The organism is Pseudomonas oryzihabitans (genome assembly GCF_001518815.1).
GTDB classification, from domain to species: domain Bacteria; phylum Pseudomonadota; class Gammaproteobacteria; order Pseudomonadales; family Pseudomonadaceae; genus Chryseomonas; species Chryseomonas oryzihabitans_E.
Genome location: NZ_CP013987.1, coordinates 3272612 through 3499909 on the forward strand (window position 1 = coordinate 3272612; position 227298 = coordinate 3499909).

Genomic DNA, 227298 nt, shown 5'->3' on the forward strand with positions numbered 1-227298 from the left:
GATACCGGCCTCATAGGGACGGATCACCGCATCGCCATCGCGCGGCGCCAGCTGCAGGGCGCCAGCCAGGCCGCAGTTGCGGATGTCCACCACGTGCTTGGCACCCTTGAGGCCATGCAGCGAGGCTTCGAACGTCGGCGCTAGCTCGGCGGCCTGTTGTACGAGGTTCTCCCGTTCCATGAGCTCCAGCGCCGCCAGTCCCGCGGCGCAAGCCACCGGGTGGGCCGAATAGGTGTAGCCGTGGGGAAACTCCACCATGTGCTCCGGCGTGGCCTGATTCATGAAGGTGTCATAGATGGCGCTGCTGGCGATTACCGCGCCCAGGGGTACGGCGCCATTGGTGACTTGCTTGGCGACGTTCATCAGGTCTGGCGTCACGCCGAAGTATTCGGCGCCGGTGTGACGCCCCATGCGGCCAAAGGCAGTAATGACCTCGTCGAAGATCAGCAGGATGTCGTGCTGGGTGCAGATCTCGCGCAGGCGTTGCAGATAGCCCACCGGCGGCACGATCACCCCGGCCGAACCGGACATGGGCTCGACGATGACGGCGGCGATGTTGGAGGCATCGTGTAGTTCGATCAGCTTGAGCAGTTCATTGGCCAGCTCGACGCCACCGGTCTCGGCCATGCCCCTGGTAAAGGCCATGCCAGGTTGCAGGGTATGGGGCAGGTGGTCGACGTCCATGAAGGAGCCGTACATCTTCCGGTTGCCGCCGATGCCGCCCAGGCTGGTGCCGGCGATGTTGACGCCATGGTAGCCACGGGCACGACCGATCAGCTTGGTCTTGGCCGGCTGACCCTTGATGCGCCAGTAGGCCCGCGCCAGCTTGACTGAGGTATCGGCGCTCTCGGAACCCGAGCCGGTGAAGAAGACGTGGTCCAGACCCGCCGGGGTCAGCTCGGCCATCTTCTCGGCCAGCTGGAAGGACAGCGGATGGCCGTACTGGAAGCCTGGCGAGTAGTCGAGGGTGCCCAGCTGACGCGCCACGGCCTCCTGGATTTCCTTGCGCGAATGCCCGGCGCCGCAGGTCCAGAGACCGGACAGGCTGTCATAGATGCGCCGCCCCTGATCGTCCGTCAGCCAACTGCCCTCGGCGGCCACCACGATGCGTGGATCCTTCTGGAAGGCGCGATTGGCGGTGAAGGGCATCCAATGGGCGCGCAGATTGAGCTGGGCGGCGACGGGCGGGGAAACGGTCAGCGGCTGGTTCATGATAGGGCCTCGGGCGGGACGATGAGCCTGCAGAATGCGCCGCACCTTGCGTGAGTTAAATGGCTTTTTTCTTGCGCTTGAATTTATAAAAACTCACGCAATTCAGGTATCGGGTGTCTGCAAAATTTTTTTCCTCCGCCTCTCATCATCGTTTTATATCGAGAAAACAACGCCTTACCTCGTCTTTGCAGCCGAGGCCCGCTTTGGCAGTCCGCTCCTTCGATGACGAAGGTCGTTGACAGCCCGATTTCGCCACTCCTAATCTGCATGCAGCGCTGAATACAACGACACACACAAAAAAGCTTTTTTGCCTCCTGCCTATAACAATCGTCCAAATGGAGTAGCAGCTATGGCTCGGCGTCTATCGCGTTCGCAATCCCTTCGTGCAGTCCTGGGTAGTCTGGCAATCGCCGGCGCCCTGCTCTGGCAGCCAGCCGCTCAGGCCGAGCAGGCCGGTGTGTGGCAGCAGGTCCAGAAAGCCGGCGTCTTGAAATGCGGGGCCGCAGTCGCCGCGCCCTATGTGATGCGCGATGCCGCCTCGGCGAAATACAGCGGCTACTTCGTCGATCTGTGCCGCGACTTCGGCGAGCGGGTGCTCAAGGTCAAGGTGGAGTTCGTCGACACCAACTGGGACAACCTGGTCGCCGGCCTGCAGGGCGGCAAGTGGGATCTGGCCATGGCACTCAACCAGACCCCCGAGCGGGCCCTGGCCGTGGCCTTCAGCACGGCCGCCACCGACTATCAGATCTCGCTGTTGCTGAACAAGGACAACCCCAAGCTGGCCCAGGCCGGCGAGACCTTGGCGGACTACGACAAACCCGGCGTGACCTTCGCAGTGATGTCCGGTACGGCCGCGGACAAGGCGATCTCCGCCGTCATCAAGCAAGGGACCGTGATGCGTCTGCCCGGTATGGACGAGACACGTCTGGCGGTGATGTCGCGCCGCGCCGACGTGCTGGTCGACGCCAGCGACACCAATCACCTCTTCGCCATCGCCAACCCCACCTGGGCCAAAGAAGTAATGCCCAAGCCGGCGCTGGCCAAGCAGGGCGTGGCCTTCGGCGTGCGCCGCGACATTTCCTGGGCCGACATGCAGGTGCTGAACATCTATCTCACCCAGCGTCGCGAGACGGGTGAGATCGCCGCCCTCGTGGACAAGGCCTCCGAGCAGGTCAACGCCCAGAAAGCCCCGTAATCCGCCGCTGAGACAAAGGACTCGTCCTGACGAGTCCTTACCGGAGTTCGCCCCTATGAAAGCCGTTTCCATCATGCCGACGCCCCTTGCCACCACCGCACCGGAGGCCCGCCCGGGTCCCGATGGCTTCGTCCAGTTCCAGCACGTGTGCAAGAGCTATGGCCCGGATCTCAAGGTCATGGACGACTTCTGCCTGGACATGCGTGCCGACGACCGCCTGGTGATCATCGGCCCGAGTGGCAGCGGCAAGAGTTCGCTGCTGCGCGTGATGATGGGGCTGGAAAGCATCCAGGACGGCCGCATCCACTTCCAGGGCCAGCCCTATATAGAAGGTCGCAACGGACGCAGTCAGGTGCTGGATCGAGAACTGCACCGGCAGATCGGCATGGTCTTCCAGCACTACACCCTGTTTCCCCACCTGTCGGTGCTGGGCAATCTGGTCCTGGCGCCCATGAAGGTGCGCGGGCTGTCCCGCGCGGAAGCCACCGAAAAGGCCCGGCTGTACCTCGCCCGCCTGGGCCTGGAAAGCAAGCTGCACGCCTACCCCAGCCAGCTCTCGGGTGGCCAGAAGCAGCGGGTCGCCATCGCCCGCGCGCTGATGCTCGAACCGGCGCTGATGCTCTTCGACGAGGTCACCTCCGCCCTCGACCCGGAAATGGTGATCGAGGTGCAGAACGTGATGCTGCAGCTGGCCGAGCAGCGCATGGCGATGATCATCGTCACCCACGACATGCACTTCGCCAAGCACATCGCGACCCGCGTGGTGTTCTGCGCCAACGGCCGGCCGGTCGAGGAAGGCCCGCCCGAGGAACTGTTCCGCCGTCCACGCGAGCCCCGTACCCGGGAATTCCTGGAAAAGGTCCTGCACCTGGATTGAGGACGGCGCCATGAACTACCAATTCGACTTCCATTTCCTCAACGGCACCCTGGGCCCGCTCTGGCAGGGCCTCAAGGTGACCCTGCAACTCGCCCTGGCCGCCAATCTCATGGGCCTGGTGCTGGGTTTCCTGCTGTGCCTGCTGACCCTGAATCGCTGGCGCCTGGTACGGCTGCCCGCCCAGCTGTTCATCGAGTTCTTCCGCTGCACCCCGGTACTGCTGCAGATCGTCTGGTTCTTTTATTGCGTGCCCATGCTGTTCAACGTCTTCGTCGACCCCATCACCATGGGCGTGCTGGCGCTGGGCTTGAACCTCACCGCCTTCAATGCCGAGGCCTACCGCGCCGGCGTACAGGCCGTGCCGCGTGAGCATCTGGATGCCAGCGTCGCTCTCGGCCTGGGACCACTGAACCGTACCCTCTATGTGGTGCTGCCGCAGGCGCTGCGCAGCGCCCTGCCGGTACTGATGACCAATGGCATAGGCATCCTCCAGCAGAGCGCCCTAGTCGCCATCGTGGCCGTGGCCGACCTGATGTACATCGGCAAGTCCATCGCCACCGAAGCCTATCGCCCGCTGGAAACCTACTCGCTGATCGCCCTGATCTACTTCGCCCTGTCCCTGCCGATCGCCCAGCTGGTGCGGTTCGTCGAACGCCGCCAAGACGCGGCCCTGGAGCGCTGAGATGGATATGCACCTCGACTTCTCCGTCGTCCTCGGCTACTGGCAGGTGCTGCTCAAGGGCCTGGGGCTGACCTTGACCATCACCCTCGGCTGCGCCCTGGTGGGCAGCCTGCTGGGCTTCGGGCTGAGCCTGGTCCAGCTGGCACCCAGTCGCCTGCTGCGGGCGCCGGTCCGGCTCTATGTGGAGTTCTTTCGCGGCACGCCATTACTGATCCAGCTGTTCTGGGTGTTCTTCTGCTTTCCCGTGGTGTTCGGCCTGTCGATCTCGCCCTATGTGTCGGTGGTGATCTCCCTGACCCTGTTCATGGCAGCCATCACCAGCGAGACCTTTCGCGGCGCCCTCAAGTCCATCGCCGGCGAACAGCACGATGCCTGCGTGGCTCTCGGCCTGACGCCCGGGGTGAAGGTGCTCTATGTGATCTTTCCCCAGGCGCTGCTGCGCGCCATACCGCCGCTGCTCTCGAACGTCATCAGCCTGTTCAAGGAAAGCGCCCTGATCTCATCGGTCGGGGTGGCGGACCTGATGTTCGTCGGCCAGAACCTTTCCAACAGCACGGCGCGACCGGTCGAGTTCTTCTCGGCGGTCGCCGTCATCTACTTCTGCATCGCCTTTCCCCTGACCCGTCTGGTCGGCCTCGTCGAGGCTCGGCTGCTGAGACGCTTCGCCTACTGAACCCCCATCCCGAAGAGGTAACTCCATGAACATGCACGGCATCCTTCCCGCTCTCGTCACCCCGTTCGACAAGGCCGGCAAGGTCGATTGCGCGACGCTCGCCTCCATCGTCGACTACCAGCTCAAGGCTGGAGTGTCCGGCTTCGTGGCCCTGGGCTCCACCGGCGAGTACTACGCCCTCGACAACGCCGAACGTCGCCTGGTCCTGCAGACGGTCAAGGAGGTAGCCGAAGGCAAGGGCACCCTGATCGCCAACTGCAACGGTGCCAGCACCCGTGAGGTGATCGAGCAGATTCGCCAGGCCATCGAATGCGGCTTCAGCAACATCCTGCTGGCCCCACCCTTCTATGCCCTGCCGACCCAGGAAGAGCTGATCAACCATTATCAGGTCGTGCTGGATACCTTCGCCGACATCAACGTCATCCTCTACAACTACCCCATCCGCACCAACGTCGAAGTCGGCACCTCGGTGCTGGAAGCCTTTCGCGATCACCCGCGCGTCATCGGCATCAAGGAAAGCTCGGGCAATCTGTTGCGCGCCATCGAGATCGGCGAGACCTTCAAGGGCGCCTACCAGTTGTCCTGCGGCTCGGATGACCAGGCACTGGACTTCTTCCTGTGGGGCGCCACCAGCTGGATCTGCGGGCCGGCCAATTGTTTCCCGGATCAGATCGTCGCCTTCCACAAGGCCTTCACGGCCGGCGATATCCCAGGTGCCCAGGCGGTCATGCGTTCGCTGTTCCCCGTGATGGCGAGCATGGAGCAGGGCAAGTTCATCCAGAAGGTGAAGTACGGGTGCGAGCTGGCCGGGTTCAACTCGGGTAACGCCCGCCTGCCGCTGTTGCCGCTGAGCGACGCCGAGAAGGCCGACTTCCGCGCCGTCTTCGAAGCCTCGCAACGCTGATGGGATAGCCCACCCCGGCGCCAAGGGGGGTGGGTGGAGGATTTCCATGAACCCCAGCTTCGGCGGCTTCACAGGCCAGGCGCCGGAAAGGCCGGAGCCATACCACGCGGGTACCGTGGAGGCGCCTTTGCCCGCCCGGCGGGATGGGTCGCCATCCGGTCCGCATGACAGGTCGTCATCCAGCGAGAGAGCACTATGAACCAGGAGTCAGGCGTTCCCCGGACCGCGATAGTGGTCGGGGGCGGTATCGTCGGGGTGTGCTGCGCCCTCTGGCTGCAACGGGATGGGCTGGCGGTGACGCTGGTCGACCCTGCCGCACCAGGCGACAGCACGGCCAAGTGGAGCTGTGGCCAGATGGCCGTCAGCGAGGTGGTGCCCCTGTCCAAGCCGGGCATCCTGAAGAAGCTGCCCGGCTGGTTGCTGGACCAGCGGGGTCCGCTGGCGCTACGGCACAGCGCCCTGCCTGGCATCCTGCCGTGGTTCCTGAGATTCCTGGCCTGCGCCCGCCCAACGCGCATCCAGGAAATCGCCGCGGAACTGGCGACCCTGACCCGCGACGTCTACCGCGACTACGGGGTACTGCTGGAGGCCTGTCCCGACCGAAGCCTGCTCGGCGAGCGGCCCATCCTCGAAGTGTTCGACACGCCCCAGGGACTGGCCCAGGAGCGTCACCACTTCGAGTTACGCGAGCGCCTGGGTTTCCAGGTGGAAGAACTGGATGCCGCCGCCATCGCCGATCTGGAGCCAGCCTTCGCCGGTCGGTTCAAGCACGGCCTGCTGTTTCCCGATTGGCGAGCGGTCAGCGATACCGAAGGCTTCATCGCCGCCCTTACCGACAGCTTCGAACAGGCGGGCGGCCGCCGGATTCGCGAGCGGGTGACGCGGATCGACGAATACCAGGGACAGGCCACCGGGGTGACGCTGGCCGACGGGCGCCGCCTGCCGGCCGAGCGGGTGGTCATCGCCGCGGGCAATGGCTCGCGGGCCTTCTTTGGCCAGCTCGGACTTTCGATACCCCTGGCAGGAATCGCCGGCTACCAGGTGGTGCTGCCAGAGCCCGAGGTCGAGATCCGCCACTCCACCATCTATGCCGATGGCGGCTTCTGCTTCGCGCCCATGACCCGCGGCCTGCAGATCGGCGGCACCATCGAATTCGCCGGCGAGGGCGCCAAACCCAACTTCGCCCGGGCCGACATCATTCTGGAAAAGGCCCGGCGCGTGCTGCCGCAGCTGCGGACCACGGATCTCGAATATGGCGTGGGCTATCGGCCCTTCCTGCCCGATACCAAGCCGATCATCGACCGCAGCCAGCGCCTGACCAATGTATTGCTCGCCTTCGGTCACGGCCAGCTCGGCCTGACCCTGGGCGCTACCACGGGACGGCTGATCGCCGATCTCGCCGGGGGACGCACGAGCACCCTCGATCTCCATCCTTTCCGCGCTTCGCGCTTCTGACAGGACTTCGCTGATGGTTCGCTACGACCACCTGTACATCGATGGCCACTGGGTTCGCCCGTTGCGCGGCGGCACCTTCGAGACCCTCGATCCGGCCCTTGAGACTCCCCTTGCCCAGGTCGCCGCGGCGACCGCCGAGGATATCGACCTGGCTGTCCACGCGGCCCGTCGCGCCTTCGACGAAGGCCCCTGGCCGCGGCAGAGTGGCGCCGAACGGGCGACCGTGCTGCGCCGCATCGCCGCGATGATCCGCGAGCGCCAGCAGTCACTCGCCGAGCTGGAGGTGCGCGACAATGGCAAGCCACTCCCCGAAGCCCTGTGGGACATCGGTGACGCCGCCGGCTGCTTCGATTTCTACGCCGACCAGGCCGAACGCCTGGACCGGGACCGCGAGCGAACCATCGCCTTGAGCGATGCGCGCTTCAGCGCCGTCGCCCGGCAAGAGCCCATCGGGGTGGCCGGCGCCATCATCCCCTGGAATTTCCCACTGCTGATGGCGGCCTGGAAAGTCGCTCCAGCCCTGGCCGCCGGCTGCACCCTGGTGCTCAAGCCGTCGGAGCTGACTCCGCTGACCGCCCTGGAACTGGCCGGCATCTGCGACCAGGCCGGATTGCCACCCGGGGTCCTCAACGTGGTCACCGGCCTGGGCGCGGACGCGGGCGCCCCGTTGGCCGAGCATCCGGCCGTCGACAAGCTGGCCTTCACCGGCAGCGTGCCCACCGGCAGCCGGATCATGCAGGCTGCCGCGCGCGACATCAAAAACATCAGCCTGGAGCTGGGTGGCAAGTCGCCCTTCGTCATCTTCGCCGACGCCGAGCTCGACGCCGCCGTCGAATGGATCCTGTTCGGCATCTTCTGGAATCAGGGCGAAGTCTGCTCGGCCACCTCGCGTGTGCTGGTGCAGCGCGACCTCTATGAACCGCTGCTGGAACGCCTGGCGCAAGAGGCCCAGCGCATCACCGTGGGGCAGGGTCTGGAGGCGGGCGTGCTGCTCGGTCCGCTGGTGAGTCGCGGTCAGCACGAAAAGGTGCTCGCCGCCATCGCCCGCGGCCGCGAAGAAGGCGCTCGCCTGGTCACCGGCGGCGAGCGCCCGGCGCACCTGACCACCGGGTACTACGTGCAACCCACGGTCTTCGCCGACGTCGCCGAGGACAGCTGGATCTGGCGCGAGGAGATCTTCGGTCCGGTGGTCTGCGTGCGGCCCTTCGACGATGAAGCCGAGGCGGTACACAGCGCCAACGACTCCCGCTTCGGTCTTGCCGCCGCCGTGATGTCGCGCGACCTGGCCCGCTGCGAGCGGGTAGCCCGGGCCCTGCGCGCCGGTATCGTCTGGATCAACTGCTCGCAGCCAACCTTTACCGAGGCCCCCTGGGGCGGCTACAAACAGAGCGGCATCGGCCGCGAACTGGGGGAATGGGGCTTGCAGAACTACCTGGAAACCAAGCAGATCACCCGCTACGACAGCGACCAGCCCTGGGGCTGGTACATCAAGTAGGACAGCTACCATGCGCTGGAAGAAAACGTTGCAGCTGGCCGACGTCCACTGCGAAGGCGAGATCGGCAAGGTCATCACCGGAGGCGTGTTGGACGTGCCCGGCCGGACCATGCTCGACAAGATGAATTACCTCAACGAGGTGGACGACAGCCTGAGGCGCCTGGTGACCCTGGAACCGCGCGGCTGCCTGCAGATGTCGGTCAATCTGCTGCTGCCGCCGACCCGCCCGGAAGCCCAGGCGGGGTTCATCGTGCTGCAGGCGGACAAGGCCCACCCGATGTCGGGCAGCAATTGCATCTGCGTGGTCACCGCGCTGCTGGAACTGGGCATCCTGGCGATGCAGGAGCCACTGACCACGATCACGCTGGATACCCCGGCCGGGCTGGTGGTGGCCCAGGCCGAGTGTCGCGATGGCCGCTGCCTGAATGTCTCCCTGGACATGGTACCGGCCTTCGTCGAGGCCCTGGATCTGCAGGTGCCTACCGCTCAACATGGCACCCTGACAGTGGACGTCGCCTTTGGCGGCGTCTATTACGCATTGATCGATGTCGACCAGGTGGGGCTGACCATCGCGCCGGAGCATGCCCGAGCCCTGGCCGAACTGGGCGTGGCGCTCAAAAGCGAGATTGGGCGGCAGGTCCGCGTCCAGCATCCGCTGCTGCCCAGCGTCAACGAGATCGCCTACGTGATGTTCCGCCACCGGCTGGACGCTCGCACCTACCAGACCTGCACCACCCTGCCACCCGGACGGGTGGATCGCTCGCCCTGTGGCACCGGCAGCTCCGCGAATCTGGCCACCCTCGCGGCGCGCGGACTGGTCAAGGTAGGCGATCAGCTCACCTCACGCTCGACCATTGGGGGCGAATTCACCCTTGGTCTGCGCGGACTGACCGAGGTGGCCGGCCGGCCCGCGGTCCTGCCGCGGGTCACGGGGCGCGCCTGGCTGTATGGCCTGCAACAGCTGGGTATAGATCCCGATGACCCTCTTGCCGCCGGTTTCATGCTCAGTGACACCTGGGGCGCGGGCTTCGGCTAGCGCAGCAGGTGCGATGCTAGACTGGCCCTCCCCCACCTTTGAGCGTGAAGACCTTCTCGATGGCCCCCAAAGACGCCGATCCCGCCGTTGCCGCCCGCCGTCACGGTGGCCGCTATATCTATGAGGAACTGCGCCGGCAGATCCTCACCCTGCAGCTCAAGCCGGGCATGCCGCTGGACGAGACCTCGCTAGCGACCCAGTTCGGGCTGTCACGCTCACCGGTACGCGACGCCCTGGCACGGCTGGCCAGCGAAGGACTGGTCACCATCCTGCCCAACCGCACCCTGCTGGTGACGCCTTTCGAGATCGAGGAATTTCCCAACTACGTGTCCGCGCTGGACCTGCTGCAGCGCGCCGTCACGCGTCTGGCCGCCATTCGCCGTACGCCGGGCGAGCTGGAAGCGATCAAGCAGGCCGACGTACGTTACCTGGACGCGGTAGCCAGCGGTGACTTCCAGGCCATGTCCGAACTGAACAAGGCCTTCCACCTGGAGATCGCCCGTGCCGGCAAGAACGCCTACCTCACCGCCAGCTACGATCGCCTGCTGGGCGAGGGGCAGCGGCTACTGCACCTGCACTTCGACTACATCATGAACAGCGCAGGTTCCACCCGGCTCGGTCGCGACCATGACCGCATCGTCGCCGCCATCGAACGCCAGGATGGCGACGAGGCCGAAGCGGCAGCCCACGAGCACACCATGTTGTTTCGCCAACGCTTCGTCAGCTTCCTAGAGCAGAATCTCCTGCGCAACATGGCGGTCGGCTAGCAACGATGCGCTGGGGTCCGAACCTTGCCAGGCAGGTCAGGCGGTTCATGACGGGCTCATGAAAAGCCCCATTTTAGAGCGGTTCGAGCATGCAGATTTCATCATCCGAAATATTCTGCAAAAAGAAATTCTGATTAGCGATCAATAATTTATTTGAAATACTTTAAGCTGGCCGCCCGCCGCTGTAGTCCCGTGGCGCCGAGGCTTGCTCGCCTCACCTCTCTTCCCGGCCTGTAGTTTTGCCGGGCGCGGTAGCCTGTCCGCCGTCTCTACCGCGTGCCCAATCTGTCCGCTTCTCAGACCCGTGCCCCTCTCCGAGGCTGAGCGCGTGGTTTGCCTATTCCTCAAGGAAACCCTCCAATGCTGATTCAGCTCAACTGGATCCGCGGCCTGGCGGCCGTTCTCATCGTTTTTCACCACATGACCGTGGGCAGCTACCAGACCACCGAACATCAGCAGATCGCCCTGAACCTGCTGTCGCTGGAAACCACCTGCATCTTCGTCGCCCTCTCCGGCTTCTTCTTTCGCTACAACCTGGGCAAGTACAGCTATCAGGTCTATCTGGGCAAGAAGCTGCAGAACGTCATCCTGCCCTATCTGCTGATCTCCATCCCCGCCGTGCTGCTCTACGTCTCCGGACTCAAGCAGGACCACGAGTGGATCGACATGAATGCCTTCCACGACTGGCCGCCCTTCGCCCAGACCGCCCTGCTACTGGCTACCGGCGCCCATCTGGGGCCACTGTGGTTCATTCCGGCCCTGACGCTGATTTTCCTGCTCGCGCCCGCGCTTGAATGGATCGTCAACCGTGGTCTCTTGCCCGCGGCGACCATGGTTGGCCTGGTCTATTTCCTCATTTCCGAACGCCCGGCCAATGACGCCGATCCGCTGCTGGCGGCACTGCACTTCCTGCCGATCTATCTGTGCGGCATGCTGGCCTGCGAACAACGCGAGCGCCTGCAACGGCCCCAGGCGCGCTACTGGCTGCTGGCGGCCCTGCTGCTGTTGAGCGGCGCCGCGGTGTTGAACAGCGCCTTCTATGGCCTGCAGAAACTGGCGCTGTGCTTCCTGCTCTTCGCCGTTTTCAGCCAGCAGATCCGGGTCCCGGGTCGAACCGAGAGCCGGATGGCCAAGGGCATGGCCCTGCTTGGTGCCTACAGCTTCGCCATCTACTTCCTGCATGGCTATCTCGCGGGTGCCTATCGCATGCTCGGACGGCTGCTGGGTGAGCAGAACTTCGCCCAATACCTGGGCACGCGCCTGTGCCTGACGCTGATCACCCTGCTTTGCTGTATCGCGGCGGTCTGGGTGGTCAAGTATCTCACCCGGGAGCGCAGTCGCGCCCTGATCGGCGCCTGAGGCCGGTCGCTGGCGCCCGTTAACGAGGCGCCTTATGCTGTCCCGCATTTGCGGTGGCAGTCATGAAGACGACGCGCAAGGCCCTGCTCGCCCAGGTCGGCGATTTCGAGATCCGCCTGTTGCGGCTGTTCAAGACGGTGGTGGAATGCGGCAGTTTCACTGCCGCCGAAGGCCGGCTGGGCATCACCCGCTCGGCCATCAGCCTGCACATGAACGATCTGGAAAAGCGCCTGGGCATGCGCCTCTGTCAGCGCGGTCGCGCCGGTTTCTCGCTGACCGACGAAGGCCGCGAGGTGCTCAAGGCCAGCCAGTCGCTGTTCGCCGCCCTGGAAGGCTTTCGCAGCGAGGTCAACCAGCTGCACCAGCACCTGCGTGGCGAGCTGAACCTCGGCATCATCAACAACCTGGTCACCCAGCCGCGCATGCGCATCACCCATGCCCTGGCCGCCCTCAAGCGCGCTGCGCCCGACGTGATGGTCAACATCGGCATGACCCTGCCCAGCGAGATCGAGACCGGCGTGCTCGATGGCCATCTCCACCTGGGCGTGCTGCCGCTGATCAATGCCCTGGCCGGCCTGGAGTACCTGCCGCTCTACGAAGAGCGCGCCCTGCTCTACTGCAGCCGCAGCCATCCGCTGTTCGAGATGGCCGACGCGGCGCTGGACGAGGGCATCCTGGCGACCCAGGACGCGGTTGGCCCCAATCATCTACTCAATCAGGAAGGGCATGAGCGCCATGCCGCCCTGAATTGCACGGCGCGCGCCTCGGATCGCGAAGGCGTGGCCTTTCTCATCCTCACCGGTTGCTATATCGGCTATCTGCCCGATCACGTCGCCCAGCCCTGGGTGACTCAGGGTCAATTGCGCGCCCTCGACCCCGACCGCTTCCACTTCGACACCACCCTGGCCGCCGTCACCCGCAAGGGACGGCGGCCCAACCTGGTGTTGGAGCGCTTTCTCGAAGCCCTGGCGGAAACCGTCTAGTTGGCGCTGCGGGTCGGACGGACGACGATCTCGTTGACGTCGACGTCGTCCGGCTGCTCGATGGCATAACGCACAGCTCGGCCAATGGCCGCGGGTTGCAGGGCGATGGCGCGATAGTCCTCCATCATCGCCCGTGCCGCGGGATCGGTGATGGTGGACGCCAGCTCGCTTTCCACCACGCCCGGATGGATGCAGGTGACCCGCAGATCCTCACGTTCCTGCCGCAGTCCTTCGGAGATCGCCCGTACCGCATGCTTGGTAGCACAGTAGACCGCTGCCGTGGGCACCACCGACAGGGCACCGATGGAGCCCAGGTTGATCACGTGGCCGGCCCCGCGGGTGGTGAATTCCGGCAGCACTGCGGCGATGCCGTTGAGCACGCCCTTGATGTTGACGTCGACCATCTGCATCCATTCTTCGGTCTTGAGGGACGCCATGGGCGACAGCGGCATGATCCCGGCATTGTTGACGATGACGTCCACCCGCCCCCAGCGCTCCCGGGCGGCCTGCACGAAGGCAACCATGTCGGCGCCATCGGTGACGTCCAGCCGGCGGCAGGCGACCTCCCCGCCAGCCGCGTTGAGCTCGGCCGCCAGCGCCTCCAGCCTGTCGATACGGCGGGCGCCGAGCAGCAGCTTGCAGCCGGCAGCACCCAATTCGCGAGCGATGCCCGCCCCTATGCCACTGGAAGCGCCGGTGATGAGTACGACCTTGTCGATAGCCATGAATGAGTCCTCGTGGATGACTTCAGGGTGTTCACTGGTATAGCCACGCCCCGCTCACTCTCGGATTACGGAAGCGGGGCGTCCAGGCTTGCCAACACCTTAGCGACCGCGCATTGTCGTGATAAGCCGCCGCCCCTTGACTGCCTTGGTTAGCCGGACTTACCAATGGAAACGGACCTGAATCTCCTCAAGGTTTTTATCGCCGTGGCAACGGCGGACAACTTTCGCGTGGCGGCAGACCGCCTGGGCGTCAGTCGCTCCGCAGTAAGCCAGGCCATCCGCCGTCTGGAAGACGAACTGGGCAGCTCCCTGGTGCAACGCACCACTCGCAGCGTGCGCCTGACCGAAGCCGGCGAACGCCTGCAGCGCCAGATCGCGGGGCCTCTGGCGGGTCTGCTCGGCGCCCTGGAAGACGCCAGCCACGCGGGGCCACCGCGCGGATTGTTGCGGGTTGCGGTTACGTCCATCGCCGAACGCTTTCTCGACGGCCCCCTACTGGCCGACTTCGTCGCGGCCTATCCCGAGGTGACGCTGGATATCACGGTCACCGACGAGGAATTCGATATCGTCGCCCGTGGCTTCGATGCCGGCGTGCGCCTGGGCGAGGTGATCGAACAGGACATGATTGCCATCCCGGTAACCGGCGCGCAGCGTGAGGTGGCGGTGGCGACACCGGCCTATTTCGCCCGCCACGGCCGCCCTCGGCATCCGCGTGAGCTGTCGGACCACCGCTGCATCGGCTGGCGCCCGGCGCCGGAGGTGGCGCCCTGGCGCTGGGAGTTCAGCGAGAACGGTAGAGCCTTCGACGTGGCCGTTTCGCCCCGGATCACCACTAATGACATGCTGCTGATGGTGCGCACGGCCCTTGCCAGTGGCGGCATCACCTTCGGCATGGAGGACACCTTCCGGCCCTATCTGGACCGTGGCGAACTGGAGCAGGTGCTGGAGGATTACCTACCGCCCTTCGCTGGCTTCTATCTCTACTACCCGAGTCGCCACAACCTGGCGCCAAAGTTGCGGGCGCTGGTGGAGCATGTGCGGGGGTATCGGGAGGAGCACGAGGGGTAGCGAGGTATCGGCGGCCCTTACCCCGTCTCTCTCCCGGTGGGAGAGGGGGCACCCGCCTGATCCCGTGTAGGGTGGAAAACGGCGCAGCCTTTTCCACTTGGCACGAAGGCAGGCCCTGTTGGGCTTCGGCGATGGAACCGCCTCAATCCAACCTACAGGACGCGTAGGCTGGATTGAGCGCAGCGAAGCCCAACGTCACTCGCCAGCGATCAGCTTCCCAGGATCCACCGATCGATGGCCTGGGCCAGGCCGTCTTCCTGGTTGCTGGCGGTGACCTGATCGGCCTCCTCCCGCACCGCAGCCGCGGCCTGACCCATGGCGATGGCCAGGCCCGCCTGGCGGAACATGGGCACATCGTTGCTGCCATCACCGATGGCCGCTGTCCGCGCCACGGGTACGCCCGCGGCCTGGGCCAGCTCGATGAGGGCATCGCCCTTGTTGGCCTTGGGGTGGGTGATGTCCAGGTAGTAAAGCTGGGAACGCAGCACCGTGGCGCCCTCCCCCAGCCGCTCGCCCAGTTCACCCTCCAGGGCTTCGAGGCCCGCATGGTCGCTACCAGCGGCAACGATCTTGTCGACCCGATCCAAGTAGGGTTCGAAGGAGTCCACCACGGTCGGCCCATATCCCAGCGCCCGGGTCTCACGCGGGACGTAGGCGCCCTGCCCGTCACGCGTCAGCCAGAGGTCATCGGCGAACAGCCAGACCTCGAAGGCTTCACGGTCCAGGCGCTCCAGTACCTGGCGGGTCACGGCTTCGGCCAGGCGATGGGCACGGATCAGGGTGCCGTCCGCCTCCACCAGATTGCCACCGTTGAAGCCGGCCACCGCCTGGTGGATTCCCAACTGCCGTACCAGCGGCAGCAGTGCTCGCGGCGGACGACTGCTGACCAGGGTAATGGCCTTGCCAGCCGCCTGCAGCCGCTTGACGGCAGCCATCACCGCCTCGCTCAGGCTCTTGTCGTCACGCACCAGGGTGCCGTCGATATCCGACACCAGCAGATCAATGGGGATCAGGTCAGCGGATGCCATGAGCGGCCGTCCTTCTTCAGGAGTTCATCTGCACCGGCGGGGCCGGCACTGCCTGCGGCATAGCTTTCCACTTCGCCGCCCTGCTTCCAGGCGTCGAGGAAAGGTTGCACGGCGCGCCAGCCGTTCTCGATGTTGTCGGCGCGCTGGAACAGCGTCTGGTCACCGATCAGGGAATCGTAGATCAGGGTTTCGTAGCCGGTGGACGGCTGCATCTCGAAGAAATCGGTATAGGCGAAGCCCATGCGGATGTTTTCCAGCTCCACCAGAGGGCCCGGGCGCTTGGCGTGGAAATCGAACCACATGCCTTCGTCGGGCTGGATCTGGATGATCAGGTAATTGGGCCGCATCCGGTCGATCTTGGTATCGCGGAACTGCGCATAGGGCGCGTGCTTGAAGCAGATGGCGATCTCGGTGTCGCGCGCGGTCAGGCGCTTGCCGGTGCGCAGGTAGAAGGGCACACCCGCCCAGCGCCAGTTGTCGACGAACAGCTTGAGCGCCACATAGGTCTCGGTCTGGCTGTCCGGGTCGACGCGCTCTTCTTCGCGATAGCCCCGCACCGGCTTGTCGTTCATCGTCCCGGCGGCGTACTGGCCACGTACCGAATTGGCCAGGGCCTCTTCGGTGGTCTGGGGGCGGATGGCACCGACCACCTTGGCCTTTTCATCGCGCACCGAGGTGGCGTTGAAGGACGCCGGCGGCTCCATGGCGACCATGGCCAGCAGCTGGAACAGGTGGTTGGGCACCATGTCCCTCAGGGTGCCGGTCTTCTCGTAGAAGTCACCACGCGACTCCACGCCCACGGTTTCCGCCGCGGTGATCTGCACGTGATCGATGTAGTGGTTGTTCCAGAACGACTCGAACAACGCGTTGGAAAAGCGGCTGACCAGGATGTTCTGTACCGTCTCCTTGCCCAGGTAGTGGTCGATCCGATAGATCTGCTCCTCTTCCATGTTTGCCAGCAGGCGCTGGTTCAGCGCCTGGGCACTGGCCAGGTCGGCGCCGAAGGGCTTCTCCACCACCAGCCGGCGATAGGCGTCCCCGCTCTCCTTCAACAGTCCCGCCTTGCCCAGGCGCTCGGCCACGTCACCAAAGAAGCGCGCGGCAGTGGCCAGGTAGAAGACGGCATTGTCGGTATCGGCCTGGGCAATGCGCTCGCCCACCGCTGCATAGGTGGAGTCCTCGAGGAAGTCGCCCTGCAGATAGCGGATGCGGCTGCGCAGCCGGCCCCAGAGGTCAGGGTCCAGCGCCTCGTCACGGGACTTGCCCTTGGCCTCGGCCTGATCGCGGATAAAGGCTTCCAGGCGGTCAGCGAAGCCCTCGTCGGTATTGGGATTGTGGTCGACGCCGATGATCTGGGTACGGTCGTCGAGCAACCCGTCGCGCAGGAGGTTGTACAGCGAGGGAATCAGCAAGCGCTTGACCAGGTCACCATTGGCGCCGAAAAGGAACAGCGTGGCTGGCGGTGCAGTGGGGGCTTTGGTGCAGGAGCGCCGTTCCTGGGAAGCGGTGCTGGGGGAGACGGCAGGAGAATCGGTCATGACAGGGCCTTATCCACGAGGGCGGCTGGTGCCGTCCCCCGGGACGCGGCCCGTGGCCGCTCCACAGGGGAACGGCCAGGGTTTTACTGCGGGATTTCGACGTGGCCGCCGAAGCCGAAGCGCATGGCCGACAAGAGCTTGTCGGCGTAGGTGGCCTGCTGGCGGGAACGGAAGCGCGCATAGAGGGCAGCGGACAGGACGTTGACCGGTACCGCTTCCTCGATGGCGGCCTCGATGGTCCAGCGACCTTCGCCGCTGTCAGCTACCGAGCCGGAGAACTTCTCCAGTTCGACGTCGCCGGCCAGGGCCTGGGCGGTCAGGTCCAGCAGCCAGGAGGACACCACACTGCCACGACGCCAGACTTCGGCGATGTCGGCCAGGTCCAGGTCGAAGCGCTCGTCTTCCGGCAGCTTGTCGCTGTTCTTCATCTTGAGGATGTCGAAGCCCTCGGCGTAGGCCTGCATCAGGCCGTATTCGATGCCGTTGTGTACCATCTTGACGAAGTGACCCGAACCCGCCGGACCGGTGAAGATGAAGCCACGCTCGGCACGTTCGTCCGGGGCGTTGCGACCACGGGTGCGCTCGATGCTGCCGTAGCCAGGGGCCAGGGCTTCGAAGATGGGCTCCAGGCGCTCGACGGCTTCGGACTTGCCGCCGATCATCATGCAGTAGCCGCGCTCCAGGCCCCAGACACCACCGGAGGTACCGACGTCGACATAGTCGATGCCCTTCTCGGCCAGGCTCTTGGCGCGACGGATGTCGTCCTTGTAGTAGGTGTTGCCGCCATCGATGATGACGTCACCGGGAGCCAGGCGGTCGGCCAGCTCGGCGATGGTCTGCTCGGTCGGCTCGCCGGCAGGCAGCATGACCCAGATGGCACGGGGCTGCGCCAGGGCAGCGATGACGCCATCGAGACCGTCGGTGGCGATGGCGCCTTCCTTGCCGAGGTCGGCCACGGTATCGGCACTGCGGTCGTAGACCGCGACTTCATGTCCATGCTTCATCAAGCGCCGTGCGATGTTGCCGCCCATGCGGCCCAGTCCGATGATTCCCAATTGCATGCTGATGACTCCTTGAGGTCAGGCGACCGCCGCCTCGACCAGTTCGACTATTTGTTGCAGGCCGGCGTCGATGTCGCCGCCCTTGATATGCACGCGCAGGTAGCGCCGTCCCCGTTCGGCCAGTACCTCGAGGTCGCCCTTGGCCTGGGCGGCCTCGACGACGCCAAAGCTCAGACCCCGCCCTGGAATTTCCAGGTCGTTCTGGGCATCGGCGGTAATCTGGATGAACACACCCGAGTTGGGACCACCCTTGTAGGCCTGCCCCGTGGAGTGCAAAAAGCGGGGGCCGAAGCCGCCGACGGTCGCTACGCGCTTGCTGTCGCGAATGCTATCACGCATGGCGCCCAAGGCCTCCTCGTGCACGGCATTGCGCTCGAGATAGGCCAGCACGGCCAAGTAGTCGCCGGGCTGCAGGCGTGCCAGGTGCGCCTTGATGGCCGCCCGGGCGGTGTCCTGCCCTTGCAGATCGGCGTCGCCGAACAGGGCCAACGCACCTTCCTCCAGCAGCGGCTCGTCACCGGCTAGGCGACCGTCGCGTTCATAGCCATCGGTGAGGGCGCGGGTCTTGATCTTGCTGGCCTCCACGTCGGGCTGATCGAACGGGTTGATGCCGATGACCGCACCGGCCACCTCGGTGGCCACTTCCCAGCGGAAGAACTCCTGGCCGATCAGCTCAGGGCGAGCGAGCCGGATATCCACCACCGGATGCCCTGCCGCGGCCAGCGCCTGCAGGCGGCTATCGCGCTCGGCATCCTCCTCATCGTCTAGCACCAGACTGACGAATACCCGATCCGTGCCATAGACATCCGGTGCGCCAAGCGGCTCCAGGTCGACCGGGATGATGCCCTTGCCCTGCTTGCCGGTACTTTCGGCGAGCAGTTGTTCCAGCCAGGCGCCCAGGCTGGCCACTCCTGGCGAGGCGATCAGGGTGACCTTGTCACGGCCGGCGCGCACTGCCTCGCCCAGCACCACGCCGAGGCGGATGCCCGGGTTGATGGCAGGAGGCGCACTGGGACTGCAGGCCAGTACCATGGGTTGGGTCACCTGGAAGAAGTCGGCCACCGAATGGCCGAGCAGCGCCAGGGGCACCATGCCGAACACCGATAGCACCGAATAGCGCCCGCCGATATGGGGGTCGCCCTGGAAGATGGCGCGGTAGCCTTCCGCCGTGGCGCTGGCCTCGAGTTTGGAGCCGGGGTCGGTAATGGCGACGAAGCGGCGTTGCACCTCGTCCGCGCCCAGCGTCCGCTCGACAGCCTGGTGAAAATAGGCGCGCAGGATTTCCGGTTCCAGGGTCGAGCCGGACTTGCTGGAGACTAGGAACAGCGTCTTGTGCAAATCCAGTTGCTCTTCCAGGGCAGCTATCTGCGCCGGATCGGTGGAATCGAGCACCTTGAGGTCGAGTCCGCCGGTGGCGGTACCCAGGGTATTGGCCAGCACTTCCGGGCCCAGACTCGAACCGCCCATGCCCAGCAGTACCACGGTATCCAGGCCTTCCTCGCGTACGGCGTCGGCCAGGGCGCTGAGCGCGACCGGATCGGCCTGGCGACCCTGGGCAGCGGCCAGCCAACCCACCCACTGGTCCTCGTCGCGACCGGTCCAGAGCGAGGCATCGCCCTGCCACAGCCGGCGCGACCAGCCTTCACGTCGCGCCTCGTCGAGGCGGGCCTCGACGGCTTCATGCAGATCGTGCGGCAGACGATAGTCCGCGGCATTCAGGCGCTCGCCGAGAAAATCGAGGCGCTTCTGCCCTACCGCGCCCAACAGGGCATCGGCGGCGTCCTCGAATTGCCGGGCGCCGTCCTTGACCAGCCGCTTGGCCACGCCATCGAGATCCAGCCCGAATCGGGCAGTCGCATCCACCACGCGCTGTGCGGCTTCGATGTCGGTGCTCAGCATCGGAGCTGCCGTGCCATGATCACGGAAGGCATCCATGGTCTTGGGTGGCATGGTGTTGACGGTATCCGGACCGATCAGCTGATCCACATAGAGGGTATCGGGATAGGCCGGATCCTTGGATCCGGTGGAAGCCCACAATAGGCGTTGCGGATGGGCACCCTTGGCTTCCAGCACCTTCCAGCGTGGCGACTGGATCAGGCGCAGGTAGTCCTGATAGGCGAGCTTTGCATTGGCGATGGCGATCTTGCCACGCAGTTCGGCCAGCTCGCCGTCACTGCCCTTGCGCTCGTCGATCAGCTTGTCCAGCACACCATCGACCCGACTGATGAAGAAGCTGGCGACGCTGGCGAGACGACTGATGTCCTTGCCCTGGTGCAGCCGCGCTTCCAGACCCGCGATATAGGCTTCCGCCACTGCCATGTAGGCGTTGCGATCGAACAGCAGGGTCACGTTGACGTTGATCCCCTCCTCGATCAACTTGCGGATGGCCACCGCCCCCTCGGGCGTACCAGGCACCTTGACCATGAGATTGGGCCGATCCACTGCCTGCCAGAGGCGCCGGCCCTCCTCCAGGGTGGCGCGGGTATCCAGCGCCAGATAGGGCGAGACTTCCAGGCTCACATAGCCATCACGCCCTTCGAGGCGGTCATAGACCGGTCGCAGGATGTCGGCCGCCTGCTGGATGTCCTCGATGGCCAGATGCTCGTAGACGTCCACCGGCTCGGCATCCGCCTGTTCCAGAAAAGCCTCGAGGCTGCCATCGTAGTCACTGCCATGCCCCATGGCTTTCTCGAAGATCGAGGGATTGGAGGTAACGCCGGTAAGGCCGTCACGCTCGATCAGCTTCTGTAGCTCACCCTTGCCAAGAAATTCACGGCTGACGAAATCGAGCCAGACCGCCTGGCCCTGCTCCGTCAGCTGTTTGAGTGGATTGCTCATGCGGCGCTCCCTTTACGTTGCGCCTGTTCCTTGGCCAGCTTGACCACGTTTTCCACGGTGTAGCCATATTTCGCCTGCAGCTTGCCGATGGGCGCGGAGGCACCAAAGGTGCTCATGGTGACCGAGGCACCCTTGCGACCAATGTAGCGCTCCCAGCCCAGGGGACCGGCCTGCTCGATGGCAACACGGCCCAGGACCTCGTCGGGTAGCACCGATTGCTTGTAGGACTCGTCCTGTTCCTCGAACAGCTCCCAGCAAGGCATGGACACGACCCGTGCCTTCACGCCCTCGCCCTTGAGCTGCTCGTAGGCCTGCATCGCCAGACCCAGCTCGCTACCAGTGGCCATGAGGATTACCTGGGGCGTGCCGCCCTCGGCATCGGCTACCACATAGGCGCCCTGGGCCACGCCTTCGGCGCTGGCGTATTTGCTGCGGTCCAGGGTCGGCAGTGGCTGGCGCGACAGCACCATGCAGGAAGGTCTATTGGTCTGCTGCAGGGCGATCTTCCAGGCCTGCACCGCTTCATTGGCATCCCCGGGACGCATGGTCAACAAACCCGGGGTGGCACGGAGTTGCGCCAAGTGCTCGATCGGCTGGTGGGTCGGGCCATCTTCGCCGACGCCGATGGAATCGTGGGTGAAGACGAACACCACCGGCAGCTCCATGATGGAAGCCAGGCGGATCGGCGGCTTCATGTAGTCGCTGAACACCAGGAAGGTAGCGGTGAAGCTGCGCAGGTAGCAGAGCGCCATGCCATTGGCGATGGAGCCCATGGCATGCTCGCGGATACCGAAGTGCATGTTGCGCCCGGACGGCTCACGGGCGGAGAAGCTGCCAGCGCCATCGAACTTGAGATTGGTCTTGGTGGACGGCGCCAAGTCCGCTGCCCCGCCAACCAGCCAGGGAATGTTCTGGGCAAAGGCATTGAGCGCCTTGCCACCGGACTCGCGGGAGGCCACGCCCTTGGCATCGGGCTCGAAGCTGGGCAGCTTGGCGTCCCAGCCTTCCGGCATTTCACCGGCGCGCATGCGCTGGAGTTCATCGGCCCGGGTCGGATCGTCCTGGCGCAGGCGATCGAAGGCACGGTTCCAGTCTTCGTAGAGACCGCTGGCACGCTCCAGCAGGGCGTCGCGCAGGTGGTGACGGGCGTCGTCGGGTACCAGGAAGTCGGCGTCCTCCGGCCAGCCATAGGCCTTCTTCGCCAGCTTGATCTCGTCCGCGCCCAGGGGCTCGCCATGGGCAGCTGCGGTGTTCTGCTTGTTCGGCGCGCCGTAGCCGATGAGGCTGTCGACCACGATCAGGGTCGGCTTGCCAGTATTGCCCTTGAAGCGATGCAGGGCGGCGGCCAGGGCCTCGGCGTCGTTGGCGTCCTTGACGTGCAGCGTATGCCAGCCATAACCACGGAAACGCTCAGCCACGTCTTCGCTGAAGGCCAGCTCGGTGTGGCCTTCGATGCTGATGGTGTTGTTGTCGTAGATCCAGCAAAGGTTGTCCAGGCCCAGGTGGCCGGCCATGGACGCCGCCTCGCCGGTGACGCCTTCCATCATGTCGCCGTCGCCACAGAGCACATAGACGTCATAGTCGAACAGGGTCACGCCTGGCTGGTTGAACCGCGCGGCCAGCCACTTCTGTGCCAGCGCCATGCCAACGCTGTTGCCGCAGCCCTGACCCAGGGGACCGGTAGTGGTCTCGATTCCGGTGGTCATGCGGTATTCGGGGTGACCTGGCGTCTTGGAGTCCAGCTGGCGGAATTGCTTGATGTCATCAAGGCTGACCGCTTCCTTGCCGGTGGCGGTGCCGTGCTCGTCGATTTCCTTCACGCCTGCCAGATGCAGCAGCGAATAGAGCAGCATGGAGGCATGGCCAACCGATAGCACGAAGCGGTCACGGTTGGGCCAGTCAGGATGCTCGGGGTGATAGCGGAGGAAGCGGCTCCACAGCGTATGGCCGACCGGAGCCAGGGCCATCGGGGTACCGGGGTGGCCGGAGTTGGCCTTCTGTACCGCGTCCATGGACAGGGTACGGATGGTGTCGATGGTCAGTTGGTCGGCGTTGGGGCTGGAAGGTGCGGTGGAACCCATGGCAAGCGTCCTCGTGCTGGCAGGCACGCCACCCGCGGCGAAAACGGTCTATGCGGTCCGTGAAACCGTTTTCAGCAAAGGCAGCGCCTAAGAGAAAAAGCAAAGCGTCCGGACGAGGTCCGGGAGGGCGGGGGCAAGCATCCTATGCGACCCCACGCCGCAGTCGCGATCCTTTCTCTAGAACAGCGCTCCGGACGGTTGGTTCCGCGCAGGTCGATAGCCGGCTATCGACTTCTCCGCTCAGCAGCCTGCGAGCTGGGAGAGCTCAACGTCCAACCCGGCATCGCGCATCTGCGCAAGCTTGTACCTGAGCGTGCGCGCGCTGATGCCCAGGCGCTCGGCAGTCTCCTTGCGGCGGCCACGTTCAGCCTTGAGGGTATCGAGGATCACCTGGAATTCCCTGTCGCGCAGATCGGCGTCCAGCGGCCGCACGGCCTCGCTGGTGGAAGCATCCGCCGGAGGCGTGGTGGCAGACGCCAGGGTTACGCCGGTCGACAACCAGTGCAGCCCGAAATCCTCGGCCTGCACCTGCTCACCCGGCTGCAGGATAAGCGCACGCTGCACGGCATTATCCAGCTCGCGCACATTGCCCGGCCAACTATGCTCGGCCAGGGCCTGACGCGCGGCAGCGCTCAGCGTCGGCACCGAGCGGTTCATCCGCGCGGCTTGCACCACCAATAGACGCTCGGCCAGCGGCACAATATCGGCCGGCCGGTCGCGCAGCGGCAACCAGGCCAGCGGAAACACCGATAGCCGATAGAAGAGATCTTCGCGAAAACGCCCGGCGGCGGCCTCCTCCGCGAGCTTGCGGTTGCTGGTGGCTACCACGCGGATATCCAGCGCCAACGGCTTGCGTGCCCCAATCCGCTCCACCTCACGCTCCTGCAGCACCCGCAGCAGCTTGGCCTGCAGGCCCAGGGGCATCTCGGAGATCTCGTCCAGCAACAGGGTACCGCCCTGGGCCAGCTCGAACTTGCCAGGCTGGGCGGCGATGGCACCGGTGAAGGCGCCCTTTTCATGGCCGAAGAGAATGGCCTCGAGCAGATGATCGGGAATGGCCGCGCAATTGACCGCCACGAAGGGGCCTTCCGCCCGCGCCGAGTGATCATGGATGAAGCGCGCCAGCACCTCCTTGCCGGTGCCGGATTCACCAGTGATCAACACCGTGGCATCGCTCTGGGCCACCCGGCGGGCCAACTCCAGCAGTTGCCGGCTCTGGGGGTCGACCGCCACCGGCTGCCGATCACTGGGCGCTCGCCGCCCCTGAGGACAGCAACGCGCCAGGGTCTCCAGCAGCAGCCGTGGTTCGAAGGGCTTGACCAGATAATCCGCCGCGCCGCCGCGCATGGCCTCGACGGCACGTTCGATGCTGCCGAAGGCGGTCATCAGCAGCACCGGCAGCGCCGGATCGCGCAGCCGGATGCTGGCCAGCAACTGATGGCCGTCAATGCCCGGCATGTTGACGTCACTGATCACCAGCCCAAAGGATTCCTCGGCCAGCGCCAGCAGCGCCCCCCAACCACTGTCCACGGCGCGGTAGCGATAGCCGCCGAGTTCCAGGGTATCGGCCAGGGCTTCGCGCAGGGCGCGGTCGTCTTCCACCAACAGGATGGGCAGGGTCATGCCACAGCCTCCTCATTTGCCAGCAGAGGCAGGACGAAGGTCACCAGGGTGCCGCGGCCCAGTTGCGAGCGCACAGTGAGCCGCCCGCCGTGGGCCTTGGCCATCGCCAGGGCAACCGGCAATCCGAGACCGGTACCGGTGGTCTTGGTGCTGAGAAAAGGCTCACCCAGACGCTGCCGGACCGCCGAAGGAATACCTGGCCCGGTATCGCTGATCGCCAGGCGTAACTCGGCATCGCGGCGATAGAGGTGCACCTTGAGCCGCGCCGACCGGCCACTGCCAGCCATGGCCTGCACGGCGTTGTGAATGAGATTGAGGGCTGCACCAACCAGCATGTCGCGATTGCAGGCGAGCAGACCGCTGCCCGCATCGAGTTGCCAGCGCACCGGACAATTGCCGAGATGGGGCGCGGCCGCGTCACGCAAGGCCGTGAACAGCGCCTGGGGCGCCAGTCGATCTGCCAGGGGCAACTCACCCCGGGCGAACACCAGCATGTCGCGGACCTGATTTTCCAGCTCGTGCAGCCGCTCCTTGAGCCGGCCGGCGAAGCGCTGCTGCTGCTCCGCTGCCAGACCGCCCTCTTCCAGATGACTGGCATAGAGCAGCGCCGCGGTGAGCGGCGTACGGATCTGATGAGCCAGCGAGGCCATGGTCCGGCCTAGCGCCGAGAGACGCTCGTGGCGGGCCAGCTCGCCCTGCAGATGACGCGTTTCGGTCAGGTCGTTGAGCAGCACCAGTTGCCCGGGTTCGCCATCCAGCGAGCGGATGGCAATGGACAGGCGCCTACCGTCGCGCAGGGAAACCTCATGGCCATCGTCATGGCGCGGGGCAAACGCCCGGGCGATCACCGTACGCCATAGCTCTCCCACCAACGGCTCGCCGAGCAGGGCCACGGCGACCGGATTTCCATCCCGCACCCGTCCGGCGCCATCCAACACCACGATGCCGGCGGGCAGCACATCGAGCAGGTTCTGCAGGCGACTGGCCAGGCGCTCCTTTTCCGCCAACTCCTGCAAGCGCTGGGCGGATACCCACTCCAGTTCACCCTGCAGCGAATTCATCCGGGCTTCGAGCAACTGGAAGGATTCGCTCAGCTGGCGCGACATCTGTCCCAGGGCCTCGCGGGCCTGCGCCGAGGCGGAGGCCTCCGCGAGGGTATCGGCAGGGACGGAGGAAGAAAGGGCTTGCGCAGGCATCGACTTAGGCTCGCGACGGACAATTGACATTGTCCGGACTGGAGCAAGACCCATGCCGTCCCTGGGTCGGGGTGCCGTAGCGTGGAAAACGGCACAGCCTTTTCCACTTGCCACGCTGGAAAAAGAAGGTGGATGAGGCTGAGCCGTCATCCACCCTGCCTCTACATCAGGGCGCCTGGCATCGCTGCGTAGGTTGGGTTGAGACGGCATTATCGTCGAAGCCCAACAGGCTTGGCCGAGTTGAGCATCGTTGGGCTTAGCTGCGCTCAACCCAACCTAAAAAGCGCCTACTAGATCTCTTCGTCGAACTCGTCGTCGCGACGGCCCATGCCGTATTTGCGCATCTTCTCGACCAGGGTGGTCCGGCGGATCCGTAGCCGTTCCGCAGCGCGCGCCACGACGCCACCGGCATCGTCCAGCGCCTGCTGGATAAAGCTCTTTTCCAGGTTGGCCAGGTAGTCCTTGAGATCCAAGCCCTCGCTGGGCAGCAGCGCCGACGATGACACCTCGACGGTCCCGATCCCGGCCATGGCCTCGCGCTCCTGCAGCTCCTCGCGCAGCGACTCCACCATGGGATCGGCTTCGTCCTCCACATAGCGGAACTTGAGTGGCAACTCGGCCACGCCGATGACGCCGTAGGGATGCATGATCGCCATGCGTTCCACCAGATTGGCCAATTCACGGACGTTGCCTGGCCACTCATGACGGCACAGCGACATGATGGCCGCCGAGTTGAAGCGGATGGAGCCGCGCTTCTCGTGCTCCATGCGCGCGATCAGTTCGTTGATCAGCAGCGGGATGTCCTCACCCCGTTCGCGCAGCGGCGCCATGTCGATGGGGAAGACGTTGAGGCGGTAGTAGAGGTCTTCACGGAAGGTGCCCGCGGCGATCATCTGCTCCAGATTCTTGTGGGTCGCGGCGATGATGCGCACGTCCACGCTCTGGGTCTTGTTGCTGCCTACCCGCTCATAGGTCCGCTCCTGCAGCACCCGTAGCAGCTTGACCTGCATGGGCAGCGGCATGTCGCCGATCTCGTCGAGGAACAGGGTGCCGGTGTTGGCCAGTTCGAAGCGACCGGCGCGGCTGGTGATGGCGCCGGTGAAGGCACCCTTCTCATGGCCGAACAGTTCGCTTTCCAGCAACTCGGCGGGAATGGCGCCGCAGTTGACCGGCACGAAGGGTGCCTCGCGGCGCTTGGAGTGGAAGTGCAGGTTGCGCGCCACCACCTCCTTGCCAGTGCCGGATTCGCCCAGGATGAGCACCGTGGCCTCGGTATCGGCCACCTGCTGCATCATCTTGCGCACGCCCTGAATGGCGCGGCTGGTACCTACCAGACTACGGAACAGCTCGGGCTCGCGCTGTCGGCCCCGGTCCCGGGCCTGGTCGTACATCTCCCGATAGACCTGGGCGCGATGCAGGGAATCCAGGAGCTTGTTGTAGGCCAGCGGATACTGGAGAGAAACCAGTACCCGCCGACGTACGTCGTCCGGCCACTCCGGTTGCGCCGCTTCGCCCAGCAGCAGCAGCGGAACCATCTCGTCCCAGGCCACCACCTGCTTGAGCAGCTCGACGCTGTTGCCGCGACTGTCGACGCGCCCGACCAGCACGCAGCTGACCTGCCGACTGCTGTCGAGCGCTTCGAGGGAGGACTGCCAATCGGAACTGGTGCAGGCGAGATGAGCCTCGCCGAGAAAATCGAGAATGACCGATACCGCCTTGCGCCGCTCGGCTTCATCGTCGATCAGAAGGATCTTGGTTTCACGCCACATGTCCCTGCCCCAATTCGGCTTGTCGGTTCGCTACGCGCAGGTGTCGCCTGCATCCAAGTGCCAACTGGTCGGCATCTTGCGCAAGTTAAGACAAATTGTGATGCGGGGTCAATTTTATGGCGGCGAAATATCGAAACTTGGAATTACCGTCCAACAGATGACAGTCAACCGAACAGTTGATAGACCTTGGCCGCCTGATTCGACTTATTGAGCTTGGTCAGCTCCTGGGCGGTGGCATCCCGCTCTGCCTTGCAGCTCTGCAGCATGGAGGCATAGAGCGCCAGCAAGCGTTCGAGACTGGCGCGCAGGGCTACGGCTTCATCGCCCGTGGCATAAACCGCTTCGTCGACGAACAGCCGGCAATCCAGATCCAACTCGGCGATCCGCGTCCAGTCTCCCGCCTTGAGTGCAGCGGCCATCTGCTCATAGACGAGCTCGACACGTTCCACCGGGGTCTTTTGCATGGCGACGTTCATCGGTCGACTCCAGATCAGGGGGCAATGGCATCCCAGCCGGATTTGATCTCGCGGATCAGGCCGGATACTTCTTCCAGGATAACAGGATCATTGTTGCGGTTGGCTTCGCTGAGCCGGCGGATCATGTAGTCGTACAGGCGATCCAGGTTAGTCGCGATCTCGCCACCCTGCTCGAAATCCAGAACGTCCTTCAAGCCGGCGATGATAGATACGGTCTTGCCGATCAGCTCACCCTTCTCCGGCAGCCAACCCCGCTCAAGGGCACCTTGAGCCTTGGCCAGACGATCCAAGGCGCCCTGCATGAGCATCTGGATCAGCTGATGGGGACTGGCTTCGAACACCTGCGCCTGCAAACCGACTTGCTGGTATTGGCGCATGGCCGTCATTGCGTTCATGTCACAACCTCTGTGTGTTTCCGATAGTTCTTTATCGGTCGTCACAGGCAGAACTTGACGCCTGATCCGGCAAATTCTCTAGTGTCAGGAGCTCTTGGTCGCGAACGGCATGGACGCCAGCGAAGAGGCAAGCTGGGACGCCGTGCTGGACAGCTGGGAGTAGGTTGCATCCATAGCATTGTACTGTTTGTACAGACGGTCCTGGAGCGAGGTCATGCGCGTATTCAGCGCCGTCTGCTGCTGAGTGACCTTCTTGCGCACGTCACTCAGGGCCGAGGTCCGCTGCTCGAGAATACCGCCCGCCTGGGTATAGACGTCGAGTTTTCCCTTCATCCGCGCAGCCAGACCATTGTCACCCGTGAAAAAGCCTGCCAGGTCAGAAAAATTACCGCTTACCATCTTGCCCAGCTTGGTGTCGTCTATGGCGAGCGTGCCATCCTTCTGGGTCGTGATGCCCAGATCGGCCAAGGCCTTGATTGACCCCGTCCCTTGCATGTTCACCAACTCATTGCGGATGGTGCTAGTAAGCGTTCGAGTGGTGGCATCCCCTACCAGCGCACCGGTGATGGGAGCGCTGTTTTCGCCTACCGTAGTGACAGCCGTCTGCGTCTTGATAACGCCCATTAGCTTGTTATAGGCATCGACGAATTTCTTGACGTTGCCCTTCACCCCGGCTTCGTCCTGGCTAACCCCTACGGTTATGGGAGCATCCTTGTCCGTCTTGGTCTTGAGCGTGAAGCTGACGCCCTCGATGGCATCGTTGACGGTGTTGGTCTTGCTGGTGACTTGCAAGCCGTCCACCGTCATGAGGGCACTCTGCGCCCTGGTCAACATCCGTGCGGCGGCCGGATCACTTGGCGTCGGCGGGTCGGCCACAGAGCTGTCGGTAGGCTTGGCAGACGGCGTGAACTCCAGCTTGGAAAGACTTTGGGTACCGCTGCCGTCGTCTCCTGAGACCGACACCGCAATGTCATTGCCGTCACCCGATTGAGTGCTGCTCAGTACCAGGCGTGCACCTTGGGTATCGCTGACGATGGTTGCGCTAAGGCCTTGAGATTTACCCGCCGTATTGATGGCGTCGCGAATACCCGCCAACGTGTTGTTGGTGGAGTCAATCTTGATACCGGGGATCGAGGTACTACCAACCTTGATGTCCAGGGTACCCTGACTGAACTTGTCCTTAGCGCTCACGGCTCCCAGGGCGACCTTGCTATTTGCGGCCAATTGCTTGACCTCGACCTGGTAACTACCCAGGCCGGCACTCTGGCTGGCGGTTGCCGTCAACACATCCGATTTTGACGTGCTGACAGTACGGGCCAGAAAGCTGGAGGGGCTATTGAGCGTGGTCAGAGCGCTCTGGAAATCGCTGATCGCGCTCTTGAGCGAACCGACGGCCGTGAGTTGCGCCACGGCCTCGTTTTCGGTCTTGGTGATCTGATTCTGCTTGGGTGCCTTTTCTGCCGCCACCATCGTTTTGACGATGGTGTCGATGTCGAGGCCTGAGCCGCCGATACCAGATATGCCTGCCATGTCTTCAATCTCCCCCGCCAACGTTTCGTCGTTGTGGATCCCGGATTACAAGATCCGTGCCGCTCAGGCTTTGGCCTCAAACATCAGGCTACGGAAGTCGTCGAGTTGCTTGGACAACTTCAACACCTCCTCCGTAGGAATCTGTCGTACCAACTTGCCTGACTCGCCGTCGATCACCTTAACCACGACCTCGCCGGTGGAGTCGTCCACCTGGAAATCGAGATTACGACGATCATTCTGTAGCTTTGATTTCAATCCGGAAACGGCGCTGTCCACGTCGTCCTGGTTAACCCCTGCAGCCGACTGTTGGGTTTTGTCCTGCTCAGTGGCCGCAGATTTTTCCGAAGACGAAACGGCAGCTATCCCGCTTCCTCCCGAATTGGCGCCAGAGGCGGGCACCGCGGCAAAACCCGATGTTTTGACGATGTCCATGTTTTGTCCTCACAACGGATGAAAGGGAGAAGAGGCGTCCCTCTTCTCCCTGCCTTACCTAGCCGATCATCTGCCTTACTGGAGCAGGCTGAGTACCGACTGAGGCAGCTGCTTGGCCTGGGCCAGAATCGCGGTACCGGCCTGTTGCAGAACCTGGTTCTTCGACAGGTTGGCGGTCTCCTGGGCGTAGTCGGTGTCTTTGATCCGGCTACGAGCGGACGAGGCGTTTTCCGAGATGTTGGTCAGGTTGCTGATGGTGTTGTCGAAGCGGTTCTGCACGGCACCGAGGTCGGCACGCTGGCTGTCGATGTTGGCCAGGGCCTGGTCGATGACGGACAGCGCTTTCTGAGCACCGTCGGCAGTGGAGATGTCGACATCGGAGACCTTACTCAGCTCGGCGGTTTTCTTGCCGAATACGTCCGCAGTAGCGCCGGTCAGCGCAAAGGTGGTCGGGGAGTCCAGTTTCACGTAGCCGGTTGCGGTACCACCGTTGGCATGGATATCGGTCGCGGCGCTGAATTTTCCGTCGGTACCCTGAGATGCGACCTTGAAGGTAGCGTTCGCACTGTTGGTGTCGCCACCAAACTTGATGTTCTCGCCCGAAGCAGAAGTAATGGTCAGCTTTTTGCTGTCCTTATCATAGTTCGCCGTGACGCCGAGCTTGCTGGCGTTGGAGTTGATCTGTGCGGCCAGCTCCTCGGTGCTGGTAACACCCACCAGGTCGACAGAGTTGTCGCCAACCGTCATCTTCATGTTGATCGAGCCGCTGGTAACGGCGACTTCAGCCTGAACTACGGTACGAGCAGAAGCTGCCAGGCCGGGAATCTTGCCATCGAACTTTTCGGCCAGACTCTTGGCGCTATCGGTAGTGGCGATAGTCACGCTTTCGGACTTGCCGCCGCCAACTACGTTGATGGTGCCGCTGGAGAAGACAGCGCCACTACCGGTGGTCACCTTACCCGTCTTGGTAGTGCCGTCGGCACCCTCGGTGGTAGCACCACCACCGATCTGATAGGAACCCAGAGCGGTCGAGGAAGTGTCTTTCAGCGTGATGTCGATGGTTTCGTAGGCATTGGAACCGATCTGGAAGCTGGTGGTCCCGAAGGAGCCATCGAGCAGCTTGCGGCCACCAAAGGTGGTGGTATCGGCGATACGGCTCAGCTCGGACTGCTGCGCGGAGACTTCTTTCTGCAGGGCAGCACGGTCAGCGTCACTGTTGGAACCGTTGGCGGACTGTACGGCCAGGTCGCGAATACGCTGCAGGATGTTGGTCGACTGCTGCATGGCACCTTCAGCGGTCTGCGACAGAGAGATGCCATCATTGGCGTTGCGAGTGGCCTGGTTCAGACCATTGATCTGGTTGGTCAGACGGTTGGAGATCTGCAGGCCGGCGGCGTCGTCCTTGGCACTGTTGATACGGCTACCGGTGGACAGGCGCTGCATGGAAGTGGACAGCGCGTTCGAGGAAGCTTGCAGGTTACGCTGGGTGTTCAGAGAAGCAATGTTGGTATTGACGGTAAGGGCCATGGTGGCGTCCTCCAGTAGAACCGTGTGTGCCTGAGCATGCGAACGGGGCCTGCTTGCTCAGGCGCCCCTGCATTTCGCATTCGTCTTGTTTATCGGCGTGGACTCAGGAAGCTTTAATTTTTTCTTTCACTTCCTCTTGCTTTTTTGCGAGGAAGAAAAAAGGGAAGCCGTAGCTTCCCCCTGAGTACGATCTACCTTCGTATCGGCCAACAGGCCTCTAACTTGAATCAGCTTGGCAACCAGGCCGCCTGCCAGTCCAGAACACCCTTCTCGTCCAATAACCAGTTGCCCATGACCTGGGCGCGCAGTCTCTGTCCCGCTAGCCGGCTGGCAGGAAGGTCACCCACCTGAGCGCGGATGGCTTCCACCCAATTCTTGTAGCGGTTCTTGACGCGAACCACGTCTAGGCTCCCGGCGTAGGCACGTACGTCGCTGCACACCACCGGATAGCCACAGGCTCCATACTCAAGCAGCCGCAAATTGCTCTTACAGGCGTTGAATACATTGTCCTCCAAAGGTGCAATGGCCAGATCCAGAGCAAGGTCGGCGAGACGCTGGGGATACTGCTCAATCTGTACCCCATGGTGAAATTCCTTCACATAGGCTCGCAGGCTTTCAGGGCAATAGCCCAAGAATATCCAGTCGACCTCGTTCGCGAGATCTCGAACCACATCGTGAATCAATTCGAGATCCCCCTGATGCCCAATGCCTCCCGCCCACCCAACCCGTGGACGTGAAGAAGCGGCCTTGTGCGGTGTGAGGTTTCCCCACCATTTGATGGGCAAACGGTTGTTGACCACTCTGATGTCAGAGTGCAGATCTCCAAATTGCTCGGCCAAGGCGTCAGTGGAGACGACGAAGCGATCCACCAGAGAGAGTGCTCTGCGCAAAGATTTCAGGACATCCTTGGGCATATGCTCTCGGTGGACGCTCTTTAGCGGCAAATTAGGCAGGTAGTCATCCAGCTCGAAGACGCGAAACGCGGTCGAGTACCTTTTGAGCCTTTGAATCATATTTATCTGCTCATCCAGTATCTGTCGCTGCAAAACTATCGTATCGGGCGCAATCCGGTCGATTTCCGCCGGGGAAAGGATATCTGCGCCTATACCACCTTCAATCAGCGCACGTTCACGGAGCGCTTCGAAGGGTTGATAAATCCGATAGTGACCACAACCGCTGTCGTCAGCCGGTATCGCCAAGATACGCGGGCTGAGTGAGGTGACCAGTGGCTTCCAACCTGCCTCCCGGGGATCGAGCTCGAAACCTGGCTTCGTCAGCGCCAGGTTCCGGTTGTAGCTGGGATCGTTGGCAATCACAGGCAGCCATCGGTCATACATCGACAATTGCTCAGCGGTAAATCTAGTGACCTTTTCCGACTGGCTGCTCTTGTCGACTTCCCGCTGACTGACACTTCCCTCGTGCATGAGAACCGCATAGGGCGTCCAGACACAGAGATAGCCAGCTTGGCGTATCTTCAGACAGAAATCGACGTCGTTGTAGGAAACACGAAAATCGCCTTCATCAAGTCCACCAACTTCGAGATACAACGAACGCGGAACCATGAGGCACGCAGCTGTTACCGCCAGATAGTTTTGATCGACTACCATACGATGCATGTAACCGGGATCATCCGCTGGCAGGCCTATGAAGGCATGATCGGCTGGTCCATCCAGCCCCAGCACAACACCCGCGTGCTGGATACGTCCATCGGGAAAATGCAGCTTGGCTCCTACCACCCCGACCTCGGGGCGCCTGGCGTGGTTGAGCAATGCCTGTATCCAGTCCGGCTGAATCACCTCGGTATCGTTATTGAGCAAAATCAGATAGTCGCCGGTGGAGTGCGCGACGGCGAGATTGTTCATTGCCGAATAATTGAAAGCCTCAGGATAGTCGATTACTCGCAACTGTTGCGTCTTGAGATCTCGTATTCCCTGAAGCCACTCGCAGGTGGCCGCATCGGTGCTTCCATTGTCTACAATGATGATTTCATAGTTGGGATAGGAAGTCTTCTCGAAGATACTTTCAATACAACGACGCAAATAGAACAACTGATCCTTGGTCGGTATGATTAGACTGATCTTCGGTTCGCCGGAATAGCCATAGGCCACTCTATTTATAACCGAAAGTGCGCCAGCATATATTTCATGGGGAACATTCAGCCGTCCCAGATGACGACTCACCACAGGAGCTATAAAAGGTTGTACATCAGGGCGCGAAACCCACTCACCGAAAGAGCAATGAGCATGTATCAGCACTTCCGGTATATGTCCAACGGCATCGAGGCCATAGATTTCTATCACCCGAAAAGCAAAATCATACGGACCCAGCTGACCGATATCGTCAGCAAATCCCTGCAGGTCGAGATAGCTCCGGGCGGCGACAGCCACTCGCGGACCGAGATAAGGATAGCTGCGCAACAGATCCAGATTGATGTTCGGCTTGAACAGCGGGTTGGTGTACCCCCCCCCTTTGACCTGAACGTCTTCATCGACATAGCAGAACTGCCAGCCAGGATGCTGCTGAACATGTTCAGCGATCAACAGACAGGCATGCTCCGCCAAGACGTCGCCGACCTCCATGACCATGAACCAGTCCGCGCCGGTGGACTCGAGCACCTGAGCTAAACCATACCAGCTATCCACAGGCTGCCATTGGTCAGCGGTAGTCGGGGTCGGTCCTTGACCCTCTACAGCCATGACCACCACGCCTGCTACGGGATAGAGCTGACTTCCAATGCTAGAGAGGGTGCGCGCTAGGAGTTCGACGTCCAATACGTTGCCATGTAGCACGGCAAGCATTTGCGTACGAGGTTCGCTCCCGGCAGCCCGGCCGGCGATCAACGCCTTCTGCTCGACACCAAAACGTCGTGGAGAACTCCAGGCCTGGTAGTCGGTAAGCGACTCAGCCAAGTCGTCGGTGAGACGTACCACATGAGGGAACGGCCTTTCAGCCTGATCGGAGTCGACAACCGATAGCAGTACCTCAACCTCATCAAAGGTGCCCGCAAGTGAAATGGAGCCAACCAGTCCTTGCATCCCTGGAAAGCTGCCATTACAGAAAATACCTACTTCCGCGCGCCCTTGGGCGTCAGGCGCGAAGAAAATATCAAAAGCCTGCGTCGCCTCAGCAATCTCGAATCGCTGCTCAAGGACCAGCCCATTGACGGTAAACGTCAAGCCAACTGGAAAATGGCTGTAGTTTTTTTGGTCAAGAGCAGCCAGATGTAGCCGCAACCGCCCTCTTCCATACCAGTCACTTCGGATATCCGAGGTAATACTCAACCTGGATTCTTCGCCGAAGAGATAATGCACGCTGCCGACCAGCTTTGTGACCCCTGGCCCTGGCGTAACGTACAGTGAATTCGTTGGTTCAGGTCCAGGCGTCGTCAACGAATGCCACCACACTTGCATTGCTGCTTCGCTCAGTTGCGAACGCAAGTGCGCGACTTCGCACATCAGTGCATCGTAAGTCACCAGTTGCCAGCAGGTTCTACCAAGTACCTTGAACAACCGCTTACGCAACCAGGCTGCCTCTCCGCCGTCATCCATAGCGGTATCGACCGCAGCAGAGAGGGTATGACGTCTACCGCGGAAGGTGCCTTTACCGCTTTCCGCCAGCGCTACCGATAGCGGATGGAAACTACCTGGCTGCATCCAGGAATGACCTTCAAGCAGCAGGAAAAGCCCCGTCTTTCCGCCTTGCTTCTCCAATACATTCGTCCATTGGAGAAGGCTTGAGTAGGAGTTGACACCCGCTCTATCAATCACCTGCCCAATCAATACCACATGGGCACTCGGCCATTCTTGGGTGACATTTTCAACCAATAGCAGCGATCGTTGTTCGTCATAGCCGTTGATGACGACGGTTACACGGGGAAGATTAGCTATAGCGGATGCTACTCTTTGAGTGGACAGGCCATCTTGATAACGGCCATGAAGTGCCTGAGTTCGCTCCACTTGAGCTTTGCGGCAACGCCTTTCATGAGCGCCGAAGACATCCCCTAGCAAACTCAGGAACTCATCGTCATCCTGAAACTCCAGCCCTATATCCCGCCAGGCATTACCAGGCGCCGAAGGATTGTATTCCCAGTGTTCTACCCGCTTTTCACTGGAGTACAACAAAATCGGTCGATCCAGCGCCATGAACTCAAACAGCAGCGAAGAGCGATCGGCAACCAATATATCCGCTTCGGCAAAGCTATCAGCAATACTGGCTTCAGGATCGTCGATCAATTCGACCAGCGAATCGGACGCTGCCTGCATCCGCCATACGGCCATTAAATTGCGGAAGCGTTCCTTCTCGACGACAAAGGCGTGCTCGTATTGAACGATCGCAGGATGAGGCTTGATAATAATTCTTGCAGTCGGAAAGACTTGGCGTATGAGTGGCACAAGTCTTTCACCGAAATAGACTGCAGCACTGAGTTCCGGATTATACGTAGGGGCGAATAGAATAGTCGGACAGTCGCGGACTGGTACTCTTTTCGGCAACCGGAAGACCTGATCTACCCAGGCATTGCCGGTTAGCAAAAATCCTTGGCGTGGGCGGACTCCAGATAGCAGCGTATCCTCTATGTCCCAAGCGCTGCCGCACATGTAATCAGCTAGATTGTATTGCGGTTCGGCGTAGCCATACCGCGTGACAGAACCATGCCGCATGGCGACAAGCGTTGCTCCATGGGCATCGCAGTAGTCGCGCCAAAATTCCACAGACCAACCATCGGCCACCGCGATGACGTCGGGCCGCCAAGCCATCACCTCAGCGATATCCAGGCTCAGCAGGCTCTTCTCAAAACATGCTGACAGTGGTCTTAGCGAGCGAAAGTGGAACGGCATGCTGCCATAACAGGCCACCCTCAGGCTGGAATGAGGCTTTTCGACGGGCTTGGGCAGCAGTTGCCTGAACACATAAAGAATGCTCGTCTGCTGATAATTGTCCATTGTCAGCAGGGGGTGACGAGATGAAAGCTCGAACCCTAAAGAGCGAACCAGCGCCAGGTAGGAAGACTCGGTCCGGTACACAGCCTCGTAGCTATCGGTAACCAGCGTGACTGAGGAGTCAGCGCCTACCAGCACCGAATCCTTGAGTATCAGGATGCCATCGTCGCTCAGTACTTCAGCAGCCCGTAGCAATACTCGAGCTGCACTCAGATCATCGGTGATGGTCGTGAGTACCCCCATCAGGCTGACCGCCTCGAATCTTTCCGACCTCCCGAACTCGAAGATGTCTACCGCTTCAAACTGAACGTTCGCCGCTCCGATCTTGGCTGCCTGATCGCGGGCCTGCCGAATGAGTTCCGACCCAAGGTCAATACCCTTTACCTTTGCTACCTTCTGCGCATAGAGCAAGGAAAACTGGCCATCTGCACAGCCTATGTCGAGTAGCCGGTCGCTTGGTTCAAGCAACGGTAAAACGGCGCTCGAAATAACTTCTCTTTGCCGCTCGTAGAGCAGCTCCGGCCCTATCTGACCCCTTTGGGTCGCTGACCGAAATTGCCGCGCCTTAATCCCCTGGGACGCTTTTTTCATACTATTTCCATCCACCGGTCATGACCCTTCTAGCCATGTCTAGATCTGCGACGGTATCTATGTCGAAAGCGTCCAATTCATAGGCAGGTAGCGGCAGATAAGGCTCAAGCGCCTGATACACGTAAATCGGCTGATCAACGACAGTGCTGGGCTCGAGTATCGCTATGCCCGTCCACTCCCATTCGTGATACGGTTCTCGCGTGAAAGCCTGAACAAGCGTATTTTCCTGATTCAGGACTACTCTGACACCATCGCTGGTTGTATAACTAGAAACGCCCACCAGTTGATTATATTGTTCGGCAGCCTTTATAAAATCCCTAAAGCTATCCGGTCTCACCACAGTATCGGCATCCACTACCAAGAATCTTTCGTGCAGATGCCGAGCAACTCTGAATATGCTTTGCAGCGTATTGGTTCGCGCAAAGTCGGGATTACGAACGATAATTATATTTGGCCGGAGCGCCAAGGCATGAGCAATAACGTCTTCTTCCTGAAAGCCTACGACAAGCCATACGAAAGGAACATCGACCAAGCGCTCGAGATGATAGTCGAGCAGGGTGCGCCCTGCCACCTCTACCAAACACTTCGGCCTATTCAAACCTAAGCGAGACCCTATACCAGCAGCACTGATCACAACATGTTCAATAGGCGGCATAGGGCAGTCCGGTCATAAATTACAAAATCACTTAGCTTTACCAGAAGTGCGGTCGGCGGATGAGTTCCACCATAGGCGATTCGCCAATCCGCCGCCTCGAACATGGGCACATCGTTCATGCCATCGCCTACTGCAATGATGCGGTCGTACTGCCTACGCAGCTCTGCCACTACATCACCCTTATGCAGAATATGATCTATCCCGACCAGCTTTCCATTGTCATCGAGCTTAGCTCTCGAGGCAAAATTGCGGATACCCAGTCGATCAAGAACCGGTTTGACCCAGATATCCAAATTTCCCGTTATCACGTAACAATCTTCAGGACGACTCGCGATAAATGAAAGTATTTCAGCGTCGAAGTCAACACTATGCTCCAGCGTCTGGTGTATCCATTCGATATTAGCGTCCTTCAGCAAGCGGACCCGCAACTTGAACGATTTGTCAAAAGGCAACACGCCGTCGATTGTGGCCTGCGTTAGCAGCGAGATCTCATCCTCGAGCCCCACGGTTGCAGCGATGAGAGGGAGAAGCTCCTGGCGGGTCAAGGTGCCGTCGAGATCGAAGCAGTAAGCTGTCCTCACTGCTGTACATCCTTCATGGAAAGAATCAGGTAGTACTGACGGGTTTCGACTCGTTTCTCCAGACTATCCTCAAACAGGAACCCTTCCTGGTCGACTGCCAGAGTGCCCGCTGGAAAAGCCTGAGACAACAGCACCTTGAGCTCGTCCAACGTTCGATAAATGGCGGAATAGCGGTCTTGCAGCTCTGAAGAAAAAAAGGCATCCAAGGTCAGACGCTTTTCCAGAGCGATTGGCTCGCGAAGATAGAAGCGAGTAGCAGATGAGCAGAGCGACCCGAGATCGGTCAACATTTTTAGACAATCGGCGTCGTTCAAATAGATCAGCAGACCCGACACGATAAGCAGATCATAAGGCGGTGTTAGTTCAAGCCGAGTGCTGTCGATGGCGGTCGCCGACATGGTCTGGAACTTGAGTCGTCGGTATCCGCGTTCCAGGGCTCCCTCATGCGCCTTGGCAATGAGAGAAGACGAGAAGTCGATACCGAGATAGTCGATCTCCGGATGGCGGTCTGCCAGGTACCATCCCCACCGGCCTATACCACAACCAATATCCAGCACCGACCTGGGTGCGGGGCTGCAGAGCGCCATACCGATGGCAGCTTTTTCAGCTTCGTCACGGTAAGCAACCAGTCCGGGATCATTGTCTTGATACATGGTTGCGCTTAGAGCGTTCTGATAATGCTGACGCCCGCGCCGCTCAAAAAAGGCCTGAGTGGCAGCATAGTCAATTTCAACGATTTCGCCCTGCACCCGCTGCCCATCTCTCAACGTCTTGGCCTCACCTAATCAGTCTGCAATCCCAGAAATTAGCCTAGCGCTCCAAAGCATGCGAGGGCCTTTGCTCACAGGTAATTGAACAAACTCAACTGCGATACCTTCACAAAGCTCTGCTGCGTCGCCTGCAGAACCGTATTCTGCAAGGCATAGCGGGACAAAGCCTCAGCATAGTCCAGATCCTGAAGATCCGACTGCACCGACTTATTGACCAGGCTGACGTCGGCGATGAAGTCGCTGGTGGAGTCGATGACGTTGAGGCGTGCGCCAACTTTGCCGCGGATGCCATCGACCTGGGTATAGGCCGTATCGAGGTTGCTCAGGGCTACTGCAGCGCTGTCGCGCATCTTGTACACGCCCTCGGTGCTGCCATCGCCGCTCTCCAGGGCCTTGCGCAAGTCGGACACCACATTGAGCAGGCTGCGCTTCTCGTTGTCGGTGTCGCGGGTGATCTTGAACTCGTCACCGGCTGCGGGCACACCATCAATCTGCACCTTGACGCCTCCAAAGCGGATGACGTCGCTGGTAGAGGGATTGCCATCCACGCTGTCCGCCTTGAGCTGGCCAGCTGGCGGATTGGTCGGATCGTAGGCCGCCCATTCGGCCGCCGTAGGTGCCTTGGACAGGTCATAGATGACGTACTTCTTGTCATCGAGGAAATGGATACCGATACCGTCGGCAGCGACCGGCGGCGTGCTGGCGGGAAAAGTGTCGTCGTAGGCCTTCTTGTCTTCTACAAGGCCCAGCGAGATCCGCCCGGTACCCGTGTTGCCAGCTGTTGGCGCAGTCTTGACGCGATTGGCGTTGAAGTTGTTCTCGAAGGCGTCCTTGCCGCTGTCGCTGATGGGCACGAAGGTGGAGCTGGCGATCTGCACGCTGCGCTGGCCTTCGTCGCCGTTGTAGCTGTAGGTGCCGTCGGCATTGCGCACATAAGGCTGGGTGTCGCCCATGGAGCCGGAGAACAGGTATTTGCCGCTGGCGTCCTTGCTGTTCATTAGGTTCATCAGCTCGTCTTCGCGCTGACCGACCTCCTTGGCCAGGGACGCACGGTCGGTCGGATCCAAAGCGCCGTTGCCCGCCTGGACGGCGATCTCGCGGATGCGCGTCAGCACCGTTTCCACCGAGGTGAGCATGGCTTCCCCGGTGTTGAGGCTGTTCTTGGCGGCGGTCATGCCGGTGTTGTACTGACCGTTGAGCGCCTCTTCCTGGCTCAGTTGCAACAGCTTGATCGACGCTACCGGATCGTCCGCCGGAGTGAGGATCTTCTTGCCGGTGCTGATCTGCTCCTGGGAGCGACTGACATCGCCATAGTTGTTCTGCAGGCCGCTGATGCCGTTGTTGAACGCCTGGACGGTAGAGATGCGCATGGGCGGGTTCCTTATCTGAAGGCGCCGATCAGGGTGTCGAACAGCGACTGGGCGATCTTGATGACCTGCGCCGAGGCGCCGTAGTACTGCTGGAACTGGACGAGCTTGGCCGCCTCTTCATCCAGGTTCACCGCGGACAGGGAATCGCGATTGTCTTCCGACTGCTTGAGCACGGTCTCGCTGGCGGCCGAATCCACCCGCACCTGGGCAGTCAGGGTACCGACCCGCTCCACCAGGCCGCCGTAGGCATTGTTGTAGGTGGTACCGGTGGTGCCATAGCCGCCCATGGTGGTCTTGGTCTGCAAGGCCACCAGGTTCAGGGCATTGCGGTTGTCCGAGACAGCGCCACTGTTGGCGCCCAGGGTGAAGCTGTCACCATCCTGCGGGACGCCGCTGACGTTGAAGTCGTAGCTGTAGCTGTTGTTCGTGTTCGGGTCGGTGTATTGCAGCCGTAGCGTATTGGTCTGGCCCGAGGTCAGGCCGGTAGTGGACGGCGAGACGTAACTCAGGCTCGCACCGGTAGGCAGGGTCCCGGTCAGGTTGCCGGCGGCAGCACTGAAATTCAGCTTGATGCCGCCATTACCAAACAGCCGTCCCAGGTCAGCGGTACTGACCGGCGAAGGCGCATTCTTGAGATCGGGCTGGGTAATGGCCCCCGTACCGCGGTTGTTGGTGGTGCTGGCGGCCTTGGCGGTTCCGGCGAAGCCCAGCTGGCTGGATTGGCTCAGATCCACGCTCATCTGCGCCGCGCCGCGGCGAGTGGGTTGGAGGCTGAAGACGTCGCCCGCCTGGGCCTTGTTCAACTCGGACGCGGTGAACTGCACCTTGAAGCCCTGATCGGTGCCCTTGGCATCGGCGAAGGTCAGGGTGACCGGATCGGTCCCGCTCCGGGTTACGGAAATGCTGGTGCTGTCGCTGATGCGCAGCGCCTTGAAATTGGTGCCGTCGAAATCCAGCCGGTAGTCGCTTGGATTGAGCTTGGCGGTATCGGTGATGTTGAGTGTTGCGGTAGCCGAGCCGAAGTTGGTCGACCGCCCCATGACCCGCAGGCCGGTGCTCTGTCCACCGTTGACGTCGCTGAACAGCGCCGAACCGGCATTGCCGGCCAGGTCCAGACCCTGCCCCAGCTGCTTGTTCAGGGTATCGGTCAGAGTCAGCGCCAATTGACCCAGGCTGTTGAAGGCATGGTCCAGCGCCGTGTCCCGGTAGGACAGCAGGCCCCCCATCTCACCGCCCCTGACCTGCGAAGTGATGATCTGCGAGGTACTGCCCGCCGTCAGGGTGACCTGATAGCGCGACGGATCGTCGTTGCCCGGCTGTGCGGCCAGGGTCGAGACGTTGCTGCCGACCACCAGTGGCTGACCGGTCCCCACGAAGAGATTCAGCGAGCCATCGTCCTGACTGATCACCTGCAGACCGACCATGCCGGACAGCTGCTTGATGGCCTGGTCGCGAGAATCGATCAGATCGTTGGGCGCCGCGCCCGCCGCCTTGGAGCGGGCAATGGCATCGTTCAGGCTGCCGACGCTCTTTGCCAGGGAATTGATCTGGCCGGTGAGTGCCGACAGCTGATCGTTGATCTGGCTATTCTGCTTGTCGATCTGGTCGTACAGGGTATTGAAGGATTTGCTCAGGCCCTGCGCCTGGGCGAGCACGGCCTCCCGCGCCGGGACCGAGGACGGATCCTGGGAGGCGGTCTGCAGGGTGGCGAAGAACTTCTGCATGGCCGGCGTGATACCGGTCGTGTTGTCGGACAGCAGGCCGTCGAGCTGGGAGATCTGGCTCTTGAAAGCCTGCAGCTCACTGTTCTGGCTGTTGGCCGTGCGCACCTGACTGGTGAGGAAATCGCTGGCGAGACGACGTACGTCCACCGTCTGGGAGCCGGAGCCCACATAACCCGAGCCGTTGAACTGGGCGATATTGGTCTGCTGAATGGCCTCCTGCCGCGAATAGCCAGGCGTGTTGACGTTGGCGATGTTGTGGCCGGTAGTGGTCAGAGCATTCTGCGTGGATCTCAGGCCCGACAGACCAATGGAAAGTAGATCAGCCATGGCTCACCTCAACCGCGGGACGGACTGGTGCCCAGGGAGGCAACCGTCTGATAGGTGTTCATGTTGCGGGCGATCTGGATCACCTTGCGTGCGTATTGCGGATCGGTGGCATAACCGGCCTGCTGCAACCCCTGCATGAAGCGCTCGGAATTGCCGTTGGTGGACAGCGCCTTGTCGTAGCGATCATTGCTCTGCAGGAAGTTCACGTAGTCGTGGAAGCTGTCGGCGAACGAATCGTAGGTGCGAAACTTCGCGGTCTCGGTCACCGCCTTGCCGTTGACGAACTCCTGGGTCACCGCGGGGGCGCTGCCGCCATCCCAGCCGTGGGACTTGATGCCGAACAGGTTGTTGCTGTTGCTGCCATCGGCCTGCTTGACCATGTGCTTGCCCCAGCCGGTTTCCAGCGCCGCCTGGGCGACCAGGTACTTGGGATCCACGCCCAGGCGCTTTGCCGCGGCCTCGGCCATGGGCATCATGGTGTCGACGAATTCCTGGCGGGTACGGAAACGGGTCTTGCCGGTAGCGGCGGTGCTGTCCACGCTGGCGACGGCCTCAGTTGCGGCCGCCGGCTTACTGCCGGGTTGCGTGGCCTGCTGGCGCCAGGCGCTCTGGGCGGCCGCGACTTCCTGGAAGCTCTGCTTGAGGGCAGCGCCCTGCTCAGCCGCGCCGGAAATGTTGGCGGCGGTACGCTCGGCCAGTCGCCCGGGCAAGGCAAGCCGGCGCGAATTGAGCGCGCTGGAATCGTCACGCCCGGACGCTACCGCATTGGTCGGCTTGAGGCCGTGGCTCGCCACGTCGTTGAGCTTGGCGTTGCGGCCAGCGGCCAGCTGGCCGTCGGTGGGCGCAGCCTGGCCAACCTGAGCGAAGGGATTGGGGCGGGTCGACGGCTGGGCGGTCTTGCTCAGCTGACGCTCCAGGACATTGGCCAGGCCGATACCGCCGCCATCCCGGGACAGGGAGACGGCCAACTGCTGGTCGTACATGTCCTGGTACTGCTTGGTGGTCTCGCTGGAAAAGGGGCTGTCCTTGTCCGCCAGCGCCTGGTTGGCGCTGCGCATGGACTTGAGCATCTGGTTCAGGAACAGCGACTCGAATTCGCCCGCGACTTTCTTGACGTTTTCCGCGCTGTCGCGATCCTTCCCCTTCATCTGGGCCAACCGATTCAGGTCGGTGAAGGCCCCCGAATCCTTGACGTTGCCGTAGTTGCCACCCAGACGAGATTCCATCGCCCGCTCTCCTTAAATTACGATCAGATCGGCCTGCAAGGCGCCGGCCTGTTTCAACGCTTCGAGAATGGCCACCAGGTCGCTGGGCGCCGCGCCCACCTGATTCACCGCTCTCACGATTTCGTCCAACGTGGTGCCCGGACCGAACTTGAACATCGGCTTGGCCTCTTGCTTGGCCTTGACGGTCGACTGGGGCGTCACCACCGTCTGCCCACCCGACAAGGGATTGGGCTGGCTTACCTGCGGGTCCTCGCTGATGGTCACGGTCAAGCTGCCCTGGGTCACCGCCGCTGGCGAGACCTTGACGTTCTGGCCGATGACGATGGTCCCGGTGCGGGAATTGACGATGACCTTGGCCACCGCCTGCCCCGGATCCACCTCCATGTTCTCCAGGATCGAGATGTAGTCGACGCGCTGGCTGGGATCCACCGGCGCCGTGACGCGAATCGATCCGGCATCGACAGCTGATGCAACACCCGCGCCAAGTGTCTCGTTGATCTTGTCGACGATGCGTTTGGCGGTGGTGAAGTCGCTGCGATTCAGGTCCAGCGTGATGCTGTTGCCCTGGTCGAAGCCACTCGGCACTGGTCGCTCGACAGTGGCCCCATTGGGAATGCGCCCGGACGACGGAACGTTGACGGTGATCTTCGAACCGTCGCGGCCTTCGGCGTCAAAACCCCCGACCACCAGGTTGCCCTGGGCGATGGCGTAGATCTGGCCATCGATACCCTTGAGCGGCGAGAGCAGCAGGCTGCCGCCTCTCAGGCTCTTGGAGTTGCCGATGGAAGACACCGTGATGTCGATGGTCTGGCCGGGCTTGGAAAAGGCCGGCAGATCGGCGTGGATGGATACCGCCGCGACGTTCTTCAGCTGCGCGGTGGTGCCCGGCGGCACCTTGATGCCGAACTGCGCCAGCATGTTGTTGAAGGTCTGCACGGTGAAGGGCGTCTGGGTGGTCTGGTCACCGGTACCGGGCAGCCCCACTACCAGGCCGTAGCCGATCAGCTGGTTGGTCCGCACGCCCTGGATGCTGGCGATGTCCTTCAGGCGATCCGCCTGGGCCAGCGGCATGACCAGGGCCAGGGCGGCAGCGGCGATGAGGCTCTTGAACATGGCGCTCATCCTCAGAAGGGCATCAGGGGGCTGCCGAAGAGCTGGCTCAGCCAGCCCGGCTGACTGGCATCGGCGAAGGCGCCGGTACCCGAATAGGTGATACGTGCATCGGCTACGCGGGTAGAGGACACGGTGTTGTCGGTGGCGATGTCGTCGGCGCGGACCATGCCCTGGATGCGCATGAGTTCGTTGCCGGTGTTGAGGGTCAACCACTTCTCGCCACGCACTACCAGGATGCCATTGGGCAGCACTTCGGCGATGGTCACGGTCAGCGAGCCGGACAGGCTGTTGCCCTGGGCCGCCGTGGACTTGCCGGTGTTGGAGCGGTTACCGGAGAAACCGGCGTCCAGACTCAAGTCGCCATCGGCCAGCGGATTGGGAATCTTCGGCTTGGCGCCGAACAGCGAAGTCAGCCCAAGGGTCGCCTTGGTGTTCTTCGCGATGTCGGAACTGGCGTTCTTGCTGGCCTGGGTCCGCTCCTGCAGGGTGATGGTGATGATGTCGCCGATGCGGAAAGCCTTGCGGTCGGTATAGAGATTCTGCTCGAACCCCGACTGGAAGATGGCGCCGTTGTTTTGCGCCGCTGGCACCGGGGTACGCGGTAGCACCGGGGCGTAGTAGGGATCGTCCGGCTTGGCTGCCGGGGCTACGCATCCTGCGAGTACGAGCGCTCCCAGGAGCGGGGCGACGGCGAATAGAGGTTTCATGGAGCGCGTCCTCACAGGGGATTAGAGCTGCTGGGTAACGAAGCCGAGCATCTGATCGGCGGTGGAAATGACCTTGGAGTTCATCTCGTAGGCGCGCTGGGTGGTGATCATGTTCACCAGCTCCTCGACCGTGCTCACGTTGGAGTTTTCCAGGGTGCTCTGCAGCACGGTGCCAAGGCCGTTCAAGCCCGGGGTACCGACCTGAGGCGCGCCGCTGGACGCGGTCTCGCTGAACAGGTTCTGGCCCACGGCCTGGAGGCCGCCCGGGTTGACGAACTGGGCGATCTGCAGGTTGCCGATGACCTGGGGCGCGGCCTGGCCGGCGGTGGTGACCGACACGGTGCCGTCTTCGCCGACGGTGAAGGTCTTGGTATCGGCAGGCAGCACGATGGCAGGCTGCAGTGCGAAGCCATTGGCGGTGACCAGCTGGCCATCGGCATTGAGGTGAAAGGTGCCGTCACGGGTGTAGTTGATGGTCCCGTCGGGCATGGTCACCTGGAAGAAGCCATCGCCGTTGACCGCCATGTCCAGCGGCTGGTCGGTGGTCTGCAGCGAACCCTCGGTGAAGTTCTTTTGGGTGCCGACGATGCGCACACCGGTACCCAGCTGCAGACCGGAGGGAAGCTGGTTGTCCTGGGTGGACTGGGCACCGGGCTGACGGCGGATCTGGTACAGCAGGTCCTGGAATTCGGCGCGGTCGCGCTTGAAGCCCGTGGTGGACACGTTGGCCAGGTTGTTGGAGATGGTGGTGAGGTTCATGTCCTGGGCGGACAGACCGGTCTTGGCGACCCACAGTGACGACATCATGCTGGTATTCCTCGAAGTGCCGGTTTTACGTCGGCGCTAGCCGTTATCAGGAGAATTGCAAAACCTTTGCCATCGCCGCGTCGTTGTCTTCCGCGCTGCGCATCATCTTTACCTGCAGCTCGAACTGGCGGGACAGCGACAGGATCGAGGTCATCTCCTCCGCCGCATTGACGTTGCTTGACTCGACGAAGCCGGAGACCAGGGAGACGTTGGCATCCATGGGCGGCGCCGCCTGCCCCTGCTTCATGTGCAGCAGGCCATCGAGCCCCTTTTCCATCTGCTTGGTATCGGGATTGACCAACTTGATGCGGTCGACCTGAGCCAGGGCGTTGGCTGCCTGGCCCGAACCGCGCACGGTGATGCTGCCGTCCTGACCGATTTCCACCTTGGAGGCAGGCGGCACGGCGATGGGACCGCCATTGCCGAGCACCGGCAAACCGCTGCCGGTCCGCAGCATGCCAAGGGGGTCGATCTGCAGGCTGGAGGTGCGCACGTAGGCCTCCTTGCCGGAGGGATCCTGGACCGCGACGAAGCCCGGCCCCTGGATGGCCACGTCCAGGTCACGGCCCGTCTCCTGCAGCGCGCCAGGGGTGAAGTCCGTCGCCGGCCGCTCACTCATGGAGTAGACGCGCGACGGCATGGTCTCGCCGAACACCTGCATCGAGCGCGCCTGTTCGAGATCCTTGCGGAATCCCGAAGTCGAGACGTTGGCCAGGTTGTTGGCGTGGGCGCGCTGGGCCATCTCGTTCTGGCTGGCGCCGGTCATGGCGACGTACAGCAGCTTGTCCATCTGATCCTCCGACGGCGGCAGATTGCCGCCAAGCTTGCGTTCGGAGGTTCTTTAGCAAGCCCCGTTCCAGAAACTTAAAACCCTTTAAAATCAGTAGCCTGAAAATAGAAAAACCTCCCGAGGGAGGCTTTTCCTGACGCCGAAGCGGCAAGCCGTCAGAGAAACGACATCAACGCAGGTTGATGATGGTCTGGGTAATGGCGTTCTCGGTCTCGATGGTCTTGGCGTTGGCCTGGTAGTTGCGCTGCGCCACGATCATGTCGACCAGCTCGGTGGAGATGTCCACGTTGGACGCTTCCAGGGCACCGGACTGCAGCGAACCGAGGGTCCCGGCTCGGGGCGTTCCCACTACCGGCTGACCAGACTCCGCGGACTCGGTCCAGGAGGTCTTGCCCATGGGCGTCAAACCCTGGACGTTGGCGAAGTTGGCCAGGATCACCTGTCCCTGCACCTTGGACTGACCATTGGTGTAGCGAGCGAAGATCTGGCCGGTATCGTCGATTTCCAGGCCGGATAGCTGCCCAGTGGTGTAACCGTCCTGATTGACGCTGTTCACCGCGAAGGCAGTGGAGAATTGCGTCGAGCCCCGCGGATCGAAGGTGAAACCGCCAGTATTGCCCAGGGCACCGTTCCAGCTGTAGTTGGCCGGGTTGCCGCCATCGGAGATCGCCGGGATCCAGCCACTGCCGCTCGAGCCGCTAGGATCGGCGGCGAAGGTGATGATGTTGGTCTTCGGATCGACCGAGACTCCCGACGAAGACGAGGTCACGCTGCTCAGCTTGCCAGCGGCATCGAAGGTCACGCCAAAGCTCTGCGGCTGGGTACCGTAGGCGGCCACGGCCGCAGCTACCGACGCCGGTGTCGCGCCAGCCGCCGCGGCAGCGTTGCTGGCGATGTTCTTCACCTGGGGCGTTGCCCCGGACATGTTGTTGACCGCATTGGCGACACTGTTGGCAGTGGCACCGGCAACCCCGGCTGCGGTGTTGGCGGTCTTGGTGGCGATACCGGGATCCAACGGGTTGCGTCCGTCGATCAGCACCTGCATGGACCACTGGTTGGTCGCCGGCGCCGGCGCCTTGACGAAGTATTGCGACATGACGTGCGAGTTGCCCTGGCTGTCATAGATGTTCAGCGAGGTCGAGGAGTTGTAGGTCTTCGGATCCGAGGGATCGAAAGGCGTCAGCGTCGGGGGCGTACTGGTCGAGTTCAGGTTGAACTGCTGAGCGATCTGGGTAGTGGACTTGGGTGCCTGGCTGGCAGTCTCGACACGCAGGTCGCTGCGCACGCCGGGCTGCAGCAGCCCCTGCGCATTGGTGGTGTAGCCCTGCAGCTTGTAGCCATTGTTATCGACGATGAAACCGTTCTTGTCGGTACCGAAGTAACCGGCACGGGTGTACTGGACGGCGCCGTTGTTGCTGGTCATGAAGAAGCCGTTGCCATTGATGCCCATGTCCAGGGCATTCTGGGTGGAGTCGATGGTGCCCTGGTTGAACAGTTGCCCAACGTTGCCCAGCAGCACACCGCTACCTTGAGCATTCTTGCCAGTGCCCAGTACGGAGGCCGCATACAGATCCTGGAACTCCGCCCGTGACTGCTTGAAGCCGACGGTGCTGGCGTTGGCGATGTTGTTGCCGGTGATGTTGAGGTCACTGGACGCGGCCTTGATGCCGCTCAAACCGATATTGAAAGACATGCTGGATTCCTCTTGTGTGCCGCGCCTTACTGGCCGACCGCCTGGACTTTGGAGATACCGATGCTGCCGACGCCGGCAAGGTTGAGTGTCATTTCGCCGCCGTTCTGCCCCAGCGTCACGCTGTCGACATTGGCCGGCAAACTGGTTTTCATGGCCTCGGTCTTGCCATCCACACTGGCCTGGGCCTCGAAGCGATACGTACCGGCATCCAGCTTCTTGCCGCTGGCATCGGTACCGTCCCAGGTGAAGTTCACCAGACCACTGGTTTGCTGCCCCAGATTCAAGCGGTTCACCTGGTTGCCAGTAGTGTCATAGACGTTGACCCAGACGTTCGGGCTGGACGCCGTCAGGTTGAGCGCGCCCTTGAAGTCCTCGCTGGTATCCACCTTGACCTTGTCGCTATCGACGATCACCTTGCGGCCGACCAGAGTAGACGCCTGCAGTGCCTGGGAGGACTGACTACCGGAGAGGATCGAGCCGACGCTGGTGTTGAGGTTGGTGATGCCCTCAACGGTACTGAACTGCGCCAGCTGGGCGATGAATTCGCCGTTACCCTGGGGCTCCAGCGGATTCTGGTTGTTCATCTGGGCGACCATCAGCTTGAGGAACTCGTCCTTGCCGAGCTTGCCGCCCTTCTTGCCGTCGCTGGCAGTCGTCTCAGCGGTAGTGCCTGTCTTGTTGATCGAGTACTTGTCGAGTACCGATTGAGCGGTGGAGTTGGTCGTACTGATGGCCATGGCGCCGATTCCTTACTGACCGAGGGTCAGTACCTTCTGCATCATCTGTTTAGCGGTATTCATCATTTCCGCGTTGGTCTGGAAGGCGCGACTGGCCGAAATCATGTCGGCCATCTCCTCCACCACGTTCACATTGGGGTAATAGACGTAGCCTTCCTTGTCCGCCATGGGATGATTGGGCTCGTAGCGCTTCTGCACCTCGCTCGGATCCTCGACGATACCCTTGACCTCTACCCCGACACCGGCCTGGCCCTGGTCGTCGAACAGCGAAGCACCGCCCTGGGCCGCGTTGAACTGGGCAGCGAACACCGGATGCCGTGCCTTGTAGGTCTGATCGACGCTGGAGGAGACGGAATCGGCGTTGGCCATGTTGCTGGCCACGGTGTTGAGGCGAACGTTCTGGGCGCTCATCCCGCTACCGGCGATGTTGAACAGCGAACTCAGGGACATGGCTATTCTCCGCGCAGGGCCGACATCAGCCCCTTGAACTTGCTATTGAGCAGGGTGAAGCTGGCCTGGAAATTCATCGCGTTCTCGGCGTAGTTGGCCTGCTCGACCTGGGCATCCACGGTGTTCTGGTCCACCGACGGCTGGGTGGGGATGCGATATTTCAGCGCCGCATCGCCCATGCCCATGTCGAAGCCCTCGGCGGCGATATGGCGGCTGTTGGTGGTTTCCAGCTGATAGTGTCCGGAAGCCCCAGGGGCATTCTTGGCCGCCTGCTCCGCCAGCACGGCGCTGAAGTCCAGATCCCGCGCCTTGTAGCCTGGGGTATCGGCATTGGCGATGTTGTTGCCCAACACCTCGGCGCGCTGCGAACGGAAATTCAGCGCCTGCTCGTGCAACCCGAGTGCTTTGTCGAAACTGATGCTCATGTCGAGAGACCTTTGACGTGGCTTGCAATCGATTTAGCAAGGCCCGTGCCAGTCTCTAAAACCCTTCTAAATCAGGGGTTCCACTCAGGGCGGCAGTCAGAATGGCTGCAAGCGGCAAGGTTTTTCCGCCGCCGTTGCCGGCTACGGGAGCCAGGGCGGCAAAACTTTGGCGCAAAAAGAAAGGGCAGACCTAAGTCTGCCCTTGGGGATGTCCATGCAATGGCCTACTTGGCCTTGTAGATGATGCCCGGATTGCACTGCACCATCTGATAGAGATCCGGCAAGCCGTTGAGGGCTTCGGACGCACCCAGGAACAGATAGCCGCCCGGCTTGAGGGTCGCATGGATGCGGGTGAGGATGTCCTTCTTCACGTCAGCGGAGAAGTAGATCAGCACGTTGCGGCAGAACACCATGTCGAACTTGCCGAGGCTGGCGTAGCTGTCCAATAGATTCAGAGCGCGAAATTCGATCCGACTGCGAATCGCCGGCTTGACCGCCCAACGATTTGGCTGCAACACGTCGAAGTAGCGCTGCAGGCGTTCCTGGGACAGACCGCGACCAATCGCCAGCGAATCGTATTCACCGGACTTCGCCGCAGTGAGAATGGCGCCCGAGAGATCGGTCGCCACGATCTGCATGCCGCCACGCCCCTGCCCTGCCGCGCTACGCTCGAATTCGTCCATGGTCATGGACAGCGAATAGGGCTCCTGCCCCGAGGAACAGGCCGCCGACCAGACCCGCAGGCGCTGGCCGAAGGTATTCTTCGTCAACTCCGGCAAGAGGCGGTTCTTGAGCACCTCGAAGGGATAGGTGTCGCGAAACCAGAGGGTTTCGTTGGTCGTCATCGCATCGATGACCTTTTCCCGCAAACCGCCACGGGGCTGCATCTGGATGCGCTGCACCAACTCCGACAACGTCTTGATCCCCTCGGTCTCCATCAGCTTGTTGAGCCGACTGGAGACAAGGTACTGCTTGTTGTCACCGAGCAGGATCCCGCTGGATTTCTCGAGGAAATCACGAAAAAGCACAAAATCCGCGTTGACTGCTGACACTGCCGCTCCGCCTTCTGGATACCGGGATAGAGACGCCTTCACCTAGTGACTGTCGACCGCATTGATGCGCTCGGCTACCCGGGAGGCAAGATCATCGGGACGGAACTTGGCCAGGAAGTCGTCCGCGCCGACCTTCTTGACCATCGCCTGGTTGAAGACGCCGGACAAGGAGGTATGCAGCAGTATATGCACTTTCTGCATTCGCGGATCATGACGGATTTCCGCTGTGAGGGTGTAGCCATCCATTTCCGGCATCTCGATGTCGGAAATGATCATCAGCAGCTCCTCTTCCGGACGCTTGCCTTCGTCGACCATACCCTGCAGGTAATTCAGCGCCTGACGACCGTCATTGAGCGAGATCACCTCTACCCCGACGGTTTCCAGGCAGCGGGTCACCTGCTTGCGCGCCACCGAGGAGTCGTCGACGATCAATACCCGCTTGGTGACGGCCTTGGCCTGTACCACGTCGCTGATCACGCCGGCCGATACGGTCTCGACGGACGGTGCCACCTCGGAAAGGATCTTTTCCACGTCGATGATCTCGACGAGCTGATTGTCGACCCGGGTGACGGCGGTCAGGTAGTGATCACGACCGGTGCCCTTGGGCGGCGGATTGATGCCTTCCCAGTTCATGTTGACGATCCGCTCCACCGAACGCACCAGGAAGCCCTGCACCTTGGTGTTGTACTCGGTGATGATCACGAAACAGTTGTTTATGTCTTCCAGGCCACGGCGACCGGTGGCCATGGCCAGGTCGATGATGGGGAAGGTGCCGCCACGGATGCTGGCCACACCGCGCACCACCGGGCTCGATTTCGGCATCACGGTGAGCTTGGGGCACTGTAGCACCTCCTTCACCTTGAAGACGTTGATACCGTAGAGCTGCGAGCCGTCCAGTCGGAACAGCAGCAGCTCCAGACGGTTCTGGCCCACCAGTTGGGTACGTTGGTTGACTGCGTCCAATACACCAGCCATTTGGCGACTCCTCTCGTTGCCTCGGACCGGTTGGAAAACTCGGCACAGGGCTTGCTTAGATGTGACTCATGAAGATCGAAGCGACGTGTTTCCGACCTATGAAAACCTCTTGCCGCTGGGCTGCGAATCTCATGTTGATCCTGGCATGCCTGGGCGGAAAGGCCTATGCAGAAGGCGACTACACCTCATCTGACGAACTTATCGGCGCTGTCGAAAGTTTTCTTGAGGAGCGCGTGCAGGAATATTTACTGGACACCCATTCCGACGCCCGCCATGAAACCCAGATCAACTCCCTTGATCCCCGCCTGCGCCTCGCCGCCTGCGACAAACCTCTGACGCTGTCGCAACAAGGTACTCCTGCGCCGGTGGGCCGGATCAACGTCAAGGTACGGTGTGAAGGTAGTAGTCCCTGGACGGTGTTCGTGCCAGCCCAGGTCAAGCTCTATCGCCCCGTGGTCGTCACCTTGCAGCCCCTTCTACGCGGCACGGTGCTGGACACGAGCAACATAGCCCTGGTCGAACGGGATGTCGGGACGCTGACACAGGGCTATCTCACCAGCCTGGAACAGGCGATCGGGACCCAGCTGAAACGTCAGGTGGTCAGCGAGCAGGTGCTGGCGCCCTCCTTTATCGAGCAGGCCGAACTCATTCGCAAGGGCGAACAGGTGGTCATCAATGCCCGCAGCGCCTCCTTCAGTATTCGCATGCAGGGTGAAGCCCTGTCCAATGGCGCCAAGGACGAGGAGATTCGGGTACGGAATCTGAGCTCCAACCGGGTGATTCGCGGTCGGGTGGTCGATCAGGGACAGGTGGAGGTAGCGCTTTAGCGAAGGAGCCAAAAGAGGTACCTTGAACGTCCGCCTCCTGAACCTCTGCTTTCCATCCTGTCGAAGGATGTGAACCGGCGCACAGGTCTACGGCTAAAGTTTCGGCGGGGTACGCCGATAAGCCGGGTATGCGAACGAGACGACACGAGGATCTCCACTCATGGCTCTAGATATCAATCGCCTGAATTCGTCCTCTACTGCGGGCATAGGCAATACCAAGGCCGCGTCCACCAAGGATGTGTCCACGGCTCAAACCAGCGACGTCAAGGCTACCAAGAGCACCGCCTCCGGCGAGTCGGTCAGCTTGAGCGCCGAAGCCAAGCAACTGAGCTCCCTGACGGCTGGGCTCAAGGATCTGCCGGTGGTCGACAGTGACAAGGTCAGCCGCCTGAAACAGGCCATCGCCGATGGCTCCTACAAGGTCGACAGCCAGAAGGTGGCCGACAAGCTGATGGCGTTCGAGTCCTGACGCCCGGTTCGGCATGGCCTTCCTGACGATCGCAACTAAGGTTCGAACGGAAAACGCGCCATGCCCAATGCTACCTTGCTCGACATCACTCGCCACGACATCGACCTGAGCGAGCAACTGCTGGCTTTGATCGAGCAGGAATTCCAGGCCCTGAGCGAGCGTCAGCTCGAACGGCTGGAGTCGCTGCTGGACACCAAGCAGATCCTGCTCAAGCAGCTCGATCAGCATGCCCAGCAGCGTACCGCCCTGCTCCAGGCCCATGGCCTGCAGGTCGATCTGCAGGGGCTGCAGGCCTATGCGTCCAGACAGCCCGATGGCGAAGAGCTACTGGCGGCTTCCAACCAGCTCGCGCAGCTCATGGAGCAGTGCAAGATCCGCAACGTGCGTAATGGCCAGATCATCCAGGCCAATCGCTTCGTGGTCGGCAAACTGCTCAACGTGCTGCAGGGCACTTCGGCTCCCACTTTGTACAATCGGCGCGGCAGCCAGACCGGTGGCGGTTATCAGCGCCCGCTGAGTTCGGCTTGATCACCGTCGTTTTTCCCGCACTGGCGTTTTCCGCTGTACAGATGGCCGTTAGCCATTATGCTTGCTGACCGCTGTCTACAGGAGTTCTCAGGTGCAAGGTGCCTCTGCTAGCCAAAACGCCCCCCAGCCACCCCAGGTGTACCGTTCCAAAGGAGAAATCCTGGCGTGCTTGCGGCCTGCGCAACAGCAGCACATCCCGCTGCGGATCACGTTCAGCCGACAGGATCAGCAATTTCAGAGTTTCGTCGTCGAGATCGACGAGACCAAGGGCCTGATCGCCCTGGACGAATTCATTCCGCGCGAGGCGGAGCGACTGCTCGAGCAGGGTAGGCCCTTTCGCGTGGACAGCTTTCATGAAGGCATTCGGGTGACCTGGCAGATCGATCGCCCCGTGCAATTCAGCGAGCTCGACGGCAACCGCTGCTACTGGGTCGAGCTGCCCAGCGAACTGACCTACCACCAGCGGCGCAATGCCTATCGGGTCAAGCTGCTCCTGACCCAGCCAGCCACGGCAGAACTGAGTCAGATAGACAGCCAAGTACAGCTACGTGGCCAGTTGATCGACCTGTCAGCTACCGGCTGCAAGCTGCGTTTTCATGGCAACGTCACCCACCTGCTGCAACCGGGGCAACTGGTACAGAGCTTTACCGCCGAGCTGCCCATCGGAGCCATCAACACCCCGATAAACATTCGCCACGTGGCGTGCACGGAGCGCATGGAACACAGCGAGGTCGGCGTCAGCTTCCACAATCTGGGCGGCGCCGCTCAACGCCAGATCGAACGCCTCGTCTACCAGCTGCAGCGAGAAAACCGCCGGTTCGAATGACCAGCCGGGCGCCCACGACTGCTGGACGCCCTCCCCCACCTCTCAGGTCGCCTTGGGTTCAGGCGGGTTCTCCGGGAACTCGATCTCTTCCTGCAAAGGGGCCCCCTCTTCGGCAGGCTCCTCCTCTACGACCGGCTCAGTGTGCATCTGGTCATGCACCACCTGGCTATCGACCCTTGGATCCAGCGCAGCCACCAGTGGCGAGCTGGTCGATCCCTCAGGCATGGGCACGTGGCTCAACGGCGCCTCCTCGACCAGATGCTTACCGGTAACTGCATTCGGACGGATCCGCCAGATCAAAATTCCGCCGCAGAGGACGACGAAGGCATAGAGCATGTTGGGTCCGACCAGATTCATCAGGCCGCCCACCAACAGTGGCCCGATACAGGCACCGACGCCGAAGGTCACCAGCAGCATGGCGCTCAGGGAAACCCGCCGCTCACCTTCGATGTGATCGTTGGAGAGCGCTACCGCCAGGGGATAGAGCACGAATTGCAGCAGACTGACGATAAGGCCCAGAGGTAGCAGCACTATCGGCGGCACCTTAGGCAGTACGGCCAATGGCAAGGCCGCGATGGTCAGGGCGATAGCGATACCTCGAATCAGCCAGCTGCGATCATGACGATCCGACAGCCAACCGATCGGCCACTGAGCGATCAGACCGGCGAAGATGCAGCACGCCATGAACAGACCGATGCGTTCGGTAGGCAGTCCCTGGGCGCTGGCATAGAGCGGGGCCAGGCCATAGAAGGAGCCGATCACCAATCCGGCTACCAGGGTGGTGGTCAGGGACTGCGGAATTCGCTGGATGAAGAAGGTTGGTTCCAGCGGCGCCGGCTTGAGCGGTGCCGGGTGGATCTTGCCGGTGACCGCCACCGGCACCAGACAGAGCGCATAGCAGATGGCGACCAGCATCAGCTTGTCGACGCCGAGATCGGGCGAGACCACCAGTACCACCTGCCCCAGCGCCAAGCCGAGATAGGAAGCTGTCATGTAGCCGGAAAAAACTTTGCCCCGCTCGCCGGGCCCGGCCTGCTCATTGAGCCAGCTCTCCAGCACCATGTACTGGCACATCATGCCCATGCCGATGAGCACCCTCAGCGCCAGCCACACCGGTAGCCAGGGTAGTAGTCCGATGCCCAGCACCGCGGCGCCGACGACACCGGCGCAGGTCACATAGGCCCGGATATGGCCGACCTTGGCGATCAGCCGGTGCCCGAGCTTGCCACCTATCACCAGCCCCGCGTAATAGGCGGCGGTCAAAGCGCCTACCCAAAGCCCTTGGACCTGATCGGCGGCCAGTCGCAGCCCCAGATAGGTACTCAGCAGACCGGTCCCGATCAACATCAACAGCGTCGCGAAATAGAGCCCGCGAAACGCCGACAGCACACGCACCATTGCCTACTCCATCGTCTCTTGCACATCAGGCAAGCGCGACGGGATCAGCTTCGTCGTTGCGCTGCCAGCTGGGTATCCGCGCCCAGGCGTGGGTTGTAGTGGCCTGCACAGGCCTTCATCAGTACCTGCAGCACCGACAGATTACCTCTGACGCTGCTGATCTTGGTGGGTACCTCGCCCTTCGGATAGCGCCGCACGGTAGGGAGTTCCACGCAGCGATAACCCAATTTGGGTACCCGATAGGAAAGATAGGCCAACAACTCGTAGGTGCTGAACTCATCGCGGAACGGCGCGACACGCGGATCCAGCAGCATGGCCCGGCTGTAGGCGCGGAATCCCTGAGTGGTATCGGTCCAGTGGAAGCCGGACGCCAGGCTCAGCATGGGCGCGTGGATGAAGCGGATGGCGAAGTCGCGGGACTTGGGCGTGTTCTCGGCCACGCCACCGGCCAGAAAGCGCGAAGCCTGGACGAAGTCGTAGCCCTGCTCGATGGCCTCGATGAAGCGCGGGATGGCATCGGGATCATCCTTGTCGTTGCCGTCGATGGTCACGATGCCGGTATAACCCTCATCGAGCACGAAGGCATAGGCGCAGCGCAGCTGGGCGCTGAGCTTGCCTGGCGCGGTCTTGACCAGCAGCCCGCGGACGCCCAGTTCCTGCAACCGTTGCGGCTCCAGCGAGCCATCGGTGCTGCCACCGTCGACGATGATGACATCGGCGATGTCGGCGATCTTCACCGCCGCCATGCGCCGCAGGAGATTGAGGATCCGCTCGCCTTCGTTGATGACCGGAATCACCACGCAATGCGGACGGCTGCGACCATTCCAGAAGGTCGTCGAATAGCTGGGTACCTGCCAGAGGGCACGCTCGGTGGCGGGAATTGCAGTAGTCATAGGTCCTCCAGATTCAACCGACACGGGCCGTGATGAGGGCGACACCGGCGATGATCAGGACGATGCCTGCCGCCGTGGTCCAGGGAAAGGCTTCGCGAAAGATCACCACCGACAGCAGGGCGACGCTGGCGATGGCCCCGGCGGTGAGTACCGGGTGCGCCACGTTCAGCGGCAGCTTGGCCAGCGCGGCGGCGTACAGCAGGAAAGCCAGCCCATACATGAAGAGGCCAAGCCAGAACGGCCAGTTGGCCAGGGCGCCCATGGGATCGCTCAGGCTGGGAAAACGCCGCGGCGGCAGCATGGCGAGCTTTACCAGCACGCTCGCCGAAGCATTGGAGGCGATGCCCAGGATCAGGATCAGCCACTTCATGCCGCGACCTCCGGCAGATCACGATAAGCCCGGATCGCCGTCTGGACACCACGCTCCAGCGCCGCCAGGTTGGAGCCCTGCTTCGCCGGCAGCATCTCGATGCTGACCACCTGCTCCGGCAGACGCCGGGTCAGGGCGAAGGCGATACCTTCGTGGTTGGTGCCGCCCTCCCCCAGGGTCACCAGATCCGGCTCGCTCGCGTGGACATGGCCGATCAGCTCGGCATGCTCTTCGAGCACGCGCGCGGCATCTTCCTCGTTGATGGTCAGGGCACCGGTATCGAGTTGCATGAGGATCGCCGGGTGGTCCACCGCCCGCACAACGGCGGCCGTGGAATCACTGTCGATCATGAAATTGGCGCCATAGCGCGGCGGATTCGGCTCCAGGCAGATCTGGACGCTACGGGCCGCAGCCACATCGCCCAGACGACGGAAGAAGTCACGCGCCTGTGCCAGAGCCTCCTCGTCGCTCAGTCCGGTGCGATCCCGGTTGCGTGGCGAACCGAACACCAGACGCGTCGCCCCCAGGCCTTCGGCGACCCGGCAGACGCCCTCCAGCTGGGCCAGCAGCGCACGCTGGACGTCGTCGCTACCAAAGACGTTGAGTCCCGTGGTGCCGAACAACAGCGCCTGCATGCCGGTGATCTCGATACCCCGGGCCTGCCATTCCTGGCGTACCCGCTGGATGTCCTGGGCGGTCGCCGTCTTGGGATCGGCGAAATACTTGCCGGGGGCGATATCGATGGAGTCCACCCGGTGCTGCTGCAGGATCTCGGCGACCATGGCGTCGTCGGCAGGATCCCAGGCGATATTGGAAATGGCGATGCGCATCACTGACCCTCCGCCTTGATGACCGGAGGTTCCGATTGCGCATAGGCTCGTACCGCGAGCAAGGTGTCGCGCGCGCTGTACTGATAGCCATCCCGGCCGCCGAAGACTTCGGCGTGCACACTGCGGAAATCGTAGCGCGCGGGCGTGCCCTCCAGCGTATTGCCGAAGTCGCGGCCGAAGCCCTGGCTGGCGATGTCCGCCACGCTGATGGGCTCGGCGGTCAGGTGCACCAGCTCCAGGCCGGCTGCCTGGGCGGTCTGGATGTCATAACCGAGATTGACCATCGGATAGAACTGGAAGACCCCACGGCTTTCCACCGCGTGCAGGTTGTTGTCGTTGAGCAGGTCGTAGATCACGTTCTTGCGCAGCCCCGGGCCGACCAGGCCGGGCAGGCGGACGATCAGCGCCTTGGGAAAATGCTCGCGGACGAATTGCTCCAGGCGATAGCGATTGGCGCCATAGGCGTGGAGTCCTTCTTCGTCCACCACGGTGGTTTCATCCACCCCGAGCGGCTGCTTGAAGACATCCACGGTGCTGATCAGCACGAAGGAATCGCACTGGATCCGTGACAGATGACCGATCAGCCCCTCGATCTTCTGCCGATCCGCCTCAGGATCGCGATTGGCGATCCACTTCTGCGCCGGGGCACCGGCACAGATCACCTGCCCATAGGGCTGATCGCCAATCTGCTCAATGTTGGTCGAGCGAAACAGCGCACCGAAGGCCTTCTGCTTGAGCAGTGTCGACCCCACGAAGCCGCTGTACCCTATCAATGCATCGGTCTTCATGTTGCTCACCCCTTGGTCTTGAATCTCAGGCAATAATCCGGCTGGCACTCCTCGACGGGATAACGCTCGTCCAGGTAGGCCTTGAGCCGTGGAAACTTGTCGTGCATGGAAAGGTTGTTCAGGTTGAACGACCAGAAGGTCGTGGAATACACCACGGCTGGCGGATCGGCGTGTTGCAGGTCGCTGATCAGGTCCGCTTCGTAGGGCGGCGTGGCATAGACGGGATAGATGTACTTGGTGCAGGCCGGCAGGTCGGTGACGCCATTGATGACCCCGTTGTTGGCCAGGTCGAAGACGCAGTGGGCGCCGCTTTCCAGCAGACGGCGCGAAGCCCATTGCACCCCGGGCGTCGCCAGCGCGGCGTCATCCGGCAAGGCAGCCAGTTCCGGCACCCAGGCGAGTCCCTGGGCCCACACCCGCTCGACCGGCGACTTGTAGAGGTTGAACCCGGCCAGCAGCACCAGCAGCGCTGCCAGCGCCGGCAGCAGCAGCCGACGGCTGAACGCCAGCAGCGCACCCGCCAGCAGCACCGCGAAGAACGGCGAGGGATTGAGCCCGACCAGGCCGAGCAATACGGCGGCGGCAACAGCGACCGCTGCTGCCCGGGGATGCGCTGAGAGATCCCAGCCGCCGTTGCGGGCCAGGCGGTGACGCCGGGCGGCATATAGCAGGCTCAGCAAGGGCACCCAGAAACCCATCTGGATGTGCTGGAAGTCCGCCCGATTGACCCCGATCTTGAAAAAGATGGCGAGCAGCACGGCCAGGGCCCCGATCAGTGGCAGGTCCTCGCTCCAGCGCCACGGCCAGGGCAGGCAGCGGATCAGCGCAAAGCCTGCCAGGGCCGTAGGCACCGCCAGCAGCAGACTCAGGGCGAGCGGCCTCGCAGTGAGGCCGTAGCCCCACTGGGAAGAGGTTTCCAGCAGGAAGGTCAGGTTCTTGACGTAGTCGGTCAGCGCGAAGAAATCGGTACCAAAGCCAAGCCAGGCAACGGTCGCCGCGAACGTCAGGATCGATAGCAGATGCCGCCGTTGCAGCAACAAGGCGAGTACTACCGCCGAGCCGATCGCCAGGACGCCGGCGATGCCACGGTCATAGGACCAGAACACATTGAAGCCTGCCGCCAGCCCCAACAGGACCTCGCAGATCAGGCGCTGCGGTGTGCTCGTCACCTTGCGGTGCAGGCAGAACAGGAACAGCGACAGCAGCAGGAAGAGATCGCGATAGCCCACGACCTGGGTCGCCAGGGCGCCGACGGCGACCAGCAGGATCAGCCGGGCACGGCCCCTGGGTAGCGGGCACAGCAGCACCGCCGTTCCCCATAGCAGCAGCGCCGCTCCGGTATTGCACAGCCCATAGAGGATCTGGGTCACCAGGAAGGTGTGTTGGGCACCGAACCAGCTTTGCGCCAGCCATACCGGGATGAAGTCCAGGCCACCGTGGATGGTGAAGGCGTGGGCGCCCGGCTGGCTGTGCAGCAGGGTCGGCAGGGTGGCGAAATACTCCCCCTGGTGGAAGGGATCGAGAATGACGCCCTTGCCGAACAGAAAGAAGTTGATGACGGAAAAGATCAGAACACTGATGAAGCCGGCGACGCCGGACACCCCCCTGGGTGACGCTTCAGTGGAAGGGTTCAGCATCGAGGCGCTCCAGGGCATCGAAAATATTGTCGATCTTGCCACCCAGCATCGAATAGCAACCGGGCAACTGGGAATGTTGCTCGAACAGGATGGGACGGCCGTCGTCTCCTTCGTTCTTCATCAGGATGGTCTTTACCTCGAACAGCGAGTCCCGGTATTCCACCCGCGCCGCGGCCGACATGTAGCGGGCCACATCACGCACCATCCAGTCCGCGCGCGAGGCACGGTCATAGTCGTCGAGCAGCGCATAGGGATCGGTGCCGTTGGCGTCTTCCCAGTTCAGGTGCGGCGTATAGCGCACGTGGGACAGGGTATGCAGTCCGCGAGCGGGAAACGGCATCATGGAAAAGAACGGACCGTCCATGACCGTCACGCCGAGATCGCGCAGCTCGGGCGGCATTTCCACCAGGGCCATCTCGGTGATCTCGTGGCGCAGGCGCGTGGTGGTACCCGGGAAATCGCCGCCGTATTGATTGAGGCCACTGTAGGTGCAATTGAAGAGATAGCGGCAGTGCAGGTCTTCCTGCCCGCCAGCGTCGTTCACCACCTCGACGCCTAGACCACCGGTGTCGGCACGGATCGCCGTCACGCGGCTCTTGAAGCGTAGCTCGACCCCGGCGGCATCGAGTTCACGACTCACTTCGTCCGCCAATATCGCGGAATTGAAGGCATATTCCTCGGTGAGATACACCGCTTCGATCAACCTGTCGTCGAACAGCCGGGTCAATTCCTTGGGCGCCGGCTCGAGGGAGGCTTCGATGCCCTGACAAAAACGCTCGAACTGCTTTGCCGTGACCTTGGAGTTGTTGCGCGCGATGGCATACAACTTGGTGAAATCGCGCACCACCACATCGGGGTAGTCGCGCAGGAAACGCGGCAGATTGACCCGGCTGCGAAACGCCGTGACGAAACTACGGGGATAGTGGTAACCGTTATGGACACGCGCCTGATTGTTGTAAGAGGCGCGTTTCAACAGCCCCTCTTCCCGTTCGATCAGGGTGACTTTCGCAAAGCCCCGTGTGCGCATCAGATACAGGGCGGTCATGGCCCCGTAAAAACCACCACCAATGACGATCGCATCTCTCATGATCGTCAGGCCATGCCGGATTGAGTTGCCGGCCTTGCGGCATTGCCGCCCTGCACCACTTCGACATTGAGCTTGTCACGGCGAGTCATCACCGCACTCGTGAACTCTTGAGCGACGTGATAGAGCGGGCCTTCGTTGACTCGATGGGTCAACTGCAGGACATATTCGCCAAGCACCAGCAGAACCATCGATATGAGAAAGAACATGCCGGATTGCTGTAATGAAATTGTCACCCAACCGGGTGCCACATCATCCTTGAACAAGCCGATCGCTATCACATAGAGGGAATAGAGCAAGTTGGACAGGGCGCCCATGATGGACAGGAAACTGACCATGCGCATGGGTTTGCGGGTGGAGGACACCAGCAGCCTTGCACCGCGATCGAAACTACCGGACAGTCGCTTGGGCTTGGCACTGCGCGGCGGCATGCTGTATTCGAGATTGATGCGCGAGAAGCCTGCCGTGGCTGGCAGATGGCGATAGGTCAGCGCCGGCGCCGGATGCCGCAGGATATAGTTGATGACCTTCTTGCTGAGCATCCGGTATTGGGGAGCGTCCTTGGCCAGGTCGACTCCATTGAATTGCTTGTAAAGACTGTTGAAGCCCCGGGAGCAGAGACTGTAGGAGAGTGTCTGCCGAACTTTCTGCTGGTTGTTGGCAAATACCACGTCGACCCCACCCGCGGCCTGCTGCAACATATCGGGCAGGAAGGCGATGTCGTCGGTCTCCGGATCTATGACGACCGCGAAGTCTCCCAAGGCGTTTTCCAGGCCCACCCAGGCAGCAGTGTCGGAGTCCACTTCCTTGGTCAGGGCATATACCTGAAGGTTGGGCAGTCCACTGACACTGGTCAGTTGCTTTAATCGAGCTACGCTGTCATCAGAGGAAGCGTTGTCGACGATGATAAGTTCGTAGTCACTCACCAAAGGACCGATGACAGTGGCAGCGCGCTCCAAGGCGTCCTGCAACTCGGTCGCCTGATTACGAACGACGAACACGACTGAAAGTAGGACGGGATAAAAGGCCATGACGAACCTCCAGAGGCGTTCCAGATTCTTGCAATGCAGACGGTTAGCCATCGGAGAGTACAGATAAATTCAGCGGGTTTTGTTCCGCTGCGCTAGGCTGTGATCACAGCCACAAATCGCTACCTGGAGAGCCTGGAAGTCGAACAAGGTCGCTGTTTTTGCCCTATCCTCCGAAACTGCTGTAACGGTTCGGCAAGGGCACTTGGAAAGTCGGACAGCGAGGAAGGACTAGAAAGGAATCTGGTGTCCCAGAGTGGGGTCGAACCACCAACCTTCCCCTTAGGAGGGGGATGCTCTATCCAATTGAGCTACTGGGACAGGAAAGGGCGCTCATGGTAACGAGCAGCAGAAGGTTTGTCATGTTCCGGTTCGCATCGGCCAGAACGATGGATTGGGACCGGCGGGCACAGGAAGTTCTTCAGCGGCTTTGCAATTTAAGTGGTACGTCGGTAAATTGACGTCAATAAAAATTGATACCTAGGGACAGGTCGTTACAGAGTCCAAGGTGCCGTGAGTGCTAGCGGAACGAGACGAGGGCTTATGCCTTCACTGATATTTGACTCCAGATGAAGTACCTCAATGACCCAGGCCATTAGATCCTACTCAAGCCGTACCGCTGATAAATTCGTCGTGCGTCTGCCCGAGGGCATGCGAGAGCGCATTGCAGATGTGGCCCGCAACCATCATCGCAGCATGAACTCCGAAATCATCGCGCGCCTAGAGCAGAGCCTGCAGCAAGAGGGCGCCCTTGGCGACGAACCCGGTTTACGCCTGGACAGCCCGGAGATCACCGCCAGCGAGCGGGAATTGCTGCAGCGTTTTCGTCAACTGTCAGGCCGACAGCAAAACGCCTTGATCTCGCTGATCGCCCACGACATCGACGCCGCTTCCTGACGGCGTCCAGGCTGCCCTGCGTCCGAGCAGCCTGTTGCAGCCCGCCCTGCCCTACATCAGGAACAGGGTGGCAAGCCCCAAGAAGATGAAAAAGCCGCCACTGTCGGTCACGGCGGTGATCAGTACGCTCGACCCCATCGCAGGGTCGCGACCGAAACGCTGCAAGGTCATGGGAATGAGTACGCCCATGAAAGCAGCCAGCAGTAGATTAAGGGTCATGGCGCCCATCATCACCAGGCCCAGCGACCAGCTGCTGTAGAGATAGAAGGCTACCAACCCTATCACCCCACCCCAGATGACGCCGTTGCACAGGGCGACGCCCATTTCCTTGCGCAGCAATCGGGTAGTACTGGTGACGCTGATCTGCCCCAGGGCCATGGCCCTCACGATCATGGTGATGGCCTGATTGCCAGAGTTGCCACCGATGCCTGCCACTATGGGCATGAGCGCGGCCAGTGCCACCAGCTTTTCGATCGAGTCCTCGAACAGGCCGATGACACGCGAGGCGATGAAGGCAGTGATGAGGTTGGTGGCCAGCCAGGTCCAGCGGTTGCCTACCGATTTCCACACCGAGGCGAAGACGTCTTCGTCTTCACGCAGACCAGCCATGTTGAGGACTTCGCTTTCGCTTTCCTCACGAATTAGGTCGACCATTTCATCGATGGTGAGACGCCCGATCAGCCTGCCACTCTTGTCCACCACGGGCGCGGAAACCAGGTTGTAACGCTCGAACGCCTGGGCGGCGTCATAGGCATCGCCGTCCGGATGAAAGGCCACCGCCTCCTTGGCCATCACCTCGACCACCAGCTTCTCCGGATCGTTGACCAGCAGCCGCTTGATCGGCAACACGCCCTTGAGGATGCTGTCGTTATCGACGACGAACAGCTTGTCGGTATGGTCGGGAAGCTCTTTGAGGCGGCGCAGGTAGCGCAACACCACTTCCAGAGCAACATCATCGCGGATGGTCACCATCTCGAAGTCCATCAGCGCGCCGACCTGGTCCTCTTCATAGGACAGGGCGGAACGCACCCGCTCGCGCTGCTGGGCGTCGAGGGCGTCCATGAGCTCGTGAACGACGTCGCGCGGCAGATCCGGTGCGAGATCGGCGAGCTCGTCGGCATCGAGCTGACCGGCGACCGCGAGAATTTCCTGATCATCCATGTCGGCGATCAGTGTCTCTCGGACAGCGTCCGAGACCTCGAGCAGGATTTCACCGTCGCGCTCGGTCTTGACCAGACCCCAGACAGTCAGACGATCTTCTTGCGGCAGGGCTTCCAGGATGAAGGCCACGTCGGCCGGGTGCAGCTCGTCCAGCCGGGCACGCAGCTCTTCGAGGCCTTCCTGAGGGATATCGGCGGGGGATACGGGGTCGCGGTCCTGGCCTTCGCGGGCCTCGACGGCAAGGTCGTAGCGCTCCAGCAACTCGACGACCTGGGCGAGCCGCTCTTGCAGCGTCTCGTGGGGCTTTCTGATTTCTGCTTCGTTCACTACGGTCATAGCGCACTCCGGCCCGCCGGCGGAGCGCACCGACGAACCCTATCTCAACAACGGGACGAAAAAGGCGATTGAGTGTTGACTGGGTAAGTCCATAAGGGGGATGACCACTGCCCCGGCGGGGCTGACGGCGGGGATGATACACCGGACCGGTTGCAGGTGCGAACGCAAAAGGTTTTCAAAACAGCTATTTGCAAGGGCTTTGGCAGGGCATCAGGGCAACCCTTTCGGCTCTCGTCCGCCGATCCTTACTCCGCTAAGCTTGAGTGCTTACGTCAAGGAGGACGTCTCATGAAGAAGCTGCTCGCGCTCGGTTTGTTGCTGGGCTGCAACACCGCGCAATCGGCCACGGTGTATCGCTGCGAAGATGCCACTGGCCACCTCACCTTTTCCGCCAGCGGGTGCCCCTCGGGCAGCGATAGCAGCCTGCAGCGCGCTGACAATGCTCGTCCGGGCGGCGCCAAACCCAAGCTGATGGCGAAGCCGAAAGCCTCCCAACCCAAAGCTGCCGTGCGTGAGCCGACGGTGGTGGCGGCCAAAACGGATGGTTGCGGCGACTTGCTCACTAGCAGCGAAAAGCGCCAGGCGATCATCCGGGGGCAGGTGAAGGTCGGCATGAGCCGGGCGGACGTGGAGAACGCCCTGGGGCAGCCGCAGCGAATTTCCCAACTGGACACCCTGACCCGCTATCACTACGAGGCGCGCCGAGGCAAGGAACGCTCGCGCCTGGTGACCTTTGACCAGCACGGCTGCGTGCGTCGACGCTGACGCACGCAGCCGGCCAGGACCGCGTCAGAGCACGGCGCGGGGGTAGGAGCCGAGGACCTTGAGCGCCACGGCGCCCGTGGACAGCCGCTCCAGGACGTCGCGGATCAGCGGATCGGCCTGGTGACCGAGGAAGTCGATGAAGAAGACGTAGGTCCACTTGCCACTGCGCGACGGCCGCGTCTCGATCCGGCTGAGATCGATGTTGTTGGCATGGAACGGCAGCAGCAACTCGTGCAGGGCGCCGGGCTTGTTCTGCATGGAGACGATGATGGAGGTCTTGTCGTCGCCACTGGGCGGCACGTCCTGGTTGCCGATGATGAGGAAGCGCGTGGAGTTGTCCGGGCGGTCCTCGATCTTCTGCTGCACGGGGGTCAGGCCATAGAGCGAGGCCGCCATGTCACCGGCGATGGCCGCGCTGTTCCACTCCCCCTTCACCCGCCGCGCCGCCTCGGCATTGCTGGCCACCGCCACCCGCTCGACGCTCGGGTAGTAGGAGTCCAGCCACTTGCGGCACTGGGCCAGGGATTGGGCGTGGGAATAGATGCGGGTGATGCTGTCAGGCTTGGTGTTCTCGCCAATCAGCAGGTGGTGGTGGATGCGCAACTCCACCTCGCCGCAGATGGACAGGTTGTGCTCGAGAAAACTGTCCAGGGTGTGGTTGACCGCACCCTCGGTGGAGTTCTCCACCGGCACCACGCCGAAATTGGAGGCACCGGCGGCGACCTCGCGGAAGACTTCGTCGATGGCCGCCATGGGCCGTGTCACCACGGCCTTGCCGAAGTGCTTGAGCGCCGCGGCCTGGGAGAAGGTGCCCTCCGGGCCAAGGTAGGCCACGTGCAGCGGCTCTTCCAGGGCCAGGCAGCAGGACATGATCTCGCGAAACAACCGCGCCATGTCCTCGTCACGGACCGGACCGCCGTTACGCTCCATCACCCGCTTGAGGACCTGGGCCTCGCGCTCGGGCCGATAGAACACGGGCTTCTCGCCCTCCGCCAGCGTCTTCATCTTGACCCGCGCCACGTCCTGGGCGCAGCGGGCGCGTTCGCTGATCAGCTCCTGGATGCGTTCGTCCAGACTGTCGATGCGCAGGCGCAGGGCCTTGAGCTCGTGTTCCGACATGATCAGCCGTGCTCCTTCTCGAATTCGGCCAGATAGGTCACCAGCACCTGGACGGCTTCCAGGGTGACGGCATTGTAGATGGAGGCGCGCATGCCACCCACCGAACGGTGCCCCTGCAGATACAGCAGGCCGCGTTCTTCGGCGCCCGTGAGGAAGGCCTTGTCCAGACGCTCGTCAGCCAGGCGGAAGGGCACGTTCATCCAGGAACGGTCGTTCTTGGCGATGGGGTTGCTGTAGAAATCGCTGTTGTCGATGAAGCCGTACAACAGGTCCTTCTTCTCGCGATTTAGGCGCTCCATGGCGGGCAGGCCGCCCTGCTCCTTGAGCCACTTGAACACCAGCCCGGACAGGTACCAGGAGAAGGTCGCCGGGGTGTTGTACATGGAGCCGTTGTCGGCCTCGACCTTGTAGTCGAGCAGTGTCGGGCAGGCGGCGCGGGCGCGACCGAGCAGGTCTTCGCGAACGATGACGACCACCAGGCCGCTGGGCCCGATGTTCTTCTGGGCACCGGCGTAGATCAGGCCGAAGCGTGAGACGTCCAGCGGGCGCGACAGGATATCGGAAGAGGCATCCGCCACCAGGGGTACGTCGCCGACCTCCGGAATCCAGTCGAACTCCAGGCCGCCGATGGTCTCGTTGGGCGTGTAGTGGACGTAGGCAGCGTCCTTGGACAGCTGCCATTCGTTCTGCCCGGGAATGGCGAAGTAGTCGTAGCCCTTGGCACTGGCGGCGACATTGACCGTGCCGTAGTGCTGCGCCTGCTCGATGGCCTTGCGCGACCAGATGCCGGTGTCGATGTAGTCGGCGGTGCCGCCTTCGGGCATCAGGTTCATCGCCAGCTGGGCGAATTGCAGACTGGCACCGCCCTGCAGGAACAGCACCCTGTAGTTGCTGGGCACGCCCAGCAACTCGCGCAGGTCGGCCTCGGCCTGGCTCGAGATGGCAGTGAAGTCCTCACCGCGGTGACTCATCTCCATGACCGACAGGCCACGGCCCTGCCAATCCAGCAGATCGGCCTGGGCCTGGCGCAACACAGCTTCAGGCAGGGCCGCCGGGCCGGCGCAGAAGTTGTAGGCACGCTTGCTCATCACTCGTCATCCTCGTTGGGAAGGTCATCGCTCGGCACGTCGCTGGCACCGGGCAGTACATCGTCCTGATCAGGCTCGTGACTGTCGACCGGCAGCTCCTTATCGAGCAGCTCGTCGTCCAGTTCGGCTTCGTGATCCAGCAGCTCGTCGTCCACCGAAGGCTCCTGCACCCGCTCCAGGCCTACCAGCTTCTCGCCTTTGCCGAGCTTGATCAGGGTAACGCCCTGGGTGTTCCGGCCGGTCCGGGAGATGCCCTCCACCGGGGTCCGTACCAGGGTGCCCTGGTCGGAGATCAGCATGATCTCCTCGCCGTCCAGCACCTGGATGGCACCGATCAGGGGACCGTTGCGCTCATTAATGACCATGGCGATCACGCCCTGGCCACCCCGACCGCGCTGTGGGTACTCGGCCATGGCGGTACGCTTGCCGAAGCCGTTGAGGCTGGCGGTGAGGATCTCGGCGCCCGGCTCAGGGATCAGCATGGAAATCAGGCGCTGGCTCTCGGCCAGGCGCATGCCGCGTACACCGCGGGCGGTACGGCCCATGGTGCGCACATGGCGCTCCTTGAAGCGGATGACCTTGCCACCGTCGGAGAACAGCATGACTTCGCGGGCACCATCGGTGATGGCGGCGGCGATCAGGCTGTCGCCCTCCTCCAGCTTCAGCGCGATCAGGCCATTGCTGCGCGGACGGCTGAACTGCACCAGCGGGGTCTTCTTCACGGTACCGTTGCGGGTGGCCATGAAGATGTAGGCACCGGTGGCTTCGTCTTCGCCGGCATCGATGACCTCGCCCTCTTCGCCCTCGCTCTCGACGTCGTCCTCCACCAGCACGGCGTCTTCGATGTCGAGGTTGTCGTCCTGCTCGCCCAGGTCCTCGTCACCGGCGGGCGCCTGCTGGCGCACGGCTTCCAGATCGACCGGCAGCATGGCGGTGATGCGCTCACCTTCGGCCAGCGGCAGGAGGTTGACCAGCGGACGACCCCGGGCGGCGCGGGAGGCTTCCGGAATCTCGTAGGTACGCTTCCAGTAGACCTTGCCCAGGCTGGAGAACAGCAGCAGGGTGGTATGGCTGTTGGCGACCAGCAGGTGTTCGATGTAGTCCTCGTCCTTGACCGCCGAGGCCGAGCGGCCACGACCACCACGGCGCTGGGCCTGGTAGGCGTGCAGCGGCTGGGACTTGGCGTAGCCGCCATGGGAAATGGTGACGACGCGGTCTTCCTCGGTGATGAGGTCGGCGATGGTCAGGTCCACATGGGAGGCGACGATTTCGGTGCGACGCTTGTCGCCGAACTCCGCCTTGACCTTTTCCAGCTCTTCGCGGATGACTTCCATCAGCCGCTCGGGATTGGTCAGGATGCGGATCAGCTCGCCGATCTGCAGCAGGATCTCCTGGTACTCGGCGATGAGCTTTTCGTGCTCCAGGCCGGTCAGGCGGTGCAGACGCAGGTCGAGGATCGCCTGGGCCTGTTCGGGCGAGAGGTGATACTTGCCCTCGTGCAGACCGTACTGCTCGGGCAGTTCGTCCGGGCGGCAGGAATCGGCACCGGCGCGCTCGACCATCTCGCGTACCGCACTGGATTCCCAGGGCGTGGCGATCAGGCGCTCCTTGGCTTCCGCCGGGGTCGGCGAGCTCTTGATCAGCTCGATGACCGGATCGATGTTGGACAGGGCGACCGCCTGGCCTTCGAGAATATGGCCACGCTCACGCGCCTTGCGCAGTTCGTAGACGGTCCGCCGGGTCACCACTTCGCGACGATGGCGGATGAAGGCTTCCAGCAGTTCCTTGAGATTCAGGGTGCGTGGCTGGCCGTCGAGCAGGGCCACCACGTTGATGCCGAACACCGTCTGCAGCTGGGTCTGGGCATAGAGGTTGTTGAGCACCACCTCGGGGGTTTCACCACGACGCAGCTCGATGACCACGCGCATGCCGTCTTTGTCGGACTCGTCGCGCAGCTCGGTGATGCCTTCGATCTTCTTGTCCTTCACCAGCTCAGCGATCTTCTCGATCAGCCGCGCCTTGTTGAGCTGGTAAGGCAGCTCGGTGATGACGATCTGCTGGCGATTGGCGCTCTTGTCGATGTCCTCGACTTCGGCGCGGGCCCGCACATAGATGCGGCCCCGACCGGTACGGTAGGCCTCGATGATGCCGGCACGACCATTGATGATGCCCGCGGTCGGGAAGTCCGGACCGGGGATGTACTGCATCAGGTCATCGACGGTCAGCTCGCTGTTCTCAATCAGCGCCAGGCAGCCATCGATCACCTCGCCCAGGTTGTGCGGCGGGATGTTGGTGGCCATGCCGACCGCGATACCGCTGGAACCGTTGACCAGCAGGTTGGGGATGCGCGTGGGCATCACCGCGGGGATCTGCTCGGTGCCGTCGTAGTTGGGCACCCAGTCGACGGTTTCCTTGTCCAGGTCGGCCAAGAGCTCGTGGGCCAGCTTGGACATCCGCACTTCGGTGTAGCGCATGGCCGCGGCGTTGTCGCCGTCCACCGAACCGAAGTTGCCCTGACCGTCCACCAGCATGTAGCGCAGCGAGAACGGCTGCGCCATCCGCACGATGGTGTCGTAGACGGCCGTGTCGCCGTGGGGGTGGTATTTACCGATGACGTCACCCACCACACGGGCGGATTTCTTGTACGGCTTGTTCCAGTCGTTGCCCAGCTCGCTCATGGCGTAGAGCACGCGCCGGTGCACCGGCTTGAGACCGTCGCGCACATCCGGCAGGGCCCGGCCGACGATGACGCTCATCGCGTAGTCGAGATACGACTGCCGCAGTTCGTCTTCGATATTGACCGGGAGGATTTCTTTGGCCAGTTCACCCATGAGAAGCCTGGTTCCTTCTGATCTGAAAAGCGCTAGGGCTCGTCCGCACGTCGGCCGAGCCTGATATAGGAGAGGCGAAAGCCCGTCTGGCGGCGTCTGTCACCGGCGGCGCAAAAGGCGCTCCAACCGGTTTTCAGCACTGCATCACCGCCTGCCGAGGGCTTTCGAACAAAGCCTGTGCAAAGAGCGAAATTCTAACACATTCAGGGATGTATCCGCCCCTCACGATCGCCTCAATGCAGGCGCCGCCGATTCATCAGCTCGGCCATCTTCTTGGCGTCCGGCCGCTCCACCACGCCCCGCTCGGTGACGATGGCATCGATGAGGTCGGCCGGGGTCACGTCGAACACCGGATTGAAGGCGTCGACGTCGGCGGCGATCCGTTGGCCACCGGCTTCCAGCAGCTCGTGACCGGCGCGCTCCTCGATAGGGATGTCGTCGCCCGAGGCCAGATTCATGTCGATGGTGGAGCTGGGCGCCACCACCATGAAGCGCACCCCGTGGTGCATGGCGATGACCGCCAGGTTGTAGGTGCCGATCTTGTTGGCCACGTCGCCGTTGGCGGTGATGCGATCGGCGCCGACGATCACCCAGGCGACGTTGCGCGTCTTCATCAGGTGCGCAGCGGCAGCATCGACGTTGAGGCTGACCGGGATCCCCTCCCCGGCCAACTCCCAGGCGGTCAGTCGCGAACCCTGCAGCCAGGGTCGGGTCTCGTCGGCATGCACGCACTCCACCAGGCCGTCCAGGTGCGCCGCGCGTAGCACGCCCAGGGCGGTGCCGAAGCCGCCGGTGGCCAGGGCCCCGGTATTGCAGTGGGTCAGGAAGGTCTGCTTGCTGGCGTCATGCTTGCGAATCAGCTCGACACCCAGCTGGGCCATGGTCAGGTTGGCTTCGCGATCGCTCAGGTGGATGGCCACCGCCTCGGCTTCCAGCGCCGCCAGGGCGCCCTCGCCGGCCGTACGGGTCAGGCGCTCGCGCATCCGGTTGAGCGCCCAGAACAGATTGACCGCGGTGGGCCGCGACGCCGCCAGCAGCTCGAAATCGGCCGTGAGGGTCTCTTGCCAGTCCTCACCCGCCGCGGCGCGTTGGCGGGCGCCCAGCACCACCCCGTAGGCGGCACTGATACCGATGGCCGGCGCGCCGCGCACCAGCATGTCACGGATGGCCTGGGCCACCTCGGCGGCGCTGTGACAGGCGACCCAGTGTTCGCGCAGCGGCAACAGGCGCTGGTCGAGCAGGTGCAGGGCACCGTCCCGCCATTCGATCGCCTTGATCTTTTCCGCCGCCAGCAGACGCTCTCGCATGATCTCTCCTCGACCTGAATCTGTAGCCCGCCAGTATACCGGCATCCGCGCGCGGATTTAGCGGTAGCCCCGCAAGGACCGCTATACTGCCGGCTCGCCCCTCTTGGAACCGCCGCAGATGCCGACCCCCGCGCCCCTGGACCTCTTGTTGCTCCCCAGCTGGATCGTGCCGGTGGAGCCGGCCGGGGTGGTCCTGCGCGATTACGCCCTGGGCGTGCGCAACGGCTGCATCGCCCTGCTCGCCCCGCGCGCCGAGGCTCTGCGCCAGCCGGCGAAGGAGACCCTGGAGCTGCCGGGCAAGGTACTGATCCCTGGCCTGATCAATGCCCACGGCCACGCCGCCATGACGCTGTTTCGCGGCATGGCCGACGACCTGCCGCTGCAGACCTGGCTGCAGGATCACATCTGGCCCGCCGAAGGCCGCTGGGTCGACGAGGACTTCGTCCGCGATGGCACCACCCTGGCCATTGCCGAGCAGATCCGGGGCGGCATTACCTGTTTCTCGGACATGTACTTCTATCCCCAGGTGGCCTGCGAGGCGATCCATCGCACCGGGGTACGCGCCCAGATCTGCCTGCCGATCCTCGATTTCCCGATTCCCGGCGCCCGTACCGCGGACGACATGATCCGCCGCGGCCTGGAGCTGTTCGACGACATGAAGCTGCACGAGCGCATCAGCGTGGCCTTCGGTCCCCATGCGCCCTATACCGTCGCCGACGCCAAGCTCGAAGAGATTCTGGTGCTGGCCGAGCAGTTGCAGGCACCGATCCAGATGCACGTGCACGAGACCGCCCTGGAGGTGGAGCAAGCCCTGGAGCAGACCGGCGAGCGGCCGCTCAGCCGGCTACGGCGCCTGGGCCTGCTCGGCCCGCGTTTCCAGGCCGTACACATGACCCAGGTGGACGACGAGGATCTGGAAAACCTCGTCGAAACCAATAGTCACGTCATCCACAGCCCCGAGTCCAACCTCAAGCTGGCCAGCGGCTTCTGCCCGGTAGAGCGCCTGTGGCAGGCCGGCGTCAACGTCGCCATCGGCACCGACGGCGCGGCCAGCAACAACGATCTCGACCTGCTTGGCGAGACCCGCACCGCGGCCCTGCTGGCCAAGGCTGTCGCCGGCTCGGCCACGGCCCTGGACGCCCATCGCGCCCTGCGCATGGCCACCCTGAACGGCGCCCGCGCCCTGGGTCTCGATCGCTGCCTGGGTTCGCTGGAAGTCGGCAAGGCCGCCGACCTGACCGCCGTCGACCTCAGCGGCCTTGCCCAGCAGCCGCTCTACGACCCCGTTTCCCAACTCATCTATGCCACCGGCCGGGACCGCGTCAGCGACGTCTGGGTCGGCGGCGTGCCGCTGCTGCGCCAGAGCGAACTCGTGCGCCTGGACGAGGCCGAACTCATAGCCAATGCGCAGCAGTGGGCCACCCGTATCCAGCAGGGCGCCTGATGCGCCCCGCCTCCCTTGCCTCTGGAGAACACCATGTCCAATGTCGATAACGCCGAGATCGCCAAGTTCGAGGCCCTCGCCTACCGCTGGTGGGATCGCGAAAGCGAATTCAAGCCGCTGCACGACATCAACCCGCTGCGCGTCAACTGGATCGATCAGCACGCCGGCCTGGCCGGTAAGAAGGTGCTGGACGTGGGTTGCGGTGGCGGCATCCTCAGCGAGGCCATGGCCCAGCGCGGCGCCCAGGTGACCGGCATCGACATGGCCGAGGCACCCCTGGCGGTGGCGCGCCTGCACCAGCTGGAGTCCGGCGTGCCGGTGGAATACATCCAGGAGACCACCGAGGACCACGCGCGCAAGCATGCGGGCACCTATGACATCGTGACCTGCCTGGAAATGCTCGAACACGTGCCGGATCCCTCCTCGGTGATCAAGGCCTGCCACGACCTGGTCAAGCCGGGTGGCCAGGTGTTCTTCTCCACCATCAACCGCAATCCCAAGGCCTATCTCTTCGCCATCGTCGGCGCCGAGTACGTGCTGCGCCTGCTGCCGCGCGGTACCCACGATTTCCGCAAGTTCATCCGCCCCTCGGAACTGGGTGCCTGGGCGCGCGCCGCCGGCCTCAACCTGCGCGACGTCATCGGCCTCACCTACAACCCGCTGACCAAGAGATACAAACTGGAAGGCGACGTGACGGTGAACTACATGGTGCGCACCCAGCGCGAGGACTAGGCCATGCGTCTGCAAGCGGTCCTCTTCGACATGGACGGTACCCTGCTGGACACGGCGCCGGACTTCATCGCCATCCTCCAGGCCATGCGCCAGGACAGAGGCCTTGCGCCCGCTGACGAGCCCCGCCTGCGTGGCGTCATCTCCGGTGGCGCCAAGGCCATGATCCTGGCCGGCTTCGAGGTCGACCCCCTTGGCGCCGAGCTCGAACCCCTGCGCCTGGAGTTTCTCGAACGCTACCAGGAGCATTGTGCGGACCACACCCGGCTGTTCGACGGCATGGACGAGATCCTGCGCGACTTGGACGCCGCCCGGCTGCGCTGGGGCGTGGTGACCAACAAGCCGGTGCGCTTCGCCGAACCCATCATGCGGCGCCTGGGCCTGGCCGACCGTTCGGCCTGCCTGATCTGCCCCGATCACGTCGCGCGTAGCAAGCCGGACCCGGAGATGGTCCTGCTGGCCTGCCGGCAACTGGATATCGATCCCCAGACCGCCCTGTTCATCGGTGACGATCTGCGCGATATCGAGTCCGGTCGTGCGGCCGGCAGCAAGACAGTGGCGGCCCGCTACGGCTACATCCACCCGGACGACCACCCCGAGCACTGGGGCGCCGACGCCATCATCGACCACCCGCTGGAACTGCGCGCCCTGCTCGACCGCGCGCTGTGCGGCTGCTAGAGGTTCAGATGTTCGACTACCAGGCTCCCGCCGAGCTATTGAAAGACCGCGTCATCCTGATCACCGGCGCCAATCGCGGCATAGGCGCCGCCCTGGCCCGCGGCTGTGCCGCCCTGGGCGCCCGGGTGATTCTCCAAGGCCGCGATACGGCAGCGCTGGATCAGGTACGTGACGAGATCCAGGCCAGTGGTGGCCAGGCGGCCGAGACGCTGGTGCTGGATCTCGAGCAAGCCGATGCAGCCGCCTATGCCGCGTTGGCAGCACGACTGCAGCAGCGCCATGGGCGCCTGGATGGCCTGGTCCACAACGCCGGACTGCTGGGCCCGCGAGTCTTGCTGGAAGAGACGCCTGCGCCAGCCCTGGCCCAGGTGCTGCAGGTCAACGTCCAGGCCGGCTTCGCCCTGACCCAGGCACTGCTACCGCTGCTCAAGGCTGCGGACCAGGCCTCGGTGATCTTCACGTCCAGCAGTGTCGGTCGCAAGGGGCGTGCCGGCTGGGGAGCCTATTCGGTGTCCAAGTTTGCCACCGAAGGCCTGATGCAGGTCTGGGCCGAGGAGCTCGCGGACGCGGGTATCCGGGTCAACAGCGTCAATCCCGGCGGTACCCGTACCGCCATGCGCGCGGCGGCCTATCCGGACGAGGACCCTGCCCGGGTGCCCGCGCCGGAAGCCATCCTGCCGGTCTACCTCTATCTGCTCGGCCCGGCCAGCCAGGGCACCACCGGCCAGGCGCTCAACGCCCAATAGCGGATTCGGTCAGACGTGGAAGCGCTGCACCAGCCGTGAGAGTTCGTCGCCCAGCTCGGCCAGCTCCCGGCTGGCCGAAGCCGTCGCCGCCATCGCCTGACTGGACCGATCGGCGCCGTCGCGAATGCGCGTCACATTGACCGCCACCTCTTCGGCCACCCCGCTCTGCTGCACCGCTGCCGCGGCGATCTGCTGATTCTTCTGCTGGATGCTGGCCACCGCCGTGGCGATACCGGCAAAGGCGCGCCGGGTCTCACCCGCACTGTCCAGCGTCCCGGCCAGCAAGGTCTCGCTCTGCTGCATCCGCTCGACGGCTTCGCCACTGCCCTTCTGCAACACCACGATAAGCTGCTCGATCTCGATGCTCGACTGCTGGGTACGGCGCGCCAGCGCCCGGACCTCGTCGGCCACCACGGCGAAACCGCGCCCCTGGTCGCCCGCCCGGGCCGCTTCGATGGCGGCGTTGAGCGCCAGGAGGTTGGTCTGCTCGGCCACTGCCTTGATCACGTCGAGCACACTGCTGATCGCCTGGCTGTCACGGGAGACGTTGTGCAGTCGTTCCGCCGCGGCCTGGACGTCCACCCCGAGGGTCTCGATGCCAGCCAGGCTGCGACCTATCACCGCCTGGCCATCGTTGACCTGGCGCTCGGCCTGGTCGCCAGCGCCGGCGGCGGCTTCGGCATCCGCGGCGACCCCCTGGGCCGTCGCCGCCAGTTCGGCCATGGCGGCCGCCACCTGGTCGGTTTCCTCCCGCTGGCGCGTCACCCCCTGCTGAGCGTCGCGAGCCTGCTCGGCCAGAGCCGCAGCGGACTGTCCCAGACGACCGATGCCGTTCTGCAACTGCAGCACCATGCCGCGCAACGCCGCCACCATGCTCGCGCTGGAGCGTTGCAACTGGCCGATCTCGTCACCCCGATCCACGATCAATTCGACATCCAGCTGGCCCTGGGCAATGCGCTCGGCGGCGGCGATCACCTTGCGCAACGGCCGGACGATGGCCAGGGTGATGATCAACGCGGCCAGGGCGCCCACCACCAGCGCCAGCAGGGCGACGCCGCCAATGGTCAGCAGGCGCTTGGTCATCATCGCCTGCAGTTCGGCTTCCTGTTGCCCATAGAGCGCATCGACCCGCTGCACGGCGGTCTCGGCCAGGCTGGTCATCCGCGCGCCCGCGGTCTGCTCCTGGGCCAGGGCGGCGGCATAGTCACCCAGGCGACGGATGAATTCCTTGATATTGGTGGAGACGTCCTGGATGACCGAGGAATAGGCTGGATCGCTCAGCTGTGGCTCCACCTTGGCCAGCAGGTCAAGCGCGGCGCTGGCCGAGGGCAAGGGCTGATCGTCCACCGTGGTCTTGCTCGCCCGCGCCTGGGCTTCGTCGAGGCTCTTGAGCATCAGGCGATAGAGTTCGCCCACTTGCTGCGACAGGTTCAGGAGTTCCGCGCCCTGCTTGCCCTCGGATTCCTTCAGTGCGTAGGCGCCGTCATCCAGCAGGCCGGACTGGAGGATATCCAGGCTGTTGGCCGCGCCCTCCACCAGAAAGGCAGCGCCTTCCATGGCCAGACGGCGCGAGGTGTTGAGGCGCTCGAAGTCGGCGAAGGCAGTGCCATAGGCCTTGGTGGCCTCACGGGCAGCATCGAGGTCCGCCGCGTGGGCAGTGCCCAGCTCAGTAGCGAGCTGACCCAGCCTGTCGAGCACGGCCGGCAAGGCCTGCCGCAGGTGTTCGGCCTGGGCCGCCTCGCCAGTCAGGCGAAAGCCCTGCTCCAGGGCGCGAACCTGCATGACCTGCCGATTGATCGCGGCCATGTCGCGTAGCGAGCCGAAGCGATGCTCCACATCCTTGAGCGCGAGGCCGCCCTGGAGGGCCACTACCAAGGTCAGCAGCAGTACCAGGCCGAAACCCACGGCAAGCTTGGTGGCGGTTCGCCAATTGGCCAGGCGGTAGCGCGCAATCCCTTCCATACGGTACCCCAACAAGATGACAGCTACCGACGCTGTCGTCCGCAAAAGCCGATTCTTGAGGGGGTGAAAGGCAAAACGCCGCTATTCGTCGTGCCCGGCTACGTGCACGTCGCTTTGGATCAGGACGCACACCTGGCCGGGTGATCGATCAACGACCGGCGCGGGACTCGCGAATATAGAAGCGCGCCTTTTCGGCGTTCTTCACACAACCGGTGTAGGCCTCGACCTGCTGCTGGGTCTTGGCGGTGGACAGCAGGGCCAGCGCCTTGGAATAACTCACCGTGCCGGAAAAGCCTTCGGCCTTGGCCAGGTCGAGCTCCTGCCAGGCAGACCGGGTCTGGGCCGCGCAGCTGTCGCGATTGACTACCTTGCCCGAGCACCCTGCGAGCACCACGGCGGCCAGGGTGGCGGCCAGGACGGGAACCAGTTTCGCTTTCATCTCTCTTTCTCCTTGCGACCTGCAACCAGCCGAAACGGCCGGATAACCGCAGCGTAGACCGCCAGCGGCCGGCGCTGTTCAGCGCCGAGCGCGTAAAAACTCCACCACCGCGGCCTGGTCGCCGCTGAAGATCACCCGGGACGCCTTGCTCTCGCGCTGATAGGCGTACATGGGGTCGTAGTATTCCGCCAGCAGCCCCTCGATCCAGCCCCGGTGCGCGGCAACGTCGCCCGAACGCTCCTGTTCGGCCAGAGCGGCCTCGAGGATAGCCGACAGGCGCTGGAAGCGTTCGCCGCCCAGGCGCTTGGCGATGCCAGAGAGACTCTTGCGCAGCTGCTCGGCGAACAGTGCGAAGCCTTGCTCCGGCCCGTGCAGGCCAATGAATTCCGCCGCCAGATCGATGACGTAGTCGCGCAGGATACGTTCGATACGGTTGTCTCGGCTGTCTTCCAGCCAGACCAGCGGAAACTGCTGCATGCCCTGGTGCAACTCCAGCGGTAGCGAGCAGCGGCCGACCAGGCGCGACTCGTCTTCCAGCACGAAGTGCGCCTGCCCGGCATGGCGACGCCGCAGCAGGTCGATGGCCAGGCGATTCTCGAAATCGATCTGGCCCGGCTGCGGCGTGGCGCGTTTGCCAAAGCTCGACCCCCGGTGGTTGGCATGGCCTTCGAGATCGACGGCATTGTCGAGCTGAGCCACCACTTCCGTCTTGCCCGTGCCGGTCATGCCACCGACCACCACGAAGCTGCATTCGGCCAGGGCCTGCTGCAGCGTCTCGATGAGCAAGGTCCGCATGGCCTTGTAGCCACCCACCACGCGGGGATAGGCGATACCGCCTTCGCTGCGCAGCCATTCCTGACTGATCTGCGAGCGCAGGCCGCCGCGGAAGCAATAGAGGTAGCCTTCCGGATGCGCCTGGGCGAAATCGGCCCAGGCCTGGATGCGTTCCTCCTTCACCGCACCGGACACCAGCTGATGCCCCAGCTGCAGCGCCGCCTGCTGGCCCTGCTGCTTGTAGCGGGTACCGACGCGCTGGCGTTCCAGGTCATTCATCAGCGGCAGGTTGATCGCCTGGGGAAAGGCGCCCTTGGCAAATTCCACGGGGGCGCGGACATCGATCAGGGGGACATCGCTCAGGAACAGCGCCCGCAGATCGCGGGCATCCTCACGCTGGCTCATCAGGCCACCTCGACCGCATGGGCACGACGATCCACCAGCCGGCCTATGGGTTGCAGCACCAGGCCCAGCTCCGCGGCCACGGCGAGAAATTCCGCCTCCCCTTCGGGGCCACGGCCACCAGCAACCCGCCACTGGTCTGGGGATCGCACAGCAGCTGGCGACGCGCCTCGTCCAGCGGGGCGATGCGGCTGCCGTAGCTGTCGAAGTTGCGCTCCGTTCCACCGGGCACGCAGCCCTGCTGGAGGTAGAAGTCCACCCCGTCGAGACGGGGAATGGCGGCGAAGTCGAGTTCGGCGGTCAGGCCGCTGCCATCGGCCATCTCCACCAGGTGGCCAAGCAGGCCGAAACCGGTGACGTCGGTCATCGCCGTCACCCCAGCCAGGCGCCCGAAGCGGCTGCCGGGACGGTTGAGCTGGCACATGGTATCCCGCGCCAGATGGCGATCCTCGGGCCGCAGCAGGGCGCGCTTCTCGGCCGTGGTGAGGATGCCGATGCCCAGCGGCTTGGTCAGATAGAGGCGACTGCCCAGAGTCGCGGTGTCATTGCGCTTGAGGTGACGCTTTTCCACGATCCCGGTCACCGCCAGGCCGAAGATCGGCTCGGGCGCATCGATGGAATGGCCACCGGCTAGGGGAATGCCGGCATCGTCGCACACTCGCCGTCCCCCGGCGATGACCTCACGCGCCACTTCCGGCGGCAGCACATTGACCGGCCAGCCGAGGATGGCGATGGCCAGCAGCGGATCGCCACCCATGGCATAGATGTCGCTGATGGCGTTGGTGGCCGCGATCCGGCCGAAATCGAAGGGATCATCGACGATGGGCATGAAGAAGTCGGTGGTGGACACCACCCCGCGCTCTTCATCCAGACCATAGACCGCGGCGTCGTCGCGTGAGGCATTGCCCACCCACAGCCGCGGGTCCAAGTGCTGGGCACCACTACCGGCCAGGATGGTTTCCAGGGTCTTGGGGGCGATCTTGCAACCACAACCGGCGCCGTGGCTGTATTGGGTGAGGCGAATGGGGTCGGTCATCGTTACTCCGGTTCAGCGGTGGCGCTCGTTCGACAGGCAGCGCGAAGGGGCGTAATAGTAGCAAATGCCCGTCCGCTGGCGGGGATGGCCTCGCTTAACAGATCGCCCGCCAAAGCAAAAGGGCTGTTTTTCGAGGGTAATCCACAGTTGCTGTGGATAACCTCGTGGAAAACCTTCCGCTGACGCCGGACAAGTGAGCGGCGGTGCGGCAATGGACAAACTGGCGATTTTTTAGCCGGTCCACCCAACTATTTTTTCCCGGCAGAGGGTAGCCAACAGAAGCGCCATGCGTTATGGCCAGAGTGCGCTAGGATTGCCGGTTTCCCCAGTCATAGCAGCACTCATGTCTTCTCCAGCGATTTCACCCTCTACCGCCTGGCAGCGCGGCTTGTTGCTCGCCAGTCTCATGCTCATCGCCCTCAACTTGCGGCCAGCGCTGTCCAGCCTGTCGCCCCTGCTGCGGCAGATCGAAAGCAGCACGGGCCTGTCCAGCAGTGCCATCGGCCTGCTCACTACCCTGCCGGTACTCTGCCTGGGGCTGTTCGCGCCCCTGGCGCCACGCCTGGCCCGTCGCTGGGGCAGCGAGCGCACCCTGGGCGCCATTCTCGCCCTGCTCGCCGTGGGCATCGTCCTGCGCAGTCTCCTGCCGCCCGCCGGCCTGTTTCTCGGCAGCCTGATCGCCGGCGCCTGCATCGGTATCCTGGGCGTGCTCCTGCCGTCCCTGGTCAAGCGCGACTTCCCGGCCCAGGCCGGTCAGCTGATGGGGCTCTACACCATGATGCTGTGCATCGGCGCCGCCCTGGCCGCTGGCGCGACCGCGCCTCTGGCGGAGGCTTTCGACGGCCACTGGCAACCTGCCCTGGCCATTTGGGCACTGGTCGCCGTGGTGGCCCTGCTGGTCTGGCTGCCGCAGCTGCGTCAGCCGCCCCTGGCAGCCGCGCATCGAAGCCAGGGCAGCTCCCTGTGGCGCAATCGCCTGGCCTGGCAGATCACCCTCTATATGGGTCTGCAATCGTCGCTGGCCTACATCGTCTTCGGTTGGCTGCCCACCCTGCTGATGGACCGGGGCCTGGGCATGGTGCAGGCCGGCTTGATGCTGTCCGGCTCGGTGATGACCCAACTGGTCAGCGCCCTCACCGCGCCCTGGCTGGCAACGCGTGGCAACGACCAGCGCCTGGCCATCGTGGTGGCCATGACCCTGACCCTCGCGGGCCTGCTGGGCTGCCTCTATGCGCCCCTGGGCAGTCTCTGGCTGTGGGCGGTAGTGCTCGGCCTTGGCCAGGGGGCCACCTTCAGCCTGGCGCTCGCCCTGCTGGTACTGCGCTCCCGCGATGCGGAAACCGCTGGCCGACTGTCCGGCATGGCTCAGGGCGCAGGATACAGCCTGGCTTCCCTGGGCCCGTTGCTGGTGGGCATCATCCACGACGCTACCCACGGCTGGGCGCCCATGGGCGTGTTGTTTACCGTGATCGCCGTGCTGGCAACGCTGTTCGGCCTGGGCGCGGGTCGCACCCGCTACGTCAACGACGTCTAGCGGCGATAGAGACCCGCCGCCCGGCCATCATCGGTCTGCAGTCGCGGCGCGCGAATGCCCGCGTCGCGCAAGGCGTTCTGCCAGGTCACGGCCTGGTCGCCGCCGAGGGTCACGGCCACATCGCCATTGAGTGCCAGGGCCGCGGCGAATCGCGCGATCCAGGGCTGCGCCGGCTCCTTGCCCAGGGCAGGCAACAGCAACTGGCCGTCGCGCTGCAATTCCTTGAGCAGGGTGGCGGCGGTCGGCAACAGCTCCGGTAATGGCTGGCTCGCCTGCAGTCGCTCTGCGTGCAGATAGCCGCGGCGATTGCCGCGGGTGATGCCATAGAGGGTGAGCACCGTCTGAGGCTCCGCGAGTTGCAGTACCAGCAGGCCCTGCTGATCGTCAGGTCCATAGAGCATGGCTTCGCCCAGGAGGCTGTTGGCGATGACGCTGCTGGCGCCGCAATCACGCCCCTCGCACCAGTAGAGCAAGGTCGCGCCTTGCTGCTGCAGGCGCTGGCGTTCGCTGTCGAGTCGTGCCAGCGGCGGATGCCCACTGGCCAGCTCGAAGGTCTGGGTCTGGAGTTCGCCCTCTACCTGCAGCGAATCTTCCAGCCGCAGGCGGCCACCGATGCGGCTGGCCGGCCCCAGCGGATAGAGGCGTTCAGTGGTCGCCGGCCCCGTCTCCCGAACGAGCTGGGCGTGATCCATGGGAGCGATTTCAGGTAGCACCGCTGCCTGCGCGGCGCCAACGGACAGTAGCAGGCCAATCAGCAGGGATCGCTGGACGAAAGTGGCGCGAGGGTAAAACGGATGGCTAGGCATCCCGCATTATTCGCCGGGCCCGATGCTGGCGGCAAAGAAGGCATTGAAACAATCTGCGACGGCCTGGGCGCCCTGGGCGTCATCCAGATGCAGATGGTGCCCACCTGGCAGCTCGTGGAGCCGAAAGCACGGCTGCTCGCGTGCCAGCCTCATGGCCTCGGCATGAGGCGCCACGAGACCGCCCGCGGCCACCACCAGCGCCGCCGGGCAGCGCACGGCGCTCAGGCAGGCCACGGCCTGCTCCGGGGTGAAGCGGATCCGACTGGGCAGCCGCAGCCGGGGATCGGAGCGCCAGGTGTAGCCACCGGGCACGGCCATCAGCCCGCGCTCGGCGAGGAGTTCGGCGGCTTCGCGACTGACCGTCAGAGCCCCCTTTAAGCGCGCTGCCACGGCCTCTTCCACCGTGGCATAGACCGGCTTGCGGCGATTGGGCAGCTCAAGCTCGGCGAGCAATGCCTTGCCCAGCTTCTCCGGCACCTCCGCCGCTGGCGTGGTGTAGGGCAGCAGGCCATCGATCAGCGCCAACCGTTCGATGTGATCCGGCAGGGCCGCGGCGGCGATGACGCCCACAATGGCACCCATGGAGTGCCCGAGCAGGCCGAAGCGGGTCCAGCCCAGTTGCCGCGCTGCGGCGAGCACATCCAGCACATAGTCCTGTATCGCGTAACCGACCCCGGCCGGCCGATGCGCCGACAGGCCATGCCCCGGCAGGTCCAGGGCGACGATACGCAGGCCGTGCAGCCGAGGCGCGAGCTGGGCGAAGGTCATGGCGTTGTCCAGCCAGCCATGCAGCGCCAGCACCGGATAACCATCTTCCGGACCGAACACCCGCGCGCTCAGCTCCACATGGGCGAGTTCCAGGCGCAATTCCTGTACCTGGGCCGTCATGGCCGCACCTCCGCCGACCGCACGCCGTTCATGTCGAAGGGTGGTCCCGCTGCAGCGGGACCACGGCCACGGTCAGCCGCGACACGCATGTCAGACGGCCCTCTTCGTCGTTCAGGCGGATGTCCCAGACATGGCTACTGCGCCCCAGATGGAGGGGACGAGCGACTGCCGTCACCCGGCCGGCACGTACGCCGCGCAGGTGATTGGCGTTGATTTCCTGACCCACGCAGTAATAGCGCGAACGATCCACGCAGAGCATGCTGGCGATGGAGCCCACCGTCTCGGCCAGAGCCACCGAGGCGCCCCCGTGCAACAGCCCCATGGGCTGATGGGTACGCTTGTCCACCACCATGCTGGCCGTCAGGCTGCTGTCGTCCCAGGCCTCGATGCGCATGTCCAGGTGTTCGCCGAGGGTGTTCTCGAGCTGACGCCCGAGGTCCGCAGGATCCGGGAGGGTCTGCCAGATGCTCATGTTCTTTCCTTGAAAGGGCGTCAGCCGTCGAAGCGACTGACCAGATCGAAGCCGCCGGCCAACGGCAGCGGCGCTTCCAGACACAGCAGAGAGGCAGTGCCCATGGGCACCGGCGCCTGCCGGTGACCGTGCAGCAGCCAGCCGGCCAGCTCACCGACGAAGGGATTGTGCGTGACCAGCAGCAGCTCTTCCACGCCCAGTCGCTCCAGCTCCGCCAGGGCCCGCTCGGGTTCGCCGTCGGGCGTCGCCCACTGACAGACAGACACATCACCCGCCCAGGCCAGTTGCTGTTGCACCAGGGCGGCCGTCTGCCGCGCCCGCACATAGGGACTGGTAAGAAGGCGTTGCAGCCCACTGCCCTGCAACTGTTCCGCGCTACGCAGGACCGCCGCGCGGCCTGCAGCCGTCAGCTCGCGCTGTTCATCGCTGGACGCGCGTGCCTCGGCTTCGCCGTGCCGCAGCAGCCAGAGCTTCATGGTGCGGTGGCGGAGCGGTCGTCGGGCTGCTCCGCGGCCGGCCAATCGGCGAAGGGCCAGGGCTTGACCTCGCTGGCGAAGGTGCCGAAGCGCACGATCTGCGCCAGATAGGCGCCCAAGGCGGCCCCGAACGCGGTCAAGCCGGGATTGGCCTCGCCCTTGATCAGGCGCACCACCAGCTGTACCAGCACCACCACCGCCAGCACGTACTGCGCACCCAGCCAGACGAACAGGAACAGCAGCATCCAGATCAGGCGCAGGCCTAGCAGCTCGCGGGAATGCACGGGTTGGGACATGGAAATTCCTCTTTTCAGACAGTGTAGCGGCTCAGAGCCTGCTCGGGATCTCGGCGGCGTCCGCCACATCGACATCGGTCTTGGGCTCACCGCCCATCAGGGCCTCGATCACTTGCCCCAGGCTGCGGCCCTCGAACAGGATCGCATAGAGGCCATTGACCAGGGGCATGTAGACGCCCAGCTCGTCCGCTTTTTCCTTGAGCACACGCAGGGTGTTGACGCCCTCGGCGGTCTCGCCGATCTGCGCCACGGCTTCCTCCAGACTGAGCCCACGACCCAAGGCGTGCCCCACCCGGTAATTGCGGCTCTTCTCCGAGGAGCAGGTCACGATCAGATCCCCTACCCCGGCCAGGCCCAGGTAGGTGATGGGATTGGCGCCACGCTGTACGGCGAAGCGGGTCATCTCGGCCAGGGCACGGGTGATCAGCATGCTGCGGGTGTTCTCGCCCATCGCCAGAGCCGCGGCCATGCCGGCGATGATGGCATAGACGTTCTTCAGGGCGCCGGCCAACTCCACGCCAAGGCGGTCGGCGCTGGCGTAGACGCGGAAGGTGCGCCCGTGCAACGCCGCCTGGACCCGACGACAGACCTCTTCATCCTCGCTGGCCACCACGGTGGCGGTGAGCTGGTGCTCGGCGATCTCACGGGCCAGATTGGGGCCGGAGATGATGCCGATGCGCGCCCGCGGCACGATCTCCGCAAGGATTTCGCTCATCAGCATGAAGGAGTGTGCCTCGATACCCTTGGTGGTGCTGACCAGGAAACGCCCCTCCAGTTGCTGGGCGATGGGCGCCAGCGCCTGGCGCAGCGCGCTCGACGGCAGCGCTACCAGGATCAGCTCGCAGTCGGCGATGGCGCCCTGCAGGTCGCTGGTGGCCTCGACCGCAGCATGTACCTTGATACCCTTCAGATAGCGCGGATTCTCGCGTTCGCGGCGGATGGTCTCGGCCTGGTGCGGATCACGCATCCACAGGCGTACCGGCAGACCGTTCTCGGCGACCAGGTTGGCCAGGGCGGTACCGAAGCTGCCGCCGCCCAGAACGGCGATGGGGGATTGGACTGTCATCGAAACTCTCGTCTTCACCGCGGTCGTGCGGCCTCGTCGGCAGTATACGGTAGCCGCGCGAACGCCTTAGCGCCTGTTCACGATCTGCTTCGTTTCGGCCGAACGGTGTTGAAAACGGCTGAGAAATACCTATTTAGCACCGGTAAACCTCTCTTTCACAGCCCTGCTCGCTTCGCTGGCCCGAGACCCGCGACACCCTGAACGGCCTCCCAGGATGGAGAATTGACTGCGGAAAGTGCACAATGGCCCGTTAACGAGCGGGGTGCTGGCCTGTGACTTTACCGATGCCCCGACAGTCTATTGCTACACGAAGCCATACCCAGAGCGACCATTGGAGTCGCCAGAGCCTGGATCTAGGCCAGCTACAGGAGCTTGCATGACCAAACAACACGCCTTTACCTACGAAGACTTGCTGCGCTGCAGCCGTGGCGAGCTCTTCGGGCCGGGCAATGCCCAATTGCCCGCACCGAATATGCTGATGATCGATCGGATCACGCATATCAGTGAGGTAGGCGGGAAATACGGCAAGGGCGAACTGGTGGCGGAACTCGATATCCGTCCCGACCTCTGGTTCTTCGGTTGTCATTTCGAGGGCGATCCGGTGATGCCGGGCTGCCTGGGCCTGGATGCCATGTGGCAGCTGGTCGGTTTCTACCTTGGCTGGCAGGGTAATCCGGGTCGCGGTCGCGCCCTGGGCTCGGGTGAAGTGAAGTTCTTCGGCCAGGTACTGCCGACCGCCAAGAAGGTCACCTACAATATCCATATCAAACGCACCATCAACAGGTCGCTGATTCTGGCCATCGCCGATGGCACCGTCAGCGTGGACGGGCGCGAGATCTACTCCGCCGAAGGTCTGCGTGTCGGCCTGTTCACTTCCACCGATAGCTTCTAAGGGCTTTTCGCATGCGTCGCGTCGTCATTACCGGTCTGGGTATCGTTTCGTGCCTGGGCAATGATAAAGACACCGTTTCCGCCAACCTGCGCGCAGGCCGTGCCGGCATCCGTCACAATCCGGAATATGCCGAAATGGGTCTGCGCAGTCAGGTTTCCGGTTCCATCGACCTGAACCTCGAAGAACTGATCGACCGCAAGGTCAAGCGCTTCGTCGGCGATGCCGCCGCCTACGCCTACCTGGCCATGGATCAGGCGATCAAGGATTCCGGCCTGTCCGAAGACCAGGTTTCCAACCCCCGCACCGGCCTGATCGCCGGTTCCGGTGGCGCTTCCACCTTCAACCAGATGGAAGCCCTGGACATCCTGCGCGAGAAGGGCGTCAAGCGCGTCGGCCCCTACCGCGTGACCCGGACCATGAGCAGCACGGTCTCCGCCTGCCTGGCCACCCCCTTCAAGATCAAGGGCCTGAACTACTCCGTGGCCTCGGCTTGCGCCACCAGTGCCCACTGCATCGGCCTGGCGATGGAGCAGATCCAGCTCGGCAAGCAGGACGTGGTCTTCGCCGGTGGCGGCGAGGAAGAGCACTGGACCCAGAGCATGCTGTTCGATGCCATGGGCGCGCTCTCCAGCGACTACAACGAGACCCCGGAAAAGGCGTCCCGTGCCTACGACAGCAAGCGTGACGGTTTCGTCATCGCGGGCGGCGGCGGCATGGTAGTGGTCGAGGAACTCGAACACGCCCTGGCCCGTGGCGCCAAGATCTATGCCGAGATCGTCGGCTATGGCGCGACCTCCGACGGCTACGACATGGTCGCCCCGAGCGGCGAAGGCGCGATCCGCTGCATGCAGCAGGCGCTGTCCACCGTCGACGGCGAGATCGACTACCTGAACACCCACGGTACCTCCACTCCAGTGGGCGACGTGGCCGAGATCAAGGGTGTGCGCGCCGTGTTCGGCGACAAGGCACCGGCCATCAGCTCTACCAAGAGCCTGTCCGGTCACTCCCTGGGCGCCGCCGGTGTGCACGAGGCCATCTACTGCATGCTGATGATGGAAGGTAATTTCATCGCCGGCTCGGCCAACATCGACGAACTGGATCCGGAGGTCGCTGACCTGCCGATCCTGCGCGAGACCAAGGAAAACACCAAGCTGGACCTCATCATGAGCAACAGCTTCGGTTTCGGCGGCACCAACGCCACCCTGGTCCTCAAGCGCTGGCAGGGCTGATAGCCCTCGCTTGTGTGATCCAAACGGCGCCTCTGGCGCCGTTTTTCATTTCCGCTCCCTGCCCGGCTGAACCGGTCATGGGCCCTGCGGTCGAAGGCGCCGGCACTTCGCCTGCGAACCTCCAGGAAGAATGGATTCAGCAGCGCGAATAGCTTAATCTCGCGCCGCTTCGCTGTGTCTGCGCAGCCGCCATAGACAGCGCTGTCCGAACATCGCGGGCAGAGACAAGAAACTGTTGTACCCATGGAGCCCCAATGCACAATCAAAACCAGAGCTACCGCGGACCCTTGATCGTCCTCACTATGCTGTTCTTCATGTGGGGTCTGATCACCTCGCTGAACGACATCCTCATCCCCCACCTCAAGGCGGTCTTTACCCTCAGCTACCTGCAGGCCTCGCTGATCCAGTTCTGCTTCTTCACCGCCTACTTCATCGTCTCCTTCCCCGCCGGTCGCCTGGTGGAAAGCCTGGGCTACAAGAAGGGCATCATCGTCGGCCTGCTCACCGCTGGCGTTGGTTGCGTGCTGTTCTACCCGGCAGCCGGTGCCCAGTCCTACGGCTTCTTCCTCACCGCCCTCTTCGTCCTGGCAGCCGGCATCACCGTGCTGCAGGTAGCGGCCAACCCCTACGTCACCATCCTCGGCAAGCCGGAAACCGCGGCTTCGCGTCTCAACCTGACCCAGGCCTTCAATTCCCTGGGCACCACCGTCGGCCCGCTGGTGGGCGCCGTGACCATCCTGGCCCTGGTCGGTGAAGACTCCGCCGCTCATTCAGTGCAGCTGCCCTATCTGATCCTGGCCGGCATGCTGGTCGCCCTGGCGGTGATCATCGGCCTCTTCCGTCTGCCGCAGATCAAGGACACCGAGCAGGACAACGCTACCGACGAGAACGCCCTGACCGCTAGCAGCGTCTGGGCCTATCGTCACCTGCTGCTCGGCGTGGTCGGCATCTTCATGTACGTGGGCGCGGAAGTGTCCATCGGCAGCTACCTGGTGAGCCTGATGGAAAGCCCGGACGTGGCCGGCCTGAACGCCGCCACCGCCGCCAAGTACCTGTCCCTGTACTGGGGCGGCGCCATGGTCGGTCGCTTCATCGGCGGCGTCATCATGACCAAGGTACGGCCGAACCTGGTGCTGACCTTCAACGCCATCGCCATCGGTGTGCTGCTGGCCATAGCCGTGCTGCAAGGTGGCAAGGTCGCCATGTGGGCCCTGCTGGCCATCGGCTTCTTCAACTCCATCATGTTCCCGACCATCTTCTCCCTGGCGCTCAAGGGGCTGGGCAAGTTCACCTCCAAAGGCTCGGGCCTGCTGTGCATGGGTATCGTGGGTGGCGCGCTGGTGCCGGCCATCCAGGGCTTCTTCGCCGACACCATCGGCCTGCTGCCCTCCTTCGTGGTTCCGCTGGTCTGCTACGTCTACATCCTGTTCTACGGCGTCATGGGCTACCGCCCCACCCTGCGTCGCTGATCTACCCTCGAAGCGCTGGCGGCCTGCCAGCGCTTCAACCCCTCCCGCCGATACCCCCGCCTCTCCCTCGCGCTCTAACTTTCCCCTGCGACAGGTCTGCGACCACGCTGAATAGCGCGCTGCGCTCCACTGTCGCGCGTTATCGACCACCTCTTCCCGCACCACCCTATCCTTCACCGAGAAAGAGCCGGAAGGCTCGCTCCTGGCGCCCTGCGCTTGATTCCAGCCACTAGGCCCGGTAACGCTGTGCGACAGAGGTGCGAACCCGCACGCGCTTGCCCTGGCATAGCTTCCTGCCCTGCCCCGGCCGAATCGCACACAAAAGAAAACGCCCGCATCTCTCGATACGGGCGTTTCGGTAGTGCTGGAGGACCGCTCAAGAGCGGCCCTCACACCAGGATCAGGCGGTCTGACGAGCTTCCTCGACCTCAACGGCGTTCGGGCCGCGAGCGAGTTCGGTTTTCAGGGTTTGCTCGTCCAGCTGACCGCACCACTTGGCGACCACGATGGAGGCCACACCGTTGCCGACCAGGTTGGTCAGGGCGCGGGCTTCGGACATGAAACGGTCGATACCCAGGATCAGCGCCAGGCCAGCAACCGGTACGTGACCGACGGCGGACAGGGTGGCGGCCAGCACGATGAAGCCGCTACCGGTGACGCCTGCAGCGCCCTTGGAGGAGATCAGCAGCACCAGCAGCAGAGTGATCTGGTGAGTGATGTCCATCTGGGTATTGGTGGCCTGGGCGATGAACACGGCGGCCATGGTCAGGTAGATGGCAGTACCGTCGAGGTTGAAGGAGTAGCCGGTGGGGATCACCAGGCCAACCACCGACTTCTCGGCACCCAGCTTCTGCATCTTGGTCAGCATGCGCGGCAGGGCGGACTCGGAAGACGAGGTACCCAGCACGATCAGCAGTTCTTCGCGGATGTACTTGATGAACTTAAGGATGCTGAAGCCATGCATACGCGCCACGGTGCCCAGGACCAGCAGCACGAACAACACGCAGGTGATGTAGAAGCAGGCCATCAGGTAACCCAGCTGCACCAGGGTGCCGACGCCGTACTTGCCGATGGTGAACGCCATCGCACCGAAGGCACCGATGGGGGCCAGCTTCATGATGACGTTGATGATGTTGAAGAAGACGTGGGAGATACGGTCGATGAAGTTGAACACCAGTTGACCGGTCTCGCCCAGGCGATGCAGGGCGTAGCCGAACAGCACGGCGAAGAACAGCACCTGCAGGATCTCACCGGTGGCGAAGGCGTTGACGACCGTCGACGGGATGATGTTCAGCAGGAAGTCGATGGTGCTCTGCTTCTCGGCGGCAGCGGCGTAGGCAGCAATGCCCTTGGTGTCCAGGGTGCTGACGTCGACGTTCATGCCGGCGCCCGGCTGAACGACGTTGACCACGATCAGACCGATCAGCAACGCGATGGTGGAGAAGATCTCGAAATACAGCAGCGCCATACCACCGGTCTTGCCCACGGCCTTCATGTTCTGCATGCCGGCGATACCGGTCACCACGGTGCAGAAGATGATGGGTGCGATCACCATCTTGATCAGCTTGATGAAGCCGTCACCCAGCGGCTTCATGGCGGCGCCGGTCTGAGGATAGAAGTGGCCGAGCAGGATACCCAGGACGATTGCCAGAATCACCTGGAAATAGAGGCTCTTGTAGAGAGGCTGCTTGACGGGTCGCTTGGGCGCGGGAGCGGTAGTAGTTGTTGTGTCGACGGTTGCTGTCATGGCTCTTTCCCTTGTGACCACTACCTGACGTCCTGTCCGAGTGGGCACCTGACTGATGTTGGCTCTCTCATCCTGAGAGCTTTTTGTTGTGGATCTGGCGGCCGCACGACGGTGACACCAGCATCTTGCTAGACATAAGCAATCGCCGTTCCACTTTCCGGCGCGCAATCAAAGCGCCAGCTTTCATGCACCTTTCAGTCGAAAGTCTAGTTGTCGCGTAGCGGCGGAACCCCGCCATCCGATGAAAACGGGCGGAAATCCCCCCACATCCGGGGCGGTTTTCCGCCAGTGCGGCCGGTAGTCGGCTATCCTTTGTGCGCCTTTTTGTCGGAGCCTGCCGTGAATTTTTCGCTGCCTTCCCCCTCTGGCCCAGATAGCCCACTGTGATGAGCACCTTGCCGCTCGCGCACCTGCCAGGTTGCTGTACGACGCCCGAACCGCTTCCGCCGTTGAGCCCGGAGTTGGCCTCGCTGAAGCTGATCCATTGCCGTTTCGATCCCGCTCTGGTGAGCTTCGAGCGTGACGCCCTGCGCCTGGGCGCCCTGCCCCCGGACAATATCCGGCGCGCCGTGGCCAAGCGTCAGGCCGAATACCTGGCTGGTCGCCTCTGCGCCCGGGAGGCTCTGCGACGCCTGAGCGGCACCGACGCCGTTCCGGGGCATCGCGCCGAGGATCGTGGCCCCGTCTGGCCGGCTGGCCACGTGGGCGCCATCACCCATGGCCATGGCTGGGCCGCGGCCGCGGTGGGAAGTGCCCAGGAGTACCTAGGCGTTGGCCTGGACGTCGAAACCCTGCTCGAACCGACCAAGGCACTACGCCTGGCCGACCAGATCCTCACCCCGGCCGAACAGGAGCGCCTGCAGCCGCTGGATGAAGAACGGCAGGCCTTCGCCATCACCCTGGCGTTTTCCGCCAAGGAAAGTCTGTTCAAGGCACTCCATCCACAGGTGCGGCAGATGTTTTTCTTCCAGGATGCCGAGATCCTCGCCACGGACAGCCGTGGGACCTTCGTCATCCGGCTGTTGATCGAGCTGTCGTCGCGATGGACGGCGGGTACACAGCTGGAGGGCCGTTTCCGCCTGGACGAAGCGGGCCGCCTGTTGACCCTGCTGGCACCCCGCGCCTGAGTGCAGCCTTCTGTATATAAGGAAGCGATGCCGATCACCGGCGGGTTGTCCGCTCCTTCACCGGGGCAGAACGTCGCAGTGGCTATCGAACGTTTTCTTCTGGTGAAGAAAGTACTCATAGCGAACCGGTATATCCCTTGCCGCTTTTGGTAAGAGTCGACCGTGAGGTTGTACGTTATTTGACCACCCAGCTCTGATCCCAGCGTCTGCGCGCACTGGCCTGGCACCACCCCCAGGATACCCCCTATCCCTGAACAGCTTATCCACGCCTTATCCACAGCCGGAAACGTGACAAACGCGACATCTAGTGGCCTTCTCACCCCTACACCACCATATATAGCAGTTCGTCGGTCTGGCCTGGGACGGCGAAACACCCCTCTGTCAAGACTGTCTTCCCTAACGAGGAGGGCTTATCCTGTCGCCCGAATTATGAATTTCCAGGGTCCCTGGACCCCGCCCGCCGCTTCCTTCGGGAATCGGCGCCGGTACGGCTTTTCGTTGGAATCTTCATTGGTACAGGCGCGACCGGCAGTTGTCGCGCAGCCGTTAGGCCAACACTCTTCCGGATCGCCGGCTCGCCGACGATCCCCTCTTTCCGATCAAGGGAGTTCCGCATGCAAACCGACCTGACCCGCGAGCAAGCCCAGCAGGGCCGCCCGGCGCAAGATGACAGCCAGGACCTAGGCGCCACCGCCCCGGGTCAACTGCGCGTCATCAAGCGCAACGGTACCGTCGTCCCCTACACCGACGACAAGATCACCGTGGCCATCAGCAAGGCTTTCCTCGCCGTGGAAGGCGGTAACGCCGCGGCCTCCTCGCGCATCCACACCACCGTCAAGCAGCTCACCGACCAGGTCAGCAGCACCTTCAAGCGCCGCATGCCCTCCGGTGGCACCATCCACATCGAAGAGATCCAGGACCAGGTCGAACTGGCCCTGATGCGCGCCGGCGAGCAGAAGGTCGCCCGTAGCTATGTCATCTATCGTGAAGCCCGCAGCCAGGAACGCAAGCAAGGCGCCGCCAGCGATATCGCCGAGCCGCACCCGAGCATCCGCGTCACCAAGGTCGACGGCACCACCCAGCCGCTGGACATGGGCCGCCTGAACACCATCATCAGCGAAGCCTGCGAAGGCCTCGAAGAGGTGAACGGCGAGCTGATCCAGAAGGAAACCCTGAAGAACCTGTACGACGGCGTGGCCGAGAAGGACGTCAACACCGCCCTGGTGATGACCTCCCGTACCCTGGTCGAGCGTGAGCCCAACTACTCCTACGTCACCGCCCGCCTGCTGCTGGACAGCCTGCGCGCCGAAGGCCTGAGCTTCCTCGGCGTCGCCGAGTCCGCCACCCACCACGAGATGGCCGAGCTGTACGCCAAGGCCCTGCCCGCCTACGTCGCCAAGGGCGTGGAGCTGGAGCTGCTGGACCCGAAACTGGCCAGCTTCGACCTGGAGCGCCTGGGCGCCGCCATCGATCACGAGCGTGACCAGCAGTTCACCTACCTGGGTCTGCAGACCCTGTACGACCGCTACTTCCTGCACAGCCACGGCACCCGCTTCGAGCTGCCGCAGCTGTTCTTCATGCGCGTGGCCATGGGCCTGGCGCACATGGAGAAAGACAAGGAAGCCCGCGCCATCGAGTTCTACAACCTGCTGGCCAGCTTCGACTACATGGCGTCCACCCCGACGCTGTTCAACGCCGGCACCCTGCGTCCGCAGCTGTCCAGCTGCTACCTGACCACCGTGCCCGACGACCTGTCCGGCATCTATGGCGCCATCCACGATAACGCCATGCTGTCGAAGTTCGCCGGCGGCCTGGGCAACGACTGGACCCCGGTACGCGCCCTGGGCTCCTACATCAAGGGCACCAACGGCAAGAGCCAGGGCGTCGTGCCCTTCCTCAAGGTGGTCAACGACACCGCCGTGGCGGTCAACCAGGGCGGCAAGCGCAAGGGCGCGGTCTGCGCCTACCTGGAAACCTGGCACCTGGACATCGAGGAATTCCTCGAGCTGCGCAAGAACACCGGTGATGACCGTCGTCGTACCCACGACATGAACACCGCCAACTGGATCCCCGACCTGTTCATGAAGCGTGTCTTCGAGGACGGCAACTGGACCCTGTTCTCTCCCGCCGACGTGCCCGATCTGCACGACCTCTACGGCAAGGCCTTCGAGGAGCGCTACGAGTACTACGAAGCCCTGACCGAGTACGGCAAGCTCAAGCTGCACAAGACCATCAAGGCCAAGGACCTCTGGCGCAAGATGCTGTCCATGCTGTTCGAGACCGGCCACCCGTGGCTGACCTTCAAGGACCCGTGCAACCTGCGCAGCCCGCAGCAGCACGTGGGCGTGGTGCACAGCTCCAACCTTTGCACCGAGATCACCCTGAACACCAACAAGGACGAGATCGCCGTGTGCAACCTGGGTTCGGTGAACCTGGTGAACCACATCGTCGACGGCAAGCTGGACGTGGCCAAGGTCGCCCGTACCGTCAAGACTGCCGTGCGCATGCTCGACAACGTCATCGACATCAACTACTACTCGGTGCCCCAGGCGGAGAACTCCAACCTCAAGCACCGTCCGGTTGGCATGGGCATCATGGGCTTCCAGGATGCGCTGTACCTGCAGCACATCGCCTACGGCTCCGATGCCGCCGTGCAGTTCGCCGACACTTCCATGGAAGTGATCAGCTACTACGCCATCCAGGCCTCCTGTGACCTGGCCGAAGAGCGCGGCAGCTACTCCAGCTTCCAGGGTTCGCTTTGGTCCCAGGGCATCCTGCCGATCGATTCCGAGAAGCGCCTGATCGAAGAGCGCGGCGCCAAGTACATCGAGGTCGACCTGTCCGAGACCCTGGACTGGGCCCCGCTGCGCGAGCGTGCCAAGAAGGGCATCCGCAACTCCAACATCATGGCCATCGCGCCGACCGCGACCATCGCCAACATCACCGGCGTGTCCCAGTCGATCGAGCCGACCTACCAGAACCTCTATGTGAAGTCGAACCTCTCGGGCGAATTCACCGTCATCAACCCCTATCTGGTACGCGACCTCAAGGCCCGCGGCCTGTGGGACTCGGTGATGGTCAACGACCTCAAGTACTACGACGGCTCCGTACAGCAGATCGAGCGCATCCCGCAGGATCTGAAGGACCTGTACGCCACCGCCTTCGAAGTGGAGACCAAGTGGATCGTCGAGGCTGCCAGCCGTCGCCAGAAGTGGATCGACCAGGCCCAGTCGCTGAACCTGTACATCGCCGGCGCCTCGGGCAAGAAGCTCGACGTGACCTACCGCATGGCCTGGTTCCGCGGTCTGAAGACCACCTACTACCTCCGTGCCCTGGCTGCCACCAGCACCGAGAAGTCCACCATCAACACCGGCAAGCTGAACGCCGTGAGCGCCGATCCCATTACCGGCGTCCAGGCCAGCGCGGCCCCCGCCCCGGCCCAGAAAGCCGAAGCTGCTCCCGCCCCCGCACCGGCTCCGGTGCCCAAGGCCTGCAGCCTCGACGATCCCGAGTGCGAAGCCTGCCAGTAACACCCCAAGCCCTCTCCTAGCAGAGGGCTGCTCTTTATCCCCTCTCCCCTGGGAGAGGGCTAGGGTGAGGGCCAAATCCCGCACCCGCGCACCACTCTTATCCCCTCTCCCTCCGGGAGAGGGCTAGGGTGAGGGCCCGCCGCCCCGCCCCCACCGCACAGTCACCCAGGAGACACCCCATGCTGAACTGGGAAGAATTCGACAAAGACGACGACACCACCACCGCCAAGCCCGCGCAGGCCGCCGGCCAGCAAGCGCCTGCCCAGACCGAGCGCCTGGACTCCGAGGGCGACGCCCTGGTCCACGACGCCCGTGCCCCATCCGCTGACGACTCCGACGCCGTGGCCCGCGCCAAGGCCGCGTTGAACGAGCTGGACATCCAGGAAGGCCTGGACGACCTGGAAGGCTCTTCGGCTCGCGTGCACGTCGGCGACAAGCAGATGATCAACGCCCGCGCCGACCTCAACCAGCTCGTACCCTTCAAGTACGACTGGGCCTGGCAGAAGTATCTGGATGGTTGCGCCAACCACTGGATGCCCCAGGAAGTAAACATGAACGCCGACATCGCGACCTGGAAGAGCGCGGACGGCCTCACCGAGGACGAGCGCCGCATCGTCAAGCGCAACCTCGGCTTCTTCTCCACCGCCGACTCCCTGGTCGCCAACAACCTGGTCTTGGCCGTCTACCGCCTGATCACCAACCCCGAGTGCCGCCAGTACATCCTGCGCCAGGCCTTCGAAGAGGCGATCCACACCCACGCCTACCAGTACTGCATCGAGTCGCTGGGCATGGATGAAGGCGAGATCTTCAACATGTACCACGAGATCCCGAGCGTCGCGAAAAAGGCGAGCTGGGGCCTGAAGTACACTCGCTCCATCTCCGACCCCGAGTTCAAGACCGGCACCCCGGAGACTGATCGCCAGTTCCTCAAGAACCTGATCGCCTACTACTGCGTACTCGAAGGCATCTTCTTCTATTGCGGCTTCACCCAGATCCTCTCCATGGGTCGCCGCAACAAGATGACCGGCACCGCCGAGCAGTTCCAGTACATCCTGCGTGACGAGTCCATGCACCTGAACTTCGGCATCGACATGATCAACCAGATCAAGATCGAGAACCCGAGCCTCTGGGATGCCCAGATGAAGGACGAAGCCACCCAGATGATTCTCCAGGGCACCCAGCTGGAGATCGAATACGCCCGCGACACCATGCCCCGCGGTGTGCTGGGCATGAACGCGGCGATGATGGAGGACTACCTCAAATTCATCGCCAACCGCCGCCTGACCCAGATCGGCCTCAAGGAAGAATACCCGGGCGCCACCAACCCCTTCCCCTGGATGAGCGAGATCATGGACCTCAAGAAGGAGAAGAATTTCTTCGAGACGCGTGTGATCGAGTATCAGACAGGTGGGGCGTTGAGCTGGGATTGATTACCTAAGCTCTCCATCAAGTTGAGAGCCTGCTCAGAAAACAATTAAAAGCCCCGCCTTGGCGGGGCTTTTAATTGTTTAGGGCGGACAGTGCGAAGCTTTTCCATAGACTGTTTCGACAATAGCTTTAATTCGGCTATAAGCGTCAGCTTTTGCTCCTACGCGGAAAAGGCTGCGCCCTTTTTCACCCTACGTAGGCCTGATACCTCACGACACAGCGCTACTGTACTCAAGGACGGCACATGCCTCGCTGGACCGACCAACCCGCCACCGACACGGATGCCGTCTTCGATTTCATCCTCAAGTTCTCCGGTACCTTCCTGCGGCGTCATGCGTCGCTGCTGGCCAAGGGGCTGCCGCCGACCTTGGGCTTCGGGATGTTCCTGGCCTATTTCGCACGAAATCACTTCTATCCCAGCTTCGATCTCTTCCAGTTCTCGTCGCTGTTGCTGGCGGCTGCCTGCCTGGGCTTTCTGACCATAGGCGCCTTCGTTGCCGCGCTGTTCCTGCCTGGGGCCTGGGTTTATTACCGCTTCATCAATACGGCGGCAATCAAGGAAGACATCACCTACGCCCTGCCCTATCGCGGCGAGGGGCGCTTTCGCAAGATCATGCTGTTGATGGCGGTGGTGTTCTTCGTGCCCTATCTGCTGGCGGGGTTCAGTGATGCGGCCATTCTCTTCGTCGATCCTGAGCTGTTCCTCAGCGTTGCCTTGCTTGCGCCCATCCCCATCACGCTACTGGCGGGCATGGCCATACAGGGACTGTTCGACTTGCGCCGCTTCAGCTTCCTGAAGTTCGTCTGGGAGGCTTACCTGCCGACGATGGCCGTCGGCCTGTTCATCTTCTGGATGTTGGCCCAGGCCTATCCACTGGTGAGCGATTGGCAGCCGCTGTTCAAGTGGGGCGCCCTGGCCATCGCCCCCTTCATCATTGCCTTCGTCACGACCATGACTTCCATGCTGTTCATCGCCGGCTGGAAGGCGGCGATGATGTTTTCGCTGTTCTTCGCCCTCTTTCTGGCCGGCTATAGCGGGATGCTCACCACCCTGCCCGAGACCATGGTCAAGACGCTGGGCTTGGGGAATTACCAGGCCAAGGCCATCGTGCTCGATACCTCTTATTGCGCCAAGGAACAGGCCAGGGTGCTGCCTACCGATGACCAGTGCGTGCTCAAGGAAGTACAGGTGGTCTGGTCGTTGGGCGAGGCCTTCGTGCTGCACCTGGCGGATGGCAGCACGGCGCGGTTGCCGGCCACGGCGATTCGGGCACTGGTGAAACCCCAGTAACGAGTGGGCCACTTGGGCCAGTCAAAGGTCAGGTTTGAATTAGCTTTATCTGCCCGTCATCATGGCGCGCAATCCTCTGCCTCAAGCCCGCGCTTGCCGTGTCGATAAGACTGCGGTGCGGCTCCGCTTTGGCGGGCGCTCGCCCCAAGGCAGGGAGCGCCCTTTTCGTATCCAGACAGGTCCGATTCGCCCATGGCACTCGATGCCCCCACCATGTTGATCCTTACCATCGCCCTGGCGGCTGCCGCGGCGGGCTATCTGGCCATCGAGTGGCGGTCGGTGCGCGAGTCGGCGCTGCTGTACTGGAGCGCGGGTTTCGCCCTGATTTGCGTGGGTAGCACCCTGGCGCTGCTGCGTAGCCAGGGGCTGCTGCTGGTGGGCATCTGGTTCGCCAATGGGCTGCTGATCTTGGTGCATGGCCTCTTCCTGCTTGGCGTGGCGCGCTTCACCGGGCGGCGCCTGAGTCTGGGCTGGTGGGCCTTCGCTGCGATCTGGCTAGGAATGTTGCTGCTGCCCAATGAGCCCTGGTGGTCCAAGGTGCTGCTGGTGGTGCAGTCGCTCATGATCGGCATCCTGGCGATACGGGCGAGCCTGCTGCTGCGGCGGCGCAATGCCGGAGAACGGCAGCTGCGCGTGGTGCTGCTGATTCATGGCCTCTTCTATCTGGCCAAGATGATCCCACCGCTCACCCCCGGCACCCTGATCGATCTGGCGGTCTATCGCGGCGCCATTATCCAGATCTCGCTGGTGGAGGGGGTGATGGCGGTGATGCTGATCGCTCTGTCGATGACCGGCACGGTGCGCTATCGCCGCGAGCAGCATATCGAGCGCCTGGCCGGCAGCGATCCCCTGACCGGTCTGCATAACCGCCGCGCCCTGGAAGCCGAGGCGCCGCGACTGTTCGGCCAGGCGACCCCGGCCCGACCCAGCGCCCTGCTGCTGATCGACCTGGACAACTTCAAGCTGGTGAACGACCTCCATGGCCACGCGGCGGGTGACGGCCTGTTGATCGCCCTGAGCGACCTGCTGCGCAGCACCTTGCCACGCCAAGCCCTGGCAGCGCGGCTGGGGGGCGATGAATTCGTGGTGCTGCTGGGTGAGGCGGCCGATGCGGACGTCGTGCGGCTGGGGGAGACCCTGAGGCTGCGCTTCAACCAGCTGGCGGCGCAGCGCTTGCGGACGCCCGAGCCCGTCACCCTGAGCATCGGCGCCGTGCTGTTCGATCAGCCGCCGGAAAGCCTGGCGGATCTGTTGGAACGCGGAGATGGTGCGCTCTATGAGGCCAAGCGCGGCGGGCGGGATGGCTTGCGGATGAGCCTGGGATGAAGGCGCGTTAATGGCTCAGGCTTTGGCGATTGCCTGACCGGAGCCACCATGCCCTTCACCCTCGAATCCCCCGACCAACCCGAGGTGATCGCCCTGATCGCCGAACTGGATGCCTATCAGGACGACCTCTATCCGCCCGAGAGTCGTCATGCCCTGGATCTGACGTCGCTCATGCAGCCGAACGTGCTGTTCTTGGTGGTCCGGGATGACAGCGGCAGTGCCCTGGGCTGTGGGGCCATGGTGTTGCAGGACGACTATGGCGAGATCAAGCGAATGTATTTGAGCTCCAGGGCTCGCGGGCAAGGGCTGGGCGGTCGCCTGCTGGCGGAGCTCGAACGTGAAGCGGTAGGCCGCGGGTGTGAATTGGCACGACTGGAAACGGGGCCCTATCAGCCGGAAGCCTTGAGGCTTTATGAGTCCGCGGGTTACCGGCGGCGTGGTCCTTTTGGAGCGTATCGGGACGATCCGTTGAGTGTGTTCATAGAGAAGCTTCTGCCCATAGCGACTTATCGGATTAAATAGCCGCTAGTCTTGCACAAATGGAATCAGTCTAAAAAGGTCATTAATTTAGCCCTGCCAAATTTCATCCTCTTCTTGCTAGGACTACATATGACACGGAACGCACTGATTTTTCTGTTAGCCATTATAATTTCTCAAACTGCCTATTCTTCTCCTCAAGATTTCTCTGGAATACCTGACAAATTCTTTGACTTACTAAAGCAAGGACAGACAATTGAGGCTTTTTCTTTCATCGAAAAAGGGGCAGGAAAGACCGGAGAAATTCCAAGCGACCTGATACTAAAGGTAGTGGAAGGAAATGGCGGCTATAAATTTCACGAACTGATAAAGCAAGTAGACTATGGCAAAAACTATATCGCCCAAGCTTACATAGTTGGACTAAAGACCGGCCCTGCATTGCTTACATGGAAACTTTATTATAATGGAGAAAAATGGCGGGTAAAATATTTTAACTTTACGTCAAATCTAGATGATATTCAAACACAGAAAATAGCCGACAAGCTATAACCTCGACTAATTGATTTCAACATAAGCGATTGGTAAGTGCCAGCATAGCCTGGCTCAGAGCTTTTAAGGTCGTGCGTTGATGGCGCCAGTGGAAAAGGCTGGCGCCGTTTTCCACGCTACGGGGTGAACTCCGTTAACAGGAATTCCACGAAGCTCCTCACCGTCACCGAGCGCCATCTTGTCTGGGGATAGAGCGCCGTCAGGGGGCGGGTGAGTTCCTGGCCCTGGAAGAGGCGGACCAGATTTCCGGTGGCGACGTCGTCCTGCAGCAGAAAGGCCGGCTGGAGGATGATGCCGAGGCCCTGCAGGGCGGCCAAGCGCAGGGCGGGGCCGTTGCTCAGGTGCAGGCGGCCGGGTGGCAGCGGGCCGAAGGGGGTGCCGGTCTGGGCGCGCCACTGGCTCAGGGCGCGAGGGTCCATGCCGAGGCAGTCGTGGGCCTCCAGGTCGACCAGTCGCTCGGGGGTGCCGCGCTGGGCGAGATAGCCGGGCGCGGCGCAGCACCACATCACATAGGGCGCCAGGGGTCGCGCCACCAGGGAGGAATCGGCCAGTTCGCCGATGCGGATGGCGATGTCGATGCCCTCCTCCACCAGATCCTGTACCCGATCGCTCAGCACCAGATCCAGGGTGACATGAGGATGCCGCGCCAGATAGTCGCCCAGCCGTGGCGTGAGGCCGTAGGTGCCGAAGGACACCGGCGCCGACACGCGCAGGATGCCGGCGGGCGCCAGGCGCTGGGTTTCGGCCTGGCGGTCGGTGTCGGCGACCAAGGCGAGGATCTCGCGGCAGCGGGCGTAGTAGCCCTCGCCAAAGGCGGTCAGGCGCTGGCGCCGGGTGGTGCGTACCAGCAGTTGCAGGCCCAGGCGCCTTTCCAGGCGGCGCAGGTGATTGCCGGCCATGGTCGGCGAGATGCCTTGCGCCTGGGCCGCTGCGGCCAGGCTGCCGCGCTCCACCACGGCGACGAACACCTGCATGCTGTCGAGCAGATCCATTCCACACTCCTGCTAAGGAATCCTCGCACTGGGAGGGCGTTTATCTCATTTGGGTGTTGGGTGAGGCTAGTGGTGTGGATGAGGTGGTGGAGTGTTGGGCTTCGCTGCGCTCGGCCAAACGCGTGGAAAAGGCTGCGCCGTTTTCCACCCTACGACCCTGAAGTGGAGAATTGATCATGGATCTGCAACTGCACGACCGTACTGCCCTGGTGACCGGTGCCAGCATGGGCATAGGCACTGGCATCGCCCGCGTCCTGGCAGCCGAAGGCGTTCGGCTGGCGATCACCGCGCGGCGGCGGGATGCCCTGGAAGAACTGGCCGAAGAGATTGCCGCGGCGGGTCATGCCCGGCCGCTGGTGATCGTGGCGGATATCACCGACGCCGAAGACGTCCAGCGTCTGGCGCGGGAAGCGGAGGAAGGGCTGGGCCGGGTGGACATTCTGGTCAATAACGCCGGCGGCACACGACCGCTTTCAGTGACGGCGGACGATGCGGCCTGGGACGAGGCTTGGGCCCTGAACTTCACTGCAACGCGCCGCCTGACCCAGGCGCTGCTGGGTGGAATGCGCGAACGACGCTGGGGACGCATCGTCAATTTCAGCGGCAGCATGGAGCCACGGGACGTGAACGGCGCCGGGACGGCCAAGGCGGCGATCCAGTTCTGGTCCAAGGGGCTGGCGAGTCAGCTGGCGGCCGAAGGCATCACGGTCAACACCATCGCGCCGGGGCGGATCAATTCCGAGCAGATCCTGCAGCGGCTGCATCCGACGCCCGAGGCGCGCCAGGCCTTTATCGCTCGTCACATTCCCATCGGCTATTTCGGCGAGCCGGAAGACGTGGGCCAGGTGGTGGCCTTTCTCGCCTCACCGCTGGCGCGCTACCTCACTGGCGATGTGATCGCGGTGGATGGCGGGATGCACGCCCATGCCCACTAGCGTTTGACGCAGACAAACAGCGCGTTACCTGCCTCGCCGGCCCAGGGTTCGATGCGCTGGTAGTCGTGCTCCAGCATCTGGACGTCGAACTGCGGCTCCAGCAGGGCCAGCAGTTCGGGGAAATCCACCGCCACCATGGGGTGCTCGTCCTGCCAGGTCTGCTGCTCGCCGGCGTGGCGGCGTTCGATGCGCAGGCGGAGCTTCTGGTGCTCGCCCTCGCCTGGGTAGTGCCAGGCGGAGGCGAAGCTGAAGTGGCCATCGGCCCGCTCGACGCTGTGGCCGACGCTGGAGGCATTGTCGATGCGGCGCTTGTCCACGGCGTTGAAGCAGAACAGGCCGCCGGGGGTCAGGGCCGTCTGGACCTGCGCCAGGCAGGCCTGGAGCCGTGCGAGGCTGCCGCTGTAGTGCAAGGAGTAGAGAAAGCAGGTGATCAGATCGACCGGCTGCTCCAGCGTGAAGCTGCACATGTCCTGGCAGGAAAACTCCGCCTCCGGGCAACGCAGCGCGGCCTGGGCCAGCATCGGCGGATTGAGGTCCAGCCCGCTGCTCTGGAAGCCGGCATCGAGGAAATGCCGCACATGGGGGCCGGTGCCGCAGGCGAGATCCAGATGACGGCCGCCGCCGTTGCCGAACAGCCGCTGCAGGCGCAGCACCGCCTGGCTCTGGGCCCGATAGTCGATGTCGGCGCAAAGCAGGTCGTAGTAGGCCGACAGGTCGGTGTAGAGGGCGGTGGCTGACATCGCAGGGGCTCGGGGCTGGAGACGCGGGCGCGCATCTTAGTCGGTTTCTGCGACCTTCGACGCCTTATACTGGCGGTTTTCCTGAGAGTTCTCCTGACGTGAGCAACAAGAGATACGCCTGCATTGGCCTGAGCAACCCCAAGTCGCCGTCCAACGTCGGGTCCATCATGAGGGCGGCGGGTTGCTACGGGGTGGCCTCGGTGTTCTATACCGGCACCCGCTACGACCGCGCCAAGGACTTCGTCACCGACACCAAGAAGGTCCACCAGGACATCCCGCTGATCAACATCGACGACCTGCGCCGCATCCTGCCGCTGGGGTGCGTGCCGGTGGCGGTGGAGCTGGTCGACGGCGCCCGGCCGCTGCCCGAGTACACCCATCCCGATCGCGCCCTCTATCTGTTCGGCTCAGAGGACGGGTCCCTGAGCCAGGAACTGCGCGACTGGTGCGAAGACGTGGTGTACATCCCCACTCAGGGCTGCATGAATCTGGCGGCCACGGTCAATGTGGTGCTCTATGACCGTCTGGCGAAGGGTAATAACACCCGCTCCGGTCCGCTGTTCTAAGAGCCTATTCAAAGCCTGCTGCGCGTCGGCCAAACTGCGTTGAAAATGGCTTCGGAATGCTCATTTACCATTCGTAAACTCGCGCGCGAGCCCGGTCCGCTTCCTCAGCTATTTTCGTGGGGCCGCCTAGGCCTTGTTTTTCTCTAGCTCGCGAGACTTTGAACAGGCTCTAACCCCTTTCAGCCAAACCCCTGGGTCGGCCGGCGCAAGACCGGATCGAAGGGGTTGATGCGCGCGGCGATCACCCCGGCTTCGCGCCTGAGCAGTTCGATCACCGTGGGCAGGCGTTGGGGGTTGAGGCGTTCGCTCAGGGTGCCCACGCTCAGGGCCGCCACCGCCCGGCCATTGCGGTCGAGGATGGGCACGGCGAGGCCCGCCATGCCGGCCAGCACTCCGGTGTTGCGCGCGGCATAGCCCTGCTGGCGGACGTTGTCGATCTCGGCGCGCAGGAGCACCTCGTCGTAATGATGAGCGTCGCGCAGCCGCGGCAGGTTGTAGCGGATCACCTCTTCGCGCTCTTCCTCGGGCAGGAAGGCCAGGATCGCCAGGGCGCCCTGGCCGCCACCCAGGGGCACACGGCCACCGATGTCGCCGGTGAAGGTGCGGATCGGATAGGGCCCTTCGCTGCGGTCCAGGCACATGGCGTCGAAGCCGCTGCGCGCCAGCAGGAACAGCGAATCCCCCAGGGACGCCGACAGCCGCAGCAGACTCGGTCGCGCCAGGTCGCGCAGGTTGCCTACCTGCCCAGCGCTAGCCGCCAGGGCGAAGAAGTCCAGGCTCAACCGGTATCTCTTGCTGCGGGCGCACTGTTCCACCATGCCCTCCTCCACCAGGCCGCGCAGCAGCCGGTGGGTGGTGGGTTGCGACAGGCCCACGCGCTCGGCCAGGCGGGTGACCTTTTCGCCCTCGGGGTCTCCTTCGCCTAGGGCACGCACCACGGCGAATACCCGGCTGATGACACCGACACCCACTTCGGTAGAACCCATATTTCTTTCAGTGGAATCTGACATCTATCTATTACCTGAAAATTTCACTGAATGAATAAATCTGAAAAAAGAGTTCAATCAATGAAAAACCTGCTTGTCCGGCATCCTAGGTCGCCCTTACCTTCAGGTCCATAGGGCGATACTCACAATCACCGGACGCCGCCAATCGAGCGAGCGCCAACGTCCCATTTCCAGGCTGTCTTTCGCCCTGCCACAACCCTGCCCGCCATCCGTGTGGGCGTGACTGGAGGAGCATTGCGGCCATGGCTTTCCTGACTCTCGACAACCTCAGCAAGCGCTACGGCGACAGCTACGCAGTGGCCGGTTCGACCCTGGCCATCGAGCGCGGCGAATTCGTTTCCCTGCTCGGTCCCTCCGGCTGCGGCAAGACCACCACCCTGCAGATGATCGCCGGCTTCGTCGACGTCAGCAGCGGGCGCATCCTTCTTGATGGCCAGGACATCACCCAGGCCAAGCCGGCCAGTCGGGGTCTCGGGGTGGTATTCCAGAGCTATGCGCTGTTTCCGCATATGACCGTTCGCGACAACGTGGCCTTCGGCCTGCGCATGCGCAAGGTGGCGGGCACGGAGCTGGCGTGGCGGGTCGAAGAGGCCCTGGCGCTGGTGCATCTGGGACCGCATGCCGAGCGTTATCCGCGCGAACTCTCCGGCGGTCAGCGCCAACGGGTGGCCCTGGCGCGGGCGCTGGTGATAGCACCACCGGTGCTCTTGCTGGACGAGCCGCTGTCCAACCTGGACGCTCATCTGCGCGAGGAGATGCAGTTCGAGATCCGCCGCATCCAGCGCGAGGTGGGCATCACCACCCTGATGGTGACCCATGACCAGTCCGAGGCGCTGTCCATCAGCGACCGGGTGGTGGTGATGGAGGCCGGGCGTATCACCCAGGTGGATGTGCCCTATCGCCTCTACGAACACCCGCGCAACAGATTCATCTCCGACTTCGTCGGCAAGGCCAACCTGCTGCCCGGCACCCTGGACGCCCAGGGCCAACCGCAGATCGCCGCCGGTGGCGCCCTGGCGATCTCGCTGCGCCCGGAAAAGATCGAGCTGCGCCCCGCCGGTGAAGGTCGCCTGCAAGGTCGGGTGCTGACCCGTTTCTTTCTCGGCAGCCAGTGGCTGTATCGGCTGGAGACAACGCTGGGCGAGGTGTCGGTATTGCGCAGCAACGATGGGCAACCGCCGCTGGATGAAGGCCAGAACGTTGGCCTGCATTGGGACGACAGGCTGCTGCGCCGACTGGAAGCCGCGGAGGCGGCGGCATGAGCACCCTGCTGCGCGGCACCGGTCGCGCCTATCTGCTCAGTGCCCCGGCCCTGGTGCTGTTCGCCGGGCTGCTGCTGGCGCCCCTGGCGCTGACCCTGGTGCTCTCCTTCAACGTCTTCGACTACGAAACCGGGGTCAAGGAAGGCAGCTACACCCTCGCCCACTACCTCAATCTGCTGGGCGATCCCTATTTCTACGAGATCTTCCTGCGCACCTTCTGGATCAGCGCCCTGGTCACCCTGCTCTGCGTGCTGATCGGGGTACCGGAGGCCATCGTCCTCAGTCGCATGGGTGCGCCCTGGCGCTCGATCTTCCTGATCCTGGTGCTGACACCGCTCTTGATCTCGGTGGTGGTGCGCGCCTTCGGCTGGAGTCTGCTGCTGGGCGCCGACGGACTGGTCAACCAGGCCATCGTGGCCCTGGGCGGGCGGCCGCTGAAGCTGCTCTACACCCCCTTCGCAGTGATCGTCGGCCTGGTCCACGTGATGCTGCCCTTCATGATCATCCCGGTGTGGACCTCGCTGCAGAAACTCGATCCCGCCGCCGAACAGGCCGCGCTATCCCTGGGCGCCAGTCACCTGACGGTGCTGCGGCGCATCGTGCTGCCCCAGGTGATGCCCGGGGTGCTGTCGGGAACGCTGATCGTCTTCGGCCTGGCCGCCAGCTCCTTCGCCATCCCCGGTCTGCTGGGCGGACGCCGGCTGAAGATGGTCGCCACCCTGATCTACGACCAGTACCTGGCCGAGCTGAACTGGCCGATGGGCGCCACCCTGGCGGTGGCCCTGCTGCTGCTCAACCTGCTGGTGATGCTGGGCTGGAATCGCCTGGTGGAACGCCGCTACAAACGTGCCCTGGGAGTCTGACCTCATGACCCGCAACGGCCCGCTCGGGCTCGCCTTCCATACCCTGGTGATGGTCTTCATGCTGGCGCCCCTGGTGGTGGTCTGCCTGGTGGCCTTCACCCCGGAGAACACCCTCAGCCTGCCCACCTCGGGCTTCTCGCTGCGCTGGTTCGCCGCCGTGTTCGAGCGGGCGGATTTCCTTACCGCCTTCTACAACAGCCTGCAGCTGGCGGCGCTGTCGGCCACCCTGGCGACGCTGGTGGCGGTGCCGGCCGGGCTGGCCATCACCCGCTACCGCTTTCCCGGCCAGGGCTTTCTCAACGGCCTGTTCCTTTCGCCCATCATCATCCCGCACCTGGTGCTGGGCGTGGCCATGCTGCGGCTGTTCGCCCTGCTGGGGGTGAACGGCAGCTTCAGCTGGCTGGTGCTGGCCCACGTGGTGGTGATCACCCCTTATGTGCTGCGCCTGGTGATCGCCGCCGCCATCGGCATCGACCGCAGCGCCGAGCAGGCCGCCGAGAGCCTGGGCGCCAGTCGCACCACGCTGTTCTGCCGCATCACCCTGCCGATGATCCTGCCCGGGGTGGCCGGCGGCTGGCTGCTGGCCTTCATCAACAGTTTCGACGAGGTGACCCTGTCGATCTTCGTCACCTCGCCGGCGACCCAGACCCTGCCGGTGCGGATGTACGTCTACGCCACCGAATCCATCGACCCGATGATGGCGGCGGTGTCGGCCCTGGTGATCGCCCTGACCGCGGCCACCATGATCCTGCTCGACCGTATCTATGGCCTGGATCGCGTACTGGTGGGTAAACAATGAACAGCCGAGACCCCTCCATGGCACTGCTCACGCGGGTAACCGAAGGCGACCGCCCTACCCTGGCCTTCACCCTCGACGGCCAGCCGGCCGAGGGCCTGGAAGGCGACACCCTGCTGACCGCCATCCTCACCCAGAGCGACCACCTGCGCGGCAGTGACTTCGGCGGCGAACCTCGTGCCGGCTTCTGCCTGATGGGTGCCTGCCAGGATTGCTGGGTGCGCCTGGCCGACGGCCGCCGGGTGCGCGCCTGCGCCACCTTTCTCGAAGCGGGCCAGGCGGTCAGTCGCGACCCGGGGCGGCCGCTGTGAGCGCCGTCGTGGTGGTGGGCGCAGGACCAGCGGGCATACGTGCGGCCCAGACCCTGGTCGCCCATGGCCTGAGACCGGTGCTGATGGATGAGAGCGCCCGTGGCGGCGGCCAGATCTATCGCCAGCAACCGGTCAACTTCCGCCGCCCGTTCAAGGCGCTCTATGGCTTCGAAGCCGGCAAGGCCCAGGCGCTGCACAGTGCTTTGACCGAGGTGCAGACGGCGCTGGACTATCGCCCCGACACCCTGGTGTGGAATGCCGAGCAAAGCGCCCTGGATACCCTGAGCCAGGGCCGCTACGTCGATCGCCTGACCTTCGAGCAGGTCATCGTTGCCACCGGTGCCACCGACCGCATCCTGCCGGTGCCGGGCTGGACGCTGCCCGGCGTCTACAGCCTGGGCGCCGCCCAGGTGGCGCTCAAGTTCCAGGGCTGCGCCATCGGTAGCCGTCCAGTGCTGGCCGGGACGGGCCCGCTGCTCTACCTGGTGGCCTATCAATACGCCAAGGCCGGGGCCAAGCCGCTGGCCGTGCTGGACAGCGCGCCTTTCCGCGACCAGGCCGCAGCTACCCCGGCGCTGCTCGGCCAGCCGGCCACCTTCGCCAAGGGCCTCTATTACCGCAGCTGGCTGGCGCTGCACGGCGTGCCCGTGCACCAGGGCGCTGAACTCCTTGCCGTCGAAGGCGAACGCCGCGTGGAGGCCGTTCGCTGGCGCACTGCCGATGGCGAAGCGCATCGGCTGGAATGTGATGCTCTCGGCTTCGGCCAGACGCTGCGCAGTGAGACCCAACTGGCCGATCTGCTGGGCTGCGAGTTCGCCTGGAATCCGCTCAATCGCGCCTGGCTACCGGTGCGGGACAACGGCGGCCGCAGTAGCCAGGCCGGGGTCTACCTGGCCGGCGACGGCGCCGGTATCCAGGGCGCCGACGCCGCCGAACTGGCCGGCGAGCTGGCCGCCTTGAGCCTGCTGGCTGATCGCGGCCTGGCGGTGGACGCGACGCGGGTCGACGCCTTGCAGGCACGCCTGATCCGCTTCGAGGTCTTTCGCCAGGGCCTGGAGCGCGCCTTCCCCTTCCCCGCGGACTGGGCCGCCAAGGCGCCGGATGAGCTGATGGTGTGCCGCTGCGAGCAGGTCAGCGCCGGCGAGATCCGCGCTGCGGTGGATCAGGGGCACTGGGAGATCAACAGGGTCAAGGCCACCTGCCGGGTCGGCATGGGCCGCTGCCAGGGCCGCCTCTGCGGCGCGGCAGCGGCCGAGCTGATCGCCTGCGCCAGTGGTCGGCCGCTGGACCAGATCGGCCGGTTGCGCGCCCAGGCGCCAATCAAGCCGCTGCCCTTTGGCGTGGAGCTGGCGCCATGAGCCGGCTGGACGTGGATGTGCTGATCATCGGCGGCGGTATCGTCGGCAGCAGCGCGGCGCTGTTCCTGGCCCAGGGCGGCCAGCGCGTCGCCCTGCTGGAGCGCAACTTCTGCGGCGCCCAGGCCAGTGGCGTCAACTACGGCGGGGTGCGCCGCCAGGGCCGGCCGCTGGTGCAATTGCCGCTGTCCAGCCGTGCCCATCAGATCTGGGGCGGTCTGCAGGACCTGCTGGGTACCGATGGCGAATACCTCAGATCCGGCCACCTCAAGCTGGCCCGCAGCGAGACCGACTTCGCCTCCCTGCAGGCCTATGCCCAGGCCAGCCAGGGCTTCGACCTCGATCTGCAACTGCTCGACCGCGGCGAATTGCGTCGCCGCTTTCCCTGGGTCGGCGACATCGCCGTGGGCGCCTCCTTTTGCCCGGAGGATGGCCACGCCAATCCACGGCTGGTCTCGCCGGCCTTCGCCCAGGCGGCCGCCCGCGCGGGCGCCCGAATCCTCGAACGGACCGCCGTGACCGCGGTCGAGCACGACGGCCAGCGCTTCCAGCTCCGCACCGACAGCGGCCTGACCTTGAGCGCGCCCTGGCTGCTGAATTGCGCGGGCGCCTGGGCAGCGGAGCTGGCCGCCCGCTTCGGCGAGCCAGTGCCCCTCACCGCGGCCCATCCGGCCATGCTGGTGACCGAACCGCTGCCGCCCTTCATGACCGCCAGCACCGGCGTGGAAGGCGGCGGCATCTATGCCCGCCAAGTGGCCCGGGGCAATTGCGTACTAGGCGGTGGGCGTGGCTTCGCCCTCGACGCCGACCGCGCCCGCCCCGGCCAGTTGGCCATCCTCGACATCCTGAGAAACGCCGCCGAACTCTATCCGGCTCTCACTGGCGCCCAGGCCATCCGCACCTGGAGCGGCGTCGAGGGTTATCTGCCCGATCACCAGCCAGTGCTCGGCCCCAGTCTTACCACCCCCGGCCTGCTGCACGGCTTCGGCTTTGCCGGCGCGGGCTTCCAGATCGGGCCGGCGGCTGGCGAAGCCCTGGCCGAGTGCATCCTGCAGGGTGCGCCCCGGCACAGCCTGCAGGCCTTTTCCATCGCCCGTTTCCCTTCCCAGCCCAGGAGTTCCCAATCATGCGCCTGACCCCTGCCCTGCTCGTGGCCCTCGCCGGCCTGCCCCTGGCCGCCGTGGCCGAACCGACGCTCTACCTCGGCATGAACGGCGGCACCATGGAGCGCCTCTATGCCGACAGCGTGCTGCCCGCCTTCGAGAAGGCGCACAACGTCAAGGTGGTGATCGTGCCCGGTACCTCGGCGGACATCCTCGCCAAGGTCCAGGCCAGTCCACAGAAGCCGCCGATCCATGTGATGTTTCTCGACGACGGCATCATGTACCGCGCCATCGGCATGAATCTGTGCAGTCCGCTCAAGCCCAGCGCGAGCCTGGCGCAGATCCCCGACAAGGCCAAGATCAAGGACCAGGCGGCCGCCGTCAGCCTGGGCGTGACAGGGCTTGCCTACAACAGCCGGCTGTTCAAGGAAAAAGGCTGGGCGGCGCCGACCTCCTGGGCGGACCTCGCCGATCCCAAGTACAAGGGCAAGGTGGTGTTCCAGTCGCTGTCCTCGTCCACCTTCGGGCTGCATGGCTTCCTGATGTTCAACCGCCTCAAGGGCGGCACCGAGCAGGACGTCGACCCCGGCTTCAAGGCCTGGCCCACCACCGTAGGCCCCAATGTGCTGGAGTACATCCCCAGCTCGGCCAAGCTCTCGGAGATGGTGCAGACCGACGAGGCGGCGCTGTTCCCGCTGACGCCCACCCAGGTCACCGCGCTCAAGCTCAAGGGTATCCCGGTGGAATACGCGCCGCCCAAGGAAGGCGCCGTGGTACTCAACGTGGCCGAATGCGTGACCGCCAACAACGACCAGCCGGAGCTGGCCCAGCAGCTGGCTGAGTACCTGCTGACCCCCGAGGCCCAGGCGCCGGCGCTGGAACTGGGTGACCAGATCCCGTCCAACCCCAATACCCCCACCACCGACAAGACCCGCGGCCAGGTGGATGCCATGCAGAACTACCTGAAGACCGCCGTGACCATCGACTGGGACGAGGTCAACAAGGTACGGCCGCAGTGGAACGCCCGTTGGAACCGGCAGGTGGAGCGCTAGTCGGTCGGATAGCGCAAACGCACCGCTAGAGGTCGACCCTGGACAACTCCGGTCCGGGGCGACCCCTCACCCTTGGCGGCTTCCATCACCAGGAGAGCCGCCATGGCCAACCCGCCCATCACCGTTCTGCGCGATACCCAACCCATGCCCGTGGTCGATGCCTGCAAATGGGAGCGCATCGAAGGCGATCCCCATACCGTCAACCTCAATGCCTATACCTCCGATGACGGCAGCAAGATCATGGGCACCTGGATCTGCACCCCCGGCAAGTGGCGCGTCGACTACGTGAAGTGGGAGTACTGCCACTTCCAGGAGGGCTACTGCATCATCACCCCCGATGGCCAGGAACCCATCCACCTGAAAGCCGGCGACATCTTCGTCGTCGAGCCCGGCTTGAAGGGCACCTGGGAAGTGGTCGAGACGGTACGCAAGTACTTCGTCTTCGCCTGATCCTGCCAGGCCCCGGCACCGCTGCCGGGGCCCAGGACTCAGCGACCGTCGAAGCCACGGAAGAAGCGCTCGGCGTTGTCGCTCAGGGTTTCCAGGTCGTAACCACCCTCCTGCACGATCACCGTGGGCAGCCCCAGGGCCTTGATCCTTTCCCCCAGCCGGCCGAAGCCTGCCTGACTCACCGCCACCTTGGATTGCGGGTCCTTCTCGTAGATGTCGAAACCCAGGGACAGCACCAGCACGTCCGGCGCCCACAGACGCAGCGCCGCCTCGGCCTCATCCAGCCGGGCGAAGAAGTCGGCCTCGGAGGCGCCATGGGGCATCGGCAGGTTGAGGTTGCAGCCTTCGCCCTGCCCACTGCCATGCTCGTCGGCGAAGCCGGCCACCACCGGATAGAAGTTGGTCGGATCGCCGTGGATCGACAGGTAGAAGACGTCGTCGCGCTCGTAGAAGATTTCCTGGATGCCCTGACCGTGGTGCATGTCGGTATCCAGGATGGCGACCCGGGCAAAGCGCGTCCGTAGCTCCTGGGCGGCGATGGCCGCTCCGTTCAGGTAGCAGAAACCACCGGCCGCCTCGGCCCGGGCATGGTGGCCTGGCGGGCGACACAGCGCATAGGCGGCCGGCTCGCCGTCACGCACGCAGCGCGCCGCCGCCACCGCGCTCTGGGCGGAGCCATAGACGGCAGCCCAGGTCTGGGCGCCGATCGGACAACTGCCATCGGCCAGGTAGCGGGCGGTCTGGCCGAGGATGCCGCGCAACGGATTGCCTTCGCGAATGTAGATGTTCGACATCACCTCGTCACCCCAGTCCTCGGGCACCTGATGCCAGTCGTGGTAGGCGTTTTCCAGGTAGGTCACATAGGCTTCGCCGTGCACCGCATGCAGCGGCTCGCGGCCATGATCCACCGGCTGTTCGAGGGGATAGCCCAGGCGCTCCACCGCCGCGAGCAGGGCATCGAGGCGAGCCGGCACCTCCTGGGGCGTGCGCATCTGGCCGCGGGACAGGTAGCTGCGTGGGTGATGCAGACGCTGGTCGGGATGGAAGAAGGTCTTCACGTCATCTCTCCTGGTGGCCGGCGCGAGCCAGCACCGCATTGAACAGGACGTCGGCGCCACGGCGGACGTCCTCGAAGGTGGCCGATTCGGCCTCGTTGTGACTCAGACCGCCGGCGCAGGGGATGAAAATCATAGCGGTGGGGCAGTGCCTGGCCAGGTGGATGGCGTCGTGACCGGCGCCGCTGATGATGTCGCGGTAGGGATAGCCCAACGCCTGGACTGCATTGCGCACAGCGGCGACGCAATCGGCGGCGAAGGGGGTAGCAGGACTCAGCCAATGCCGCTGGACATTCAGCGACAAGCCGCGCTCGTCGGCCACGGTGGCCAGGCATTCGCGCGCGGCCGCTTCCATGGCGGCCAGCGGCTGGTCCTGGGGATGCCGCAGGTCCAGGGTGAAATGCACGTCGCCGGCGATGGTGTTGCGCGAGGAGCGCGCGACCTCCAGCTGCCCGCAGGTAACCAGCCCCTCGGCGAAACGAGGCGCCAGCGCCTCCAGGGCCGCCAGCATCCGGCCGACACCGAACAGGGCATCCCGGCGCCTGGCCATCGGCGTGGTGCCGGCGTGAGCGGCGGTCCCCTGAACACGGATGTCGAGCCAGCAGATCGCCTGGCCGCCGGTCACCACACCGATAGGGACACCCGCGTCTTCCAGCACCGGGCCCTGCTCGATGTGCGCCTCGAAGTAGGCGTCGAAGGGCCGACCCAGGGGCAGGTCACCGGCATAACCGGTACGCTCCAGGCTGGCGGCCACGGAGATGCCGTCGCGGTCGCAGGTCGCCAGGGCATCGGCCAGGGGCAGTTGCCCGGTGAAGACCGCGGATCCCAGCATGGCGGGGGTGAAGCGAGCGCCCTCCTCGTTGGTCCAGACGGCGAGTTCCAGCGGCCGGTCGGTCTGGATGTCCGCATCGTTCAAGCTGCGCATCACCTCCAGCCCGGCGAGCACGCCATAGACGCCATCGAAGCGGCCGCCCTTGGGCTGGGTGTCCAGATGGCTGCCCATGACCACCGGTGCGGCCTGGGCATCGCGACCCGGCCGGCGGGCGAACAGGTTGCCGATGCGATCCACCGCCAGGCTCAGGCCGGCAGCCTCGCACCATTGGCCGAACAGGGCCCGTCCCTGGCGATCCTCCTCGCTCAGCGCCAAGCGGCTGCTGCCACCGGCCTCACCGGGGCCTACCTCGGCCATGGCGGCCAGGCTTTGCCAGAGGCGTTCACCGTCGATTCGATACATGCTGTGTTCCTCGTGATCAGGCGGGAGTGACATGGGCGGTGGCCTCCCGGCGGCGGGCCAGGGCCGCCACACACAGGAACGAGAGGCCCGCCAGCAGGGAGTAGAAGACCGCCAGCGGCCACCACTCGCCCGTGAAGCGGTGCGCCAGCAGGGTGCCGACCATGGGGGTCAGGCCACCGGCGATGGCGCCACAGATCTGGTAGGCCAGGGAAATCGCCGTATAGCGCACCCGGGTGGCGAAGACGCCGCTGACGAAGCCGGCGATCACCGCATAGAAAGACGCCATGCAGGCCGCCGCCAGGGCGATCCCCAGCACGATCAGCGGCGCCGAGCCGGTCTTGACCAGCACGAACATCGGATAGGGCGAGGCCATGGCCAGGGCGGAGATCAGCAGCAGGAAACGCGCGCTGCCCAGGCGCTCGGCGAGCAGCGCGGCCAGCGGCTGGACCAGGAACTGGATGAGCGCGACGAACAGCAGGCAGTCGAGGATCAGCGAGCGCGACAGCTCCAGCACCTGGGTGGTGTAGCTGAGCATGAAGGTGTTGGTGAAATAGACCCCGGCGATGCCCAGGGTATTGGCGCCGATGCACAGCAGCAGCGGCCGCCAGGCGGTGCGCAACACCTCTGCCGCCGGTGCCTTGACCGTCTCCTGGCGCCCCTTCATCTCCGCGAACTCGGGGGACTCGTCCACGCCCAGGCGAATGGCCAGGCCGACCACCAGGAGCAGCGCGCTGGCCAGGAACGGCAGGCGCCAGCCCCAACTGAGCAGGTCCTCTTCCGGCAGGCTAGTGACACTGCGAAAGGCCAGGATCGACAGGATCAACCCAGCCGGGCTGCCCCACTGGGCGAAGGACGCGAAGAAGGTGCGCCGCCCCTTGGGTGCGTGTTCGCCCGCCATCAGGACGGCACCACCCCATTCGCCGCCCACGGCGATGCCCTGCACCACCCGCAGCAGGATCAGCAGGATCGGCGCCCAGACCCCGGCCTGGCTGTAGGTCGGCAGCACCCCGATGAGTATCGTCACCACACCCATCATCAGCAGGGTGACGATGAGGGATTTCTTGCGGCCGATGCGGTCGCCGATGTGGCCGAACACCAGGCCACCCAGAGGCCGGGCGAAGAAACCGACGGCAAAGGTACCGAAGGCGGCCAGGGTGCTCAGCAGGCGATCATCGGAAGGAAAGAACAGCTGGCCGAAGACCAGCGCGGCAGCGGTGGCGAAGATGTAGTAGTCGTACCACTCGATGGTGGTACCGACGAAGGCTGCCGCGGCGGCGCGCCGGGGTTGGCGACGAGGCGAAGTGGACGGCATGCAGGGGTGCTCCTATCGACTACCGAAAAGAGGGGCGCCGAGGGGCGCGGACGAAGCGGACTGGACGGTCGAACGCCCAGAGGGCGATGGGCCGGAGCGGTCAGGGAGACATGGACGCAGCACTCCTGGGATGTCGTTCTTGTTGGGCAGGAGGGGAAAAGGGATGCAGGAGCGTTCTAGGACGCCTTGACGTCGTTATCCCTTGGCGGGCTAAGATTAGTCAATTTTCTAATTCTTATACTTATCTATAAGCATGGCTAATAATCAAGACAGGCCGCTCTCCCCCGCGCCTACGCAGGAGGGTCGGCGCTTTCTCAACGATCGGCTGGACTGGAATCTCCTGCGCACCTATCTGGTAATCGTCCAGGAAGGCAGCGTGAGTCGTGCCGCCGCGCGCCTGCACCTGACCCAGCCGGCGGTGAGCCAGGCGCTCAAGCGGCTGGAGGAGCAACTCGACCGCGCGCTGATCATCCGTCGCGGACCGCGCTTCGCCCTCACCGAGGCCGGGGAAGAGGTAGCCCGGATCGCCAGCGATCTCTATGGCAACGTCTCCCGTCTTGGCGCCGCCCTGGAGCACTCCACGGAAACCGTGGTGGGCAAGGTGCGGATGCTCACCATCAGCCGCATCCAGTCACGCTGTTACGACGACTTCCTCGCCGACTTCCATCGGCGCTTTCCGCGGGTGGAGCTGGAGATCGACGTGATGCGCAGTTCGGACATCATCAGCTCGCTGTTGCAGAAGACCGCGACCCTGGGCCTCGCCCTGTGCCGGCTGCCCCAGCCCAAGCTGGAACAGCGGGTGCTGTTGCAGCAGCGCTATGCCTTCTTCTGCGGACGGCGCCATCCCTTGTTCGGCCGTAACGGGCTGTCGCTGGCCGATCTGCAGGGCGAGAACTTCGTCAGCTTTACCAGCGACCAGATCGGCGGCAGTCTCTCGCCGCTCACCATCTTTCGCGACCAGCAGGGCTTCACCGGCCGCATCGTGGCCTCCTCGCCCAGTCTCGAAGAGATCCGCCGCCTGGTCGGGGCCGGCTACGGCATCGGCTGCCTGCCCCAGCACGTGGTGGCCGACGACGTGGCCGCTGGCGAACTCTGGCGCCTGCCGCCCAGCGAGGGGGTGGCCGACGTGGACGTGCATCTGCTCTGGCACCGCGAGCAGCGCATGACCCAGGCGGAAACGGCGTTGCTGGAAGGCTTCCAGCATCTGCTGGCGACCACCGAGGTGGCGGCGCGGCTCTAACGCGCATTCCACCCGCCAGCGAGGGGCGCCTTGCTATCCTTGTGCACCGGACACCCTCGCCAAGGAGCTTCCATGGATCCCTACCCTCGCCCAGGTACCTGGCGCGAGCGCCTGTACATCATCATCTTCCATACCTATACCCCGGCTGGAAAACTCTTCGACACCCTGCTGCTGGCGGTCATCATGGCCAGCCTCGGCGTGGTGATGCTCGACAGTATCCAGTCCATCCATTTGCGCTACGGCAGCTGGCTCTATGGGCTGGAGTGGATCTTCACCGGCCTCTTCGCGATCGAGTACCTGCTGCGGGTGATCTGCGCGCCTCGGCCGCGGCAGTACGTCACCAGCTTCTATGGCCTCATCGACCTGCTGGCCGTGCTTCCCGCCTTCATCGCGCTGGTGACGCCCGACGCCCAGTACTTCCTGGTCATCCGGGTGCTGCGGATGATGCGGGTGTTCCGGGTGCTCAAACTCACGCCCTACCTGAGCCAGGCGGATTTCCTCATGGTGGCGCTGAGCAGCAGTCGCCAGAAGATCACCGTCTTCCTGCTGGCCATCTGCACCCTGGTGACCATGTTCGGTACCTTCATGTACGTCATCGAAGGACCGGCCAATGGCTTCACCAGTATCCCGCGCAGCATCTACTGGGCGGTGGTGACCCTCACCACCGTGGGCTTCGGCGACATGGTGCCCAAGACCGCCCTGGGCCAGACCCTGGCGAGCATGATCATGATCACCGGTTATTCGATCATCGCCGTGCCCACCGGGATCTTTACCGCGGAGCTGGCCAATGCCATGCGCAGCGCCACCCTGCAGCGCGACTGCCCGCACTGCCAGAAGCCCACCCACGAGCCCGACTCCTCCTTCTGCAACCGTTGCGGCAGCCCACTGTTTCCCCGCCCCGAGGCGGGTCAGCAGGATAGGTCGGCGTCCTAGGGCGGAGGTCGCCTAAGGCGTGGCGTCGCTGGCATGGCAGGCCCAGGCGGGCCGGGTGGCCAGGCGGTCGAGATAGGCCTCGATCGCCGGCGCCGCGATCCGCTCGATCGGAGTGCGCCGCCAGCGATGCAGCGACAGGCCCAGGACGATGTCGGCCAGGCTGAAGTGCTCGCCCGCCACATAGGGGCCGTGTTGCGCCAGGTGCGCCTCCAGGATGGCGACGCGTCCATTCCAGGCGGCGACGCCTTCCTGCAGACGCTGCGGATCTGGCACTGGCGGCTGATGCTTGACCAGTGCCAGATAGGGATAGCTCCAGGCCGGGTTGAGCTCGCTGGCCTGCCAGTCCAGCCACTGATCGACCCGTGCCCTGTCCCGTGGCGCCAACGGATAGAGCGCCTCGCCACCATGGGCATTGGCCAGATAGCACAGGATGCTGTTGGACTCCCAGAGCACGAAATCGCCATCCAGCAGTACCGGAATCTGGCCATTGGGATTCCACTGCAGGTACTCGGCGGACTGCGCCGAGCGAAAGCCGGCGCCCCAGTCCTCGCGCTCATAGCCCAGGCCCAGTTCATCCAGGCACCAGAGCACCTTGCGCACATTGATCGAAGAGATGCGACCTAGGATCTTCAACATGCTGAAGCGACCTCCAGAGGTTGGCGGCTGAGATAGGGCTCGATGTTGCCGAGCGCCCGCTCGACATAGTCCTCCTTCTCGCCCACCGGTGCGACATAGTGCAGCGCCTCGACCGCCGCCTCGCGGCCCAGCAGTCGGGCGATGGCCCAGCCGGCCAGGTAGCTGGACGCCAGGCAGCCGCCGGCCGTGGCCAGGTTGCCACGGGCGAAGAACGGTTGTTCCAGTACCTCGATGCCGGCGTCCTGCACCCAGGGCTTGGTGGTGAGATCGGTGCAGCCGGGCACGCCGTCCAGCAGGCCAAGTCGCGCCAGCAGCAGGGTGCCGGAACACTGGGCACCGATCAGCTGGCGAGCGGGATCGAGCACGGCCAGCTGCTCCAGCAGGGCCGCATCGCAGGCGAGTTCGCGGGTGCGGATGCCACTGCCCACCAGCACGGCGGCGCAGCCGGCCAGCTCCTCGAAGCCCGCCTGCCGCTCCAGGCGGACGCCATTCATGGAGGTCACCCAGGGCGAGGGCGCCATCAGCGAGACGCGCCAGTCCGGGCGCTTGATGCGATTGAGAATCCCCAGGGCGATCAGGGAGTCCAGCTCGTTGAAACCGTCGAAGGTGAGGATGGCGAGGTGCATGGGGCTACCGGACGAACGGGAGGAGTCCGGATTCTCGTCCCGTTTCGGGCCGACCGGCCAGATACAGTGCCGCGCCAAGCCAGGCATACAGCCATCCCGTGGCCCTTAACGGCTCTGGGTCGACGCATTGATCCGTCACCGCTCAGCGGATAGTGGCCCCTGGCCATTAAAGTAGTCAGCCTGTCGGCCGATAGGCTGACGCCACCCGGCCTCCCACTTGCAGCCCTTCTCAGCACCCCCTCCGAGAACCAGATGGACGATGAAAACCGTTACGAGCTGCACGTCAGGCGAGTGCTGCGCACGCCTCTGCTGGTGCTGCAGCCGTTGATGCTGGTGATGTGGCCGCTGAGCCTGTTGAGCAATCCTCTGATCGGCAGCCCTTACAAGCCACGCTATTTCGCGGTGATGTTGCTTCTACTGGGCGTCAGCGCCCTGCTCAGCGTGGTGCGCAGCGCTCGGTTGATGAGTCTGGCCTTCACCGGCAACATCTGGGCGCTCGCCTTCGCCTTTCGGATCCAGATCAACGATGCGGGTGACGCGGGTCTCTACTGGAATCTGCCCGTCGCCCTGGTCTTCGGCCTGGGTACCTGTGGCCTGACCTATCGCCTCTCCCACTACCTGCTCACCCTGCTGGGCACGCTATTCATCCTCTTCGTCGGCCAGGACCAGCTGGTGCCAGCCGCCATGCCCGGTCCTCTGGTTGGGTTGCTGCTGGCGGTGGCCCTGGCCATCGGCATCGCCTACAACCATGCCAGCAGCCAGGGAATGCGCCGGACCTTCAGCCTCAAGGAGCGCTATCGCCTACTGGCGGAAACGGACGAGCTGACCAGGATCGCCAATCGGCGCAAGCTCCTGCGCGAGGTAGAGGCCGCGCTGGCGGCGAGCCGGGACACACCCGGCCATTTCATCATGCTCGACATCGACAACTTCAAGGAGATCAACGACCAGTACGGCCACCAGGTGGGCGATGAGGTGTTGATCGCCACGGCCCGGGAGATCAACCAGCTCGATCCGGCATTGCAGGGTGGTCGGCTGGGTGGCGAGGAGTTTGGCCTGCTGATTCGCGGACAGGACGATGCCCGGGTACGCGCCTTGCTGGGTACCCTGCAGACGCGGCTGGCCGAGGCCGCCCCCCTGGGCATTACCTTCAGCGCCGGAGTGATGCGTCTGGAGCCAAACGGATCGCTGAGCGACCTGCTACGGCGAGCGGACGAAAGTCTCTATCGGGCCAAGCGACAGGGCAAGGATCAGGCAGTCTGGGCTGCCTGAGGCGCCCTACTCCAGTTTTTCCACCTTCACCGCCGTGGTGCCATCCTCGACCATGTCCACTCGCCGGGCAGCGGCACGCGAGAGGTCGATGATGCGTCCACGGATATAGGGTCCACGGTCGTTGATGCGTACGACGACGGCGCGATCGTTTTCCAGGTTGGTCACCTTGACCCGGGTGCCAAGCGGCAGGGTCTTGTGGGCGGCAACCAGTTCATTGTTGTTGAAGGTCTCGCCACTGGCGGTTTCCTTGCCATGGAATTTGCGCGCATAGAAGGAGGCCTTGCCGCGCTGTTCGAAGCTGGCTTCCTTCTTGATTGGTGCAGCGACGGTCTTGGCATCCTTTTCCTGGCAGGCCGTGCAGGCGAGCAACAGGAGCAATACAAGAAATCTGGGACGGCTGAACACGTTTCACCTTCCTCTTCTTCTTCGTTTTGGGGAAAGCAACGCACTGGGAATGGGTTCAGCTATCTCAGAACCAAACCGCCACCCAAGGGTTCGCCACCGATGGCCATAGGCCGCCATATCTGTGACGAGCCCCTCAAGACCAGGCTAGGGCGTCGGTAGCACGTACCTGAGGATGGCGACGAAGTGCAGCGCGCTGCCGGCCATGACGAAGCCATGCCAGATGCCGTGCCAGTGACGAAAACGATCGTCGAAGACGAAGAACAGGATGCCGACGGTATAGAGCACGCCGCCGGCTGCCAGCCAGGCGAAGCCTTCGCCGCCCAGGCGATCCAGCAGCGGCCCCACCGCCACCAGCACGATCCAGCCCATGACGGCGTAGATCACCAGCGACAGGATGCGCGCTTCCGAGCGGGGCTTGAGCTCCTGCGCCATCCCGAACAGGGCCAGGCCCCAGACGATGCCGAACAGCGTCCAGCCCCAGGGCCCGCGCAAGGTCACCAGGCAGAACGGCGTGTAGCTGCCGGCGATGAGCAGGTAGATCGACAGGTGATCGAGCTTTTGCAACAGGCGTTTAGCCCGCCCCTTCACGCTGTGGTAGAGGGTCGAAATGCTGTAGAGGATCACCAGCGCGACCCCGTAGATGGCCACGCTGACGATGCGCCAGGGATCACCCTGCAGGCTGGCCAGCACCACCAGGGTAATGGCCCCGGCCAGCGCCAGCAGCGCGCCGACCAGGTGGGTCCAGGCATTGAGACGTTCGCCGTGATACATGCGTCCTCCAGGTCAGGGTCGCACCGTGACTCAGGTTCAGCCTGAGCCCTCGCGACGGGCGGTGAGGCGCTCATAACGGTCGAGCAGTGGCTGGATGGAAACCCCATGTACCGCGATGCTCAGGGCTACCACCGACAGCGTAAGGTCGACGATGGTCCCGGCCCAGTCGGCCGTGACATGATGCGTGAGCGCGTAGCACAGATAATACAGGCTACCGATTCCACGAATGCCGAACCAGCCGATCAGCGCCCCCTGATGCCGCTCGATGCGGGTGAAGGGCAGCATGGTCGCTACCCCCAGCGGCCGGATCACGGCGAACAGCAAGGCACCCAGCAGCAGGGCGCGGCTGTCCCAGTGGGTGATGAGCACCACGCCGAGCAGGGTGACCAGCAGCACTTCGAAGGAGCGCTCCACCAGGCTGCCAAAGGCGAGCATGTCGCCCATCATCACGCCGGCCGCCATCTTGGGCTCTTCGAGATCGTCCGCCTTGGCCACCGTGGCGTGCTCCGGTGCGCCGGTGAGATGCCCGATCACCGGCTGCGCCAGTTGTTCGGAAGGGATTTCCGCATTGCCGGAGGTCTGCACCTCGGCCTGGCGCAGGCCCAGCCCGGCGGCGAACACCGCGAGAAAACCGTAGCCGCCGATCTCGTCGGCCAGCACATAGGACAGGGCGATCAGCGCCAGGGCGAGGAAGTCGTTGGGCGAAATGGTGCTGTCACCGTGCCGGGTACGCAGGTAGATCATCAACCGGCCCACGCCCTTGCCCATGGTGTAGCCCAGCAACAGGCCCGCCGGTACCGCCCAGAGCACGCTTTTCAGGAACCACTCCAGGGTCCAGCCCCACTGGGGCTCGCCATGTTGCAACAGCAGCAGACCGAGCAGCACGAAGGGAAAGGCCGTGCCGTCGTTGAGGCCGGCCTCACCGGAAAGGCCGAAGCGCACCCGGTCGAAATCCTGGGCGTGGTTGACCTGTACCAGGCCGGCCAGCACCGGATCGGTAGGCGCGAGGATGGCACCGATCAGCAGGGCCACGCCCCAGGGCAGGCCGAGCAGATAGTGAGCGACCAGGCAGACCCCGGCGATGCTGAGGACCATCACCGGCCCGGCCAGGAGGTAGGCACCGTGCCAGGAGGAGCGACGGAACGACAGCCGCAGCTTGAGGCCGCTGACGAACAGCGAGAAGAGCACCGCCACCTCGGTGAGGTGGCCGATCCAGTTCGCCGACTGCTGGAAGTCGACCTCGGCCAGGCCCAGGCCGATGGGACTGATGAGCATGCCAAAGGCCAGGCAGACCACCGAAGTGGTCACCGGCAGCCAACGGAGATAAGCGGAGGTCAGGGCCAGGATCATCAATAGCGATCCCAATACCCCAACCCAGACGAGAAAAGTCATGTGGGTAGCGTGATCCAGAACAGGAGAGGAAGAGCCAGTGGCGGGCGCCACCTTCCTGATGGAGACTGCGCCAAGGCCGTCACAGTGCCGCCTATCTGCCGAATGGCGTGCCCTGCAGTGACCCCAAGGCCCTGACCGGGGTCCCATGCCTTACAGTCCCTCCACGGAAAGCCTCTTCCCGCATGAGCGATCACCGCCTCCGCAAGCAACGCCGTCTCGACCGCCTGCAGCTATTCCTCGACTGGGCCAGCCGCACCCACGCGACCTTCACTGCCAAGCAGCAGCACCAGGAACTCTGGTTCAAGCCCTACGCGGGCTATCCCCTGCCGCACCTGGGACGCATCGCCAAGGCCTTCTGGCTGGGTCTGGACGAAGCTGCCGCGGTAGCGGCCGGCAGCACGCCCGATCCCGATACCTTGCTGGGCCAGGCCCTGCTCAGTGCCGGCAAGACCTTTGGCTATCCGGTGGATGTCTTCGGCAGCGAAAAACTCTTCACGGGCGGCGCGGCGAGCGAGTTGCTCGAACCTCACTGGGCGCTGCAGTTGGTGGAAAGCGATTCCGCGACCACCTTCGAGGCCGCGGTACGGCAACGCCTGGGTGCGAGCGTGCGCGAGCGGCTTGGCGTGATGGCAGCGCCCTTCGCCGAGATGGCCGAGGAAGATCGCCAGCGTGTGCTGGAGCGGGTGCCCCAGGCCCTGATCCGCCTGGACGACTTCCTGCCGCGCGCGGTGGAGGTGCTCAACGAGACGCGCCACGAACTGAGGTTCAACGTGGTGCTGACCCACGAGGACATCCGTCTGGAGATCCCCCGGCGCCTGGCGGCCAATCAGGGGCGCCTGCTCGGCGACGCCGATGTCGCCGCGCTCAAGGCGGAGGCCGAGCGGGAACTGCGCGAGCGCTTCGCCGTGCTGGTGAGCGAAGCCGATGCCCTGGACTTCGATCTGCACCAGCTCGGCACGCCGCGCCTGCAGGAACTGATGCGCCTGGAGGCCGACAAGTTGCGTCGGGCCCTGCGCCATGCCGTGGCGCAGCAGCGCGAGAAGATGGCCTTCGCCGTACTGCTGGAAAACAACCCGCGCTTCGGCCAGTACCACCAGAACTATCCGGCCCGGCGCCTGACCCGTACCTGGACCGCCCTGCTCGGCCCCACCAACAGCGGTAAGACCCACAGGTCCATCGAGGCCATGGCGGCGGTGACCCACGCCATCTACCTGTCACCCCTGCGGCTGATGGCCCTGGAGAACCAGGAGCGCCTGGAATCCCTCGGCGTGCCCTGCTCCCTGGTGACTGGTGAGGAAGAGATCATTCGTCCGGGCGCCACCCACTTCTGCTGCACCGTCGAGGAATTCGCCCGCTTCCGGCGCCAGCAATGGGAGGTGGTGGTGGTCGACGAGGTGCAGATGCTGGCCGATCCGCAACGCGGCTGGGCCTGGGTCGATGCCCTGGTCAGCGCCCATACCAAACGCCTGCTGATGACCGGCCCGGCGCTGATCGAACCCTCGCTGCGCACCCTCTGCGACCTGTGCGAGGACCGCCTGGAGATCAAGCCCACCAAGCGCCTGTCGCCGGTCACGGTGGCGCGCCATGCCACCGCCCTGGAGCGCCTGGAGCCCGGGTCGCTGCTGGTAGCTTTCAGCCGGCGAGTGGTGCTGGAGCTCAAGGGCCTGCTGGAGATGGCCGGCCGTCGGGTCTCGGTGGTCTATGGCGCCCTCTCCCCGGAGGTGCGTCGTGAACAGGCGCGGCGTTTCCGCGAAGGCGAGACCGAGATCATGGTGGCCACCGATGCGGTGGGCATGGGCCTCAACCTGCCCGCCCACACGCTGTGCTTCTATACCGACGAGAAATTCGACGGGGTGCAGAATCGCCCGCTGCGGGTGCAGGAGGTCAAGCAGATCGGCGGGCGCGCCGGGCGGTTCGGCCATCATGCCGAGGGCGAGATCACCGCGCTGGAACCCCATGTGCTGCGCAACATCAAGCGGCTGTTCCACAGCCCGGACGATCCGGTGGACCTGCACCAGTTCCAGGTGCGACCGAGCCTGGAACACCTGCGCGCCCTGTCCGACTTCATGGAGGAGCCCAGCCTGCTGCGCACCTGGCTGACCTTCAACCGCAACATCAACTACGGCGATGCCTTCGTCTCGGTGCTACCCGATGAACTGGCCGAGTGGATCAAGCTGATCGACCTGCCCGGCATCGATTTCCAGCTGCGCTGGATCTTCGCCTGCACGCCGATCCGCGGCGGTCTGGAGGGCCCGGCCAGTGGCCAGGCCCAGCGCTGGCTGCGCATGGTCGCCCGCGGCGAGCCGGTGGATTTGCCGCGCATTCCCATGGGTAACGATCTCGCCGGACTGGAAAGCGCCCTGCACGTGGTGGAGACCTATCTGCACCTGGCGCGCAGTCTGCCCGAGCTGTTTCCCGCCCTGGAACGCGGCCAGGATCATCGCGACCTGCTCAACGACGCCATCACCCGCGAGCTGTCGCGCCGCCGCCGGCCGCGTGGACAGGAGAAAGGCCAGGGCAAGGGTGGCAGGCGCCAGGGACGTGGCGAACGCCGAGGTGGACGCTTCGGGCGCTAGGCCGTCGGCGTCCGCGCCTTGAAGCTCCAGGTAAAGAAGAACTCGGCCACCTGCTCGCCGCTTTCATCGGTGCCGACGCTACGCAACTGGACGGCCTGCGGCTCGCCTGTCTCCCGTGCCCGGGTCAGGGCCGCGGCGATGACCGCGCCCTGGTCGCAGCGAAAAACGATGGTGCCCACCGCCTTCTTGGTGAAGCTGGCGCTCATCGCCACCACCAGCATGGCGAAGCCCTGGCCGGAGCGGCGGATATGCAGGTCGGCGAGCAAGCCGGTGGAAAATTCCGCCGCCATGCCTTCCACCGCCCAGAACATGCTCTTGAAGGGATTCTGGTTCAGCCAGCCATGGGTGACCTGCATCTGGCAGCCGGTGGCGTCCAGCTGACGCAGGCGCAAGCCGGCGATCTTGGCGATGGGTATCTTGGTCCAGGCGAAGAGATTGAACAGCAGTCGATTCATGGCAGGCGCATCCGGCAGCCTGGCTGAAGCGCCAGGTGCCCCGCAGCTTAGCGCGTCACCTCGGGTCGCTCCATGGCGGGCAGGCACGGCCCGGCAGACAGTTCGCGACTCGCTAGTCGCGCGGTCCGGGGCGCCTCGAAACAGCCGAGGCGCCCTGGTCCATCACAGCGGATTGGCGTTGAGCTGCTCGGCATAGCGACGGGTCATGAACACCGCGAACAGCAGGCCAGCCACCGCCAGGCTGCCGCCCACCAGGCCGATATAGGGCATGCCGACCTGGGAGCCCACCACGCTACCCAGCAGGGCGCCACCACCGATACCGACGTTGTAGATGCCGGAGAACAGCGCCATGGCCACATCGGTGGCGTCCTTGGCCAGGGCCAGTACCTTGGATTGCAGCGCCAGGCCGAAACTCATGATGGCGATACCCCAGATCACGCTCAGCCCCTCCAGCATGAAGTCCTTCCAGGCGAAGGGCAGCAGCAACAGCAGCGACAGGGCGATACCGCCAATGGCGATGATCAGGAAACCATTGGGGAATCTCAGGCTGTAGCGACTGAACAGCAGCGAGCCAATCACCCCGGAGCCACCAAACAGCAGCAGCAAGGCGGTGATCTGCATGCCGCCCATCCCCGCCACTTCCACGGCAAAGGGCTCGATGTAGCTATAGCCGGTGAAGTGGGCGGTCACCACCAGCACCGTGAGGAGGTAGATGCACAGCAGCGCCGGCCGCTTGAACAACACCGGCAGGCTGGCCAGGGAGCCGGAGTTCTCGCTGGGCAGCAACGGCAGGTTGCGCGCCAGCCAGAGCACCGTGCCCACCGCGAGGGCGGCGATGGCGACAAAGGTGTAGCGCCAGCCCAGCAGCTCACCCAATACCCGGCCCAGCGGGATGCCCAGCACCATGGCCAGACAGGTGCCGGTGGCCAGCAGGCCGAGGGCCTGGGTCTGCTTGCCGGCCGGCGCGATGCGCACGGCGAGCGAGGCGGTGATCGACCAGAACACCGCATGGGCGAAGGCAATGCCGATGCGACTGGCCACCAGCACCTCGAAGCTCCAGGCCACGCCGGAGAGGCCATGGCAGAGGATGAACACCGCGAAGACGAACATCAGCAGACGTCGGCGCTCGATGGCACGGGTGGCAAGCATCATCGGCAGCGACATCAGAGCGACCACCCAGGCATAGATGGTCAGCATCAGCCCGACCTGTGACGGGCGCATGTCAAAGCTGCGACCGATGTCGCTGAGCAGCGCCACCGGCACGAATTCCGTGGTGTTGAAGATGAAGGCGGCCAGGGCCAGGGCGATGACACCGGACCAGCTGGATTTCCGGGCTTCGGCGGTAGCATCCATGGAAGGTCTTCTACTCCAGAGCGAAAGGGTGGACCGTGACTCCCGGTTAGGGAGCCGACGACAGAAACCCACAAGCAAAGGCATTGCCCGCCTGCGACGCTGGGGTCGCGAGCGAGAAGTCTGCTGTAGGGAAGATTGGAATTGGATGTAGTAAAAATTCTACGCTGTCGTTTCGGACTACCACAACCGTCCGCAGTTGCGCGCAGGTCAGGCCGTAGCGCCAGGCAGCGGCTTCAACTCCCTGAGCGGCGGCGTTTTTGCTGCCGTGGCGCCGCACGCAACCGACCTGGCGGTGCGACAAAACATCGCGAAACCTTTTCCTGCGACGGGGCTCCCAGCGAGACAGGTCCGGCGATTGACCTTGCCCCAGGGGCAAGCTCTAGCCTCGGCGACGTCAGCCAGTTCAGGAGCCCTCCCCATGCGTATTGCCCTTCCCACCACCCTGCTCGCCCTCACCCTCCTGGCCAGTGGTTTCGCCAGTGCCGCCCAGGACGACCACCAGGCCCACCAGGACATGCAGAAGAGCATGGAAGCCATGCATCAGGGCATGGAAGAAGGCCTCAAGGCCAAGGATCCTGACCTGGCCTTCGCCAAGGGCATGCTGGCCCACCACGAGGGCGCCGTCGACATGGCCCGCTACCAGCTCCAGCACGGCAAGGACCCGGAGATGCGCACGCTGGCCGAAAACATCATTCAGGCCCAGCAAACGGAAATCGATCAGCTCAATCGCTGGATCAAGGCCCACGGCAAGTAATGGTGCACCGCGCGCGGGACTGGCACAGTGAAAGGCCAGTCCTGTCGCGGAGACTCCCATGCTGATCGATCACCTGGATCATCTGGTCCTGACCACGGTGGACCTCGCCGCCTGCGAGGATTTCTATACCCGGGTGCTGGGCATGCGCCTGGAGGTATTCGGTACGGGGCGCAAGGCCCTGCGCTATGGCAACCAGAAGATCAATCTGCACGAGCGGGGCCATGAATTCGAACCCAAGGCGCACCTGCCGGTGCCGGGCGCGCTCGACCTCTGCTTTATCGCCCGCCAGCCGCTGGACGCCGTGATCGCCCACCTCCAGCGCGAAGGCTGGCCGATCCTGGAAGGCCCGGTAGCGCGAACCGGCGCGACCGGACCGATCCGCTCGGTCTATGTGCGCGATCCCGATCTCAACCTCATCGAGATCGCCGAATACCAGACCTAGCGCGGCCGGCCGAACACCTGGGTCCAGTAGAGGCTATGGGTGCTGCGCGGATTCAGGGCGTAGGCCGCCCCCATCTCGGTGAACTCCGGATTCATCAGATTGGCGCAGTGCCCCGGGCTGGCCAACCAGCCCTGCATGGCCTGGGTGACCGAGCCGGCGCCGGCGGCGATGTTCTCGCCGATACGGGTCCAGCCATAGCCCTGCTTGGCCACCCGCTCGGCCACGGTGCCGCCGCCGGGCGCCGTGTGGGAGAAGTAGTCGCGGCCGGCCATGTCCTGGCTGTGGGCCAGGGCAGCGTTGGCCAAGGCCGGATTCCAGCGTAGCGGCGTGGTGGCGGCGAAGCGCCGGGTGCCGCAGGTGCGGGCCTGGGCACGGGCGCGATTGACTTCGGCCAGGACGGCCTTGCCGGCTGTCTGCCAGTCGCCCAATCCGGCGCTCACCACCGGACGCGCCAGCACCAGCTGCCAGCGTGGCCCCTGCTGACTCACACCGATCTGGGCATAGTCGCTGCTGGCGAGCGGCCGGCAATACTGCTGGCGCAGCCCGGCCATGGCCGCCTGGGCCGTGGGCGCGCCCGCCAGCATGATCACCTGCACCGCGGACGCCTGGTAACCCGCGGCGCGCAGATCGCTCTGCAGGCGCTCCCGTCCGGTCAGCCGTACGGCGGCCAGGCGATTGTCGGCGGCAAGGGGCGCGGCCGCGTGCATGCCGGCGCAGCCCTGGGGCGCAGCGCGATAGGCGTTGATCAGGCTGACCAGCCGTGCCTCCTCGGGCGTCGCCGCCAGCGCGGCATCGGTCAGCAGGCTCGTGGTCAGCAGCAGGGAAAAGGCAAGAAAGCGAGGCATGCGCGGGCCGATCCGAAAAGAGGGAAGCGCTATTTACCCGCCCTGAACCCGAGGCGCAACCCAAACGGCCCGTCAGCCGAGGAACGGATGGCAGTTTGCTTGCAGGGGTGATTGGAGTAGGCTCGCCCGCTCATTCAACAGGAGTCTCTCCCATGGCCAAAGCCTCTGCCCGCCACATCCTGGTTTCCAGCGAAGACAAGTGCAACGAACTCAAAGCCGCCATCGAAGGGGGCGCCGACTTCGCCCAGGTGGCCAAGGACAACTCCAGCTGCCCCTCCAGCCGTCAGGGCGGCGACCTGGGCACCTTCCGCCCGGGCCAGATGGTCAAGGAATTTGACACCGTGGTGTTCAGCGCGCCGCTGAACCAGGTCCAGGGTCCGGTAAAGACCCAGTTCGGCTATCACCTGGTGGAAGTCACCAGCCGCGAGGATTGATCTCGCCCGCGCTCTCGCCCGTAGCGAGAGCGCCATCCCTGCGTTTCCTGCCTGACCGACTATCCTGCAGAGCTACCGTCTCGCGAGGATAGCCCCATGCCCCTTCCGCTCTCCCGTCACGGCCAGTGCCTGTGTGGCGCGGTCCAGTTCGATTGCCATATCGCTACCCCCGAGGTCTCGGCCTGCCATTGCCGTACCTGTCGCCGTTGGGGCGGCGGTCCGCTGCTGGCGGTGGAATGCGCCGAGGCGCCCATGATCAGCGGTGGCGACGCCCTGGCCGTCCATGCCTCGTCCGACTGGGCAGAGCGCGGCTTTTGCCGCCACTGTGGCACCCACCTGTTCTACCGCCTCAAGGCGGAGCCACACTACGCCATTCCGGTGGGCCTGCTCGACGGCGAGGACTGGTTGCTGGACAGCGAGATCTTCATCGAGGAACAGCCGGCCTGGTACTGCTTCGCCCATTCGCGCCGCCGGCTGACCGGCGCCGAGGCTTTCGCCGAGCACGATCAGTAGCGCGAGCCTAGCGCTACCGCCACCGGTCGGCGTCAACTGCGACCACTGGTCGCCTCGACCGGGGCTCCTTGAAGGCGCCCGGCACGTTCCTTAGCGCGCCAAGGCTTATGCCAGAGCCTCGGCTTCGTCGCCACCTCCGCCCCAGCGCAGCCGCACGCCTGCGGCCTGGGCGCACACCCCTATCAAGCCACCGCCAAAGGCGCCGATGCCTCTGTGAGCTCCTTTCCCAGTCTGCCCACAAGAGGAACAATCATGGGGTTTCTACAACGCTTAGGCGCCCGCACGAGCAGCAGCGGCGTGTTCAGCCTGACCTGCGCCGCACGTGAACTGAGCGACCGCCTTAGCGGCGTCGCCCTCAAGCCCACCTTCATCACCGGCTTCGTCTCGCCGCACCTGGACCTGGACGCCATCGCCCGGCAGCTGGTGGCGCGCTTTCCCGAAGCTTCCATCAGCCTGTGTACCACCTCCGGCGAACTCTGCGGCAGCGAACAGCGGCTGTACTGCGCCGCCGATGGCGCCTGGGACCGGCTGGTGCTGCAATTCTTCGACGCCTCGGTCATCGCCTCGGCCGAGGTCGTGCACGTCCCGCTGGACAGCGAGGACATCCGCCGTGGCGGACCGCGGCGCAGCATGAAGGAGCGCCTGGCCCGTCTGACCGAATCGCTCAAGCGCCTGCAGGTACGCACGCCCATCGATCACCGCGATACCCTGGCCTTCGTGCTGTTCGACGGCCTGTCCGCCTCGGAATCCTTTTTCATGGAGGCGCTGTACGAGTCCGGCCGTTTCCCCTGCCTGTTCGTCGGCGGCTCCGCCGGCGGCAAGGGCGATTTTCGCCAGACGCTGTTGCACGACGGCCGCAAGGCCTATGAAAACCACGCCCAGCTGGTCTTTCTGAAAATGGCCAGGAACACCCGCTTCGGGGTGTTCAAGAGCCAGAATTTCAGCGCCACCCCGCTCAGCCTCAACGTTCTCACCGCGTCCCTGGAAGAGCGCTACATCAGCCAGGTGATCGACAGTCGCGGCCAGATCAAGAGCATGGTGGCCGCCCTCTGCGAGGCCCTAAGCTGCCGCGCGGACCAGCTGGAGCAGCGCCTGGCGGACTACTCCTTCGCCATCCGCGTCGGCGAGGAGCTGTTCGTCCGCTCCATCGCCCGCATCGACTACGAGCGCGAACGCATCCACCTGTTCTGCGACGTGGCGCCCGGCGAAGAGCTGGTGATGGTCAAGCGCACCTCCCTGGTGGACACCACCCGCCAGGACTTCGCGCGCTTCCTGCAGGGAAAGAGTGGCACCCCGTTGGTGGGGGTGCTCAATGATTGCATCCTGCGCCGCGCCAACAATGGCGCCGAGCTGCCGCGCATGGGCGAGGTGTTCGGCCAGACGCCGGTGGTGGGCTTTTCCACCTTTGGCGAGATCCTCGGCCTGAATCTCAACCAGACCCTCACCGCAGTGTTCTTTTTCCGTACCCCCGAAGGTGCGCCCTTCCGCGACGAATACGTCGACAACTTCGCCGCCCACTACGGCGAATTCAAGGCCTTCTTCCTCCGACGACAGATCAAGAAGCTGGCGGGCCTGAGCCAGGTGGTCGTCAACCAGATCGACGAATTCAAGCGGCAGAACTTCACCGGTATCGTGGATGCCCAGGGCCTCGACGACTCCATCCAGGCCGTATTCGGCGGCCTCGCCGATCTGGGCCAGGTCCTGCGCCAGGCGCACCAGAGCCGCCAGGAGATCGGCGAACAGTTGCGGCACTACTCCGGTGAGCTGCACAGCAGCATGGACGATCTGACAGGCAACATTCTGCAGCAGGGCGAAGTCACCCGACAGGCCGACAGCACCGTGCAGAACCTTACCGACCAGGCCGAGGACGTGGTCCGCAGTGCCAACGAGCTGAGCCAGTCGAGCCTGCGCATCCAGTCCATCGTCCAGGTGATCCAGCAGATCGCCGGCCAGACCAACCTGCTGGCGCTCAACGCCGCCATCGAGGCGGCGCGCGCCGGCGAGAGCGGCCGGGGCTTCGCGGTGGTGGCCGACGAGGTGCGCAACCTCGCGGCCATCACCCACAAGAACGCGGCCGAAATCGGAGCCGACATCGACCAGCTGTCCCGCGCCATCAGCGAGGTCGGCGCCCATATCGCCGGCCAGGCCAAGGACGTGGGGTCGCTGCAGGATCTGCTCGCCGCCCTGCGCGAATCCGGCCGCCTCACTGCCCAGACCTCCCACCGCACCAAGGACATCGCCGACACCCTGACCGGCCTCACCGCCGCCACGGCACCTTGAGCCCGCGGGACTTACCGTTCGTCGGTACTGACCGGTAAGTCCCGCCGCCTTTGCCTGACTCTGCCTCTCACCAGAGGTAGATACCGGACCCCCTCGGATCACCTTCCGAGTGACCGCAAGGTCACGGCCAGTGCCGTGGCTTGCGGCCCTGTTTTGCTCAATCCGGCGACCAATGGGTCAGCAATAGACGCCCCAAACCCGCTCCTGGCCGCCTCTACGACTTTTGTAGTGCTTATACGAAAGCACTACAAAACACGGTTGACGACGTGCCTATCTCCTGCAAATCTCTAGCTGCACCGGACGCGAACCCCCTATCCATGCGGGTCGCGCCTGGGCTCCGGGTGACCCTCGGGCCGTCTTGCGTAGTGATGCTCAAGAGGCACTACAAGAGAAGACGACTGAAATGCCGCGCTGCTCGAGGCAGCGTCGCCAGAGGTGACGTCCGGATCCATGCAGGTACGTACGGCGACATGACTCGACAGCTGGGCTGACCTTTCGCCTTCGCGACTGGCATCCGGGTGGCAACCGCCACCCCGCTGCCAGACGTTGGGAAAAGACTGGTACCCAAGCCAACCTCATCGAGAAGGATCGACTCATGTCCGCTTACGAGAACGACGTTCAGGCCATCGCCGCCCTCAAGACCACTGCCGGCAAACACTGGAGCGCCATCAATCCGGAATATGCCGCGCGGATGCGTCTGCAGAATCGCTTCAAGACCGGTCTCGACATCGCCCGCCACTGCGCGGCCATCATGCGCCGGGACATGGCCGCCTACGACGCCGACAGCAGCGCCTACACCCAGTCGCTGGGGTGCTGGCACGGCTTCATCGGGCAGCAGAAGCTGATCGCTATCAAGAAGCACCTGGGCAGCACCCAGGGTCGTTACCTCTATCTGTCCGGCTGGATGATCGCCGCGCTGCGCTCGGAATTCGGCCCGCTGCCCGATCAGTCCATGCACGAGAAGACCAGCGTGCCGGCGCTGATCGAAGAGCTCTACACCTTCCTGCGCCAGGCCGACGCCCGCGAGCTGGCCATGCTGTTCCGCGAGCTGGATGCCGCCCGCGGTGCCGACGAGAACGCCAAGGCCGCCGCCATCCAGGCCAAGATCGATAACTACGAGACCCACGTGGTACCGATCATCGCCGACATCGACGCCGGCTTTGGCAACGCCGAGGCCACCTACCTGCTGGCCAAGAAGATGATCGAAGCCGGGGCCTGCTGCATCCAGCTGGAAAACCAGGTCTCCGACGAGAAGCAGTGCGGCCACCAGGACGGCAAGGTGACGGTGCCCCACGAGGACTTCCTGGCCAAGATCAACGCGGTGCGCTACGCCTTCCTCGAACTGGGCGTGGACGAGGGCATCATCGTCGCCCGCACCGACTCCCTGGGCGCTGGCCTGACCAAGCAGATCGCCGTGAGCAAGCAGCCGGGCGACCTGGGTGACCAGTACAACAGCTTTCTCGACTGCGACGAGGTGGACGCCAGCCAGTTGGGCAACGGCGAGGTGCTGATCAGCCGCGACGGCAAACTGCTGCGGCCCAAGCGCCTGGCCAGTGGCCTGTTCCAGTTCCGCACCGGCAGCGGCGTGGACCGGGTGGTGCTGGACTGCATCACCTCACTGCAGAACGGTGCCGACCTGCTGTGGATCGAGACCGAGAAGCCCCACGTCGGCCAGATCAAGGCCATGGTCGACCGCATCCGTGAGGTCGTGCCCAACGCCAAGCTGGTCTACAACAACAGCCCGTCGTTCAACTGGACGCTGAGCTTCCGTCAGCAGGTGTTCGACGCCTTGCAGGCCGAGGGCAAGGACGTTTCCGCCTACGACCGCGCCAAGCTGATGAGCGTGGACTACGACGACACCGAGCTGGGTCGCCTGGCCGATGCACGTATCCAGAGCTTCCAGCGCGACGCCGCGCGTGAAGCGGGCATCTTCCACCACCTGATCACCCTGCCCACCTACCACACCGCGGCCCTGTCCACCGACAACCTGGCCAAGGGCTACTTCGCCGAGGAGGGCATGCTGGCCTACGTCAAGGGCGTGCAGCGCCAGGAGATCCGCCAGGGCATCGCCTGCGTCAAGCACCAGAACATGGCCGGCTCGGACATGGGCGACGACCACAAGGAATACTTTGCCGGCGAGGCCGCCCTCAAGGCGGCGGGCAAGGACAACACCATGAACCAGTTCCATTGATCACGGCCACTGTGGAGGACACGCTCATGAACCTGAACGACAACCCCAGCCTGGACGATCTCAAGCAACTCTTCGCCGGGCTCAAGGACAAGAACCACAACCACATCCTCTGGGTCTGCGAGAGCGGCGCGGTGCATGTCGACCGCCTGCCCGGCGGCGAGACGCCCGAGCAGTTCGAGGAGCGTCATCCCAGCCTGCGCATCCGCTTCAAGACCTACAACCGGGGCGGCGGCTACGTCGGCAAGTCGGCGGCGGCCGACGACGACTTCATCAGGAGCGTCCATGCCGCCCTGCAGGAGCACTGGCGGCTGGCCGGTCGGCAGCAACGCCCGGCCTATGTGGACCGTTACTACTAAAAGAAAAGGGCGCGACGGGTAGTTGACCACCCGCCACGCCCTGCCCCACCTATGAGGCGACTCGCCTGACCCTGCATGGCCCTGCAGGCTCGGTCGAGTCGCCTCCTTTATTTAAAGAACGAACAGATCCACGAAGCGGTGCACGGGGGTGGCTTCCAGCCCTGCCTGGTCCTTGCACAGGTCGAAGATCTGGACACAGCGACTGGCCGGAAAGCGCGTCGCCAGGTTGTTCTGGAATTTGCGCTCCAGCAGCGGAATGCCCTCCTCACGGCGACGGCGATGACCTACCGGGTACTCGATGGCGATCTTCTCGGTGCTGCTGCCATCGGTGAAGAACACCTGCAGGGCGTTGGCGATGGAACGCTTGTCGGCTTCCAGGTATTCGCGGCTGTAGCGCTCGTCCTCGACGATCTCCATCTTCTCGCGCAACTGGTCGATGCGCGGATGGGCCTGGTGGAAGGCGTCCTCGTAGTGTTCGGCGACCAGATCGCCGAACAGCAGCGGCACGGCGATCATGTACTGCAGGCAGTGGTCGCGGTCGGCGGCGTTGGCCATGGGGCCCTGCTTGGAGATGATGCGGATGGCCGATTCGTGGGTGGTCACCACGATCTTCTCGATCTGGTCCACCCGGTCGCAGACCTGGGGATGCAGGATCACCGCGGCCTCGGCGGCGGTCTGGGCGTGGAACTCCGCCGGGAAGCTGATCTTGAACAGCACGTGCTCCATCACGTAGCTGCCGAAGCCCTGGGGGAAGCGGAACTGGCGCTGGTCGACGGGCTTGGTGGCCAGGTCCTTGTTGGTGTGGCTGAACAGCACGTCGTAGAAGCCCCACTGGGGTGCGCTGAGTACGCCAGGGATGCCCATCTCGCCACGCAGGGCGATGTCGGCCAGGCGCACACCGCGACTGGAGGCGTCGCCGGCGGCCCAGGACTTGCGGCTGCCGGCATTGGGCGCATGGCGATAGGTGCGCAGCGCCTGGCCATCGACGAACGCATGGGACAGGGCTGACAGCAGTTGCTCGCGATTGGCGCCCATCAGCTTGGCGCTGACCGCGGTGGACGCCAGCTTGACCAGGAAGACGTGGTCCAGGCCGACGCGGTTGAAGGAGTTCTCCAGGGCGAACACCCCCTGGATCTCGTGGGCCATGATCATGGCCTCCAGCACCTGGCGCATGGTCAGGGGTGCTTCGCCCTGGGCGACGCGGCGCTGGGAGAGGTGGTCGGCCACCGCCAGGATGGCGCCGAGGTTATCGGAAGGATGGCCCCATTCGGCCGCCAGCCAGGTGTCGTTGTAGTCCAGCCAGCGAATGATGCAGCCGATGTCCCAGGCCGCCTTGACCGGATCCAGGCGATAGCTGGTGCCGGGCACCCGCGCGCCCTGGGGTACCACGGTGCCTTCCACCTGGGGGCCGAGCAGCTTGGTGCACTCGGGGAAGCGCAGGGACAGCAGGCCGCAGCCGAGGGTGTCCATCAGGCAGTTGCGGGCGGTGTCCAGGGCCTCGCGGGAGGTGACCTGGTAGGTCAGCACGTAATCGGCCAGGTCCTGGATGACCTGGTCGTAGTCGGGCCGGTTGTTGAGATCGACGTTGGCGCTCATGGGTTTTGGTTCCTTATCGCGGCCTTGGGCCGCTCCTACAAGTTTGGTCATGTATCGCTCCCGTAGGAGCGGCCCATGGCCGCGATCAGAGATATTCAGCGATTGGCGATGGGCGTGAAGGGTCGCTGTTCGACTCCGATGTAGTCCGCGCTGGGGCGGATGATGCGGTTGTCGGCGCGCTGCTCGAAGACGTGGGCACACCAGCCAGCCGTGCGCGAGCAGACGAAGATCGGAGTGAACAGCGGCGTCGGGATGCCGAGGAAGTGGTAGGCCGAGGCGTGATAGAAGTCGGCGTTGGGAAACAGCCCCTTCTCTTCCTTCATGGTGCGGTCGACGGCCTCCGACACCGGGAACAGCACCCTGTCGCCCACCTCTGCCGCCAGCTGCCGGGCATAGTCCTTGATCACCTCGTTGCGCGGATCGCTGTCACGGTAGATGGCGTGGCCGAAGCCCATCACCTTCTCCTTGCGTTCGAGCATCTGCTTGAGGCCGGTGACCGCTTCCTCGGGCGAGGCGAAGCGCTCGATCAGCGCCATGGCTGCCTCGTTGGCCCCACCGTGCAGCGGCCCGCGCAGGGAGCCGATGGCACCGGTGACGCAGGAATAGAGGTCGGACAGCGTCGAGGCGCAGACCCGGGCGGTAAAGGTGGAAGCGTTGAATTCGTGCTCGGCATAGAGGATCAGCGAGACGTTCATGACCCGCGCGTGCAACTCGCTGGGCGCCTTGCCATGCAGCAGGGTGAGGAAGTGGCTGGCGATGTCCGGGGCGTCACTGCTGCAGTCGATACGGGTGCCGCTCTGGCTGAAGTGATGCCAGTAGAGCAGGATCGCCGGGAAGGCGCCGAGCAAGCGATCGGCGACCTGCTGCTGGTCGGCGAAGCTGTGCTCCGGCTCCAGGGTACCCAGCAATGATGCGCCGGTGCGCATCACGTCCATGGGGTGGGCACTGGCGGGAATGCGCTCCAAGCCTTCCTTGAGTGGCTGCGGCAGGTCGCGCAGAGCAGCCAGGCGCTGGCGATAGGCGTCCAGTTGCGCCTGGGTGGGCAGCTCGCCATAGAGCAACAGGTGGGCCACCTCCTCGAAGTCGGCCCCGGCGGCCAGTTCGCGGATGTCGTAGCCCCGGTAGGTGAGCCCGGCGCCGGTCTTGCCGACGGTGCATAGCGCGGTGCGGCCGGCGACCTGGCCACGCAGGCCGGCGCCGCCGAGGGTTTTGCTGTCTGCCATCGTCTCGCTCCTCTTGGAGTTGTTGTGCGAAAAAGCGGGCGTTCAGGGTGGAGCGTCAGGATTTGCCTTGCTGGAACAGGCGATCCAGCTGGTCCTCATAACGGTGGTAATCGATGCGGTCGTAGAGTTCGGCGCGGGTCTGCATGGTGTCGACCACCGCCTGCTGGCTACCGTCGCGACGGATCGCGGTGTAGACGTTTTCGGCGGCGCGATTGGCGGCACGAAAGGCCGACAGCGGATAGAGCACCAGGCCGACGTCGGCGCCGGCCAGCTCCTCGGTGGTGAACAGCGGCGTGGCGCCGAACTCGGTGATGTTGGCCAGGATCGGCACCCCTACCGCCTGGGCGAACTGGCGGTACATGGGCAGTTCGGTCATGGCCTCGGGAAAGATCATGTCTGCGCCGGCCTCGACACAGGCGCAGGCGCGGTCGATGGCGGCCTGCAGGCCTTCCACGGCCAGGGCATCGGTGCGCGCCATGATGACGAAGTCCGCGTCGGTGCGGGCATCCACCGCCGCCTTGATGCGATCGACCATCTCCTGCTGGCTGACGATCTCCTTGCCCGGTCGATGGCCGCAGCGCTTGGCGCCGACCTGATCCTCGATGTGCATGGCCGCCGCGCCGGCCTTGATCAGGGCACGGGTGGTGCGGGCCACGTTGAAGGCCGAGGCGCCGAAGCCGGTGTCGACATCCACCAGCAACGGCAGATCGCAGACATCGGTGATGCGACGGACGTCGATGAGCACATCTTCCAGACCGCTGATGCCCAGGTCCGGCAACCCCAGGGAGCCGGCTGCGACACCGCCGCCGGACAGGTAGATGGCCTGGAAGCCGGCGCGCTTGGCTAGCAGCGCATGATTGGCATTGAGGGTGCCGACCACCTGCAGCGGGCGTTCGGCGGCGACGGCGGCGCGGAATTTCTGGCCGGGACTGACGGCAGGCATGGCGTTACCTCGACTGATCTTGGACTAGGGGATGGTGCTGCAGATTGCGCTTGGAGGCGGCGATGTGGCGACGCATCAGCAGTTCGGCCAGCTCGCCATCGCCCTCGGCCAGGGCATCGAGGATGCGATGGTGCTCGGCGAAGGCCTGGCGCGGACGATTCGGGGTGGCGGAGACCTTGAGCCGGTACATGCGCACCAGGTGATAGAGCTCGCCGCACAGCAACCGCACCAGCATGCCGTTGCCGCTGGCCTGAATGATGCGGTAATGGAAGTCGTGGTCGCCTTCCTGCAGGTAGTAGCCGGTGCCGGCCTGGAATGCCGGGTCCCGCTCGTGGGTATCCAGCAGTTGGCGCAGTTCGTCGATGCCCTGCGGCGTGAGGCGTGTGGCCGCCAGGCGACAGGCCATGCCTTCGAGGGATTCGCGGATCTCGTAGAGTTCGACCAGCTCGGCCAGGCTCAGGGCGACGACCCGGGCACCGGCATGGGGTACCCGCACCACCAGGCGCTGGCCCTCCAAACGGTGGATGGCCTCCCGCAGCGGGCCCCGACTGATGCCATAGGTGCGAGCCAGCTCCGGCTCGGAAATCTTGCTGCCCGGCGCCACATCGCCACGAACAATGGCCTCGCGGATCCGGCGGAACACCTGCTCGGAGAGGGTCCCGCTGTCGGTCTCGGGCACTTCGACCTGGAAGGGGCTATCGATCATTGTCGACACCTTTTGTGTTTATGGGCTGAATAACTACGCCTGAACGCCTTATCAGTCAACATTTGTCGACAATCCCGCTGCGACAGCCTGTATCTCGCTCAGCCCTGCAACGGTTCGCTACACTAGCGCGCCGCCCACCCCAGCCGACCGCGCCATGCCTCTCTGCCAGTTGCATCCCCTGCCCTACCACGCCGATCCCACGGTGCGTTTCGCCCTGCTGCACGGCGAGCCAGGTGCGGTATTGCTCGACTCGGGGCGGCCGGTGGCCGAGCGGGGTCGCTACGACCTGATGGCGGCCTGGCCACTGCAGGTGCTGCAACCCGACTCCGGCGAGACGGGGCGTGCCTTTTTCACCCGGACGCGCGCCGCCCTGGCCAGCCTGGGCCACGCGGACCTGCCGGAGGGTGCCGAATTACCCTTCGTCGGCGGTCTGCTGGGTTTTCTCGGCTATGACTTCGGTCGACGCCTGGAGCGCCTACCGGACGGCGCCCGCGCTGACCTGCAGCTGCCCGATGCCCGCCTGGGCCTCTATGCCTGGGCGCTGATCAGCGATCATCAGGCGCGGACCAGCCAACTGGTCTTTCATCCCAGGCTGGACGAGACGGAAAGGCAACGCCTGATCGCGCTGTTCGCTGCCGATGCACGCCCCGAGGCCGACGCCTTCCGCCTGACCGCGCCCTTCGCCGCCGACATCGACCGCGCCACCTATCGCCAGCGCATCGAGGCCATCCAGGCCTATATCGCCGCCGGCGACTGCTACCAGGTCAACTTCGCCCAGCGCTTTCGCGCGCCCTTCCAGGGTTCGCCCTGGATCGCCTACCAGGCCCTGCGCGCGGCTTGCCCGACGCCCTTCTCCGGCTATCTGGCACTGGACCGCGGCGCCCTGCTCAGCCATTCGCCGGAGCGTTTCCTGCGGGTGAGCCGCGGCCAGGTGGAAACCCGCCCGATCAAGGGCACCCGGCCGCGCCGGCCCGATGCCCAGGCTGACGCGGCTGAAGCCCGCGCCCTGCTGGCCAGCCCCAAGGACCGCGCCGAGAATCTGATGATCGTCGACCTGCTGCGCAACGACCTCGGCCGCAGCTGCCGGACCGGCTCGGTACGGGTACCCGAGCTGTTCGCCCTGGAGAGTTATCCCAACGTCCACCACCTGGTCAGCGCCGTCACCGGTGAACTGGCCGAGGGGCTGGACGCCCTGGACCTGCTGGCCGGCAGTTTCCCTGGTGGCTCCATCACCGGGGCGCCCAAGATCCGCGCCATGCAGATCATCGACGAGCTGGAAGAGACCCGCCGCGGCCCCTACTGCGGCTCGCTGCTCTATCTGGACGTACGCGGCGAGAGCGACAGCTCCATCCTGATCCGCAGCCTGCTGGCCGAAGACGGGGTACTCAGCTGCTGGGGCGGCGGCGGCATCGTCATGGACTCCCACTGGGAAGACGAATACGCCGAATCCCTGGCCAAGGTGCGGGTGCTGCTGGAGACGCTGGAGACGCTGGAAGCCCACAGCTGATCCGGCTTTGCTACCATGGGGTCATCCTCTCGCCGGCTGGAGCCCGCCATGTCTCTCGATCTCGCCCGCATCAACGCCGACCTTGGCCGTGATCCCGAAAAGCTCGTCGCCTGGGCCCTGGGGCTGGGTAAAAGCGCCATCGTCACCACCAACTTCCGCCCCTTCGAGGCGGTGATCCTGCACCTGGTCAGTCAGGTCAAGCCGGACATCCCGGTGGTCTGGATGGACAGCGGCTACAACACCCCCGCGACCTACCGTTGCGCCGACGAGATCGTGCGCAAGCTCGATCTCAACCTGGTGACCTACCTGCCCAAGCGCTCGCGTGCCCACCGCGAGGCCATCGACGGCTCGGTGCCGGGGCTGGACGATCCGCGCCACGCCGCCTTCACCGAAGAGGTCAAGCTGGAACCCTTCGCCCGCGCCCTGCGCGAGACGGCGCCCGAGGTCTGGTTCACCGCCCTGCGTGCCACCGATACCGCGGTGCGTGCCCAGATGGATCCGGTCAGCGTGAATCCGGACGGCCTGATCAAGGTCGCGCCCCTGCTGCACTGGACCTCCAAGGACCTCTACCAGTACCTGACCGCCCACGACCTGCCGAACGAATTCGACTATTTCGACCCCACCAAGGGTGACGAAAACCGCGAGTGCGGCCTGCACCTCGCCCACTGAGTCGACACCTCCCGCGCGCTCGGTTCCGGGCGCGCGCCCTGCTCCTGCTGAAACATCGCCCATGACCGCTTCCCGCCCTATCCACTCCCGCAAGGGCGTCTTTGCCGTGGTGCTTGGCAACGCCGTGGAGTTTTTCGACTTCGGCGTCTACGCCACCTTCGCCGTGCTCATCGGCCAGGTGTTCTTTCCCTCGCAGAACGCCTTCGCCAGCCTGATGGCCAGCGTCATCACCTTTGGTGTCGGCTTTATCGTCCGGCCCTTGGGCGCCATCCTCATCGGCGCCTGGGCCGACCGCGTCGGGCGCAAGCCGGCGATGCTGCTGACCATGGTGCTCATGGCCCTGGGCACCGGTGGCATCGCCGTGCTGCCCGGCTACGAGCAGATCGGCATCGCCGCGCCCATCCTGCTGGTGCTGACGCGCCTGTTGCAGGGCCTGGCCTGGGGCGGCGAAGCCGGGCCCGCCACCACCTACATCCTGGAAGCGGCGCCATTGCACAGGCGCGGCACCTACGCCTGCTGGCAGGTGGTGGCCCAGGGGCTGGCAGCGGTGGCGGCCGGACTGATGGGCTATGGCCTGACCCTCTGGCTGACGCCGGAACAACTGCTGGCCTGGGGCTGGCGTCTGCCCTTCCTGCTGGGTCTGGCGATCCTGCCCATCGGCCTCTATATCCGGCGCGGCCTGGTGGATACCCATGTGGGGGAGACACGAGGTACCGGGGCGGTCCTGGGCGAGGTGCTGGCCACCCAACGGCGGCCGCTGCTGCTGGGGCTGCTTATCCTTTCCGGCAGCACCATCACCCAGTATTTCCTCAACTACATGACCACCTTCGCCCTGGTGGAGCTCAAGCTGCCCACCGGCATCGCCATGCTCGCCACCCTGGTGATGGGCGCGGCCATGGCGGTCTGCTCGATCCTGGGCGGCGTCCTCAGTGATCGCTACGGCCGGCGTATCGTGCTGATCCTGCCGCGCCTGCTGTTGCTGGTGCTGCTCTACCCGGCACTGCAACTCATCACCCAGGCGCCCGGTGCAAGTACCTTCCTCGTCACCCTGGCGGTCCTTTCCGGTCTGCACGGGATGAGCGGTGCGGCCCTGATCGTGCTGCTGGTGGAGAGCTTTCCGCAGCGCGTCAGGGCCACCGGTTTTTCACTGGTCTATGCGGTGGGGGTGGCGGCCTTTGGCGGCACCGCCCAGATCGTGGTGACCTGGTTGATCGGTGCCACGGGCGATCGCATGGCGCCGGCCGTCTACCTGCTGGCGGCCAATCTGGTCTGTCTCGGCGCCGCCTGGTTCGCCGCCGAGACCTGTCCAGGGCGTCAGCCGGCGGAGCGCTCCCCGGCATAATCCGCTTCGCGACGGTTCTTGCGCTCCAGGCGGCTGTAGACCACCCCGGTCAGCAGCAGGCCGAACAGCAGTACCGCGGCCAGTAGATAGAGCCCCGAAGCCAGGGTGCCGGTCGCCGCCTTGAGCGCGCCGATGCCATAGGGACCCAGATAGCCGCCGAGGTTACCCACCGAGTTGATCAGGGCAATACCGGCTGCAGCGCTGGCCCCGGCGAAGAAGCGTCCGGGCAGGGTCCAGAACAGCGCGGTGAGGGAAAACAGACAGAAGGCCACCACCGACAGCGCCGCCAGTTGCAGCACGGCAGTACCGAACCAGGCGCTGCCGGCCATGGCCAGGGCGCCCACGGCATAGAGCACCGCCAGGTGACCGTAGCGATCCCCGAGGCGATCCGAACTGCGCGGCACGATGAGCAGGCCGAGGATGCCGAAGGCATAGGGAATGGCGGAGATGAAGCCGGTGGTGAGATCGCTGCCACCGAACTGGTGGATCAAGGTCGGCAGCCACAACCCGAGACCATAGATGCTCAGGGTCACCGGCAGGTAGTAGAGGGCCAGCAGCAGTACCCGACGATCCTTGAGCGCATGCAGCGGATTGCCATGGCGGGTCTGATCGAAGAGGTGCAGGTCCTTTTCCAGCTCCGTGGCCAACCAGCGCTTTTCGTCGGCATCCAGCCAGGCGACCTGGGCGGGCCCATCCGGCAGCCGGGTCAGGGTTGGCCAGGCCAGCAACACCGCCGGCGCACCTATGCACAGGAACAGCCACTGCCAGCCGTGCAGGCCGAGGGCGCCATCCAGTTGCAGCAGCATGCCTGACAGAGGCCCCGTCACCAGCATCGCGATGGGCTGGGAGAGGATGAACAAGCCCATGATCTTGCCGCGGTGACGCACCGGGAACCACTGGGTGAGGTAGTAGAGCACCCCGGGGAAGAAACCGGCCTCGGCCACCCCGAGCAGGAAGCGCATGGCATAGAAGCTGTTCGGCCCCTGGACGAAGGCCATGCCCATGGTGATGGCACCCCAGGTCACCAGGATCCGGGCGAACCAGCGGCGCGCCCCGAAGCGCTCCAGCAACAGGTTGCTGGGCACTTCGAAGAGGAAGTAACCGATGAAGAACAGCCCCGCACCGAGGCCATAGGCGGCATCGCCGATGCCTACGTCGGCCCCCATGTGCAGCTTGGCAAAGCCCACGGCAGAGCGGTCGATGTAGGCGACGAGGTAGAGCAATACGAGAAAGGGGACCAGCTTGCGCGTGATCCGGCGGATGAGGGCGGATTCAGAGTGCATGGCGTTCTCCGACTTGTTGTTGTTGTGCGGTTCGAGCGCAGATCAGCTGAAAGTCTAACGTAATATCATTGAAGGGTTAAATAGCCAAAAACGGCCTTTAGTCGCCCTTCAAAGACATTTTGGTACTATTAAAATAAAGTTACGAAGTAGGAAATCTTACCACTTGCTTTCCGCTGATCCCTGTTCCAGAGCCGTCGAGCCCGTGGCTGAGTCGGTTATCGCGCTGACAGTGTTATAGTGATGGCACGACGACTCGGATGCCTTTCGATGAATTACAAGACACCGCTGCCGCGCAAAAGCAGACATGCACGCATCGTCCACGAACTCGGAACCCAGATCGTGTCTGGCCACTTTTTGCCAGAACAACGCCTGCCGCCCGAGTCGCAACTGTGCGAAGACTATGAGGTGAGCCGACCCGTCCTGCGGGAGGCCACGCGAGTGCTGGTAGCCAAGGGCCTGGTGCGGTCCAAACCCAAGGTCGGGACCGTAGTGAAGCCGCGCAACGAGTGGCACCTGCTGGATCCCGATGTCCTGCATTGGCTGCTGGAAAGCGATTCGCGACACAACTTCTATGAGACGCTGGTCAAGGTACGCAACATCATCGAGCCGGAAGTAGCGGCTCTGGCTGCTGCCAATGCCCAGCCCGAAGACGTGACGGCCATTGCCGACGCCTATGAGCGGATGGAGAAGGCAGACGATATCGGTGGCATGGCAGAGCCGGACATGGCCTTCCACCTGGCCATCGCCAATGCGACTCACAACGAACTGCTGATCCACCTTTACAGCATCATGCTGATACCGGTGCGTGACTATCTGGAGCGCTCCTCGGCGCTCTTCGCCGGCGAGGGCCTGGCCCTGCTGGTCTCCCGCCACAAGGCGATCCTGACCGCGATCCAGCACCGCGACCCGCTCAGTGCCCGGCACGCCTCCATCGCCCAGCTGGCTGGTGTCGATGACCTGGTGGCCGAAGCCTTCCGGACGGAACCCTTGTCTGCCAAGGAAGTTTCGTATGATCATTAAGGGCAATAACCCACTCGCGGTATGCCCTCATGTCCAGCAGCTACCACGCTTCCACCGTCGAACAGCTCGGCCAGCGTCTGGCGGCCGGGCAATTCCCACCCGGTAGCTCGCTCAAGGTAGAGGCGGACCTCTGCCAGGAACTCGGCGTCAGCCGTACCATCCTGCGCGAGGCGATCAAGACCCTGGCGGCCAAGGGCATGCTGGAAGTCGGCCCCAAGGTCGGTACCCGGGTCCTGCCGCTCAGCCGCTGGAATCTGTTCGACACCCAGGTGGTGGGCTGGCTGGCAACGGGCGGCCTGCCCGCGCATTTCGTCAAGGACCTGCTGGACCTGCGCCACGCCATCGAGCCGGCCGCGGTACGCTGGGCGTGCGAAAGGGCCACCCCGGATCAGGTCCAGGCGATCCAGGTCGCCTACCAACATCTGGAAGCCTCCCTCGACGGCGGTGACTACAACACCGCCGACCAGCGTTTCCACGAATGCGTGCTGGCGGCCAGCCACAATCAGTTCATCGAGCAGATGGTGCCCGCCCTGGGCGCTCTGCTGGCAGCCTCCTTCACCCTGTCGTCGGCCGACCCTGACGAGCTGCGACGCACCCTCCCCCTGCACAAGACCCTCGCCGACGGCATCGCCTCGCGCGATGCCGCGCGCGCCGTCTGGGCCTGCATGATGCTGATCGACAGCGCCGCAGTGACCCTGGCGCGCTATACCGATTGACGGCGCGCCAGCGCAACCTGCGCGTCTCCACGGGTTCCTATGCCTGGATTTCCCGTCCTGCCACAACAAGAGAGGTGAACGATGGATTGGCAGCCGCTGCTTCCCCAGCGCTTCAAGCTGGCCGAGGGCCCCTTCTGGGACCAGCAGACCCAGGCGCTCTACTGGGTAGACATCGCCGGCTTCAAGGCCTGCCGCCTGCACGGCGAGCGCTACCAGGAATGGCAACTGGATCGTCCCTGCTCCGCCTTCGTGCCCACGGCTCGCGGCGATGCCCTGGTCACGCTGCCGGACGGCGTCTTCCGCCTGGACCTGGATTCCCCGGAAAGCCATCCCGCCCTGGAACTCTTCTGCGTGGCCGATCCCGACCCCGGTAACCGTGGCAACGAAGCACGCTGCGACGCCCAGGGCCGTCTCTGGCTCGGCACCATGCAGAACAATCTCGATGCCGAGGGCGGTGACGTGCCCATCGACAGGCATTCGGGCGGCCTGTTCCGCATCGACCCCGACGGTAGCGTGAGCCGCCATGCCAGCGACCTCGGCATCGCCAATACCCTGGTCTGGAGCGCAGCGGACAATCACGTCATCAGCGCCGACACCCTGAAGGACACCCTCTATCGCTATCCGCTGGATGCCAGCGGCAACCTGGGCGAACCCACCGTCTGGGCCGGTCCTCACGAGCGCGGCTCACCGGATGGCTCGGCCATCGACAGCGAAGGCTGTGTGTGGAACGCGCGCTGGGACGGCAACTGCCTGCTGCGCTTCTCGCCCGAGGGCGAGTTGCTGGAGATCGTCGAGCTGCCGGTCCAGCGCCCCACCAGTTGCGTCTTTGGCGGACCGGATCTGCGCACCCTGTACGTCACCAGCGCCGCGGCCGATGGTGCTCTCGACGGCGCCCTGCTGCGAGCGACAGCTCCGGTGGCTGGCATGCCCTGTCACAGGTTCGCCGGCTGATTCATCCTACCGGCCCTGAGGCCCGCCAGAGGCACCTCTTGCCCTCTGGCCCTTTGTAACAGCCTGGTGACAGAGGTGACGAAAAATCTCGTCACCTTTTTCTTGCACCGGCATCCATCCAATCATAATATCAATACAGAGCGGCGTCGTCTGACCTCCAAGACGACAGGCCGCCGCCTCGCATTGCCTGGCCACACCAATAAAAACAAGGAGTTCCAGCTATGTTCCGTGTTCCGGGAGTTCGTTCTCTGCTGCGTGCCGCCCTCGCCGCTGGCGCTGTCAGTCTGTCCCTTTCCGCCTTCGCCGCCGATCCGGTCAAGATCGGCTTCCTGGTCAAGCAGCCCGAAGAACCCTGGTTCCAGACCGAATGGGCCTTCGCCGAAAAAGCCGCCAAGGACAAGGGCTTCACCCTGCTCAAGATCGCCGTGCCGGATGGCGAGAAGACCCTCGCCGCCATCGACAGCCTGGCTGCCAATGGCGCCAAGGGCTTCGTGATCTGCCCGCCCGACGTGGCCCTCGGCCCGGCTATCGTGGCCAAGGCCAAGCTCAACGACCTCAAGGTGATGGCCGTGGACGACCGTTTCGTCGACGCCAAGGGCAAGTTCATGGAAGACGTGCCCTACCTGGGCATGGCCGCCTTCGAGGTCGGTCAGCAGCAGGGCGCGGCCATGGCGGCCGAAGCCGAGAAGCGTGGCTGGAAGTGGGATGACACCTATGCGGTGATCAACACCTACAACGAGCTGGATACCGGCAAGAAGCGCACCGATGGTTCGGTGGAAGCCCTGAAGAAGGCCGGCCTGCCCACCGACCACATCATCTTCGCCCCGCAGAAGACCCTGGACGTGCCCGGCAGCATGGACTCCACCACTTCGGCCCTGGTCAAGCTGCCCTCGAATGCCAAGCACCTGATCATCGGTGGCATGAACGACAACACCGTGCTGGGCGGCGTCCGCGCCACCGAAAGCGCCGGCTTCAAGGCCGAGCAGGTGATCGGCATCGGCATCAACGGCACCGACGCCATCGGCGAACTGAAGAAAGCCAACAGTGGCTTCTTCGGCTCCATGCTGCCCAGCCCCCACGAAGAGGGCTACCAGACCGCCAGCATGATGTACGAGTGGGTGACTACCGGTAAGGAGCCGCCCAAGTACACCGCGATGGACAAGGTCACCCTCATCACCCGCGCCAATTTCCAGGAAGAGCTGGAAAAGATTGGCCTCTGGAAGTGATGACCCCGGCGGCGCCGGTCCTGGCGCCGCCCTCCTCTTTCGTCTGACAGGAGTGCTCCATGGCAGCCCTGGAACACACTACCGCCCAGAGCGCCGACAGCCTCGGTTTCGTCGGCATCGGCAAGACCTTTCCTGGCGTAAAGGCGCTCGCCGACATCTCCTTCAACGTACGTCCCGGTTCGGTGCATGCCCTCATGGGCGAGAACGGCGCGGGCAAGTCGACCCTGCTGAAGATCCTCAGCGGCTACCACGCTCCCACCACCGGTCACCTCAACGTCGACGGCCAGGAACTGGTGTTCAAGAGCACCGCCGAAGCCATCCGCGCCGGCGTCGCGGTGATCCAGCAGGAACTGCAGCTGGTGCCGGAGATGACCGTCGCCGAAAACCTCTTTCTCGGGCACCTGCCGGCACGCTACGGCATCGTCAATCGCGGCCACCTGCGCCATCAGGCGCTGGACCTGCTCAAGGGCCTGGCCGAAGAGATCGATCCCAACACCAAGGTCGGGCGCCTGTCGCTCGGTCAGCGCCAGCTGGTAGAGATCGCCAAGGCACTCTCCCGTGGCGCTCGCGTCATCGCCTTCGACGAGCCCACCAGCTCCCTGTCCGCCCGCGAAACCGATCGCCTGATGACCATCATCGCCCGCCTGCGCGACGAAGGCCGGGTGGTGCTCTATGTCTCCCATCGCATGGAAGAGGTCTTCCGCATCTGCGACGCGGTAACGGTGTTCAAGGACGGCCGCCACGTGCGCACCGTCGAACGCCTGGCCGACATCACCCCTGATCAGCTCATCACCCTGATGGTCGGCCGTGATCTCGCCGACATCTACGACTACCGGCCGCGCGAGATCGGTGGCGGCTGCCTCAAGGTCGAGGGCCTGCTCGGCCAGGGCCTGCAGCAGCCGGTGGGCTTCGAGGTCTGCCAGGGCGAGATTCTTGGCCTGTTCGGCCTGGTCGGCGCTGGGCGCACCGAGCTTCTGCGCCTGCTGGCCGGTCTGGAAAAGCACAAGGCCGGCAGCCTGAGCCTCAAGGGTGCGCCGGTCAATCTGAGATCCCCGCGCGACGCCATCGCCGCTGGCATCCTGCTCTGCCCGGAAGATCGCAAGAAGGAAGGCATCGTGCCCCTGGCCAGCGTGGCCGAGAACATCAACATCAGCGCCCGCGCTCATCACGCCAGCCTCGGCTGCCTGATCCAGGGTCGCTGGGAAAAGGCCAACGCGGAAAAGCAGATTCGCGCCCTCAACGTGAAGACCCCGCACGCCGGGCAGAGGATCAAGAATCTCTCCGGTGGCAATCAGCAGAAGGCCATCCTCGGACGCTGGCTGTCGATGCCCATGCAGGTGCTGCTGCTCGATGAGCCCACCCGTGGCATCGACGTGGGTGCCAAGTCGGAGATCTACGCCATCATCCACGACCTCGCCGCGCGCGGCATCGCCGTGGTGGTGGTCTCCAGCGACCTGATGGAGGTCATGGGCGTGGCCGACCGCATCCTGGTGATGAGCGAAGGTGCCATCACTGGCGAGGTGGCGCGCGCCGATTTCAACGACGAGCGGCTGCTGCAGCTCGCCCTGCCCCGTACCCGCGCCTGAGGGCGCGCCTTGCTGGTCGAGATAACAATAAAGAGGTCCTATCCATGTCCGCCCAACCCCACAGCCTGACCCCGCCGCGCCGCGGCTTCGACATGCGTCGCTTCCTCGACGACTGGGCCATGATGCTGGCCGCGCTGGTCATCTTCGCCCTCTGCGCGCTGTTCGTGCAGAACTTCCTCTCGCCGCTGAACATGCGCGGCCTGGGTCTGGCGATCTCCACCGTGGGCATCGCCGCCTGCACCATGCTGTTCTGCCTGGCCTCCGGCCACTTCGACCTCTCGGTGGGTTCGGTAATCGCCTGCGCCGGCGTGGTAGCGGCCGTGGTGATGCGCGACTTCGACAGCGTCTTCCTCGGCGTCGCCGCCGCCCTGGCCATGGGCCTGGTGGTGGGGCTGATCAACGGGCTGGTGATCGCCAAGCTCAAGATCAACGCCCTGATCACGACCTTGGCGACCATGCAGATCGTGCGCGGCCTGGGCTACATCTTTTCCGATGGCAAGGCCGTCGGCGTCTCCCAGGAGCAGTTCTTCGTGTTCGGTAACGGCCAGCTGTTCGGGCTGCCGGTCCCCATCGTCATCACCCTGCTGTGCATCCTGTTCTTTGGCTGGCTGCTCAACTACACCACCTTCGGCCGCAACACCATGGCCATCGGCGGCAACGAGGAAGCCGCGCTGTTGGCCGGTGTTCACGTCGACCGCACCAAGATCATCATCTTCGCCATGCACGGGGTGATCGGTGCCCTGGCCGGCGTGGTCCTGGCCTCGCGCATGACCTCCGGCCAGCCGATGATCGGCCAGGGCTTCGAACTTACGGTGATCTCCGCCTGCGTGCTGGGCGGGGTCTCCCTGGCCGGCGGCATCGGCATGATCCGCCACGTGATCGCCGGGGTGCTGATCCTGGCGATCATCGAGAACGCCATGAACCTGAAGAACATCGACACCTTCTATCAGTACGTCATCCGCGGAACCATCCTGCTGCTGGCGGTGGTCATCGACCGCTTCAAGCAGCGCTAAACCCAGACTCTGCCCTCCCCCGCGGCGCCACGGGCGCCGTGCCGGGGACCGCTTTGCCCGTGAAATGCCCGAGGACACCATCATGACCACGCCCAAACGCCCGCTCCGCTCCGCCCAGTGGTTTGGCAGCAACGACAAGAACGGCTTCATGTACCGGAGCTGGATGAAGAACCAGGGCATCCCGGACCACGAATTCCAGGGCAAGCCCGTCATCGGCATCTGCAACACCTGGTCCGAGCTGACCCCCTGCAACGCCCACTTCCGCAAGATCGCCGAGCACGTCAAGCGCGGCATCTATGAAGCCGGTGGTTTCCCGGTGGAATTCCCGGTGTTCTCCAATGGCGAGTCCAACCTCAGACCGACCGCCATGCTGACCCGCAACCTGGCCAGCATGGATGTGGAAGAAGCCATCCGCGGTAATCCGGTGGACGCCGTGGTGCTGCTCACCGGCTGCGACAAGACCACGCCAGCGCTGCTGATGGGCGCCGCCAGCTGCGACGTGCCAGCCATCGTCGTCACCGGCGGCCCCATGCTCAACGGCAAGCACCAGGGCCGCGACATTGGCGCCGGCACCATCGTCTGGCAATTGCACGAAGCCTATAAGGCCGGGACGATCGACCTCAACGAATTCCTCTCCGCCGAAGCCGGGATGTCCCGCTCGGCCGGCACCTGCAACACCATGGGCACCGCCTCCACCATGGCCTGCATGGCCGAAGCCCTGGGTACCTCGCTGCCGCACAATGCCGCGATCCCGGCCGTGGATTCGCGTCGCTATGTGCTGGCGCACCTCTCCGGCATGCGCATCGTCGACATGGTGGCGGAGGATCTGCGGCTGTCGAAGATCCTCACCAAGGAAGCCTTCGAGAACGCCATCCGCGTCAATGCCGCCATCGGCGGTTCCACCAACGCGGTGATCCACCTCAAGGCCATCGCCGGCCGCATCGGCGTGGACCTGGAGCTGGACGACTGGACCCGGGTCGGCCGCGGCACCCCCACCATCGTCGACCTGCAGCCCTCCGGCCGCTTCCTGATGGAGGAGTTCTACTATTCCGGCGGCCTGCCGGCAGTGATCCGCCGCATGGGCGAAGCCAACCTGCTGCCCCACCCCGAGGCCCTGACCGCCAACGGCAAGAGCATCTGGGCCAACTGCGCCGAGGCGCCCATCTACGGTGACGACGAGGTCATTCGCGCCCTGGACAACCCCCTGCGCGCCGACGGCGGCATCTGCGTGCTGCGTGGCAACCTGGCGCCCAAGGGCGCGGTACTCAAGCCGTCGGCCGCCACCCCGGCGCTGATGCAGCACCGCGGTCGCGCCGTGGTGTTCGAGAACCTGGAAGACTACAAGGCGCGCATCGTCGATCCGGACCTGGATATCGACGAGACCTGCGTGATGGTGCTGAAGAACTGCGGACCCAAGGGATACCCGGGCATGGCCGAGGTGGGCAACATGGGCCTGCCGCCCAAGTTGCTGGCCAAGGGCATCACCGACATGGTGCGCATCTCCGATGCCCGCATGAGCGGCACCGCCTACGGCACCGTGGTCCTGCACGTGGCGCCCGAGGCCTCGGCCGGCGGTCCGCTGGCGGTGGTCCGCGAAGGCGACATGATCGAGCTGGACTGCGCCTCCGGCCGCCTGCACCTGGACATCCCGGACGCGGAACTGGCCGCGCGCCTGGCCGACTGGCAACCGCCGGCGGACCAGCTGCTGGCCGGCGGCTACCGGCGCCTCTACGTCAACCACGTGCTGCAGGCCGACGAAGGCTGCGACTTCGACTTCCTGGTCGGCTGCCGCGGTTCCGAAGTGCCCCGCCACTCCCATTGACCGGCTCTACCCCCTCTCCCACCGGGAGAGGGTCGGGGTGAGGGGCTGGCGCAGCCTCTCTTTCCGGAACTCGGGGCCCTCTGCCCCACTCTTGCACAACAACAAACCGAAAAGGTGGTCGAGATGAAACGCACGTTAGCCCTTACCGGACTTGGACTGTCACTCATGATCAGTACCCTCACCGCCCAGGCGGCCGGCCTCACCAGCCAGCAGTCGAGCTTTGGCAAGCTGCCCGACGGCACGCCCATCGAGAAGTTCGTCCTCAGCAACAGCCACGGCATGCAGGCCACCGTTATCACCTACGGTGGCGTGTTGCAGGCGCTCAAGGTGCCCGACCGCAAGGGCCATAGCGAAGACGTGGTGCTGGGCTTCGATGACGTCCAGGGCTATCTCGACAACCCCACAGTGTTCTTTGGCGCCACCATCGGCCGCTTCGGTAACCGCATCGCCGAAGGCCGTTTCAGTCTCGACGGCAAGAGCTACCAGATCCCCCAGAACGACAAGACCAACGCCCTGCACGGCGGCCCTCAGGGTTTCAATACCAAGGTGTGGAAGGCCGAGCCGGCCAAGGGTGACGGCTGGGTCGGCGTGACCCTGAGCTATGTCTCCCCCGATGGCGAGATGGGCTTTCCCGGCACCCTCACCACCCAGGTGACCTATCAGCTGGACGAGCACAACCAGCTGACCCTTAAGTACCGCGCGACCACCGACAAGCCGACGGTGCTCAACCTGACCAACCACAGCTACTTCAACTTGGCCGGCGCCGGCAGTGGCACCGTGCTCAAGCAGGTGGCGATGCTCAACGCCGATACCTACACCCCGGTGACCGCCAAGCTGATCCCCACCGGCGAACTGCCACCGGTGGCCGGCACGCCGATGGACTTCCGCAAGCCGACCGCCATCGGCAAGCATATCGCCGACGAAAACCAACAACTGAAGTACGCCGAGCCCAAGCAGGGTGGCTATGACTTCAACTGGGTGCTCAACACCGGTGGCGATCTGCAGAAGGCCGCCGCCGTGGTGACCGATCCAGGCTCCGGCCGCACCCTGACTCTCTACACCACCGAACCGGGCGTGCAGTTCTACACCGGCAACTTCCTGGAAGGGAACATCAAGGGCAAGGCCGGCAAGACCTATGGCCATTGGGGCGCCTTCACCCTGGAAACCCAGCACTATCCAGATGCGCCCAACCAGCCCGACTTCCCCACCACCCGCCTGGACCCCGGCCAGACCTACACCCAGACGACGATCTTCAAGTTCGCCGCCAAGTAAGGCTGCCTCGGGTGCAAGAAAGGCCGCTCTCACGAGCGGCCTTTTGCGTTTCGGTGCCGTGTCGCGCCCTCACCCCAGCCCTCTCCCAGAGGGAGAGGGGGCCGCCCCGGCGCTACCCGTAGCCTCGTGCTCCGTCGCGTGGAAAACGGCAAAGCCTTTCCACTTGTACCGCCCTCCATCACCCCACACCCAACCACCCCGTAGCGTGGAAAACGGCGCAGCCTTTTCCACTTGCGCCGCCCTCCACCACTCCAAACCCAGCCACCCCGTAGCATGGAAAACGGCGCAGCCTTTTCCACTTGCACCGCCCTCCACCGCCCCACACCCAGCCACCCCGTAGCGTGGAAAACGGCGCAGCCTTTTCCACTTGCATCGCCCTCCACCACCCCACACCCAACCACCCCGTAGCGTGGAAAACGGCGCAGCCTTTTCCACTGTTTTGTCACCTCCCCTTTCCGCCGCCCAATAAAAAACCCGGCGTCTCTCGACGCCGGGTTCTCTACCTACTCAAGGCCTTGCGATCAGATCGCGTCCTTGGTGTTCTCGCCGTTCACCAGGCGCTGGATGCCCAGTGGGTTGGCGTTCTGCAGGGCTTCCGGCAGGAAGGCGTCCGGGTAGTTCTGGTAGCACACCGGGCGCAGGAAGCGATCGATGGCCAGGGTACCCACAGAGGTGCCGCGGGCGTCGGAGGTCGCCGGGTAGGGACCGCCGTGGACCATGGCGTCGCAGACTTCCACGCCAGTGGGATAGCCGTTGAGCAGCAGGCGACCGGCTTTCTGCTCCAGCAGGCCGATGATGGCCTCGAAGCGCTGCAGATCGGCCGGCTCGGCCAGCAGGGTCGCGGTCAGCTGACCGTGCAGACCTTGCAGCGCCTGCTGCAGCTGAGCGTCATCAGCCACCTCGACCACCACGGTGGTGGGGCCGAAGACTTCTTCCTGCAGTAGCTCATCGCTTTCCAGCAGCAGGCTGACGTCAGCCTTGAACAGCTGCGGACGGGCCTGGTTGCCTTCCTGGCTGGCACCAGCCAGATGCTCTACGCCGGAATGGGCCAACAGCGCCGCGACGCCTTTCTCGTAGCTCTTCAGGGTGCCCGGGTTGAGCATGGTCTGGGGCGCCTGCTCGTTCATCGCACCGGCCAGACGCTCCAGGAAGGCGCTGAATTCCGGCGAACGCACACCGATGACCAGGCCCGGATTGGTGCAGAACTGACCGCAACCCAGCACCACCGAGGCACTGAGTTCGGTGGCGATGGCATCACCGCGGGCCTTGAGCGCCTCGGGCAGCACGACCACCGGGTTGATGCTGGACATCTCGGCAAAGACCGGGATGGGCTGCGGACGAGCCGCGGCCATGTCGCACAGGGCACGACCACCACGCAGGGAACCGGTGAAGCCCACGGCCTGGATGGCCGGATGCTTGACCAGCTGCTCGCCCACGCCACCGCCGTAGATCATGTTGAACACGCCCTTGGGCATGCCGGTCTTCTCGGCGGCGCGGATCACCGCGTCAGCGACGTGCTCGGCGGTCACCATGTGGCCACTGTGGGCCTTGAACACTACCGGGCAACCGGCGGCCAGGGCCGCAGCGGTGTCGCCACCGGCAGTGGAGAAAGCCAACGGGAAGTTGCTGGCGCCGAAGACGGCCACCGGACCCAGACCGATGCGGTACTGACGCAGATCGGGACGCGGCAGCGGCTTGCGGTCGGGCAAGGCGGTGTCGATACGGGCACCGTGGAAGTCACCACGACGCAGCACCTTGGCGAACAGGCGCATCTGGCCGCTGGTACGGCCACGCTCGCCCTGGATACGGCCAGCCGGCAGTGCGGTTTCCTGGCAGACCAGCTGGACGAAGTCATCGCCCAGGGCATCCAGTTCGTCGGCGATGGCGTCGAGGAAGGCCGCGCGCTTCTCGGCGCTCAGCTTGCGGTACAGGGGTGCCGCCTGCTCGGCGGCACGGGCGGCGGCATCGACCTCGGCCGTGGACGCCTGGAAGAATTCGTAGGGCAGTTTTTCGCCGGTGCTGGCGTCGATGCTGTAGACCCGCACCTCGCCCTCGCCGCTGCGAGCGCCACCGATGTAGTTTTTGCCTTGGATCTGCATTGTTCTCGACTCCTTATACCTAGGGGTTCAGGGAAGACCGCCCGCCTGGGGATCTTCGAAAGGGTGGCACGCTCAGCATCTGAGCGTCCGGACCAGCCTGTGCGATACCCACTCTAGCATTCGCATAGTCAGCAGTCATCATACAACTATCAGAGTTGCCGGACCTGCCCGGGCTGGAAGGCAGCCGCATGCGCCTTGACGCCATTGCTCAGCAACTCGCCGAATTCGGGCACGGCGATCTCGAATCTATCGCCCGGTTCGACGCGGACGCCATCGGCGAAGGACAGGGTCGCCGTGCCGAAGAAATGGACATGGACATCGCCCGGACGCAGGAACTGCGCGTACTTGAAATGGTGATATTCCAGGTTCTCCAGGCTATGGCACATGTTGTCCTCGCCGGAGAGAAACTCCTTCTCCCACAGCACCTGGTCGCCACGACGGATACGGCTCGTTCCGGCCAGATGACGCGGCAGCTCACCCGTGCGCAGGGCGGGCCCAAAGCTGCAGTAGCGTAGTTTGGAATGGGCCAGGTAGAGATAGTTCTTGCGTTCCATCACGTGATCGGAGAATTCGTTACCCACCGCATAACCCAGCCGATAGGGCTTGCCGTCATCGCCAATCACATAGAGGCCGGTCAACTCGGGCTCTTCGCCGGCATCCTCGGCGAACTCCGGCAGCGGAATGTCGGCACCGGGACGGACCAGGATGCCGCCGTCGCCCTTGTAGAACCACTCCGGCTGGGCACCGGCGGTCCCAGCGGCGGGCCGACCGCCCTCCACACCCCATTTGAACATGCGCATGGAGTCGGTCAGCTTGGCCTCCTCCTGGCTGTTCTGCTGGTGCATCTTGTCGCGGGTCGCGGCGCTGCCCAGGTGGGTCAGGCCGGTCCCGGTAACCAGGCAGTGTGCCGGATCCTCATGGTCCAGCGGCGGCAACAGGCGGCCGGCGTCGAGCAGATCGGCATAGGCCGGTCCGGGCTCCAGGCCCAGGGCCTGCACCTGAGACTCCAGCGAAACGCCGGCGCGGATGGCTTCCAGCGCCAGGGTCCGGGTGCTGGTGGCACCGCGGACCTGCTGGACTTCGCCGCGCTCGACCACGCCGACGCGGCGCTGGCCCTGTTGGTCTTCGAACTGAATCAGGTGCATGGCATTCTCCTTGTTGGTTATCGCCTGAAAGAGACTTTACTAGGCGCTACAGGGCCTGCCTAATGAGAGCTCCCTATCCCGTGATAACCAACGGTTATTCCCATGCTGCCATCCCTGGGCTCCATCGCTTCCCGCCTGCGCCTGCGCCAGCTGCGCCTGCTGATCGCCCTCGACGAGGAAGGCTCGCTGCACAAGGCCGCCGAACGCATCGCCATTTCCCAACCCGGCGCCACCAAGGCGCTGCACGAGATTGAAAGTACCCTGGGCGCCACCCTCTTCCTGCGCACCCACCAGGGCCTGCAACCGAATGACTTGGGCCGCTGTGTAATCCGCTATGCGCGGCTGATCGAGAGCGACCTGGCTCATCTGCGCGAGGAGATGCTCGGCATCCTGCAGGGTGAAGGCGGCCGCCTGGCGGTGGGCGTGATCATGGGCGCGGTGCCCCGGCTGATCGCAGCGGTATCCCGTCTGGGCGCAGCGCAGCCACAGCTCGGGATAGAGATCATCGAGGACACCAGTGTGCGTCTGCTCGATCTGCTCGACGCCGGGCGCATCGAGGTGGCGATCTGCCGCAGCAGCGTCAGCCGCCGCCCGGATGCCTACGACTGCCTGGAGGTGCGCGAGGAGCGGCTGGAGATCGTCTGCCATCCCCGCCATCCGCTGGCCGAGGCAACAGAGCTAGGCCTGGCCGAGCTGGTCGACAGCCGCTGGATCGTCTACCCGGCCAACCTGCCGATGCGGCTGACCCTGGAACGGGAGTTTCGCGCAGCGGAGCTGGAGTTTCCCCGTTATCCGGTGGAAACCGCCTCGACCTTCACCCTGCTCGGCCTGCTTCAGGAAGACCCCAACCAGGTGGCCATGCTGCCCAGCGACATCGCTCAGTTCGGCGAACGCCATGGCCTGCTGCGTCGCCTGCCGGTCGTCCAGCGCACCCGCAACGAACCCTACTCGATCCTGGTGCGCCAGGGCGCGGGGCTGTCAGCGGCGGCGCAGCTGCTGTTGGAGCAGTGGCGGCTTGAAGGGTAGATCGTAGGTTGGGCTGAGACGGCTCCACCGTCGAAGCCCAACATTGCCGCGTTCCCAGGCAGAGCCTGTTGGGCTTCGCTGCGCTCAACCCAACCTACGACGGTCCGCAGCCAACCTCAATACGTCGGCAACGTCACCCCATGGAACAGCGTCTCCAGCTCCTGGCGGGTCGGCGTCTGCATGGCCTCGGTGAGGACATCCCGGGTCAGGTGCGGCGCGAAGCGACCGATGAAGTCGCACATGAAGCCGCGCAGGAAGGTGCCACGGCGCAGGCCGATCTTGGTCACGCTGGCTTCGAAGAGGTGGCTGGCGTCCAGGCAGACCAGGTCGGCATCGGCTTTGTGATCCACCGCCATGTCGGCCACGATGCCCACGCCCAGGCCAAGGCGGACATAGGTCTTGATGACGTCGGCGTCCGCCGCGGTCAGCACCACGTTGGGCTCCAGGCCCTGGCGGGCAAAGGCCTCGTCGAGCTTGGAGCGCCCGGTGAAGCCGAAGACGTAGGTCACCAGTGGCTGGTCCGCCAGCTGCTCCAGGGTCAGATTCTCGACCTTGGCCAGCGGATGATTCTGCGGAACGATGACGCACCGGTTCCAGCGATAGCAGGGCATCATCACCAGGTCGTTGAAGCGCTCCAGACCCTCGGTGGCAATGGCGAAGTCGACGGTGCCGTCGGCGGCCATCTCGGCGATCTGGGTCGGCGAGCCCTGGTGCATGTGCAGCGCCACATCGGGGTATTGCTTGATGAATTCGCTGATCACATCCGGCAGCGCATAGCGCGCCTGGGTGTGGGTGGTGGCGATGGACAGGGTGCCCTTGCGCTCGTTGGAGAACTCCTGGGCGATCTGCTTGATGCTTTCGCACTTGCGCAGGATCTCGCCAGCGGTCTGGATGATCCGCTCGCCGGCGGGGGTCACGCGGGTCAGATGCTTGCCACTACGGGCAAAGACCTCGACCCCCAGTTCGTCTTCGAGCAGGCGGATCTGCTTGCTGATGCCAGGCTGCGACGTATAGAGGCTCTGGGCAGTGGCGGATACGTTCAGGTCGTGATGGGCGACTTCCCAGATATATCTCAACTGTTGCAGCTTCATGCCGGCTCCTCGCTGACCCCATGCGCAAGCATATAACTTTAAAGCAGCCCTTAAGCTTTTTCTAGACCGAAATCGAATTAAGTCGCAGAAGGGCACGCGCTGACGCTTACGGATCAGCCCTGGCGCAAGGGCACCAGATAGACGGGGATATGGGCCGTCTGCAGGAGGCGACTGGCGGTACGGCCCAGCGGCGCTACCTGGGCATCGCCCTGGCTGCGGCTGCCGATCACCAGCAGATCCGCAGCGAAGTCCTGGGCCTGCTTGAGGATCACCGCTGGCGGATCGCCCTGCACCACCCGGACGGCCCGTACCAGCCCCACGGTAGCCGGGGTTTCCAGCAGGTCCTCACGCAAGGACTCGAACACCTGCTGCTCGATGGTCTCCATGACCAGATCCAGTCCGCCGTTACGCAGCCGATCCATGGATTCGCCGTCCAGATGCTGCTGCAGGAGGGTGGAGGCCAGCAATCCCAGCGGCTCCACCACATGGACGACATACAACCGCGCCTGATGGATGCGGGCGAGCGTCAAGGCGTGCTGGAACACATAGGACGAACACAGGCCCAGGTCCGTGGCGTAAAGCAGGGAGCGGATCACGATTCCTCCTGGCCAGATCAACCGATCGGGCCGGTACGACGCGGGATAGCCTCACCAGCGTAGCAGGGGATCGCCGATTGCGCTGCAACCCGCGCCTTAGAGCCTGCTCAGGACGCTCAGGGCAGTTCCTCGGACTCGCGCCCGTCCGCCGCCTGGATCGCTGCCACCAGGGCTGGCTCGCGTAGCGGCGCCTGTACCGGACCGAGAAACTCGCCGTCACGGACCAGGAACAGCGCCGGCAGATGAAAGACGCCATAGCGCTGCACCAGGCCGCCGCTGCGCTCGGCGTCTACCCAGTACAGCCGGTCGACCGGCAGCACCGCTGCAGGCAGTACCTGGCGGGCCAGCCGGCAGGTCGCACAGCCGACGCTGGTAAAGATCAGCAGGGAGCGCCCGGGCGCCTCCAGCAGGACGGCATCCGCCGTGCCATCGTCCAATTCCATCGATTCCTCGCCGCGATCATCGTCAGGGCGCGCCCTCAGGCTCGCCAATAGCGTCGTAACCATTGTGACCGGGCGGGACACGCGTTAAGGTGCCCCACCCTCCCCACCGTATTTTGCCTGCACGGGCCCCGTCCTGTCGCAGCGCCGTGACCGACGAGTAGCACCATGGCCGCACAGCCCCGCCTTAACGACCTCAACATCGAAGCCAACGAGCCGCTCATCACGCCCGAGCAGCTCAAGCAGGAGATCCCGCTGAGCGATCTCGCCGCCGACACCGTCGCCCAGGGCCGCCAGGTCATCCGCGACATCCTCGACGGCAAGGACCATCGCCTGTTCGTGGTGATCGGCCCCTGCTCGATCCATGACATCAAGGCCGCCCACGAATACGCCGAGCGGCTCAAGGCACTGGCCGCTCAGGTCAGCGACAGCCTCTACCTGGTCATGCGCGTCTACTTCGAGAAGCCCCGGACTACCGTGGGCTGGAAGGGCCTGATCAACGATCCCTACCTGGACGACTCCTTCAAGATCCAGGACGGCCTGCACATCGGTCGTCAGCTGCTGCTGGACCTGGCGGAAAAGGGCCTGCCCACCGCCACCGAGGCGCTCGACCCCATTTCCCCGCAGTACCTGCAGGACCTGATCAGCTGGTCGGCCATCGGCGCGCGCACCACCGAGTCCCAGACCCACCGCGAAATGGCCTCGGGCCTCTCCTCCGCGGTCGGTTTCAAGAACGGCACCGATGGCAGCCTGACCGTGGCCATCAACGCCCTGCAGTCGGTTTCCAGCCCGCACCGCTTCCTGGGTATCGACCAGCGCGGCCAGGTCTCGGTGGTAATGACCAAGGGCAATCCCTACGGCCACGTGGTACTGCGCGGCGGCAACGGCAAGCCCAACTACGATTCGGTCAGCGTCACCCTGTGCGAGCAGGCGCTGGTCAAGGCCAAGGTCAAGCCCAACATCATGGTCGATTGCAGCCATGCCAACTCCAACAAGGACGCCGCCCTGCAGCCGCTGGTGATGGACAACGTCGCCAACCAGATCGTCGAGGGCAACAACTCCATCGTCGGCCTGATGGTGGAAAGCCACCTGGGCTTCGGCAATCAGCCGATCCCGGCGGACCTGGCGCAGCTGGAATACGGCGTCTCGGTGACCGATGCCTGCATCGACTGGGCCATGACCGAGAAGAGCATTCTCGACATGCACCGCAAGCTCAAGGATGTGCTGCCGCGTCGCGCCCGCGACTGACGGATCAGCGCACACGAAAACGCCGGGCTCAGCCCGGCGTTTTTCATGCAGCGGCCATTCAGGCCAGCGGCGTCACCTGGCCACGCCGCTCCAGGTAGTGCTCCACATAGGAGCAGGAGGGAATGACGCTGTAGCCGCGACTCTCGGCGTAGTTCAGCGCGTGCTCGGTCAGCCGCGCCGCCAGGCCGCGCCCACGCAGGGCATCGGGTACGAAGGTGCGATAGAAATCCATCGTCTGCTTGCCCAGATCCATATAGGCGAGATAGGCGCGCTGGCCGTCGACGGAAAGCTGGAACTGATGATTGGCTTCATCGTGTTCCACGTGCAGGGACTCGTTCATGACTACTCCTTGGCGGTTTGGCTCCGCCTTATCCATTGTTATCGGTGATACCCGAAGACGAGAACGCACTCTTCCTGTGCGGGACTGAGCCACAGCGCGTCAGACCCCTACGGAAGAAACAGGTTCTGACCAGCCGTCGCACCGTAATGTCGCACTATATCAGGGCCTTCGACGCGGGAGCAGCCACGGCGTCCTTCTTGACAACTTCCGCTCATCCTCTAACGTTTTGAAACGTTCGTGGCTTTCAGCCATCCAAGCAGTTGCTGATACCGGCTGCACGCATTCTGGGACGAACTCGGGGAGCGAAGGAGGATTTCCGCAAAAAATCTTTCTTCAACGGGTTTAGCTCAGTTTACTTACGACCGGTAATGAGTAGTATGTAGCCGCAATTTTCCACCTGGAAAATTGATCTTAAAACAGGATGTCTACCTCAAGGGGTTTACGATGAACAATGCTCTGAAATTCGCCGCCCTGGCTCTGGCCGCTGCTATGGCCACTGGTTGCAGCACCGCTAACAAGGAAAGCGAAGCTCGCCTGACCGCTACCGAAGACGCCGCTGCCCGCGCCCAGGCTCGTGCTGACGAAGCCTACCGTCACGCTGACGAGGCTCTGGCCGCCGCTCAGAAAGCTCAGCAGACCGCTGACGAAGCCAACGAGCGCGCCCTGCGTATGCTGGAAAAAGCCAGCCGCAAGTAAGGCGCCCCGGCTGGAAAGGCGAATGGCAACAGTCGCCTTTCTCGGAGCAAACAAAAAGCCCGCCATCTCAGATGGCGGGCTTTTTGTTTGTCGGACCGGCCGAGCGTGCTCAGCCGGTTGGACTCACAGCGACTTGGCGGGCGCCTTGGCCACCGCACCGGGAACCACACCGGCGGGCAGATCGGCGATTTCCACTGGCAGGCCGTCCTGGCCCTGCACCACGTCACGCACCGTGGCCCAGTTCACCGCGCTGTTGGCCTGCAGCAGGTCGTCGCGCTTGATCAGCGCATTGACCACCGCGGCCTGACGGTCGATGTCGGTCGGATCGCCCTTGAGGTTGACCGGCTGATGGGCTTCCAGGTAGAGCTTGCCCTGGCTGACCCCGAACTTGTAGGGCTCGTCGATGATCCGCACCGGGGTACCGACTGGCAGCATGCTCACCAGTTCGGTGACGTTGAAGTTGTACATGCGGAAGCAGCCGTGGCTGACCTGCATGCCGATGCCGAACTTCTTGTCCGAGCCGTGGATGAGATAGCCCGGCAGGGTCAGGCGGATCTTGTAGGGGCCCAGGGGATTGTCCGGGCCGGGCGGCACCACCTTGGGCAGCGGATCGCCTTCGGCGGCATGCTCGGCACGAATGGACTCCGGCGGATACCAGGCTGGATCCTTGATCTTGTCCACCACCTTGGCCACCCCGACCGGCGAGCCCCAGCCATCACGGCCAATACCCAGCGGGTAGGTGAACACCGAATGACCACCCTTGGGGTAGTAGTACATGCGGTATTCGGCGATGTTGATGACGATGCCTTCGCGCGGTCCGGGCGGCAGGATGAAGCGCGTCGGCAGGACGATCTCGGTACCGGCGCCGGGCAGCCAGGCGTCGACGCCTGGATTGGCCGCCACCATCTCGGTGTAGCCCAGGTCGTACTTCTGGCCGAGGTCGGCGAAGGTGTCTTCGTAGGCGGCCTTGATGACCTGAACCTCGCCGACCACGTCTTCACCGGGTGGCGGCAGCGGCAACTCCAATGCCTGCGCCGTACCCGCGCTCAACAGACCAAACAGCGAGAGGGAACCGACCAGGGTCGAAACGCGCGCGGGCATGGGATGAATCCTTGCAAGGAGCAATAAGGTGACGGCGCGAATTGTACACGGCTCGCCCCGCGTCCGGCAGAGCCTCAAAAAGCCTGTAACGGATTGGGCAGCCCCCGTTTGGCGCCTTGCAACCGCTGCAGGCAGGCCGGGCACAGGGTCTTGAGCGCCAGCCCACGGCGATCCAGCGGGTGCAGTCGCGGCCGCGCCGGCAGCAGGGTGCCGCACAGGGTCCGGTCGGTGGGCGAGCCCAGCTCCAGCTGCCGGGCGACGATATGGACCCGGCCCTCGCGGCAGGCGAACAGGTCGAGCTGGGCATCGGGCTGGATCAGCTGATAGCCGTGCATGGACCGGGAAAGGCGGGACATCGGGATACTCCAGGGGCGGTTCCGCCGGGCGGTCGATTGGCCGGACCGGCGGGGCGCGCAACCTTAGCGGAAAGCCCCTTCGGGGAAAAGTCCGACGTTCAGTCGCGCAGCAGCGGCTGCAGGTGCGGCCAGGCGTTTTCCAGCAGCCGTTGCTGGGCATTGGCCTGGGGATGAATGCCGTCCGGCTGCATGAAGGCCGGATCGCCCCCTACCCCTTCGAGCAGGAAGGGCACCAGGGCCACTTGCTGGGCCTTGGCCACGTCCGTGTAGACCTGGGCGAAGCCGTCGGTATAGCGCGGCCCATAGTTGGGTGGCAGGCGCATGCCCAGGAGCAGGACACGGGCGCCCTTGGCCTTGGCCTGCCCCACCAGGGCGGTGAGGTTGCGCTCGATCTGGGCCAGCGGCTGGCCGCGCAGCCCGTCGTTGCCGCCCAGCTCGATGGCCACGACCTCAGGCCGATGGTCGGCCAGCAGGGGTGGCAGCCGTGCCAGGCCTCCAGCCGTGGTATCACCGCTGATGGAGGCGTTCACTACCTGGTAATCGATCTTCTGCTCCTGCAGGCGCTGCTCCAGCAGCCGTACCCATCCCTGGCCATCGGCCAGGCCGTAGCCGGCACTGATGCTGTCACCCACCACCAGCAGGGTGCGCGCCATGGCCAGCGGCGTCAGGGTCAGGCACAGCAGGGCCAGTAGCCAGGCAATGCCTTGGCGCAAAGGCGCTCTGGACTTCGCGCGGCTTTTTGACTCTAACTCGCCACAGCCGCCCGTTTGCGGGCCCCTCGAATACGGCATCGGATACCTCATGAGCGAAGTCATTTTGCTGGCACGAGACCTTAGCAAGGTCGTCACGGGCGCGGAAGGTGCGCTACCGATCCTCCAGGCGCTGGATCTGGAACTGGAAGCCGGCGACAGTTTGGCCATCGTCGGCAGCTCGGGTTCCGGCAAGTCCACCCTGCTCGGGCTGCTGGCCGGTCTCGACCTGCCCAGCAGCGGGGAGGTCCATCTCGCCGGCCAGCGCCTGGACACCCTCGACGAAGACGCCCGAGCCCGCCTGCGCGCGGAACGGGTGGGCTTCGTCTTCCAGTCCTTCCAGTTGCTGGACAGCCTCACCGCCCTGGAAAACGTCATGCTGCCCCTGGAACTGGAGGGCGCGCGCCAGGCCCGTGAGCAGGCAATGGCCCTGCTGGAGCGGGTCGGCCTGGGTGAGCGCCTGCGTCACTATCCTCGCCAGCTCTCCGGCGGCGAGCAGCAGCGGGTCGCCCTGGCACGGGCCTTCGCCCCGCGGCCGAGCATTCTCTTCGCCGACGAACCCACCGGCAATCTCGACAGCCGCACCGGCGGCCACATCAGTGACCTGCTGTTCGAGCTCAACCGGGAACAGGGTACGACGCTGGTGCTGGTGACCCATGACGAGCGCCTGGCCGCCCGTTGCGCCCGCCAGTTGCGCCTGGAAGGCGGTCGGCGGGTCGCGGCATGAACAGGACCGGTCTGCCGCTGGCGCGGCTGTTCCTCCTGGCCTGGCGCCAAAGTCTGCGCGAGATTCGTGCCGGCGAGATCCGCATGCTCTGCCTGGCCCTGGTGGTGGCCGTCGCGTCCAGTGTCGCCATCGGCTACTTCACCGCCCGCCTGGGCGCCGGCATGGAGAATCGTGCCAGCGAATTCCTCGCCGCCGACCTGGTGCTGCTGGGCAGCGAACCGGCGCGGCCGGAGCAGGTGGACGCTGGCCTGCAACTGGGCCTCGAACACAGTCGCACGCTCAATTTCAGCACCATGGCCGCGGGTGCCGAAGCCTTGCAACTGGCCAGCGTCAAGGCGGTCCAGGCGAATTTCCCGCTGCGCGGGGAGATGCGCAGCGCTACGGTACCGGACGCTCCCGACCAGCCGGGTGGCGCTCCCGCTCCTGGGGAAGCCTGGGTCGAACCACGCCTGCTGCTGGCCCTGGACGCCAAGGTCGGCGCCCGTCTCGACATCGGGCGCAAGCCCCTCACCATCTCCCGGGTACTCACCTATGAACCGGACCGCGCCGGTGACTTCTACAGCCTGACACCACGGGTGCTGATCAATCTCGACGACGTCGCCGCTACCGGCGTCATCCAGCCCGGCAGCCGGGTGCGCTACCGCGAACTCTGGCGGGGCGAGCCTCAGGCCCTGGCCGCCTACCGCCAGGCCCTCACGCCGGACCTTGCCGCCAACCAGCGTTTCGAGGGACCCGGCGATGGCAATCGCCAGCTGGGCAACGCCCTGGAGCGTGCCCAGCGTTATCTCGGCCTGGCCAGCCTGGTGGCAGTGGTGCTGGCCGGTGTGGCCGTGGCGCTGTCGGCCAATCGCTTCGCCACCCGGCGCTTCGACGCCAGCGCCCTGCTGCGCTGCCTGGGCCTGACCCGGCGCGACGCCTTGGTGCTCTATGGCCTGCAACTGGGACTGCTGGGGCTGGCCGCGAGCCTGCTCGGCGCCCTGCTGGGCTGGCTGGCGCAGCTGGTGCTGTTCCAGCTCCTCCACGGTCTCCTGCCAGCACGGCTGCCGCCGGCCGGCATTGGTCCGGCACTCGCGGGCATGGGTACCGGACTGGTCGCCCTGGCTGGCTTCGCCCTGCCACCCCTGGCGGCCCTCGGCCGGGTACCGCCCTTGCGGGTACTGCGCAGCGATCTGCAACCGGTGCCCCTGCGGACCTGGCTGGTCTATGGCTGCGCCCTGCTCGCCCTGGGGCTGATCATGTGGCGGCTGTCGCTGGACCTGCGCCTGACCCTGGCGCTGCTGGTGGGCGGCCTGGTAGCCGGCCTGCTGTTCGGCAGCCTGCTCTACCTGGCGTTGCGCCTGCTGCGGCGAGGATTGCAGGGTGCGCCCCTGGCCTGGCGCCTGGGCCTGGGTCAACTGCTGCGCCATCCGCTGGCGGCAGTGGGCCAGACCCTGGCCTTCGGCCTGATCCTGCTGGCCATGAGCCTGGTGGTGCTGCTGCGGGGCGAGTTGCTGGAGCGCTGGCAGGCGCAATTGCCGGCCGAGGCGCCCAATCACTTCGCCCTCAATGTGCTGCCGGACGAGCGCCAGGCCTTCGCCACGGCGGTGAGCAAGCTCTCGCCCCATGCCAGTCCGCTCTACCCCATCGTCCAGGGCCGCCTGGTCAGCGTGAAGGGGCATCCGGCCCAGGAAGGCCTGGAGGACGACTCCCGCGGTGGGCGCGCCACCCGACGCGATCTCAACCTGACCTGGTCGGCGCAGTTGCCGGACGGCAACCGCCTGGAAGCCGGCCAGTGGTGGGATACCCTGCCCGCCGGCGACCTGCCCGGCGTCTCGCTGGAAAGCGAGCTGGCGCGCAGCCTTGGCGTCGGCCTGGGTGACACCCTGGGCTTCGTCATCGGTGATCGCCAGATCGAGGCACGCGTCACTAGCCTGCGGCAGGTGGGTTGGGACAACTTCCAGCCCAACTTCTTCGTCATCTTCGCCCCGGGTGCCCTGGAAGGCGTGCCTTTCACCTACCTGGGCAGCTTCTACCTGCCGCCGGGCCATGACCGCGAGTTGCTGGCCCTGGCCCGACAGTTCCCGGCGGTGACCCTGCTGCCCATCGACGCCCTGCTGGACCAGCTGCGCAGTATCCTGCGCCAGGTCAGCGTGGCGGTGGAGTTCGTGCTGCTCTTCGTGCTGGCTGCCGGCATTGCCGTGCTGCTGGCCGGCTTGCAGGCGACCCTGGACGAGCGCATCCGCCAGGGCGCCCTCCTGCGTGCGCTGGGTGCGCGACGAGAGCTGCTGCAACGGGCGCGGCGAACCGAATTCATCCTGCTCGGTGGCACCAGCGGCTTGCTCGCGGCGCTTGGTTGCGAGATCGTCAGCGCCCTGCTCTACCGGCTGGCCTTCGACCTGGACTGGCAACCCCACCCCTGGCTGCTGCTCCTGCCGGTGCTGGGCGCCTTGCTGGTCGGCGCGGCCGGACTGCTGGGCACGCGGCGGGCCATCACCGCCAGTCCGTTACTGATCCTGAGAGAAAGCTGATCCATGAGTCGTTACCGTCCGCCGCGCACCGCCGGCACGCCCCTGATCACCGCCGCTGGCGAGGCGCGCCTGCGCGCCGAACTCCACGAGTTGTGGAACGTGCGCCGGCCCCAGGTCACCCAGGCGGTGAGCGAGGCGGCCGCGCTGGGCGACCGTTCGGAAAACGCCGAGTACATCTACGGCAAGAAGATGCTGCGCGAGATCGACAGCCGGGTGCGCTTTTTGCGCAAGCGCCTGGAGAATCTCAAGGTGATTCGCGACCGCCCTGCCGACCCGACCAAGGTCTATTTCGGCGCCTGGGTCACCCTGGAAGACGATGAGGGCGCCGAGAAGCGCTACCGCATCGTCGGCCCGGACGAACTGGACCTCAGGCAGAACCTCATCAGCATCGACTCGCCCTTGGCGCGGGCGCTGGTGGGCAAGGCGCTGGACGCGGAAGTCCGGCTGGAGACGCCAGCCGGTGACCAGCGCTGGTATATCGTCGAGATCACCTACCCCGACGACTGACGACTCAACGGCGTCGGGTAATCACGCCCTGCCGCGCTACCCGGGTCAGTTCCCGCACCAGGGGTTCGAGACCGGCCTGGCCCGGTGACTGCACCACGGCGAAGTCGAAGCTGTCATCGCCGAAGAGACGCAACTGCTCGGCCTGGTTGGCGAAGCGAATCTGCAGGGTGCGGCTGTGGGGCCAGCGCTTGGGCCAGCCTTCGAGATAGCGCAGCAGCGTAGGCTGGTCGGGACCGCCGAGCAGAATGGTGGGATGACAGGCGAGCCTGCCCTGGGTGAGCGGGGTAAGGCGTAGCGGGAGAGGAAGCATGGACGAAATTCCGCCTCGTAGATCCAGCTGGGCGGTAGTACGAGGCCTGTTCCGTCCAGCGCTTTAGCGGTATTTGGGAGCGCCCCGCAAGTTGCTGTTTAAATCGGCGCAGGATCATCCTAGGGAGGCCTCGGCTGCCCTGTCAAGCGGGTCTCAACCGTCCTTATGCCCAGTCTCTTCAGGGCTTGCCGCCGCCACGGCCGGCGCCTCGAGACGCGCCCGTTCACGACTGAAAGCCACCCGGTACTTGTTGACGCTGGCAACATAGTTGACCACCCCGATGCCCACTTCCTCGGCGGCGATGCGTTCGACCTGGAAGAACCAGCGATCACCATCCAGCCCCTGCTTACGCGCCTTGGCCCGCAGTGCCTGGACGCGCTCCGGCCCCAGGTTGTAGGCCGCCAGGGTAAAGGCACGGCGCTCGCGCTCGGTCAGCCTGGGACTGGAGAAGAATTCCCGGCGCAGGCGTGCCAGATAGCGGGTGGCGGCCTTGACGTTGTCCTCGGCGGAATGAAGGCTGCGCACCCCGACACTGCGCGCCGCCCGTGGCGTGATCTGCAGCAGTCCGGCGGCGCGTCCGGCGCCGCGGGCGTGGGGATCGAGACCGGATTCCTTGTAGGCCATGGCGGCCAGGGTCAGCCAGTCGAAGTCGTAGGCCTTGGCATAGCGCTGCAGCAATGGCCGGACCCTGGCCAGCCGCTTGCGGTCATGGGCCTGCAGCGGATCGCGTACCTGGTAGCGGCGTGCATAGGCCTGGCGAAAGGCCTTGTCGTCGTCCCGCGCCACGGGTTGCCGAGCGAAGGCCCGGACCCGCTCGGCGAGCTGGTGCGCCGGGGCGCGTAGATACCAGAGCTGGGCCTGGTCATGCGCCACCACCAGGCGGTCGGCCACCCGCAGTCGGGACAGCACCCGCGCCCAACGATGAGCCAGGCCGGATTCGACGACGGTGAGCGGGTAGATACCAGCCTGGGTCAGCTCCAGGACATCTTCCACCGCCAGGGTCGGATCGGCCCACTCGACCTGTACCGGCCGCAGCCTACGCTTCTCCAGCTGGGCGTTGAGCCGCGCCAGGGCCGGCCCGGCGGCACTGCCCTGGGGCAGCACGATTCGACGGCCCGCCAGCTGTTCCAAATGGCGTGGCAGACGCTGACCACGCCCACTCACCACCACCAGGCTGGTGGGTGCTGCCACCGACGCGGCGATCAGCGCCGAATGCGGTGGTGGCAGCAGGGTTTCGCCCGGCGCCACCAGATCGCCCTCGCCTCTTTGCAGCGCTGGCAGCAGATCGTCCTTGGCCTTGGGGACGAAGACCAGCCGTAGCGGCCGGCCACCAGGCTGGTGCTGCAAATAACGAGCGAAGGCCTCCAGCCGCCGATACTCGACGCCCAGCGCCTGGCCGTTCCATTCGCCGGAGCTGTGCCGGCTCTGGTTGACCAGGACGCGCAATTCCCCGGCGCGCTCGATGGTGGCCAGGTCGCGCGCCGCGACATGGCGCGGCGCTTCCGGTGGCAAGGCGCCCAACCGGGCCTGGACGGAGCAGGCGAGCAGGCAGCCGAGGATGGCAAGGGTGAATCGAAACGGCATCCAGGACTCCTGACCTGGCCGGGACAGCGCCGATAGCACCCGGACTACGGATAGAATGAAGAAACAAAGTCTGTAGAAGGCCCGCACCATGCAATTGATCGACATCGGCGTCAACCTCACCCATCCCAGTCTGCTCAAGGAGGTGGACGCGGTGATCGAGCGAGCCCAGGCCGCCGGGGTGATGCAGCTGGTGCTCACCGGTACCACGCTGGAGGACAGCGAGAACGCCCTCAACCTCTGCCTGCGCCTGGACGCGGGCGAAGCCCTGTTCAGCACTGCGGGCGTCCATCCCCACGAAGCCTCGACCTGGAACGCAGCCGCCGCCAAGACCCTGCGCGACCTGGCCAGCCAGCCCAAGGTGCGTGCCCTGGGCGAATGTGGGTTGGACTTCAATCGCGATTTCACCCCGCGACCGCAGCAGGAGCGCTGCTTCGAGGAACAGCTGGCGCTAGCCGCCGAATTGCGCCGGCCCGTGTTTCTCCACGAGCGCGACGCCAGCGAGCGAATGCTGGCCATCCTGCGCGACTATCGCGACCACCTGCCGGCGGCGGTGGTCCACTGCTTCACCGGCGAACGCAAGGCGCTCTACGGCTACCTGGATCTCGACCTGCACCTGGGTATCACCGGCTGGATCTGCGACGAACGCCGCGGCCTGCACCTGCACGAGCTGGTCGGACAGATCCCGGTCGGCCGACTGATGCTGGAAACCGATGCGCCCTACCTGTTGCCACGCACCCTCAGACCCAAGCCGCGCCATGGCCACAACGAACCGGCTTTCCTGCCGGAAATCCTGCGCACCGTGGCCCGTCTGCGCCAGGAAACACCTGAACAGACTGCCCTGCACACCACCGCTACCGCCCGGGCCTTCTTCGAGCTGCCGGAGATCATCGTGCCAGAGCGGGATGAGGAATTCAGATAGGTACGGGGTGCCGCTGCGCTAAAGTCGGGGCCGCGCGGGCCGTTAAACTCAGGGCTTGTTCCACGGCGTCGCCTTCCTCTGGCAGGACGTTGACGCCAGTCAAGATCCGGGTTGTGCCAGCCTGCCAGGCTGTGCGGCCCCGCCGACTGGATGCCCCCTATGTTTGCCTGGCTGCGTGATATCTCCCTCAAATACAAGTTCTGGGCGGTCAATGCCGTCGCCTTCGTCACCAGCCTGCTGCTGGTGCTGTTCGCCATGCAGCTGGAAGTCTCCGGTCGCGCTGAACAGCTCAAGGCGGTCAAGACCGCCGTGGGTGACGCGGCCGCCCATCTGAGCGCCCCGACCTTCGGTGAAGTCTTCCTCGCCCGCGCCCCGGAATACGCCTTGGCCGTAGGCGTGCTGATGCTGGTGCTGCTGGTGGCCTCGCAGCTCTTGATCCGCTTCATCCTCGGCAATCTGCAGCGCCTCAAGGACACCATGCTGCGGGTGGAGCGCGAGGGCGACCTCACCGCGCGGGTCGAGGTCCGCGGGCGCGACGAGGTCGGGCAGATGACCCAGGCCTTCAACGCCATGCAGGACAGCTACACCCGCGTCGTCGGTACCGTGGCTGCCAGCGCCTCGCGCCTGGACGAGGGCGCCGGGCGCCTGGCCAGCGGCATGCAGGGCGTCCGCGGCGGCATGCAGGATCAACAGCACGAGACCGATCAGGCCGCCACTGCCATCAACGAGATGAGCGCCACCGTGCAGCAGATCGCCGAACACGCCGCCGGTACTCGCGACCAGTCCCAGGAAGCCGATCGCCTGGCCGGGGCGGGTCAGCAGGCGGTGGATCGCGTCAGCCATTCCATCGCCGGCCTCTCCCAGGGCGTGCAGCAGACCGCGGTGATGATCCAGGAGCTGGCCGAGAACAGCGAACGCATCACCAGCGTGGTCAATGTCATTCACGGTATCGCCGAGCAGACCAACCTGCTGGCGCTCAACGCCGCCATCGAAGCCGCTCGCGCCGGCGAGGCCGGCCGTGGCTTCGCCGTGGTGGCCGACGAGGTGCGCAACCTGGCCAAGCGCGTCCAGGGTTCCACCGACGAGATCACCCGCATGGTCGACGGTCTTCAGGCCGGTACCCGCGATGCCGTGGAATTCATGCGCGAGAGTTCGCTCAAGGCCGACGACTGCGTGGTGCAGGCCGGCGCCGCTGGGCAGGCCCTGGCCGACATTACCGCTGCCGTGACCCTGATGCGCGACAGCAACACCCAGATCGCCGTTGCCGCGGAACAGCAAGCCCAGGTGGCGGAAGAGATGAGCAGGTCGGTTGTAGGCATCCGCGATGTCACGGAAAGGACCATGCTGCTGACGCAGGAGTCGGCCAGCACCAGCACGGAACTGGCCGCCCTCGCAGGAACCCTGAATCAGGCGATCCGCCAGTTGCGCCTATAGCCTCCATAGCGAGAGCGCATTCGCACGGTTGCCCGACAGGCGGCAAGATGCCCGCACGTTTTCGGAGAACCGTCATGCGCTCGGTCACTACCCTCACTTCTGCCGTTCTGCTCTTGCTTGGCCTGGGCTGCATCGCCCAGGCCCTGGGCAACCCCCATCCGCAACCGCTGATCCTGGCGGCCGTCGTCTGCCTAGTGGCCTTCGCGCTGCAAGAGCCTGACGCCCTCCCCGCACCTCAGTCACTGCGCGCCTGACGGCCACGCAGCTGACGCTTCAGCTGCTTCAAGGCGTTCGCCAGTGCGACCGGATCGCTCGGCCGGTTAGCATAGCGTTGCGCCTGGAATTCCTGGGAAAAAGCCGCAATCCCCTCTCGGGCCGCCGGCAGCTCCGTCATCGCCCGGCCGGCGAAGGAGCCGGCCGGTTCACCACTGCGCCGTCTCACCCCCTGGCGCGCCAGTAGGCGCTCGAACTGGCCGAAGCGCGCCAGCAGCGGATCCCGCGTCCGCTGCCAGGGCTTGAGCACCAGGAGCGCCATCACCCCGAGTACGCCCAGCACCAGCAGTGCCAACAGCAGCCCCAGGCGTTGCAGCGAACCCTCACCGAGCAGGCGCTTGAACAACTCGCCCTGGGTATCTTCCTGGTAGTTGAGCACCCAGCGCTGCCAGCCGTAGTTGATGCGATCCCAGCCGAGCCGCAGGCCGTTGAGCCAGGCCAGGTCGCGGTAGCGATTGGCGGCGAAGGGATCGTCGGCGAGAAATTCGTTGGCCGCGCCCTGGGCCGCCAGGGCTTCCTGCAGGCCGCGTTCGATCCGCTCGGGCGCCACCTGGGCGGTGGGATCAACACTGATCCAGCCGCGCGCCGGTAGCCAGTATTCCACCCAGGCGTGGGCATCGAATTGCTGCACCAGCAGATAGCCGCCCGCGGTGTTGAATTCACCACCCTGATAGCCGGCCACCACTCGCGCTGGAATGCCGGCAACCCGCAAGGCGAAGGTCATGGCGCCGGCATAGTGGGCGCAGAAGCCGCGACGATTGTCGAAGAGGAAGGCATCGATGGCATCAACGCTCGCCGTGGGTGGTTGCAGGGTATAGACGAAGGGCTGCTGGCGAAAATAGGCCAGGATCGCCTGGGCCAGGGCGTCGGGCGTCGGCTCGCGCGCCTTGAGCTGGGCCACCCAGGCTCGGGTGCGCGGCTCGCCCCCGCTGGGCACCTGCAGGGCCCGGCGTTGGCTGGAGGCTGAGAGCCGGTCCGGCTCACGGCGGGCCTGGGGCCAACTGCTCGCGCGATAGAGCAGCGCCTGGTCCACCGGACGGCGGCGCTGCAGATGGAAGTCGCTGGCCAGGCGTACGTCGCGCTGATCGCTGCGCGCCACGTCCAGGCCATAGAGCCAGGGCCGACCGCTCGGCTCCATCACCACCTGATAGTCCAGCCGGGGTCCGACGGGCGTCCAGGCCGGTTCCGGACTCCAGGCCGTGTCCGGGTCGACCGACCAGCGCGTGCCATCGAAGCGTTCATAGGTGGTGGCGCGCCAGTAGAGGTCACGCTGGGCCGGCCGCTCGCCGTCGAAGCTCACCCTGAACACTCGCTCGGCGGACTGCGACAGCTGAGCGATCTCGCCGGGCGCCATGCTATCGCCCAGCCCGGTGCGCGCCTGCTCGCCCGGTTGCGGCAGTGACCACAGCGGGCCGATACGGGGAAACACCAGGAACAGCAGCAGCATCAGGGGTACCGCCTGGAGCAACAGCGTGCCGGCGACCTTGAGGGTCGCCAGCGGACGGCTGGCCAGGGCACTCTGCTGCAGGCCGATCAGCGCCGCCACCAGAGCGGTCACCGGCAGCAGGCTGTAGAGCGCGGCGAGCAGGCCGTCTTCGAACAGGTAGGCGATCACCACGGCGAAAAAGCCCAGGTAGATGACCACCAGGGCATCGCGACGGCTGTGCATCTCGATCAGCTTGAGGGCGAAGGTCACCAGCAGCAGGACGGCACCTGCGTCCAGACCGATGAAGGACCCGCGCGACAGCCAGATACCGCCCATGGCCAGCAGCAGCAGACCGCCCTTTTCCAGACGGGTGGGCGCGCGGACCTTCATGCGGAACAGCAGCACCCGCCAGCCGGCGCAAAAGGCCCAGAGCAGCCCGACCCAGGGCGGCAGATGGGTGAGATGCGGCAGGATCACCAGGGCCTGGGCCACCAGCAGCCAGACCAGGGCGATGCGCGGAATGGGTTGCGGCACGGCGGTGCTCATGCCGGCCGCCCGAACAGGGCCAGGGCCTGCAGGGCCGCATCGCGGTGAGGCTCACCGGTGGCCGGACTCAGCTCCACGCCGGGCAGGCGCAGGCCGAAGCGCAGCTGACGGCTACTGCAGTCCAGCACCGCCTGGCACAGCCAGGACAGCCGCGTCTCGGTATCGCCATCGAGTACGGTGAAATCCAGCCAGAGTTCGCTGCCGGCCAGGGCGGTGAAGTCTTTCACCAGCAGCCCCTGCCCGCGAGAAAAGGCCTTCCAGTCCAGCCGCCGCCGTGAATCGCCGGGCTGATAGGGCCGCAGCCCCTGGAAGTCGTCGGCGCCCTGCCCCGTCTGGCGCTGGCCGTCCTCGCTACCGGCATCCTGGCCACTGCGCAGCGGCGCCGCGGTTGCCAGCGGCTGCGGATAGACCAGGGCGCGCACGTCCAGGTCGAGCCAGCTCCAGGCGACGAACAGGCCGAGGGGGAACCGGCTCTCCACCCGCAGCCGCGCGGGCCTGAGCCAGCCGCGTGTCGGCGCCGGATGGAACACCTGCAGGGCGACGCTCTCCCCGGCGGGCACATCGCTGAGGATCAGGGGCTCGCCATGCCAGCCCAGGCCGATGCCCTGGTGTGCCCGACGGTCGCTTTCCAGGCGCAGGCGAAACCCGGCCGCCTCCCCGGCGAACACCGGGCCGGCCCCGCCACCGGCCAGTTGCAGGCCGGCCAGGTTGCGATAGGTATGCAACATGGCCACCAGCGCCAGGGAAAACAGCAGGAAGGTCAGGCCATAGGCCAGGCTGTTCTGGTAATTGATGCCAGCCAGCAGCATCAGCAGCAGGGCAATGGCGAAGGCGCCACCCTGGCGGGTAGGCAGAATGAAGATGCGTCGCTGATCGAGGGTGATGCGATTGGCCGGCGGAATCCGTCGGGCCAGCCAACCGTCTCGATAGCGCTGCCAGGCGCCGCCGGTCACAGCGCCGGGACTTCGCGCAGCAGCCACTGCACCAGGGCGCCGCCGCCATGCCCGGCAGGATCGGCGATGTCGCGCAGGCGATGCCCGGCCACCGCCGGCAGCACCGTCTGGACATCCTCGGGCAGCACGTGGTCACGGCCCGCCAGCAAGGCCCAGGCTCGGGCCGCGGCCAGCAGGGCCAGGCTGCCGCGGGGTGACAGGCCGAGCGCGAAGGAGGTCTGGGTGCGGGTGGCCTCCACCAGGCGCAGCACATAGTCCACCACCGCCTCGCTGGCATGGATGCGCGGCACCTCGGTCTGGATCAGCCGCAGCTGGGCATGATCCAGCAGTGGCTCCAGGCGCGGCAGCTGCTCGCGCCCGGAACCGCCGAGCAGCAGGGCGCGTTCCGCGGCGCGGCCGGGATAACCGAGCGACAGCCGCATCAGGAAGCGGTCGAGTTGGGATTCCGGCAGGGCGAAGGTGCCGCCCTGGGAAACCGGGTTCTGGGTAGCGATGACGAAGAAGGGCTCGGGCAACGGCCGGGTGGCGCCCTCGATGGTCACCTGCCCCTCCTCCATGGCTTCGAGCAGTGCGCTCTGGCTCTTGGGCGTGGCCCGGTTGATCTCGTCGGCCAGCAGCAGCTCGGCAAACACCGGACCGGGATGGAAGACGAACTGACCGCTGTCGCGATCGAACACCGAGGTGCCGAGGATATCGCCGGGCAAGAGGTCCGAGGTGAACTGGATACGCTGGAAGGACAGCCCCAGCACCTTGGCCAGGGCATGGCTGAGGGTGGTCTTGCCCATGCCGGGCAGGTCCTCGATCAGCAAATGCCCCCGCGCCAGCAGGCAGGCCAATGCCAGCCTGACCTGGGTTTCCTTGCCCAACAAAACGCCGTCTACCGCCTTGAGACAGGCGTTCAACCTATCGTGCATGCCCTGAGGTCTCTCGCCTTGCGCCGACGCGGGAAGGCGTCGGCCTGCAGAACGAGAATAGCAGCACCTTTTGCCGGTAGCCGCGCCCGGGAGATTTAACGCTTATTTCAGGGTGGCGAGGATCTCTTCCACGGCGCGTGCCGGATCGGCAGCCCGGGCGATGGGACGGCCGATCACCAGGTAATCGGAGCCGGCATCCAGCGCCTCGCGTGGGGTAAGGATGCGGCGCTGATCATCCAGGGCGCTGCCGGCCGGGCGAATACCAGGGGTGACCAGTTGCAGCGCCGGTTGCGCGGCCTTGAGCGCCGAGGCCTCCTGGGCCGAACAGACCAGGCCGTCCATTCCCGCGCGGGCGGCGAGGCCGGCCAGGCGCAGGACCTGTTCCTGGGGATCCACGTCCAGACCGATGTCGGCCAGGTCCTCACGCTCCATGCTGGTCAGCACGGTGACACCGATCAGCAGCGGCTTGGGTCCGCTGAAGGCCTCCAGGGTCTCGCGACAGGCGGTCATCATGCGCAGGCCACCCGAGCAGTGGACGTTGACCATCCAGACGCCCATCTCCGCGGCAGCCTTGACCGCCATGGCGGTGGTGTTGGGAATGTCGTGGAATTTCAGGTCGAGAAACACCTCGAAACCGCGCGTGCGCAAGGCCTCCACCACACCGGCGGCGCTGGCGGTGAACAGCTCCTTGCCGACCTTGACCCGGCAGGTGGCGGGGTCGAGCCGGTCGGCCAGCGCCAGGGCGGCGGACGACGAGGGGAAATCCAGGGCGACGATGATGGGAGACTGGCAGGCGGACATGGGGGCTCTCGGCAAAACGGCAAAGGCCGGCATTTTCGCAGAAAAGCGCCGCGCGGGCACTTGGCAGCTGCCCGACGTGGGCCTTGGTCAGTCAACTGGGCCTGAGCAACCGCTCGCGCAGCCAGTTGCCCGCCGGCCCCAGTGCTCGTCGCCGTGACCAGACCACATCCACCGCCACCCGCTGCGGCCAGCCTGGCACGGCCAGTTCCACCAGGCGGTCCTGGCCAAAGGTCTTCACCAACCAGAGCGGCAGCTCGGCCCAGCCGAAGCCTTGCACCGCCATGTCCAGCAGCAGCAGGTAGTCCGGCGCCGACCAGCAGCGCCCCCGGGTGTCCGGCAGACGGCAGACCTGCTGGGAGGATTCGGTCACGGTGCTCAGGCGCAACAGGCGATAGGGCGCGAGGTCGGCCGTGGTGACCCGCGGCAGCGCCGCCAGCGGGTGATCGGCAGCCACGTACAGGCCAAAGGTCACCAGGCCATCCAGGGTCGCCGCCTCGATATCCGCCGGGTACGGCGGCTGACCCGCCAGCAGGCCCAGGTCCGCCCGCCCCTGCACCAGGTTGAGCACATCGGCGTCCTCGGCGATCAGGCATTCGAATTCGAGATCCGGATAACGCTGGTCAAGCTCGGTCAGGAGCGCCTCATAGCGGGTGGGCTGGTAGGTATCGGAAATCACCAGCGTCAGGCGTGGCTCCACGCCGGCCGCGAGCTGGGTGGCGCGATTGGCCAGGCGGTCATGGGCGGAAAGCACGGCACGCGCCTGATCGAGGAGCTGCTCGCCCGCCGCCGTAAGCAGAGGATAACGGCCCTGCCGGTCGAACAGCACCACCCCCAATTCATCTTCCAGCCGGGCAATGCTCTCGCTGATGCTGGACTGGCGCTTGCCCAGGACGCGTCCGGCCGCGCTGAAAGAGCCCGAGGCAGCAGCTTCGACGAAGGCCTCCAGGGCCTCGGCATTGGGATACATATCGGCTCCGCCTATGGACACCACTTTGATCCCCCTAGCTTAGCCGATGAGACTGAAGGCCTGTCCATTGCGGAGTAGCCTCATGTCCATCCAGCTCACCCAGCGTCCCGCCAGTGCCCGCGTGCTGCACGCCTTGCTCTTCGAAGGGATCGCCGTGCTGGTCGCCACCCCGACCCTGGCCTGGCTGCTGGATCGCTCCCTCGGGCACATGGGCCTGCTTACCGCTGCCTTTTCCGCCATCGCCATGATCTGGAACCTGGTCTTCAACCTGGGCTTCGATCGACTGCAGCAACGCCTGGGCTTCACCCGGGGCCTGGGTGTGCGCCTGCTGCATGCCCTGGGCTTCGAGGGTGGACTGATCGTGGTGCTGGTGCCGCTGGCCGCCTGGTGGCTGTCCATCAGCCTGTGGCAGGCCCTGCTGCTGGACCTGGGGCTGATCCTGTTCTTCCTGCCCTATACCCTGGCGTTCAACTGGCTCTACGACCTGGGTTATGCCGCCTGGCTCAGACGCACGGGCGCGGCTTGCCGGGCGCACTGATAAGCTCTCCTGTGGTCGAAGCTTTACAGCCACTCAAGGAGAAGACAGATGCCCTGGTATGCCTGGTTGATCCTGCTGGTCGCCGTCGGCTCGGTGGTCGGCAGCCTGCTCATGCTCAAGGACACGGCGCGCAAGGTGCCCCTAACCGACGAACAGAAAGACAAGATTCGGCAGCGCAATGCCGAGATGGATGCCAAGGAGGCCCAGGAACGCTGAAGGCAACCCTGGCTCCCGGACAAGGCCCTGCCGCATCAGCGTGCCGCAGGGCCTTGCTTCGTCAGGACTCCAGTGGCGCCTTGGTGTTGACGTACTCCGGCACCTGCGCCAGCGGCAGGCTGCGCACCTGCTCGGCGGTAGGTCCCTGGCGCTTGGGTAGCGGCTCCAGGCGCTGCGGCTGACCGCTTTCCAGGGCGCGTTCGATGGCCGCCAGCACGCGGACGTCGCGCCAGCCCTCCTCCCCATCCATTTCTGGCTGGCGATCCTGCAGGATGCAATCGGAGAAGTAGGCCGTCTCGCCGCCGAAGTGATCCACCACCGGTGCCTTGTGCTCCTGGGTTTCGCCGTCCACGGTCAGGCGATAGCCCATCGCGACGCCTTCACCGAAACCAAAGCACGGCGAGGCTTCGATCTCACCCTTGCGGCCCACCAGCTGGAAACGCTCGGTATTGGGCCCACTGAAGCTGACGGTAAAGCTCGCCAACCGCTCCTCGGGGAAGCGCAAGGTCACGGCCACGGCATCCCAGGTCGTGACGTCGCGTCCTGGTGTTTGCGCACCCACCGCACTGACTTCGATAGGCTCATCACCAAAGAGCGCCCGCACGGCATTGAGCGGATAGGGCCCCATGTCGGTAACCGGGCCAGCCCAGAAGCCACTCTGCGCCCGATGATTGGCCGTATCGACCGGTTGGGTGAAGGTCGCGGTGAACAGGCGCGGATCACCGATCTCGCCCTTGCGTACCCGCTCGATCATCTCCACCGTACCCGGCTCGCAGTGCAGCCGATAGGCGATCATCAGCTTGGCCCCGGAGCGCTTCGCTGCCGCGTTGATCGCCTGGCACTCTTCCTCGCTGATCGCCATGGGCTTTTCCAGCAGGACGTGGATACCGGCATCCAGCGCCGGCACCGCGAACTCCAGATGGCGAAAATTGGGCGTGGCCAGGTAGATCGCATCGATCTCACCCGACGCCAGCAGGGCCGGAAATTCTTCGTAGGCATAGCTCTTGAGGCCGTACTTGGCGGCCAGATCCCGCGCCTTGATGGGATCGCCGGTGACCAGGGCGGTCATCTCGGAATTATCTGTCTGACCAATCCCGGGCATGAAGGCGCCCTGGGAAATCCAACCACCGCCTACTACCGCATAACGAATCTTGCCTGTCGCACTGGGCATGGAGCGCTCCCTAATCCAGGCAGACGACGTGTCCGCCACCTGAACTGTCGGCAAGCATCCAGGCGACTAAGTTCCGGACGGGTGTTCAACAATGGCAAGCCAGCTGCAGCGAGTTAGCGTCGAAAGCGCAACTCGACCTCGGCCCCTTCGAAATCGTCGCTGCGATCCCGGCTGATGACCCGCCCGCCCAGCTCGAAACGGCCAGGGTCATCCTTGCCGCGAAACAGCTGTGGCAGCAAGTTGGCTTCGGCAACGGTGTTCTCGGCCTTCTTGGGCGCGACGCGGCGTGACGTCAGCGCCTGGGGCGCCTCGACTTCACCCGGCATGCTGAGGTCGAGAGGATGGGCTGCGGCCGGTGGCGCCTTGGGCGCGGCAGGCCTCTTGAGTTGACCGTTCTTGGCTAGGTCCCGCTTTTTCAGTGGCGGCGCGGGTAGCACGAAGGCCTTGGCTGGCAAGGGGTCCAGACGCAAGGCACGCAGGTCCGCCGCACTGCCTTGCGCCGCACTTGCCACGGGTGGCGCGGCAGGTGCGGGTGCAGGTGCGGCAGCCGGCATAGGAGGAGCCTTCACGGTCTTTGGCGGCGCGTCGTTGTCGCAACCGACCAGCGAAAGAGCCACCGCCGTCACCATCATCGCCAGGTATGCACGCATAGGTCCACCATCAGCAAGGCAAGGCGCCTCGACCGGAGCGGCAGGCGCGACAGGAGTCAGCTACTACAACCGACCCGCCGGCCGCGAACCAGGTTCCAGAAGCGCCGCTAGGCGGCCAGGGTTTCCTGGCAGAGCTGACGGGCGAGCAGGCCGAGGGTCATCAGCGCCCGCTGGGCATCGCGCCCCCAGGGCAGACCGCAATTGAGGCGGATGCAGTGGTTGAACTGATCGGTGTTGCTGAAGATCATGCCCGGGGCAATGCTCACACCCTGATCCAGGGCCCGCTGGTGCAGTAGGCGGGTATCCACCCGCACCGGCAGGCTGACCCAGAGGATGAAGCCACCCTTGGGCCGACTCATCTGGGTGCCCTCGGGGAAATGCTCCTGGATCGCCAGCTGGAAAGCGGTCATGTTGCGCCGGTACTCATGGCGGATGGCGCGCAGGTGGCGGTCGTAGCCACCGTTCTCCAGATAGGCGGAAACGCCCATCTGGGTCACGCTGCAGGCCGAATGGGTGGTGAAGGTCTGCAGTCGGCAGATGTCCTCCTGATAGGGCCCGGCCACCACCCAGCCGATACGGACGCCGGGCGACAAGGTCTTGGAAAAGCTCGAGCAGTAGATGACGCGTCCCTGCTTGTCGAGGGCCTTGAGCGCCTTGGAGCCGCTTTCGTAGGTCAGCTCTCCGTAGATGTCGTCTTCGACGATGGCGATGTTGCGCTCCGCCGCCAGCCTGAGCAGCTGCTTCTGCCGCGCTTCGGGCATGCTGCCACCCAGGGGATTGCTCAGTCGCGGGGTCACCACCAGGGCCTTGACCGGCCACTGGCTCGCCGCCAGCTGTAGCGCTTCGACGCTGAGACCGGTTTCGGGATCGCAGGGAATCTCGATCACCTTGAGGCCTAGCACCTCGGCCAGCTGCAGGAGGCCATAGTAGGACGGCGACTCGGTGGCGATCAGATCGCCTGGCTTGGTCAGCACCCGCAGCGACATCTGCAGGGCATCCACGCAGCCGTGGGTGATCACCACCTCCTCCGGACCCACCACCACCCCGGCATCGCGCAGGCGGATCGCCACCTGACGGCGCAGGGGCTCAAAGCCCGGACTGTGCAGGTAGGAGAAAGCCGCGCGGGCCTGGAAGCGGGTGACCTTGGACAGTTGCTGGTGCAGCGCCCGCAGCGGCAGGTAATCGGTCTGGGGTACGGCCATGCCCAGGGGCACCACGCCTTCGCGACGCGATTCGGCCAGGACCTGGCTGATGATGCCGGCGCGGGTCACCAGACTGGGTCGCTCCACCGTGGCGATGTCCGGCGTCGGCGCGGTCAGCGCCGGAGTCTGGTGCACATAGAATCCCGACTGCGGTCGGGCACGGATCAGCCCCTGGTCTTCCAGGGTGGCATAGGCCTGCAGGACACTGGCATGGCTCACGCCCAGCTGCTGACTCAACTTGCGCACCGACGGCACCCGCTCGCCGGGCTTGTAGACCCCCGTGCGGATATCGTTCGCCAATTGCTGGGCGATGCGCTGATAGAGCAACAGGTTGGTCATGGCGTCTTCCTGGACGAGAGCGGAACAGTAGCAGGCTATTCTGGAGGTATACCGGTACAGCTAGCCTCGACCTTACCGCTTCCCTTCCCGGGGCGGCAATGTCCAAAAACGACAAGGAACCGGCGCACCTCTCTTTGACGCCAAGGGCTCTGCCGAGAGGCTTGCCGCGCCCATGAAAAAGCCCGCCAAAGGGCGGGCTCTTGGCTGGCGAAAAACCTCAGATGGCCTTTTCCAGCTCCGGGATCAGCTCGAACAGATCACCCACCAGGCCATAGTCGGCCACCTGGAAGATCGGCGCCTCCTCGTCCTTGTTGATGGCGACGATCACCTTGGAATCCTTCATGCCCGCCAGGTGCTGGATGGCACCGGAGATGCCGACGGCGATGTACAGCTGGGGCGCGACGATCTTGCCGGTCTGGCCGACCTGCATGTCGTTGGGCACGAAGCCGGCGTCCACCGCGGCGCGCGAGGCACCTACCGCAGCGCCCAACTTGTCGGCCAGGGCGTAGAGGATCTTGAAGTTGTCGCCGTTCTGCAGCCCACGACCACCGGAGACCACCACCTTGGCGGCGCCCAGCTCGGGACGATCGGACTTGGCCAGCTCTTCGCCGACGAAGCTGGAAACCCCAGCGTCCTTGACCAGGCTCACGGCTTCGATGGCGGCGGAACCACCCTCGGCGGCGACCGGATCGAAACCGGTGGCGCGCACGGTGATCACCTTGACCGGCGCCGTGGAGCGCACGGTGGCGATGGCGTTGCCGGCATAGATCGGCCGCTTGAAGGTGTCGGCGGATTCGACGGCGATGATCTCGGAGATCTGGTCGACGTCCAGCAGCGCGGCCACGCGCGGCAGGAAGTTCTTGCCATTGGTGCTGGCGGCGGCCAGGACATGGCCATAGTTGGCGGCCAGCTCGACCACCAGCGGCGCGACGTTCTCCGGCAACTGGTGGGCATAGGCGGCGTTGTCGGCCAGGAGCACCTTGCTGACGCCAGCGATCTTGGCGGCGGCCTCGGCGACCGGCTGGGCATTCTGGCCGGCGACCAGCACATGGATGTCGCCGCCGATGGCCTGGGCCGCGGCCACGGTATTCAGGGTGGCGCCAAAGAGGTTGGCGTTGTCGTGGTCGGCAATGACGAGAATGGCCATCAGATCACCTTCGCTTCGTTCTTGAGTTTTTCGACCAGTTCGGCCACGGACTTGACCTTGATGCCCGCCTGACGGCCTGCCGGGGCTTCCACCTTGACCACCTCGTAGGAGGCGTTCACCGCCACGCCCAGGGCGTCCGGGGTCAGGGTTTCCAGCGGCTTCTTCTTGGCCTTCATGATGTTGGGCAGCGAGGCATAGCGGGGTTCGTTGAGACGCAGGTCGGTGGTCACCACCGCCGGCAACTTGAGCGATACCGTCTGCAGACCGCCATCGATCTCGCGAGTCACGTTGAGGCCGTCACCCGCCTGCTCCACCTTGGAGGCGAAGGTGCCCTGGGCGAAGCCGGTCAGGGCGGCCAGCATCTGGCCGGTCTGGTTGTTGTCGCTGTCGATGGCCTGCTTGCCAAGGATCACCAGCTGCGGCTGTTCCTTGTCCACCACCGCCTTGAGCAGCTTGGCGGTGGTCAGCGACGACAGTTCGGCAGTGCCGGTGTCGATCAGCACGGCGCGATCGGCGCCCAGTGCCAGGGCGGTACGCAGTTGCTCCTGCGCCTGGGCCGGACCCGCGGTCACGACCACGATCTCGCTGGCGATACCCTTTTCCTTCAGGCGCACCGCTTCTTCCACGGCGATCTCGCAGAAGGGGTTCATGGACATCTTGACGTTGGCCAGGTCGACACCGCTCTGGTCGGCCTTGACGCGGACCTTGACGTTGTAGTCCACCACGCGTTTGACAGCTACGAGAACCTTCATGAATCCCTCGATTTATTCTGGTGAATAAACAGGACGCCAAGGCGGCCTTGCGTTGGACACGACCCCTGCCGATCCAACCTTGTTGCAAATCTTTCCTATGTTGACCTCCACGGCAGCAGGGGTCAACGCGACAGTCCGTCAGGGGCCAGTAACTCCCGAGTCTAACAGGCTTGCAGAAAATTTAAACAAACGTTTGAATGGGTGTCAGGGAGCACGCCGGATATAATGAAGTCTTTTGTTGCACCCCTACATAAATAACCAGATCGTGAGTTTTGCCTGAGGAGAGTGAGCCGTGGAACGCGAATACATGGAATTCGACGTGGTGATCGTCGGGGCCGGCCCCGCGGGCCTGTCCGCGGCCTGTCGCCTCAAGCAGCAGGCCGCCGAAAACGGCCAGGAAATCAGTGTGTGCGTGGTCGAGAAAGGCTCCGAGGTCGGTGCCCACATTCTCTCCGGCGCCGTCTTCGAACCCCGCGCCCTGGACGAGCTCTTTCCCAACTGGAAGGAACTGGGTGCGCCGCTTAACACTCCGGTCAAGCGCGACGACATCTACCTGCTCAAGGACGATCGCCAGGCCACCAAGGTTCCCAACTTCTTCGTGCCCAAGCCCATGCACAACGAGGGCAACTACATCATCTCCCTGGGCAATTTCTGCCGCTGGCTGGGTCAGCAGGCCGAGGCCCTGGGCGTGGAGATCTATCCGGGCTTCGCCGCCCAGGAACCGCTGATCGATGATCAGGGCGTGGTACGCGGCATCATTACCGGCGATCTGGGCGTGGATCGCGAAGGCCAGCCCAAGGACGGCGTCTACACCCCCGGCATGGAGCTGCGCGGCAAGTACACCCTGTTCGCCGAAGGCTGCCGTGGCCATCTGGGCAAGCAGCTGGGCCAGAGATTCAAGCTTGGCGAAGGCGCCGATCCGCAGCACTACGGCATCGGCATCAAGGAGCTGTGGGAGATCGATCCGGCCAAGCACGAGCAGGGCCTGGTGATCCATACCTCCGGCTGGCCGCTGGACAAGGAAAATCCGGGTGGCTCCTTCCTCTATCACCTGGAAGACAACCAGGTAGTGGTCGGTCTGATCGTCGACCTGGCCTACAGCAACCCGCACCTCTCACCCTACGACGAATTCCAGCGCTACAAACACCACCCGGTGGTGGCCCAGTACCTGGAAGGCGGCAAGCGCGTCTCCTATGGCGCCCGCGCTTTGGTCAAGGGCGGCCTGAATTCCCTGCCGAAGATGGTCTTCCCAGGCGGCGCCCTGATCGGCTGCGACCTTGGCACCCTGAACCCGGCCAAGATCAAGGGCAGCCATACCGCCATGAAGTCCGGCATGCTCGCCGCCGACGCCATCGTCGCCGCCCTGGCTGCCGGTCGCGAGGGTGACGAACTCCAGGGTTACGTGGATGGCTTCAAGGGCAGCTGGGTACAGGAAGAACTCCATGCCAGCCGCAACTTCGGTCCGGCCATGCACAAGTTCGGCCCGCTGCTGGGCCCGGCCTTCGCCTTCGTCGAACACAACCTGCTGGGTGGCGCCCTGCCCTTCACCCTGCACGATCGGCGCATGGACCATACCTGCCTGAAGAAGGCCGACGAGGCGCCGCGCATCAGCTATCCCAAGCCGGACGGCAAGCTGAGCTTCGACAAGCTGTCCTCGGTATTCCTCTCCAACACCAACCACGAAGAAGACCAGCCGGTCCATCTGAAGCTGAAGGACCCGTCGATCCCCATCGCGCAGAACCTGCCGCTGTATGACGAGCCGGCGCAGCGCTACTGCCCCGCCGGGGTCTACGAGGTGGTCCGGGATGGCGGCGAGCCGCGCTTCCAGATCAATGCCCAGAACTGCGTCCACTGCAAGACGTGCGACATCAAGGATCCCGCGCAGAACATCACCTGGGTGGCGCCGGAAGGCAGCGGCGGCCCCAACTACCCCAACATGTGAACCATGCAAAAGGGCCCCGAGGGGCCCTTTTGCTATCCGGCAGCCGCAACGGGAAAGAACATCCCGCGGCTCCAGAGCCCAAGCCAGGCCTTACCCTCGTGGGTGCCCTCCTCGACCCTGTCCATCAGTCGGTAGAAGACCGCCCGATTGAGCCGTGCCTCCAGCCCGCCGCGCACCCGTACATAGGGTGCCGGCTGGTCATCCTGCTCGGTGAAACGCAGCGGATGCTCGGCGCCAGCGGCGACCCGATCCCCGACGTTGGTGAGGAAATCCAGGACCTGGTCCCGGCCGCTGCCGCTCCACTCGACATCCACGGCCAGAAAGGGCACATCCTCGACCTGGATGCCCACGCACTCCACCGGCGTGACCAGCACATAGCGTTCGGGATCGCGCCTCAGGATGGTGGAGAACAGGCGAACCATCGCTGGTCGGGTGATGGGCGTACCCTGGTGATACCAGGTCCCATCGCGGGCGATGCGCATGTCGATATCGCCACAGAAGGGCGGATGCCAGAGGTCCACGGGCGGCAGCTTGCCGTCCTCGGCGACTGGCAGCTGCGCCAGCAGATTCCGCGTCACGTCAATCTGGGTCACGCCCTTCTCCTCTACCGGGTGCCCAAGCCGAGTAGACGTTGGGCATATTCATTGAGCGCCGGACCGAGCAGGTCTTCCGGACGCTCATCATAGAACGTCAAGAAGCCGCCACGACTGCGGATCCGCGCCGTGTCCACCAGGCGGAAGGTAGCGGTCTCCACCAGCATCATCTGGACGACGCTGCGGTCGCGGCCTACTCGTCCGATGTCATCCTGATCTTCCCATTCCTCCCAGGTACCGATGCGGTCATCCGCCCCGGCGAAGCGGGTGTAGAGCACATAGTGCGCGCCCAGTTGCCGGGCCTTGGCCATGGCTTCGTCGAAGCCCTCGGGCTTATCCGCGCGCCTTACCCGCGGGAAGTATTCCACAAAGCCTTTGAAGGCCTCTTCCGCTACCACGTTCGGGCGGGCGTAGGGATGGCCCACGGGCACGAAGGCGCCCTGGGCTATGTAGATATAGGAGTCGGCCTGCAGGCGAAAGTTGTTCAGCCGCTGGGTCTTGCTGTAATCGAGCAGCCCTGCATCACGCAGGTGATATTCAACGCCGGACGCCATGTCACTGACGTTCATGCAGCCGCCCAGGCAGCTCAGCAAAACCGAAATGACCAGAAAACGCAGATTAATCATGGAACAGAGCCCCTGTCCGGCGCCAAGATGCCGTCGATACAGGGGCCTTAGCAGCTTTCGCGCCAGTTGCTAGCCGCCGATGATCTTCATCACCGTCACGCCACCGGAGAAGGCTACGTCCTGCTTGTCCCCCAGCGCCTTGACCAGCAGCCGCTGCAGGGCCGGCAGGGCCAGATGCCTGGGCTTGTCCAGCAGATCGCCGACATAGTGGCGGTTGCTGGACGACAGGCAGCCGTGCAGCCAGCCGGTGGACGACAGCCGTAGCCGCGAGCAGGTCCGGCAGAAGGGGACGCTTTCGTTGGCGATGATGCCGAAGTGACCACCCGACTCGACGCGATAGCGCAAAGCGGTGGAGTCCACCGGGGCATCGGCCTGTACATAGGCATGGCGCGAACCGATGATCTCCAGCAATTCCGCCAGCGGCACCAGCTGGTTGTTGAAGTGCACGGAATCCTTGGCCAGGTGGCCCATGCGCATCAGCTCGATGAATCTGAGTTCGAAACCGCGCTCCAGGCAGTACTCCAGCAGCGGCAGCACCTGATCGAGATTCTGGCCCCGCAGCGGCACCATGTTGAGCTTGATCTTGAGGCCCGCGGCACGCGCCGCTTCAAGCCCGGCCAATACCGTGGCCAGGTCGCCACCGCGCGCCAGGCGCGGAAAGGCCTCGGCATCGAGGGTATCGAGCGAAACGTTCAGGCGACGGATGCCATGGTCGATGAGGAAATCGAGCTTGCGCGGCAGCAGCTGGCCATTGGTGGTCAGGCTGATGTCCTTGAGGCCGAGCTGGGCGACGCGGGCAAGAAAGGGCTCCAGCCGCGGCGTGACCAGGGGTTCGCCCCCCGTGATGCGCAGACGCTCGATCCCCGCGGCATCGATGAGGTATTCCACCCCGCGAGCCATGGTGTCGGCACTGAGCTCGTCCTGCGCAGCCACGAGTCGCTTGCCGTTGGGCACGCAATACGTACAGGCATAGTTGCAGGCCGCCGTGAGGCTGATCCGCAAGTTGCGAAACGCCCTACCCTGGCGGTCAACGATCATCTTGGGAACTCCAATAAGACAAGAGAAAAGGGATGGCACGGCATCCCTTGCCTCTATCGGACCCTAGGATCGGACAGGCGTTTCGACATCTCGCTTGCGGCGGTTGCCCATGCGAACGCCGATCTCCATGAGGAACTGGAAGAAACCCTCCTGATCCTCCAGCACGTCGCGCCAGAAGGGCGAATGGTAAAGGGCCACGGCCCCGTGCACCAGCGCCCAGGCGGCGCAGTAGTGGAAATAGGGAGGCACGTCCTCGAGCTTGCCTTCGTCGATCCGGCCCTCGATCAGGCTGGTCAGCCGCTGGAAGTTGGAGGTGCGGATGCTGTGCAGCTGCTCGACCAGTTCGGGTACCTGCCGCGTCTTGACCACCTTTTCCTCGAGCCGATCGAACAGCCGATAGCGCTGTGGATCGCTCATGCGGAATTCGAAATAGGCGCGGGAGAGCGCTTCGCGGTCCCGGGCGACATTGTCCGACTGGAACAGCTCGGCCAGGTCCCGTTCGTAATCCAGCATCAACCGCAGATAGATCTCGGCCTTGGAATTGAAATGCTTGTAGATGGTGCCTTTGCCGATACCGACCGCTTCGGCGATCATCTCGACGGTGACGCTGTCTTCTCCTTCGGAGAGAAAGAGTTGCAGTGCGGTGTCGAGGATTTCCTGTTCGCGGCGACGGAACTCGCGGACTTTGCGGGATTCTTTCTGCATGGCAGCCCACTTGTTGTTTTGAAAAGGGATAGGGCCTTCGAATCGTCGGTTGCCCCTCGGCATACCGGCACTTCGTCACACCTTGGGCGAGCTCCACCGAGAGTATCGGTGAACCGCGCGGGCGCGCCCCTTATTATGCCCCATCACACCCAGATTGTACGGATCGAGTCAATGTCTTCCTGGAAGCACGAATTCCCTCAGGCCTACGCCATGCGGTACCTCAACCACGCGGCCGTGGCCCCCTGGCCCAAGCGCGCCGCGCAGGCCGTCACCGAATTCGCCGCCGAGAACTGCCAATACGGCGCGCGCAACTATCCGACCTGGCTCGTCCTGGAACAGCGCCTGCGTGACCGCCTGACCCGTCTGCTCAATGCGCCGGCCAGCAGCGACATCGCCCTGGTGAAGAACACCTCCGAGGCACTCTCCTTTGTCGCCTTCGGCCTGGACTGGCAGAGCGGTGACCAGGTGGTGATCAGCGACGAGGAGTTCCCCTCCAATCGGGTCGTCTGGGAAGCCCTGGCGCGCTTTGGCGTCGAGGTGGTGGAAGTCAGTCTGGGCGAGACGCCAGAAGCCAATCTGCTGGCTGCCTGCGGCCCCCGGACCCGACTGATGGCCATCAGCGCCGTGCAATACGCCAGCGGTCTGCGCCTGGACCTGCCCGCGCTGGGCCAGGGCTGCGAGGCCAAGGGCGTACTGCTCTGCGTCGATGCCATCCAGCAGCTGGGCGCCCTGCCCTTCGATGTCCAGGCCTGCAACTGCGCCTTCGCCATGGCCGACGGCCACAAGTGGATGCTGGGTCCGGAAGGCCTGGGGGTCTTCTACTGCCGCGCCGATTTGCGCGAGCAGCTGAAGCTGCACGAATACGGCTGGCACATGCTGGACAACGCCGGCGACTACAGCCAGCGCGAATGGCAACCGGCGAAGACGGCGATGCGTTTCGAGTGCGGCAGCCCCAACATGCTCGGGGCGGTGGCGCTGGAGGCCAGCCTATCGCTGCTGGAAGATGCCGGCATGCAGCAGGTGGGTCAGGATCTGCTGGCGCGGATCGAACTGCTGGACAGCCACATTCGCCGCCTGCCCGGCGCCATCCTGCATTCGCCGGCCGACCCACACCGGCGTTCCGGAATCCTCACCTTCTCCCTCGAAGGCTGGGACAATCGCCAGCTGTTCGAGCGCCTCAAGACCGCCGATGTGGTCTGCGCCCAACGTGGTCCGGGCATCAGGCTGTCGCCGCACTTCTACACCAGCGAGCACGTGCTGGAGCAGACGCTGGACCTGGTCGGTGCGCTGGCACGCTTCTGAAGCGCCCTGAAAGGTCTGAGACCCGCAGTACCAGGGCAGTGCTATTCCAAAACTGTTTAAAAAATGTCCAGCCCAGGCTGGACCTTTCCCCGCGCTGACCAATACTCAAGTGACTGGCCGTGTCGACCCCCGCGACGCGGGCCAGGCAGGCGGTCCTCCGTCTAGGCGAACCGCTGGTCCGGCCCGGGTATCCCAGGATACCCGGGCCATTTTTTGCCTAGAGGGTGGCGCGGGGAAACAGCCGGCGGAAGTTGGCCGTGGTCTGCTCGGCCAGGGTCTCCAGGCTGACGCCACGCACGTCGGCCAGGCACTGGGCGACCTCGACCACGAATTGCGGCAGGTTCGCCTTGCCTCTGTGGGGTACCGGGGCCAGATAGGGCGAGTCGGTTTCCACCAGCAGTCGATCGACCGGCACCTGACGGGCCACTTCGCGCAGCTCGGCCGCATTGCGAAAGGTCAGGATGCCGGAAAAGGAGATGTAGAAACCCAGATCCAGGGCGGCCTTGGCCGTCGCCCAGTCCTCGGTGAAGCAGTGCAGCACCCCGGCGCCTGGCAGATCGGCGGCGCCAAGCATCGCCAGGGTGTCGGCGCGCGCTTCCCGGGTATGGATCACCAGGGGCAGTGCCGTACGGCGGGCCGCCTCCAGGTGCAGGGCGAAGGACCGCTGCTGGATCTCGGCGGTATCCGGCTGATAGTGGTAGTCCAGCCCGGTCTCGCCGATAGCGGCAACGCGGGGATGGGCCAGCCGTTCCAGCAACCAGTCGAGATCGATGGCGCTGCCCTGGGCGGCATCCAGTGGGTGAATGCCCACCGCGCAGTGGACGTCGGCATAGCGCTCGGCCAGGGCCTGCACCGTGGGTGCATTGCCGGCATCGACGCCAATGCAGAGGAACTGGCTGACGCCACGGGCGCGCGCGGCATCCAGCGCTGCATCCAGGGAGCCGTCATGAAGGGAAAGATCGAGTCGATCCAGGTGACAGTGGGAGTCGACGAAGTGCACGAGAAATAGCCTTGAATCGGAAGACGCCCCGCCCCGAGCGGGACGGCGACGGCCTCACATGGTATGGGTGGGACGGTCCGACTTCAGGGAGCCGGCCAGATAGGTTTCGATCTTGTTGCGCGCGGTATTGTCGCCTTCGTTGAACTGCACGCCGACCCCGGCGGCACGATTGCCCTGGGCCCCCTTGGGGGTGATCCAGACCACCTTGCCGGCGACCGGGATCTTGTCCGGTTCGTCCATCAGGTTCAGCAACATGAAAACCTCGTCACCCAGCTTGTAGGTCTTGCCCGTCGGAATGAACAGGCCACCATTGCGGATGAAGGGCATGTAGGCGGCATAAAGCACCGACTTGTCCTTGATGGTGAGGGACAGGATGCCATTACGGGGGCCCAGGTTCTGCGGCAAACTCATGAGATTCTCTCGAGACAGGCAATACGGACGCGCGGATCGCTAGCGTCCGGGCACCAGGCCGGCCCAGCGGATCAACAGCGATTCCAGCAACAATACGCGGTTGAGGTTGGCTTTGCCCAGCACCTTCTGCCGCTCGGCATGCAGCCATTCCTGCAGCGCCAGGACCGCGGGCGGCGCGCTCTTCTCGGCCAGATAACCCAGCACCTTGGCCATGTCCGGCGCGGCCTCGTCGTCGACGCCACCCCACTGCTGGCGCAGCACGCCATGGGTCCATTCGCAGAACCAGTCGAGCAGCAGCGGCAGGGGCACGGCGTTCCAGCTCTCGGCCAGTTGGCTGGGTGCTGCCTGGCGCTTGAGCAGGCGCTTCACCCCCTCCACCACCAGCGCTCGCCGGGCGAGCACGTCTTCGCCATGCAGGCGCAGGGCGGCCAGCGGCGAGCCACCGGCCAGCACCAGCAACTGGGTGCGGATCTCCGGTTCGAGATCTGGCAGGCGCTCACCCAACCAGGCGAGACTTTCGGCGCGCGAAGGCACCGGGCAGGCCTGCTGCACGCAACGGCTACGCACGGTAGGCAGCAGGCGACTCGGCTGGTGACTCACCAGCAGCAGCACCGTCGCGCCCGAGGGCTCTTCCAGACTCTTGAGCAAGGCATTGGCGGCATTGAGGTTCATCGCCTCGACCGGCTCCAGGAGAATCAGCTTGCGTCCACCCAACTGCGCGGTCTGGGTGACGAAATCCACCAGGGCGCGAATCTGATCGACGCGGATGGGCTTTTCGGCCTCTTCCGGCTGGATCACGCAATAATCGGGATGAGTCCCTGCCTTCAGGAGCGAGCACGCCTTGCACTGGCCGCAGGCGGCATCACCCTGGGGCGCCTGGCACAGCAGCAGCGCGGCCAGGCGCTCGGCCAGGTCACGCTTGCCGATACCACGCGGACCATGCAGCAGATAGGCGTGGGGATGCTGCCGCCGGGGCCAGATCCGCGCCCATAGCGCCTGCTGCCAGGGATAGACGTCAGCCACCTAGCGTCGGCTCCAGGGTGGCGACCAGGGCGCGCAGATCCGCCTGTACCTCGGCCAGGCTGCGCGAGGCGTCGATGAGGCGATAGCGTGCAGGCACGGCCTGGGCGCGGTCCAGATAGGTCTGGCGCACCGCTTCGAAGAAGGCGCGTTGCTCCTGCTCGAATCTGTCCAGGGCACCGCGGCGGGCCGCCCTGGCCAGGCCAATCTCCACCGGCAGATCGAACACCAGGGTCAGGTCGGGTTGCAGGTCGCCCAGCACGAAGGCCTCTAGGGTAGCGATGCGCTCCACGGGGACACCGCGGCCACCGCCCTGGTAGGCATAGGTCGCATCGACGAAACGATCACACAGCACCAGGGCACCCCGTGCCAGGGCAGGCCGGATGACCTGGGCCAGATGCTGGGCGCGCGCGGCAAACATCAGCAGCAACTCGGTATCCACGGCCATGGGTTCGGCCGCTGGCGCCAGCAGGATCTCGCGGATGCGCTCGGCCAGCGGCGTGCCGCCCGGCTCGCGAGTCAGCACCACTTCACGGCCGGTGGCGCCAAGGAGTTCGGCGAGATAATCGCGGTTGGTGCTCTTGCCCGCGCCCTCCGGGCCTTCAAGGGTAATGAACAGGCCGTTTGCGGTCATGGGGTTTCCTTGCTGTCAGGCGTCTGCGGGGCGGGGCTCGAGCGATAGTCGGAGCGACGCTTGAGCTGGAATTCCCGGACCGCCTGGTTGTGCGCATCCAGATCCTTGGAGAAGACGTGGCTCCCATCACCACGGGCGACAAAGTACAGGCTGTCGCCGTCCTTGGGATGCAGGGCCGCATGGATGGCCTCGCGTCCCGGCATGGCGATCGGCGTCGGCGGCAATCCCGCATTGAGATAGGTGTTGTAGGGCGAAGGCTCGCGCAGATCCGCGCGAGTGATGCGCCCGTTGTAGCGCTCGCCCATGCCGTAGATCACCGTGGGATCGGTTTGCAGCAGCATGCCGGCCGCCAGGCGCCGGACGAAGACCCCGGCGATCTCGTCGCGCTCTTCGGGCACGCCGGTTTCTTTCTCCACCAGCGACGCCATGATCAGTGCCTGGTAGGCGTCCTTGTAGGGCACCGCGGGATCGCGCTCCTGCCATTCCTGGTCGAGCACGGCCTGCAGGCGCTGATTGGCCTGGCGCAATAGATCCGACTCGCGCTGGCCTTTCACATAGCGATAGGTATCGGGAAAGAAGCGGCCCTCGGGATGCTCACCGTCCAGACCCAGCCGCTTCATCAGGGCGGCATCGTCCAGTTCGGCGGTGTCGTGCTCGAGCTTGGGCTGGCGGGCCAGAGCGGCGCGAACCTGGTGGAAATTCCAGCCTTCCACCAGGGTGAGGCCATACTGCACTACCTCGCCCTTGCGCCAAAGGCCGAACAGCTGCTCCACCGTCATGCCAGGGGTCAGGCGGTATTCGCCGCTGTGTAGCGTCTGCCCGGCTAGATTGAAGCGCCAGTACAGGCGCAGCCAGAAGGCGCCATCGAGCACACCCTCGTCTTCCAGGCGCAACAGGGTACCGCCGGGCGTCGCGCCCTTGGCGATCTCCACCAGTTGCTCACCATTGACCTTCAGCGGCTGAGTCAGCGCCTGGTGCTGGCGCCAACCGGCCATGACCAGCAGCAGGCCGCTAGCGGCCAAGACCGCCGTAAGCAGAGCTCTCGCCTTGCGCATCGGCTATTCCAGAATCTCGTTTATCGAACCTTGCAGTTTACGGGTCACCGGCCCCACGGACCAGTTCGCCGCTGCGTACCGGCGCACGGGCCAGATACCGTACTGGCTGTTGCAAAGAAAAACTTCGTCGGCCTGGAACAGCGCATCCAGGGACAGTGGCATGACCGCGGTCTGCATGCCCTCCTGGGCGGCGAGGTCCATCAGCAGACCGCGCATCACGCCGGCCACGCCACAATGATCGAGCGCGGGGGTCAGCAGCCGGCCTTCGCGAACCAGGAACAGATTGCTGAACACGCCTTCGATCGGTCTGCCGTCCTGATCCAGCATCAGGCCTTCGGCATATTCGGTGGTGGTCCACTCCCCACGAGCCAAGACCTGTTCGAGACGATTCAGATGCTTGAGCCCGGCCAGCAGCGGCTGGCTGGCCAGACGTGTGGTGCAGGGAAAGAGGGCGATCCCCTCGGCAGCATGGGCCGCCGGATAGGCCGGTGCGGGTGAAGCCAGCAACAGTCGCCGGACCTCGGGCTCGGCTGGCGGCGCATAACCGCGCAGGCCATCGCCCCGGGTGAGCAGCAGCTTGGCGACACCCTCCCCCAGCAGCGCCGCATAGGCCTGGATCTCGGCACCCACCTGAGCGAGGTCGCAGGGAATGCGCAATCGCTGGCAGCCCGTGGCAAGTCGCTGCAGATGACGCTCCAGCAAGCGGGGCTGGCCCCGGCGTACGGCAATGGTCTCGAACAACCCATCGCCGTAGGCCAGGCCCCGGTCGCGCTGCAGACCAGGGGTTAGCGGTTGGCCGTTGAGCCAGTCCTGGATCAAGCGTCGAAGCGCCGGAACACCAGGCTGCCGTTGGTGCCACCAAAGCCGAACGAATTGGACAGCGCCACTTCGATGGGCCGCTGACGCGCCTCGTGGGGCACGAAGTCCAGATCGCAGCCGTCGCTGGGATTGTCCAGGTTGATGGTGGGCGGGGCCACCTGATCGCGCAGGGCAAGCACCGTGAAGATTGCTTCCACCGCCCCAGCGGCGCCCAGCAGGTGACCGGTCATGGACTTGGTGGAACTCACGCTCAGGCGCTTGGCCTGCTCGCCGAACACCTGCTTGAGGGCCGCCACTTCGGCTAGGTCACCGGCCGGCGTGGAGGTGCCGTGGGCATTGACGTAGTCGACCGCTTCCGGCGCGATGCCGGCGTCCTTGAGCGTCGCCCGCATGCAGCGGGCAGCGCCCGCGCCGTCTTCCGGCGGGGCCGTCATGTGGAAGGCATCCGCGCTCATGCCGAAGCCGATCAGCTCGGCATAGATACGAGCGCCTCGCGCCTTGGCGTGCTCGTAGTCTTCCAGCACCAGAGCGCCAGCACCGTCGGACAGCACGAAGCCGTCACGATCGCGGTCCCAGGGACGGCTGGCGCGGGTCGGATCGTCGTTACGGGTCGACAGGGCACGAGCCGCGCCGAAACCACCAAGACCCAGACCCGAAGTCGCCATCTCCGAACCGCCGGCGACCATGACATCGGCCTCACCGTAGGCGATGTTGCGCGCCGCCATGCCGATGCAGTGCGTCGCCGTAGTACAGGCGGTGGCGATGGCATAGTTGGGACCCTGCAGACCCAGGTGGATCGACAGGAAACCGGACACCATGTTGATGATGGAGCCCGGTACGAAAAAGGGAGAAATACGGCGCGGACCCTGTTCGAGCAGCGACTGGCAATTCGCCTCGATATTGGTCAGCCCGCCGATGCCGGAACCCATGGCGACACCCATGCGCTCGCGATTGCCATCGTTGACTTCGATACCGCTGTCACGCATGGCCTGGAAGCTGGCAGCGAGACCGTATTGGATGAATAGATCCAGCTTGCGGGCTTCTTTCGCGGACAGATATTGCTCCACGTCGAATCCCTTGACCGATCCACCGATCCGCGTGCTGAAGGCAGAGACGTCCATATGCTCGATCGGCGCAATACCGCTGCGACCGGCCAGGATGCCCTCCCAGCTGCTCGCGACGTCGGCGCCAAGCGGCGATACCATGCCCATACCCGTGATCACGACACGTCTACGCGACACACCCAACTCCTCTTGTCCTTCCGGGGCGGCCACCCCACTTTAAAAAAGCCGATTCCATCGATCTTGATCATCGACCTAAAGAAAAGCCGCACGCCCTACAGGACGTGCGGCTTCTTGTGTCCGAAACTAGCGGCTACTTATTGCTGGTGAGCAACGATGTAGTCGATAGCTTCCTGGACGGTGGTGATCTTCTCAGCCTGCTCGTCCGGGATTTCGGTCTCGAATTCCTCTTCCAGAGCCATCACCAGTTCGACGGTGTCAAGGGAGTCGGCGCCCAGATCCTCGACGAAGGAAGCGCTGTTGGTAACTTCCTCTTCCTTCACGCCGAGCTGCTCAGCGACGATCTTCTTAACGCGTTCTTCGATGGTGCTCATACCGTGTTCTCACTCCTAAAGGAAAAATCCGCACAACGGATTGCGCGTAAGTGTATAGAAAGGGATTTCCGAATTTCAAGCTGACGCGACATCAAGACGTATGCGCGGCCATTGCTGGTCCGACAGTTTACCAGCTTAGCGCAATAGCCGCGCGGGGGTAACGCCGGTCAGCTCATGTACATTCCGCCGTTCACGGGGATCGTGGCCCCGGTCACATAGGCAGCGCCCTCACCGGCCAGGAAGCCGACCACCTTGGCGATTTCGTCGGCCTGGCCGAGGCGACCGGCAGGAATCTGGGTCAGCAGCGCGGTGCGCTGGGCTTCCGGCAGCTCACGAGTCATGTCGGTGTCGATGAAACCCGGCGCCACGGCATTGACGGTGATGTTGCGCGAACCTACCTCACGAGCCAGCGCCCGGGTGAAGCCCTCGAGGCCGGCCTTGGCGGCAGCATAGTTCGCCTGACCGGCGTTGCCCATGGCCCCGACCACCGAACCGATGCTGACGATACGACCCCAGCGACCCTTGGTCATACCCTTGAGCACGGCCTTGGAGAGGCGGAACAGGCTGTTGAGGTTGGTATCGATCACGTCGTACCACTCATCGTCCTTCATCCGCAGCATCAGGTTGTCGCGGGTGATGCCGGCGTTGTTGACCAGGATCGACGGGGCACCGAATTGCGCCTGGACCTGCTCGAGGGCGGTCGCGACGGAGGCGTTGTCGGACACATTGAGCACCAGGCCGGTGCCCTCGATGCCATTGGCCTTGAGCGACTCGGCGATGCGCTGGGCGCCCGCCTCGCTGGTCGCGGTGCCGATCACGGTGGCGCCGAGCCGACCCAGTTCCAGGGCGATGGCTTGACCGATGCCACGCGTGGCGCCCGTGACCAGGGCGACCTTACCTTGCAGACTCATCTCGTTTTCCTCGATTCAAAAAGCCGCACGAGCGGCGGCGAAGGCATCAGGGGTGTCCAGGGCCAGCGTTTCCACGCCCTTGACGCATCTCTTGTTCAGACCGGCCAGCACCTTGCCGGGGCCACACTCCACCAGATGGGTGACGCCCTGGGCAGCCAGGTACTGCACGGATTCGACCCAGCGTACCGGGCTGTACAGCTGAGCCAGCAGATCCTGCTGGAGGCTGGCCAGATCGGTATTGACGCCGGCATTGACGTTTTGCACCACCGGAATCTCCGGCTGGCTCCAGCTGCAGCCGCGCACGTCCTCGGCGAAACGCTCCGCCGCCGGACGCATCAGCTCGCAGTGAGAGGGCACGCTGACCGGCAGGGCCACGGCGCGCTTGGCACCCAGCCCCTTGCACGCCTCGATGGCGCGCTCCACCGCAGCGGCGGAACCGGCGATCACCACCTGGCCCGGGGCATTGAAATTGACCGCACTCACGACGTCGCCCTGGGCGGCTTCGGCGCAAGCTGCCAGCACCTGAGCGTCTTCCAGGCCCAGGATGGCGGCCATACCGCCCTGCCCGGCCGGGACGGCCTGCTGCATCAGCTCACCACGACGCGCCACCAGGCGCACCGCCTCGGCGAACGGCAGGCTGCCGGCGGCGACCAGTGCCGAATACTCACCCAGGCTGTGACCGGCAACGTAGGCGGGCTTGGCGCCTCCTTCAGCCAACCACAGCCGCCAGAGCGCGATGGAGGCGGTCAGGATGGCGGGCTGGGTACGGTCGGTCTGGTTGAGCGACTCCTGGGGGCCCTGCTGGGTCAGCGCCCAGAGGTCATAGCCGAGGACGGCGGATGCTTCCGCGAAGGTTTCACCGATCAGCGCGTGGTGCGTGGCCAGCTCACCCAGCATGCTTAGGGCCTGGGAACCCTGACCGGGAAAGACGAAAGCGAGAGAGGCAGACATAGGCAGGTCTCTTGTAGGTCCATTGCCGGCGAAACCGCGGTTCCGCCACTGACAGACTGAGATGTCGGTGTCGACCGGTCGGTCACACCGCTTTCAGAGCCGCCAAGTTTAACCGGATACGCTCGGGGAGATCAGTCTCCACATCGCGCAGCGCGCGCTCGATGGCCTGAACGAGACCGACTTCGCCTGCCGCGCCATGACTCTTCACCACTACCGCATTCAAGCCGAGAAAGCTCGCGCCGTTGCGCAGCTCCGGATCCCAGTGACGAAAACGCCGGGCCAGCCAGGGCTGCAGCAGCCGACGTTCGAGCCAGGAGGCCGTGCCGCTGCGCTCGACCAGCAGGCGCAGCAAGGCCTCGCCGGACTTGAGCACGGCGTTGCCGGTGAAGCCGTCACAGACCACCACATCCGCGACGGCGGCATAGAGATCGCTACCCTCGACGAAGCCGATGAAATCGAACGCCGGACTCTGGGCGAGGCGGCGCGCCGCCTCTTGAATCACCGGCGTGCCCTTGCCCGGCTCCCGCCCGACATTGAGCAGCGCCACCCTGGGCCGGGCCAGGCCGCGCGCCTGGGCCGCACCCGCGCCCAGACAGGCGAACTGCACCAGCTGCTCGGCTGTGGTGTCCAGGTTCGCACCGAGATCGAGCAGCAGCGTCTGATGCTCTCCCCGCCCCGGCAGCGCCGACATCATGGCGGGCCGGTCGATCTCCGGCAGCGTCCCGAGCAGCAGCCGCGCGAGCGCCATCCAGGCCCCGGTATTGCCGGCACTCAGACAGCCATGGGCACGCCCGTGCTGAACCGCTTCGAGGGCGGCATGCATGGAGGTACGGGCGCGACTGCGCACCACCGTGGCGGGTCTTTCGTCAGGCCCGACGAGGGAGTCGACGTATTCGAAGTCCAGGCGAGCGGCAAGGGAAGCAGGCGGTGACCAGGCCGACAGGGCGTCGCGCTGACCACAGAGGAGAAGACGTAAGGCGGGGAAACGCTCGAGAGCGCTGAGTGAAGCAGGAACAATGCAGCGGGGACCGAAGTCCCCGCCCATTGCATCGATCGCGATGACGATTTCGATCGAGGATTACTCGTCGGAACCCTTGTCGATCACTTTGCGACCGCGGTAGAAACCGTCGGGCGACACGTGGTGGCGCAGGTGAACTTCACCAGTGCTCTTTTCCACGGACAGAGCGTTCGGTTCGAGAGCGTCGTGCGAACGACGCATGTCACGAGCGGAACGGGATTTTTTGTTCTGCTGAACAGCCATGATTTAACTCCTAAACGTTTGGGTCACGCTTCAACTGCGCAAGTACACTGAACGGGTTGGGTCGCTTTTCCTCGTCCGCCGGCTCTTCGGGCGCCTCGAAACCTTCAGGATGCTGGCAAGCCCCTTCTGGATGCGCAGGGATGATCGGCAGAGCGAGCAGCAGCTCCTCTTCGACCAAGCCATGCAGATCCAGTGGATCTTCACCAACCTCCAGGGCATCGTATCCCTGTGGCAAGGCATCGGCCGACTGCCCCTCCCAGAGCACGGCGAAATCGAATTCGCTGTGGATGGGAAGCACTGCCGGCTCCAGACAACGCTGGCAGATCATCTCGACCTCGGTATCGAGGACACCGTGGATGACGTACTGCCGCTGTTGATCACGCCCGAAGTCGAGGACGACGGCTACCGCGCCTTCGGACTTCACGAGCTGCTCGCCGACACGCCGCATGTTCGCGAGAGGCAGCTCACCCTTGAGGGTTACGCCGCGATCCGCCAATTTGCGAGGATCGACCTGAGGTGGAATTGGCCCATTCAACATAAGCGCGCCATTATAGGGACGGCCTTACGGCTGTCAAAGGAAATTAACCCCGAAGCGACTCCGACCGACCTTTGGTCGACCTCGCCCGAGAACAAACTGATGCCCCGTATTCTACTCGCTTCCAGCTCGCCTTACCGCCGCCAATTGCTGGAAAGGCTCTGCTTGCCCTTCGCTCACCAGTCGCCCGATATCGATGAAACGCCTCTACCAGGCGAGCACCCTCGCGATCTGGTGGAGCGGCTGGCCAGACTCAAGGCCGCCGCCCTGGGCAACCAGTCAGACCATACGCTCGTCATCGGCTCGGATCAGGCGACCGCCATCGAGGGCGAGATTCTTGGCAAGCCCCTGAGCCACGACCGTGCCCACCAGCAACTGGCCCGAGCCAGTGGCCGGACGCTGGTGTTCCATACCGGCCTCGCGGTGCTGGACAGCCGGACTGGTGAATGCCGGAGCGAGGTGGTGGATTTCCAGGTCCGCTTTCGGCCGCTGGATGCTGCGACAATCGACCGCTACCTGCTGGCGGAGCAACCCTACGATTGCGCCGGCAGTTTCAAGGCCGAAGGCCTCGGTATTGCCCTTTTCGAAGCCATGCAGGGGGACGATCCGACCAGCCTGATCGGCCTCCCCCTCATTCGCCTGACCGCATTGCTGCGCGAAGCGGGTCTGCAGGTGCCTTAGGCCACCCACAGACCATGCCGGCTAACGCAGCATCGGACCCTGCCAGCCCATATAGAGAGCAAGACGCTCGGCGACGCTGGCGCCCAGGCGCTTGGCAAAGCGATCGAAGGGAGAGTCTTCCTGGGTGAAGTCCACCAGGCGCTCCTCCTTGACCACGTCCCGCGCCACATAGCTGGTGCTGCCGAGGCCATCGATCAGCCCGAGGGACAACGCCTGCTCGCCGGACCAGACCAGACCGGAGAACAGCTCCGGATGACCCTCGACCTTGAGGCGATCACCGCGACCTTTCTTGACGCTGTCGATGAACTGCTGGTGGGTGGTATCCAGCACCTGCTGCCAGAAGCGGGTTTCTTCGGACTTCTGCGGCTGGAAGGGATCCAGGAAGGCCTTGTGCTCGCCGGAGGTATAGACCCGCCGCTCCACGCCCAGCTTTTCCATGGTGCCGACGAAGCCAAAGGAAGCCGCCGTCACGCCGATGGAGCCGACCAGGCTGGCCTTGTCGGCATAGATGGCATCGGCCGCACTGGCCACATAGTAGGCGCCCGAGGCCCCCAGATCGGTGATCACCGCGTACAGCTTGATGTCCGGATGCAGGCCACGCAGCCGCTTGATCTCGTCATAGATGTAGCCGGATTGCACTGGACTGCCGCCCGGGCTGTTGATACGCAGCACCACACCGCGGGTGTTGCTGTCGTCAAAGGCCTTGCGCAGCGCCGTCACGACATTGTCGGCACTGGCCTTCTCGTCATCAGCGATCACGCCCTTGAGTTCGATGAGCGCGGTATGGGCGCCAGACTCGGTCACCCCGCCCTTCTTGCCCAGGGACAGCAGGGGCGTGAACAGCACCAGCATGACGATCAGATAGGCGAAGGTCAGCAGCTTGAAAAAGATGCCCCAACGCCGTGCCCGCCGCTGCTCGCGCACACTGGCGAGCATGGTCTTCTCGATCAGGGCCCAAGTCTTGTCGTCCGTCGGGCGCGAACGCCCGCTGTCTTCTTTCCACTCGTCAGCCATGCCCACTCTCACTCCTGACCACAACATTGTCACCCAGCCATAGCGCCAGGTCCGCGAAAGCTTCGATCACCAGGCGCGGCCCGAAATCCCTCAGGACCTCGACCGGCTGGGCACCATAGGCGACCCCGACCGCATCGACCCCGGCGCGCCGGGCCATCTCCAGGTCGAACACCGCATCCCCCACCAGCAGGGCACGTTCCGGCGCCACACCGCAATGGGCGAGGATCTCCTGCACCATCTGCGGATCGGGTTTGCCGGCCGCCTCGTCGGCGCAGCGGGTAATGTCGAAGAAGTCACTTAGGCCATGCTGCTGCAGCGAGCGAGCCAGGCCACGACGGCTCTTTCCGGTCGCCACGGCCAGTTGATAACCCTGGGCGCGAAAGCGCTGCAGACCACTCATCACCTCAGGAAACAGCGGCGACGCCTCCTGCTCGCGACGGACGAATTCGGCACTGTAGGCATCGCGAAAGCCCTCGATCTGCGCCTGGGTCACCAGGTGTGGATAGAGGGTCTGGATCGCCGCTACCAGCTCCAGGCCGATGATGCCCTTGATGGCCACATCGCTGCGAGGCGGCAGCCCAAGCGTCTCGGCCGCCACGTGCATCACTTCGACGATCCGGCCGATGGAGTCAGCCAGGGTGCCGTCCCAGTCGAAGATCAGCAGCTGATAATCAGGCATCCAGACGCTCCAGCGTCTGACTCCAGGTGCTATCGACCGGCGCTTCCAGTCGCAGCTGGCCACCTTCCGGTAACGGAATCACCAGGCTCGCCGAATGCAGGAACAGCCGCTTGCCACCCAGGTCGCGGATCTCCTGGGAAAAGGCCTCGTCGCCGTACTTGGGATCGCCGGCGATGGCATGTCCGGCATGACGGGCATGGACACGGATCTGGTGGGTACGGCCGGTCACCGGCCGCGCCTCGACCAGGGTGGCGAATTCGCCATAGCGGCGCAGGACGCGAAATTCAGTGAGCGCCTCCTTGCCCTCGTCGTTGACTTCGACCATGCGCTCGCCGGATCTGAGGGTGTTCTTCAGCAGCGGCGCATTGATCTTCTTCTTGGCCGCCGGCCAGTGGCCGCGCACCAGGGCGTGATAGCGCTTGTCCACGCCGTCGCCGCGCAGTTGCTCGTGCAGGAAGCGCAGCATGCTGCGCTTCTTGGCGATCATCAGCAGTCCCGAGGTATCCCGGTCGAGGCGATGGACCAGCTCGATGTCGCGGGCATCGGGACGCAGCTGGCGAAAGACTTCGATGACGCCGCCAGACAGGCCACTGCCACCGTGCACGGCGATGCCGGCCGGCTTGTTGATGACGATGAGGGCCTTGTCCTCGTGAACGATGGAGTCCTCCAGGCGCTCGAGCAGTCCTCTGGCCAGGGGTGCCGGCTCATCGGGCTCGGACAGCCGCAGGGGCGGCACCCGGATCTGGTCACCGGCCTGCAGGCGGTAGTCAGGCTTGATGCGGCCCTTGTTCACCCGCACTTCACCCTTGCGCAGGATGCGATAGATGAGGGTCTTGGGCGCGCCCTTGAGCTGGGTACGCAGGAAGTTGTCGATACGCTGGCCGGCATAGTCGGCGGGCACATCGAGCAGTTGAACGCCGGTGCTGGGAGAGGGAGGCTTAGTCATGGGGGAATGATAGCAATTTTCCCTTATTTGAAGCACTTAAAGCTTGCTGCTATAGTCCGGAGGCGGTTATCAGTCCTGTCTGGATGACGCCGCTCGCGAGGCCGTCGATTCCGCCCGCGAATATAGGCTGCAAATGCAATAGTCACTGGACGTCTGGCCGTCCAGCAGATCGCCGACTCTGCCCAAGGGGGTGAGTGGCGATCTGCGATCCGCCTGGTAACCAAGGCAGCGGCACCCAGGGTGCCAGCTGTAAAACGATAACCGCTCCGGACCTTGCGGGCGGCACCTGATTCCTGAAGATTGTGTGCAGGATGGAGATGCACAACCAGCGTATCGCGTAGCCTGACAGTACGCCTGCAGCCCGCTTCGCGCCCAGCTTCGGCCAAGGTGACGATCGCAGGTGGAAGCCTCAAGGCCAACGGCCGATGCTCCAACCGAGCGACACCTGACACGAATCCCGCGACGACCCGGCTGCCTGAGCCTTTCGGCTGTCACGCCCGCACCATGCCTGGTTGATTCCTCCTCCTGTGGAGCTGCAACGGCAGTCGCTCAAGCGCCTGCAGGAGACGTAGTCGCGGCACGCCCCCGGGCCTGCTGCTGGACACGAAGACCGGATCTACACCGGTTTCGATACGACCCCGTGCACCCTTCTTTCGAATCCTGTTGCCACCCTGCGGGCCGAGAGCCTGGAACGTAGTGGTATTACATGAAGAGAATGCTCATCAACGCGACCCAGCCCGAGGAATTACGGGTTGCCCTGGTCGACGGTCAACGGCTGTTTGATCTGGACATCGAGTCCGGAGCCCGCGAACAGAAAAAGGCCAATATCTACAAAGGCCGTATCACCCGCATCGAACCCAGCCTGGAAGCCGCCTTTGTCGACTTCGGCGCTGATCGCCATGGCTTCCTTCCGCTGAAAGAGATCTCCCGGGAGTACTTCAAGAAGAACCCGGAAGGCCGCGTCAACATCAAGGAAGTGCTCTCCGAAGGCCAGGAAGTAGTCGTCCAGGTCGAAAAGGAAGAGCGTGGCAACAAGGGTGCCGCCCTGACCACCTTCATCAGCCTCGCCGGTCGCTACCTGGTGCTGATGCCCAACAATCCCCGCGCCGGCGGCATCTCCCGTCGCATCGAGGGTGAAGAGCGCAACGAACTGCGCGAAGCCCTGAACGGCCTCAACGCCCCGGGCGACATGGGCCTGATCGTGCGCACCGCCGGCCTGGGCCGCAGCACCGAAGAACTGCAGTGGGACCTCGATTACCTGCTGCAACTCTGGTCCGCCATCACCGAAGCCTCGGGTGATCGCAAGGGCCCCTTCCTGATCTACCAGGAAAGCAACGTCATCATTCGCGCCATCCGCGACTACCTGCGCCAGGACATCGGTGAAGTCCTGGTCGACAGCGTCGAAGCCCAGGAAGAAGCCCTGAGCTTCATCCGCCAGGTGATGCCGCAGTACGCCAGCAAGATCAAGCTGTATCAGGACAGCGTCCCGCTGTTCAATCGTTTCCAGATCGAAAGCCAGATCGAGACCGCCTTCCAGCGCGAAGTGAAGCTGCCGTCGGGCGGCTCCATCGTCATCGACCCGACCGAGGCCCTGGTGTCCATCGACATCAACTCGGCGCGCGCCACCAAGGGTGGCGACATCGAGGAAACCGCGCTGCAGACCAACCTGGAAGCGGCTGAAGAAATCGCCCGCCAGCTGCGTCTGCGCGACATCGGCGGCCTGATCGTCATCGACTTCATCGACATGACCCCGGTCAAGAACCAGCGCGCCGTGGAAGATCGCGTCCGCGAAGCCCTGGAAGCCGACCGCGCCCGCGTACAGATCGGTCGCATCTCCCGTTTCGGCTTGCTGGAAATGTCCCGCCAGCGCCTGCGCCCCTCGCTGCGCGAAACCAGCGGCATCGTCTGCCCGCGCTGCAACGGCCAAGGCATCATCCGCGACGTGGAATCGCTGTCGCTGGCTATCCTGCGCCTGATCGAAGAAGAGGCGCTCAAGGATCGCACCGCCGAGGTACGCGCCCATGTACCCATCCAGGTGGCGTCCTTCCTACTCAATGAAAAGCGCAACAGCATCACCAAGATCGAGCTGCGTACCCGCGTGCGCATCATCATCCTGCCCGACGATCACATCGAGACCCCGCACTTCGAGGTGCAGCGTCTGCGTGACGACAATCCCGAGCTGCTGAACAGCCAGTCCAGCTACGAGATGGCCAACACCGAAGCCGAAGAGGTGCTGCCGGTCAGCTCCACTCGCACCCTGGTACGCCAGGAAGCGGCCGTGAAGGTCGCACCCGAGCGCGCCCCGGCACCCACCCCGGTCGCCGCCGAGACCGTGGCGCCCGCCGCCCCTGCCGCCAAGGCCACCGCCGAACCCAATCTGTTCAAGGGCCTGGTCAAATCCCTGGTCAGCCTGTTCGCCGGCAAGACCGAAGAGCAACCGATGGTCGACAAGACCGCCGCCGCTCCGGAAGTAGCCAAGAGCAGCGACGAGCAGCGCCGTCAGGACGAGCGCCGCAACGGTCGCCAGCAGAATCGCCGTCGCGAAGGCCGTCGTGATGACGAGCGCAAACCACGCGAAGAGCGCCAGCCGCGCGCCGACCGTGGCGAACGCAGCGATCGTCCGGCCCGCGAAGAACGCAAGCCGCGTGAAGAGCGTCAGCCTCGCGAAGAGCGTCAGGCCCGCGAAGACCGCCCGGCTCGCGAGGAGCGTCAGCCGCGCGAAGAGCGCGCCAACCGCGAAGAACGTCAACCCCGTGAAGAGCGTCAGCCTCGCGAGGAGCGCCAACCGCGCGAAGAGCGTCAGCCCCGTGAGGAGCGCGCCAACCGCGAAGAGCGTCAGCCCCGTGAAGAGCGCCAACCCCGCGAGGAGCGCCAGCCACGCGAGGAGCGCCTGAGCACCGAAGAGCGTCCCGCTCGCGAGGAGCGTCAGCCCCGTGAGGAGCGTGCCAGTCGCGAAGAGCGTCAGCCTCGTGAAGAGCGCAAACCGCGTGAAGAGCGTCAGCCGCGCGAAGAGCGCAAGGCGCGCGAAGAACGCCAGGAAGCGGCCAGCGCCGAAGAGCTGAACGAAGAAGAAGTACTGGAAGGCAACGAGGAGCTGGAAGAAGGCGAAGAGCGTCCGCGTCGCCGTTCCCGCGGCCAGCGCCGTCGCAGCAACCGCCGTGAGCGTCAGCGTGATGCCAATGGCAACTTCATCGAAGACGAAGAGCAGAGCGCAGCAGCCACGGACACCAACGTCGCACCGGCTGCCGCTGCCCTGGGTACCGCCGTCGTGGTCAGCGAGAGCGTGACCGCCATCGCCACCCAGGAACAGGTACGCGAAGCGCGTCAGCAAGAGCCTGCAGCTCCTGCCGACACCTCCGCTGCCGCCGAAGCGACGCAGGAAACCGCAGCGCAACAGCCTGCCGCCGACGCCCCTGCCCAGCCGGAGATCCTCACCCCCAACGTGAGCCAACTGCAGGACGAACGCGCGCCGCATCAGGAAGTGGAAATCGCCGCACCAGTTGCCGAGCAGACCGCTCCGGTGACCGCCACCGCACCCACTCCTGCGGCACCTGCCGAAAACGAAGCTGCCGAATCGGCCGCAGGTCGCGCCTCCAACGATCCGCGTGAGCGCCGTCGTCGTGAGCGCCTGGCTCGCGAAGCTGAAGCCGCACGTGCCAAGCAGGCCGAGCAGGACGCTCAGGCCCCTGCACTGGGCGCCATTGCCGAAACCGAAGAAACCTTCGCTACGGCAGCGGTAGGCACCGTAGAGCCGCAACAGGCTCCCGAGGTTCAGCCTGCGCAAGTCGTCGAAGAGCTGCCTGCAGCTAAAGCCGAGTCTGCCCCGATCGTGATGGAAGAACCCGTCGAGGTCGTGCCTAGCCCTGCCCAGGAAGAAGCGGCTACCGTCGCCCTGACCGGCGAGGACGACACCCCTGCAGAGGCCCCCAAGGCCGATGCGGTGAAAGAGGACGAAGCCACTCAGGCCGAACTCGACCGCAAGCTCAAGGAGTCTCGGGAAAATCATCCCGACTGATCTCCGCCAGCCATGAAAAGGGGCGCCTAGGCGCCCCTTTTTTATGCCCCAGATTCGAGCGGGCACGAAGTACCGAGGGTGAGAAGTCGGCCCCATGCAGATGAGCCGGCGGATCGACGCAGGCCGATCCCTTATGCATCAGGGCCCTACCCCAGGGAGGGGCTGCCTGTTGGACTACGGTAATGGAGTTGCCTCAACCCAACCTACGATGCTTGGGAATCGACGTAGGTTGGCGCTCAGCATAGCGAAGCCCAACTTCAGCGAGGATGCACTGCTTGTTGGGCTTCGGCGATGGAGCTGCCTCAACCCAACCTACGGCATTCACCAAGCTGACGTAGGTTGGTGCTGAGCACAGCGAAGCCCAACGCTTGGGACGCGGCCTGAATGTTGGGCTTCGGCGATGGAGCTGCCTCAACCCAACCTACGGCACTCACCAGACCGACGTAGGTTGGTGCTGAGCGCAGCGAAGCCCAACGCCTGGAGACGCGGCCCGAACGTTGGGCTTCGGCGATAGAGCTGCCTCAACCCAACCTACGGTGCCCGAGGAATCAATGTAGGTTGGCGCTGAGCGCAGCGAAGCCCAACGCCTGAGGACGCAGCCTGAACGTTGGGCTTCGGCGATAGAGCTACCTCAACCCAACCTACGGCGCCTAAGCACAAAATCTCGGGTATAAAAAAACCCAGCCGCTTGGCTGGGTTTTTTCGAGCGAATCCCGAAAGATTAACGCTTGGAGTACTGCGGACGCTTACGCGCTTTGCGCAGACCGACTTTCTTACGCTCGACTTCACGGGCGTCACGAGTGACGTAACCGGCTTTGCGCAGGGAGCTGCGGTAGCCTTCGTCGTACTCGATCAAGGCGCGGGTGATGCCGTGACGGATGGCACCGGCCTGGCCGCTTACACCACCGCCAGCGACGGTAACGTAGACGTCGAACTTCTCCAGGGTCTCGGTCAGCTCGAGAGGCTGACGAACGACCATGCGCGCGGTTTCGCGGCCGAAGAAGGTGTCCAGAGCGCGATCGTTGATGGAGATCTTGCCAGTGCCCGGACGGAGGAAGACACGAGCGGTGGCAGTCTTACGACGGCCGGTACCGTAATTTTGAGTTGCCGACATGTTGTACTATCCCGATTAAAACTTGAGTTCTTGGGGCTGCTGAGCGGTGTGCGGATGGTTCGCACCCTTGTACACCTTGAGCTTGCGATACATGTCGCGGCCCAGCGGGTTCTTCGGCAGCATACCCTTGACGGCGGTCTCGATGACGCGCTCGGGAGCACGGGCGATCAGCTTTTCGAAGTTGATCGACTTGATGCCACCCGGGAAACCGGAGTGATGGTAGTACATCTTGTCGGTAGTCTTGGCACCGGTCACACGAACCTGCTCGGCGTTGATGACGACGATGTAGTCGCCGGTGTCAACGTGAGGGGTGTATTCGGGCTTGTGCTTGCCACGCAGGCGAGTGGCGATTTCAGTAGCCAGACGACCCAGAGTCTGGCCAGCAGCGTCGACGACGTACCAGTCGCGCTTAACGGTTTCCGGTTTTGCGGTGAAAGTTTTCATTCTCTATGGCCTCAGAGGCCGCCCTGGTAAAAAGACGGCAAATTCTACACAACAGTGCAACCCCGGACAAGTCAGGGGCAGCCGGAAACAGACGCTCTTCGGGGGCTCGGGTCGGCGTCCGCTACGGCGATCTCGGCAGGCTTAGGCATCCCCCGCCAAGAAAGCTGCGGCATGATACCCGCTCACGATAAAAAAGCAAGCAGAAATCAGAAGGAAAACAGCGCCTGGGTAGCCGCCGAGCCCTGACGCCGTGAGGCCAGGTGGTCCGCCAGTCGTGTGGGTTCCGGTAGGCGATGGCGCCTGACGCAGGCCATGACCAGTGCCGGCGCGGTGGCCAGGCTGACCCGATGCCCAGGGGAGACGATCAGTGGCTTGACCCTGTCCTTGCTGCGCAATACCGAGCCTATCGTCGAACCATCTCGATCCAGCAGCTCGACCTGGCTGCCGCGGGTCTCGGCGAGTTCGGCGTGATGACCGGTAAGGATCTTCTTGGCCACACCGATCGTCGGCAGACCGGTGACCACGCCCAGATGAGCGGCGATGCCCAGCCGGCGCGGGTGGGCGATGCCGTGGCCGTCGCAGAACACCAACTCGGGGGTCTCGGGCAATTCCGCCAGCGCCTGGAGCAGTGCGGGGAGCTCCCGAAAGGACAGCAGGCCCGGCACATAGGGCATCACGGTGGGGATGCGGGCGACGGCATGGGCCAGGGGCTGCAGGGTCTCGGCATCCAGCAGGACAGCCACCGCGCGGGTGATCTCGCCGCCCTCCTCGAAGCCCACGTCGACGCCGGCATAACGCCGCGGCGAGCCGAAGTCGTCATGCAACAGGACCTGCTTGGCCAGTTGCTTTTGCAGGATGCGCGCCTGGGTAGGCGAGCCATCCCAGTCGGCGAAGGGATCAGAATTCACACGTACCTCCCGAAAGCTGGGTCAAAGGATTGATCCTTCAACCCAGCCAGGGTTCAGGGTTTGTGCGGTCGAGCGAGGTACTCGTGGGACTGCATTTCCAGCAGACGGCTGAGGGTGCGCTGGAATTCGAACTCCAGGCGACCACCGGAATAGAGGTCCTTGAGTTCGACTTCGGCGGACAGGATCAACTTGACCTGGCGGTCGTAGAATTCGTCGACCAGGTTGATGAAGCGCCGTGCCATGTCGTCCTTGAGCGCATCCATCTGTTCGACGTTGCTGACCAGCACCGTCTGGAAGATCTTGCCCAGCTCGATGTAGTCGTTCTGGCTGCGCGGACCGTCGCAGAGGGCGCGGAAGTCGAACCAGGCGACGTCTTCGCAGGTGCGGCGGGCGCGGATCTCGCGATTCTCGATCATCAGCGGCACGTCTTCGCAGAGGTCGTTGCACTCGACGGTGAGCGAACGGAAGCTCTTGGCCATCGCGGCCTCGACCTCGTCGCTCAACGGATAGTGAAAGAGCTGCGCCTGCTCCAGGGCGCGCAGGCGATAGTCCACGCCGCTGTCGACGTTGACGATCTCGGTGTGCTCCTTGAGCAACGCGATGGCTGGCAGGAAGCGCGCGCGCTGCAGGCCGTCCTTGTAGAGACCGTCAGGCACAATGTTCGAGGTGGCGACCAGACTCACGCCGTTCTTGAACAGCTCTTCGAGCAGGGTGGCCAGGATCATGGCGTCGGTGATGTCGGAGACGAAGAATTCGTCGAAGCAGATCACCCGTGCCTCGTCGGCGAAGCGCCGAGCGATGATGGTCAGGGGATTCTTCTCGCCCTTGAGGGTACGCAGCTCTTCATGCACGCGCTTCATGAAGCGGTGGAAGTGGGTACGCATCTTCTGCTTGAACGGCAGGGCGTCGTAGAAGGTATCGACCAGATAGGTCTTGCCACGCCCTACCCCACCCCAGAAATACAGCCCCTTGACCGGCGTGATCGTCTTGCGCCCGAGCAGCTTGCCGAACAGGCCGCCCTTGGACGCGGGCTCGGCGAGCAATTCGTCATAGAGGCGCTGCAGATGGCGAACGGCCTCTTCCTGGGCAGCATCGTAGAAAAACTCCGGGCGCTTGAGGTCGGCCTGGTAACGCTCGAGGGGGGTCATGGCGGCTTCTGGTCGGGTGGGAAAAAAGGGTGGTCACTGTAATGGCGGTCCCTGGCGTTGACAACGCCGGGGACCGCGGGTGCCCTTTAGGCTTCGGCCAATTGCGCCAGGGCGGCGCGGGTGCGCTCGACAAGGGCGTCACGGGCGGCGGGGGAATCGCTGGCGACGCCTTCGGCCACTACCTGATCGTCCAGCAGCAGCTGGAAGCCATTGCCGTCTCCCACCACGACACTGGCCGGCATACTGACCAGCTGCTTGCTGGTGATGCCGGCAGTCTTGGCCTCGGCGAAGGGGATCGATAGCGCCAGTTCGGTACCGTCGGCGTCGAGCAGGCGGAAGCGGAAGCTCTCCCCTTCACGGAAGCTGACGAAGCGAGCGGTCTTGCTGGCCTTCTTCTTGGTGCCACTTGTGGCGACCTGGGTCTTGAGCGAGCGCAAGCCCACGGCTTCACGCAGCTCGCCAAGGAAAGGCGTGGCATAGCGGCGGGCCTTGGCGGCACCGGCCAGCAGGATGTCTTCCAGGTCGTCGGGACGGGCGATCAGCGCTGCATAGCGCTCGCGGGCTTCGCCCAGCTCGGCATCCAGCACCTCGAACAGCCGGCCCTTGGCTTCGCCCCAGGCCAGGCCGCCTTGCAGGGCCTCGCGGAAGGCCGCGCTCTGCTCGGCAGTGGCGAAGGCCTGGTAAAGCGTGAAGAGGTGGGCGCTGTCGGGATCCTTGGGCTCACCGGGCAGGCGCGAGTCGGTGACGATGCGGGCGATGGCGTCCTTGAGCTGCTTGGCGCTGCCGAACAGCGGGATGGTGTTGTCGTAGCTCTTGGACATCTTGCGACCGTCGAGGCCGGGCAAGGTGGACACGCTTTCCTCGATGACCGCCTCGGGCAGGGCGAAGTAGTCGCGGCCATTGCCGAACAGGTGATTGAAGCGCTGACCGATGTCGCGGGCCATTTCCACGTGCTGGATCTGGTCACGACCGACCGGCACGCGCCGTGCGTTGAACATCAGGATGTCCGCCGCCATCAGCACCGGGTAGCTGTAGAGCCCCATGGTCACCCCGGCATCGGGATCCTCGCCCTGCTCCAAATTGCGGTCGACCGCGGCCTTGTAGGCATGGGCGCGGTTGAGCAGGCCCTTGCCGGCGACGCAGGTGAGCAGCCAGGTCAGCTCGGGAATCTCGGGAATGTCGGACTGGCGATAGAAAGTCACCCGCTCCGGATCCAGGCCGCTGGCCAGCCAGGTGGCAGCGATCTCCAGACGCGAACGCTGGATGCGCGCCGGGTCATCGCACTTGATCAGGGCGTGGTAGTCGGCGAGGAAATAGAAGGAATCGGCATCGGCGGCCAGGCTGGCGCGGATGGCAGGGCGGATGGCACCGGCGTAGTTGCCCAGGTGCGGGGTACCGGTGGTGGTGATGCCAGTGAGGATGCGAGTGGTCATGGAGGGGCTGGGAATCCGAGAGACTAGGGCTTATCTGAAGAGGTCAGGCCTGCAAACGCGGCAGGACCAGGTCCTTGAGATCGACGAGCTTGCCATGGAAGAAATGACTGCACTCGGCGACGCGGAGCAATTCGTGGGGCTGTTCGAGCGCGGCGGACCAGGCATAGACGCGCGCCGGAGTCACCACCTCGTCGGCTTCGGGCTGGATGACGGTGAGGCGCGCCCGGGTGGGCAGGCGGCCATCGACCGAAAAGCGCTCCACGGGCGGCGCCAGCATGAACAGCTTGGCCACCGCCACACCCTCGCCTTCCAGGCGACCACCCAGGCAGGCGGCGACACAGGAACCGAAGGAGAAGCCGCAAAGGGTCAGCGGCAGGTCGGGATGACGTTCGCGCAACCAGGCCACGGCGGCCGCGGCATCGTCGATCTCGCCTTCGCCGCCGGCATGCACGCCGGTACTGGCGCCAACGCCGCGAAAGTTGAATCTCAGGGTTGCCTGGCCAGCGTCCCGAGCGATGCGCTGCAGGGTGGCGACCACCTTGTTCTGCATGGCGCCGCCGTGGAGCGGATGGGGATGACAGAGCAGGACCGCACCGGTGGGGGTATCCGGGGCCTGGTACAGCGCTTCCAGAGTGCCCGCGGGGCCCTCCAGGAGCAGGGATTGTTCACGGGCTGACACGCTTGACTCCGTGCCCTCGGACGAACAGTGCTCATCCAAGGAGTTGATTTTGATAGGGTCGATCCTGCGCGATGCCTGAGTGCGGGGTATGATGACGCCCAGCGAATGGCAGATGACGCAACCCAGTGTACAGGCTCGCCGGTCTGCCGTTACCGTAAAGCAAAGCCGCTCATAGAGGAAGTTTCGTGGAACAGTCGCTCACTACCTGGTTGTTGCCCCTGGTCGCGCTGCTGATCGGGGTCGGGATAGGTTTTCTGCTGGCACGCCTGGTGCCGGGTGCCGCGCCGAGCCGGGTGCAGCGCCAGCTGGATGACCTGCAGAAGAAGTTCGACGACTACCAGCACGAGGTCACCAGCCACTTCAGCACCACCGCCGGCCTGGTCCGCAAGCTGACCCAGACCTACCAGGACATGCAGTCGCACCTGTCCGAGGGCGCCGAGCGCCTGGCCCAGGACGAGCTGACCCGTCAGCACCTGCTGGCGTCGCTGCACAGCGCCGAGCAACGCTATCCCTCCAGCCGCGAGCGCATCGACGGTCCGACCGAAGCGCCTCGGGACTATGCCCCCAAGGGTGACGGCACCCCCGGCACCCTCGATGAAACCTACGGCGTAAAAAGCCGCGGTTGATCGCCAAGGCCGGGGACTCCCCCGGCCTTTTGCTTTTCCGGCTCCCGCCCTCTTCGCCCGGGGCGTGACACCCGGCCCTTTTCCGGCCCGTCATGGCATAATCTGCGGTTGCAGTCTTTCGCAGGAGAACGCCATGCCCGTAGCGGCCGATGGCCTGAGCCTCTACGGCATCAAGGCCTGTGACACCATGAAGAAGGCTCGCCTATGGCTCGAAGAGCACGGCCAGGCCTATCACTTCCATGACTACAAGCAGAGCGGCATCGACCGCGAGCGGCTGGCGGCCTGGTGCGCGGAGCATGGCTGGGACAAGGTGCTCAATCGCGCCGGTACCACCTTCCGCAAGCTCGACGACGCCCAGAAGGCCGACCTCGATACCGCCAAGGCCATCGACCTGATGCTGGCGCAACCCTCGATGATCAAGCGACCCGTGCTCGATCTCGGCGACCGTACCCTGCTGGGCTTCAAGCCTGAGCTCTATGCCGCGGCCCTGACCTGAGCCCTGCGGCAACCGCCCCCACTACCGCACATCTCGCACCGACCGGATCGGTGCCTTTGCAAAGGAACAGTCACATGTCGAATGCCCTCTTCAGTATCGCCTTCGGTGTCGGCACCCAGAATCGCCAGGACGCCTGGTTGGAAGTCTTCTATGCCCAGCCCCTGCTGAATCCGCCAGCGGCGCTGGTGGAGGCGGTCGCGCCCCTGCTCGGCTACGAGGGTGGCAACCAGGCCATCGCCTTCGCCCCGGCCCAGGCTCGCGGCCTGGCCGAGGCCCTCAAGGGCATCGATGCGGTGCAGTCGGCCCTGCTGACCCGCCTGGCCGAAAGCACCAAGCCGCTGGTGGCCACCCTGCTGGCCGAAGACGCCGCACCTGCTTCCACGCCAGAGGCCTACCTGAAGCTGCATTTGCTGTCGCATCGCCTGGTGAAGCCCCATGGCCTCAACCTGACCGGCATCTTCGCCCTGCTGCCCAACGTGGCCTGGACCAACCAGGGCGCCGTGGATCTGGTCGAGCTGCCGGCCGAGCAGTTGGAAGCCCGCCTGCGCGGCAAGCTGCTGGAAGTCTTCTCGGTGGACAAATTCCCCAAGATGACCGACTACGTGGTACCGGCCGGGGTACGCATCGCCGATACCGCGCGCGTACGCCTGGGCGCCTACGTGGGTGAAGGCACTACGGTGATGCACGAAGGCTTCGTCAACTTCAACGCCGGTACCGCCGGCCCGGGCATGATCGAAGGCCGTGTCTCCGCGGGTGTCTTCGTCGGCAAGGGGTCGGATCTGGGCGGTGGCTGCTCCACCATGGGCACCCTGTCAGGCGGCGGCAACATCATCATCAGCGTTGGCGAAGGCTGCCTGATCGGCGCCAATGCTGGCATCGGTATTCCGCTGGGCGATCGCTGCACCGTGGAATCGGGTCTCTATGTGACCGCGGGCACCAAGGTGGCGGTACTGGACGACCAGAACCAGCTGGTGCGGGTGGTCAAGGCACGCGAGCTGGCCGGTCAGAGCGACCTGCTGCTACGCCGCAACTCGGAAACCGGCGCGGTCGAATGCAAGACCAACAAGACCGCCATCGAACTCAACGAAGCGCTGCACGCGCACAACTGAGTCCATAACCGGGCAGCCCGCCGCGCGCGGGCTACCCCGGAGCTGTCGCCATGTCGCTACCCTCCCCCTGGAGAGCCGAATTTCCGGCTTTCACCGCTTTCGCCGCCGACGGCATCACCTACCTCGACAGCGCCGCCACGGCCCAGAAGCCCCAGGTGGTGCTGGACGCCCTGCTGGCCAGCTACAGCCTGGGCGCGGCCAATGTGCACCGGGCCCAGCACTGGACGGCCGAGCGCGCCACCGCGGCCTACGAAGGCGCCCGGGGGCGGATCGCCGCCTGGCTGGGCGCTGCCTCGCCGCAGGAGGTGGTGCTGACCCGAGGGGCGACCGAGGCGCTCAATCTATTGGCCTACGGCCTGGAAGACAGCTTCGCCGCGGGTGATGAGATCCTCGTCAGCGCCCTGGAGCACCACGCCAACCTGCTGCCCTGGCAGCAGCTGGCCCGGCGCAAGGGGCTGCAGCTCAGGGTGATCCCCCTGACGCCGAGCGGTCATCTGGATCTGGAGGCCGCCAAGGCGCTGCTGGGACCCAGAACCCGGCTGGTCGCGGTCAGCCAGTTGTCCAATGTGCTGGGAACCTGGCAGCCGCTGGTGGAGCTCGCCGCCCTCGCACGAGAACTTTCACCGGCCTGGCTGGTGGTGGACGGCGCCCAGGGCGCAGTCCATGGCCGCCACCGTCCGGGTGACTTCGATGCCGACTTCTATGTCTTTTCCGGCCACAAGCTCTATGCCCCCGAGGCCATCGGCGTGCTCTGGGGCAAGGCCGACCGCCTTGCGCAGCTCAAGCCCTGGCAATTCGGTGGCGAGATGGTGCAGCACACCAGCTTCACTGAGGCCCGGTTTCACACCGCCCCCATGGGCTTCGAGGCGGGTACGCCGCCCATAGGCGCGGCCATCGCCTTGGGCGCGGCGGTCGACTGGCTGCAGGGACAGGATGAAAGTCTCATCCGCGGCCACGAGCAGGCGCTGAGTCTGAAGCTGTTGGCCGGCCTTGCCGCCCGTGACGGCATCCGCATCCTGGGCGAGCCCCAGATCGCCCTGGCCTGCTTCCAGGTCGAAGGCGTGGATGTTGGCGACCTTTCCCACCTGCTGGGGGAGCAAGGCATCGCGGTGCGCGCCGGTCAGCACTGCGCCATGCCGCTGTTCCAGACCCTGAATACACCCGGCGCACTGCGGGTATCCCTGGGCCTGTACAACGATGCCGACGACCTGCAGCGTTTCTTTACCGCGCTGGACAACGCCCTGGAGCTCTTGCGATGAATCTGCTTCCCGATGCGGCGGAAGCCCGCCGTGCCTTCGTCATCGCCAAGGGCTGGGAAGCGCGCTCGCGCCTCCTGCTGCAATGGGCCGAGCGCCTGCCGGCGGTACTGGAAGACCGCGACGAGGATCTGGTGCAGGGCTGCGAAAGCCGGGTGCGCCTGACCCATGAAGCCCAGGGCGAGCGGCACTTCTTTCGCGCCAGCAGCGAATCCCGGGTACTCAAGGGCTTGCTCGCCGTGGTGCTGGTGCGCGCCAACGGTCTCACCCGCGAGGAGCTGGGCCGCCTCGACATCCATGGCTGGCTGGGTGAACTCGGCCTGGAGCGACAACTGTCGCAGTCGCGCAGCAATGGTTTGAACGCGGTGCTGACGCGGATGCGCGAACTGGCCGCCTAACCCTCGCCAGGCACCGAATTGCGCCGCGCCCGGAAGAACTCGGTCAGCACCTGGCCACAGGCCTCGGCCAGCACCCCACCCTCCACCAGCACCCGGTGGTTGAGAAAATCCTGCTCGAAGAAGCGACCGCGGCTCTGCGCCATGCCGGCCCTGGGTTCGCTGGCGCCAAAGACCAGGCGCTGGATACGACTGTGGACGATCAGGCCGGCGCACATGCCGCAGGGTTCCAGGGTGACATAGAGGGTGGCTCCCGGCAGACGGTAGTTGGCCTGACGAGCAGCGGCGTCACGGATGGCCTGCATCTCCGCATGAGCGCTGGGGTCGTGAGCGCCTATGGGGCGATTGAAGCCACGACCTATGATCTCGCCGTCGAGGACTACCACTGCCCCCACCGGGACCTCGCCTTGCGCCGCTCCCTGCTGCGCCAGCGCGAGGGCTTCCCGCATGAAGAGGTCATCCTGACTGCGGTCGATGATGGGCAAGGGGCGAAAGCGGGCCATGATGGGACTCTGGTAAAAGGCGCCATGATACCGCTGCCAGCGGAACCGGTCAGGCTGTCGATGATGCAGGCGCGATCACCCATTATAAAGTGATCGCACCAATGGTTATCGAACAATACAGATGAAATAATGAGGTGAAATGACGTCTGGCAAGATGTGATCTATATCACATAGACGGCTATTAACCGACCTGACGCTAACAGGTGCGTCGGCACAAGGTCCTATTCAAGAGTTCATTTGAGACAGTCGCATGATTGCTGCACCTTCCGGTCAGTCGCTGCAAAGCTGCGAAAGCGAGCCGATCCGCATTCCAGGCGCTATCCAGGCGCACGGTTATCTCCTCGCGTTCGACGAAAGAGAGCAGCTGATCAAGCACATCAGTCGCAACCTGACCGACCTGCTGGGCAAAGCGGAAAGCGAATTGTTGAATCAGCCTCTGGCGCAGACCCTGCCGTCCGAGCTGTTCGAACAGGTGCAGCACGCCCTGACCCTGGAGCATCTGGAAGAGGTCAACCCGCTGGCCTGGACGCGCCCGACCCGCGACATGGATGTGATCCTGCATCGCAGCCATGGTCTGGTCTTCATGGAGTTCGAGCCGGACGATCATGGTGGCGTCGAACCGGCCGGCCTGGCCCGCGCCCTGGCGCGCCTGCAGCAGGCGCGTACCTTGCCGGAACTGTGCGAAGGCGCCGTGCGTGAAGTGCGGGCCTTGACCGGCTTCGACCGGGTGGTGGTCTATCGCTTCGACGACGGTGGCGATGGTCAGGTGGTGGCCGAGAGCCGCGTCGAGGACATCGACAGCTATCTGGGCATGCACTTCCCCGCTGCCGACATTCCCGCTCAGGCACGTGCCCTCTATCACGAGAACTGGATTCGCAACATTCCAGACGCCAATTACGAGGCGGTGCCGCTGATACCGGCCTTCCTGCATGGCACCACCAAGGATCCCATCGACCTGACCCATGCCGTGCTGCGCAGCGTATCGCCCATCCATTGCCAGTACGTGCGCAATCAGGGCCTGCGCGCCTCCATGAGCGTATCACTGATCAGCGATGACAAGCTCTGGGGCCTGATCAGCTGTGGCCACCGCGATCCCCTGTACCTTCCCTATCGCACGCGCATGGCCTGCCGGTCGGTGGGGGTGCTGGTCTCGCTGATGATCCGCGCGCTGGAGAATCGTCAGGTCCAGCGCGAGATCGACGCCCGTGAAGCGCAATTGGCCGCGCTGATCCAGGGCATGTGCGACAGCAAGGGCGAGGTGCTCAGCGGTCTCTGCGAACGGGCGACGGATCTGCTGGAACTGGTGGATGCCACCGGTGCCGCGGTCCTGGTGGAGGAAGAACTCTGCACCCTGGGTGAATGCCCGAGTGCGGAAGACATCCGTATGCTCGCGGCCTGGGTCACCGCGGAAATGGATGCCTCGGGCATCTATGCGACCCGCTGCCTGACCGACGAACTGCCGGACGCGCGGCGCTACAGTGACCGGGCCAGCGGTGTGCTGGCGCTGTCACTGCCCAAGCCGGTGCGTAATCTGGTGCTCTGGTTCCGCCCCGAGATCGTGACCACCGTGGTCTGGAGCGGCAATCCTGCCAAGCTGGAACCCACGACGTCCGCCTCGGGCTCAGGCCTCAACTATCCCCATCCACGGCGCTCCTTCGATGCCTGGAAGGAACTGGTACGGCTGCGCTCCGAGCGCTGGCGGCCTTCCGATCTGTTCGCCGCCAAGGATTTGCGCCGCTCGGCGGTCGAGCTGGATCTGGCGCGTCAGGTGGAGCGTGAACGCCAGGCGGTGCGGCTGCGCGACGAGATCGTCGCGGCCGTCTCCCATGACCTGCGCAGCCCCATTACCATTATCCTGATGAAGGTGGGGATGATCCACCGCATGCTGGAAAAGCTGGCGCTGGGCGATGATCGTCTGCCCAGTTCGCTGGAGGTGATCGAGACGGCCGCCAATCGCATGAATGCCCTGATCAACGATCTGCTGGACCTGTCGAAGATCGAATCGGATCGACTCGCCCTGGACCTGAAACCCGCGCGTCTGGCAGACGTCTGCGCTCAGCCCATCCTGCTGTCGCGTCCGCTGGCGGAGATCAAGAACATCAGCCTGGAGTATGCGGTCGACCCGGATCTCCAGGTACTGGTGGAGGCCGAGCGCATCTTCCAGGTACTGATGAACCTGCTGGGCAATGCCATCAAGTTCACCGCACCGGGTGGCCTGGTGCAGCTCAGCATGCAGCGCATCGGCACCCTGGCCGAGATCAGCGTGACCGACAATGGCCGCGGCATGAATCAGGCTCAGCAGGCGCGGGTCTTCGAGCGGTTCTGGCACGTTCAGGAAGACAATCCCACCGGCCACGGCCTGGGCCTGTACATCGCCAAGGGCATCGTCGAGGCCCATGGGGGCGAACTGAGCGTCGTCAGTGCTCTGGGCGAGGGCAGCACCTTCAAGTTCACCCTGCCCGTCGCGCCCTAGCGAGGCAGGACACAGAAAGGGAAAGCCCCGGTGGCCGACAGCGACGTTGAAACCACCGGGGGAGCCAAGGCTCGCTGTAATGGACGTCAGCGAAACGCCGTGAATTCCCACCTTTCGTCGGCATCGAAGGTCATTTTCTTCAATACGGCAAGTGGTCACGCTCGCTAGCGTCAGGTGTCCTCAATCGACGAGACCTCAAGATGACCCTGATCCTCTCCATGGCCGCCTTTGCCCTGGTCGCCTCTCTCTCGCCCGGCCCGGTCAACCTGGTCGGCTTCAATACCGGCCTTACCCATGGTTGGCGTCCAGCCTTGTGGCACGTTGCGGGTGCCACCCTGGGCTTCGTGCTGTTGCTGGTGGCGGTCGGCCTTGGCCTGCATGAGGTGCTGGAAACCTGGCCGATGCTGCTCTGGGTCTTGCGCGTGGCCGGCGCGCTCTTCCTGCTGTACCTGGCCTGGAAGCTGGCGCGGGCCTCCGGCGACCTGGGCGTTGGACAGACGCGGCAGTGCCCGGGCTTTCGCGACGGCGTCCTGCTGCAGTGGCTCAATCCCAAGGCCTGGCTGGCTGCGGCCGCCGGCGTGGCACTGTTCGTTGGCGAGGATCGCGGACGCCTGGCGCTGTTCGCCGGCCTCTATCTGGTGATCTGCTTCGCTTCGCTCGCCTGCTGGGCGGTGGCGGGCGAATGGCTGCGAGGGCGATCCCTGACGGCCGCGCGGCTGCGGCTGCTGAATCACGTCCTTGCGGCGCTGCTGGTGCTATGCGCCGCCTCCCTGCTGTGGGAGGGTTGAAGCGGCGCGGTACTGACCAGGGGTGGCCGCCACCAGGCGCTTGAAGGTGCGCTGCAGGTGGGCCTGGTCGGCGAAACCAGTGGCCAGGGCGACCTCGGCCAGCTCCTCGCCCTGGCGTAGCCGTTGTCGCGCCAGGCGGATGCGGCGATCGATCAGATAGGCATGGGGGGTCAGGCCAAAGCGCCGGCGGAAGCTGCGAATCAGCTGGGTGGGCGAGAGATCCGCGACCTGGCTCAGCTGGTCCAGGCTGACGCCCTCACCGCAGTGGGCATCGAGAAACTCGGCGGCGCGGCGCAAGCGGCGATCCTCACGCTCCCGCGCGGCGGCGATGGGCGTGCGCCCCAGTCGGGCCAGCACGGATTCGAAATACAGCAGTGCCTGGCTCTGGCGCTGCAGGGCAAGGCTATCGGGATCGACCAGGCAGGCATGCAGTGCTTCCAATCCGGCGTACAGCCGGTCGTCCTGGGACAGCTGCACGGCCAGCGGCTGGAAGTCCTCGGCGCCCGGGCGCTGTAGCTCGGCCAGCCAGCCAGCGTCCACATGCAGCATGCGATAGCGCCAGGCGTCCTCGCCCTGGGGATTGCAGGCATGGACGTCGCCGGGATTCATCAGCACCAGGGTACCCGCCCCTACCAGTTCGCGGGTCGGTCCATTGTGATAGCGGCTGCGCCCACCCAGCACGGTGCCGATGGAAAAGGTCTCGTGGGAATGGGGGGCATAGCAGAGTGCGCGACCGTCCTGGATGGAACGGGCTTCGAGAAAGGGCAGCGCAGGATCACGCCAGAAGTGGGGTACGGCGGTGCCGGTAGCGGTCATGCGGCGGGAATTCCGGGACGACGGACCGGATCAGTCTAGACGTCGTCCCGGAAGGGGGAAAGCCAGGCGTCAGCGCGTGGCGGCGTCCTCGGCCTCTTCCAGCAGGACATCGGCCGTGATGACGTAGTCGGCGTCGGGATGCAGCTCGGCACCCAGCGCCAGTTGCTGCGCCGCGGCGGCCAGCGTCGGCGCGCCCTGGAAGGTGGCATTGAGTTCGGCCAGCAGGAGGCCCATGTCCTTGTGCATCAGGGCGGCGGGGAATTGCGGCGCGAAGTCGCCCTCGCGCAGGGCCGCCAGCTTGCGCTGGTGGTGGGGCGAGAGCACTGCCAGATCACCGAACACCTCGAACAGCACCTCGGCATCGAGACCGGCGCGGGTGGCATAGGCCAGGGCTTCGGCCAGGGCGGCGAGACCCGCGCCCATCAGGCCGTTGATGGCCAGCTTGATGGCCGCGCCCTGCCCGGTCGGACCGACGTGATGCACGGTCTTGCCCAGGGTTTCGAGGATCGGCCGAGCACGCTCCACGGCCTCGGGTTCGCCGCCGGCCAGGACCACCAGTTGCGCCTGTTCCGCCTCGGGCGTGCTGCCGGACACCGGCGCCTCGACCACGGCGATGCCACGGGCACGACCAGCGGCTTCCAGGCGCAGCGACAGCGCAGGCGAATTGGTGCTGGTGTTGATCAGCAGGCGACCGCTTTCCAGACGGGCGAGGACGCCGTCGGCGCCGAGCAGGACCTGTTCGAGAATGGCGTCGTTGGGCAGAGAGACGATCACCACTTCCGCCTGGGGCAGCAGCGTCGCCAGCGGCTCCATGGGCGTGCCGTGGCGCTCGCCGTCCTGCTGGTGCTCGGCGTAGGCGCGGACCGGATAGCCGGCCTCGCGCAGGTTGGCGCCCATGCGCTGAGCCATGGCGCCAAAGCCGATGAAACCGATCGAGGGATGCGCGGACATGAGGGGGAGCTCCCGGTAGAGGATGGTGGTATCTCGACTCTACCTCCGGGCCGGGGTTCCGCTCCTGGAGACCAGTCTGCACCGTCGCTGGACGAGGGACTCTTCAGACCAGGCTAGATCCCGCTGAACCAGTTGTAGCCCTGGTCCTCCCAGTACCCGCCAGGATAGTCGTTGGTCACGAACAGCGCCTGGATGTGCTTGGGATTCTTGAAGCCGAGCTTGGTGGGCACTCGCAGGCGCAGCGGATAGCCGTAGTCCGGCGGCAGCGCTACCTGGCCGAAGTCCAGCGCCAGCAGGGTCTGGGGGTGCAGCGCCGAAGCCATGTCGATGCTGGAGTAGTAGCGGTCGGCACACTTGAAGCCGACGTACTTGGCCGTGGTGTCGGCGCCGATGCGTTCGAGGAAGGTACGCAGGGGCACCCCACCCCACTGGCCGATGGCGCTCCAGCCCTCGATGCAGATGAAGCGGGTGATGTCGGCGCGCTGCGGCAGGCGGCGCAGGTCTTCGAGGGTCCAGGCCTGCTTGTTGGCGACCAGGCCGGAGACCTCCAGGCGGTAATCGCTCAGGTCGACTTCCGGGACATTGTATTCGGGGTAGAAGGCGTTGAAGGGAAAGGGATCGGTGATCTGGCTGGCGGCATAGGTCGGCGCCAGGCGCTCGCGACCGAACAGCCAGGCCTGCACCCGGTCGTTGAAGCGCGACATGGACCAGAGCACCTTGTCGACGCTGTCGCCGTCCTGCAGGTTGCAGCCGCTGAGCATGGCCAGGGCACCCACCGTCAGGCCCTGCTTGAGCAGCAGGCGTCGTTGCAGATTCTCCACCTGCCGCTGTTGCGCCGGTTCCAGGCGCAGGCGTTCACGCCGACTCATCGTTAACCTCCTCGTGCGCCCGACCGGTGATCATCGGCGGCAGGGTGCGGGGGACCAGGATGACCAGGGCCAGGTGTACGACGACGAAGGCGCCGATGCCGGCCATGGCGAAGAAATGCACGTAGCGGGCGGTGTCGAAGCCGCCGAGCAGGGCCGCCAGCCCCTGCAATTGCACCGGTTTCCAGATCGCCAGGCCGGAGAGCACCACCAGCACCCCGAGGGCCAGCACGCCCCAGTAGAGGAGACGCTGCACGGCGTTGTAGGTGCCGAGGTGATGCCCCAGACGCAGGCGCACGGCCGCTGCGAAATCACGGCCGATGGCGCGCGGTGACAGCGGCAGGAAATCCCGCCGGAAGTGGCCGCTGAACAGGCCATAGAGCAGATAGATCAGGCCGTTCGCCAGCAGTAGCCAGAAGACCGCCAGGTGCCAGGCGATGGCGCCGCCCAGCCAACCGCCGAGGGTCGCCCAGGCGGGAAAGGTGAAGGGGAACAGCGGCGAGGCGTTGTAGATCGCCCAGCCGCTCATGAACATGCAGGGCATCGCCAGGGCGTTGAGCCAATGGGTGAGGCGCACCGGCCAGCGGTGCACCAGACGCCGTCGCGAGGTGGTCATGGCATTTCCCTCTTCACCGCGAGATGGAGGCGGTCGCCATCCTAATCAGGCGACCGCGGGGGGGTCTTACATGGGCGGGGTGAAACCGTCCTTACCGACAGCCACGCCCTTGGCGTGCTTGCCATCTTCGGCGGGGAACAGCACCACCTTGGCGCCAGGCTTGAGCAGGCTGCGGTCGCCCTTCTCGACATAGGCGATGGGCACGTCTTCCGGTACCACCAGCTGCTTTTCACCGCCCTTGTACTGCACGGTCAGGGTACGGCCGTTGGCCTTCTTGAGTTCGCCCACGGTGCCGTTGGTCATGGTGCCGGTGCTGCCGTCGGCGTTTTCCCAGCCGTAGTGGCCTTCACCGGAGCCGCGCAGGCTGGCCTCGAACACGGTCACCTCCAGCGCCTTGAGGGTGCCATCGGGCTGGGGGGTGGCGGCGGAGCCGATGAAGCTGTTGGCTTCGATGCGATCCAGGTTGGCCTTGGACACGGCGCGGTAGCTGGTCTTGTCGTCCAGCATCAGGGTCTGGTGGGCGCCATTGCGGGTGGTGAAGGCCAGGGTGTCGCCTTGGACGCTGTCCACGGTGCCACGCATGGGCTTGACGGTGGGCATGGGCGCGGCCTGGGCCAGCAGGGCACTGCTGGCGAGCAGCAGGGCAAGGGAACCACGGAGCAGGGTCTGGGTACGCATGAAACCTCCTGGGATAGGGAATCGCCCCGCCACAGTGCGACGCGTGGGGGGTCAGCAAGATGACCGGCGAATGACAAAAATGTCACCCAGCGAAGCGACCGGAGGCCCTACCATTACGCCATGCACATTCTCCTCATCGAAGACGACCAGAAGACCGGCGAGTACCTGAAGAAGGGCCTTGGTGAATCCGGCTACGCGGTCGACTGGACCCAGCACGGCGCCGATGGCCTGCACCTGGCGCTGGACG

General features: G+C 64.5%; 215 protein-coding genes, 1 tRNA gene and 2 pseudogenes (2 of these 218 only partly in view). 88 read left to right on the top strand and 130 right to left on the bottom strand.

The genetic code is table 11. The features are described from left to right. On the bottom strand, positions 1–1212 hold the 5' portion of the coding sequence (locus tag APT59_RS14915; RefSeq protein ID WP_059315581.1) for an aspartate aminotransferase family protein. It extends 135 nt beyond the left edge of the window; the window shows 1212 of its 1347 coding nt (coding positions 1–1212); the start codon lies at positions 1210–1212; its stop codon lies off the left edge, out of view. A gap of 349 nt (positions 1213–1561) precedes the next feature. Here APT59_RS14915 and APT59_RS14920 point away from each other — a divergent pair, with 349 nt between their 5' ends. From APT59_RS14920 to APT59_RS14970, 11 genes are all read left to right on the top strand, one after another. Then, positions 1562–2407, top strand: a complete 846-nt coding sequence (locus tag APT59_RS14920) for a transporter substrate-binding domain-containing protein (protein WP_017642045.1) — start codon at positions 1562–1564, stop codon at positions 2405–2407. A gap of 55 nt (positions 2408–2462) precedes the next feature. Next, entirely contained in the window at positions 2463–3284 is an 822-nt protein-coding gene (locus APT59_RS14925; RefSeq protein WP_156428965.1) for an amino acid ABC transporter ATP-binding protein, read from the top strand. A gap of 10 nt (positions 3285–3294) precedes the next feature. Further along, positions 3295–3966: an amino acid ABC transporter permease gene (locus APT59_RS14930; protein WP_017642043.1), complete on the top strand. Its 672-nt coding sequence runs from the start codon at positions 3295–3297 to the stop codon at positions 3964–3966. A gap of 7 nt (positions 3967–3973) precedes the next feature. Next, positions 3974–4639, top strand: a complete 666-nt coding sequence (locus tag APT59_RS14935; RefSeq protein ID WP_059316916.1) for an amino acid ABC transporter permease — start codon at positions 3974–3976, stop codon at positions 4637–4639. Positions 4640–4664: 25 nt separating this feature from the next. Next, entirely contained in the window at positions 4665–5543 is an 879-nt protein-coding gene (locus APT59_RS14940; protein WP_059315582.1) for a dihydrodipicolinate synthase family protein, read from the top strand. A gap of 195 nt (positions 5544–5738) precedes the next feature. Next, positions 5739–6998, top strand: coding sequence for an NAD(P)/FAD-dependent oxidoreductase (locus APT59_RS14945; protein ID WP_059315583.1), 1260 nt, complete (start codon positions 5739–5741; stop codon positions 6996–6998). A 13-nt stretch (positions 6999–7011) separates the two neighbouring features. Beyond that, positions 7012–8493 carry an aldehyde dehydrogenase family protein gene (locus tag APT59_RS14950; RefSeq protein WP_059315584.1) on the top strand — a complete coding sequence of 494 codons (1482 nt, stop codon included), beginning with the start codon at positions 7012–7014 and terminating at the stop codon, positions 8491–8493. A 10-nt stretch (positions 8494–8503) separates the two neighbouring features. Next, positions 8504–9529, top strand: coding sequence for a proline racemase family protein (locus APT59_RS14955; RefSeq protein WP_059315585.1), 1026 nt, complete (start codon positions 8504–8506; stop codon positions 9527–9529). Between the two features lie 59 nt (positions 9530–9588). After that, positions 9589–10296, top strand: coding sequence for a GntR family transcriptional regulator (locus APT59_RS14960; RefSeq protein WP_059315586.1), 708 nt, complete (start codon positions 9589–9591; stop codon positions 10294–10296). Between the two features lie 360 nt (positions 10297–10656). Further along, on the top strand, positions 10657–11655 hold the full coding sequence (locus APT59_RS14965) for an acyltransferase family protein (protein ID WP_059315587.1): 999 nt from the start codon (positions 10657–10659) through the stop codon (positions 11653–11655). Positions 11656–11717: 62 nt separating this feature from the next. Beyond that, positions 11718–12638: a LysR family transcriptional regulator gene (locus tag APT59_RS14970; RefSeq protein WP_059315588.1), complete on the top strand. Its 921-nt coding sequence runs from the start codon at positions 11718–11720 to the stop codon at positions 12636–12638. On the opposite strand, the gene APT59_RS14975 is transcribed toward APT59_RS14970, so the two are convergent. After that, positions 12635–13363, bottom strand: coding sequence for an SDR family oxidoreductase (locus APT59_RS14975; RefSeq protein ID WP_059315589.1), 729 nt, complete (start codon positions 13361–13363; stop codon positions 12635–12637). The genes APT59_RS14970 and APT59_RS14975 overlap by 4 nt on opposite strands. Positions 13364–13528: 165 nt before the next feature. On the opposite strand from APT59_RS14975, the gene APT59_RS14980 reads away from it, so the two are divergent. Beyond that, complete coding sequence (locus tag APT59_RS14980; protein WP_059315590.1) at positions 13529–14431, top strand: LysR family transcriptional regulator; 903 nt, start codon at positions 13529–13531, stop codon at positions 14429–14431. Between the two features lie 209 nt (positions 14432–14640). On the opposite strand, the gene APT59_RS14985 is transcribed toward APT59_RS14980, so the two are convergent. The 30 genes from APT59_RS14985 to APT59_RS15130 form a co-directional block, all read right to left on the bottom strand. Further along, positions 14641–15459 carry a Cof-type HAD-IIB family hydrolase gene (locus APT59_RS14985; protein ID WP_059315591.1) on the bottom strand — a complete coding sequence of 273 codons (819 nt, stop codon included), beginning with the start codon at positions 15457–15459 and terminating at the stop codon, positions 14641–14643. Continuing rightward, positions 15441–16997, bottom strand: a complete 1557-nt coding sequence (gene zwf, locus APT59_RS14990; protein ID WP_059315592.1) for a glucose-6-phosphate dehydrogenase — start codon at positions 16995–16997, stop codon at positions 15441–15443. Before zwf ends, APT59_RS14985 begins: the two co-directional genes overlap by 19 nt. A gap of 83 nt (positions 16998–17080) precedes the next feature. After that, positions 17081–18058: a phosphogluconate dehydrogenase (NAD(+)-dependent, decarboxylating) gene (gene gnd, locus APT59_RS14995; protein WP_059315593.1), complete on the bottom strand. Its 978-nt coding sequence runs from the start codon at positions 18056–18058 to the stop codon at positions 17081–17083. Between the two features lie 18 nt (positions 18059–18076). After that, a complete protein-coding gene (locus tag APT59_RS15000; protein WP_059315594.1) occupies positions 18077–20896 on the bottom strand; it encodes a bifunctional transaldolase/phosoglucose isomerase in 2820 nt (939 codons plus the stop codon). Beyond that, the gene (gene tkt, locus APT59_RS15005; RefSeq protein ID WP_059315595.1) at positions 20893–22977 is read right to left on the bottom strand and encodes a transketolase; all 2085 of its coding nucleotides are present in this window, start codon (positions 22975–22977) and stop codon (positions 20893–20895) included. The genes APT59_RS15000 and tkt overlap by 4 nt, the downstream gene beginning before the upstream one ends. A 240-nt stretch (positions 22978–23217) precedes the next feature. Further along, complete coding sequence (locus APT59_RS15010; RefSeq protein ID WP_059315596.1) at positions 23218–24600, bottom strand: sigma-54-dependent transcriptional regulator; 1383 nt, start codon at positions 24598–24600, stop codon at positions 23218–23220. Continuing rightward, positions 24597–25796, bottom strand: coding sequence for a sensor histidine kinase (locus APT59_RS15015; RefSeq protein ID WP_059315597.1), 1200 nt, complete (start codon positions 25794–25796; stop codon positions 24597–24599). Before APT59_RS15015 ends, APT59_RS15010 begins: the two co-directional genes overlap by 4 nt. Positions 25797–26086: 290 nt before the next feature. Beyond that, on the bottom strand, positions 26087–27565 hold the full coding sequence (locus tag APT59_RS15020; protein WP_059315598.1) for a sigma-54 dependent transcriptional regulator: 1479 nt from the start codon (positions 27563–27565) through the stop codon (positions 26087–26089). A gap of 164 nt (positions 27566–27729) precedes the next feature. After that, complete coding sequence (locus tag APT59_RS15025; protein WP_059315599.1) at positions 27730–28041, bottom strand: flagellar protein FliT; 312 nt, start codon at positions 28039–28041, stop codon at positions 27730–27732. A gap of 14 nt (positions 28042–28055) precedes the next feature. Then, entirely contained in the window at positions 28056–28436 is a 381-nt protein-coding gene (fliS, locus tag APT59_RS15030) for a flagellar export chaperone FliS (RefSeq protein ID WP_027601660.1), read from the bottom strand. An 84-nt stretch (positions 28437–28520) separates the two neighbouring features. Beyond that, positions 28521–29966, bottom strand: a complete 1446-nt coding sequence (fliD, locus tag APT59_RS15035; RefSeq protein ID WP_059316917.1) for a flagellar filament capping protein FliD — start codon at positions 29964–29966, stop codon at positions 28521–28523. A 63-nt stretch (positions 29967–30029) separates the two neighbouring features. Next, positions 30030–30398, bottom strand: a complete 369-nt coding sequence (locus APT59_RS15040) for a flagellar protein FlaG (RefSeq protein ID WP_082696367.1) — start codon at positions 30396–30398, stop codon at positions 30030–30032. 75 nt (positions 30399–30473) lie between these two features. Continuing rightward, positions 30474–31925, bottom strand: a complete 1452-nt coding sequence (locus APT59_RS15045; protein WP_059315600.1) for a flagellin — start codon at positions 31923–31925, stop codon at positions 30474–30476. 227 nt (positions 31926–32152) lie between these two features. Then, positions 32153–37453, bottom strand: coding sequence for a glycosyltransferase (locus tag APT59_RS15050; RefSeq protein WP_059315601.1), 5301 nt, complete (start codon positions 37451–37453; stop codon positions 32153–32155). Position 37454: 1 nt separating this feature from the next. Further along, entirely contained in the window at positions 37455–38108 is a 654-nt protein-coding gene (locus APT59_RS15055) for an NTP transferase domain-containing protein (RefSeq protein ID WP_059315602.1), read from the bottom strand. Then, on the bottom strand, positions 38084–38653 hold the full coding sequence (locus APT59_RS15060; RefSeq protein ID WP_237140524.1) for an HAD-IB family phosphatase: 570 nt from the start codon (positions 38651–38653) through the stop codon (positions 38084–38086). Before APT59_RS15060 ends, APT59_RS15055 begins: the two co-directional genes overlap by 25 nt. Before the next feature lie 32 nt (positions 38654–38685). Further along, positions 38686–39438: a class I SAM-dependent methyltransferase gene (locus APT59_RS15065; RefSeq protein ID WP_237140525.1), complete on the bottom strand. Its 753-nt coding sequence runs from the start codon at positions 39436–39438 to the stop codon at positions 38686–38688. 92 nt (positions 39439–39530) lie between these two features. Further along, on the bottom strand, positions 39531–40829 hold the full coding sequence (flgL, locus tag APT59_RS15070; protein WP_059315605.1) for a flagellar hook-associated protein FlgL: 1299 nt from the start codon (positions 40827–40829) through the stop codon (positions 39531–39533). 11 nt (positions 40830–40840) lie between these two features. Beyond that, the gene (gene flgK / locus APT59_RS15075) at positions 40841–42880 is read right to left on the bottom strand and encodes a flagellar hook-associated protein FlgK (protein WP_059315606.1); all 2040 of its coding nucleotides are present in this window, start codon (positions 42878–42880) and stop codon (positions 40841–40843) included. An 8-nt stretch (positions 42881–42888) separates the two neighbouring features. Continuing rightward, on the bottom strand, positions 42889–44106 hold the full coding sequence (gene flgJ, locus APT59_RS15080) for a flagellar assembly peptidoglycan hydrolase FlgJ (protein WP_059315607.1): 1218 nt from the start codon (positions 44104–44106) through the stop codon (positions 42889–42891). A 12-nt stretch (positions 44107–44118) separates the two neighbouring features. Continuing rightward, positions 44119–45219, bottom strand: a complete 1101-nt coding sequence (locus tag APT59_RS15085) for a flagellar basal body P-ring protein FlgI (protein ID WP_017642015.1) — start codon at positions 45217–45219, stop codon at positions 44119–44121. 11 nt (positions 45220–45230) lie between these two features. Beyond that, positions 45231–45926: a flagellar basal body L-ring protein FlgH gene (flgH, locus tag APT59_RS15090; protein ID WP_059315608.1), complete on the bottom strand. Its 696-nt coding sequence runs from the start codon at positions 45924–45926 to the stop codon at positions 45231–45233. A 21-nt stretch (positions 45927–45947) separates the two neighbouring features. Beyond that, the gene (gene flgG, locus APT59_RS15095) at positions 45948–46733 is read right to left on the bottom strand and encodes a flagellar basal-body rod protein FlgG (protein WP_017642013.1); all 786 of its coding nucleotides are present in this window, start codon (positions 46731–46733) and stop codon (positions 45948–45950) included. A gap of 46 nt (positions 46734–46779) precedes the next feature. Then, positions 46780–47523: a flagellar basal body rod protein FlgF gene (locus tag APT59_RS15100; RefSeq protein WP_017642012.1), complete on the bottom strand. Its 744-nt coding sequence runs from the start codon at positions 47521–47523 to the stop codon at positions 46780–46782. Between the two features lie 169 nt (positions 47524–47692). After that, positions 47693–49216, bottom strand: a complete 1524-nt coding sequence (locus tag APT59_RS15105; RefSeq protein ID WP_059315609.1) for a flagellar hook protein FlgE — start codon at positions 49214–49216, stop codon at positions 47693–47695. A 26-nt stretch (positions 49217–49242) separates the two neighbouring features. Continuing rightward, complete coding sequence (flgD, locus tag APT59_RS15110; protein ID WP_059315610.1) at positions 49243–49953, bottom strand: flagellar hook assembly protein FlgD; 711 nt, start codon at positions 49951–49953, stop codon at positions 49243–49245. A 12-nt stretch (positions 49954–49965) separates the two neighbouring features. Further along, the gene (flgC, locus tag APT59_RS15115; RefSeq protein WP_017642009.1) at positions 49966–50403 is read right to left on the bottom strand and encodes a flagellar basal body rod protein FlgC; all 438 of its coding nucleotides are present in this window, start codon (positions 50401–50403) and stop codon (positions 49966–49968) included. Positions 50404–50405: 2 nt separating this feature from the next. Beyond that, entirely contained in the window at positions 50406–50828 is a 423-nt protein-coding gene (gene flgB, locus APT59_RS15120) for a flagellar basal body rod protein FlgB (protein ID WP_059315611.1), read from the bottom strand. 224 nt (positions 50829–51052) lie between these two features. After that, positions 51053–51880, bottom strand: a complete 828-nt coding sequence (cheR, locus tag APT59_RS15125) for a protein-glutamate O-methyltransferase CheR (RefSeq protein WP_026083954.1) — start codon at positions 51878–51880, stop codon at positions 51053–51055. A gap of 42 nt (positions 51881–51922) precedes the next feature. Then, positions 51923–52855, bottom strand: coding sequence for a chemotaxis protein CheV (locus tag APT59_RS15130; protein WP_059315612.1), 933 nt, complete (start codon positions 52853–52855; stop codon positions 51923–51925). Positions 52856–52953: 98 nt separating this feature from the next. Between APT59_RS15130 and flgA the strand changes: the two genes are divergently transcribed. The 4 genes from flgA to APT59_RS15150 all read left to right on the top strand — a co-directional run bounded on the left by flgA (position 52954) and on the right by APT59_RS15150 (position 55505). Further along, a complete protein-coding gene (gene flgA / locus APT59_RS15135; RefSeq protein WP_420480520.1) occupies positions 52954–53682 on the top strand; it encodes a flagellar basal body P-ring formation chaperone FlgA in 729 nt (242 codons plus the stop codon). A 160-nt stretch (positions 53683–53842) separates the two neighbouring features. Then, a complete protein-coding gene (gene flgM / locus APT59_RS15140) occupies positions 53843–54151 on the top strand; it encodes a flagellar biosynthesis anti-sigma factor FlgM (RefSeq protein WP_059315614.1) in 309 nt (102 codons plus the stop codon). A 60-nt stretch (positions 54152–54211) separates the two neighbouring features. Next, the gene (locus APT59_RS15145; protein WP_059315615.1) at positions 54212–54679 is read left to right on the top strand and encodes a flagella synthesis protein FlgN; all 468 of its coding nucleotides are present in this window, start codon (positions 54212–54214) and stop codon (positions 54677–54679) included. A gap of 91 nt (positions 54680–54770) precedes the next feature. Next, entirely contained in the window at positions 54771–55505 is a 735-nt protein-coding gene (locus APT59_RS15150; protein ID WP_059315616.1) for a flagellar brake protein, read from the top strand. Between the two features lie 42 nt (positions 55506–55547). Here APT59_RS15150 and APT59_RS15155 read toward each other — a convergent pair whose 3' ends face one another. From APT59_RS15155 to APT59_RS15195, 9 genes are all read right to left on the bottom strand, one after another. Next, on the bottom strand, positions 55548–56903 hold the full coding sequence (locus tag APT59_RS15155; protein WP_059315617.1) for an MFS transporter: 1356 nt from the start codon (positions 56901–56903) through the stop codon (positions 55548–55550). Positions 56904–56947: 44 nt separating this feature from the next. Continuing rightward, a complete protein-coding gene (locus APT59_RS15160; RefSeq protein ID WP_059315618.1) occupies positions 56948–57796 on the bottom strand; it encodes a glycosyltransferase family 2 protein in 849 nt (282 codons plus the stop codon). 13 nt (positions 57797–57809) lie between these two features. Then, positions 57810–58166, bottom strand: a complete 357-nt coding sequence (locus APT59_RS15165) for an SMR family transporter (RefSeq protein WP_007160456.1) — start codon at positions 58164–58166, stop codon at positions 57810–57812. Beyond that, on the bottom strand, positions 58163–58996 hold the full coding sequence (locus APT59_RS15170; protein ID WP_059315619.1) for a sugar phosphate isomerase/epimerase family protein: 834 nt from the start codon (positions 58994–58996) through the stop codon (positions 58163–58165). Before APT59_RS15170 ends, APT59_RS15165 begins: the two co-directional genes overlap by 4 nt. After that, positions 58996–59784 carry a hypothetical protein gene (locus APT59_RS15175; RefSeq protein WP_059316919.1) on the bottom strand — a complete coding sequence of 263 codons (789 nt, stop codon included), beginning with the start codon at positions 59782–59784 and terminating at the stop codon, positions 58996–58998. Before APT59_RS15175 ends, APT59_RS15170 begins: the two co-directional genes overlap by 1 nt. Before the next feature lie 5 nt (positions 59785–59789). After that, positions 59790–61421 carry a hypothetical protein gene (locus APT59_RS15180; RefSeq protein ID WP_237140526.1) on the bottom strand — a complete coding sequence of 544 codons (1632 nt, stop codon included), beginning with the start codon at positions 61419–61421 and terminating at the stop codon, positions 59790–59792. Next, positions 61402–62466, bottom strand: coding sequence for an FAD-dependent oxidoreductase (locus tag APT59_RS15185; RefSeq protein ID WP_059315621.1), 1065 nt, complete (start codon positions 62464–62466; stop codon positions 61402–61404). The genes APT59_RS15180 and APT59_RS15185 overlap by 20 nt, the downstream gene beginning before the upstream one ends. A gap of 47 nt (positions 62467–62513) precedes the next feature. Then, a complete protein-coding gene (locus APT59_RS15190) occupies positions 62514–63536 on the bottom strand; it encodes a glycosyltransferase (RefSeq protein ID WP_059315622.1) in 1023 nt (340 codons plus the stop codon). Between the two features lie 241 nt (positions 63537–63777). Next, positions 63778–63854 (bottom strand) — tRNA-Arg (locus APT59_RS15195). Positions 63855–64115: 261 nt separating this feature from the next. On the opposite strand from APT59_RS15195, the gene APT59_RS15200 reads away from it, so the two are divergent. Further along, the gene (locus APT59_RS15200) at positions 64116–64430 is read left to right on the top strand and encodes an Arc family DNA-binding protein (RefSeq protein WP_007160462.1); all 315 of its coding nucleotides are present in this window, start codon (positions 64116–64118) and stop codon (positions 64428–64430) included. Between the two features lie 51 nt (positions 64431–64481). Here APT59_RS15200 and mgtE read toward each other — a convergent pair whose 3' ends face one another. Beyond that, positions 64482–65927 (bottom strand): magnesium transporter, encoded by a 1446-nt coding sequence (gene mgtE, locus APT59_RS15205; RefSeq protein WP_420480495.1) that lies wholly within the window; start codon positions 65925–65927, stop codon positions 64482–64484. Positions 65928–66215: 288 nt separating this feature from the next. Between mgtE and APT59_RS15210 the strand changes: the two genes are divergently transcribed. Continuing rightward, a complete protein-coding gene (locus APT59_RS15210; RefSeq protein WP_059315623.1) occupies positions 66216–66692 on the top strand; it encodes a DUF4124 domain-containing protein in 477 nt (158 codons plus the stop codon). Between the two features lie 24 nt (positions 66693–66716). On the opposite strand, the gene pheA is transcribed toward APT59_RS15210, so the two are convergent. The 4 genes from pheA to mtnA form a co-directional block, all read right to left on the bottom strand. Further along, complete coding sequence (gene pheA, locus APT59_RS15215; RefSeq protein WP_059315624.1) at positions 66717–67811, bottom strand: prephenate dehydratase; 1095 nt, start codon at positions 67809–67811, stop codon at positions 66717–66719. Positions 67812–67813: 2 nt separating this feature from the next. Continuing rightward, a complete protein-coding gene (gene serC, locus APT59_RS15220) occupies positions 67814–68899 on the bottom strand; it encodes a 3-phosphoserine/phosphohydroxythreonine transaminase (RefSeq protein ID WP_059315625.1) in 1086 nt (361 codons plus the stop codon). Further along, the gene (gene gyrA, locus APT59_RS15225) at positions 68899–71730 is read right to left on the bottom strand and encodes a DNA gyrase subunit A (RefSeq protein WP_059315626.1); all 2832 of its coding nucleotides are present in this window, start codon (positions 71728–71730) and stop codon (positions 68899–68901) included. Before gyrA ends, serC begins: the two co-directional genes overlap by 1 nt. A 233-nt stretch (positions 71731–71963) precedes the next feature. Further along, a complete protein-coding gene (gene mtnA / locus APT59_RS15230; protein WP_059315627.1) occupies positions 71964–73037 on the bottom strand; it encodes an S-methyl-5-thioribose-1-phosphate isomerase in 1074 nt (357 codons plus the stop codon). 118 nt (positions 73038–73155) lie between these two features. Between mtnA and APT59_RS15235 the strand changes: the two genes are divergently transcribed. Genes APT59_RS15235 through APT59_RS15250 form a run of 4 tightly spaced genes read left to right on the top strand, consistent with a single transcriptional unit; the run spans position 73156 to position 76634 of the window. Next, complete coding sequence (locus APT59_RS15235; protein WP_059315628.1) at positions 73156–74481, top strand: TRZ/ATZ family hydrolase; 1326 nt, start codon at positions 73156–73158, stop codon at positions 74479–74481. Between the two features lie 33 nt (positions 74482–74514). After that, on the top strand, positions 74515–75213 hold the full coding sequence (ubiG, locus tag APT59_RS15240; protein WP_059315629.1) for a bifunctional 2-polyprenyl-6-hydroxyphenol methylase/3-demethylubiquinol 3-O-methyltransferase UbiG: 699 nt from the start codon (positions 74515–74517) through the stop codon (positions 75211–75213). Between the two features lie 3 nt (positions 75214–75216). Further along, positions 75217–75888, top strand: a complete 672-nt coding sequence (gene mupP / locus APT59_RS15245; RefSeq protein WP_059315630.1) for an N-acetylmuramic acid 6-phosphate phosphatase MupP — start codon at positions 75217–75219, stop codon at positions 75886–75888. Between the two features lie 8 nt (positions 75889–75896). Beyond that, positions 75897–76634 (top strand): YciK family oxidoreductase, encoded by a 738-nt coding sequence (locus APT59_RS15250; protein WP_059315631.1) that lies wholly within the window; start codon positions 75897–75899, stop codon positions 76632–76634. Positions 76635–76643: 9 nt separating this feature from the next. On the opposite strand, the gene APT59_RS22990 is transcribed toward APT59_RS15250, so the two are convergent. The 5 genes and pseudogenes from APT59_RS22990 to selD form a co-directional block, all read right to left on the bottom strand. Beyond that, the gene (locus APT59_RS22990; RefSeq protein ID WP_420480521.1) at positions 76644–77507 is read right to left on the bottom strand and encodes a methyl-accepting chemotaxis protein; all 864 of its coding nucleotides are present in this window, start codon (positions 77505–77507) and stop codon (positions 76644–76646) included. A 69-nt stretch (positions 77508–77576) separates the two neighbouring features. Next, positions 77577–78596: pseudogene (locus APT59_RS22995) on the bottom strand (methyl-accepting chemotaxis protein); the annotation flags it as partial. 148 nt (positions 78597–78744) lie between these two features. Further along, positions 78745–79035: a hypothetical protein gene (locus APT59_RS15260; protein ID WP_007160474.1), complete on the bottom strand. Its 291-nt coding sequence runs from the start codon at positions 79033–79035 to the stop codon at positions 78745–78747. A gap of 78 nt (positions 79036–79113) precedes the next feature. After that, the gene (mnmH, locus tag APT59_RS15265; RefSeq protein ID WP_059315633.1) at positions 79114–80214 is read right to left on the bottom strand and encodes a tRNA 2-selenouridine(34) synthase MnmH; all 1101 of its coding nucleotides are present in this window, start codon (positions 80212–80214) and stop codon (positions 79114–79116) included. Next, a pseudogene (selD, locus tag APT59_RS15270) lies at positions 80214–81247 on the bottom strand (selenide, water dikinase SelD). Before selD ends, mnmH begins: the two are co-directional and overlap by 1 nt. Positions 81248–81590: 343 nt before the next feature. Here selD and APT59_RS15275 point away from each other — a divergent pair. Then, complete coding sequence (locus APT59_RS15275; RefSeq protein WP_237140527.1) at positions 81591–82781, top strand: CynX/NimT family MFS transporter; 1191 nt, start codon at positions 81591–81593, stop codon at positions 82779–82781. On the opposite strand, the gene APT59_RS15280 is transcribed toward APT59_RS15275, so the two are convergent. The 6 genes from APT59_RS15280 to APT59_RS15305 all read right to left on the bottom strand — a co-directional run bounded on the left by APT59_RS15280 (position 82778) and on the right by APT59_RS15305 (position 86785). Beyond that, positions 82778–83473 carry a DUF4892 domain-containing protein gene (locus APT59_RS15280; protein WP_237140528.1) on the bottom strand — a complete coding sequence of 232 codons (696 nt, stop codon included), beginning with the start codon at positions 83471–83473 and terminating at the stop codon, positions 82778–82780. The genes APT59_RS15275 and APT59_RS15280 overlap by 4 nt on opposite strands. A gap of 120 nt (positions 83474–83593) precedes the next feature. Then, positions 83594–84475 carry an alpha/beta fold hydrolase gene (locus APT59_RS15285; RefSeq protein ID WP_059315635.1) on the bottom strand — a complete coding sequence of 294 codons (882 nt, stop codon included), beginning with the start codon at positions 84473–84475 and terminating at the stop codon, positions 83594–83596. 28 nt (positions 84476–84503) lie between these two features. Next, on the bottom strand, positions 84504–84947 hold the full coding sequence (locus APT59_RS15290) for a hotdog fold thioesterase (protein ID WP_059315636.1): 444 nt from the start codon (positions 84945–84947) through the stop codon (positions 84504–84506). A gap of 20 nt (positions 84948–84967) precedes the next feature. Then, positions 84968–85423 carry a phosphohistidine phosphatase SixA gene (gene sixA / locus APT59_RS15295; RefSeq protein WP_059315637.1) on the bottom strand — a complete coding sequence of 152 codons (456 nt, stop codon included), beginning with the start codon at positions 85421–85423 and terminating at the stop codon, positions 84968–84970. Further along, on the bottom strand, positions 85420–85719 hold the full coding sequence (locus APT59_RS15300) for a DUF4389 domain-containing protein (RefSeq protein WP_059315638.1): 300 nt from the start codon (positions 85717–85719) through the stop codon (positions 85420–85422). The genes sixA and APT59_RS15300 overlap by 4 nt, the downstream gene beginning before the upstream one ends. Positions 85720–85750: 31 nt before the next feature. Continuing rightward, positions 85751–86785, bottom strand: a complete 1035-nt coding sequence (locus APT59_RS15305; protein WP_059315639.1) for an NAD(P)H-dependent glycerol-3-phosphate dehydrogenase — start codon at positions 86783–86785, stop codon at positions 85751–85753. Positions 86786–87161: 376 nt separating this feature from the next. Between APT59_RS15305 and fabA the strand changes: the two genes are divergently transcribed. From fabA to APT59_RS15320, 3 genes are all read left to right on the top strand, one after another. Further along, positions 87162–87677 carry a 3-hydroxyacyl-[acyl-carrier-protein] dehydratase FabA gene (gene fabA / locus APT59_RS15310; RefSeq protein WP_007160484.1) on the top strand — a complete coding sequence of 172 codons (516 nt, stop codon included), beginning with the start codon at positions 87162–87164 and terminating at the stop codon, positions 87675–87677. A gap of 11 nt (positions 87678–87688) precedes the next feature. Further along, positions 87689–88906, top strand: a complete 1218-nt coding sequence (gene fabB / locus APT59_RS15315; protein WP_059315640.1) for a beta-ketoacyl-ACP synthase I — start codon at positions 87689–87691, stop codon at positions 88904–88906. Between the two features lie 254 nt (positions 88907–89160). Then, positions 89161–90375: a sugar MFS transporter gene (locus APT59_RS15320; protein WP_059315641.1), complete on the top strand. Its 1215-nt coding sequence runs from the start codon at positions 89161–89163 to the stop codon at positions 90373–90375. Between the two features lie 400 nt (positions 90376–90775). Here the strand turns inward: APT59_RS15320 and APT59_RS15325 are convergent, their stop codons facing one another. Then, complete coding sequence (locus tag APT59_RS15325; RefSeq protein WP_059315642.1) at positions 90776–92122, bottom strand: dicarboxylate/amino acid:cation symporter; 1347 nt, start codon at positions 92120–92122, stop codon at positions 90776–90778. Positions 92123–92508: 386 nt separating this feature from the next. Here APT59_RS15325 and APT59_RS15330 point away from each other — a divergent pair, with 386 nt between their 5' ends. From APT59_RS15330 to APT59_RS22460, 7 genes are all read left to right on the top strand, one after another. Then, the gene (locus APT59_RS15330; RefSeq protein WP_059315643.1) at positions 92509–93249 is read left to right on the top strand and encodes a 4'-phosphopantetheinyl transferase family protein; all 741 of its coding nucleotides are present in this window, start codon (positions 92509–92511) and stop codon (positions 93247–93249) included. Positions 93250–93863: 614 nt separating this feature from the next. After that, complete coding sequence (locus APT59_RS15335; protein ID WP_059315644.1) at positions 93864–96779, top strand: ribonucleoside-diphosphate reductase subunit alpha; 2916 nt, start codon at positions 93864–93866, stop codon at positions 96777–96779. 179 nt (positions 96780–96958) lie between these two features. After that, positions 96959–98209 carry a ribonucleotide-diphosphate reductase subunit beta gene (locus tag APT59_RS15340; RefSeq protein ID WP_059315645.1) on the top strand — a complete coding sequence of 417 codons (1251 nt, stop codon included), beginning with the start codon at positions 96959–96961 and terminating at the stop codon, positions 98207–98209. A gap of 242 nt (positions 98210–98451) precedes the next feature. Further along, entirely contained in the window at positions 98452–99498 is a 1047-nt protein-coding gene (locus tag APT59_RS15345) for a hypothetical protein (protein WP_059315646.1), read from the top strand. 192 nt (positions 99499–99690) lie between these two features. After that, positions 99691–100824 carry a sensor domain-containing diguanylate cyclase gene (locus APT59_RS15350; protein ID WP_059315647.1) on the top strand — a complete coding sequence of 378 codons (1134 nt, stop codon included), beginning with the start codon at positions 99691–99693 and terminating at the stop codon, positions 100822–100824. A gap of 48 nt (positions 100825–100872) precedes the next feature. After that, positions 100873–101346, top strand: coding sequence for a GNAT family N-acetyltransferase (locus tag APT59_RS15355; RefSeq protein WP_059315648.1), 474 nt, complete (start codon positions 100873–100875; stop codon positions 101344–101346). Between the two features lie 87 nt (positions 101347–101433). After that, on the top strand, positions 101434–101850 hold the full coding sequence (locus APT59_RS22460) for a hypothetical protein (RefSeq protein ID WP_156428966.1): 417 nt from the start codon (positions 101434–101436) through the stop codon (positions 101848–101850). Positions 101851–101966: 116 nt separating this feature from the next. On the opposite strand, the gene APT59_RS15360 is transcribed toward APT59_RS22460, so the two are convergent. Beyond that, entirely contained in the window at positions 101967–102842 is an 876-nt protein-coding gene (locus APT59_RS15360) for a LysR family transcriptional regulator (protein WP_059315649.1), read from the bottom strand. 176 nt (positions 102843–103018) lie between these two features. Between APT59_RS15360 and APT59_RS15365 the strand changes: the two genes are divergently transcribed. Further along, complete coding sequence (locus tag APT59_RS15365; protein WP_059315650.1) at positions 103019–103777, top strand: SDR family NAD(P)-dependent oxidoreductase; 759 nt, start codon at positions 103019–103021, stop codon at positions 103775–103777. On the opposite strand, the gene APT59_RS15370 is transcribed toward APT59_RS15365, so the two are convergent. Continuing rightward, on the bottom strand, positions 103774–104517 hold the full coding sequence (locus APT59_RS15370) for a class I SAM-dependent DNA methyltransferase (RefSeq protein ID WP_059315651.1): 744 nt from the start codon (positions 104515–104517) through the stop codon (positions 103774–103776). The genes APT59_RS15365 and APT59_RS15370 overlap by 4 nt on opposite strands. 98 nt (positions 104518–104615) lie before the next feature. Between APT59_RS15370 and APT59_RS15375 the strand changes: the two genes are divergently transcribed. Next, entirely contained in the window at positions 104616–105083 is a 468-nt protein-coding gene (locus APT59_RS15375) for an RNA methyltransferase (RefSeq protein WP_059226744.1), read from the top strand. Between the two features lie 179 nt (positions 105084–105262). Here the strand turns inward: APT59_RS15375 and APT59_RS15380 are convergent, their stop codons facing one another. Next, positions 105263–106093: an IclR family transcriptional regulator gene (locus APT59_RS15380; RefSeq protein WP_059315652.1), complete on the bottom strand. Its 831-nt coding sequence runs from the start codon at positions 106091–106093 to the stop codon at positions 105263–105265. 239 nt (positions 106094–106332) lie between these two features. Here APT59_RS15380 and APT59_RS15385 point away from each other — a divergent pair, with 239 nt between their 5' ends. The 8 genes from APT59_RS15385 (at position 106333) to APT59_RS15420 (ending at position 113282) form a co-directional block, all read left to right on the top strand. Further along, positions 106333–107352: an ABC transporter ATP-binding protein gene (locus APT59_RS15385; RefSeq protein ID WP_059315653.1), complete on the top strand. Its 1020-nt coding sequence runs from the start codon at positions 106333–106335 to the stop codon at positions 107350–107352. Next, on the top strand, positions 107349–108215 hold the full coding sequence (locus APT59_RS15390) for an ABC transporter permease (protein WP_059315654.1): 867 nt from the start codon (positions 107349–107351) through the stop codon (positions 108213–108215). Before APT59_RS15385 ends, APT59_RS15390 begins: the two co-directional genes overlap by 4 nt. 4 nt (positions 108216–108219) lie before the next feature. Then, entirely contained in the window at positions 108220–109014 is a 795-nt protein-coding gene (locus APT59_RS15395; protein WP_059315655.1) for an ABC transporter permease, read from the top strand. Positions 109015–109031: 17 nt separating this feature from the next. Continuing rightward, positions 109032–109322: a (2Fe-2S)-binding protein gene (locus APT59_RS15400; protein ID WP_059316922.1), complete on the top strand. Its 291-nt coding sequence runs from the start codon at positions 109032–109034 to the stop codon at positions 109320–109322. Continuing rightward, positions 109319–110680, top strand: coding sequence for an NAD(P)/FAD-dependent oxidoreductase (locus APT59_RS15405; RefSeq protein WP_059315656.1), 1362 nt, complete (start codon positions 109319–109321; stop codon positions 110678–110680). The genes APT59_RS15400 and APT59_RS15405 overlap by 4 nt, the downstream gene beginning before the upstream one ends. After that, entirely contained in the window at positions 110677–111813 is a 1137-nt protein-coding gene (locus APT59_RS15410) for an NAD(P)/FAD-dependent oxidoreductase (RefSeq protein ID WP_059315657.1), read from the top strand. Before APT59_RS15405 ends, APT59_RS15410 begins: the two co-directional genes overlap by 4 nt. Beyond that, on the top strand, positions 111804–112832 hold the full coding sequence (locus tag APT59_RS15415) for an ABC transporter substrate-binding protein (protein WP_059315658.1): 1029 nt from the start codon (positions 111804–111806) through the stop codon (positions 112830–112832). The genes APT59_RS15410 and APT59_RS15415 overlap by 10 nt, the downstream gene beginning before the upstream one ends. Before the next feature lie 102 nt (positions 112833–112934). Next, positions 112935–113282: a cupin domain-containing protein gene (locus APT59_RS15420; protein ID WP_059315659.1), complete on the top strand. Its 348-nt coding sequence runs from the start codon at positions 112935–112937 to the stop codon at positions 113280–113282. Positions 113283–113320: 38 nt separating this feature from the next. Here APT59_RS15420 and APT59_RS15425 read toward each other — a convergent pair whose 3' ends face one another. The 3 genes from APT59_RS15425 to APT59_RS15435 are packed head-to-tail and all read right to left on the bottom strand — an operon-like array spanning position 113321 to position 116883. After that, positions 113321–114340, bottom strand: a complete 1020-nt coding sequence (locus APT59_RS15425; RefSeq protein ID WP_059315660.1) for a histone deacetylase family protein — start codon at positions 114338–114340, stop codon at positions 113321–113323. 1 nt (position 114341) lies between these two features. Then, positions 114342–115571, bottom strand: coding sequence for a Zn-dependent hydrolase (locus tag APT59_RS15430; RefSeq protein ID WP_059315661.1), 1230 nt, complete (start codon positions 115569–115571; stop codon positions 114342–114344). A 16-nt stretch (positions 115572–115587) separates the two neighbouring features. After that, complete coding sequence (locus tag APT59_RS15435; RefSeq protein ID WP_059315662.1) at positions 115588–116883, bottom strand: MFS transporter; 1296 nt, start codon at positions 116881–116883, stop codon at positions 115588–115590. Positions 116884–117136: 253 nt separating this feature from the next. Here APT59_RS15435 and APT59_RS15440 point away from each other — a divergent pair, with 253 nt between their 5' ends. Beyond that, positions 117137–118123 (top strand): LysR family transcriptional regulator, encoded by a 987-nt coding sequence (locus APT59_RS15440; RefSeq protein WP_059315663.1) that lies wholly within the window; start codon positions 117137–117139, stop codon positions 118121–118123. A gap of 72 nt (positions 118124–118195) precedes the next feature. Continuing rightward, complete coding sequence (locus APT59_RS15445; RefSeq protein WP_059315664.1) at positions 118196–119056, top strand: ion transporter; 861 nt, start codon at positions 118196–118198, stop codon at positions 119054–119056. Between the two features lie 12 nt (positions 119057–119068). On the opposite strand, the gene APT59_RS15450 is transcribed toward APT59_RS15445, so the two are convergent. Together APT59_RS15450 and APT59_RS15455 are read right to left on the bottom strand one after the other, a co-directional pair. Further along, positions 119069–119692, bottom strand: a complete 624-nt coding sequence (locus APT59_RS15450) for a glutathione S-transferase family protein (RefSeq protein WP_059315665.1) — start codon at positions 119690–119692, stop codon at positions 119069–119071. Next, a complete protein-coding gene (locus APT59_RS15455; RefSeq protein WP_059315666.1) occupies positions 119686–120318 on the bottom strand; it encodes a DJ-1/PfpI family protein in 633 nt (210 codons plus the stop codon). Before APT59_RS15455 ends, APT59_RS15450 begins: the two co-directional genes overlap by 7 nt. 252 nt (positions 120319–120570) lie before the next feature. On the opposite strand from APT59_RS15455, the gene APT59_RS15460 reads away from it, so the two are divergent. Next, positions 120571–121587, top strand: coding sequence for a GGDEF domain-containing protein (locus APT59_RS15460; protein WP_059315667.1), 1017 nt, complete (start codon positions 120571–120573; stop codon positions 121585–121587). 6 nt (positions 121588–121593) lie between these two features. Here APT59_RS15460 and APT59_RS15465 read toward each other — a convergent pair whose 3' ends face one another. The 3 genes from APT59_RS15465 to APT59_RS15475 form a co-directional block, all read right to left on the bottom strand. Then, complete coding sequence (locus APT59_RS15465) at positions 121594–121992, bottom strand: septal ring lytic transglycosylase RlpA family protein (RefSeq protein ID WP_059315668.1); 399 nt, start codon at positions 121990–121992, stop codon at positions 121594–121596. A gap of 144 nt (positions 121993–122136) precedes the next feature. After that, a complete protein-coding gene (gene trhA, locus APT59_RS15470) occupies positions 122137–122763 on the bottom strand; it encodes a PAQR family membrane homeostasis protein TrhA (RefSeq protein WP_059315669.1) in 627 nt (208 codons plus the stop codon). Between the two features lie 36 nt (positions 122764–122799). Beyond that, positions 122800–124155: a cation:proton antiporter gene (locus APT59_RS15475; protein WP_174523144.1), complete on the bottom strand. Its 1356-nt coding sequence runs from the start codon at positions 124153–124155 to the stop codon at positions 122800–122802. A gap of 182 nt (positions 124156–124337) precedes the next feature. Here APT59_RS15475 and APT59_RS15480 point away from each other — a divergent pair, with 182 nt between their 5' ends. Then, on the top strand, positions 124338–126731 hold the full coding sequence (locus APT59_RS15480; RefSeq protein ID WP_059315671.1) for a DEAD/DEAH box helicase: 2394 nt from the start codon (positions 124338–124340) through the stop codon (positions 126729–126731). On the opposite strand, the gene APT59_RS15485 is transcribed toward APT59_RS15480, so the two are convergent. Both APT59_RS15485 and APT59_RS15490 read right to left on the bottom strand, forming a co-directional pair. Further along, the gene (locus APT59_RS15485) at positions 126728–127186 is read right to left on the bottom strand and encodes a DUF4442 domain-containing protein (RefSeq protein WP_059315672.1); all 459 of its coding nucleotides are present in this window, start codon (positions 127184–127186) and stop codon (positions 126728–126730) included. The two genes, APT59_RS15480 and APT59_RS15485, sit on opposite strands and share 4 nt — an antisense overlap. Positions 127187–127348: 162 nt before the next feature. Further along, positions 127349–128539: a sugar transporter gene (locus tag APT59_RS15490; protein ID WP_059315673.1), complete on the bottom strand. Its 1191-nt coding sequence runs from the start codon at positions 128537–128539 to the stop codon at positions 127349–127351. A gap of 418 nt (positions 128540–128957) precedes the next feature. On the opposite strand from APT59_RS15490, the gene APT59_RS15495 reads away from it, so the two are divergent. Together APT59_RS15495 and APT59_RS15500 are read left to right on the top strand one after the other, a co-directional pair. Further along, complete coding sequence (locus tag APT59_RS15495; RefSeq protein ID WP_059315674.1) at positions 128958–129293, top strand: DUF305 domain-containing protein; 336 nt, start codon at positions 128958–128960, stop codon at positions 129291–129293. Between the two features lie 61 nt (positions 129294–129354). Beyond that, complete coding sequence (locus APT59_RS15500) at positions 129355–129735, top strand: VOC family protein (protein ID WP_174523169.1); 381 nt, start codon at positions 129355–129357, stop codon at positions 129733–129735. On the opposite strand, the gene APT59_RS15505 is transcribed toward APT59_RS15500, so the two are convergent. Continuing rightward, on the bottom strand, positions 129732–130580 hold the full coding sequence (locus APT59_RS15505; RefSeq protein WP_059315676.1) for a CAP domain-containing protein: 849 nt from the start codon (positions 130578–130580) through the stop codon (positions 129732–129734). The two genes, APT59_RS15500 and APT59_RS15505, sit on opposite strands and share 4 nt — an antisense overlap. A gap of 152 nt (positions 130581–130732) precedes the next feature. On the opposite strand from APT59_RS15505, the gene APT59_RS15510 reads away from it, so the two are divergent. The 5 genes from APT59_RS15510 (at position 130733) to APT59_RS15530 (ending at position 136354) form a co-directional block, all read left to right on the top strand. Then, complete coding sequence (locus APT59_RS15510) at positions 130733–131014, top strand: peptidylprolyl isomerase (protein WP_059315677.1); 282 nt, start codon at positions 130733–130735, stop codon at positions 131012–131014. 96 nt (positions 131015–131110) lie between these two features. Then, positions 131111–131527 (top strand): GFA family protein, encoded by a 417-nt coding sequence (locus tag APT59_RS15515; RefSeq protein ID WP_059315678.1) that lies wholly within the window; start codon positions 131111–131113, stop codon positions 131525–131527. 252 nt (positions 131528–131779) lie between these two features. After that, positions 131780–133807, top strand: a complete 2028-nt coding sequence (locus APT59_RS15520) for a methyl-accepting chemotaxis protein (RefSeq protein WP_059315679.1) — start codon at positions 131780–131782, stop codon at positions 133805–133807. A gap of 595 nt (positions 133808–134402) precedes the next feature. Further along, the gene (locus APT59_RS15525) at positions 134403–135998 is read left to right on the top strand and encodes an isocitrate lyase (protein WP_059315680.1); all 1596 of its coding nucleotides are present in this window, start codon (positions 134403–134405) and stop codon (positions 135996–135998) included. A 26-nt stretch (positions 135999–136024) separates the two neighbouring features. Continuing rightward, positions 136025–136354 (top strand): hypothetical protein, encoded by a 330-nt coding sequence (locus APT59_RS15530; protein ID WP_059315681.1) that lies wholly within the window; start codon positions 136025–136027, stop codon positions 136352–136354. Between the two features lie 111 nt (positions 136355–136465). Here APT59_RS15530 and prpD read toward each other — a convergent pair whose 3' ends face one another. From prpD to APT59_RS15550, 4 genes are all read right to left on the bottom strand, one after another. Then, positions 136466–137950: a 2-methylcitrate dehydratase gene (gene prpD, locus APT59_RS15535; protein WP_059315682.1), complete on the bottom strand. Its 1485-nt coding sequence runs from the start codon at positions 137948–137950 to the stop codon at positions 136466–136468. Positions 137951–138045: 95 nt separating this feature from the next. Further along, entirely contained in the window at positions 138046–139173 is a 1128-nt protein-coding gene (gene prpC, locus APT59_RS15540; RefSeq protein ID WP_059315683.1) for a bifunctional 2-methylcitrate synthase/citrate synthase, read from the bottom strand. Between the two features lie 55 nt (positions 139174–139228). Further along, positions 139229–140116: a methylisocitrate lyase gene (gene prpB / locus APT59_RS15545; RefSeq protein WP_059315684.1), complete on the bottom strand. Its 888-nt coding sequence runs from the start codon at positions 140114–140116 to the stop codon at positions 139229–139231. Between the two features lie 4 nt (positions 140117–140120). Beyond that, a complete protein-coding gene (locus APT59_RS15550) occupies positions 140121–140822 on the bottom strand; it encodes a GntR family transcriptional regulator (protein ID WP_059315685.1) in 702 nt (233 codons plus the stop codon). 154 nt (positions 140823–140976) lie between these two features. On the opposite strand from APT59_RS15550, the gene pabB reads away from it, so the two are divergent. The 3 genes from pabB to APT59_RS15565 all read left to right on the top strand — a co-directional run bounded on the left by pabB (position 140977) and on the right by APT59_RS15565 (position 144340). Further along, on the top strand, positions 140977–142329 hold the full coding sequence (gene pabB, locus APT59_RS15555; RefSeq protein WP_059315686.1) for an aminodeoxychorismate synthase component I: 1353 nt from the start codon (positions 140977–140979) through the stop codon (positions 142327–142329). Between the two features lie 48 nt (positions 142330–142377). Further along, positions 142378–142998, top strand: coding sequence for a phosphoadenosine phosphosulfate reductase family protein (locus tag APT59_RS15560; protein ID WP_059315687.1), 621 nt, complete (start codon positions 142378–142380; stop codon positions 142996–142998). A 61-nt stretch (positions 142999–143059) separates the two neighbouring features. Further along, entirely contained in the window at positions 143060–144340 is a 1281-nt protein-coding gene (locus APT59_RS15565; RefSeq protein ID WP_059315688.1) for an MFS transporter, read from the top strand. Here APT59_RS15565 and APT59_RS15570 read toward each other — a convergent pair. Beyond that, complete coding sequence (locus tag APT59_RS15570) at positions 144313–145623, bottom strand: MFS transporter (RefSeq protein ID WP_059315689.1); 1311 nt, start codon at positions 145621–145623, stop codon at positions 144313–144315. The genes APT59_RS15565 and APT59_RS15570 overlap by 28 nt on opposite strands. Before the next feature lie 267 nt (positions 145624–145890). Here APT59_RS15570 and APT59_RS15575 point away from each other — a divergent pair, with 267 nt between their 5' ends. The 8 genes from APT59_RS15575 (at position 145891) to APT59_RS15610 (ending at position 155229) form a co-directional block, all read left to right on the top strand. Beyond that, the gene (locus APT59_RS15575; protein ID WP_059315690.1) at positions 145891–146643 is read left to right on the top strand and encodes a FadR/GntR family transcriptional regulator; all 753 of its coding nucleotides are present in this window, start codon (positions 145891–145893) and stop codon (positions 146641–146643) included. A gap of 29 nt (positions 146644–146672) precedes the next feature. Further along, positions 146673–147359, top strand: a complete 687-nt coding sequence (locus APT59_RS15580; protein ID WP_059315691.1) for a FadR/GntR family transcriptional regulator — start codon at positions 146673–146675, stop codon at positions 147357–147359. Positions 147360–147440: 81 nt separating this feature from the next. Then, positions 147441–148310, top strand: a complete 870-nt coding sequence (locus APT59_RS15585; RefSeq protein ID WP_059315692.1) for an SMP-30/gluconolactonase/LRE family protein — start codon at positions 147441–147443, stop codon at positions 148308–148310. Positions 148311–148531: 221 nt separating this feature from the next. Further along, the gene (locus tag APT59_RS15590) at positions 148532–149536 is read left to right on the top strand and encodes a substrate-binding domain-containing protein (RefSeq protein ID WP_059315693.1); all 1005 of its coding nucleotides are present in this window, start codon (positions 148532–148534) and stop codon (positions 149534–149536) included. A gap of 59 nt (positions 149537–149595) precedes the next feature. Further along, positions 149596–151122 (top strand): L-arabinose ABC transporter ATP-binding protein AraG, encoded by a 1527-nt coding sequence (gene araG / locus APT59_RS15595; RefSeq protein WP_059315694.1) that lies wholly within the window; start codon positions 149596–149598, stop codon positions 151120–151122. Positions 151123–151166: 44 nt separating this feature from the next. Beyond that, positions 151167–152135, top strand: coding sequence for an L-arabinose ABC transporter permease AraH (gene araH, locus APT59_RS15600; protein ID WP_059315695.1), 969 nt, complete (start codon positions 151167–151169; stop codon positions 152133–152135). Between the two features lie 82 nt (positions 152136–152217). Next, the gene (locus tag APT59_RS15605) at positions 152218–153957 is read left to right on the top strand and encodes an IlvD/Edd family dehydratase (protein WP_059315696.1); all 1740 of its coding nucleotides are present in this window, start codon (positions 152218–152220) and stop codon (positions 153955–153957) included. 123 nt (positions 153958–154080) lie between these two features. Then, on the top strand, positions 154081–155229 hold the full coding sequence (locus APT59_RS15610) for an aldose epimerase family protein (RefSeq protein ID WP_059315697.1): 1149 nt from the start codon (positions 154081–154083) through the stop codon (positions 155227–155229). A gap of 521 nt (positions 155230–155750) precedes the next feature. Here the strand turns inward: APT59_RS15610 and APT59_RS15615 are convergent. Together APT59_RS15615 and araD1 are read right to left on the bottom strand one after the other, a co-directional pair. Continuing rightward, positions 155751–157328 (bottom strand): aldehyde dehydrogenase (NADP(+)), encoded by a 1578-nt coding sequence (locus APT59_RS15615; protein ID WP_059315698.1) that lies wholly within the window; start codon positions 157326–157328, stop codon positions 155751–155753. Positions 157329–157477: 149 nt separating this feature from the next. Next, positions 157478–158473, bottom strand: a complete 996-nt coding sequence (araD1, locus tag APT59_RS15620) for an AraD1 family protein (protein ID WP_059315699.1) — start codon at positions 158471–158473, stop codon at positions 157478–157480. A 102-nt stretch (positions 158474–158575) separates the two neighbouring features. On the opposite strand from araD1, the gene APT59_RS15625 reads away from it, so the two are divergent. Next, entirely contained in the window at positions 158576–159499 is a 924-nt protein-coding gene (locus APT59_RS15625; RefSeq protein WP_059315700.1) for a LysR family transcriptional regulator, read from the top strand. A 116-nt stretch (positions 159500–159615) separates the two neighbouring features. On the opposite strand, the gene cysB is transcribed toward APT59_RS15625, so the two are convergent. The 3 genes from cysB to APT59_RS15640 all read right to left on the bottom strand — a co-directional run bounded on the left by cysB (position 159616) and on the right by APT59_RS15640 (position 161629). After that, positions 159616–160590, bottom strand: a complete 975-nt coding sequence (cysB, locus tag APT59_RS15630; protein WP_059315701.1) for an HTH-type transcriptional regulator CysB — start codon at positions 160588–160590, stop codon at positions 159616–159618. A gap of 113 nt (positions 160591–160703) precedes the next feature. Beyond that, positions 160704–161186 (bottom strand): universal stress protein, encoded by a 483-nt coding sequence (locus tag APT59_RS15635; protein WP_059315702.1) that lies wholly within the window; start codon positions 161184–161186, stop codon positions 160704–160706. 116 nt (positions 161187–161302) lie between these two features. Continuing rightward, positions 161303–161629 carry a thioredoxin family protein gene (locus APT59_RS15640; RefSeq protein WP_059315703.1) on the bottom strand — a complete coding sequence of 109 codons (327 nt, stop codon included), beginning with the start codon at positions 161627–161629 and terminating at the stop codon, positions 161303–161305. Between the two features lie 165 nt (positions 161630–161794). Here APT59_RS15640 and APT59_RS15645 point away from each other — a divergent pair, with 165 nt between their 5' ends. Continuing rightward, positions 161795–162874 (top strand): 3-deoxy-7-phosphoheptulonate synthase, encoded by a 1080-nt coding sequence (locus tag APT59_RS15645; protein WP_059315704.1) that lies wholly within the window; start codon positions 161795–161797, stop codon positions 162872–162874. Between the two features lie 58 nt (positions 162875–162932). Here the strand turns inward: APT59_RS15645 and APT59_RS15650 are convergent, their stop codons facing one another. Next, positions 162933–163214: a GNAT family N-acetyltransferase gene (locus APT59_RS15650; protein WP_017641917.1), complete on the bottom strand. Its 282-nt coding sequence runs from the start codon at positions 163212–163214 to the stop codon at positions 162933–162935. A 444-nt stretch (positions 163215–163658) separates the two neighbouring features. On the opposite strand from APT59_RS15650, the gene APT59_RS15655 reads away from it, so the two are divergent. Further along, positions 163659–163910, top strand: coding sequence for an Lpp/OprI family alanine-zipper lipoprotein (locus tag APT59_RS15655; protein WP_059315705.1), 252 nt, complete (start codon positions 163659–163661; stop codon positions 163908–163910). Positions 163911–164033: 123 nt separating this feature from the next. Here the strand turns inward: APT59_RS15655 and APT59_RS15660 are convergent, their stop codons facing one another. The 3 genes from APT59_RS15660 to APT59_RS15670 all read right to left on the bottom strand — a co-directional run bounded on the left by APT59_RS15660 (position 164034) and on the right by APT59_RS15670 (position 166020). Next, entirely contained in the window at positions 164034–165011 is a 978-nt protein-coding gene (locus APT59_RS15660; RefSeq protein ID WP_059315706.1) for a L,D-transpeptidase family protein, read from the bottom strand. Between the two features lie 74 nt (positions 165012–165085). Then, on the bottom strand, positions 165086–165367 hold the full coding sequence (locus APT59_RS15665) for a hypothetical protein (protein ID WP_017641915.1): 282 nt from the start codon (positions 165365–165367) through the stop codon (positions 165086–165088). A gap of 98 nt (positions 165368–165465) precedes the next feature. After that, the gene (locus tag APT59_RS15670; protein ID WP_237140618.1) at positions 165466–166020 is read right to left on the bottom strand and encodes an arylesterase; all 555 of its coding nucleotides are present in this window, start codon (positions 166018–166020) and stop codon (positions 165466–165468) included. 148 nt (positions 166021–166168) lie between these two features. Between APT59_RS15670 and APT59_RS15675 the strand changes: the two genes are divergently transcribed. The 3 genes from APT59_RS15675 to greB are packed head-to-tail and all read left to right on the top strand — an operon-like array spanning position 166169 to position 169857. Further along, a complete protein-coding gene (locus APT59_RS15675; RefSeq protein ID WP_059315708.1) occupies positions 166169–166843 on the top strand; it encodes an ABC transporter ATP-binding protein in 675 nt (224 codons plus the stop codon). Next, the gene (locus APT59_RS15680; protein WP_059315709.1) at positions 166840–169350 is read left to right on the top strand and encodes an ABC transporter permease; all 2511 of its coding nucleotides are present in this window, start codon (positions 166840–166842) and stop codon (positions 169348–169350) included. The genes APT59_RS15675 and APT59_RS15680 overlap by 4 nt, the downstream gene beginning before the upstream one ends. Positions 169351–169353: 3 nt before the next feature. Then, positions 169354–169857, top strand: a complete 504-nt coding sequence (gene greB, locus APT59_RS15685) for a transcription elongation factor GreB (protein ID WP_059315710.1) — start codon at positions 169354–169356, stop codon at positions 169855–169857. A gap of 4 nt (positions 169858–169861) precedes the next feature. Here the strand turns inward: greB and APT59_RS15690 are convergent, their stop codons facing one another. Both APT59_RS15690 and APT59_RS15695 read right to left on the bottom strand, forming a co-directional pair. After that, entirely contained in the window at positions 169862–170167 is a 306-nt protein-coding gene (locus tag APT59_RS15690) for a hypothetical protein (RefSeq protein WP_059315711.1), read from the bottom strand. Positions 170168–170320: 153 nt separating this feature from the next. Beyond that, positions 170321–171751, bottom strand: a complete 1431-nt coding sequence (locus tag APT59_RS15695; protein ID WP_059315712.1) for a transglycosylase SLT domain-containing protein — start codon at positions 171749–171751, stop codon at positions 170321–170323. An 88-nt stretch (positions 171752–171839) separates the two neighbouring features. Here APT59_RS15695 and APT59_RS15700 point away from each other — a divergent pair, with 88 nt between their 5' ends. The 3 genes from APT59_RS15700 (at position 171840) to APT59_RS15710 (ending at position 174358) form a co-directional block, all read left to right on the top strand. Beyond that, positions 171840–172670 (top strand): TatD family hydrolase, encoded by an 831-nt coding sequence (locus APT59_RS15700; RefSeq protein ID WP_059315713.1) that lies wholly within the window; start codon positions 171840–171842, stop codon positions 172668–172670. 159 nt (positions 172671–172829) lie between these two features. Next, positions 172830–174104 carry a methyl-accepting chemotaxis protein gene (locus tag APT59_RS15705; RefSeq protein ID WP_059315714.1) on the top strand — a complete coding sequence of 425 codons (1275 nt, stop codon included), beginning with the start codon at positions 172830–172832 and terminating at the stop codon, positions 174102–174104. A 74-nt stretch (positions 174105–174178) separates the two neighbouring features. Next, positions 174179–174358, top strand: coding sequence for a hypothetical protein (locus tag APT59_RS15710; protein ID WP_059315715.1), 180 nt, complete (start codon positions 174179–174181; stop codon positions 174356–174358). Here APT59_RS15710 and APT59_RS15715 read toward each other — a convergent pair. The 5 genes from APT59_RS15715 to APT59_RS15735 form a co-directional block, all read right to left on the bottom strand. Next, positions 174340–176349 carry a transglutaminase TgpA family protein gene (locus tag APT59_RS15715; RefSeq protein ID WP_059315716.1) on the bottom strand — a complete coding sequence of 670 codons (2010 nt, stop codon included), beginning with the start codon at positions 176347–176349 and terminating at the stop codon, positions 174340–174342. The genes APT59_RS15710 and APT59_RS15715 overlap by 19 nt on opposite strands. Continuing rightward, positions 176346–177302, bottom strand: coding sequence for a DUF58 domain-containing protein (locus tag APT59_RS15720; RefSeq protein WP_059315717.1), 957 nt, complete (start codon positions 177300–177302; stop codon positions 176346–176348). The genes APT59_RS15715 and APT59_RS15720 overlap by 4 nt, the downstream gene beginning before the upstream one ends. Further along, the gene (locus APT59_RS15725; RefSeq protein ID WP_059315718.1) at positions 177299–178216 is read right to left on the bottom strand and encodes an AAA family ATPase; all 918 of its coding nucleotides are present in this window, start codon (positions 178214–178216) and stop codon (positions 177299–177301) included. Before APT59_RS15725 ends, APT59_RS15720 begins: the two co-directional genes overlap by 4 nt. Positions 178217–178318: 102 nt before the next feature. Beyond that, complete coding sequence (pyrF, locus tag APT59_RS15730) at positions 178319–179017, bottom strand: orotidine-5'-phosphate decarboxylase (protein ID WP_059315719.1); 699 nt, start codon at positions 179015–179017, stop codon at positions 178319–178321. Positions 179018–179108: 91 nt separating this feature from the next. Then, complete coding sequence (locus tag APT59_RS15735; RefSeq protein WP_059315720.1) at positions 179109–179984, bottom strand: LysR family transcriptional regulator; 876 nt, start codon at positions 179982–179984, stop codon at positions 179109–179111. Positions 179985–180066: 82 nt separating this feature from the next. Between APT59_RS15735 and APT59_RS15740 the strand changes: the two genes are divergently transcribed. After that, the gene (locus APT59_RS15740; RefSeq protein ID WP_059315721.1) at positions 180067–180522 is read left to right on the top strand and encodes a multidrug/biocide efflux PACE transporter; all 456 of its coding nucleotides are present in this window, start codon (positions 180067–180069) and stop codon (positions 180520–180522) included. Positions 180523–180570: 48 nt separating this feature from the next. Further along, positions 180571–180738 (top strand): DUF2897 family protein, encoded by a 168-nt coding sequence (locus APT59_RS22245; protein ID WP_082696369.1) that lies wholly within the window; start codon positions 180571–180573, stop codon positions 180736–180738. Between the two features lie 61 nt (positions 180739–180799). On the opposite strand, the gene APT59_RS15745 is transcribed toward APT59_RS22245, so the two are convergent. From APT59_RS15745 to APT59_RS15765, 5 genes are all read right to left on the bottom strand, one after another. Next, the gene (locus APT59_RS15745) at positions 180800–181909 is read right to left on the bottom strand and encodes a Gfo/Idh/MocA family protein (protein ID WP_059315722.1); all 1110 of its coding nucleotides are present in this window, start codon (positions 181907–181909) and stop codon (positions 180800–180802) included. Between the two features lie 113 nt (positions 181910–182022). Beyond that, a complete protein-coding gene (locus APT59_RS15750) occupies positions 182023–182559 on the bottom strand; it encodes a hypothetical protein (RefSeq protein WP_237140529.1) in 537 nt (178 codons plus the stop codon). Between the two features lie 107 nt (positions 182560–182666). Next, positions 182667–184100, bottom strand: a complete 1434-nt coding sequence (locus tag APT59_RS15755; RefSeq protein ID WP_059315723.1) for a PLP-dependent aminotransferase family protein — start codon at positions 184098–184100, stop codon at positions 182667–182669. Between the two features lie 217 nt (positions 184101–184317). Beyond that, positions 184318–185247 (bottom strand): electron transfer flavoprotein subunit alpha/FixB family protein, encoded by a 930-nt coding sequence (locus tag APT59_RS15760; protein ID WP_059315724.1) that lies wholly within the window; start codon positions 185245–185247, stop codon positions 184318–184320. Continuing rightward, positions 185247–185999, bottom strand: coding sequence for an electron transfer flavoprotein subunit beta/FixA family protein (locus APT59_RS15765; protein ID WP_059315725.1), 753 nt, complete (start codon positions 185997–185999; stop codon positions 185247–185249). Before APT59_RS15765 ends, APT59_RS15760 begins: the two co-directional genes overlap by 1 nt. A gap of 292 nt (positions 186000–186291) precedes the next feature. On the opposite strand from APT59_RS15765, the gene APT59_RS15770 reads away from it, so the two are divergent. After that, the gene (locus APT59_RS15770) at positions 186292–187941 is read left to right on the top strand and encodes an electron transfer flavoprotein-ubiquinone oxidoreductase (protein ID WP_059315726.1); all 1650 of its coding nucleotides are present in this window, start codon (positions 186292–186294) and stop codon (positions 187939–187941) included. A 32-nt stretch (positions 187942–187973) separates the two neighbouring features. On the opposite strand, the gene APT59_RS15775 is transcribed toward APT59_RS15770, so the two are convergent. From APT59_RS15775 to APT59_RS15790, 4 genes are all read right to left on the bottom strand, one after another. Next, a complete protein-coding gene (locus APT59_RS15775; protein ID WP_059315727.1) occupies positions 187974–188534 on the bottom strand; it encodes a DUF1285 domain-containing protein in 561 nt (186 codons plus the stop codon). Positions 188535–188545: 11 nt separating this feature from the next. Beyond that, positions 188546–189160 carry a DUF4823 domain-containing protein gene (locus APT59_RS15780; RefSeq protein ID WP_156428967.1) on the bottom strand — a complete coding sequence of 205 codons (615 nt, stop codon included), beginning with the start codon at positions 189158–189160 and terminating at the stop codon, positions 188546–188548. A gap of 69 nt (positions 189161–189229) precedes the next feature. Beyond that, complete coding sequence (locus tag APT59_RS15785; protein ID WP_059315728.1) at positions 189230–190198, bottom strand: GTP 3',8-cyclase MoaA; 969 nt, start codon at positions 190196–190198, stop codon at positions 189230–189232. A 63-nt stretch (positions 190199–190261) separates the two neighbouring features. After that, the gene (locus APT59_RS15790) at positions 190262–190903 is read right to left on the bottom strand and encodes a TetR/AcrR family transcriptional regulator (protein WP_007160588.1); all 642 of its coding nucleotides are present in this window, start codon (positions 190901–190903) and stop codon (positions 190262–190264) included. 171 nt (positions 190904–191074) lie between these two features. On the opposite strand from APT59_RS15790, the gene APT59_RS15795 reads away from it, so the two are divergent. Continuing rightward, entirely contained in the window at positions 191075–192205 is a 1131-nt protein-coding gene (locus tag APT59_RS15795) for an aminotransferase class V-fold PLP-dependent enzyme (RefSeq protein WP_059315729.1), read from the top strand. A 217-nt stretch (positions 192206–192422) separates the two neighbouring features. Here the strand turns inward: APT59_RS15795 and APT59_RS15800 are convergent, their stop codons facing one another. The 13 genes from APT59_RS15800 to APT59_RS22250 all read right to left on the bottom strand — a co-directional run bounded on the left by APT59_RS15800 (position 192423) and on the right by APT59_RS22250 (position 202420). Continuing rightward, positions 192423–193205, bottom strand: coding sequence for a TatD family hydrolase (locus tag APT59_RS15800; RefSeq protein ID WP_059315730.1), 783 nt, complete (start codon positions 193203–193205; stop codon positions 192423–192425). A gap of 54 nt (positions 193206–193259) precedes the next feature. Then, positions 193260–193616, bottom strand: a complete 357-nt coding sequence (locus APT59_RS15805; protein ID WP_017641886.1) for a PilZ domain-containing protein — start codon at positions 193614–193616, stop codon at positions 193260–193262. Between the two features lie 39 nt (positions 193617–193655). Continuing rightward, the gene (locus tag APT59_RS15810) at positions 193656–194639 is read right to left on the bottom strand and encodes a DNA polymerase III subunit delta' (protein WP_059315731.1); all 984 of its coding nucleotides are present in this window, start codon (positions 194637–194639) and stop codon (positions 193656–193658) included. Then, on the bottom strand, positions 194632–195270 hold the full coding sequence (tmk, locus tag APT59_RS15815) for a dTMP kinase (protein WP_059315732.1): 639 nt from the start codon (positions 195268–195270) through the stop codon (positions 194632–194634). Before tmk ends, APT59_RS15810 begins: the two co-directional genes overlap by 8 nt. Beyond that, complete coding sequence (mltG, locus tag APT59_RS15820) at positions 195267–196325, bottom strand: endolytic transglycosylase MltG (RefSeq protein ID WP_059315733.1); 1059 nt, start codon at positions 196323–196325, stop codon at positions 195267–195269. Before mltG ends, tmk begins: the two co-directional genes overlap by 4 nt. A 3-nt stretch (positions 196326–196328) precedes the next feature. Then, on the bottom strand, positions 196329–197141 hold the full coding sequence (pabC, locus tag APT59_RS15825; protein WP_174523170.1) for an aminodeoxychorismate lyase: 813 nt from the start codon (positions 197139–197141) through the stop codon (positions 196329–196331). Further along, on the bottom strand, positions 197141–198385 hold the full coding sequence (gene fabF, locus APT59_RS15830; RefSeq protein WP_059315735.1) for a beta-ketoacyl-ACP synthase II: 1245 nt from the start codon (positions 198383–198385) through the stop codon (positions 197141–197143). The genes pabC and fabF overlap by 1 nt, the downstream gene beginning before the upstream one ends. A gap of 137 nt (positions 198386–198522) precedes the next feature. Next, complete coding sequence (gene acpP / locus APT59_RS15835) at positions 198523–198759, bottom strand: acyl carrier protein (protein WP_007160597.1); 237 nt, start codon at positions 198757–198759, stop codon at positions 198523–198525. Between the two features lie 167 nt (positions 198760–198926). Continuing rightward, the gene (fabG, locus tag APT59_RS15840) at positions 198927–199670 is read right to left on the bottom strand and encodes a 3-oxoacyl-ACP reductase FabG (protein ID WP_059315736.1); all 744 of its coding nucleotides are present in this window, start codon (positions 199668–199670) and stop codon (positions 198927–198929) included. 15 nt (positions 199671–199685) lie between these two features. Beyond that, positions 199686–200621: an ACP S-malonyltransferase gene (fabD, locus tag APT59_RS15845; protein ID WP_059315737.1), complete on the bottom strand. Its 936-nt coding sequence runs from the start codon at positions 200619–200621 to the stop codon at positions 199686–199688. A gap of 82 nt (positions 200622–200703) precedes the next feature. Continuing rightward, positions 200704–201666 (bottom strand): phosphate acyltransferase PlsX, encoded by a 963-nt coding sequence (plsX, locus tag APT59_RS15850; protein ID WP_082696370.1) that lies wholly within the window; start codon positions 201664–201666, stop codon positions 200704–200706. Between the two features lie 33 nt (positions 201667–201699). Beyond that, positions 201700–201882 carry a 50S ribosomal protein L32 gene (rpmF, locus tag APT59_RS15855; RefSeq protein WP_010797729.1) on the bottom strand — a complete coding sequence of 61 codons (183 nt, stop codon included), beginning with the start codon at positions 201880–201882 and terminating at the stop codon, positions 201700–201702. A 10-nt stretch (positions 201883–201892) separates the two neighbouring features. Further along, on the bottom strand, positions 201893–202420 hold the full coding sequence (locus APT59_RS22250) for a YceD family protein (RefSeq protein ID WP_082696371.1): 528 nt from the start codon (positions 202418–202420) through the stop codon (positions 201893–201895). A gap of 99 nt (positions 202421–202519) precedes the next feature. Between APT59_RS22250 and APT59_RS15860 the strand changes: the two genes are divergently transcribed. Next, complete coding sequence (locus APT59_RS15860; protein ID WP_059316926.1) at positions 202520–203098, top strand: Maf family protein; 579 nt, start codon at positions 202520–202522, stop codon at positions 203096–203098. Between the two features lie 21 nt (positions 203099–203119). Here the strand turns inward: APT59_RS15860 and sppA are convergent, their stop codons facing one another. From sppA to rluC, 3 genes are read right to left on the bottom strand one after another with little or no spacing between them, the layout of a single operon-like run. Then, positions 203120–204112 carry a signal peptide peptidase SppA gene (sppA, locus tag APT59_RS15865; protein ID WP_059316927.1) on the bottom strand — a complete coding sequence of 331 codons (993 nt, stop codon included), beginning with the start codon at positions 204110–204112 and terminating at the stop codon, positions 203120–203122. After that, positions 204105–204791: an HAD-IIIA family hydrolase gene (locus APT59_RS15870; protein ID WP_059315738.1), complete on the bottom strand. Its 687-nt coding sequence runs from the start codon at positions 204789–204791 to the stop codon at positions 204105–204107. Before APT59_RS15870 ends, sppA begins: the two co-directional genes overlap by 8 nt. Then, positions 204784–205737: a 23S rRNA pseudouridine(955/2504/2580) synthase RluC gene (rluC, locus tag APT59_RS15875; protein WP_059315739.1), complete on the bottom strand. Its 954-nt coding sequence runs from the start codon at positions 205735–205737 to the stop codon at positions 204784–204786. The genes APT59_RS15870 and rluC overlap by 8 nt, the downstream gene beginning before the upstream one ends. 706 nt (positions 205738–206443) lie before the next feature. Here rluC and rne point away from each other — a divergent pair. Continuing rightward, positions 206444–209752, top strand: coding sequence for a ribonuclease E (gene rne, locus APT59_RS15880; RefSeq protein ID WP_082696372.1), 3309 nt, complete (start codon positions 206444–206446; stop codon positions 209750–209752). 721 nt (positions 209753–210473) lie between these two features. On the opposite strand, the gene rpsI is transcribed toward rne, so the two are convergent. The 6 genes from rpsI to APT59_RS15910 all read right to left on the bottom strand — a co-directional run bounded on the left by rpsI (position 210474) and on the right by APT59_RS15910 (position 215478). Then, entirely contained in the window at positions 210474–210866 is a 393-nt protein-coding gene (gene rpsI / locus APT59_RS15885; protein ID WP_007160608.1) for a 30S ribosomal protein S9, read from the bottom strand. Positions 210867–210881: 15 nt separating this feature from the next. Next, complete coding sequence (gene rplM / locus APT59_RS15890) at positions 210882–211310, bottom strand: 50S ribosomal protein L13 (protein WP_007160609.1); 429 nt, start codon at positions 211308–211310, stop codon at positions 210882–210884. Between the two features lie 206 nt (positions 211311–211516). Beyond that, positions 211517–212218: a deoxyribonuclease V gene (gene nfi, locus APT59_RS15895; RefSeq protein ID WP_059315741.1), complete on the bottom strand. Its 702-nt coding sequence runs from the start codon at positions 212216–212218 to the stop codon at positions 211517–211519. A gap of 53 nt (positions 212219–212271) precedes the next feature. Beyond that, the gene (zapE, locus tag APT59_RS15900) at positions 212272–213366 is read right to left on the bottom strand and encodes a cell division protein ZapE (protein ID WP_059315742.1); all 1095 of its coding nucleotides are present in this window, start codon (positions 213364–213366) and stop codon (positions 212272–212274) included. A gap of 86 nt (positions 213367–213452) precedes the next feature. Next, entirely contained in the window at positions 213453–214799 is a 1347-nt protein-coding gene (locus APT59_RS15905; protein ID WP_059315743.1) for a tryptophan--tRNA ligase, read from the bottom strand. A 43-nt stretch (positions 214800–214842) separates the two neighbouring features. Then, on the bottom strand, positions 214843–215478 hold the full coding sequence (locus tag APT59_RS15910; protein WP_059315744.1) for an alpha/beta hydrolase: 636 nt from the start codon (positions 215476–215478) through the stop codon (positions 214843–214845). Between the two features lie 185 nt (positions 215479–215663). Here APT59_RS15910 and APT59_RS15915 point away from each other — a divergent pair, with 185 nt between their 5' ends. The 5 genes from APT59_RS15915 (at position 215664) to APT59_RS15935 (ending at position 219363) form a co-directional block, all read left to right on the top strand. Next, complete coding sequence (locus APT59_RS15915) at positions 215664–216104, top strand: YhcB family protein (protein ID WP_007160614.1); 441 nt, start codon at positions 215664–215666, stop codon at positions 216102–216104. A gap of 133 nt (positions 216105–216237) precedes the next feature. Beyond that, positions 216238–216600 (top strand): ArsC family reductase, encoded by a 363-nt coding sequence (locus tag APT59_RS15920; protein WP_059315745.1) that lies wholly within the window; start codon positions 216238–216240, stop codon positions 216598–216600. A 74-nt stretch (positions 216601–216674) separates the two neighbouring features. Then, positions 216675–217709, top strand: coding sequence for a 2,3,4,5-tetrahydropyridine-2,6-dicarboxylate N-succinyltransferase (dapD, locus tag APT59_RS15925; RefSeq protein ID WP_059315746.1), 1035 nt, complete (start codon positions 216675–216677; stop codon positions 217707–217709). A gap of 50 nt (positions 217710–217759) precedes the next feature. Further along, entirely contained in the window at positions 217760–218968 is a 1209-nt protein-coding gene (locus APT59_RS15930; protein WP_059315747.1) for an aminotransferase class V-fold PLP-dependent enzyme, read from the top strand. Then, on the top strand, positions 218965–219363 hold the full coding sequence (locus tag APT59_RS15935) for a SufE family protein (RefSeq protein ID WP_059315748.1): 399 nt from the start codon (positions 218965–218967) through the stop codon (positions 219361–219363). Before APT59_RS15930 ends, APT59_RS15935 begins: the two co-directional genes overlap by 4 nt. Here the strand turns inward: APT59_RS15935 and tadA are convergent. Beyond that, positions 219360–219863: a tRNA adenosine(34) deaminase TadA gene (gene tadA / locus APT59_RS15940; protein ID WP_059315749.1), complete on the bottom strand. Its 504-nt coding sequence runs from the start codon at positions 219861–219863 to the stop codon at positions 219360–219362. The two genes, APT59_RS15935 and tadA, sit on opposite strands and share 4 nt — an antisense overlap. A 250-nt stretch (positions 219864–220113) precedes the next feature. On the opposite strand from tadA, the gene APT59_RS15945 reads away from it, so the two are divergent. Then, the gene (locus APT59_RS15945) at positions 220114–222336 is read left to right on the top strand and encodes an ATP-binding protein (RefSeq protein ID WP_059315750.1); all 2223 of its coding nucleotides are present in this window, start codon (positions 220114–220116) and stop codon (positions 222334–222336) included. Positions 222337–222536: 200 nt separating this feature from the next. Further along, a complete protein-coding gene (locus APT59_RS15950) occupies positions 222537–223124 on the top strand; it encodes a LysE family translocator (protein ID WP_059315751.1) in 588 nt (195 codons plus the stop codon). Here APT59_RS15950 and APT59_RS15955 read toward each other — a convergent pair. The 5 genes from APT59_RS15955 to APT59_RS15975 form a co-directional block, all read right to left on the bottom strand. Then, positions 223092–223940 (bottom strand): AraC family transcriptional regulator, encoded by an 849-nt coding sequence (locus tag APT59_RS15955; protein WP_059315752.1) that lies wholly within the window; start codon positions 223938–223940, stop codon positions 223092–223094. The genes APT59_RS15950 and APT59_RS15955 overlap by 33 nt on opposite strands. 69 nt (positions 223941–224009) lie before the next feature. Next, a complete protein-coding gene (locus tag APT59_RS15960; protein ID WP_059315753.1) occupies positions 224010–224891 on the bottom strand; it encodes an NAD(P)-dependent oxidoreductase in 882 nt (293 codons plus the stop codon). Positions 224892–225004: 113 nt separating this feature from the next. Continuing rightward, positions 225005–225760 carry a molybdopterin-dependent oxidoreductase gene (locus tag APT59_RS15965; RefSeq protein WP_017640012.1) on the bottom strand — a complete coding sequence of 252 codons (756 nt, stop codon included), beginning with the start codon at positions 225758–225760 and terminating at the stop codon, positions 225005–225007. Then, positions 225747–226373: a cytochrome b/b6 domain-containing protein gene (locus APT59_RS15970; RefSeq protein ID WP_017640013.1), complete on the bottom strand. Its 627-nt coding sequence runs from the start codon at positions 226371–226373 to the stop codon at positions 225747–225749. Before APT59_RS15970 ends, APT59_RS15965 begins: the two co-directional genes overlap by 14 nt. 66 nt (positions 226374–226439) lie before the next feature. Next, positions 226440–227051 carry a hypothetical protein gene (locus APT59_RS15975; protein WP_017640014.1) on the bottom strand — a complete coding sequence of 204 codons (612 nt, stop codon included), beginning with the start codon at positions 227049–227051 and terminating at the stop codon, positions 226440–226442. A 120-nt stretch (positions 227052–227171) separates the two neighbouring features. Here APT59_RS15975 and APT59_RS15980 point away from each other — a divergent pair, with 120 nt between their 5' ends. Further along, a protein-coding gene (locus tag APT59_RS15980) for a heavy metal response regulator transcription factor (protein WP_059315754.1) crosses the window boundary here: on the top strand, positions 227172–227298 show its 5' portion. It continues 545 nt past the right edge of the window; the window shows 127 of its 672 coding nt (coding positions 1–127); its start codon is at positions 227172–227174; the stop codon falls past the right edge of the window.

Coding starts and splice junctions, on each gene's coding strand:
- APT59_RS15410 (WP_059315657.1), top strand. CDS start 110,677: ATGAGCCGGCTGGACGTGGATGTGCTGATCATCGGCGGCGGTATCGTC.
- APT59_RS15580 (WP_059315691.1), top strand. CDS start 146,673: ATGTCCAGCAGCTACCACGCTTCCACCGTCGAACAGCTCGGCCAGCGT.
- zwf (WP_059315592.1), bottom strand. CDS start 16,997: ATGACCGATTCTCCTGCCGTCTCCCCCAGCACCGCTTCCCAGGAACGG.
- flgH (WP_059315608.1), bottom strand. CDS start 45,926: ATGAAACCTCTATTCGCCGTCGCCCCGCTCCTGGGAGCGCTCGTACTC.
- plsX (WP_082696370.1), bottom strand. CDS start 201,666: ATGGGCGGGGACTTCGGTCCCCGCTGCATTGTTCCTGCTTCACTCAGC.
- APT59_RS14935 (WP_059316916.1), top strand. CDS start 3,974: ATGCACCTCGACTTCTCCGTCGTCCTCGGCTACTGGCAGGTGCTGCTC.
- araG (WP_059315694.1), top strand. CDS start 149,596: ATGGCAGCCCTGGAACACACTACCGCCCAGAGCGCCGACAGCCTCGGT.
- APT59_RS15945 (WP_059315750.1), top strand. CDS start 220,114: ATGATTGCTGCACCTTCCGGTCAGTCGCTGCAAAGCTGCGAAAGCGAG.
- APT59_RS15175 (WP_059316919.1), bottom strand. CDS start 59,784: ATGAAGACCGATGCATTGATAGGGTACAGCGGCTTCGTGGGGTCGACA.
- APT59_RS15390 (WP_059315654.1), top strand. CDS start 107,349: ATGAGCACCCTGCTGCGCGGCACCGGTCGCGCCTATCTGCTCAGTGCC.
- APT59_RS15755 (WP_059315723.1), bottom strand. CDS start 184,100: ATGACCAACCTGTTGCTCTATCAGCGCATCGCCCAGCAATTGGCGAAC.
- APT59_RS15330 (WP_059315643.1), top strand. CDS start 92,509: ATGAGCACCTTGCCGCTCGCGCACCTGCCAGGTTGCTGTACGACGCCC.
- APT59_RS15365 (WP_059315650.1), top strand. CDS start 103,019: ATGGATCTGCAACTGCACGACCGTACTGCCCTGGTGACCGGTGCCAGC.
- flgA (WP_420480520.1), top strand. CDS start 52,954: ATGAAAACCTCTTGCCGCTGGGCTGCGAATCTCATGTTGATCCTGGCA.
- APT59_RS15790 (WP_007160588.1), bottom strand. CDS start 190,903: ATGCAGAAAGAATCCCGCAAAGTCCGCGAGTTCCGTCGCCGCGAACAG.
- greB (WP_059315710.1), top strand. CDS start 169,354: ATGAGTCGTTACCGTCCGCCGCGCACCGCCGGCACGCCCCTGATCACC.
- APT59_RS15715 (WP_059315716.1), bottom strand. CDS start 176,349: ATGAGCACCGCCGTGCCGCAACCCATTCCGCGCATCGCCCTGGTCTGG.
- mgtE (WP_420480495.1), bottom strand. CDS start 65,927: ATGACCGTAGTGAACGAAGCAGAAATCAGAAAGCCCCACGAGACGCTG.
- fabA (WP_007160484.1), top strand. CDS start 87,162: ATGACCAAACAACACGCCTTTACCTACGAAGACTTGCTGCGCTGCAGC.
- APT59_RS15530 (WP_059315681.1), top strand. CDS start 136,025: ATGAACCTGAACGACAACCCCAGCCTGGACGATCTCAAGCAACTCTTC.
- APT59_RS15695 (WP_059315712.1), bottom strand. CDS start 171,751: ATGCCGTTTCGATTCACCCTTGCCATCCTCGGCTGCCTGCTCGCCTGC.
- APT59_RS15690 (WP_059315711.1), bottom strand. CDS start 170,167: ATGCTTCCTCTCCCGCTACGCCTTACCCCGCTCACCCAGGGCAGGCTC.
- APT59_RS15050 (WP_059315601.1), bottom strand. CDS start 37,453: ATGAAAAAAGCGTCCCAGGGGATTAAGGCGCGGCAATTTCGGTCAGCG.
- APT59_RS15305 (WP_059315639.1), bottom strand. CDS start 86,785: ATGACAGTCCAATCCCCCATCGCCGTTCTGGGCGGCGGCAGCTTCGGT.
- APT59_RS15510 (WP_059315677.1), top strand. CDS start 130,733: ATGGCCAAAGCCTCTGCCCGCCACATCCTGGTTTCCAGCGAAGACAAG.
- APT59_RS15700 (WP_059315713.1), top strand. CDS start 171,840: ATGCAATTGATCGACATCGGCGTCAACCTCACCCATCCCAGTCTGCTC.
- APT59_RS15670 (WP_237140618.1), bottom strand. CDS start 166,020: ATGGCGCGCACCCTGCTGGTGGTGGGTGACAGCATCAGTGCCGGCTAC.
- sixA (WP_059315637.1), bottom strand. CDS start 85,423: ATGAAGCTCTGGCTGCTGCGGCACGGCGAAGCCGAGGCACGCGCGTCC.
- serC (WP_059315625.1), bottom strand. CDS start 68,899: ATGAGCAAGCGTGCCTACAACTTCTGCGCCGGCCCGGCGGCCCTGCCT.
- APT59_RS15210 (WP_059315623.1), top strand. CDS start 66,216: ATGAAGAAGCTGCTCGCGCTCGGTTTGTTGCTGGGCTGCAACACCGCG.
- flgL (WP_059315605.1), bottom strand. CDS start 40,829: ATGCGCATCTCTACCGTCCAGGCGTTCAACAACGGCATCAGCGGCCTG.
- APT59_RS15870 (WP_059315738.1), bottom strand. CDS start 204,791: ATGCCTGATTATCAGCTGCTGATCTTCGACTGGGACGGCACCCTGGCT.
- mltG (WP_059315733.1), bottom strand. CDS start 196,325: ATGCGCAAGGCGAGAGCTCTGCTTACGGCGGTCTTGGCCGCTAGCGGC.
- APT59_RS15350 (WP_059315647.1), top strand. CDS start 99,691: ATGGCACTCGATGCCCCCACCATGTTGATCCTTACCATCGCCCTGGCG.
- APT59_RS22460 (WP_156428966.1), top strand. CDS start 101,434: ATGACACGGAACGCACTGATTTTTCTGTTAGCCATTATAATTTCTCAA.
- APT59_RS15570 (WP_059315689.1), bottom strand. CDS start 145,623: ATGCACTCTGAATCCGCCCTCATCCGCCGGATCACGCGCAAGCTGGTC.
- APT59_RS15450 (WP_059315665.1), bottom strand. CDS start 119,692: ATGTTGAAGATCCTAGGTCGCATCTCTTCGATCAATGTGCGCAAGGTG.
- fliS (WP_027601660.1), bottom strand. CDS start 28,436: ATGAACGCAATGACGGCCATGCGCCAATACCAGCAAGTCGGTTTGCAG.
- APT59_RS15435 (WP_059315662.1), bottom strand. CDS start 116,883: ATGCCGTCCACTTCGCCTCGTCGCCAACCCCGGCGCGCCGCCGCGGCA.
- APT59_RS15655 (WP_059315705.1), top strand. CDS start 163,659: ATGAACAATGCTCTGAAATTCGCCGCCCTGGCTCTGGCCGCTGCTATG.
- APT59_RS22990 (WP_420480521.1), bottom strand. CDS start 77,507: ATGGTGGCGGCGTTGCGCGGCATGGTGCTGCAGTTGCAGAACGGCATC.
- rpsI (WP_007160608.1), bottom strand. CDS start 210,866: ATGTCGGCAACTCAAAATTACGGTACCGGCCGTCGTAAGACTGCCACC.
- APT59_RS15345 (WP_059315646.1), top strand. CDS start 98,452: ATGCCTCGCTGGACCGACCAACCCGCCACCGACACGGATGCCGTCTTC.
- APT59_RS15610 (WP_059315697.1), top strand. CDS start 154,081: ATGAAACGCACGTTAGCCCTTACCGGACTTGGACTGTCACTCATGATC.
- APT59_RS15015 (WP_059315597.1), bottom strand. CDS start 25,796: ATGCCTGCGCAAGCCCTTTCTTCCTCCGTCCCTGCCGATACCCTCGCG.
- trhA (WP_059315669.1), bottom strand. CDS start 122,763: ATGTATCACGGCGAACGTCTCAATGCCTGGACCCACCTGGTCGGCGCG.
- APT59_RS15160 (WP_059315618.1), bottom strand. CDS start 57,796: ATGACTACTGCAATTCCCGCCACCGAGCGTGCCCTCTGGCAGGTACCC.
- APT59_RS15935 (WP_059315748.1), top strand. CDS start 218,965: ATGAATCTGCTTCCCGATGCGGCGGAAGCCCGCCGTGCCTTCGTCATC.
- APT59_RS15920 (WP_059315745.1), top strand. CDS start 216,238: ATGCCCGTAGCGGCCGATGGCCTGAGCCTCTACGGCATCAAGGCCTGT.
- APT59_RS15455 (WP_059315666.1), bottom strand. CDS start 120,318: ATGCACCTCGCCATCCTCACCTTCGACGGTTTCAACGAGCTGGACTCC.
- APT59_RS15170 (WP_059315619.1), bottom strand. CDS start 58,996: ATGCGCATCGCCATTTCCAATATCGCCTGGGATCCTGCCGACGACGCC.
- APT59_RS15950 (WP_059315751.1), top strand. CDS start 222,537: ATGACCCTGATCCTCTCCATGGCCGCCTTTGCCCTGGTCGCCTCTCTC.
- APT59_RS15485 (WP_059315672.1), bottom strand. CDS start 127,186: ATGAATCGACTGCTGTTCAATCTCTTCGCCTGGACCAAGATACCCATC.
- rne (WP_082696372.1), top strand. CDS start 206,444: ATGAAGAGAATGCTCATCAACGCGACCCAGCCCGAGGAATTACGGGTT.
- APT59_RS15575 (WP_059315690.1), top strand. CDS start 145,891: ATGAATTACAAGACACCGCTGCCGCGCAAAAGCAGACATGCACGCATC.
- APT59_RS15735 (WP_059315720.1), bottom strand. CDS start 179,984: ATGTATCCCAATGCCGAGGCCCTGGAGGCCTTCGTCGAAGCTGCTGCC.
- APT59_RS15145 (WP_059315615.1), top strand. CDS start 54,212: ATGCCCAATGCTACCTTGCTCGACATCACTCGCCACGACATCGACCTG.
- APT59_RS15260 (WP_007160474.1), bottom strand. CDS start 79,035: ATGAAAGCGAAACTGGTTCCCGTCCTGGCCGCCACCCTGGCCGCCGTG.
- APT59_RS14970 (WP_059315588.1), top strand. CDS start 11,718: ATGAAGACGACGCGCAAGGCCCTGCTCGCCCAGGTCGGCGATTTCGAG.
- APT59_RS14960 (WP_059315586.1), top strand. CDS start 9,589: ATGGCCCCCAAAGACGCCGATCCCGCCGTTGCCGCCCGCCGTCACGGT.
- APT59_RS15605 (WP_059315696.1), top strand. CDS start 152,218: ATGACCACGCCCAAACGCCCGCTCCGCTCCGCCCAGTGGTTTGGCAGC.
- APT59_RS15200 (WP_007160462.1), top strand. CDS start 64,116: ATGACCCAGGCCATTAGATCCTACTCAAGCCGTACCGCTGATAAATTC.
- APT59_RS15360 (WP_059315649.1), bottom strand. CDS start 102,842: ATGGATCTGCTCGACAGCATGCAGGTGTTCGTCGCCGTGGTGGAGCGC.
- APT59_RS14920 (WP_017642045.1), top strand. CDS start 1,562: ATGGCTCGGCGTCTATCGCGTTCGCAATCCCTTCGTGCAGTCCTGGGT.
- APT59_RS15480 (WP_059315671.1), top strand. CDS start 124,338: ATGAGCGATCACCGCCTCCGCAAGCAACGCCGTCTCGACCGCCTGCAG.
- APT59_RS15355 (WP_059315648.1), top strand. CDS start 100,873: ATGCCCTTCACCCTCGAATCCCCCGACCAACCCGAGGTGATCGCCCTG.
- APT59_RS15660 (WP_059315706.1), bottom strand. CDS start 165,011: ATGCCCGCGCGCGTTTCGACCCTGGTCGGTTCCCTCTCGCTGTTTGGT.
- APT59_RS14985 (WP_059315591.1), bottom strand. CDS start 15,459: ATGGCATCCGCTGACCTGATCCCCATTGATCTGCTGGTGTCGGATATC.
- fabG (WP_059315736.1), bottom strand. CDS start 199,670: ATGAGTCTGCAAGGTAAGGTCGCCCTGGTCACGGGCGCCACGCGTGGC.
- acpP (WP_007160597.1), bottom strand. CDS start 198,759: ATGAGCACCATCGAAGAACGCGTTAAGAAGATCGTCGCTGAGCAGCTC.
- APT59_RS22245 (WP_082696369.1), top strand. CDS start 180,571: ATGCCCTGGTATGCCTGGTTGATCCTGCTGGTCGCCGTCGGCTCGGTG.
- APT59_RS15040 (WP_082696367.1), bottom strand. CDS start 30,398: ATGGACATCGTCAAAACATCGGGTTTTGCCGCGGTGCCCGCCTCTGGC.
- APT59_RS15155 (WP_059315617.1), bottom strand. CDS start 56,903: ATGGTGCGTGTGCTGTCGGCGTTTCGCGGGCTCTATTTCGCGACGCTG.
- APT59_RS15795 (WP_059315729.1), top strand. CDS start 191,075: ATGTCTTCCTGGAAGCACGAATTCCCTCAGGCCTACGCCATGCGGTAC.
- APT59_RS15280 (WP_237140528.1), bottom strand. CDS start 83,473: ATGGATCACGCCCAGCTCGTTCGGGAGACGGGGCCGGCGACCACTGAA.
- APT59_RS14980 (WP_059315590.1), top strand. CDS start 13,529: ATGGAAACGGACCTGAATCTCCTCAAGGTTTTTATCGCCGTGGCAACG.
- APT59_RS15190 (WP_059315622.1), bottom strand. CDS start 63,536: ATGGCCTTTTATCCCGTCCTACTTTCAGTCGTGTTCGTCGTTCGTAAT.
- pheA (WP_059315624.1), bottom strand. CDS start 67,811: ATGTCGGAACACGAGCTCAAGGCCCTGCGCCTGCGCATCGACAGTCTG.
- APT59_RS15370 (WP_059315651.1), bottom strand. CDS start 104,517: ATGTCAGCCACCGCCCTCTACACCGACCTGTCGGCCTACTACGACCTG.
- APT59_RS15445 (WP_059315664.1), top strand. CDS start 118,196: ATGGATCCCTACCCTCGCCCAGGTACCTGGCGCGAGCGCCTGTACATC.
- flgM (WP_059315614.1), top strand. CDS start 53,843: ATGGCTCTAGATATCAATCGCCTGAATTCGTCCTCTACTGCGGGCATA.
- prpC (WP_059315683.1), bottom strand. CDS start 139,173: ATGGCAGACAGCAAAACCCTCGGCGGCGCCGGCCTGCGTGGCCAGGTC.
- APT59_RS15490 (WP_059315673.1), bottom strand. CDS start 128,539: ATGGATGCTACCGCCGAAGCCCGGAAATCCAGCTGGTCCGGTGTCATC.
- APT59_RS15010 (WP_059315596.1), bottom strand. CDS start 24,600: ATGACCCTGCCCATCCTGTTGGTGGAAGACGACCGCGCCCTGCGCGAA.
- APT59_RS15335 (WP_059315644.1), top strand. CDS start 93,864: ATGCAAACCGACCTGACCCGCGAGCAAGCCCAGCAGGGCCGCCCGGCG.
- APT59_RS14930 (WP_017642043.1), top strand. CDS start 3,295: ATGAACTACCAATTCGACTTCCATTTCCTCAACGGCACCCTGGGCCCG.
- APT59_RS15625 (WP_059315700.1), top strand. CDS start 158,576: ATGCTGCCATCCCTGGGCTCCATCGCTTCCCGCCTGCGCCTGCGCCAG.
- APT59_RS15235 (WP_059315628.1), top strand. CDS start 73,156: ATGCCGACCCCCGCGCCCCTGGACCTCTTGTTGCTCCCCAGCTGGATC.
- fabD (WP_059315737.1), bottom strand. CDS start 200,621: ATGTCTGCCTCTCTCGCTTTCGTCTTTCCCGGTCAGGGTTCCCAGGCC.
- araH (WP_059315695.1), top strand. CDS start 151,167: ATGTCCGCCCAACCCCACAGCCTGACCCCGCCGCGCCGCGGCTTCGAC.
- fliD (WP_059316917.1), bottom strand. CDS start 29,966: ATGGCAGGCATATCTGGTATCGGCGGCTCAGGCCTCGACATCGACACC.
- APT59_RS15320 (WP_059315641.1), top strand. CDS start 89,161: ATGCACAATCAAAACCAGAGCTACCGCGGACCCTTGATCGTCCTCACT.
- gnd (WP_059315593.1), bottom strand. CDS start 18,058: ATGCAATTGGGAATCATCGGACTGGGCCGCATGGGCGGCAACATCGCA.
- APT59_RS14975 (WP_059315589.1), bottom strand. CDS start 13,363: ATGGCTATCGACAAGGTCGTACTCATCACCGGCGCTTCCAGTGGCATA.
- APT59_RS15725 (WP_059315718.1), bottom strand. CDS start 178,216: ATGCACGATAGGTTGAACGCCTGTCTCAAGGCGGTAGACGGCGTTTTG.
- APT59_RS15565 (WP_059315688.1), top strand. CDS start 143,060: ATGACCGCTTCCCGCCCTATCCACTCCCGCAAGGGCGTCTTTGCCGTG.
- APT59_RS15705 (WP_059315714.1), top strand. CDS start 172,830: ATGTTTGCCTGGCTGCGTGATATCTCCCTCAAATACAAGTTCTGGGCG.
- mnmH (WP_059315633.1), bottom strand. CDS start 80,214: ATGAGCCAGCGTGAGGATGCCCGCGATCTGCGGGCGCTGTTCCTGAGC.
- APT59_RS15905 (WP_059315743.1), bottom strand. CDS start 214,799: ATGACCACTCGCATCCTCACTGGCATCACCACCACCGGTACCCCGCAC.
- APT59_RS15340 (WP_059315645.1), top strand. CDS start 96,959: ATGCTGAACTGGGAAGAATTCGACAAAGACGACGACACCACCACCGCC.
- APT59_RS15645 (WP_059315704.1), top strand. CDS start 161,795: ATGGCCGCACAGCCCCGCCTTAACGACCTCAACATCGAAGCCAACGAG.
- APT59_RS15105 (WP_059315609.1), bottom strand. CDS start 49,216: ATGTCTTTCAATATCGGTTTGAGCGGCATCAAGGCCGCGTCCAGTGAC.
- APT59_RS15380 (WP_059315652.1), bottom strand. CDS start 106,093: ATGTCAGATTCCACTGAAAGAAATATGGGTTCTACCGAAGTGGGTGTC.
- dapD (WP_059315746.1), top strand. CDS start 216,675: ATGTCGAATGCCCTCTTCAGTATCGCCTTCGGTGTCGGCACCCAGAAT.
- APT59_RS15860 (WP_059316926.1), top strand. CDS start 202,520: ATGCCCCGTATTCTACTCGCTTCCAGCTCGCCTTACCGCCGCCAATTG.
- mupP (WP_059315630.1), top strand. CDS start 75,217: ATGCGTCTGCAAGCGGTCCTCTTCGACATGGACGGTACCCTGCTGGAC.
- APT59_RS15325 (WP_059315642.1), bottom strand. CDS start 92,122: ATGACAGCAACCGTCGACACAACAACTACTACCGCTCCCGCGCCCAAG.
- APT59_RS14945 (WP_059315583.1), top strand. CDS start 5,739: ATGAACCAGGAGTCAGGCGTTCCCCGGACCGCGATAGTGGTCGGGGGC.
- APT59_RS15750 (WP_237140529.1), bottom strand. CDS start 182,559: ATGCGTGCATACCTGGCGATGATGGTGACGGCGGTGGCTCTTTCGCTG.
- APT59_RS15785 (WP_059315728.1), bottom strand. CDS start 190,198: ATGATCGTTGACCGCCAGGGTAGGGCGTTTCGCAACTTGCGGATCAGC.
- APT59_RS15250 (WP_059315631.1), top strand. CDS start 75,897: ATGTTCGACTACCAGGCTCCCGCCGAGCTATTGAAAGACCGCGTCATC.
- APT59_RS15930 (WP_059315747.1), top strand. CDS start 217,760: ATGTCGCTACCCTCCCCCTGGAGAGCCGAATTTCCGGCTTTCACCGCT.
- APT59_RS15550 (WP_059315685.1), bottom strand. CDS start 140,822: ATGATCGATAGCCCCTTCCAGGTCGAAGTGCCCGAGACCGACAGCGGG.
- tadA (WP_059315749.1), bottom strand. CDS start 219,863: ATGGCCCGCTTTCGCCCCTTGCCCATCATCGACCGCAGTCAGGATGAC.
- APT59_RS15515 (WP_059315678.1), top strand. CDS start 131,111: ATGCCCCTTCCGCTCTCCCGTCACGGCCAGTGCCTGTGTGGCGCGGTC.
- APT59_RS15130 (WP_059315612.1), bottom strand. CDS start 52,855: ATGGCTGGTGTATTGGACGCAGTCAACCAACGTACCCAACTGGTGGGC.
- APT59_RS15085 (WP_017642015.1), bottom strand. CDS start 45,219: ATGTTCAAGAGCCTCATCGCCGCTGCCGCCCTGGCCCTGGTCATGCCG.
- zapE (WP_059315742.1), bottom strand. CDS start 213,366: ATGACCCCCCTCGAGCGTTACCAGGCCGACCTCAAGCGCCCGGAGTTT.
- APT59_RS15185 (WP_059315621.1), bottom strand. CDS start 62,466: ATGACCGCCCTGTATCTGATGCGCACACGGGGCTTTGCGAAAGTCACC.
- APT59_RS15640 (WP_059315703.1), bottom strand. CDS start 161,629: ATGGAATTGGACGATGGCACGGCGGATGCCGTCCTGCTGGAGGCGCCC.
- flgJ (WP_059315607.1), bottom strand. CDS start 44,106: ATGGAATCTCGTCTGGGTGGCAACTACGGCAACGTCAAGGATTCGGGG.
- APT59_RS15615 (WP_059315698.1), bottom strand. CDS start 157,328: ATGCAGATCCAAGGCAAAAACTACATCGGTGGCGCTCGCAGCGGCGAG.
- APT59_RS15385 (WP_059315653.1), top strand. CDS start 106,333: ATGGCTTTCCTGACTCTCGACAACCTCAGCAAGCGCTACGGCGACAGC.
- APT59_RS15955 (WP_059315752.1), bottom strand. CDS start 223,940: ATGACCGCTACCGGCACCGCCGTACCCCACTTCTGGCGTGATCCTGCG.
- mtnA (WP_059315627.1), bottom strand. CDS start 73,037: ATGCGAGAGCGTCTGCTGGCGGCGGAAAAGATCAAGGCGATCGAATGG.
- APT59_RS15475 (WP_174523144.1), bottom strand. CDS start 124,155: ATGACTTTTCTCGTCTGGGTTGGGGTATTGGGATCGCTATTGATGATC.
- APT59_RS15585 (WP_059315692.1), top strand. CDS start 147,441: ATGGATTGGCAGCCGCTGCTTCCCCAGCGCTTCAAGCTGGCCGAGGGC.
- APT59_RS15525 (WP_059315680.1), top strand. CDS start 134,403: ATGTCCGCTTACGAGAACGACGTTCAGGCCATCGCCGCCCTCAAGACC.
- APT59_RS15420 (WP_059315659.1), top strand. CDS start 112,935: ATGGCCAACCCGCCCATCACCGTTCTGCGCGATACCCAACCCATGCCC.
- APT59_RS14925 (WP_156428965.1), top strand. CDS start 2,463: ATGAAAGCCGTTTCCATCATGCCGACGCCCCTTGCCACCACCGCACCG.
- tkt (WP_059315595.1), bottom strand. CDS start 22,977: ATGGGTTCCACCGCACCTTCCAGCCCCAACGCCGACCAACTGACCATC.
- gyrA (WP_059315626.1), bottom strand. CDS start 71,730: ATGGGTGAACTGGCCAAAGAAATCCTCCCGGTCAATATCGAAGACGAA.
- APT59_RS15975 (WP_017640014.1), bottom strand. CDS start 227,051: ATGCGTACCCAGACCCTGCTCCGTGGTTCCCTTGCCCTGCTGCTCGCC.
- prpD (WP_059315682.1), bottom strand. CDS start 137,950: ATGAGCGCCAACGTCGATCTCAACAACCGGCCCGACTACGACCAGGTC.
- APT59_RS15395 (WP_059315655.1), top strand. CDS start 108,220: ATGACCCGCAACGGCCCGCTCGGGCTCGCCTTCCATACCCTGGTGATG.
- APT59_RS15965 (WP_017640012.1), bottom strand. CDS start 225,760: ATGAGTCGGCGTGAACGCCTGCGCCTGGAACCGGCGCAACAGCGGCAG.
- APT59_RS15780 (WP_156428967.1), bottom strand. CDS start 189,160: ATGATTAATCTGCGTTTTCTGGTCATTTCGGTTTTGCTGAGCTGCCTG.
- ubiG (WP_059315629.1), top strand. CDS start 74,515: ATGTCCAATGTCGATAACGCCGAGATCGCCAAGTTCGAGGCCCTCGCC.
- APT59_RS14940 (WP_059315582.1), top strand. CDS start 4,665: ATGAACATGCACGGCATCCTTCCCGCTCTCGTCACCCCGTTCGACAAG.
- APT59_RS15760 (WP_059315724.1), bottom strand. CDS start 185,247: ATGGCCATTCTCGTCATTGCCGACCACGACAACGCCAACCTCTTTGGC.
- APT59_RS22250 (WP_082696371.1), bottom strand. CDS start 202,420: ATGTTGAATGGGCCAATTCCACCTCAGGTCGATCCTCGCAAATTGGCG.
- APT59_RS15440 (WP_059315663.1), top strand. CDS start 117,137: ATGGCTAATAATCAAGACAGGCCGCTCTCCCCCGCGCCTACGCAGGAG.
- APT59_RS15590 (WP_059315693.1), top strand. CDS start 148,532: ATGTTCCGTGTTCCGGGAGTTCGTTCTCTGCTGCGTGCCGCCCTCGCC.
- APT59_RS15460 (WP_059315667.1), top strand. CDS start 120,571: ATGGACGATGAAAACCGTTACGAGCTGCACGTCAGGCGAGTGCTGCGC.
- APT59_RS15520 (WP_059315679.1), top strand. CDS start 131,780: ATGGGGTTTCTACAACGCTTAGGCGCCCGCACGAGCAGCAGCGGCGTG.
- APT59_RS15765 (WP_059315725.1), bottom strand. CDS start 185,999: ATGAAGGTTCTCGTAGCTGTCAAACGCGTGGTGGACTACAACGTCAAG.
- APT59_RS15025 (WP_059315599.1), bottom strand. CDS start 28,041: ATGAACGTCGCCATGCAAAAGACCCCGGTGGAACGTGTCGAGCTCGTC.
- cysB (WP_059315701.1), bottom strand. CDS start 160,590: ATGAAGCTGCAACAGTTGAGATATATCTGGGAAGTCGCCCATCACGAC.
- tmk (WP_059315732.1), bottom strand. CDS start 195,270: ATGACCGCAAACGGCCTGTTCATTACCCTTGAAGGCCCGGAGGGCGCG.
- APT59_RS15675 (WP_059315708.1), top strand. CDS start 166,169: ATGAGCGAAGTCATTTTGCTGGCACGAGACCTTAGCAAGGTCGTCACG.
- rluC (WP_059315739.1), bottom strand. CDS start 205,737: ATGACTAAGCCTCCCTCTCCCAGCACCGGCGTTCAACTGCTCGATGTG.
- APT59_RS15100 (WP_017642012.1), bottom strand. CDS start 47,523: ATGGACAAGCTGCTGTACGTCGCCATGACCGGCGCCAGCCAGAACGAG.
- APT59_RS15560 (WP_059315687.1), top strand. CDS start 142,378: ATGTCTCTCGATCTCGCCCGCATCAACGCCGACCTTGGCCGTGATCCC.
- APT59_RS15285 (WP_059315635.1), bottom strand. CDS start 84,475: ATGACGGCCCAGGTACAGGAATTGCGCCTGGAACTCGCCCATGTGGAG.
- APT59_RS15650 (WP_017641917.1), bottom strand. CDS start 163,214: ATGAACGAGTCCCTGCACGTGGAACACGATGAAGCCAATCATCAGTTC.
- flgB (WP_059315611.1), bottom strand. CDS start 50,828: ATGAGCATCAGTTTCGACAAAGCACTCGGGTTGCACGAGCAGGCGCTG.
- APT59_RS15430 (WP_059315661.1), bottom strand. CDS start 115,571: ATGTATCGAATCGACGGTGAACGCCTCTGGCAAAGCCTGGCCGCCATG.
- flgG (WP_017642013.1), bottom strand. CDS start 46,733: ATGATGTCGTCACTGTGGGTCGCCAAGACCGGTCTGTCCGCCCAGGAC.
- APT59_RS15290 (WP_059315636.1), bottom strand. CDS start 84,947: ATGAGCATCTGGCAGACCCTCCCGGATCCTGCGGACCTCGGGCGTCAG.
- APT59_RS15415 (WP_059315658.1), top strand. CDS start 111,804: ATGCGCCTGACCCCTGCCCTGCTCGTGGCCCTCGCCGGCCTGCCCCTG.
- flgC (WP_017642009.1), bottom strand. CDS start 50,403: ATGTCCCTGAGTTCGCTGTTCAACATCGCCGGTAGCGGGATGAGCGCC.
- APT59_RS15960 (WP_059315753.1), bottom strand. CDS start 224,891: ATGTCCGCGCATCCCTCGATCGGTTTCATCGGCTTTGGCGCCATGGCT.
- rpmF (WP_010797729.1), bottom strand. CDS start 201,882: ATGGCTGTTCAGCAGAACAAAAAATCCCGTTCCGCTCGTGACATGCGT.
- APT59_RS15680 (WP_059315709.1), top strand. CDS start 166,840: ATGAACAGGACCGGTCTGCCGCTGGCGCGGCTGTTCCTCCTGGCCTGG.
- fabB (WP_059315640.1), top strand. CDS start 87,689: ATGCGTCGCGTCGTCATTACCGGTCTGGGTATCGTTTCGTGCCTGGGC.
- APT59_RS15045 (WP_059315600.1), bottom strand. CDS start 31,925: ATGGCCCTTACCGTCAATACCAACATTGCTTCTCTGAACACCCAGCGT.
- APT59_RS15275 (WP_237140527.1), top strand. CDS start 81,591: ATGTCTTCTCCAGCGATTTCACCCTCTACCGCCTGGCAGCGCGGCTTG.
- APT59_RS15055 (WP_059315602.1), bottom strand. CDS start 38,108: ATGCCGCCTATTGAACATGTTGTGATCAGTGCTGCTGGTATAGGGTCT.
- APT59_RS15495 (WP_059315674.1), top strand. CDS start 128,958: ATGCGTATTGCCCTTCCCACCACCCTGCTCGCCCTCACCCTCCTGGCC.
- APT59_RS15400 (WP_059316922.1), top strand. CDS start 109,032: ATGGCACTGCTCACGCGGGTAACCGAAGGCGACCGCCCTACCCTGGCC.
- flgD (WP_059315610.1), bottom strand. CDS start 49,953: ATGGCCATCAGTACGACCAACTCCACCGCTCAATCGGTACTCGACAAG.
- APT59_RS15300 (WP_059315638.1), bottom strand. CDS start 85,719: ATGTCCCAACCCGTGCATTCCCGCGAGCTGCTAGGCCTGCGCCTGATC.
- flgK (WP_059315606.1), bottom strand. CDS start 42,880: ATGGCTGATCTACTTTCCATTGGTCTGTCGGGCCTGAGATCCACGCAG.
- APT59_RS14965 (WP_059315587.1), top strand. CDS start 10,657: ATGCTGATTCAGCTCAACTGGATCCGCGGCCTGGCGGCCGTTCTCATC.
- pabB (WP_059315686.1), top strand. CDS start 140,977: ATGCCTCTCTGCCAGTTGCATCCCCTGCCCTACCACGCCGATCCCACG.
- APT59_RS15665 (WP_017641915.1), bottom strand. CDS start 165,367: ATGTCCCGCCTTTCCCGGTCCATGCACGGCTATCAGCTGATCCAGCCC.
- APT59_RS15505 (WP_059315676.1), bottom strand. CDS start 130,580: ATGCCTCGCTTTCTTGCCTTTTCCCTGCTGCTGACCACGAGCCTGCTG.
- rplM (WP_007160609.1), bottom strand. CDS start 211,310: ATGAAAACTTTCACCGCAAAACCGGAAACCGTTAAGCGCGACTGGTAC.
- APT59_RS15020 (WP_059315598.1), bottom strand. CDS start 27,565: ATGTGGCGTGAAACCAAGATCCTTCTGATCGACGATGAAGCCGAGCGG.
- APT59_RS14950 (WP_059315584.1), top strand. CDS start 7,012: ATGGTTCGCTACGACCACCTGTACATCGATGGCCACTGGGTTCGCCCG.
- APT59_RS14955 (WP_059315585.1), top strand. CDS start 8,504: ATGCGCTGGAAGAAAACGTTGCAGCTGGCCGACGTCCACTGCGAAGGC.
- APT59_RS15745 (WP_059315722.1), bottom strand. CDS start 181,909: ATGCCCAGTGCGACAGGCAAGATTCGTTATGCGGTAGTAGGCGGTGGT.
- APT59_RS15970 (WP_017640013.1), bottom strand. CDS start 226,373: ATGACCACCTCGCGACGGCGTCTGGTGCACCGCTGGCCGGTGCGCCTC.
- APT59_RS15805 (WP_017641886.1), bottom strand. CDS start 193,616: ATGAGTTTGCCGCAGAACCTGGGCCCCCGTAATGGCATCCTGTCCCTC.
- APT59_RS15000 (WP_059315594.1), bottom strand. CDS start 20,896: ATGAGCAATCCACTCAAACAGCTGACGGAGCAGGGCCAGGCGGTCTGG.
- APT59_RS15165 (WP_007160456.1), bottom strand. CDS start 58,166: ATGAAGTGGCTGATCCTGATCCTGGGCATCGCCTCCAATGCTTCGGCG.
- APT59_RS15180 (WP_237140526.1), bottom strand. CDS start 61,421: ATGCTGAACCCTTCCACTGAAGCGTCACCCAGGGGGGTGTCCGGCGTC.
- prpB (WP_059315684.1), bottom strand. CDS start 140,116: ATGCCTGCCGTCAGTCCCGGCCAGAAATTCCGCGCCGCCGTCGCCGCC.
- APT59_RS15740 (WP_059315721.1), top strand. CDS start 180,067: ATGTCCATCCAGCTCACCCAGCGTCCCGCCAGTGCCCGCGTGCTGCAC.
- pyrF (WP_059315719.1), bottom strand. CDS start 179,017: ATGTCCGCCTGCCAGTCTCCCATCATCGTCGCCCTGGATTTCCCCTCG.
- sppA (WP_059316927.1), bottom strand. CDS start 204,112: ATGGCTGACGAGTGGAAAGAAGACAGCGGGCGTTCGCGCCCGACGGAC.
- APT59_RS15710 (WP_059315715.1), top strand. CDS start 174,179: ATGCGCTCGGTCACTACCCTCACTTCTGCCGTTCTGCTCTTGCTTGGC.
- araD1 (WP_059315699.1), bottom strand. CDS start 158,473: ATGCACCTGATTCAGTTCGAAGACCAACAGGGCCAGCGCCGCGTCGGC.